This window comes from Aliirhizobium sp. YIM B11859 (genome assembly GCF_057163345.1).
Window position 1 is genome coordinate 1,138,001 of the sequence record NZ_JBXHAY010000001.1, and the last position, 180,571, is coordinate 1,318,571.

The 180,571-nt window shown below is 56.1% G+C and carries 182 protein-coding genes, 1 tRNA gene, 1 other RNA gene and 2 pseudogenes (1 of these 186 only partly in view); 101 read left to right on the forward strand and 85 right to left on the reverse strand.

Annotated elements, in window-relative coordinates; translation table 11 throughout:
• Positions 1-2,569: the 3' portion of an efflux RND transporter permease subunit gene (locus AC2GXZ_RS05280; protein ID WP_483758049.1), read on the forward strand. Its footprint begins 626 nt before the window's first position; 2,569 of the gene's 3,195 nt are visible here — the last part of the coding sequence; its start codon lies beyond the left edge, outside the window; its stop codon occupies positions 2,567-2,569.
• A gap of 64 nt (positions 2,570-2,633) precedes the next feature.
• Here the strand turns inward: AC2GXZ_RS05280 and AC2GXZ_RS05285 are convergent, their stop codons facing one another.
• Positions 2,634-3,479, reverse strand: a complete 846-nt coding sequence (locus AC2GXZ_RS05285) for an NAD(P)-dependent oxidoreductase (protein ID WP_483758050.1) — start codon at positions 3,477-3,479, stop codon at positions 2,634-2,636.
• Between the two features lie 195 nt (positions 3,480-3,674).
• Between AC2GXZ_RS05285 and AC2GXZ_RS05290 the strand changes: the two genes are divergently transcribed.
• Both AC2GXZ_RS05290 and AC2GXZ_RS05295 read left to right on the forward strand, forming a co-directional pair.
• Positions 3,675-5,093: an FAD-binding oxidoreductase gene (locus AC2GXZ_RS05290; RefSeq protein ID WP_483758051.1), complete on the forward strand. Its 1,419-nt coding sequence runs from the start codon at positions 3,675-3,677 to the stop codon at positions 5,091-5,093.
• Positions 5,094-5,167: 74 nt separating this feature from the next.
• Positions 5,168-8,833 (forward strand): AsmA family protein, encoded by a 3,666-nt coding sequence (locus tag AC2GXZ_RS05295; protein WP_483758052.1) that lies wholly within the window; start codon positions 5,168-5,170, stop codon positions 8,831-8,833.
• Between the two features lie 29 nt (positions 8,834-8,862).
• Here the strand turns inward: AC2GXZ_RS05295 and AC2GXZ_RS05300 are convergent, their stop codons facing one another.
• The 4 genes from AC2GXZ_RS05300 to ssrA all read right to left on the reverse strand — a co-directional run bounded on the left by AC2GXZ_RS05300 (position 8,863) and on the right by ssrA (position 10,434).
• Positions 8,863-9,120, reverse strand: coding sequence for a ribbon-helix-helix domain-containing protein (locus tag AC2GXZ_RS05300; RefSeq protein WP_483758276.1), 258 nt, complete (start codon positions 9,118-9,120; stop codon positions 8,863-8,865).
• Between the two features lie 104 nt (positions 9,121-9,224).
• A complete protein-coding gene (locus AC2GXZ_RS05305; RefSeq protein WP_483758053.1) occupies positions 9,225-9,419 on the reverse strand; it encodes a DUF4169 family protein in 195 nt (64 codons plus the stop codon).
• A gap of 26 nt (positions 9,420-9,445) precedes the next feature.
• Positions 9,446-9,949, reverse strand: a complete 504-nt coding sequence (locus AC2GXZ_RS05310) for an SspB family protein (RefSeq protein WP_483758054.1) — start codon at positions 9,947-9,949, stop codon at positions 9,446-9,448.
• 120 nt (positions 9,950-10,069) lie between these two features.
• Positions 10,070-10,434: a transfer-messenger RNA gene (gene ssrA / locus AC2GXZ_RS05315) on the reverse strand.
• 141 nt (positions 10,435-10,575) lie between these two features.
• Here ssrA and AC2GXZ_RS05320 point away from each other — a divergent pair.
• The 6 genes and pseudogenes from AC2GXZ_RS05320 to AC2GXZ_RS05345 form a co-directional block, all read left to right on the forward strand.
• Positions 10,576-11,163 (forward strand): annotated as a pseudogene (locus AC2GXZ_RS05320) (thymidylate synthase); the annotation flags it as partial.
• Positions 11,164-11,262: 99 nt separating this feature from the next.
• Positions 11,263-12,186, forward strand: a complete 924-nt coding sequence (locus AC2GXZ_RS05325; RefSeq protein ID WP_483758055.1) for a thymidylate synthase — start codon at positions 11,263-11,265, stop codon at positions 12,184-12,186.
• Between the two features lie 95 nt (positions 12,187-12,281).
• Positions 12,282-16,487, forward strand: a complete 4,206-nt coding sequence (locus tag AC2GXZ_RS05330) for a hypothetical protein (RefSeq protein ID WP_483758056.1) — start codon at positions 12,282-12,284, stop codon at positions 16,485-16,487.
• On the forward strand, positions 16,487-18,487 hold the full coding sequence (locus tag AC2GXZ_RS05335; protein WP_483758057.1) for a hypothetical protein: 2,001 nt from the start codon (positions 16,487-16,489) through the stop codon (positions 18,485-18,487). Before AC2GXZ_RS05330 ends, AC2GXZ_RS05335 begins: the two co-directional genes overlap by 1 nt.
• A gap of 35 nt (positions 18,488-18,522) precedes the next feature.
• Complete coding sequence (locus tag AC2GXZ_RS05340; RefSeq protein WP_483758058.1) at positions 18,523-19,065, forward strand: hypothetical protein; 543 nt, start codon at positions 18,523-18,525, stop codon at positions 19,063-19,065.
• Between the two features lie 5 nt (positions 19,066-19,070).
• A complete protein-coding gene (locus AC2GXZ_RS05345) occupies positions 19,071-20,741 on the forward strand; it encodes a tyrosine-type recombinase/integrase (protein ID WP_483758277.1) in 1,671 nt (556 codons plus the stop codon).
• Between the two features lie 27 nt (positions 20,742-20,768).
• Here AC2GXZ_RS05345 and AC2GXZ_RS05350 read toward each other — a convergent pair whose 3' ends face one another.
• A complete protein-coding gene (locus AC2GXZ_RS05350) occupies positions 20,769-21,998 on the reverse strand; it encodes a site-specific integrase (protein WP_483758059.1) in 1,230 nt (409 codons plus the stop codon).
• Between the two features lie 859 nt (positions 21,999-22,857).
• On the opposite strand from AC2GXZ_RS05350, the gene AC2GXZ_RS05355 reads away from it, so the two are divergent.
• Complete coding sequence (locus AC2GXZ_RS05355; RefSeq protein ID WP_483758060.1) at positions 22,858-23,214, forward strand: hypothetical protein; 357 nt, start codon at positions 22,858-22,860, stop codon at positions 23,212-23,214.
• 208 nt (positions 23,215-23,422) lie between these two features.
• Here AC2GXZ_RS05355 and AC2GXZ_RS05360 read toward each other — a convergent pair whose 3' ends face one another.
• Positions 23,423-23,683, reverse strand: a complete 261-nt coding sequence (locus AC2GXZ_RS05360; RefSeq protein ID WP_483758061.1) for a hypothetical protein — start codon at positions 23,681-23,683, stop codon at positions 23,423-23,425.
• Positions 23,684-24,183: 500 nt separating this feature from the next.
• On the opposite strand from AC2GXZ_RS05360, the gene AC2GXZ_RS05365 reads away from it, so the two are divergent.
• Complete coding sequence (locus AC2GXZ_RS05365; RefSeq protein WP_483758062.1) at positions 24,184-24,744, forward strand: hypothetical protein; 561 nt, start codon at positions 24,184-24,186, stop codon at positions 24,742-24,744.
• Positions 24,745-24,852: 108 nt separating this feature from the next.
• Here AC2GXZ_RS05365 and AC2GXZ_RS05370 read toward each other — a convergent pair whose 3' ends face one another.
• Together AC2GXZ_RS05370 and AC2GXZ_RS05375 are read right to left on the reverse strand one after the other, a co-directional pair.
• Positions 24,853-25,437: an ImmA/IrrE family metallo-endopeptidase gene (locus AC2GXZ_RS05370; protein ID WP_483758063.1), complete on the reverse strand. Its 585-nt coding sequence runs from the start codon at positions 25,435-25,437 to the stop codon at positions 24,853-24,855.
• 18 nt (positions 25,438-25,455) lie between these two features.
• Positions 25,456-25,809 carry a helix-turn-helix domain-containing protein gene (locus AC2GXZ_RS05375; RefSeq protein ID WP_483758064.1) on the reverse strand — a complete coding sequence of 118 codons (354 nt, stop codon included), beginning with the start codon at positions 25,807-25,809 and terminating at the stop codon, positions 25,456-25,458.
• 157 nt (positions 25,810-25,966) lie between these two features.
• Between AC2GXZ_RS05375 and AC2GXZ_RS05380 the strand changes: the two genes are divergently transcribed.
• The 5 genes from AC2GXZ_RS05380 to AC2GXZ_RS05400 all read left to right on the forward strand — a co-directional run bounded on the left by AC2GXZ_RS05380 (position 25,967) and on the right by AC2GXZ_RS05400 (position 28,849).
• Positions 25,967-26,434, forward strand: a complete 468-nt coding sequence (locus AC2GXZ_RS05380) for a multiubiquitin domain-containing protein (RefSeq protein ID WP_483758065.1) — start codon at positions 25,967-25,969, stop codon at positions 26,432-26,434.
• The gene (locus AC2GXZ_RS05385) at positions 26,409-27,647 is read left to right on the forward strand and encodes a ThiF family adenylyltransferase (protein WP_483758066.1); all 1,239 of its coding nucleotides are present in this window, start codon (positions 26,409-26,411) and stop codon (positions 27,645-27,647) included. The genes AC2GXZ_RS05380 and AC2GXZ_RS05385 overlap by 26 nt, the downstream gene beginning before the upstream one ends.
• Positions 27,640-27,999: a ubiquitination-like system serine protease family protein gene (locus AC2GXZ_RS05390; protein WP_483758278.1), complete on the forward strand. Its 360-nt coding sequence runs from the start codon at positions 27,640-27,642 to the stop codon at positions 27,997-27,999. The genes AC2GXZ_RS05385 and AC2GXZ_RS05390 overlap by 8 nt, the downstream gene beginning before the upstream one ends.
• Before the next feature lie 91 nt (positions 28,000-28,090).
• Positions 28,091-28,519, forward strand: coding sequence for a GNAT family N-acetyltransferase (locus AC2GXZ_RS05395; protein ID WP_483758067.1), 429 nt, complete (start codon positions 28,091-28,093; stop codon positions 28,517-28,519).
• Between the two features lie 117 nt (positions 28,520-28,636).
• Positions 28,637-28,849, forward strand: coding sequence for a hypervirulence associated TUDOR domain-containing protein (locus AC2GXZ_RS05400; protein WP_483758068.1), 213 nt, complete (start codon positions 28,637-28,639; stop codon positions 28,847-28,849).
• An 82-nt stretch (positions 28,850-28,931) separates the two neighbouring features.
• Here AC2GXZ_RS05400 and AC2GXZ_RS05405 read toward each other — a convergent pair whose 3' ends face one another.
• From AC2GXZ_RS05405 to AC2GXZ_RS05430, 6 genes are all read right to left on the reverse strand, one after another.
• On the reverse strand, positions 28,932-29,342 hold the full coding sequence (locus tag AC2GXZ_RS05405) for a TIGR02588 family protein (RefSeq protein ID WP_483758069.1): 411 nt from the start codon (positions 29,340-29,342) through the stop codon (positions 28,932-28,934).
• A gap of 6 nt (positions 29,343-29,348) precedes the next feature.
• Positions 29,349-30,224: a TIGR02587 family membrane protein gene (locus AC2GXZ_RS05410; RefSeq protein WP_483758070.1), complete on the reverse strand. Its 876-nt coding sequence runs from the start codon at positions 30,222-30,224 to the stop codon at positions 29,349-29,351.
• Positions 30,225-30,412: 188 nt separating this feature from the next.
• A complete protein-coding gene (xth, locus tag AC2GXZ_RS05415) occupies positions 30,413-31,195 on the reverse strand; it encodes an exodeoxyribonuclease III (protein ID WP_483758071.1) in 783 nt (260 codons plus the stop codon).
• A 16-nt stretch (positions 31,196-31,211) separates the two neighbouring features.
• Positions 31,212-31,478, reverse strand: coding sequence for a hypothetical protein (locus AC2GXZ_RS05420; protein WP_483758072.1), 267 nt, complete (start codon positions 31,476-31,478; stop codon positions 31,212-31,214).
• A 66-nt stretch (positions 31,479-31,544) separates the two neighbouring features.
• Positions 31,545-31,994 carry a pyridoxamine 5'-phosphate oxidase family protein gene (locus tag AC2GXZ_RS05425; RefSeq protein ID WP_483758073.1) on the reverse strand — a complete coding sequence of 150 codons (450 nt, stop codon included), beginning with the start codon at positions 31,992-31,994 and terminating at the stop codon, positions 31,545-31,547.
• A 143-nt stretch (positions 31,995-32,137) separates the two neighbouring features.
• Positions 32,138-32,758, reverse strand: coding sequence for a DUF1684 domain-containing protein (locus tag AC2GXZ_RS05430; RefSeq protein ID WP_483758074.1), 621 nt, complete (start codon positions 32,756-32,758; stop codon positions 32,138-32,140).
• Positions 32,759-32,996: 238 nt separating this feature from the next.
• Here AC2GXZ_RS05430 and ligD point away from each other — a divergent pair, with 238 nt between their 5' ends.
• Positions 32,997-35,642, forward strand: coding sequence for a DNA ligase D (gene ligD, locus AC2GXZ_RS05435; protein ID WP_483758075.1), 2,646 nt, complete (start codon positions 32,997-32,999; stop codon positions 35,640-35,642).
• A 24-nt stretch (positions 35,643-35,666) separates the two neighbouring features.
• Here ligD and AC2GXZ_RS05440 read toward each other — a convergent pair whose 3' ends face one another.
• From AC2GXZ_RS05440 to AC2GXZ_RS05465, 6 genes are all read right to left on the reverse strand, one after another.
• Entirely contained in the window at positions 35,667-35,921 is a 255-nt protein-coding gene (locus AC2GXZ_RS05440; RefSeq protein ID WP_483758076.1) for a hypothetical protein, read from the reverse strand.
• Positions 35,922-36,037: 116 nt separating this feature from the next.
• Positions 36,038-36,856: a non-homologous end joining protein Ku gene (gene ku, locus AC2GXZ_RS05445; protein WP_483758077.1), complete on the reverse strand. Its 819-nt coding sequence runs from the start codon at positions 36,854-36,856 to the stop codon at positions 36,038-36,040.
• 2 nt (positions 36,857-36,858) lie between these two features.
• Entirely contained in the window at positions 36,859-37,764 is a 906-nt protein-coding gene (gene ku, locus AC2GXZ_RS05450; protein ID WP_483758078.1) for a non-homologous end joining protein Ku, read from the reverse strand.
• 13 nt (positions 37,765-37,777) lie between these two features.
• The gene (locus AC2GXZ_RS05455) at positions 37,778-37,996 is read right to left on the reverse strand and encodes a hypothetical protein (RefSeq protein ID WP_483758079.1); all 219 of its coding nucleotides are present in this window, start codon (positions 37,994-37,996) and stop codon (positions 37,778-37,780) included.
• Positions 37,993-38,295, reverse strand: a complete 303-nt coding sequence (locus AC2GXZ_RS05460; RefSeq protein WP_483758080.1) for a hypothetical protein — start codon at positions 38,293-38,295, stop codon at positions 37,993-37,995. Before AC2GXZ_RS05460 ends, AC2GXZ_RS05455 begins: the two co-directional genes overlap by 4 nt.
• A gap of 107 nt (positions 38,296-38,402) precedes the next feature.
• A complete protein-coding gene (locus AC2GXZ_RS05465; RefSeq protein ID WP_483758081.1) occupies positions 38,403-38,981 on the reverse strand; it encodes a cyclodeaminase/cyclohydrolase family protein in 579 nt (192 codons plus the stop codon).
• 136 nt (positions 38,982-39,117) lie between these two features.
• On the opposite strand from AC2GXZ_RS05465, the gene AC2GXZ_RS05470 reads away from it, so the two are divergent.
• The gene (locus AC2GXZ_RS05470; protein ID WP_483758082.1) at positions 39,118-39,516 is read left to right on the forward strand and encodes a response regulator; all 399 of its coding nucleotides are present in this window, start codon (positions 39,118-39,120) and stop codon (positions 39,514-39,516) included.
• A gap of 58 nt (positions 39,517-39,574) precedes the next feature.
• Positions 39,575-40,510, forward strand: coding sequence for a hypothetical protein (locus tag AC2GXZ_RS05475; RefSeq protein ID WP_483758083.1), 936 nt, complete (start codon positions 39,575-39,577; stop codon positions 40,508-40,510).
• A 533-nt stretch (positions 40,511-41,043) separates the two neighbouring features.
• Here the strand turns inward: AC2GXZ_RS05475 and AC2GXZ_RS05480 are convergent.
• On the reverse strand, positions 41,044-41,319 hold the full coding sequence (locus AC2GXZ_RS05480; protein ID WP_483758084.1) for a hypothetical protein: 276 nt from the start codon (positions 41,317-41,319) through the stop codon (positions 41,044-41,046).
• Positions 41,320-41,553: 234 nt separating this feature from the next.
• Here AC2GXZ_RS05480 and AC2GXZ_RS05485 point away from each other — a divergent pair, with 234 nt between their 5' ends.
• The 3 genes from AC2GXZ_RS05485 to AC2GXZ_RS05495 all read left to right on the forward strand — a co-directional run bounded on the left by AC2GXZ_RS05485 (position 41,554) and on the right by AC2GXZ_RS05495 (position 44,788).
• Positions 41,554-42,321 (forward strand): DNA-processing protein DprA, encoded by a 768-nt coding sequence (locus tag AC2GXZ_RS05485; RefSeq protein WP_483758085.1) that lies wholly within the window; start codon positions 41,554-41,556, stop codon positions 42,319-42,321.
• The gene (locus AC2GXZ_RS05490) at positions 42,322-43,002 is read left to right on the forward strand and encodes a phosphoribosyltransferase (RefSeq protein ID WP_483758086.1); all 681 of its coding nucleotides are present in this window, start codon (positions 42,322-42,324) and stop codon (positions 43,000-43,002) included. It begins immediately after the preceding gene.
• A gap of 190 nt (positions 43,003-43,192) precedes the next feature.
• Positions 43,193-44,788, forward strand: a complete 1,596-nt coding sequence (locus AC2GXZ_RS05495) for a hypothetical protein (RefSeq protein ID WP_483758087.1) — start codon at positions 43,193-43,195, stop codon at positions 44,786-44,788.
• 26 nt (positions 44,789-44,814) lie between these two features.
• On the opposite strand, the gene AC2GXZ_RS05500 is transcribed toward AC2GXZ_RS05495, so the two are convergent.
• The 3 genes from AC2GXZ_RS05500 to AC2GXZ_RS05510 form a co-directional block, all read right to left on the reverse strand.
• Positions 44,815-45,582, reverse strand: a complete 768-nt coding sequence (locus tag AC2GXZ_RS05500; protein ID WP_483758088.1) for a hypothetical protein — start codon at positions 45,580-45,582, stop codon at positions 44,815-44,817.
• A 223-nt stretch (positions 45,583-45,805) separates the two neighbouring features.
• Positions 45,806-46,069 carry a hypothetical protein gene (locus AC2GXZ_RS05505; protein WP_483758089.1) on the reverse strand — a complete coding sequence of 88 codons (264 nt, stop codon included), beginning with the start codon at positions 46,067-46,069 and terminating at the stop codon, positions 45,806-45,808.
• A gap of 61 nt (positions 46,070-46,130) precedes the next feature.
• Positions 46,131-47,006: a transglycosylase SLT domain-containing protein gene (locus tag AC2GXZ_RS05510; protein WP_483758279.1), complete on the reverse strand. Its 876-nt coding sequence runs from the start codon at positions 47,004-47,006 to the stop codon at positions 46,131-46,133.
• 324 nt (positions 47,007-47,330) lie between these two features.
• Between AC2GXZ_RS05510 and AC2GXZ_RS05515 the strand changes: the two genes are divergently transcribed.
• Positions 47,331-47,990 (forward strand): hypothetical protein, encoded by a 660-nt coding sequence (locus AC2GXZ_RS05515; RefSeq protein WP_483758090.1) that lies wholly within the window; start codon positions 47,331-47,333, stop codon positions 47,988-47,990.
• Between the two features lie 109 nt (positions 47,991-48,099).
• On the opposite strand, the gene AC2GXZ_RS05520 is transcribed toward AC2GXZ_RS05515, so the two are convergent.
• Positions 48,100-49,203 carry a hypothetical protein gene (locus AC2GXZ_RS05520; protein ID WP_483758091.1) on the reverse strand — a complete coding sequence of 368 codons (1,104 nt, stop codon included), beginning with the start codon at positions 49,201-49,203 and terminating at the stop codon, positions 48,100-48,102.
• A 118-nt stretch (positions 49,204-49,321) separates the two neighbouring features.
• Between AC2GXZ_RS05520 and AC2GXZ_RS05525 the strand changes: the two genes are divergently transcribed.
• A complete protein-coding gene (locus AC2GXZ_RS05525) occupies positions 49,322-49,552 on the forward strand; it encodes a hypothetical protein (protein ID WP_483758092.1) in 231 nt (76 codons plus the stop codon).
• Positions 49,553-49,586: 34 nt separating this feature from the next.
• Here the strand turns inward: AC2GXZ_RS05525 and AC2GXZ_RS05530 are convergent, their stop codons facing one another.
• The 3 genes from AC2GXZ_RS05530 to AC2GXZ_RS05540 form a co-directional block, all read right to left on the reverse strand.
• Positions 49,587-50,552, reverse strand: coding sequence for a magnesium and cobalt transport protein CorA (locus tag AC2GXZ_RS05530; RefSeq protein WP_483758093.1), 966 nt, complete (start codon positions 50,550-50,552; stop codon positions 49,587-49,589).
• Positions 50,553-50,656: 104 nt separating this feature from the next.
• Positions 50,657-50,977 (reverse strand): hypothetical protein, encoded by a 321-nt coding sequence (locus AC2GXZ_RS05535; protein ID WP_483758094.1) that lies wholly within the window; start codon positions 50,975-50,977, stop codon positions 50,657-50,659.
• A 146-nt stretch (positions 50,978-51,123) separates the two neighbouring features.
• Positions 51,124-51,330 carry a hypothetical protein gene (locus tag AC2GXZ_RS05540; RefSeq protein WP_483758095.1) on the reverse strand — a complete coding sequence of 69 codons (207 nt, stop codon included), beginning with the start codon at positions 51,328-51,330 and terminating at the stop codon, positions 51,124-51,126.
• A gap of 162 nt (positions 51,331-51,492) precedes the next feature.
• Here AC2GXZ_RS05540 and AC2GXZ_RS05545 point away from each other — a divergent pair, with 162 nt between their 5' ends.
• Positions 51,493-51,714, forward strand: coding sequence for a hypothetical protein (locus AC2GXZ_RS05545; protein WP_483758096.1), 222 nt, complete (start codon positions 51,493-51,495; stop codon positions 51,712-51,714).
• Between the two features lie 185 nt (positions 51,715-51,899).
• Positions 51,900-52,157 (forward strand): DUF2934 domain-containing protein, encoded by a 258-nt coding sequence (locus tag AC2GXZ_RS05550; protein ID WP_483758097.1) that lies wholly within the window; start codon positions 51,900-51,902, stop codon positions 52,155-52,157.
• A 94-nt stretch (positions 52,158-52,251) separates the two neighbouring features.
• Here AC2GXZ_RS05550 and AC2GXZ_RS05555 read toward each other — a convergent pair whose 3' ends face one another.
• Positions 52,252-53,145, reverse strand: a complete 894-nt coding sequence (locus AC2GXZ_RS05555) for a LysR family transcriptional regulator (protein WP_483758098.1) — start codon at positions 53,143-53,145, stop codon at positions 52,252-52,254.
• Positions 53,146-53,295: 150 nt separating this feature from the next.
• On the opposite strand from AC2GXZ_RS05555, the gene AC2GXZ_RS05560 reads away from it, so the two are divergent.
• Entirely contained in the window at positions 53,296-54,123 is an 828-nt protein-coding gene (locus tag AC2GXZ_RS05560; protein ID WP_483758099.1) for an aldo/keto reductase, read from the forward strand.
• Between the two features lie 42 nt (positions 54,124-54,165).
• Here AC2GXZ_RS05560 and AC2GXZ_RS05565 read toward each other — a convergent pair whose 3' ends face one another.
• Complete coding sequence (locus tag AC2GXZ_RS05565) at positions 54,166-54,660, reverse strand: VOC family protein (protein ID WP_483758100.1); 495 nt, start codon at positions 54,658-54,660, stop codon at positions 54,166-54,168.
• A gap of 240 nt (positions 54,661-54,900) precedes the next feature.
• Here AC2GXZ_RS05565 and AC2GXZ_RS05570 point away from each other — a divergent pair, with 240 nt between their 5' ends.
• Positions 54,901-55,719 (forward strand): GNAT family N-acetyltransferase, encoded by an 819-nt coding sequence (locus AC2GXZ_RS05570; protein ID WP_483758101.1) that lies wholly within the window; start codon positions 54,901-54,903, stop codon positions 55,717-55,719.
• Positions 55,720-55,814: 95 nt separating this feature from the next.
• Here the strand turns inward: AC2GXZ_RS05570 and AC2GXZ_RS05575 are convergent, their stop codons facing one another.
• On the reverse strand, positions 55,815-56,213 hold the full coding sequence (locus AC2GXZ_RS05575; RefSeq protein WP_483758102.1) for a hypothetical protein: 399 nt from the start codon (positions 56,211-56,213) through the stop codon (positions 55,815-55,817).
• Positions 56,214-56,257: 44 nt separating this feature from the next.
• Entirely contained in the window at positions 56,258-56,902 is a 645-nt protein-coding gene (locus AC2GXZ_RS05580; protein ID WP_483758103.1) for a hypothetical protein, read from the reverse strand.
• A gap of 180 nt (positions 56,903-57,082) precedes the next feature.
• Here AC2GXZ_RS05580 and AC2GXZ_RS05585 point away from each other — a divergent pair, with 180 nt between their 5' ends.
• From AC2GXZ_RS05585 to AC2GXZ_RS05620, 8 genes are all read left to right on the forward strand, one after another.
• The gene (locus AC2GXZ_RS05585; RefSeq protein ID WP_483758104.1) at positions 57,083-57,991 is read left to right on the forward strand and encodes a TIGR03571 family LLM class oxidoreductase; all 909 of its coding nucleotides are present in this window, start codon (positions 57,083-57,085) and stop codon (positions 57,989-57,991) included.
• 339 nt (positions 57,992-58,330) lie between these two features.
• Positions 58,331-59,632: a metallophosphoesterase gene (locus AC2GXZ_RS05590; protein ID WP_483758105.1), complete on the forward strand. Its 1,302-nt coding sequence runs from the start codon at positions 58,331-58,333 to the stop codon at positions 59,630-59,632.
• Entirely contained in the window at positions 59,632-60,702 is a 1,071-nt protein-coding gene (locus AC2GXZ_RS05595; RefSeq protein WP_483758106.1) for a GTPase-associated system all-helical protein GASH, read from the forward strand. The genes AC2GXZ_RS05590 and AC2GXZ_RS05595 overlap by 1 nt, the downstream gene beginning before the upstream one ends.
• Positions 60,702-61,670, forward strand: coding sequence for a TRAFAC clade GTPase domain-containing protein (locus AC2GXZ_RS05600; RefSeq protein WP_483758107.1), 969 nt, complete (start codon positions 60,702-60,704; stop codon positions 61,668-61,670). The genes AC2GXZ_RS05595 and AC2GXZ_RS05600 overlap by 1 nt, the downstream gene beginning before the upstream one ends.
• A 2-nt stretch (positions 61,671-61,672) precedes the next feature.
• Positions 61,673-62,569, forward strand: a complete 897-nt coding sequence (locus tag AC2GXZ_RS05605) for a TRAFAC clade GTPase domain-containing protein (protein ID WP_483758108.1) — start codon at positions 61,673-61,675, stop codon at positions 62,567-62,569.
• Entirely contained in the window at positions 62,566-64,494 is a 1,929-nt protein-coding gene (locus tag AC2GXZ_RS05610; RefSeq protein ID WP_483758109.1) for a GAP1-N1 domain-containing protein, read from the forward strand. Before AC2GXZ_RS05605 ends, AC2GXZ_RS05610 begins: the two co-directional genes overlap by 4 nt.
• Positions 64,495-64,681: 187 nt before the next feature.
• The gene (locus AC2GXZ_RS05615) at positions 64,682-65,416 is read left to right on the forward strand and encodes a 3-oxoacyl-ACP reductase family protein (RefSeq protein ID WP_483758110.1); all 735 of its coding nucleotides are present in this window, start codon (positions 64,682-64,684) and stop codon (positions 65,414-65,416) included.
• 140 nt (positions 65,417-65,556) lie between these two features.
• Entirely contained in the window at positions 65,557-66,315 is a 759-nt protein-coding gene (locus AC2GXZ_RS05620) for an SDR family NAD(P)-dependent oxidoreductase (RefSeq protein WP_483758111.1), read from the forward strand.
• A gap of 56 nt (positions 66,316-66,371) precedes the next feature.
• Here AC2GXZ_RS05620 and AC2GXZ_RS05625 read toward each other — a convergent pair whose 3' ends face one another.
• Positions 66,372-67,943: a cation:proton antiporter gene (locus AC2GXZ_RS05625; RefSeq protein WP_483758112.1), complete on the reverse strand. Its 1,572-nt coding sequence runs from the start codon at positions 67,941-67,943 to the stop codon at positions 66,372-66,374.
• Positions 67,944-68,311: 368 nt separating this feature from the next.
• The gene (locus AC2GXZ_RS05630) at positions 68,312-69,289 is read right to left on the reverse strand and encodes a LysR family transcriptional regulator (protein ID WP_483758280.1); all 978 of its coding nucleotides are present in this window, start codon (positions 69,287-69,289) and stop codon (positions 68,312-68,314) included.
• A gap of 101 nt (positions 69,290-69,390) precedes the next feature.
• On the opposite strand from AC2GXZ_RS05630, the gene AC2GXZ_RS05635 reads away from it, so the two are divergent.
• Genes AC2GXZ_RS05635 through AC2GXZ_RS05645 form a run of 3 tightly spaced genes read left to right on the forward strand, consistent with a single transcriptional unit; the run spans position 69,391 to position 72,482 of the window.
• A complete protein-coding gene (locus tag AC2GXZ_RS05635) occupies positions 69,391-70,149 on the forward strand; it encodes an SDR family oxidoreductase (protein ID WP_483758113.1) in 759 nt (252 codons plus the stop codon).
• A 40-nt stretch (positions 70,150-70,189) separates the two neighbouring features.
• Positions 70,190-71,290, forward strand: a complete 1,101-nt coding sequence (locus AC2GXZ_RS05640; RefSeq protein ID WP_483758114.1) for an alkene reductase — start codon at positions 70,190-70,192, stop codon at positions 71,288-71,290.
• A 7-nt stretch (positions 71,291-71,297) separates the two neighbouring features.
• Positions 71,298-72,482, forward strand: coding sequence for an MFS transporter (locus AC2GXZ_RS05645; protein ID WP_483758115.1), 1,185 nt, complete (start codon positions 71,298-71,300; stop codon positions 72,480-72,482).
• 30 nt (positions 72,483-72,512) lie between these two features.
• Here AC2GXZ_RS05645 and AC2GXZ_RS05650 read toward each other — a convergent pair whose 3' ends face one another.
• Positions 72,513-73,661, reverse strand: a complete 1,149-nt coding sequence (locus AC2GXZ_RS05650) for an FAD binding domain-containing protein (RefSeq protein WP_483758116.1) — start codon at positions 73,659-73,661, stop codon at positions 72,513-72,515.
• A gap of 140 nt (positions 73,662-73,801) precedes the next feature.
• On the opposite strand from AC2GXZ_RS05650, the gene AC2GXZ_RS05655 reads away from it, so the two are divergent.
• From AC2GXZ_RS05655 to AC2GXZ_RS05665, 3 genes are all read left to right on the forward strand, one after another.
• Complete coding sequence (locus AC2GXZ_RS05655) at positions 73,802-76,099, forward strand: FdhF/YdeP family oxidoreductase (RefSeq protein ID WP_483758117.1); 2,298 nt, start codon at positions 73,802-73,804, stop codon at positions 76,097-76,099.
• Between the two features lie 47 nt (positions 76,100-76,146).
• A complete protein-coding gene (locus tag AC2GXZ_RS05660) occupies positions 76,147-77,325 on the forward strand; it encodes an MFS transporter (protein ID WP_483758118.1) in 1,179 nt (392 codons plus the stop codon).
• 104 nt (positions 77,326-77,429) lie between these two features.
• On the forward strand, positions 77,430-78,434 hold the full coding sequence (locus AC2GXZ_RS05665; protein WP_483758119.1) for a hypothetical protein: 1,005 nt from the start codon (positions 77,430-77,432) through the stop codon (positions 78,432-78,434).
• Positions 78,435-78,877: 443 nt separating this feature from the next.
• Here AC2GXZ_RS05665 and AC2GXZ_RS05670 read toward each other — a convergent pair whose 3' ends face one another.
• From AC2GXZ_RS05670 to AC2GXZ_RS05680, 3 genes are all read right to left on the reverse strand, one after another.
• Complete coding sequence (locus AC2GXZ_RS05670; protein ID WP_483758120.1) at positions 78,878-80,191, reverse strand: hypothetical protein; 1,314 nt, start codon at positions 80,189-80,191, stop codon at positions 78,878-78,880.
• A gap of 213 nt (positions 80,192-80,404) precedes the next feature.
• Positions 80,405-81,049, reverse strand: coding sequence for an NADPH-dependent F420 reductase (locus AC2GXZ_RS05675; RefSeq protein ID WP_483758121.1), 645 nt, complete (start codon positions 81,047-81,049; stop codon positions 80,405-80,407).
• Positions 81,050-81,051: 2 nt separating this feature from the next.
• Positions 81,052-81,879, reverse strand: a complete 828-nt coding sequence (locus AC2GXZ_RS05680; RefSeq protein ID WP_483758122.1) for an alpha/beta fold hydrolase — start codon at positions 81,877-81,879, stop codon at positions 81,052-81,054.
• A 261-nt stretch (positions 81,880-82,140) separates the two neighbouring features.
• Between AC2GXZ_RS05680 and AC2GXZ_RS05685 the strand changes: the two genes are divergently transcribed.
• A complete protein-coding gene (locus AC2GXZ_RS05685) occupies positions 82,141-82,674 on the forward strand; it encodes a response regulator transcription factor (protein WP_483758123.1) in 534 nt (177 codons plus the stop codon).
• A gap of 76 nt (positions 82,675-82,750) precedes the next feature.
• Here AC2GXZ_RS05685 and AC2GXZ_RS05690 read toward each other — a convergent pair whose 3' ends face one another.
• Positions 82,751-85,927, reverse strand: coding sequence for an efflux RND transporter permease subunit (locus AC2GXZ_RS05690; protein WP_483758124.1), 3,177 nt, complete (start codon positions 85,925-85,927; stop codon positions 82,751-82,753).
• Positions 85,924-87,087, reverse strand: coding sequence for an efflux RND transporter periplasmic adaptor subunit (locus AC2GXZ_RS05695; RefSeq protein WP_483758125.1), 1,164 nt, complete (start codon positions 87,085-87,087; stop codon positions 85,924-85,926). Before AC2GXZ_RS05695 ends, AC2GXZ_RS05690 begins: the two co-directional genes overlap by 4 nt.
• Before the next feature lie 280 nt (positions 87,088-87,367).
• Here AC2GXZ_RS05695 and AC2GXZ_RS05700 point away from each other — a divergent pair, with 280 nt between their 5' ends.
• On the forward strand, positions 87,368-89,059 hold the full coding sequence (locus AC2GXZ_RS05700; RefSeq protein WP_483758126.1) for a mechanosensitive ion channel family protein: 1,692 nt from the start codon (positions 87,368-87,370) through the stop codon (positions 89,057-89,059).
• Between the two features lie 10 nt (positions 89,060-89,069).
• A complete protein-coding gene (locus AC2GXZ_RS05705; protein WP_483758127.1) occupies positions 89,070-89,738 on the forward strand; it encodes a hypothetical protein in 669 nt (222 codons plus the stop codon).
• Positions 89,739-89,908: 170 nt separating this feature from the next.
• On the opposite strand, the gene AC2GXZ_RS05710 is transcribed toward AC2GXZ_RS05705, so the two are convergent.
• From AC2GXZ_RS05710 to AC2GXZ_RS05760, 11 genes are all read right to left on the reverse strand, one after another.
• Entirely contained in the window at positions 89,909-91,573 is a 1,665-nt protein-coding gene (locus AC2GXZ_RS05710) for an FAD-dependent oxidoreductase (protein WP_483758128.1), read from the reverse strand.
• Positions 91,574-91,582: 9 nt separating this feature from the next.
• On the reverse strand, positions 91,583-91,885 hold the full coding sequence (locus AC2GXZ_RS05715) for a UBP-type zinc finger domain-containing protein (protein ID WP_483758129.1): 303 nt from the start codon (positions 91,883-91,885) through the stop codon (positions 91,583-91,585).
• 15 nt (positions 91,886-91,900) lie between these two features.
• On the reverse strand, positions 91,901-92,887 hold the full coding sequence (locus AC2GXZ_RS05720; RefSeq protein ID WP_483758130.1) for an aldo/keto reductase: 987 nt from the start codon (positions 92,885-92,887) through the stop codon (positions 91,901-91,903).
• 41 nt (positions 92,888-92,928) lie between these two features.
• Positions 92,929-93,753: a formate/nitrite transporter family protein gene (locus AC2GXZ_RS05725; RefSeq protein ID WP_483758131.1), complete on the reverse strand. Its 825-nt coding sequence runs from the start codon at positions 93,751-93,753 to the stop codon at positions 92,929-92,931.
• A gap of 142 nt (positions 93,754-93,895) precedes the next feature.
• A complete protein-coding gene (locus AC2GXZ_RS05730) occupies positions 93,896-94,339 on the reverse strand; it encodes a DoxX family protein (RefSeq protein ID WP_483758132.1) in 444 nt (147 codons plus the stop codon).
• A 121-nt stretch (positions 94,340-94,460) separates the two neighbouring features.
• Positions 94,461-95,504, reverse strand: coding sequence for a hypothetical protein (locus AC2GXZ_RS05735; RefSeq protein WP_483758133.1), 1,044 nt, complete (start codon positions 95,502-95,504; stop codon positions 94,461-94,463).
• A gap of 47 nt (positions 95,505-95,551) precedes the next feature.
• The gene (locus AC2GXZ_RS05740; protein WP_483758134.1) at positions 95,552-96,316 is read right to left on the reverse strand and encodes an anti-sigma factor family protein; all 765 of its coding nucleotides are present in this window, start codon (positions 96,314-96,316) and stop codon (positions 95,552-95,554) included.
• Complete coding sequence (locus AC2GXZ_RS05745) at positions 96,313-96,840, reverse strand: RNA polymerase sigma factor (RefSeq protein ID WP_483758135.1); 528 nt, start codon at positions 96,838-96,840, stop codon at positions 96,313-96,315. Before AC2GXZ_RS05745 ends, AC2GXZ_RS05740 begins: the two co-directional genes overlap by 4 nt.
• A 48-nt stretch (positions 96,841-96,888) precedes the next feature.
• Positions 96,889-98,331, reverse strand: coding sequence for a YncE family protein (locus AC2GXZ_RS05750; RefSeq protein WP_483758136.1), 1,443 nt, complete (start codon positions 98,329-98,331; stop codon positions 96,889-96,891).
• A gap of 11 nt (positions 98,332-98,342) precedes the next feature.
• A complete protein-coding gene (locus AC2GXZ_RS05755; RefSeq protein WP_483758137.1) occupies positions 98,343-98,816 on the reverse strand; it encodes a DUF305 domain-containing protein in 474 nt (157 codons plus the stop codon).
• 627 nt (positions 98,817-99,443) lie between these two features.
• Positions 99,444-100,313 (reverse strand): LysR family transcriptional regulator, encoded by an 870-nt coding sequence (locus AC2GXZ_RS05760; RefSeq protein WP_483758138.1) that lies wholly within the window; start codon positions 100,311-100,313, stop codon positions 99,444-99,446.
• Between the two features lie 169 nt (positions 100,314-100,482).
• Between AC2GXZ_RS05760 and AC2GXZ_RS05765 the strand changes: the two genes are divergently transcribed.
• Entirely contained in the window at positions 100,483-101,253 is a 771-nt protein-coding gene (locus tag AC2GXZ_RS05765) for an MDR/zinc-dependent alcohol dehydrogenase-like family protein (RefSeq protein ID WP_483758139.1), read from the forward strand.
• Here AC2GXZ_RS05765 and AC2GXZ_RS05770 read toward each other — a convergent pair.
• Entirely contained in the window at positions 101,215-102,816 is a 1,602-nt protein-coding gene (locus AC2GXZ_RS05770; protein WP_483758140.1) for a PAS domain-containing sensor histidine kinase, read from the reverse strand. The two genes, AC2GXZ_RS05765 and AC2GXZ_RS05770, sit on opposite strands and share 39 nt — an antisense overlap.
• A gap of 91 nt (positions 102,817-102,907) precedes the next feature.
• Between AC2GXZ_RS05770 and AC2GXZ_RS05775 the strand changes: the two genes are divergently transcribed.
• From AC2GXZ_RS05775 to AC2GXZ_RS05785, 3 genes are all read left to right on the forward strand, one after another.
• Complete coding sequence (locus AC2GXZ_RS05775; RefSeq protein ID WP_483758141.1) at positions 102,908-103,282, forward strand: response regulator transcription factor; 375 nt, start codon at positions 102,908-102,910, stop codon at positions 103,280-103,282.
• 319 nt (positions 103,283-103,601) lie between these two features.
• Positions 103,602-104,153, forward strand: a complete 552-nt coding sequence (locus AC2GXZ_RS05780) for a TetR/AcrR family transcriptional regulator (protein WP_483758142.1) — start codon at positions 103,602-103,604, stop codon at positions 104,151-104,153.
• Between the two features lie 11 nt (positions 104,154-104,164).
• Positions 104,165-104,815, forward strand: coding sequence for a response regulator transcription factor (locus AC2GXZ_RS05785; RefSeq protein ID WP_483758143.1), 651 nt, complete (start codon positions 104,165-104,167; stop codon positions 104,813-104,815).
• 16 nt (positions 104,816-104,831) lie between these two features.
• Here the strand turns inward: AC2GXZ_RS05785 and AC2GXZ_RS05790 are convergent, their stop codons facing one another.
• Positions 104,832-105,227 carry a limonene-1,2-epoxide hydrolase family protein gene (locus AC2GXZ_RS05790; RefSeq protein WP_483758144.1) on the reverse strand — a complete coding sequence of 132 codons (396 nt, stop codon included), beginning with the start codon at positions 105,225-105,227 and terminating at the stop codon, positions 104,832-104,834.
• Between the two features lie 204 nt (positions 105,228-105,431).
• Between AC2GXZ_RS05790 and AC2GXZ_RS05795 the strand changes: the two genes are divergently transcribed.
• Positions 105,432-105,809, forward strand: a complete 378-nt coding sequence (locus tag AC2GXZ_RS05795; RefSeq protein ID WP_483758145.1) for a response regulator transcription factor — start codon at positions 105,432-105,434, stop codon at positions 105,807-105,809.
• Positions 105,810-106,036: 227 nt separating this feature from the next.
• Here the strand turns inward: AC2GXZ_RS05795 and AC2GXZ_RS05800 are convergent, their stop codons facing one another.
• Entirely contained in the window at positions 106,037-106,639 is a 603-nt protein-coding gene (locus tag AC2GXZ_RS05800; protein WP_483758281.1) for a TetR/AcrR family transcriptional regulator, read from the reverse strand.
• Between the two features lie 195 nt (positions 106,640-106,834).
• Between AC2GXZ_RS05800 and AC2GXZ_RS05805 the strand changes: the two genes are divergently transcribed.
• Genes AC2GXZ_RS05805 through actP form a run of 11 tightly spaced genes read left to right on the forward strand, consistent with a single transcriptional unit; the run spans position 106,835 to position 117,615 of the window.
• Positions 106,835-108,064: an ABC transporter substrate-binding protein gene (locus AC2GXZ_RS05805; protein WP_483758146.1), complete on the forward strand. Its 1,230-nt coding sequence runs from the start codon at positions 106,835-106,837 to the stop codon at positions 108,062-108,064.
• 34 nt (positions 108,065-108,098) lie between these two features.
• Complete coding sequence (locus AC2GXZ_RS05810; protein ID WP_483758147.1) at positions 108,099-109,109, forward strand: amidohydrolase family protein; 1,011 nt, start codon at positions 108,099-108,101, stop codon at positions 109,107-109,109.
• Complete coding sequence (locus tag AC2GXZ_RS05815; RefSeq protein ID WP_483758282.1) at positions 109,099-110,631, forward strand: aldehyde dehydrogenase; 1,533 nt, start codon at positions 109,099-109,101, stop codon at positions 110,629-110,631. Before AC2GXZ_RS05810 ends, AC2GXZ_RS05815 begins: the two co-directional genes overlap by 11 nt.
• A gap of 30 nt (positions 110,632-110,661) precedes the next feature.
• Positions 110,662-111,513: a branched-chain amino acid ABC transporter permease gene (locus tag AC2GXZ_RS05820; protein WP_483758148.1), complete on the forward strand. Its 852-nt coding sequence runs from the start codon at positions 110,662-110,664 to the stop codon at positions 111,511-111,513.
• Positions 111,510-112,487, forward strand: a complete 978-nt coding sequence (locus AC2GXZ_RS05825; RefSeq protein ID WP_483758149.1) for a branched-chain amino acid ABC transporter permease — start codon at positions 111,510-111,512, stop codon at positions 112,485-112,487. Before AC2GXZ_RS05820 ends, AC2GXZ_RS05825 begins: the two co-directional genes overlap by 4 nt.
• The gene (locus tag AC2GXZ_RS05830) at positions 112,487-113,224 is read left to right on the forward strand and encodes an ABC transporter ATP-binding protein (protein WP_483758150.1); all 738 of its coding nucleotides are present in this window, start codon (positions 112,487-112,489) and stop codon (positions 113,222-113,224) included. Before AC2GXZ_RS05825 ends, AC2GXZ_RS05830 begins: the two co-directional genes overlap by 1 nt.
• A complete protein-coding gene (locus AC2GXZ_RS05835) occupies positions 113,214-113,939 on the forward strand; it encodes an ABC transporter ATP-binding protein (RefSeq protein ID WP_483758151.1) in 726 nt (241 codons plus the stop codon). Before AC2GXZ_RS05830 ends, AC2GXZ_RS05835 begins: the two co-directional genes overlap by 11 nt.
• A 29-nt stretch (positions 113,940-113,968) precedes the next feature.
• The gene (locus AC2GXZ_RS05840; RefSeq protein WP_483758152.1) at positions 113,969-115,195 is read left to right on the forward strand and encodes an FAD binding domain-containing protein; all 1,227 of its coding nucleotides are present in this window, start codon (positions 113,969-113,971) and stop codon (positions 115,193-115,195) included.
• A gap of 23 nt (positions 115,196-115,218) precedes the next feature.
• Entirely contained in the window at positions 115,219-115,626 is a 408-nt protein-coding gene (locus AC2GXZ_RS05845) for a cupin domain-containing protein (RefSeq protein WP_483758283.1), read from the forward strand.
• Positions 115,627-115,648: 22 nt separating this feature from the next.
• Positions 115,649-115,963 (forward strand): DUF485 domain-containing protein, encoded by a 315-nt coding sequence (locus AC2GXZ_RS05850; RefSeq protein ID WP_483758153.1) that lies wholly within the window; start codon positions 115,649-115,651, stop codon positions 115,961-115,963.
• Positions 115,960-117,615, forward strand: a complete 1,656-nt coding sequence (gene actP, locus AC2GXZ_RS05855; protein WP_483758154.1) for a cation/acetate symporter ActP — start codon at positions 115,960-115,962, stop codon at positions 117,613-117,615. Before AC2GXZ_RS05850 ends, actP begins: the two co-directional genes overlap by 4 nt.
• A gap of 45 nt (positions 117,616-117,660) precedes the next feature.
• On the opposite strand, the gene AC2GXZ_RS05860 is transcribed toward actP, so the two are convergent.
• On the reverse strand, positions 117,661-118,320 hold the full coding sequence (locus AC2GXZ_RS05860) for a hypothetical protein (RefSeq protein WP_483758155.1): 660 nt from the start codon (positions 118,318-118,320) through the stop codon (positions 117,661-117,663).
• Positions 118,321-118,809: 489 nt separating this feature from the next.
• A complete protein-coding gene (locus AC2GXZ_RS05865) occupies positions 118,810-119,730 on the reverse strand; it encodes a recombinase family protein (protein ID WP_483758156.1) in 921 nt (306 codons plus the stop codon).
• 185 nt (positions 119,731-119,915) lie between these two features.
• Between AC2GXZ_RS05865 and AC2GXZ_RS05870 the strand changes: the two genes are divergently transcribed.
• Entirely contained in the window at positions 119,916-120,137 is a 222-nt protein-coding gene (locus tag AC2GXZ_RS05870) for a hypothetical protein (RefSeq protein ID WP_483758157.1), read from the forward strand.
• 138 nt (positions 120,138-120,275) lie between these two features.
• On the opposite strand, the gene AC2GXZ_RS05875 is transcribed toward AC2GXZ_RS05870, so the two are convergent.
• The 3 genes from AC2GXZ_RS05875 to AC2GXZ_RS05885 form a co-directional block, all read right to left on the reverse strand.
• Positions 120,276-120,794, reverse strand: coding sequence for a DUF6932 family protein (locus AC2GXZ_RS05875; protein WP_483758158.1), 519 nt, complete (start codon positions 120,792-120,794; stop codon positions 120,276-120,278).
• A gap of 93 nt (positions 120,795-120,887) precedes the next feature.
• The gene (locus AC2GXZ_RS05880; RefSeq protein ID WP_483758159.1) at positions 120,888-121,289 is read right to left on the reverse strand and encodes a hypothetical protein; all 402 of its coding nucleotides are present in this window, start codon (positions 121,287-121,289) and stop codon (positions 120,888-120,890) included.
• A gap of 11 nt (positions 121,290-121,300) precedes the next feature.
• Positions 121,301-121,795: a hypothetical protein gene (locus AC2GXZ_RS05885; RefSeq protein ID WP_483758160.1), complete on the reverse strand. Its 495-nt coding sequence runs from the start codon at positions 121,793-121,795 to the stop codon at positions 121,301-121,303.
• A 366-nt stretch (positions 121,796-122,161) separates the two neighbouring features.
• Between AC2GXZ_RS05885 and AC2GXZ_RS05890 the strand changes: the two genes are divergently transcribed.
• The 3 genes from AC2GXZ_RS05890 to AC2GXZ_RS05900 are packed head-to-tail and all read left to right on the forward strand — an operon-like array spanning position 122,162 to position 124,139.
• Positions 122,162-122,524, forward strand: a complete 363-nt coding sequence (locus AC2GXZ_RS05890) for a hypothetical protein (protein WP_483758161.1) — start codon at positions 122,162-122,164, stop codon at positions 122,522-122,524.
• Entirely contained in the window at positions 122,521-123,474 is a 954-nt protein-coding gene (locus tag AC2GXZ_RS05895) for an MvdC/MvdD family ATP grasp protein (protein ID WP_483758162.1), read from the forward strand. Before AC2GXZ_RS05890 ends, AC2GXZ_RS05895 begins: the two co-directional genes overlap by 4 nt.
• Positions 123,471-124,139, forward strand: coding sequence for a hypothetical protein (locus AC2GXZ_RS05900; protein ID WP_483758163.1), 669 nt, complete (start codon positions 123,471-123,473; stop codon positions 124,137-124,139). Before AC2GXZ_RS05895 ends, AC2GXZ_RS05900 begins: the two co-directional genes overlap by 4 nt.
• Before the next feature lie 253 nt (positions 124,140-124,392).
• Here AC2GXZ_RS05900 and AC2GXZ_RS05905 read toward each other — a convergent pair whose 3' ends face one another.
• Positions 124,393-125,898, reverse strand: coding sequence for a sensor histidine kinase (locus AC2GXZ_RS05905; protein WP_483758164.1), 1,506 nt, complete (start codon positions 125,896-125,898; stop codon positions 124,393-124,395).
• A 612-nt stretch (positions 125,899-126,510) separates the two neighbouring features.
• Here AC2GXZ_RS05905 and AC2GXZ_RS05910 point away from each other — a divergent pair.
• Positions 126,511-126,717, forward strand: a complete 207-nt coding sequence (locus AC2GXZ_RS05910; RefSeq protein ID WP_483758165.1) for a hypothetical protein — start codon at positions 126,511-126,513, stop codon at positions 126,715-126,717.
• Positions 126,718-126,720: 3 nt separating this feature from the next.
• Positions 126,721-126,951, forward strand: coding sequence for a hypothetical protein (locus tag AC2GXZ_RS05915; protein ID WP_483758166.1), 231 nt, complete (start codon positions 126,721-126,723; stop codon positions 126,949-126,951).
• A gap of 878 nt (positions 126,952-127,829) precedes the next feature.
• On the opposite strand, the gene AC2GXZ_RS05920 is transcribed toward AC2GXZ_RS05915, so the two are convergent.
• On the reverse strand, positions 127,830-128,372 hold the full coding sequence (locus tag AC2GXZ_RS05920) for a response regulator (RefSeq protein WP_483758167.1): 543 nt from the start codon (positions 128,370-128,372) through the stop codon (positions 127,830-127,832).
• Between the two features lie 307 nt (positions 128,373-128,679).
• Between AC2GXZ_RS05920 and AC2GXZ_RS05925 the strand changes: the two genes are divergently transcribed.
• Positions 128,680-129,348, forward strand: coding sequence for an SOS response-associated peptidase family protein (locus tag AC2GXZ_RS05925; RefSeq protein ID WP_483758168.1), 669 nt, complete (start codon positions 128,680-128,682; stop codon positions 129,346-129,348).
• 23 nt (positions 129,349-129,371) lie between these two features.
• Positions 129,372-130,019, forward strand: a complete 648-nt coding sequence (locus AC2GXZ_RS05930) for an SOS response-associated peptidase (RefSeq protein ID WP_483758169.1) — start codon at positions 129,372-129,374, stop codon at positions 130,017-130,019.
• Between the two features lie 218 nt (positions 130,020-130,237).
• On the opposite strand, the gene AC2GXZ_RS05935 is transcribed toward AC2GXZ_RS05930, so the two are convergent.
• The 5 genes from AC2GXZ_RS05935 to AC2GXZ_RS05955 form a co-directional block, all read right to left on the reverse strand.
• The gene (locus AC2GXZ_RS05935) at positions 130,238-130,624 is read right to left on the reverse strand and encodes a hypothetical protein (RefSeq protein ID WP_483758170.1); all 387 of its coding nucleotides are present in this window, start codon (positions 130,622-130,624) and stop codon (positions 130,238-130,240) included.
• Positions 130,625-130,795: 171 nt separating this feature from the next.
• On the reverse strand, positions 130,796-131,563 hold the full coding sequence (locus tag AC2GXZ_RS05940; protein ID WP_483758171.1) for a DUF5983 family protein: 768 nt from the start codon (positions 131,561-131,563) through the stop codon (positions 130,796-130,798).
• 27 nt (positions 131,564-131,590) lie between these two features.
• Positions 131,591-132,403, reverse strand: a complete 813-nt coding sequence (locus tag AC2GXZ_RS05945; protein WP_483758172.1) for a metallophosphoesterase — start codon at positions 132,401-132,403, stop codon at positions 131,591-131,593.
• 100 nt (positions 132,404-132,503) lie between these two features.
• On the reverse strand, positions 132,504-134,222 hold the full coding sequence (locus tag AC2GXZ_RS05950; RefSeq protein ID WP_483758173.1) for an AAA family ATPase: 1,719 nt from the start codon (positions 134,220-134,222) through the stop codon (positions 132,504-132,506).
• A 281-nt stretch (positions 134,223-134,503) separates the two neighbouring features.
• Positions 134,504-134,803 (reverse strand): hypothetical protein, encoded by a 300-nt coding sequence (locus tag AC2GXZ_RS05955; RefSeq protein ID WP_483758174.1) that lies wholly within the window; start codon positions 134,801-134,803, stop codon positions 134,504-134,506.
• A gap of 153 nt (positions 134,804-134,956) precedes the next feature.
• Here AC2GXZ_RS05955 and AC2GXZ_RS05960 point away from each other — a divergent pair, with 153 nt between their 5' ends.
• From AC2GXZ_RS05960 to AC2GXZ_RS05985, 6 genes and pseudogenes are all read left to right on the forward strand, one after another.
• Positions 134,957-135,475: a helix-turn-helix domain-containing protein gene (locus tag AC2GXZ_RS05960; protein ID WP_483758175.1), complete on the forward strand. Its 519-nt coding sequence runs from the start codon at positions 134,957-134,959 to the stop codon at positions 135,473-135,475.
• 367 nt (positions 135,476-135,842) lie between these two features.
• Positions 135,843-136,127, forward strand: a pseudogene (gene thyA / locus AC2GXZ_RS05965) (thymidylate synthase); the annotation flags it as partial.
• Entirely contained in the window at positions 136,127-136,672 is a 546-nt protein-coding gene (locus tag AC2GXZ_RS05970) for a dihydrofolate reductase (protein ID WP_483758176.1), read from the forward strand. The pseudogene thyA and the gene AC2GXZ_RS05970, both read left to right, overlap by 1 nt.
• A gap of 141 nt (positions 136,673-136,813) precedes the next feature.
• The gene (gene hflK / locus AC2GXZ_RS05975) at positions 136,814-137,935 is read left to right on the forward strand and encodes an FtsH protease activity modulator HflK (protein ID WP_483758177.1); all 1,122 of its coding nucleotides are present in this window, start codon (positions 136,814-136,816) and stop codon (positions 137,933-137,935) included.
• Positions 137,932-138,861 (forward strand): protease modulator HflC, encoded by a 930-nt coding sequence (hflC, locus tag AC2GXZ_RS05980; RefSeq protein WP_483758178.1) that lies wholly within the window; start codon positions 137,932-137,934, stop codon positions 138,859-138,861. Before hflK ends, hflC begins: the two co-directional genes overlap by 4 nt.
• 203 nt (positions 138,862-139,064) lie before the next feature.
• Positions 139,065-140,717 (forward strand): Do family serine endopeptidase, encoded by a 1,653-nt coding sequence (locus AC2GXZ_RS05985; RefSeq protein ID WP_483758179.1) that lies wholly within the window; start codon positions 139,065-139,067, stop codon positions 140,715-140,717.
• Between the two features lie 36 nt (positions 140,718-140,753).
• On the opposite strand, the gene AC2GXZ_RS05990 is transcribed toward AC2GXZ_RS05985, so the two are convergent.
• Positions 140,754-141,338, reverse strand: a complete 585-nt coding sequence (locus AC2GXZ_RS05990; protein ID WP_483758180.1) for a GNAT family N-acetyltransferase — start codon at positions 141,336-141,338, stop codon at positions 140,754-140,756.
• Between the two features lie 6 nt (positions 141,339-141,344).
• On the reverse strand, positions 141,345-142,238 hold the full coding sequence (gene serB / locus AC2GXZ_RS05995; RefSeq protein ID WP_483758181.1) for a phosphoserine phosphatase SerB: 894 nt from the start codon (positions 142,236-142,238) through the stop codon (positions 141,345-141,347).
• Between serB and miaA the strand changes: the two genes are divergently transcribed.
• Entirely contained in the window at positions 142,239-143,159 is a 921-nt protein-coding gene (gene miaA / locus AC2GXZ_RS06000) for a tRNA (adenosine(37)-N6)-dimethylallyltransferase MiaA (protein ID WP_483758182.1), read from the forward strand.
• Here the strand turns inward: miaA and AC2GXZ_RS06005 are convergent.
• Entirely contained in the window at positions 143,144-145,213 is a 2,070-nt protein-coding gene (locus tag AC2GXZ_RS06005) for an ATP-binding protein (RefSeq protein ID WP_483758183.1), read from the reverse strand. The two genes, miaA and AC2GXZ_RS06005, sit on opposite strands and share 16 nt — an antisense overlap.
• A gap of 380 nt (positions 145,214-145,593) precedes the next feature.
• Here AC2GXZ_RS06005 and AC2GXZ_RS06010 point away from each other — a divergent pair, with 380 nt between their 5' ends.
• From AC2GXZ_RS06010 to AC2GXZ_RS06020, 3 genes are all read left to right on the forward strand, one after another.
• On the forward strand, positions 145,594-147,387 hold the full coding sequence (locus AC2GXZ_RS06010; protein ID WP_483758184.1) for an acetolactate synthase 3 large subunit: 1,794 nt from the start codon (positions 145,594-145,596) through the stop codon (positions 147,385-147,387).
• 48 nt (positions 147,388-147,435) lie between these two features.
• The gene (gene ilvN / locus AC2GXZ_RS06015; protein ID WP_483758185.1) at positions 147,436-148,008 is read left to right on the forward strand and encodes an acetolactate synthase small subunit; all 573 of its coding nucleotides are present in this window, start codon (positions 147,436-147,438) and stop codon (positions 148,006-148,008) included.
• 84 nt (positions 148,009-148,092) lie between these two features.
• Entirely contained in the window at positions 148,093-149,118 is a 1,026-nt protein-coding gene (locus AC2GXZ_RS06020; RefSeq protein ID WP_483758186.1) for a capsular polysaccharide export protein, LipB/KpsS family, read from the forward strand.
• Here the strand turns inward: AC2GXZ_RS06020 and AC2GXZ_RS06025 are convergent.
• From AC2GXZ_RS06025 to AC2GXZ_RS06040, 4 genes are all read right to left on the reverse strand, one after another.
• Positions 149,113-149,955 carry an aldo/keto reductase gene (locus AC2GXZ_RS06025; protein ID WP_483758187.1) on the reverse strand — a complete coding sequence of 281 codons (843 nt, stop codon included), beginning with the start codon at positions 149,953-149,955 and terminating at the stop codon, positions 149,113-149,115. The genes AC2GXZ_RS06020 and AC2GXZ_RS06025 overlap by 6 nt on opposite strands.
• A gap of 69 nt (positions 149,956-150,024) precedes the next feature.
• Positions 150,025-150,807 (reverse strand): anti-sigma factor family protein, encoded by a 783-nt coding sequence (locus AC2GXZ_RS06030; RefSeq protein WP_483758188.1) that lies wholly within the window; start codon positions 150,805-150,807, stop codon positions 150,025-150,027.
• Positions 150,804-151,370 (reverse strand): RNA polymerase sigma factor, encoded by a 567-nt coding sequence (locus tag AC2GXZ_RS06035; protein WP_483758189.1) that lies wholly within the window; start codon positions 151,368-151,370, stop codon positions 150,804-150,806. The genes AC2GXZ_RS06030 and AC2GXZ_RS06035 overlap by 4 nt, the downstream gene beginning before the upstream one ends.
• The gene (locus AC2GXZ_RS06040) at positions 151,354-151,728 is read right to left on the reverse strand and encodes a COG4315 family predicted lipoprotein (protein WP_483758190.1); all 375 of its coding nucleotides are present in this window, start codon (positions 151,726-151,728) and stop codon (positions 151,354-151,356) included. Before AC2GXZ_RS06040 ends, AC2GXZ_RS06035 begins: the two co-directional genes overlap by 17 nt.
• Before the next feature lie 213 nt (positions 151,729-151,941).
• Here AC2GXZ_RS06040 and AC2GXZ_RS06045 point away from each other — a divergent pair, with 213 nt between their 5' ends.
• The 3 genes from AC2GXZ_RS06045 to AC2GXZ_RS06055 all read left to right on the forward strand — a co-directional run bounded on the left by AC2GXZ_RS06045 (position 151,942) and on the right by AC2GXZ_RS06055 (position 153,769).
• Positions 151,942-153,066: an ATP-dependent DNA helicase gene (locus tag AC2GXZ_RS06045; protein ID WP_483758191.1), complete on the forward strand. Its 1,125-nt coding sequence runs from the start codon at positions 151,942-151,944 to the stop codon at positions 153,064-153,066.
• A gap of 173 nt (positions 153,067-153,239) precedes the next feature.
• Positions 153,240-153,545, forward strand: a complete 306-nt coding sequence (locus tag AC2GXZ_RS06050; RefSeq protein WP_483758192.1) for an ETC complex I subunit — start codon at positions 153,240-153,242, stop codon at positions 153,543-153,545.
• Between the two features lie 147 nt (positions 153,546-153,692).
• Positions 153,693-153,769: transfer RNA gene (locus tag AC2GXZ_RS06055), tRNA-Arg, on the forward strand.
• A 14-nt stretch (positions 153,770-153,783) separates the two neighbouring features.
• Here AC2GXZ_RS06055 and AC2GXZ_RS06060 read toward each other — a convergent pair.
• On the reverse strand, positions 153,784-154,092 hold the full coding sequence (locus tag AC2GXZ_RS06060; protein WP_483758193.1) for a hypothetical protein: 309 nt from the start codon (positions 154,090-154,092) through the stop codon (positions 153,784-153,786).
• Positions 154,093-154,399: 307 nt separating this feature from the next.
• On the opposite strand from AC2GXZ_RS06060, the gene AC2GXZ_RS06065 reads away from it, so the two are divergent.
• Positions 154,400-155,056: a hypothetical protein gene (locus tag AC2GXZ_RS06065; RefSeq protein WP_483758194.1), complete on the forward strand. Its 657-nt coding sequence runs from the start codon at positions 154,400-154,402 to the stop codon at positions 155,054-155,056.
• A 98-nt stretch (positions 155,057-155,154) separates the two neighbouring features.
• Here the strand turns inward: AC2GXZ_RS06065 and AC2GXZ_RS06070 are convergent, their stop codons facing one another.
• From AC2GXZ_RS06070 to AC2GXZ_RS06085, 4 genes are all read right to left on the reverse strand, one after another.
• Positions 155,155-155,928 carry an amino acid ABC transporter ATP-binding protein gene (locus AC2GXZ_RS06070; RefSeq protein WP_483758195.1) on the reverse strand — a complete coding sequence of 258 codons (774 nt, stop codon included), beginning with the start codon at positions 155,926-155,928 and terminating at the stop codon, positions 155,155-155,157.
• A gap of 29 nt (positions 155,929-155,957) precedes the next feature.
• Positions 155,958-157,115, reverse strand: coding sequence for an amino acid ABC transporter permease (locus AC2GXZ_RS06075; protein ID WP_483758196.1), 1,158 nt, complete (start codon positions 157,113-157,115; stop codon positions 155,958-155,960).
• 4 nt (positions 157,116-157,119) lie between these two features.
• Positions 157,120-158,316: an amino acid ABC transporter permease gene (locus AC2GXZ_RS06080; protein ID WP_483758197.1), complete on the reverse strand. Its 1,197-nt coding sequence runs from the start codon at positions 158,314-158,316 to the stop codon at positions 157,120-157,122.
• Positions 158,317-158,431: 115 nt separating this feature from the next.
• On the reverse strand, positions 158,432-159,454 hold the full coding sequence (locus AC2GXZ_RS06085; RefSeq protein ID WP_483758198.1) for an amino acid ABC transporter substrate-binding protein: 1,023 nt from the start codon (positions 159,452-159,454) through the stop codon (positions 158,432-158,434).
• 397 nt (positions 159,455-159,851) lie between these two features.
• On the opposite strand from AC2GXZ_RS06085, the gene AC2GXZ_RS06090 reads away from it, so the two are divergent.
• On the forward strand, positions 159,852-161,039 hold the full coding sequence (locus tag AC2GXZ_RS06090) for a cystathionine beta-lyase (protein WP_483758199.1): 1,188 nt from the start codon (positions 159,852-159,854) through the stop codon (positions 161,037-161,039).
• Here the strand turns inward: AC2GXZ_RS06090 and AC2GXZ_RS06095 are convergent, their stop codons facing one another.
• Together AC2GXZ_RS06095 and AC2GXZ_RS06100 are read right to left on the reverse strand one after the other, a co-directional pair.
• A complete protein-coding gene (locus AC2GXZ_RS06095) occupies positions 161,040-162,203 on the reverse strand; it encodes an FAD-dependent monooxygenase (protein ID WP_483758200.1) in 1,164 nt (387 codons plus the stop codon).
• Between the two features lie 25 nt (positions 162,204-162,228).
• Positions 162,229-162,474 (reverse strand): zinc-finger domain-containing protein, encoded by a 246-nt coding sequence (locus tag AC2GXZ_RS06100; RefSeq protein ID WP_483758201.1) that lies wholly within the window; start codon positions 162,472-162,474, stop codon positions 162,229-162,231.
• 149 nt (positions 162,475-162,623) lie between these two features.
• On the opposite strand from AC2GXZ_RS06100, the gene AC2GXZ_RS06105 reads away from it, so the two are divergent.
• From AC2GXZ_RS06105 to AC2GXZ_RS06135, 7 genes are all read left to right on the forward strand, one after another.
• A complete protein-coding gene (locus AC2GXZ_RS06105) occupies positions 162,624-163,409 on the forward strand; it encodes an alpha/beta fold hydrolase (RefSeq protein WP_483758202.1) in 786 nt (261 codons plus the stop codon).
• Between the two features lie 115 nt (positions 163,410-163,524).
• A complete protein-coding gene (gene cysE / locus AC2GXZ_RS06110) occupies positions 163,525-164,349 on the forward strand; it encodes a serine O-acetyltransferase (RefSeq protein ID WP_483758203.1) in 825 nt (274 codons plus the stop codon).
• 125 nt (positions 164,350-164,474) lie between these two features.
• Complete coding sequence (locus tag AC2GXZ_RS06115; RefSeq protein ID WP_483758204.1) at positions 164,475-164,678, forward strand: DUF3126 family protein; 204 nt, start codon at positions 164,475-164,477, stop codon at positions 164,676-164,678.
• 398 nt (positions 164,679-165,076) lie between these two features.
• Complete coding sequence (gene clpS, locus AC2GXZ_RS06120) at positions 165,077-165,430, forward strand: ATP-dependent Clp protease adapter ClpS (RefSeq protein WP_483758284.1); 354 nt, start codon at positions 165,077-165,079, stop codon at positions 165,428-165,430.
• A 10-nt stretch (positions 165,431-165,440) separates the two neighbouring features.
• Positions 165,441-167,969, forward strand: coding sequence for an ATP-dependent Clp protease ATP-binding subunit ClpA (gene clpA / locus AC2GXZ_RS06125; RefSeq protein ID WP_483758205.1), 2,529 nt, complete (start codon positions 165,441-165,443; stop codon positions 167,967-167,969).
• A gap of 94 nt (positions 167,970-168,063) precedes the next feature.
• Positions 168,064-168,816 (forward strand): AzlC family ABC transporter permease, encoded by a 753-nt coding sequence (locus AC2GXZ_RS06130; RefSeq protein ID WP_483758206.1) that lies wholly within the window; start codon positions 168,064-168,066, stop codon positions 168,814-168,816.
• The gene (locus AC2GXZ_RS06135; protein ID WP_483758207.1) at positions 168,816-169,154 is read left to right on the forward strand and encodes an AzlD domain-containing protein; all 339 of its coding nucleotides are present in this window, start codon (positions 168,816-168,818) and stop codon (positions 169,152-169,154) included. Before AC2GXZ_RS06130 ends, AC2GXZ_RS06135 begins: the two co-directional genes overlap by 1 nt.
• Here AC2GXZ_RS06135 and AC2GXZ_RS06140 read toward each other — a convergent pair whose 3' ends face one another.
• Genes AC2GXZ_RS06140 through AC2GXZ_RS06155 form a run of 4 tightly spaced genes read right to left on the reverse strand, consistent with a single transcriptional unit; the run spans position 169,155 to position 171,997 of the window.
• Positions 169,155-169,574 carry an HIT family protein gene (locus tag AC2GXZ_RS06140; protein ID WP_483758208.1) on the reverse strand — a complete coding sequence of 140 codons (420 nt, stop codon included), beginning with the start codon at positions 169,572-169,574 and terminating at the stop codon, positions 169,155-169,157.
• Between the two features lie 24 nt (positions 169,575-169,598).
• Positions 169,599-170,792, reverse strand: a complete 1,194-nt coding sequence (locus tag AC2GXZ_RS06145; protein WP_483758209.1) for a GNAT family N-acetyltransferase — start codon at positions 170,790-170,792, stop codon at positions 169,599-169,601.
• Between the two features lie 9 nt (positions 170,793-170,801).
• Positions 170,802-171,530 carry a glycerophosphodiester phosphodiesterase gene (locus AC2GXZ_RS06150; RefSeq protein WP_483758210.1) on the reverse strand — a complete coding sequence of 243 codons (729 nt, stop codon included), beginning with the start codon at positions 171,528-171,530 and terminating at the stop codon, positions 170,802-170,804.
• Positions 171,527-171,997, reverse strand: a complete 471-nt coding sequence (locus AC2GXZ_RS06155) for a RidA family protein (protein ID WP_483758211.1) — start codon at positions 171,995-171,997, stop codon at positions 171,527-171,529. The genes AC2GXZ_RS06150 and AC2GXZ_RS06155 overlap by 4 nt, the downstream gene beginning before the upstream one ends.
• Positions 171,998-172,106: 109 nt before the next feature.
• On the opposite strand from AC2GXZ_RS06155, the gene AC2GXZ_RS06160 reads away from it, so the two are divergent.
• The 10 genes from AC2GXZ_RS06160 to AC2GXZ_RS06205 all read left to right on the forward strand — a co-directional run.
• Positions 172,107-172,949 carry a cell envelope integrity EipB family protein gene (locus AC2GXZ_RS06160; RefSeq protein ID WP_483758212.1) on the forward strand — a complete coding sequence of 281 codons (843 nt, stop codon included), beginning with the start codon at positions 172,107-172,109 and terminating at the stop codon, positions 172,947-172,949.
• 112 nt (positions 172,950-173,061) lie between these two features.
• Positions 173,062-173,259: a hypothetical protein gene (locus tag AC2GXZ_RS06165; RefSeq protein ID WP_483758213.1), complete on the forward strand. Its 198-nt coding sequence runs from the start codon at positions 173,062-173,064 to the stop codon at positions 173,257-173,259.
• A gap of 202 nt (positions 173,260-173,461) precedes the next feature.
• Positions 173,462-174,241, forward strand: a complete 780-nt coding sequence (rpsB, locus tag AC2GXZ_RS06170; RefSeq protein WP_483758214.1) for a 30S ribosomal protein S2 — start codon at positions 173,462-173,464, stop codon at positions 174,239-174,241.
• 241 nt (positions 174,242-174,482) lie between these two features.
• The gene (tsf, locus tag AC2GXZ_RS06175; protein WP_483758215.1) at positions 174,483-175,409 is read left to right on the forward strand and encodes a translation elongation factor Ts; all 927 of its coding nucleotides are present in this window, start codon (positions 174,483-174,485) and stop codon (positions 175,407-175,409) included.
• Between the two features lie 117 nt (positions 175,410-175,526).
• Complete coding sequence (gene pyrH / locus AC2GXZ_RS06180; RefSeq protein ID WP_483758216.1) at positions 175,527-176,249, forward strand: UMP kinase; 723 nt, start codon at positions 175,527-175,529, stop codon at positions 176,247-176,249.
• A 64-nt stretch (positions 176,250-176,313) separates the two neighbouring features.
• A complete protein-coding gene (frr, locus tag AC2GXZ_RS06185; protein ID WP_483758217.1) occupies positions 176,314-176,874 on the forward strand; it encodes a ribosome recycling factor in 561 nt (186 codons plus the stop codon).
• 49 nt (positions 176,875-176,923) lie between these two features.
• The gene (locus AC2GXZ_RS06190) at positions 176,924-177,667 is read left to right on the forward strand and encodes an isoprenyl transferase (RefSeq protein ID WP_483758218.1); all 744 of its coding nucleotides are present in this window, start codon (positions 176,924-176,926) and stop codon (positions 177,665-177,667) included.
• A complete protein-coding gene (locus tag AC2GXZ_RS06195) occupies positions 177,667-178,500 on the forward strand; it encodes a phosphatidate cytidylyltransferase (RefSeq protein WP_483758219.1) in 834 nt (277 codons plus the stop codon). Before AC2GXZ_RS06190 ends, AC2GXZ_RS06195 begins: the two co-directional genes overlap by 1 nt.
• Positions 178,501-178,538: 38 nt before the next feature.
• Positions 178,539-179,660, forward strand: a complete 1,122-nt coding sequence (rseP, locus tag AC2GXZ_RS06200) for an RIP metalloprotease RseP (RefSeq protein ID WP_483758220.1) — start codon at positions 178,539-178,541, stop codon at positions 179,658-179,660.
• A 196-nt stretch (positions 179,661-179,856) separates the two neighbouring features.
• On the forward strand, positions 179,857-180,571 hold a 715-nt coding region (locus tag AC2GXZ_RS06205), incomplete at its 3' end, for a POTRA domain-containing protein (protein ID WP_483758221.1).

Below are 180,571 nucleotides of genomic sequence, written 5' to 3' on the forward strand. Positions count from 1 at the left end.
CCGTGTCGACGTGAACCAGGCGGCTTTGGCCAGTCGTGGCCTGACGATCGCCGACCTTGCCACGGCGCTTGATACGGCGGCGATGGACGTGCCGGCCGGTTCGCTGGAATCCTCTACCCAGGATATCGTCGTGCGTGCCACCGCGAGCCTGACCAAACCGGAGGATTTCGAAAACGTCCTGCTCGGCGACAATGTCCGGCTGCGCGACGTCGCGACGGTGATGCTCGGTCCGGACGACGGTACGACGGCGCTGAGGTCGAACGGCATTCAGGGGGTCGGCCTCGGCGTCCTGCGCCAGGCGCAATCGAACACGCTGAGCATTTCGGAAGGCGTACGCGCGGCGGTGGCGGACCTGCAGAAGGCGCTTCCCGAAGGGACGCGGATCGCGATTACCAGCGATGACGCGGTGTTCATCGAAGGAGCATTGCATGAGGTTGAGATCGCGCTGGCGCTCTCCGGCACGATCGTGGTCATTGTGATCTTTTTATTCCTGCGCGATTGGAAGGCGACGCTGATCCCGGCGCTGACCATGCCGGTGGCGCTGATCGGCACTCTGGTGGCGATTTATATGGTCGGTTTTTCGATCAATATTCTGACACTTCTCGCGATCGTGCTGGCGACCGGCCTGGTGGTCGACGATGCGATCGTCGTGCTCGAAAACATCGTGCGCCGAAGAGCGGAAGGCATGGGGCCGCGGGCGGCTGCCGTGCTCGGTACGCAGGAAGTCTTCTTTGCAGTCCTCGCGACCACGGCCACCCTTGCCGCAGTCTTCATTCCGCTTTCCTTTCTGCCCGGACAGATGGGCGGCCTGTTTCGCGAATTCGGCTTCGTGCTGGCATTCGCGGTCGGCTTGTCGTCGGTCACGGCGCTGACACTCTGCCCGATGCTTGCGTCGCGGATGCTGACCAAGCCGATCAAGGACAAGCAGGACGGCCTGCTCGGGCGCTTCGGCGTGCTGTTTGCGAATGTCTACCGGGTGACGCTGCATGCCTGCCTTGGGGCTCCGGCAATCGTCATCGTCGTCGCGTTGCTGTTTGGCGGCGCCGGTTATATGGCCTTCAAGACGGTGAAGAGCGAACTGACACCGGCGGAAGACCGCGCCATGGTGTTTCTTCGTGCCACCGCGCCCGAAGGGATCAGTCTTCAATATATGCGCGACAAGCTGCAGCAGATCGAGGAGAAGCTGAAGCCGCTGGTCGATTCCGGTGAAATCCGTAATATCTATTCGATTTCGGGGCAGGGGGGCGCGACCAATAACGGCTTCATGGTCCTGACGCTTGCGCCATGGTCGGAGCGCGACCGCAGCCAGGCCGAGATCGTCAAGGACATCAATACGGCGACGGCAACGGTGCCGTCGCTGAGAGCCTTTGCCCAGCAGCAGAACAGCCTTCGCATCCGCGGCGCCGGCAACGGTCTGCAGATGGCGCTGGTCGGTACCAATCACGAAAAACTCACCGATGCTGCGCTCAAACTCGTCGATCAGCTGCGGCAGACGGGTCTTTTCGATACGCCGCGCCTGAACAACGAACCGACGCAGGCGCAGATCTTCGTGTCGGTGAACCGGGAGCGGGCATCCGATCTCGGTATCGACATCACCAATCTGGGAACGTCGCTTCAATCGCTTCTGGAAGGGCGATCGGTCGTCGACGTGTTCGTTGATGGCGAGGCGACCCCGGTCAAGCTGACCTCGACGACCCGGCCGATCGACGATCCGACGGATCTCGAAAACATCTTCCTGAAGGCCAAGGACGGCCGGATGGTGCCGCTTTCGACCGTCGCGACGCTTGAAGAAAAGGCCGTGGCTCCGAGATTGAACCGCGAGCAGCGACTGGCGGCAGTGTCGTTTTCCGCCGGTTTGAGGGACGGTGTCTCGCTCGGCCAGGCGGTCCAGACAGCGACCGAACTGGCGCAGCCGCTTCTGCCTGCGGGTTCGCGTCTTATCCCGCTTGCGGAGGCTGCGACGCTGAAGGAAAATTCGAGCGGCATGGCGCTGACCTTCGGTTTCGCCATCGCAATCATCTTCCTCGTGCTTGCGGCCCAGTTCGAAAGCGTGCTGTCGGCGGTGATCATCATGTCAACCGTGCCGCTGGGGCTTGCCTGTGCCGCATTCGCGCTGGTGCTGACCGGTTCCAGCCTCAACGTCTACAGCCAGATCGGCCTTGTGCTTCTGGTCGGTGTGATGGCCAAGAACGGCATTCTCATCGTCGAATTCGCCAACCATCTGCGCAACGAGGGCGCCAATTGCCGCGAGGCGATCGAGCGAGCCTGCTCCCTGCGTCTTCGGCCGGTCATGATGACCATGATCGCAACCGTGATCGGCGGCCTGCCGCTGGTTCTTGCCAAGGGCGCCGGTGCCGAGGCGCGGATCGCGCTCGGATGGGTGATTGTCGGCGGGCTTGGCTTCGCCACGCTGGTGACGCTTTACATCACGCCGGTCGCCTATCTGCTGCTTGCCCGGTTTGCCAAACCGCATGCGCATGAGGAAGCCCGTCTGCATGACGAGCTTGAAAATGCGAGGAAGAGCCGTGCGAACGACAGCAAACAGCCACCGCTGATGGCGGCAGAGTAGAGACGTTTAACTCAGGTTCCAGCAGCACGATGCGGGCCGTTGGCCTGTCTGCCGGGAGGTAGGCTCACGCGGAGGACTGTCCGGCAAGCAACTGGTTCAGCTCGGCGGCCAGCGTGCCGCCGTCCTGCCGGTCGTCGGCCATTTTCCGATAGAGCCCTGCCATGCCGCGAAAGATCAGCGATGCCGGATCGTCGTCGCCGAGAAAATCGGCGATCTCTTCCATTTCTGCGACCCAGCGATAGGCCTTCGGATACATGTCGGGAATGCCTGTCGTCAGTTTGCGTTCGATCGCCGGCACACTTTCGGCAAGTTCGAGCTTCAGGCTTTCGTCGGCGCCGCTTTGTATGGCTGCCAGAAGCATGGCAGTGCCCAGTCCGGTCAGGCCCTTGTTTATGCCTGAATAACACATTTTCAGCGCCGATGCGGCGCCGATGCCGCCGGATACGGGGCGCACCGGCATGCCATAAGGTTGCAGCAGCGCCGTGCGGTTGGACACATCGCCACTGACATAGAGCTTTGGGGCCTGTTTTTCGCTGGGCGGAGCGCCGATGATGCAGGCGTCGATCACCTCGACTTTCGTGCCGATGAAGACATCGGCCACATCCTTCATGGTCGCCGGCGATATGGCATTGCAGTCGACGTAGATGGCCGACCGATCCTGCCGGCGTGCCTCCTGTGCAAACCGGCGGGCAACGCTTACGGCCTCAGCGGGCGGGATGATCGACAATACGATCTCGGCGGAGAGCAGTGTTTCGAGGTCTGCCGCCTTCATGCCGGAAGCTTCCGCCCGCCCCACGGTTGCCGGCGAGCGGCCTTCAAGGTCGGTCACAACGGTCGCTCCATTGCGGGCCAGCAATCCGCCGATCCCGCTGCCCATTGCGCCAGCTCCAATAACACCGATCGTCGCCATATGAGGTTCCTTCATTGCAGCATGCGTTGCGTCATTGGTAACGCACGCAGGGCGGCATTCAAGTCGGTTTATGTCAGACAAATCGGAGGTGTGCATCGGCAAGGGTGCACCACTTCTGCCCAAGGACGTTGTCACTGGACAAACAAGTGCTTGTCCCATAACCAGTTTCTGCCCAGCATGCAGGAGAATATCGAGATGGCAATTCGGGACGTGAAGGCAGGCCTCCGCAACGAGGAGGGCATCACGGCAGTCCTCGGGATTTTGAAGCAGGCCTTCGGAGAGCGCTTCCAGACCGGCCAGTCGTTTCGCGAGCAGCACGCCCATACGACGACCTATCTTCCCGCACAATTGCCGGACGGCGTCGTCTTTGTCGAGACGGCCGATGAGGTGAAGGCGGTGGTGAGGGCCTGCGGCGAACATCACGTGCCAGTCATTCCTTTCGGTGTCGGATCCTCGCTCGAAGGTCAGGTGAATGCGCCATCCGGCGGTATTTCCGTTGATTTCTCGAGGATGAACAAGGTTCTGCGCATCAGCCCGGAAGATCTCGATGTGACGGTCGAACCGGGGATCACCCGCGAGGAACTGAACCGCGAGTTGCGCGATACCGGCCTGTTCTTCCCGATTGATCCAGGTGCAAATGCAACGATCGGCGGGATGGCGTCGACGCGTGCATCCGGTACGAATGCCGTTCGCTACGGCACGATGAAGGACAATGTGCTCGCACTTACCGTCGTGACTGCCGATGGCGAAGAAATTCGCACCGCCCGGCGGGCGCGGAAGTCTTCTGCCGGCTACGACCTGACCCGCCTGTTCGTCGGAGCGGAAGGCACGCTCGGAGTGATCACCTCGGTGACGCTGAAGCTGCAGGGTATTCCTGAAAAGATCGGTGGCGGCGTCTGTGCCTTCCCGAGCATCGAGGCAGCCTGCAATGCCGTCATCATGACGATCCAGATGGGCATTCCGGTGGCGCGCATCGAACTGCTCGACGACGTGCAGATCAGGGCCTGCAACGCCTATTCCAACCTCTCCTATCCGGAGAAGCCAACACTGTTTCTGGAGTTTCACGGAACTGAAGACACGGTGCGCATCCAGTCGGAACAGTTCGGCGAGATCGCGACTGAGTGCGGCGGCGACGAATTCCAGTGGACCGCCAATGCGGAGGAGCGCACCAAGCTGTGGAACGCGCGGCATAACGCATACTGGGCCGGTCGGGCGCTCGATCCGTCGCTGAACGGTCTTTCGACGGATGTCTGCGTGCCGATTTCGCGTCTTGCCGAATGTGTTGCCGAGACCCAGGCGGATATCGCGCAATCCGGTCTTCTGGCGCCGATCGTCGGCCATGCCGGGGACGGGAATTTCCATGTCCTCGTGCTGTTCGACGACAAGAGCGCCGAATCGGTTGCCAATGTCGAGGCTTTCACCGGAAGGCTCAGCCGCCGCGCGCTGGCCATGGACGGTACCTGCACCGGCGAACACGGTGTCGGTCAGGGCAAGATGTCCTATCTCGACGAGGAGCTCGGCGGTGCGCTCGACGTGATGCGTTCGGTGAAGAAGGGCCTTGATCCCGACAATATCTTCAATCCCGGCAAGATCTTCCGGATGGCGCAGGCGTGACTTGAACGGGACGGGTGATCGTCTAGTCTTGAGCCAGCAAATAGGCTCGGGATAACAAAAGGAGATCGGAAACGGTGCTAGGACGGGTGATGCTGGCGATCGGCGGTTTGATCGTCGTGGTGCTTTTCGCCGCGCTTCTGGCGCCGTTCGTGCTCGACTGGTCGAGTTTCCGTGTCGAGTTCGAGCAGCAGGCAAGCCGCATGCTGGGCAAGAAGGTCTCGGTGCATGGCGAGGTCGATGCCCGTATCCTGCCATTTCCCTCGGTGACGCTGCATGACGTGCGCGTCGGGCAGGATGCCGATGGCAAGCCACTGGTGCAGATCGCGCGGTTTTCCATGGATATGGAGCTGGCGCCGTTTCTGTCCGGCGAAACCCGGATCTTCGACATGCGTATCGAGGAGCCCAAGGTTCGCGTCCATATTCTCAAAGACGGCACGCTCGATTGGATGCGCGGCAGCCGCCCGGCCATTCCGACGCGTGTCGTGGTCATCGAGGACGTTCATATCAGCGATGCATCCGTCGATCTCGTCGACGAGCAATCGGGACGGTCGCGCAGGTTGACGGGACTTACCGCCGAAATGGCGGCCGCGTCGCTTGCAGGTCCGTGGCGCGGTGAGGGGAATGCAACACTGGACGGGCAGGAGGCGCGTTTCAGCCTCGTCACCGGTTCGGCAAATGTCGAAGAAAAGCGGCTGCCAATCCGGTTGAGGTTGTGGCCGGATGCCGAGCCGCTCGAAGTCAATCTCGACGGCGATCTCGCGCTGGCCGAAAACGTGCCGACTTATGGCGGAAGCTTTGCGGCAAACGTGCTGCAGGAGGAAGACGACACCGAGCCGGTCACTGCGCCGCCACCGGGGCCTCGGGTCAAAGGCACATTCGAACTGACCAACGACCGGATACGCGTCGGTGATTACCGGCTCGAAGTCGGCGCCTTAAACGATCCCTATGTCGTCACCGGCGAGGCGACGCTCGATACGGGCGCAAAGCCGGAATTCCTGCTGACTGCCGAGGGGCAGCAGATCGACGTCAACCAGTTGGGGCAGCCTGGGACACGGGGCAAGACCGGGCGGGATGCCGCCGCGTCAGCCCAGCGGCGTCTGCATGCCTTCGTCCAGATGGCCGCGTCCATCCCGATCCCGCAGGTTCCGGGTCATGCCAGCCTCAAGCTGCCGGCGGTCATCTGGAGTGACACGACGATCCGCGATATCCAGCTCGATGTTCGTCCGGCCGGTGCCGGCTGGACGGTAGACAAGGCCGTCGCGACATTGCCGGGCCGAACCAAGATGGAAGCAAGTGGCGGGCTGGTTCTGGAGGGCAAGCCATCCTTCACCGGCAGTATGCTGTTTGCCTCGGTCCAGCCGTCGGGGCTTGCCGACTGGCTGTCCGGCCATGTTGATCCGGCGATCCGCCAGCTTCGCAGCGCGGGCTTTTCCGCCAAGGTGGACCTGACGACGGAGCGCCAGCGTTTCAACGGCCTCGAACTTGCCATCGGTCCGGCGACACTCAAGGGCAATATCGAACGCCAGTCCCGTACCGGGCAACCGCCAAGCCTGTCGGTCAACCTTGCAGGCGACGAGATCGATATCGACGCGATGCGGGCGCTCGCCTCGCTGGTGACCGGTGAAGATGCCGGCCGCAGCGTACTCGACCATAAGCTCGAAGCGACACTCAAGGCACAGAAGTTTACTGCATTCGGGGTTGCCGCGGAGAATGTCGATACGGCCTTCACCATGGACGGCGGCGTTCTGTCGCTCGGCCATCTTTCGGCGGGCGACATTGCCGGGGCAAAGATCTCCGCTCAAGGGCAGGTGGCCGGTTCGCTGCTCGAATATAAGGGCAATGCCAAGGTCCATTTCCAGGCTGCGGACCCGACGGCATTCATGGCGATGCTGAAACGGCAATTGCCGGCACATCCCGTTCTCGACCGGTTGGCGGCGAATGCAGGTTTCTATTCGAATGCGGATATTTCCGCTGACGTGACCGTTGGCCAGGATGGTGGCGGGGTTGCGGCAAAGGTCACGGGCTCGGTCAATGGCAGTGTCGTCGATGCGTCTGTCGATCTGCCGACATTGTTCGATCTGACCGGCGGCGACGCGATGACGCTTGCTGCCTCGCTTGCCAATCCCCGTTCGGAAGTGCTGCTCGGCCAGGCAGGTGTCGATATCCTGCCGTTCGGTGGCGATGGTCCCGGAACGCTGTCGCTCAATGTCGAAAAGCCTGCAAATGGACCTGCGCGGACGAAACTTGCGTTCAGCACCGAACATACGGCGCTGACGGCGACCGGCGAGGTGTCGGTATCGGCCGCAGATTTTGCCGCAGGCCGTGGGCATGTCGCGTTGAAGAGCCGGGACATCGAGCCTTATCTCCTGCTCACCGGCATCAGCATTCCGCAATTCGGCGGCGGACTGCCGATCGACATTCAGGCGGATTTTGCGACGACTGACAAGGCGATCGACATTTCGGCACTTCGCGGACAGGCAGATGGCAACGGTTTCGACGGCAGGCTTTCGATCGACCGGGGCGCAGGCACGAAGGCGAGCGGCGTGCTCAGTGTCGACAGCGTGGATCTCGCCTGGCTGGGTGAAAGCGTATTCGGGCCGCTGACCGATGCCGGTACCGGAAAGCCATCTGCCGATGCATTCTCCATTCCGATCTTCGGCGAGGCACAAGTCTCTCTCGATCTGAAGGCACACGAGTTCGACGCCGGCGAAATCGGCAGGATTGCCAATCTTTCGGCAAAGCTCAGCCATCAGGGAGGCGGCATCTCACTCGACGACGTCAGCGGCGACTGGCGCGGCGGCAAGATCGGCGGAAAATTGCTGATCTCCAGCGGCAACGGTACGGGCATCGTGCAAGCGAAACTTCACGCCGAGAATGCCGATCTCGGCGCCATGGTCTGGCGCCGTGGGGACCGCCCCGTCGCAACCGGGAAGGTCAGTTTCGATGCTTCGGCGGAGGCGAGCGGGGCGAATATGCGCGATCTTCTGGCGGCGCTGAGCGGCTCGGGGGATATCCGGATTGCCGATCTGAAGGTCGAAGGCATCAATCCAGAGCTGCTTTCCCAGGTCATGGCCGCGACCGACGGCGCCAAGGGAGAGGTGAGTGAAGCGAAGGTCGCCGCGCGTGTTGCCGATCTCGTCCACAGCGGCAGTGTCGATCTTGGGCAGACGCGCATCCCGTTCACGATCACCGGCGGAGATCTGCGCGCCCAGGAAATCCGCGCATCGTCTGACGGCCTCGTCCTGACGGCGGAAGGTCATGCCGATCTGATGCAGGCGGGAATGGATGGTTCGATCTCGGCGACCTATGACGCTGGAGACGAGGCGATCACCGGTGGTGATCCGACGGTGCGTCTCCTTTATTCCGGTGACCGCTCCTTGCCACGCGAACGCGTCGATGTTGCAGCGCTTGCCAATTTCCTGTCGATGCGTGCCTATGAACAGGAACGCCGCCGGGTCGAAATGCTTCAGTCGAGCGTTCTCGAAAAACAGCGGCTGCGCCGCGAAGTCGCCCTCTATAATTTCAAGGCATCCGAACGCGCAGCCGAAAAGGTCAGGCTGGAGGCGGAGGAACGGCAGAAGCAGGCAATGATCGAGGCCGCCAGGGCTGCAGAGCAGGAACGGCTACGGAAGATCAACGACCTGCAACTGACGGTCCCGCCGACCGGCGAGAACCTGCAGCCAGGCATGCAGACGTCACCGTCATTCGGCGGGGGCAACCTGCCTGGGATCGGGCAATGACTCTGCTTTGCTGGGTGGATGGCTTGGGATTATGAGACGGTCAGTGCCGCCTCGACAACACGATGGTCGCCGTTTGCGGGCATGCTCTTTAAATAACGAAGAACATAAAGACGCAGCGAGGACGAGAGGTTTCCGAGCCCTCCGCGTTCGTCGTCTATTTCGGTGATGAGGCCTGCGAGGCTCATGCCCCGCACCCTGGCGATCGACTTCAATTCACACCAGAACTCATCTTCCAGAGAGAAGCTCGTTCGGTGTCCGTGAAGGGTCGCGGAATGCTTATGAATCAAGACTGGCTCCGTGATCATCATGACCAAGGGCCCTTATAGATTTGTCGGATCGAAGCACGTCAAGCGACCCAAATAGGCACAGATAACAGGATCTTAATGTCCACTTATTCTGGGTCTTTTTGGGGCTTGTCCAGCTTGCCCTGATCGAGAATTTTCTCGGCCTTGTCGTTCAGCGCGCCGGTGAGGTTCTTTTCGGCCTTGCTTCTGCCATGGCTGATCCGGTTCTGCTCTGCCTGCTGGTCCTTTTCGGAGCGTGCCTTGGCCTTGCGGAACTGCCGAAGATTGACCACGTCACCCATGGCACGATCCCTTTCGACTGCGTGAGCTATTGCTTCTTGCGGAAGCTGTCGAGCGAAACGACGGAACCTTCCTTCTTCTCCTCGCCCGTGTCCTTTGCAGGGTCTGCAGGCTTGGAGACGGCTTCGACCGGTATCGCCGTGATCTCGGCGGAAACTTCCTCTTCCTCGGCCAGCGGAACTTCGAATTCGAGTTCGAAATTCACCGACGGGTCGTAGAAGCCGCGAATGGCGTTGAATGGAATGACGAGACGCTCGGGCGTGTCGGAGAAGGACAGGCCGATCTCGAACTGGGTATCGGTGATCTTCAGATCCCAGAACTGGTGCTGGACGACGATGGTCATCTGCTCGGCGTATTTGGCCTTGAGGTGCTGCGAGATGCGCACGCCCGGGGCATTGGTCAGGAAGGTAATGAAGAAATGATGGTCACCGGGCAGGCGGCCGGTTGCCGCTACTTCGGTGAGGACCTTTCGAATGACGCCACGCAGCGCATCCTGTGCCAGAATATCGTAACGGATATGATCCTGAGCCATGCGGTCCTGTCTTTCCCTATTTTACGTCTTTTAGTAAAGCGCGTTATGCCATGCCATCCCGGCTAACGGAAGTCCCGTTCGGTCGAGTCAGTTTACGATTGTATTCCAGTCAAAGGGGAAGGTGAAGGCTTCTGTTGCCAGGTGCCTTCGGACCCCGCCTTACGGGGCTAACCGTAAGGACTTAGTTCGGATTTCCCGCACCGCCATTAGGCAGCGAGAGCGTAACCCTTAGCGTTGTTGTCATTTGCAACTACACTTGTGACCCGATAACGGCGGTATCATGCCGAGCAAAAGTTCGATCTTTACACCCTTGTCGATCCTATTTCGCCCCCATCATAAAATGGCCGTCAGAGGCCAGTTTGTGGTGGAGGCGCCGGGTACCGCCCCCGGGTCCAATAGGTCTATTACATCGACCGTTTATCGCCATATCCGGACCGAAGTCCGGCACGGGTGATATAGGTGTTTGCGAGCGCATTGAAAAGAGGGCTTGTCGCAACTCCGTCACGATTGGCTCCGGCATTAAGACAAAATACCGGGAAAAGCGCAAAGGGTCACCGGCAGGTGATTGGTCGAGGCCGTCCATGCTACTATGTAGGGGATCAATTCAGGAATCGGCGGCCAGAACGATGAAACAGTATCTCGACCTTCTCCGGCATGTGATGGACACCGGCACCGATCGCGGTGATCGCACCGGTACAGGCACGCGCTCCGTGTTCGGCTACCAGATGCGTTTCGACCTTGCTGAAGGCTTTCCGGTGCTGACGACCAAGAAACTGCATCTGCGGTCGATCATCATCGAGCTGTTATGGTTCCTCAAGGGCGATACCAATATCGCCTATCTCAAGGAAAACGGCGTTTCCATCTGGGACGAGTGGGCGGATGAAAACGGCGATCTCGGGCCGGTCTACGGTTACCAGTGGCGCTCATGGCCGAGGCCGGAGGGCGGCCATGTCGACCAGATCGTGCAGCTGATCGAGGGGCTGAAGACCAATCCCAATTCCCGCCGGCATATCGTCTCGGCCTGGAACCCGGCGCAGGTCGATGACATGGCGCTGCCGCCCTGCCATTGCCTGTTTCAGTTCTATGTCGCCGACGGCAAGCTTTCCTGCCAGCTCTACCAGCGCTCGGCCGATATATTCATCGGCGTCGGTACGTTTCCCGACAACCGACCCGTACCTTCGGTTCTCAAGGCCTGGATTTCAAAGCTTTTCGGCCCTTCGAGAATGGTACCGGTACCATTTGTAGCATGACGTTTCAGTTTTGACTTTGCAGCTGACCGTCAAGCCAATCCAACAATTTCAGGAAATTTGATAATGGCTCGCCATCCTGAGTATCAGTACCTTGACCTGATCGAATATGTTCTCGAAAAGGGGGACAAGCGGATCGACCGAACAGGGGTTGGTACCTTGTCGACATTCGGTGCTATGATGCGCTTCGACCTCTCAGACGGAACATTTCCGGTTTACACGACGAAGCGCGTTTTCTGGAAAACGGCCGTGAAAGAAATGCTCTGGTTCCTGACCGGGCAAACCAACATCCAATCCTTGTTGCGTGAGAACGTCCGCATTTGGACGGATTGGCCACTCGACAAATATCGTAAGGCTACAGGTGAACAGATTTCACAGGAAGCCTTTGAGCAACGTGTGTTGGCTGATGACGATTTCGCTCTTGCGTGGGGCGATCTCGGCCCCGTCTATGGAAAGCAATGGCGGCGTTGGGTCGATGCTCAAGGTAATGAGCACGATCAGGTTGCCACTCTTATCCAGACGTTGAAGGCGAACCCGGCTAGTCGCCGGATGCTATTCCACGCATGGAACGTTGTTGAACTTGATCAGATGGCGCTCGCGCCGTGCCATATGACCTACCAGTTTTACGTCAGCGGACTTGGCTCCGAAGTCCAAAACGCCAAACCAAAGTTATCGCTGTTGGTTGGTCAACGCTCGTGCGACCTGGGCCTCGGCAATCCATTCAACGTTGCTCAAGAGGCTGCGCTGGTTCACATGATTGCCCAGCAGGTTGATATGGAACCTGGTGAACTGGTTTGGGTAGGAGGCGATACCCACCTTTACTTAAACCATATGGAATTGGCCCAGACGCTCTTGAGTAGGGAGCCAAGACCATTTCCTAAACTGAAGCTTCTTCGAAGGCCTTCCTCGATTGATGGTTATACAATCGACGACTTCGAGGTTACAGGTTACGATCCCCATCCCGCAATCGATGCTCCAGTCGCCGTGTAGGTTTACGGAAAATTTACCGAAATACCCGAAGCTTAGTGTAGAACTGGCGGATCGCGTCCACAGCTAGAGACGAAAGCCGAAGATTTTAGATTCTGATGAGCCTGCTTGTGCAGGTCGGGGAAGCTATGTCTGACGGCCAGATGGACGATCTCGATAACACCACGAACGAGCTTTTTGGGATAGCTAAAGGGCCTTCGGATACAGTTGAATTCCAATCAGAGGCGCTGCATGTCTTTCCAGCAGCGGTGGCTTTAGGAGAGGGTGGGCATCTGTCTGATGTTGCCACTCTATCCAAACGCCACGTCTACAAGGCTGATTTAGAGAGATTCGACGGCCCTTTGCCTGGTCGCGCACAATTGCCACCCGCCGGTGGCCACGTTCCACACCAAATTGCTCCAAGTGAAGGCTCCGTCAGCGACACGGCGGAAATCGTTGAACGGTTTCCTATCCTTGAAAAGCATCAGAATTATTCTTCGACGGGAAGGCGGGCGGCAGTCGTTCGATTTCTGAATGACTGCATCCGTAAGCGCAGTTTCCCGCGTTCCCCCAGGGATGCGAGCAAAATTCATCGTGGATACCTGGTTGAGGCTGGGCTGATTAGCGAGGGGTTCTTGCAGAAATGTCAGCAACTTCTCCGTGACTACGATTCGATTTTGGATGTAGCCGAGTCTGATCAAACCATTCCGCCACTATTACACGCAGAGCACGGCTTTTCCGACATCACCTCGCGATTCCCAGACCTAGAGCATCATCAAAATTACACGGGTATAAGAGGTAAGGTCGTTCGAATACTAAACGACTGTATTCGGAAAGGGAGGATTCCTCGGTCTTCTAAACAGCCTTCAAAAATCAGTCATCAATTTTTACGAGCCGCGACGAAGGTAAAGTCTCTGTCTGTATGTGCAGGTATTTTAGCAGATTACGAAGGTATACTCGACATTTTAGAGCCGGAGGAGGCTCTCCCGTCGATCACTGCCGAAGCAATCCACCAGATAGTCAGCCAGTTCCCGAGGTTGAGCAGATATCAAGGCCACAGCGGTGACAAAGCGGTAGGACGCCTAGTTGCCGTCCTGAACTCTTGCCTGTTGAATAAGAGTTTCCCGCGAGCGCCTGGACGTCCGGGTTTGATCAGCCGCGAGTTTCTTATGAAGACTGCGAGGATTGGGAGTAGCGGCACGCTACAGCAATTCATGGACCTTATTCGCGAATATGATTGCATAGCTAGGGACGTTGACCCGGTGGACCTCTCGGATCGCCGAATAAAATTTTTGTCTCTGGATGCGGATGACATCGTTGTACGCTTTCCATTACTGGCCCGGCATCAAAAATACGATGATCCCATCAAGGTAGCAGTTGTTTGCGTTTTGAATGACTACGTGCGACGCGGAAGCATTCCTCGTTCGAAATTCGATAGCGCCAAGATCAATCGAACATTGCTCTCGTCAAGGGCATCGACAACCGCGACCTTTCTCAAGGCAGAATGCCGCGAAATTCTGTGGTCCTACGAGGCGATTCTAGACGAGCTGGAGCCGGAGAAGGTAAAACTCTCACCTGCACCCATGTCGGCAGACGAGAATGAAGGCATTGTCCTAGCCCACCTTCCTGAACTCAAGTTTCATCAAGACTACGACCCCGGTAGTCATGCGGACATCATTGTCCGCGAACTTAACCGTCAGATCGTTGTAGGCCTGTCGGGGAGGAAAGCGCGTCTTGTGACGAACCGTGTCAAGCTCGCGGCCCTTTGCAGCCTTCCCAGACACACGGTTCAGCGGTGGTGTTCCATCATCGATGATTACACGGTCGCGGTACGAAAGTTAAATGACTCCAATCTCGACTCCGATGGTGTTTCAACCGTCAGGGAGCGCACCGAGGGTCGCCTAGTGGAGATGGAGCGCTGGTTTGAGCGTCATCTCTCAGAGGGAACGCTAGAGTTATCAGCAGATGGAAAGGTTAGCCGCAAACAATTCATGATTGCTTTCGGTTTGGAAAACAATCATCCCGCACTCAAAAGAGTGGCGAGTATTGCCAAGCTCATCGCTGATTATGATCGCACAGTGATTGAGACGAAATATCAGCCGTTGGACGTCAGAGAGAAGTTAGCCTTGTTCGATGCGCTAGCAGCAGGAGAGCCGGAACTTACCTCCGATGGCAAACGCATAAATCGAGCAGCTATGGAACGCGCACTTGGTTTGCAGCCAGGGATGATGAAGCGCTCCCCCTATGTCGAAAAACTCAAAGAAGCTGACGCCAACCTCGCCAAATCCATTGCTGCTGACCCTTTGACGGTGGCTGTGGCGGGAAGACTTTTCAGCTTTCATTACCTGCTCAAAGGTGGTTGGGAGAGTGCATTTGTTGGGCGGGTAGCCCGTTCATTTCATAGGACGTACGGTTCTGCGAAGGACAAAAGCGGCGTAAAGAGTCACTACGTCGGCCTCTCATTGCTGCTCAATTACATTGGGACAGGCCCCTCTGACACATGTCGTCGGCTGCGATACGAGATTAATGCCGATGCATCGCTCAAGGAATTGGTTGATGACTTCACTGTCGCCCGGGTGCAGGAGTTTCGTGACCACCTCGAACATTTGATTGAAAACGTTGCGAGCCGCAACACGCGCATCTCGGATACGAATGCGGTCGTTCGACATCTCAGCAATGATGGCGTGCTGCCACCTGTAGATTTCGGGATCAAGCAATTTCCTGAGCGTCCTGGTCCGCGCGTACGGTCCTTCGCCGAGGTGACACCTGACACCGCAGTCAAGCGATCAGCGTCACACGTTGACGACTATCTCTACTTCGCAACATCGATGATCAATCAGGCCGCTGACTCTTTGAATCTAGAAGTATCGGACCGCGAACAAACGGAGTTCAATCGAGTCCTGCGGTTAGAGATAGAAGCACTAGATATTAAGGCTCCAGAGAACCCGTCGGTTGTTATTCTCCAGATTCTCAAAAGACGCCTAGACGCCATCAAAGAGGCGGCGGTCGCTGTCGTGCACGCCGCGCGTGACCTTTGGGCTAAGGGCAAGCGATTGCTCGAAAAGGGCTATGACCCCGGCGAGGCACTTGATGAATTGCTGGTCAAAGGCGCGTTGAGGGGCCCTGGTCGGTCTGATGTCCTTCAGACGCATTTCCCAGTTGGGCCAAATGCTGACCAAGGCCTTGCTAACCTCCTACGAGTCATTGTGGGCCGTTATGGATACATCTATCCGAAAGCCCATGCCTACAATGCCGATGGCGGCCAATTTTTCGAATCACGGGCGTACGAGCATGGCGGCATCATGCATGTGCAGTCTCATCTGACAGCGAATGCTGAAGCCATCTCAGCGGTCTTGACACTTTATCTCATAGCGTCAGGAAGCAACGTTTCGGTCGGTCGAACTCTGTATACAGACTGTATTGAGCCCTCCGAACTAGCCAGGTGCGTCAAGATCACGGGATATAAGGCCCGGGCAGGCGGAAAGCCGATCATTGCGACGCTCAACGATGATGACGAAGCCATACTCGGGATAAAGTGGCTGCAAAACGTCTTCACCACAATTCCGAACATACACCCAAACCAAGCCAGGATGCTGTTCAAGTCACGGGGTTTCGGTGAAGGGTTCAAGCTGATTGATGAGCAAACGTACCGCAGTTGGTTCAAGAAGCTCGTGGCCAAAATACCGGCATTGAAGGGATTGAACCTCACGCCGAATATGATCCGGCCGTCAATCCTCTTAAAGACGGCCCTTGAAGACGATGCTCGTACGATCCTTTCGCAAGCAATTGGTCAGCATGGAGTGCGCGTCCATGAAGGGTATGTAGACAAATTTCCGATCCGGTTCCTCCGCGATACCGATATTCGGTACTTCCAATACTCAATGGAAACCATCGTCATCCAGAATATTGAGGAGGCGCACGATTTTCTTGGTATCGACGGCGCTGGCATGGCTCGTCGAATTGAAAACGTCATGCGCACCGGGCTTGGTACAATGTGTGCTGATCGACGCGGCCGTCCGGGTCTGGAGGGTGAGCTATGTCAGTCGCTGGACTGCATAGGTGGATGCCCGCAACTCATCGTCATCGCAATACCTAGAGAGATCGCTCTGCTTCAGTTGTGGCAGCGTTCTCTTCGAGAGGTCGAGGGGGATTGGGTTCGGGATCGTCCAGACCGGTGGGAGAAGAAGTGGTTGCCTTGGCTATGCTTTTGCGACGCCGTCGAAATCAAGATGCGCCAAACATTCTCCTCAGTGTGGAGGGCAGCGACTGTGATCGCAAACAAACTACTTGAAAATCCGAATTTTAAAATGAGGAGGCCCAGCTAATGCCTGTTGCCCTTAGAGCGGTACGTTCGTTTGAGCGAGGAGGGATCGATCCCGAAAGCCGCCGTCGGATTTGGCTTGGATCAGCCTATGAAAGCCACGAATGGATATTGAAAGATTCCGGAGGGCTTGGAAATGAGATTGTCGTTAGCTTCGACGTTAAGATGGCAGATGGAAAATCTCTGATCGACCACCCGCTGCTCTATCAAACAGCGAAAGAGCTTGTGTTCTGGATACGAGCGCAGCACTACGCCAGCATCCAGTCTGCAACTACACATCACAGTTATGCGAATGCCGTGTTGCGAATTTGCTACGCATTGACTGCTCGCGGGTTTACTTCCTTTGCCGTGTTAACTGCACTCGACATTGTTACTATGTGCACAGAAAGCGCACTTGGGATCGACAAAATGCTGACTGCCTCCAAGATCATGCGGGAAAAGCTTGATCTTTTCGAGACATGGGACGACGTCCCGCCAAGTGTATTGAAGCCTCGTAAGAAGACATTTGACATCGATGCGCTTATAGATGCTTTCCATCTCCCGAAGACTTGGGCCCGCACGGAGCTGAAATCCGAGATGGATGTCGCGGCGGCCCGCTTGAATAGTAAAGTGCTTTTGATGTCTGCGGCTGACGTCAGGACTGCTCCGATCAAATACAACCTAATTGCAGTCATCACGAGCGTATTCGATGCGCTCTTTGTCTTACGACCATTCATCGAGGCACCCACAATCAACTTCCGCCCCTTTCCACAGGGGCCGTCGAAAATGGCGATGGAACTGGGAGATACGTGCGATCAGACACCAATCGCTCCTCCAGACCTCGTGATGAATCTTCTTGAGCAATCGGTTCGGTTCGTAGCGGAGAACAGCCACGCTATCGTTGAAGGCCATCGAACAAATCTGGTTGCTCGGGGCACGAGCGGGTGGCGAAGGTCGGACGCTGAGGCCATACGCCCTCAAATAGCAATGCTTGCGGTCGCATGTTTCATACTGATCTCAGCATTCACCGCTCGTCGGACAGATGAAATCAAACTTCTTGAGCGCGATTGTCTAGCCGGGACTGATCTCCGTGGCTGGTGGATGAAATGCTACATCAACAAGACTGAGCGGCAGAGAACCTGGATACCCATCCCCAACATAGTGGCAAAAGCGGTTCACGTACTTTCTTCTCTGCAGCATAACGGTGAGGGTTCCCCGACTGGCCCTCTCTTCGATTATGTTGATCCGGTTTCCGGCAATCTGGCGACGCTCTCACCTGAGTCAAATCTCAACGAGTTTGCGGCTTCCGTTAATGCGGTGAAATATAAGAACGCGAACGACAACAATGAGATTCTCGCTTGGAGATGGCAGAACCGCCAATTCAGACGCTTCTTCGCAGTTCTCTACATTTGGCGATACAAAGGTAAGTACGAGAGCCTTTCTCACCATCTTCGACATTTCGATCTGCAGACAACCAATGATTATTGCCGACTGGATATCGAAACCCAAAGAATCGGGACGAAAGAGGTCTGGAACTTCCGCATTGAGATAGTGCGTGACGTCGTCTCCGGTAGGACGACCTATAGTGGCCCTATGGGTAAGCGGCTCAACGAGCTTGCTCGCCGTTTGCGTGAAAAGTTCTCAGGTGTCCAAATTATCAACGAATCCATTGCGGGAGCGATCATTAGGCAAATGGACAAAGCAAGCGTTGTGATCAGACCGCAAGCCTGGGCGACGTGCTGCTGCCCTCGAACGGAGAGCGGTTGTAATAAGGCGGCGTGCCGAAAAATTGCTGGCTACGAGCAGGGAGATATCGGGCCAGATTACTCGGCCGCCGGTCCTGCAATTTGTCCCAATTGTCCATGGGCATTAATTGGTCCGGAGAATGTCGCCTTCATCGATCAGGAGCTGAAAGTTCTTGACCTCGGCGCGGATGACGAATTTGGCCCCACCATCTTTGACGAACTGCGCGGTGCCGAGATTCTGACGTTGTCTCAGTCTTATAGCTCCCTGAAAGTTGCCTGATGACTTGGACCAACTGACTATCTGGAAGATTTGTGGTGACGAAAATAAAGCGACAACTGGAAACAATGAGGGATCGCTACCGAGTGTGGGCGGAGACCGGCGTTCCCGCTGGCGTCGATTTCAAAAAAACACTTACCAGTGCTTTCGGGTGGAATTGTCCAGAGTACGGTATCTTCAGCCCTGGTTCTAAACGAGACTGGAACACGGAGACTGGCAAACACGCCGATCTGGTCAAAGAGATCGCAGAATTGCTGGCCCGTTTACGTCCGATGGGAGCTGTTGGATCAGCTGTACCAAGCGAGCCCAAACCAGCCAAAAAGCCACGCATCAACAAAACGCAAAAGTTTCTGCGTCTCGCAGCAGAACAAAAAGCTGATGAGGCGACGACGATGCTTGTCGCTGCGACGAAACAATTTCATCAAGCCCGATACGCTCTTGAGGTCAAAAAACAAGAACTTCAGACTGCGGACGTTCGCCAAAGAGATGCAGAGCGACGTAAGGAGGGGGTTGAGAAGGAGAATGCGAAGCTAAAGAAGATGGTGGCGTCTAAGTCGGGCAGTCTGCGGGTGATTGATTGATCGCGGTGGCCTTTTCAACCCAAGCTAAAAGTAAACTGCTTTTTGATCGGCTTGATCAGTTACTCAAGACGTGTGATCCTGGAGCTGTACCCAACAACAGAGGTCGGTTCTCTCGCGTCTGGATTGCAGAGCGTATTGGCTGCAAAGCAAAAACACTAAGCGAAAATCTCAGGTTCAAAGACCGAATTAGGCGATGGGAAGAGCAGCAGAAACCTCTGCTCAAATGCGACGAAGTAGTCGCTGTAACCGAAGAGAACGTTGTTACCTTCAAGCAAAAAAAGCCGTACGCCAAAATTCTTTTTGTCGAAATAGAAGTCGGCCTTTTGAAACCTAAGGTTCATATAGTCCCCACGCTTATTTGGCAGGACGGGATCGATGAGTGGGTTGCCGACTATGCTCGACACCTCGTTGTATGGGAGCACAACAAATCATCAAGTGTTGAGACCAAAGTGAAGGCTCTCCGCATGTTTCGATGTTTTCAACGAGCCCATCGGACATCGGATTCGAAGGTCAACGATGATTTTTTGCAGGCTTTCTTGACGGTCCTTCGCGAGAAAGGAACGCAAATTGCCCGACGCAATTTCGTGGCGTCAGCTGTTCATGATTTTTACAAATGGGCCGAAGGGCAGGGCCATCTGAAGTATCACGTCCAGACGAAGGCTTTGCACGAATACGCGGGCTTGCCAGACCACTATGTGTTCCCCCTATCCAGCAAAGAAATCGACATTCGGCTCCCGCGCGGCGGCACGTTCAAAAAGTGGGTCTCCAAACTGATTGAGCCGGGCGAGCACAGCTCCTACGGTAGAAGGCATACACCGACCACCAATGAGGTCGAGCTGATACTGGAAAAGGCCGAAAACAGCGGAATCTACTGGGCACGCAACTTATTGATATTGCTCGTCGCTTTGGAAACAGGTGCTCGCGTCAGCGAAATTGTCCAGCTTCGCGTCAGTGATTTCCCATCGCTAGATGCACTCGCTCCGTTTGTGGGATCAAATGCCCAAACGCACCTTGAAGTGAAGGTAATCCGAAAGAACCAGGGAGAGGGCAAACTACGATTTAACCAAGACCTTGTGAGGAGCCTCGTCGCGTTCATCTACAACGACGCCCAGCGCCAGAAGATCATTTCCGAGCGTCCAGCTAGAAACAGGTCCAATGATGAACCGGTATTTCTGTCTGAAAGGGGCGGCGGGCTCGACGAGGATAGTGTAACTCGTATTGCTGGCGAAATTTTTGAGGATGCAGGTGTTGAAAAAGCCAACATTCATCGCCTGCGAGCGAAGTTCATCACTGAGGTCATAGAACTTCAACTGGACCGCCTTGCCGAGCAAGGCATAACCGTCAATAGGTCCGAAGGTTGGGAAAATCAGGTGTTGATGATGGCAGTAGAATTGATGGGGCACTCGCATCCTATCTCTCTCGTGCCTTATCTAAATGACATCTTACAGCGTCGAACAACGACGGTTGGGCGGATTGAATCTCGATCTATCGAACAGCGCGAACGCTCACTCACCCGCCTTCATTCGATGGTAGCTAAACAAATTGTTAGACAGGCTAGATTGTTGGAGGCGGAGCGCCTTATGGAGGATGGGAAAAACTTCGAGGCAGGTGTAGCTTTGGAGCAATACGGCAGGGAACTGCAAAATAATGGGACCGGTGCGGCCAACCTGCCATAGCGGTAGGTGGCCGCAACGCTTTTCAAATCAAGGTTTTGCTCTCAAGCTACATTCCATGACGGCAATGCACATTTGCTGCAGCATCACACGATCCACACCATAGGGCTTTAGCCGAACCCAAACCAACTCTGACATAGCTTGCGGCGACATATTACCAGGCAGGCTTGCCAAGATGAGACGCACTGCCGTCATGATGGCAAAACGTCGCAAAGAGGCTGGAGTAACTGTACGCGGCAGGTCGGCGCTGGCTTTTTGAAATGCCTTAAAAACATCTCCCCTTGAGATGCGTTTCCCATTCGACTTGAGAAAAAAGTGTTCGATCTCTCCGATTGAACTCTCGGAATTCGAAAGTATCTTCCGGCGAATTTCGACATGATACCTGACCATCCCCATCCAACTGTTCGGACTCAAATGAATTAGACGGCCGTTGGCATGGACCGATTGACCGTCGCGGATCAGGCCCAAAGGTATGGTATCGCCAGCAAACGGTGCCATTACGGTCGTTTGACGAACCGCAAGGGCTTCCGATAGCCGGACGAGGTCGTTGCACATTAAATCGGCTATCAGGCGATAACCGTGTCCCAATTTTTCGAAAAATTCCTCAATTTCTTCGACTGTGTGAACGACGAGTGCGGGTAACTTTGGTTGCGATACGACTATGCTTTCCATCCGCTCCTGGAAGTTGCGAATTGCCGAAAGACGTCGATATTTCGTGGGTACGAGGGGCAGATATCTCTGGTTGGCCGTAGGTATCGACTGCCGGAACCTGTCACGCAACCTAAGTAGAGATTCACGCGCTGCCTCATTTAAGGAGCCAACTTTGGTTGGGTCGAGTTGCTGTCCGTCCTTCCCGATGAAGACCCATCCAGTGTCTTTGTCAGGCGTTATTCCGATTGTCTTCAGAATTTTCTGTCGCTCGGAGGCGATGAAGCTATTTAAAAATTCCAGCTCCCGCTGCCGAACTTTTAACTTGTGCGTCCTGCCATCACTTCGAGAGATCAAGGTCGCAGTACCGCTTTCGTCCACCGTTGTTGGAACTTGATTCAATTTCAGCCCAATTAGTTCGGTAAGGCGAGCGCCGCTCATGGCGGAAAATTCTGCCAAAGGCCTCAGCGCAACTTCGATCCTTCGATGCTTGATATCGGTACGACGGGTCACCGGATACGTATCAAACGATCTCGGGGTACTGTCGCCACATTGCTCATAGGGCGGAGCGTTTGACGAATAATCAGCGCGGCGGTCATCATCATCAGACATAGCTATGCCTGTTCCTTTCTCAAATGGGTGTTGGGGAAGGACCGAACGTCACCTGTCCACACGATGACGTTCGGGGTTTGCCTGGTTCCTCCCGAATGATCGGGCAGGGCTCATGGACAGCACGAGAACCAAGGGCGCGTTTGTCCGGACGCTTTCCAGTTCACTTGGAAGCGACCGGAGGTCTTTCTGGTTTCCGTGTCTGGAATACGCCATTGTGAACGGCGCGAGCACCAGCAGCCCGCCGGAGTGAGATGACATTCTCATGCCGTCCTCCTCCTACAGATGCCGACTATCGGCTTCCTAACGCGAGGGTGACTGCCACCCCGCCGATACACCTGCAGTCATGTATGCAGACGTGTCGGGTATGCCTGGTTCCCCGGAGGGATAGTGCCCATGACCGGCGTGTACACCAGCAAGTACATTTGGCTGGACGATGTTCCCAAGATCGTCCCTCCGTTGCGGATGCCGCGTGGCGGCTTGCGGGCAGGGGAACCGCGTCCCCCGTGCTGACAAAATGGCACGCCAATTTCTCAAAGGCGAGGTAAGCTATTTCAGCCCTCAGAAGCGAGCCCAGCTGAATACTTCAGCTTGCCCCCCGAACAGTGTTTGGGGCGGCCACCCAATACTTTCGCGAATTTTCGCGAATTTCCTTGTTTAGGGATTCGTGCAAAAGGAAAGATGCGTCAAAAAAGACGCGCATTAGAATTTTATTTAATATAAATTTCCTTTTTGTCGAAGTAATTTACGAGTGGAAATATCCAAAAGTGAGATTTGCTATTTTGTGATATGATTATATCATGGAATTTGTTTTTATAATTATGTATATCTATGTATAGATTAAACAGAAAAATTCTTCCACTTGGCGTTGTGGAAATCTCATCGTGCTGATGATTTGATCGACCTGGATTGGTCCGGCGGGATCGCTTCGATCTTCTTCTGGAGTGTATCAGATGATGAGGTGTCATTACAAATGGCGAAAGTGCGGTTCGACGATGTCGGCGCAGATGAGATTCACATCGTTGCGCTTTTCTCGAACGGCGAGCATTTGATCGTTCACGGCGACAGTGGCTTAGCAGAGGTCATGGCTCGGTTGCCCCAGGCGGGCGGCAGCGAGATGCAGGCCATCTATCGGGACGTTGAGGCGAGTGGTTCACGGACTCCACAGTCTCCTTCGACATCAACGAAGACCGCGACGGTGTCGGGGTCACCGGATTGAAAGTAGTCATCGAGGGGGAAGAGTTCGACCTGGGTTGATGCGGAGCGTTCGCTATCTTCAATGGTATACACGGACTGCGGTATTCCCATGCAGCTCGCGACCGGTTCAGCGAAAAAGCCGACATTGAATCATCTATTAATGAGCCCGTATGAGCGGTCTGGGTCGACCATGAATGCGAAAGCTCACGCATCTCCGATGATGTCGCCGCCTACATGCCTAGCTTTTCCATCAGGAACTTGCTCTCGATGGAGGCACGGAACTGATGCATCTGTTGTTCGATGGCGTTCTTCACCGATGTGACGATAAAAACGATAAAAGCGAAAAGCGCCGTGTGCGCTGGTGTTCCGTATGCCCAATATGCCAGGGCAGCGGCAATGGCCACCGCGATCAGCGAATTTACAATCTGATCGCGTCCTCTCTTCTTGGTCTCTGCCTGGAGCTTAGCGAGATAGTCGTTGAATTCCTGCATTGCCGGACCCTAACAGCTGTTTCACCCGACGTTCTCACGGGAACCACGGAGCACGCAAGTGGGCCGACCGCCTCCGGGGACTGCCTCACCGGCCGCCAGCAACCAATTGCTTGCCCTGATCCGTGAGAACAAGGACCGGGTTGCCGTTGACCGCTATCTCTCTCAGAAACGCGCCCCGTTCGAGCGATGCGACGGTAGCAGTTGAAACGCGCCGGTCGCCAATCAGCCAAACGCGTCCGGAGCGACGCTGATGGCGATATCGCGCGATAGCAGACAAGGCTTCAATCGAGGTTTTCGATGGCGATTTCCGAACGCTAGTCATCATGACAGCAAGGCTCCTGTTCCTCTTATGTTCATGTGAGAATCGCCGTCAGAGAATTCAAGTCCTGCGAGCGCTTGAGGCATGGGACGAGCACGAATTGCTGTGGATGCGACGGGTGTCCTGTTCGAAAAATATCGGTATGCGTGTATATTCAAGCCGTTATTCGGAGATTTTGGAAATGGCCACCAGTTATGCGGAATGGAAGCTAGGGCTCAAAGAGCTTGATTTTCTCATTGCAGATAGGGGTACGAAAATTCTGTTGATGCGAAAGCTAGATGGCATTGCTGAATTCGAGACTAAACTTTTACTGAACCCGCCCAAAAACGGGGAAATTGCGCCGGAACTTGAGGTGTATTTCGACAGGCTCTCCAGGAAGCTCTTCGGCATCACGCGAGATGAAACCCGCTTCAAATTCCCAGCCAATTTCGACGCCTTGATTGAGGGTACAGAGGAGTGGTGGAAGATTCAGTCCACTGCCGATGAATACGAGTATAAATTCGTTACGGACTACGATGCGGATGACGAGGTCGTGTCGACGCTCCTCATGCTGGGTGTCGACTTTCGCGATGACCGGGGTGATCCGCTCCGCTGCACGAAGCTTTTTGGTCGTCAGGTGACGGCGGCGGTTATGAAAATTATGGGCCGTCTACCGGATGCCGACGCAGTTGGATTGAAAAGCTGGGAAAGCAAGCTTGAAAAAGATGCTCAGCTTCATCTCGCCCGCAAGAGGGAACGATAGCACCCAATCACGCCATTCTGTGTGTTCTGCACGCGCGTAGCGTCGATTGACAGGTGTAAGTCGGCCCAGAAGCTGCGTGCTTTGATTTATCAAGGTCGCCATTTTCGGCTACGCCGCCCTTCGCCTGGCGACACGGATAAGTGCGCCCGAAACATTGAGACGCATCTTCAGCAAACTTTCGCTGACGCCATACTCATCGGTTGCCTGCTGGACCGTAACACGGCCATCAGCTAGACGGCTGGCTATGAAGATCGCCGCCTCGTCAGGCACCAGAAGGGCAGGGCCAAGCCAACTGGCTTCGGCCTCGATCTCACTGTGGTAATTTCGCTTCCCTTCAGCCCCAGTCAACGGTGCAAGTACATGCAGCAGCAGGCCATGAGCAATTTCGTGGGCGATGTCGGCAGCTTGCCTCTTGGGATCATGCGCGTCGTTGTGGATGATCACGCGGGTGCCTCCAAGATTCGCTGTAATAGCTGAGAACTCGTCTTGGCCCGCTGTCGAGTGGAGGTAGGCGACCGCTGCTGGCTGAACCTTCGCGTAATCCGATACCTTGATAACTGGCATTTCAAGGTGCTCGGCGAGCGTCCACGGGCAAATCGGCTCATAGGGTTTCAAGTCGAGTTCTGCGCGAACCGACTTGGAGTACCAACTGGCGTCTGCCTTGAAACCGCGACGAAACTGCGCTTTGGCCATCTAACTCTAACCCACTAACTAATCTCTTTTGAATTGCGCATAAGCAGTCTTCAGTATCGCTTCCAAGGCTTGAACACCCTCTCTCGAAAGGTGCTTGTCGCCTCGTAGCAGTGTTGTGATTTCGGAGAGTGTCGAGGCCCCACCAGGCTTGGTGTCTATCTGGCCAGTGAACCTACCAGGTTCGAGACCCGACCATTGGCAGAGCGCTGCCAATGTATCGATATCGGGACGCTTGCCCTGAGACATTCGTGTCAATGTCGATGCGGGTACGCCTGCTTCTTCTGCAACCTTCTTCCATGTGGCGGTCCTAGTTACCCTCTCGGCATCCAGCGCGGCAAAGAATCCTTCTCCGTCGAATTTTTTGGGGGTCATAGTTGATTGCACTCTTGCAATTTGATTCCTCTCTCGCAATATAGCGAATAATTGCACTCTAGCAATTTTTGTTCAGATTCGCAATTCCGACGGTGCCCTTGCTGTTCAGGGGTAAGGAACGCCCTGCGAACCAGGGCTTGTGCTTCAGGAAAGAAAAATGAGCGAAGAACGCAAGGGCAAGGTCCGAATCCATATCGATCAAAAGCCCTACCATTCTATCAATCCTACCAGTGGCGTCGATCTATATGAGCTTGGTCACGTTCGTGATGGCTACGTGCTCTACCGCGAGGTCACGGGTGACAAGGAAGACAAGCTCATCCGTGTCGACAGAGCGACGGTCCATCTCAAGGAAGATGAGCACTTCCACAGCGCTGAAGCTCCCGAAAAGCATTTCGTGATCATCGTCAACACCGATCCTTTTGTTGTCGATCACGACGACCTGACTTTCGACGAGCTTGTGAAGCTTGCATATCCCGAACCGCCTACCGGCCTGGACCCGGCATTTACGGTGAGCTTCGAGCATGCGAAGAGCAAGCCGCACCACGGCGATCTTGCTCCTGGCGGCACGGTGACGGTGAAGAAACATGGGACGATCTTCGATGTCGCACACACTAATCGCTCGTAATTCCGATCTTCAGCGGCTCCGTGATGAGGGATTCAACATTCAAATCACGGACGCCAATTTCCTTGTCGTGAAAGACGTCCCATACGTCAAAAGCGACCGTACCATCGGATTCGGGGCTTATGCCACGAGCCTTGACCTCGCGGGTGACATGACTGTTCGCCCGCAGGATCACACCGCGAAATTCTCCGGTGAGTATCCTTGCGATTCCGAAGGCAAGCCGCTGTTGATCCTCCAGCATCAGACGGAGGAGTTCTCGCTTGGCAGCGGCCTTAAAGCGGACCACTCCTTCTCCAGGAAACCACTTTGCGGCTATTACAGTAACTACTACGAGAAGATGACGACTTACGTCGCCCTATTGGCGAAAGAGGTCGCACTCATCGATCCATTGGTGACCGCGAGAACCCATCGCATTGTCGAGGGTGATCCCGACACATCGCCCCATAACTACCTCGACACCGCATCATCTCGCGCCGAAATCAACGAGGCGGCCGCGAAGCTGGCTGAAGAAGCGGTCGCGATTGTTGGGTTGGGAGGGACTGGGTCCTACGTATTGGACCTGGTTTCTAAAACCGTCGCGAAGACGATTCATCTTTTTGACGCGGACGACTTTCTCACCCATAACGCGTTCAGAGCGCCGGGGGCGGCATCGTTGGACCAACTGCGCAGCAGACTGAAGAAGGTCGAGTACCTTGCCGCGATTTACTCCAAGATGCATCGCGGTATCGTAGCCCATCCTGAAAAGCTGACGAACGATAATGTCGATAAGCTTCAAGGCATGTCTTTCGTTTTTCTGTGCATGGAAAGCGGACCAGAGAAGCGGGCAATCATCGAAAAACTTGAAGCACTCGGAATCCCATTTATCGACGTCGGCATGGGTCTTTATTCGAAGCGCCATCGCATTGGCGGCATTCTGCGGACGGTTCTGAGCCTTCCGGATCGAAGATCGGAAGCTCGTTCCCGGATATCTTTTGCGTCCGACGACGCCCAGAACGAATATGACCGTAACATTCAGGTGGCTGACCTCAATGCCCTCAATGCATGCCTTGCGGTCATCGCTTGGAAGAAATCGAGGGGTTTTTACTTCGATCTCGGGCATGAGCATTTCATCTCCTATACAATTGGAAACAGCCTTCTCAGCAAAGATGACATCTATGACCAAGCTCATGACGATACGCCCGGAATTCGTGAAACGAATACCGAAGGAGATGGATGACGGCGTCGTTTACATTTCGGAGGAATTTGGCACCGCCGCCCATAACTGTTGCTGCGGTTGCGGCATAAAGGTCGTCACGCCTCTGAAGCCCGGAAAGTGGGAGATGCGTCACAACGATGGCGTTGTTTCGTTCCAACCGTCCATAGGAAATTGGAGTTCTGCGTGCCAGTCGCATTACGTAATCTCAAAAAATCGCGTGCAATGGGCGCGTGCTTTCTCTGAGGCGGAAATCCGGTCTAATAGGGAACATGATCAACGCGTATCTGCGGCTGCGCATGCTCAGCGCCAAGTCCAGGAACTCGGCTTCTTTGGCAAGCTTTGGAAGCGTTTCAAAATATGGCTTGGTCTGTAAACGATCTTAAGACTGGCTGGAATTACGCGTCGACGATAGCCTTCGTTCGAGACGGTGGCGATTGTCGACGCCTCATGGAGGGAGGGCACAGATGAACGATCTAGATGACGCAGCCTGTTCGATTGAACATCGGACGCCCAACATCAACGAATATATGGAGTTGCGGAAACGCTCAGGGCTAACGCCATTCTCGCGGGAGGCGGCTGAGGTCGGACTGCTTGGAACGATCTTCAGTTGTGTCGTCGTCGAAGGGGGAGCTGCGGTTGGAATGGGTAGAATCATCGGGGACGGCGGGTGCTTCTACCAGATCACCGACATCGCTGTCCTGCCGGAACATCAAGGTCGTGGTCTCGGCAAACGCATCATGGCCACCTTGATGGAGCATGTTGAAACAAGCTTGCCCGCCACTGCTTACGTAAGCCTGATCGCCGACGTTCCTGCAAATAGGCTCTACGAGCAATATGGGTTCAAAGAAACGGCTCCGCGCTCCGTCGGGATGTCTTACATCGTGCGGAAGTAGGCCGACCTGAACCTCGCCTAATCGGCACACCACTGCTGCGAGTGGCTGAGCGGAGCAAGGGGCTGGAACTTCCCACTCTGCCATCGGGTTCTGTAGCCAAGAAACCGGAGAAGCTCTATGACCAAGGACCTTAAAGCGGGCGACCATGTGACTTGGAAAACCAGCCAGGGTGAAACCACCGGCAAGGTCGTCAAGAAGCAGACGAGGCCTACGAAAATCAAAGGCCACGAAGTGAAAGCTTCTAGGTCTGACCCTCAGATGATCGTTGAAAGCTTAAAGACCGGAGCAAAAGCGGCCCACAAGCCGAGCGCTCTCAAAAAGAAGTCGTAGGTCCCGGGGTACTGGCTGATGAGGAGCTGACCGCCGCAACGCATGGCTCAAATCGCGTCATACAGAGAGTCCGGCGGACGGGTCACGGCTCATTGAAAGCTGTCGCTCTGACCGTCAGCTGTTTCCCGGCCGGATTCTGTTGGAAAATCAGCCCCCCAGCAGTTTTTGAGTGCCCTGGGACGTAGTCCAAAACGGTCTCGGCGCTTTCCAGCACCGAATCCTGATCCCTAATCTCTCCGAGCACGTTCACTTGAGATGCGGTGGCGCTGGAATCGTTTCGGATTTCGAATAGTACGTGGAAGCCGTCGCTCTGCTCTTCCGTCTGCGAAACGGTTCCATGAAGGTTCGGGGACGTATCATGGTCGATGAACCCGTCTTTTCCAATCCACACAATGACGGCTAGAACGATGACCGACGAGACCGCACCTGTGATCCATTCGATCCAGTGAGGGGCGCTGCTTTCGATGTTTTTGTCGTTGGAAACTTTCGTCATGGGACCTCACAGGATCAGTCGAGCTGCCGCCGCGCCGATGGCACCGGGGAAGCTCAGAATGACAACGGTCATAAGGATTTGGGTCGATCCGACGTCATCGGTTCTGTGGAAAGTCCACAGACAATAGGCGCTGATCAAACCGGCGATCAGATATCCAGGTACTGTGAAGCGGACAAACGCATGCCAGCTTGGGGTTCCCTCCGCGAGGTCGTGGCTGCCCTTGAAAGAGAGGGCATAGACGAAACCGTGCATCACGGCCAGCGATGCGGCAATGATGACGAGGGCATGCCAAGGCGTCATCTTGTACGAGAGCAAAATCATTTCTTCGGTGGGTGCGACATTGAGGTTGAGGAATAGCGCACCAACAGCCATCAGAAATAGTTCGCCGGAGTAACTTGTCTCCCGCTCTTGGACCGGGTCGGCATCGTTACCGTTGTCGTCCCCCTTGTGATCGTCGTCATTGGATTGTCCGCCGAGTTGGCTTCGCCCCAGCATTGCGCCAATACTCGCAGGAACGGCCTGGAGGGCGATCATGCCGACGATTTCGTGCGGTGACTGATCGAATTTGATGACACCCATCGCGAGCAGGATAAGTGCGCTGGATATGATACCAAGAGCGTACGCGATGCTCGCGTCGCGGATTGCTTGACGCCAGGTTGATGTCTGTTCAAAGCCTACCCTGTCAGAGAGGATAATCAGTAGAGGTATATTGACCAGGAGAAGTAGGAAAAGGCGGCTGCGGTCCATGTAGACGCCCAGTTCCCACATCTCCATGGTCATGAGCATGGGAAGCGCAAAGAGAAGCGCCCCTGCGATGCCGCGTGCGATCCCGGCGAAAAACTTGCTTGTGTCGAAGTCTCGGTGTGTTGTCGCAACAGTCAATGTCGCGTTCCCTCTAAATGAGATAGTCCCACCAACCATAGATAGAGGCCGCGCCATTCAGGGCTAGGGCGCTTGCAGCCGATGCCCGGGTTGGATGGAGCAATGCGAGCGCTGCTGAAAGAAGGGCTGTCATGGACATCAACATCGACATGGCTCTGCTCAATGTCCGTTGGTTGTGGGATCGCCGCTCATTTGGGGTCTGCCGGTGTTTTCAGGTCGATCATGACGGGCGCATGGTCGCTTGTATGAGACCAACCTCGTGGCTTCCGCCGGACTGATGCGGACTTCAGCCAGGGCGTCACAGCAGGAGATAGCAGGAAGTGGTCGATGCGAAGTCCGGCATCACGCTCGAAGCTGTGTCGCCAATATTTCCAGAACGTGTAGATGCGCTCGTCTGGGTGGAGGTGGCGAATGGCGTCGGTCCAGCCTTGTTTGAGCAAATCAGAATAGGCATTGCGGATTTCCGGCCGGAAGAGGGCATCATCGACCCATCTTTCCGGCTTATAGACGTCCAGCGTGCTCGGCATGACATTGAAGTCGCCCGCCATTACCGTAGGTACTCCTAAGTCCAGCACCTCGGCCGCATAAACCTGGAGCCGTCGAAACCAGTCCAGTTTGTAGTCGAACTTAGGTCCTGGAGCCGGGTTGCCGTTCGGCACGTAGAGGCACCCCACCAATATCCCATCTACGGCTGCCTCAATATATCGACTTTGCTGATCGTCAGGGTCGCCGGGAAGGCCTCGACGCGTCTCGATTGGTTCTCGACCTCTGGCAAGGATAGCAACACCATTCCAGGATTTCTCGCCCGCCCAGACCGCTTCATATCCGGCTCGGGAGATTTCCTTTTCCGGAAATGACGTCGATTTCAGCTCCTGAAGGCAGACCACGTCAGGCATGTCTTCCCGAAGCCATTGCAGCAAGATATCGAGACGACCGTTGATGCCATTGACATTGTAGGTGGCGATCTTCACGGCGGTGCACACATCGTCAATGTCTGGGTGAGAGTGAAACGTCTTCGACGTCGAGATCGCCGTTACTCAGCGCGTCGTATCGATTGAGGCTCGTCTGGCCGCCTCTGGTGCCGTACCCAGTCAACTCAACCATGATACGCTTGGCGTGCTCGACGATCTCGACCTCGTCCGACAGCTTATCGTCGCTCACCTTGACGGATACCGCTTCGCCGTCGTCTCCGACGAAGTCAACGACCCAGTGACCTGCGCCTTCATGCAGTACGCGTGTGTGCTTTAGGTTCATCGTCATCCTTCCAATTTGGAAAATTCATCAGTAGGTGCGGACGGGTAGGGACCCGAGGCACCACGATCAGTGAGGCTCACTCTTGGCCAGCGGGATGCGGCCGTTGTCTTCGCCATCCCAGTATTCGATCTGCGAGGCAGAAACCTTGATGAGGACAATGCCGGGTGTATCGATCCCTTCCGGAAACCAACGGTCCAAGTCTTTGACCCAGTGGTCCTCGAATTGTGACTTGTCACGGATCAGGCTGGCATTGCCGTCGACGGCTAGAAAGATACCTGGCTTGCCAAGCAGGCTGGGCGGCGCGGTGAAGGTCAAGCCGACGCGAGCGTCTCGCTCGATGTCGCTCACCTTTCGGGTATTTACATACGAGAAGAAGTAGGAGTCACCGTCGTAATCGACGTCGCCATTGTTGCTCATGGGACGTGTGCTGAAAGGCCCCGATTCACCGCTGGTGCTCAACATACAGAAATCGATTTTCTGCAGCTGCTTCGAAACTTCTTCCAAGGTCAATGACATGTAGCTCTCCCGGGTATGATGACGTGCCACTCAAACCCACTGCCGCTGTAATCGTTCCGTTGACTCGCGCCGCACGCCACACGCGGCCGATGTACCTTCGAAAGGAAGCCTGCCATCCGGTTTTCCAGCAGGTCCAGTCTCGTTTACTGTGTCTCTGAATGCCGTTCTCCAGCGTTAACCGCGCCTTTCAATCGATTGCTGGCCGGAGCTAACGGGCAGACATACCGCGATGAGTAGGCGCAGGACGGGAAGTAGGCAAAGTTGAAGTCGAGCACCAACGTGCCGTCTGGACGCGCAACGCCCAAATCCGCCCCTTTGATCGTGTCGAGAAGATACCGGCCGCCACCGTATGTCTCAGTGCCTGAAGTCCCGTCCACGAACGGCAGGAAAACGCCACCGCCATAGCCCTCGATCCAGTAGAGGGTCAGTTCGCCGCCGAACCTCTCTTGAAGCCCGTTTGTGCGGGCGAACGAATGCATCGTCAATTCGCCATCTGCTCCGGTCGCAATGGTCATCTGTTCGGGTTCTACGACATCTACCCCTACCGTCAGGCGCAATGATGGGTCATAAGGAAAAGTGGAGGGGCCGCTGAATGTTTCGCGGTCGGCCGCCTCGATGGGTGACTGAGGATGATCACGAAACATAAACGAACGCGTGTCACGCCAGAGTTGCCATGCGGCAGATACATCGGAAGTCGAACGTATTTCGCTATAGAGATTTGCGATTTTCTCGCGCCAATCCCAGAGCTGTAGGGTCTCGTTCATCAAATTCTCCCAAATTGCAAAACTTACCATCAGTTGGCCGAGGGCTGGCCTGACGCCTTGTGGAAGGATACCGCTTTGCAAGTGGGGAGATAATGGCCGAAAGGCAACTGCTGCCTTCACCGCAGCGGTCTTATACGGTCGCCGGTCAGCCAAAACTTGACGTGTCCGGAACCGGGCACGATCCGGAACTATAAGCCTGCTTTGCGCATTTCGAGTCTCGATCCAATCGAGAGCGGCCATGGCAGATAATCTCTCCAAATATCGTGCGAAACGCGATTTCAAAAAGACTGCGGAGCCGAGCGGAGAGGCGAGCGTCAAGGGATCGAAACGGCGTCGGTTCATCATCCAGAAACACGATGCCACGAGGCTACATTACGACTTGCGCCTCGAACTCGACGGGGTCTTCAAATCCTGGGCGGTCACCAAAGGTCCGTCGCTTGATCCACAGGACAAGCGCCTCGCTGTAGAGGTCGAGGATCATCCGCTCGACTATGGTGATTTCGAGGGCACAATCCCCAAGGGCCAATACGGCGGCGGGACCGTCATGCTTTGGGATCGTGGCTATTGGGAGCCGGAAGGCAACAAGTCACCAGAACAAGCCCTCGCCAAAGGCGATTTCAAGTTCACCCTTAAAGGCGACCGTCTGCATGGGAGCTTTGTTCTCGTGCGGATGCGAGGACGAGAAGGCGAAAAGCGCACAAATTGGCTGCTGATCAAGCACCACGATGAACATTCGGTCGATGGCGAAGGTGCGGCAGTCCTTGAGGAAAACACAACGTCGGTTGCGTCCGGGCGCACGATGGAGGCAATCGCGTCTGGCGAGGGCCGAAAGCCGAAACCGTTTATGACATCGGGCAATGCAGTCGAGGCCGATGCGGTATGGGACAGCAACGAGGGCCTGGCAGCCGAGGAACGCAAATCCGGTAGCAAAAGAAAGAAGGTCTCAAGGTCGAAAGATGACGTCCCGGCAATGCCCGACTTCATCGCTCCCCAACTTTGCGAGACGCTTGACCGACCGCCGCCTGCGAAAGGCTGGATTCACGAGATCAAGTTTGATGGCTACCGCATTCAGATGCGTGTTCAGGATGGCAATGTCACGCTGAAAACCCGCAAGGGATTGGACTGGACCCATAAGTATCCCGCGATAGCGTCCTTGGCATCCGAATTACCGGATGCGATCATCGACGGGGAAATTTGCGCCCTGGATGAGAACGGGGCTCCTGATTTTGCCGCACTCCAGGCTGCGCTTTCGGAGGGGAAGACCGACGACCTCGTCTATTTCGCATTCGATCTCTTGTTCGAAGGCGAGGCGGACCTGCGACAGGTTCCGCTCACAGAGCGGAAGGAACGACTGTCGGCAATCCTATCGGGTGCAGCCGACGATCCTCGCATTCGCTTTGTTGAGCACTTCGAGAGCGGTGGCGACGCGGTCCTTAAGTCAGCGTGCAAGCTGTCGCTTGAGGGCATTGTGTCCAAACAAGCCAACGCTACCTACCAGTCCGGCCGAACGGAAACTTGGGCAAAGTCAAAATGCAGGGCAGGGCATGAGGTCGTCATCGGGGCCTACGCGACAACAGAGGGAAAATTCCGTTCGCTCCTCGTCGGCGTTAATCGCGGCAACCACTTCGTTTACGTGGGTCGGGTTGGGACTGGTTATGGCGCAAAGGTTGTCGAGAAGCTGCTTCCTAAATTGGAGGAGATGAAAGAGGCAAAATCGCCGTTCACCGGCATTGGTGCGCCCAAAAAGACGCCTGATATCCACTGGCTGAAGCCCGAACTCGTGGCCGAGATCGAATTTGCGGGTTGGACCGCTGACGGTCAAGTGAGGCAGGCGGCATTCAAGGGGCTACGGGAAGATAAGCCCGCCGAGGAAGTCGAAGCAGAGGTACCTGCCGCGCCCGCCAAAGTCGATGTCCCCGACCCGGAAGCTGAGACCAAACGGCCAACGCGCTTACGCAAGGGGGCGAAGGTCGACGTCATGGGAGTGCTTATCTCAAGTCCGGAAAAGAACCTTTGGCCGGACGACGGAAACGGCAATCCCGTGACGAAGGTCGACCTTGCCCATTACTACGAGGCCGTCGGGCCCTCGCTCCTGGATCACATTCAAGGACGCCCGTGTTCAATCATTCGGACACCCGAAGGGATCGGTGGTGAGCAGTTCTTTCAGCGACACGCGATGCAGGGGACTTCCAATCTCCTGGAACAGGTCGAGGTGTTCGGGGACAAGAAGCCCTATCTTCAAATCGACCGCGTGGAGGGATTGGCGGCAATAGCCCAGTTGGGAGGCACAGAGCTTCATCCTTGGAATTGCGAGCCAAACCAGCCAGAGGTGCCGGGACGTCTCGTTTTTGACCTTGATCCAGGGCCTGACGTGGACTTCGACACGGTGATCGAAGGGGCACGGGAAATTCGAGATCGCTTAGAAGAGCTTGGGCTGATCAGCTTTTGCAAGACGACTGGCGGCAAAGGTCTCCATGTGGTGACACCACTCGCGGTTCCGAAGGGCAAGAAGCTGGATTGGGATGCTGCGAAAGGTTTTGCTCACGACGTCTGCGAGGAAATGGCGCGGGATAACCCACACCTCTACCTGATCAAAATGTCCAAGGCTCAGAGAACTGGCCGGATATTTCTCGACTACCTTCGCAACGACCGGACATCGACAGCGGTTGCGCCATTATCCCCTCGTGCTCGGCCTGGTGCAACTGTCTCAATGCCGCTGACCTGGACTCAGGTCAGAGCTGGCCTAGACCCAAAACGCTTCACGATCCGGACAGTCCCAGCTCTTCTGAAAAACAGCTCGGCATGGGAGGATTATTGCGACGGGCAGCGTTCGTTGGAACAAGCGATCAAACGTTTGGCCAAAGGCAAGAAAAGAGTTGCCTGATATCGCTAAATTTCTTCAGGCGGGTTACGCGACGACATTATATCGAATGAACGTGCTGCCGATGAGAAAAACCCGGTCGACCCCCTCTTTGGGCGAGAACGAACCTGCTAGAGAAATGGCGTCGGCCAGTCCGTCTTCATCGTCGTCATTACTGTGGGCTGAGGTGCATATAAATCCCCTCGGCGATAAACCATCGCCGATAATTTGCCAGTCCACTTCAGCCTCCAGCGCAAATGCCCGTCGGCCGCTTATAGCGATCAAAGCCACATCATCGGCCAAGCAGCGATCCACGAGCGACCGCAAGCGTTTGCTGCTCGGAACCACATTTTGGAGGACGATTGAACGAGTAAGTCTCATGTCGCACCGTTAAATCGGTCGGTGGTCGAGGGCAAGGATCAGCCTGTTTTACGCGATTGAAGCTCTTTGGCGACTGACTTTTTCAGAGCGTCCATAATGCTGACGACATTGGATTTCTCGCCTTGAGAGCTAGAGGGCTTTGACGTGGCTTTCTTGGCGGGCTTCTTCGACTTTTTCTTATCGGTGATGAGTTTCAGCAAGCTTTGTTGGATCGGATCGGAGACCATTTCAGGGGACCACTTCCTCATCCGCTTCTTTATGACCTTTTCGAGCGCCTGAGCGTCTTTTGTATCGGATTTCTTGTCGATCTCAGCGAAGTATTCGCTTTCCGGCCGGACTTCGTCACCGTAACGGAGCGTCCATACGACGATCCCTTCACCACGCGGTTCCAAAATGACAGCTCGTTCGCGACGTCCCAACACTACGCGAGAGACCCCGACGACGTCCCGGGCTCGCATAGCCTCGCGAATGACCGCAAAAGCTTCATCTCCGATCTTCTGGTTGGCCGTAAGATAGTAGGGGGTATCGAGATAGACCCATTCGATGCTGTCGCGCGGCACGAACGTCTCAATGTCAATCGTGCGGACAGTTTCCAATTCGACGGCTTCTAGGTCTTCGTCGGTCAGAATGACGTAGTCGTTCTCCCCGCGCTCGTAACCTTTTGCTTCATTTCCATCTTTAACTGGCTTTCCCGTCACGCTGTCGATGTACTGCGAGACAACTCGGTTGCCAGTTTTTTCGTTCAGCGTACGGAAGCGGACCTTTTCGCCTTCAGATGTGGCAGGTGTCATCGCCACCGGGCAGGTAACGAGCGAGAGCTTGAGGTAGCCTCGCCAGTAGGGACGAATTGGTGCCATCGTCAGCTCGCCTTTCTGGTCGTGCTTTTCGCGGTCGTCTTAGAGGGCTTCGACGCGGATTTCATGGAAACAGGTGTTTTATTAGGTCCGGAATTTGCGTTGGCGGCCTTTGATTTCTTTTTCGACCCCTCGTCCATGCCTGCACTTTCACGTAGGGCCTTCAGCAGGTCATTCGGCTTCGAGACTTTGATTGGTTTGGGCTTGGGCAACGGTTTGCCTTTGGCCTTCGCTTCGACCAAAGCAGCGAGCGCGGTCTCGTATCGATCATCCGTGGCTGCTGGATCGAACTTACCGATCTTTGTATCGATGATGTGTTTGGCCAAATCCAACATTTCGCCTTCGACCTTGACCTTGGCCACCCCCTTGAAGGCCTCGTTGGACGAGCGAACCTCGTAGTCGAAGTTCAGAGTCGTCGCTATCAAACCTCGACCATGTGGCCGGATCAACACGGTTCTGATCCTCCGAAACAGCACCGTGCGAGCGATTGCTGTCGCCTTGGTTTTCGTGAGGGCGTCCCTGATAGAGCTGAAGGCTGCGTTCGCTTCGTCACCGACGGGAACCAGGTAATACGGCTTGTCGAAGTAGACGTCATCGACCTCCCCACAGGGGATGAATGCTTCCGCTTCAAGCATCTTGTCGGAATCCGGAACCACTGCTGCGACTTCGTCCGGGTCGATCATGATGTAGTCGCCGTTCCCGGTCTCGAAGCCCTTCACCTGCTGCTCGCGATCTACGACCTCTTCAGTTTCGCTGTCGATAAATTCTCGTTTCAGTCTGTTGCCGGTCTTCTGGTTCAGCATGTGAAAGCTGATGCGGTCGGAGGTCGAGGCGGCGGTATAAAGTCCGACGGCGCAGCTGAGATCGCCGACCTTCAGCTGACCCTTCCATTGAGCGCGGTGTGCGGTCATTCGATCCCCCAAATCAGTCCGGATTGATATTCGGCAAGTTCGTTTCGACTTCCCGGCGTTTTTCCTCAGAGAGTGTCTGAATCTGGTCGCGCCAAAACTCAGCCGCTTTTGCGGGCTCGTCCTCCCAAATCCGGGTGCTGACGATATTATCGTCGAGCTTGGCTTTGCGTTTCCCGCCAAGGCGAACGTATTCGGTAGCCAAGCGAGCGGATTCCGTTGTTGGCTCGGTCATCGTGCGACCCCATAAACAAATCCCAGGAAGGCAGCGACGGCGACCGCCTTATGAGGCTGCAGCCTGATCTGATACTCGATCTCGTCTCGGATTGATTGTGCCGACCCGGCGATGGGTTGTGACCGGCGCAATGATGTGCGTTGGGCTGCTCTGCGTAAATATGTCAGCTCGGCTCGGAGTTCTTCAAGCTCACGCTGTTGATCGACGGTGCGTATGAGTGACGACACCGCGTCAGTCGACAAGCTCTCATCACCGTCATTGACGGATGCGGTCACCACAGATTTATCGTCATCGGGCATGTCGAACTCCTGATTATGGCTGCCGCTATCGAAACGGCAACCGTGATCAGGAGTTCCTCGACGATTGGCTTGTCAAACGCGAAATATCCGCGACCATGCCTCGACGCTTATTTCGACCGATCACGCCGAAGGCGTTTTATGGCTTGCTCGGAGCGGGAATACAGGCTTGACCGATTGGATTGTGTGCGTGCGCGGATAGGCTCGGCACCATCGTCACGCAGGTTGTTTTCGACGGCCATCATAACTGCGGCAAAGGCTGCATGGATTATTTCGACACCTCCACCGAAGTCGCTTGCAACATTGCTGACGACCTTAGCTGAGGCACTTTCGAGAAACTCCAGGAGTTCGACCAGGATATGCGCAGCCGCAAGTGGCGCTCTTGTCGCGTCTATCAGCGCCGATGTTCTGAGTGCCGTGTCGGAGTTTTGACGGTACGCTTCGATGAGCGCTGTCGAGGCCACCCGGTCTTCATCGGCCGCTTTTCTGATCTGTGAGGCGAGGGAGTCTAGCCTCTCAGTCACCAATTCTGTGTCTGAGCCGTGCTTATGCGAGACTTCGAATGCCATGCGCACCATCGCGATACCGAGTTGACCGGCAACAAGAGCGGCTGTGCTACCGCTGATCAAGGGCGAAGCTCGACCAATCTCTGCGAGCATCGTTTTGAGATCGAGGTCCTGGAGGCCCATGAAAGTTTCCGATGTTTGGCAGCCCCTGAGTTTATTCGCTTTTTATTAAATATGTTGGCAAACAATATCGGGTGGGGCAGGCGGTTTGTGACGTGGACGGAGTTGTAAGTTCATGGCAGCAAAGGAGGCCGTCCGAATGGCGAAATCGAAGGTGCTCTTAGTCGAAGACGAGCTTCTCATCCGTGCCATCCTAGCAGATGCCTTGGCTGATGAAGGATACGATGTGGTAGAGGCCGGAAATGTCATGCAGGCAGTGGCCGCTCTCGGGCGATATCCGACTTTCGATTTCATGATCACAGACGTGGATATGCCGGGTGGATTGACAGGGCTCGATCTCGCGCAAATGGTGGCTAGCGTGGCTCCTGCGACCAAAGTCATTGTGACGTCAGGACGAGGGGTTAGTGCTGACCTTCTGGCAGGCTGGCAGTTTCTTCCGAAACCTTACAGCATAGATCGCATCCTGGAAATTTTGGGCGAACCAACTCCCGCTGAAAGCTTAAGCATCAATACAATGAGAGCCTTGAGCCTCCGTTGATCAGGCCTTAACAGCGTCGGTATATAAGGGGACGTCTGCAAAGCTTGGAGTATTTCTGGTGCGCTCGTCATTCATCTTCGGATTTGCATTGGTCACTGCCATTTGCACGGAACGTGCAACCGCGCAAAACTTGCCCAACCTTACTGATATAGCCTCTCTCAAGGGCACCTGTGAACGCCTGGTGATGGCCGGAAACAATCTCTCCCAGGGCTGCGGGGGCACTATAATCCAATCAATTTACTCGACGGGACGCACCGGCTTCACCGTCTTGGTCGGTGACAAGGGTACCGCAGTGACCTTCTCTGGCATTGAGGGCGAAAAGCCGGATGCGGATTCCCAGCTCCAGAGCGTGGACATGGTGATCCTGAACTTGAATATCCAAGGGGTCGCACCAACGTCGACAAAGGCCAGTGGCAGTTGCGCTTATAGCAACCCATTCAAGGGCCCGATGACCATCAGTTGCCAAGCTGTCGACACTGACAAGAAGGCCTACCTGCTGCAGTTTCGGACTGACGGAAACGAGCCTGTGATGACCGACCTCCGAAAGCCTGCGGCGCAGTCTGGCGCGGAAAGCAGTGGGCAAAATTTCTCGGTCGGTCCTTGGGTTGGTAGCCCTCTGCAGAACGACCCCGAGCACGGTTGTTTGATGTCGATGAAAATCAACCAGAAGATTTCATTGATGGTCTACGCCAATGAGAATGAAGCTTTCACGATCAGCTTCCACAATGAAAACTGGAACTTCAGTGCGGGCACAAAAATCGACGCTGATCTACTCTTCGACGGCACGAGCTTTCCGATCTCTGGCGTCGAGGTTAGAAACTCCAAGGTGCTGACGGTTCAAGGAGGCTCGGAAGAGGACGGCGTAGAAACGCCATTCAAAGAGAGCGGGGAAGTCCTATTTAGGATGGGACGCGAGCAAATCAAAGCCAAGCTGACGAAGTCGCGAGCTGCTGCGGAGCAGCTGTGGTCATGTGTCGAGAAGATCGGCAAATAGCGGAAGAGCTGGAAGGCTTACGGCTTACGCTGAGCCGCTTTTTCTGTCCCAGGTTCGCTTCAAGTGCTCAGGCAAGTCGCAGCGGCTGGGTGAAGAGATCAGCGGCAAGAATTATTGTGCATGGCGTGCTGAACTCCCCTTGGTGCCGGTGTGCAAGATGCACCAACACTGAAGCGTTGAACCTATTCGTTCGACAATGGCGTCGCTCCGTCGGGAAGCGTGTAACTACGGTTGCCGAAAATCCGCCTGAGCTTATTCTGCAGAAATTCGGGGGAGTATTGAGGGCCGGTAGCCAAGCCCATGAACACAAGGCATGTCCACCAGTCGTTACGGACATTTTCAAACGTGTTGTAAGCCAAGGTGCTTTTTGCGCCAGACGGATCAACATGCATCAGCACGAACGTGGAAGGCCCGTCCTCATCGCCTTCCTGCCATTCGAGACGAGCTTCGCCACCTATCCATCCTTCATCTCGATGCTTGGCGTGTTTCGCGGTGTTAGCAATGTCCGTGCAGACGCCTTGACCGGGTACCTTTTACCGAACAATCGCGTAGAAATCAGACTCGCTTGCCTTTTCACCGCTGTCGCGTTCCTTTCGAGTCCAAGCTGTCTTCGCCCACTGTTCCAAACTCCATGCTGCGATACAGACGTTGATTGCAGCAAATGCCAACGGCTGACGTTCCTGGGGATGCGCTCTTTGGATATCCTGATACTGATCGACGTCCCAAGCGAGTTTCTCCCACATCGTGATGGGGTCGGAGATGATTACGGTCAGCACTTCTGGAGGTTTGCCTGAGGGCTTGCGCGACATTTAAGCACCTTTCACTGGAAGCCCGCCACTGGCAGCGGAATATAGAGAAGTGGGCGGCCATTGAAATACGGCGAAAAAGAACATAAAGGGAACAAATGGTCGCCCAATGCTTTGTCGAGGGCCAAGGAAACGGACGGACGGGTGCTGCGTTATGCGAAATGATCATCAGGAACTCTTTAAGGTTCCGCCAGAATCACAGTATCAATAAAGGCAGGGCATTTCGGGAGCGTTGGAATGCTAACAGGTATGCATCGAGATAAAGACGACGCTGTGAGGCGAAACTCTGGCAGCAATGCCATCACTAAGTCGGGCTACAACGCTCCGACCAACGTTATCTCTTTGCCTCTCGGTGACTTGATGGACTTCGCTGGCCGCCCAATGCTCAAAGAGCAGGAGGGCCTTTTCAAAAAACCAGAGGAGCGTGATCCCACGATATTTGTCTCTGGCGAAATTGAACTCCTCAAACGACGAATGATCTCGGTAATTGGTGCGAGATCGGTTTCCGACGAAGGTGCTCTGCGTGCGTCTCGGATTTCTCGTCTATTAGCGGTCGAAGGCGTTGTCGTCACCAGTGGATTGGCAAAAGGCGTTGATACAATCGCGCACACCTCGGCCATTGAGGCTGGCGGGCGCACCGTTTCCGTAATCGGTACGCCTCTCGATAAGGTTTATCCCGCCGAAAATCGAAAGTTGCAGCAGGAGATTTATGAACGGCACTTGCTGGTTTCTCAATTCTATCCGGGTCAAAGGACGTTCCAGTCCGATTTTCCGAAAAGAAACCGATTGATGGCTGCGCTTTCCGATGGAAGCGTTATCGTAGAAGCGTCGGACACCTCAGGTACTCTCCATCAAGCGTCTGAATGCATTCGTCTGGGCCGTTGGCTTTTTATCATGCGTTCTGTTGTGGAAAATCCCGAAATATCATGGCCAAAGCGGTTCCTGGATAACCCGAGGACGGTGGTTCTTACTGGGGTTGAGGATATCCTGTCGCGGATCGCTTAAATGGATGTGCATTTCATCAGCGCTTACTACTCAGAGCGAGCGCATCTCGAACGCGCGAAGCGTAAACCCGAATTTTGGGATTCCTACCTGTTTGTATGGGCGGTTAAGACTGGTCAATACAAAACCCCCTTCACGATTGCCTTCCGAAACGGAAGCAGGGTCAAGATTGGACCCACGAATGTCAAACGCGCTCGTGCGTCGTTTGGTCAGTTCGTTGCCTCGACCCTCGATTTAGAGGAGGCCCCGGAGAATGTGCTGCTCATTCCGGTTCCATCTAAGGACGCCCAACCTAGTATCAAAGCAGGATACCGTTCACTGTGGATGCTGGCGGAAGCCCTGAAGGACAAGGATCACCGTGGACAAATTCACGATGGCCTACGGTGGACGAAAGCCTTGCCAAAGGCTCACGGGGGCGGGAAGCACCACAAACGTGCCTATTGGAAGCAATACCTGTCAGTTCGAGGCGACGTCGATGGGCGCGATGTCGTCCTTGTCGACGATGTCTTATCGACCGGAGCATCGATTTTGGCGGCGAAAGAGGTTTTAGAGGAAGCTGGTGCTCGCGTTATTTTCGCCATCGCCTGCGGAAGGACGGTCTACGATTTCAATACGAAGCCTTTCAAGCGGCAGTTGTTAAAACTGGACGAGGAAACCTACGATTACCAACCGGCCGAGGCATGACCGAGCGCGACTGAGCTTTACGGGCGGCCCGAGAGAATGCTCTGGACCTATCGGTAACGTGCCTAAACTCACGGTCGCTTTGCACGGTGTTTCCAGTTTCTTCCGGAACCAGTTCTTCATGCAGGAAACCTGATAAAAACCGATGAAGACTGACGGGTTACGGTCCAATCAGGCAAACAGAGACTGGTGTATGGCTGAAAGTGCGCTGGCAGACGATCTAGGTAGGCAGGGTGAGATTTTTTTCGACGGCATCGCGAACAAGGCGGGGTTGCTGTACGGAAGGATAGAGCCGGATAGGGTCGGCAAGGATCGTGTTATCGAAGCGAAGTTGGCAGCTCGCGACCCCAGCGTACCGTTTGATCAGCGACCAGCGCCTTTGGCTTGTGCGCTTCAGATAAAGACCGTTCTCACAGATACGAAGGACGTTAAACTCTCCTTGTCGGTTGCTGAGCGCTTGGCCAAGACGCCGCAGCCTGCTTTCATCTGCATAATCCGAATGTCCGAAGGTCTTGATGCCGTCGAGATGAAAATGATCCATCTCGTTGACGGACATCTGGAAAAAATCCTTAAGCGGTTACGAAAAGAATTTGCCAAGAAGAGCACAGACCTTGCCAGCAAGACCATAAGCTTCAGGGTCAAAGAGGCCTCGACCATCGGCCTTTCTCCTTCAAAGCTGCTCGATTTTCTTGCCCATTCCATTGGGCCTGATATGGATATCTATGCCGAGAAGAAAGCCTCGCAGAAAAAGACCTCAGGCTACGTCGTGGGTAGGCAGACAACTATCGAAGGCGAATTTTCTGGCGAAGACGTTTCTCATTTGGTCGACGCTCTACTCGGACTTCGGCCGGTGCTGCTGGATCGCTTTCAGGTCAGCGAGGAACGATGGGGGATCAAGCTTCCCGATTTGCGATTTGCACCACAGTCCCATGGAGTGAGCGCATTATTCAATCCAATACCCCGCGAGACCTGCACAATGCTGATCGGTTCGAGCGATACAGATCGCGTTGAGGTACGATGCGAAGTAATCTCACCGGGTGTGTCTGGGATACCAGCCGAGCATTTCAAAGTCCTGCTTCGATCACGATATCTGGTAGGTGAGTTTGGATATAGCAAAGTTTCGTTCCGTACAGTCAGTGGTTGGGAGCCTGAAAAGAGCCATACGGTCGCGGACTGGATGATGTATTTCCGGATACTCGCTGCTCTGGAAAAACCTGGATGCATTATCGCCTTTCATGGGAAAGGAGGAATGGAAACGCTGGGCACAGTCAACGTTACGCACTGGGAGTCGCAGGATGCAGATCAGTTCGTCGCTGTCCTGAAAGCGTTCGACGAAATTCGCGGGGAGGCCGGTGTGACGGATCGTGCAGTGCCGCTTGCGGCTATCTATGACGCCTCAACCGACATCTCGACTGTCAATTCGTTCCGAACGAATGCCAGCGGGGCGAAGGGACTGTCTTTCAAAACCGAGACATCATTTATAGATGACGAGGGAGAGATCGGTGTTTTGTATATATCGCAGCTCTTCGTCGGCGATGATGAAAAATTCGTCTATGCGATGAAATGCAAGATGACCGCCCAAGAGGTCGAAGGCGGTTTGCGGTGGCGACAATCGACAAATTTGGTTTGGCTAGATATTTCTGCTCTTGCTGATGACGGGTCTGATTTTGAGAAGTATCGGGCCCGTCTTATGAAAGTAAGTGATGCCCGCCTTTGTCTTTGCCAAACATTTGAGGAGCAGACGGTCACCGCGTCTTTAGGGACGACCCCTGTTGCAACGCCCGTCTAGCATCCCTCCACATTTTCGCGGATTATCTATTGGGTAGGCACGGTAATCTGCGGAGTTGGCCCGGAAGGAGGGGCACCCGGATCGACCGTGAACGAGTATGGGCGCTGTCGCTTGATATTATCTCCGCCCGGCTTCGAACCTGACGGTTTGGACCCCGTTCCTTTTGATATGTTTGGCTGGTTTCCGGACGCAGTTGTCGTCTGCTCTTGCAGCTGAAGTGCCTGGTAAGCCAGTATCACGAAATCGCTGTAGGCCTTGGCATCTGTGCTGTAGAGAGAGTATTTCCCAGCGTTATCAATGAAATTGCATCCAGATTGACACGCAGCGGGGCGCGATCCCAATGGCGCATGATGGAGCCAGCCATATGCCGGTGGCGGAAATAAAAGAAGATTCTCGTCTTCTTTTCTCATGGGTTTGTTCGCGGTTGCGTAAGCAAAAAGATCGCGAGCAACTTGAAGGCCCTTCGGAATGTTGAAGGTCGCGGCCGTCAAAGCAGACGACGAGGACATCGGGCCAGCAGTAAGTCCGACCACCGACGTGATGCCCGTCGGCGCGAATGTTCTTGAGGGTGATGCGGTGAAGGCTGCGCTTCCTTGAAGTACGGCAGATTGGTAATTGATGAACACTGGAATTGCGTAACTATCGTCAATCGACGCGGCTAGCTGTCTATTTACCTGACTTAGGTATACGTCCCGGATTGTGCCTTGGTACTTGTCGAGACGATCTCCTGATACCGTTTCGACGCACCCGCTCAGGCTAAGCACCGCCCCAAGGGTGGCAATGACTTGGCGCATCTCATATTTCCCCCATTTTCCCCAGCGGGTATCACAACAGATGTGCTCGCTTAGGTCGAGTCCTCGGTGAGGCAAATCGTTTGCAAATGCCGCGAATTCCGGGAAGAATGCGTATGGCGTCGGGTTCCTGCTGTTACATTGAACCGCCAGAGCAAGATGCATTGCTCCGCAGCTGGCCTATCATCACGCGGCAGAGTGCATGGCACTATCAACGTTGCCTGTCTCACATTAGGTTAAAGTGCGCCCGAAGTGCCGACGTCAGCGCACGCTTGGTGGTTTCCGCAATTTGGATCGCATTGCTTTCTCCTGCGTTGGTCAGCGCAAGGAGAACCAGGCATGGATCAGGTGAGAACCCTACGCGCTTTGGCTCGACTGATCGCAATTGATCAGCGAAAACGTTTTCGCTCGGCACTGTCCCTTCATTTGTCGGCCATACGCCGAATGAAAAATCAGCGAAGAGTTGGAGCATCCGAAAATGAAACGCCATCGCCCCCGCTCATTCGTAACGACGAAGACGAGCCTTCTCAACGTTCTGAACCTTTGGCCAATCAGTGGTTCTTGAACACCGTGCAGGCAACGCCGTTCGACTTGATTGCGGCACAGACCTTGATGGCATCCGTTCGTGTTTCCTTGCCGATCCTCGCGGCATAGCGTGGTCGATAGCCAAAGTTCCCGCCGCGTTGCCTGACGATCAGCGCTCTCTCGGCATTCAGTGGTGAGGGCAGGCGGGAAATGGCGGCTATGTAGAGGCGGTCTGCTACAGCGGGATTGTAGTGAGCAGCCAACTGGATGCCCCATGCGGCCCAATCAGCGGACCTGGCCACGACGGGCTCACTCATTCGTCGGGTGTCTGCTAGGGTTCGGCAAGCGTCAATGAACGATTTTCCCTCGTCCAGGACGGGTGCGGCGACTTCGGGAGGGCGATCCCTCCATGTCTCCACTTGGTGACCGGTGATGGCGAACACATAATCCCTGGTTTCCAGAGGCAATCGACCAGACGATAGAAATCGGCGTAGACCATTCTCGCCCGCATTGTAGGCAGCAGCGGCAAGACCAAAATTGCCAAAACGGTCTTTCAGTTCGGCCAGGTACCGAGCCGACGTATCGAGCGCTTCTAAGACTTGAAATGAGTTTTGGAGCCCACGTAGACGCGCCGTGTCAGGCATGAATTGAGCGATACCCTCCGCACCTTTGGGACTGACAGCTTCCGGCCGAAAAAGACTTTCACGCCAGATCAGCCGGGCGAAGAATGGGGCAGGGACGTCACTTCGGTTGGCCAAGGTTTCCATCGCGGCGCAAAGGTCGGCATTGAAGGACTGCGTTCTGATGCATATGGAGCGTCCGTCGATCTTGGATTCGTAGCTGCAAACATCGACCGTGTCGTCTTTGGCAAGAGCAGAGGGAACCGGCAGCAAACCAGACAGAAATAGTCCCCATAAGCATAGAAGAGCGGCATTTCTCTGTCTTGAATCGCTGCTCAACCAGCACAATTTCGCCGAACCTTCCTACTCGCAGCGATTTCTCGCCAGCAACCTGAGACCTTGCACTCAGATGAAGCTCTTGAAGCTAGCCGTGACGCATCACATTTGATTGTGAAGATAATGTTTTCAATCCTGTGGAACAGCCGAAGTCCCGTAAGTCCGAACTTTCCAACAGCTTGTTTTAAGGCAAACTGAATTGCGACGCGTGATTCCATACGCGTCTCTGAGCTTCGTCGGTTGACTTCGCGTTCATCAAATGAGGTATCCGTGACTGATTTTTTCGGCACTACCCAAGGCATCATGTCACTCGGAGCGCTGATCGGCGCTGGAGGCTTCGCTCTCGGTGCAGGGAGCCAAGCATTTACAGGGTGGGTGTGGGGTCGATCCAGGGTTAAACCCGGTCATTCTGATCGCCGTAACCTCGCCATGGTGACTCTCCTGGCACTCGATGACTATGTCGGTGCATGTTACGGGGCGGTCCATGACACACCCGAATTCAATCAGGGTGATCAGGTCGAGTTCGCTTTTCATGCTCCAGAGCCCGTACTTGCTCTGCCGAAGGACGCTGACTGGCGTCTGCTGGGTGATGATCTCGGCGAAGCCGTCATGTGGTTTTCGAACCGCGTCGCGAATTTCGAGAATGCCTTGGACAGTCTCGATCTTTCGAAGCACGCATACGATGGTTTCTTCGAGCGCCGCCTTGAAGGGTACTCGCGACTGGCAGCCACTGCGATGGACCTGATCGCACGTATCGAAATCGAATTTGATCTGAAGTTGCCGGATAAGCCGGACTATTACCATCAGGACCGGGGCTTTCTCGCGGTTCTTCGTGACGTGGAAAAGTTCAAAGCGAGAGAGGTAGGAAAGCCGAACTCGACGCAAACGGGGGCGTCAAACGTGACGCCTTTGTTTCCAAAGACGTCTTGAGGAAAACATCGAACGCTCCATGACACGGCTTAATGAATAGAACGATTTCAGGTTCCCGCGACGACGTTCGCGGGCCCTGGAATGGTATGTCGGCTCGCATGTTCTAGATTCAGGGAGCCCGCCAGACGGTTGTTACAGGGTAGTGATCCGAACCGAATGTCTGGGGGCCGACCTTGGGAGCATCAAACGCTTCGGTCTGGCCATCTGGAACTGCCATGTGATCAATCGCCTTGTCCGCGAAATCGTTGTCATCGAACGTGCGGCCAAGGTTCTTGGTCAAGATGGACCACTTCTGAGTGCCGAAAAGCGGAGCAGTCAGGATAGCGAAAGTGTCGTCATATCCGTCGCCGTTGCAAGCGTTGGCGGGAAAGGGAGCCTTGGCGCATGAAAATGCTGCAAGCTGGCAGTCGGCTAGCGAGTTCCCAAACTTTCCGGGTTCGAACGATGTGTTCCAATCACCTGCGATCAGAACGGTCCTGCCTTCGTCGACGGCCTCGTCCGCAACGACCTTAGTTGCGGCTACTACGCGCTCGCGCTTGAACGCATTGTCCTTGTCCGCCTTCGCTTTGGCATCTGATCCTTTATCGAGGATATCTTGAAGCGCGGGGACTGCAGGCAAACCTAATTTCTTCAGGCCTGAGATGGCGTCACTGGCTGCAAAGCATGCGTCATTGGAATTGGATTTCAAATGTACCGGAAATATTGTTAGGCCATTTGCGAGGTCGACACGCAGTGTACCTCGATCTGTCGCCGCCAAACCCATCTGATCCACACCCTTTAGCGGCTTCTCAGTGATTGATATGGTCTCATCGCCATCAGGCTTTGCGTTCGTGAATACCCGATGAGTACGCCCATCGGGCTTCGGGTCGTATTCGATTACGCCAGCCACGGGCATTTTCGAAAGAACCCCAACTTCCAGGCTTGCATGGATTTCCGGACCTTGTAATTGCCCATCGGACAGGGCCGCATAATAGGTAGGCCAGCCTATCGCGTCTGCTATGGCTTTCAGGTCCGCCCGACCGGTCAATTCGATCATGACGATCACGTCCGGCTGCAGACTTTCGGACATAGCTTTATAGTCCGACGCCCGAGCCAGAACCTTTTCATAAGACGACGCTGCGACGTTCCAGGAAACAATTTTGATTTCAGATGCCGAAGCTGCGGAGGCAGATATGCAGAGCGATGACATGAGCAGGGTACGCAAGCTTTTCATTTCGGTATCCCTTGTGTTGGAACTGGAATGCCATAGAAGAATGCGGTTGAGCGAAACCTACGAAATTTCGTAGAAGTTGCAAGCTTGGTTTTCCAACTGGGTGGAAATGGAGCCGTCCGTGTCCTACGATCCAATCTTAAAGGCGGTACAAAGCTGCATCATCACTATCGGCTTCTCGGAGCCAAAAACGGCCGCCCGGCTGGCAACCTTAGCGCCTATCCGGGTTAACGAGGGGCCTGATGCCATCTGGATCGAGGGCGATAAACTGTTTTGCGCCGCTGAGATGATCAAGGTCCTTACGATGGCCGGGCTAAGGGAGAAGCTCGTTCAGGCCGTTTCCTCGTTATGACGTTGAGGTCTCGCTGATCGTCGGCGGCGATAAATCAAAGCCAGCCCGTTTTTTTGAACCTGTAATAGAGCACCGCGCAAAGGGTCGCGATCACAGCGAGCACGACATAGTAGCCGTACTCCAATTTAAGCTCGGGGATGTTTTCGAAATTCATCCCATAAATCCCGGCAATTGCGGTTGGCACGGCAAGGATCGCGGCCCAGGCCGCGAGTTGACGCGTTATCGCCCCCTGGCGTTGTTGCTCAAGGAGGTTTGCTGCTTCAAACACCGATGTAATTACATCCTGCAAGCCTGCCACCATGGCCTCTGCCCTGCGTACATGGTCGAGGACGTCCTTGAAGAAGGGTTTTGCGTTCTCATCGATACACGGCAAGTCAAGGTGACTGAGCTTGCCAGCGACTTCGGACATCGGACCAAGGACGCGGTGGAAGCGAATAACCTGGCGTCTCATGCCGAACAAACGTTTCACCTGCTTTCGGTCTAGGAAGGAGGTCAGGACATGTTTCTCCATCTCCAAGACCTTATCCTCCATGGTCTCGACCATTGGAAGGTAACCATCGACGACGAAGTCGATGATCCCGTGAAGTACGTAGTCAGGGCCGTGCTCCAGCAGGTTGGGCGATTGTTCCAGTTGTTCTCGGAGCTGCTTGTGCGACCGAGCTGATCCTTGGCGGACCGAAATCAAATGGTGCTTGCCCATGAAGACGCAGGTCTCTCCATAAGCGATCTTGTCACCGTCGAGATGAGCAGTCTTCATGATAACGAAAAGCTGGTCACCGTAGATATCGACCTTTGGGACCTGTTTTCCGTTAAGGGCATCCTCCATAGCCAGGGGATGCAGCCCAAACATTTTTCCGAGACTTGCCATCTCGTCGGTAGTCGGTTCGGTGAGCCCAATCCACGCAAAGTCGCCATCGTTTGCTTTAAAATGGTCTGAAGTGATTGGCAGTTCTTCGGCGCGTTTACCGCCACGATAGATGTATGAGGCAACGACGGTCATGAGGGCTGTCCTGGGGATTCTCTGATGTAATCGAGGAGATGGGCTCCGAAAGAGCAAAAAGAATGGCGGGACTGTGGGTTTGTCCGCCTATTGGAGGTGGAGGGTCACGCCACACAAGAACGCTGACCCTTTCGCTGCCGCAGCAACAGCAGCACCATGAGAACGGCTGAGATGCTTACCTGCAACCAATCGCCTTTCAAGGCGAACTCTACGGCTGCGATGGGGCACAAGATCAAGCCGGTTATCCATCCAACTTTGCGGGTCGGTGAAAGCAGCGCCAGTATTGCAATTTCGAGTTCGAAGAAGCCAACGATATCATGCAGTTCGGTTGGGACGGCGGCAGCGTCGAAATCGATATTAGGATCGCCGCTCGAAAATCTGACTGCCGCCGACAGCGCAAAAACCGCTGAGATTAAAATGTTCATTCAATCGGCCTGCTCGGACGTTATAGACACGCCACCTTGAAAGGCGGGAAGGGGCGCAAACATTTCAATCGCACATTCCATCAACCCTTTCGCCCTATACGCAGGTTTAATGTCGACGCCATTTCGCAATGGCTCGCTATCTACCTCTAGGTAAGGGGCTCGATTTCCGCCAGAAATACAAACTCGTTGAGTGAGTAGTGCTGGTCCGTTCCGAGCATCGCAACACTCCAATAATCGCGAGACAACCCGAAAACCGTGGAAATCTGCACCACTTCCGGCCGATCATCCTCGGCTGATGACCGCCGCCTTGCCCAGTAAACCTGCTCAGCTTCAAGGTCATTTATTTCGAGCATTCCGAAACTCCATACGGAGCTTCGGGGATACCTCGATTCGAACAGGGAGCCCAATTCCCGAACAGCTCTGTACGGTAGCGGACGGAAACCCAGCGCCTTCGGCGCGTTGTGCCCATAGGAAGGCGAGGCTGTTCCGTCGCGCCTCATCTCAAGGAGGAACATGTGACCGAAGAGTGGAGCACAGAGCTTAAGCTGAAAGTCGAACAGCTCGTTGATGGCTTTGTCGTGGGCGGTGTGCCCCCCGAACGTATCTTCGACGCCATTGTTAGTGAGATTAATAACCTACGAGTTGCGTACGACCGCGATCCTGATCCAGCTGATGACACCTCTGTTGTGGAGGAGCCGTCTAACGACTGGCCCGCTGGTGAGAGCGGCGAGAAGTAATAGTTAGCATGTCTTAAGCTGGGCAGCTGAAAGCCGCGCTGACATCAACCGCATGAACTGATCTTCCGGTACCGAATTCAGCTTCTTGTGCGGCAGCTGAATGGGCCGGAACTCCTGCTTTCTAGCTCGGTTCATATCTCGCTACAAACGAAGTTGACTACATGGATGACCAGGGAGAGAACTCGATGATTGATGAAAACAAAATTCGCGACGCAGCTTACGGGAAATGGGAAGCCGAAGGCCGTCCCGAAGGGCAACATGAGCGTCACTGGCGAGAGGCGGAGGAGGAGGCAGTTGGTTCTGGGTTGCCTCAGACCTGGTCCCCTCACCACGGGGGTGGTGTAGGAGCAACAGGCTCGTCAGATACCAACAGCGGAAAGGCAAACGATGAAGGCATAAGGCCTGATGATCTTAATTCCGAGAACGATCAAGGCGTGAGCTGATCAATTGAGCGAAATGCTGTTACTGTGCCAAAGCACGCAGCCGATGCGAGTCTAGCCGCATCGGCTGCGTCATCAGTTGGCGGGACGCCATTTATCACAGGCGCTCAGACACGAAATCGATGAACGCCCTGATGCGTTTCGCGAGGTGAGGGTGCCCTGCGAACACGGCATTGATGGGCTCAATATCGCCGCCATTGTGCTCTTCCAAAACTGGCACAAGCAAACCAGCCTCTATATCGGGCTGAACATGAAAACGCCCGACCCGCGCCAAACCCATTCCGGCCAGGCAAAGTGATCGCATGGTCGGTCCATTGTTGGTTTCGAAATTTCCTCTAACGGTCAATTTGTACACATTTCCGGTCTGAGGGTCTTTGAACGGCCATTCCTCCCACGACTGCCTGAAATCGAAGGTCATACAATTATGGCTCTCCAGGTCGCCGGGAACGGTTGGTGTCCCGTGGGCTCGCAAATATTCTGGCGACGCGACGATAACTCGCTCACTGTCCATCAATTTTCGAGCAATCAGTGACGTGTCAGGCAGATTGCCAGACCGGATAGCGATGTCGGCCCGCTCACCGACGATATCGATGATGCCGTCGGTAAGTGCTAAGTCTAGCTGCACATCCGGAAAACTTGCTAGGAATTCAGGAACGAGAGGCACAATGTACCTGACGCCGAACGCAACCGATGCACTGACCCGGATTCGCCCCCTTGGCCCAGCTGCTTGAGCGGACGCGACGATCTCTTCGGTCTCTCGAATATCGTCGAGTATGCGCTGGGCTCTTGCGAGGTAGATTTCACCTTCAGGTGTCAGTTGCAGACTGCGTGTCGACCGAACCATTAGCCTAGTTCCGAGACGCTGTTCGAGGCGACTTACAACCTTGCTGATCGCCGAGGCTGAAAGGCGCAGTTCTTTGCCTGCTTTCGAAAAGCTCTGGTGCCGCGCTGTCTCGACGAACACCTGCATCTCGCCCGCTGTGTTATCCACTCGTCACCTGTGAAATGAATTCAGGAGTATCCGTCTGATATAGGCGCTTATCTCGTGAAATCGAGCGTCCTATCTGCCCCCCAGTATGAGTGGCTCATCGTGCGTGCAGCACGGCCGCCCGACTTAAGATGATCAAGGGAAGGACGAACAATGAAATTGGTGACTGCAAACGGGGCGTCGATCCCGGCACTTGGCTTTGGGACATTCAGGATGACAGGCGAGGACACCGCGCGGATGGTGTCATACGTCTTGGCGAACGGGTACCGGCACATCGATACAGCCCAGATATATGGCAATGAAGGCAGTGTCGGGATTGGATTGGAAAAGTCAGGCGTGTCTCGTCAAGACGTTTTTCTGACGACCAAAGTTTGGATCGAAAACTACGATGCCTCAAAATTTGCAGCATCTGTAGAGGAAAGCCTGCGGTTGCTCCGCTCCGACTACGTCGATCTTCTTCTATTGCACTGGCCAAATGAGGCGGTACCGCTTGCTGAGCAGATTGCTTCGTTGAATGCGGTCGCGAAGGCAGGCAAAGCACGACACATCGGCGTGTCAAATTTCACAACGAGCCTGATGAAGGAAGCACTAAGCCTAAGCGAGCTCCCTATCGTCAACAACCAGATCGAGTTTCATCCTTATCTCGATCAGACGGTGGTGACGAGAGCTGCGAACGATCTTGGCATGTCTGTAACCGGCTACTACCCGATGGCGGACGGCAAGGTCTTCGAGGACGCCGTACTGAAGGAAATTGCCCAAGGACTTGGTCGATCCGTCGCGCAGGTAGTGCTGCGATGGATCGTTCAGCAAGGCTTCGTCGCCTTGTCAAAAACCGTTTCGGAGGAGAGGGCGCTTGCGAACGCCGCGATCTTTGACTTCCAGCTTTCTAGTGAGGACATGAGCCGTATCTCGTCGCTCGCACAGCTCGATGGTCGCCTTGTGAGTCCTCCCGGTCTCGCGCCGGTATGGGATGCTGGCTGAAAATTTCGATGGCCCGGTCAATCCCGGGCCATCCCTGCGTTCTTACTTGCGCTTGAAAGGCCCCACTGGCGCGATGATTTCGAGATGGGTCCCGTCTGGATCGTCAAAATAGGCGACCGCTGTTCCAGCTCCGGCCTTCAGGCCATCCCCATCTTCAAAGACAATTGGTTCACCCGAGAATTCCAGACCCGCATCACGCATCCTCTTATAGACGGCATCGAGGTCATCGACTTCAAAGCAAAGGTGCATGGCACTGATGTCATTGCCCGAATAGCTCGCTTTTTTCGGTTTGGGATCGTCGTACTGCAGCAAGTCGATATTTAGGTTTTCGAGATGCACGTTGGCATATTTTATCAAAACCTTGTCGAGGCCTTGAACTGCAGCCATTCGTGGGCCGCCAATCTCATCGACGTTTTCGATCTTCGTCCCGGTCAATGCTTCATAGAACCTGATCGACTCGTTCAAGTCAGACACCACGATACCAACGTGATTGGCACGATTCAGGCCAACGGAAGTGGATGGGATTTTCTGTGCCATAGAGCGACTCCTGTTTGAGGTTCTCAGCGATATGGCGTCCGGCGATCCTACGATCAGTATGATCTGCGGAAAGAAACCCCTGAAACAAATTCACGAATTTCGCTCAGCGCAGTGCGAAGTCGGCGTTCGAGCGGGAAGCAAGGCTGCCAATTATACCCCGGTATTATGGACTAAGGCTGCCGTTTGATTTTCACCATCCTCCCTCGTGAAAAGCAAATCATTGCATTAAAGGGGTTTCCAATGACTGACACGCTTGGTTCAAATCCATCCGCGCAAGAAATTGAGAAGGTCGAGAGGGATGCCTGGTTCGACATGTTCGAGGCGGCTCCGGATTTCGTTCGAGAGCAATTCTCCTTGCGCCAAACGAAAATCGGCCAATCACCCGTTCTCGGAAGCAGTGCAATTCCGATAACGGAATTCAATCGCAGCATCCTGGTCGAGCAGGATGATTTGGCAGAGGCATCGGCGTGGCTTGAGGGAAACGCCGAGGATTGGGCGATCCAGGTCCCCGACGACGAGGCTGGCCTTCAGATACGAGAATATGCGTTGGTCACGGGGCTTTCGTCGTCAGGTAACGGCTGGTCGAAGCTGCTTAAGAAGGTGTCGGGTCAAGACGGGAAGACGTCGGAGGGGGATGGAGACATCTCTGTCAGGCCGACGACAGATGGTGGGCTTTTCGGTCTGCTGGTCGTGGAGTCGTTTGGACTGCCTGCTGAGACGGCCCCATGGTTTGCAGCTCTTGTCGGTCGCCCGCGCTGGGTTACCCTTGTGGCGCGATATCGTGGCATCCCTGTTGGCTGTGGTGCAATGTATACCGACGGCCAGTTTTCATGGCTCGGTATCGATGGCACGCTGTCGAATTGGAGGAAGCTGGGTGTACAGGCTTCCCTGATTTCTGGGCGTGAAAAAATTGCTGCCGAACAGGGCGTGAAATTCGTGAGCGCCGAGACGGGGCGGCCCTCCGAGCCGGAAGGCAAGCACACATCCCGAGACAACTATTTGAGGTCTGGCTTCCATGAAGCTTACGTTAGATTGAACCTTAAGCGCCACGCCATCTGAAGCTTTTCAATGGTGTAAGTAACGGTTTCGCTTCGCCTCACGCGTGGCGAAACCGTCTGCGCAAGTGCGATAGAAAACGATGGCTCGCGGCAGTCTCAAATCTCTGCCGCGTTAACGATTGTGAATTTGGTGCCGGATTCTATAAGGATATGAAGGTCTCGGATCATCTCGGCCGCATCCAGCAACGCACGTCTCCATTCTTCGTTTGGCACTTGCGAGGTTTGTGCGGCGACCGCTCGAACGAGAACCAGAGCGTCTCGGTTTGCGACTGGAATGATGCCAGCTTCCGCTCGTAACTCTTCCACTTCTGCGATAGCACGGTTTAGGAGGCGGCTCACTTCCACATGCGACTGGCTTTCGAGCGTGTTTGCTGATCGGACAACTCGCGAAATAAGTTCACTTGAAACACCCAAAAACTTTGTTCCTTCAAAGCCAATTACCGCTTCATGCTCAGCGGAGGAGGAGTACCTGTCAAGGAAATTGGGATTGGACACTAAGTTTTCCGAGGCTAGGGAAGGCCTTATCGACAGAGGGCGGCTTACTCCCCGCTGCTGGTAGCAGGTCGCTCTCCCGCAATTGACTGGTAGCTTTCCGGAGAAAGAAGCCTGAATCTCCTTTCAAATTCGTCGGCTAAGTCCACGATTGAGGTCGCTTGGTCATCCAGTTGACCTGTGAAAATGGCCGTCTCTCCACTATGCCAGTCTGAGATGCGTTCCGAGTTCGGTACCACTGAAAATCGATCTCCGGTGTGGCCCACCTGATAAACCTTCTCCAATATTGATGTTAGAAGATCAGAGGATTTTCGCGTGATTTCCGCAGCGAGATTATCCAAATCGCGATCAACAAACTCGAAATCTGGTCCTGTCCATTCCGCCAGTTCCTCAAGAGCATGAAGACGAGACCATACAAATGTTTCCCCGAAAGACCGCTCACGCAGTTGGCGTTTCGTCTCGCGATTGAGTAACTCCCGGAGTTTCATAGCCAACTCGACGTCATGCGGATGGATTGTTGCGTTGATGCTGTGTGTCGAGGAACCCGTGCGGAACTCGATACCGAGCCATGCCAACAGCGATGCCAAAAAAACGGCAGTGGGCTCATACGGCACTTCGCCATCGCACCACGTTGATACGCCCCAAGCCACGGCAAGCAGACAAGTTACACCGCCAATGATCCTCCCCCACATCTCGGTAGTTCTCTCCAAATCACCGAAGAACGGTGCCGCCTACTGCAAATCGCATGATCGAGTTAAGTTTGCCGACCGACTCGTTTGCCCATTGAAGCATCGCACAGACCGCAGTTTGTCACTACATGTCACGGTGAACCGGTTGGTTCGAACGTCCGCTTCCTCTGCCCTGGAGTTTCGATGCTGTTTGCCGCAAATCGTCTCAGCCTTGGAATTGTGCTCCCACTTCAGCCGCGCATCGCCACAGATGTCCGGTTCAAAGAGCAGATCGATCTGGTCAAGCTCGCAGAAAAATTCGGTTTTCAAGCGGTTTGGGTGCGGGACGTGCCATTGAATAATGATGGCTACCCTGACCCCATGGGCCATTCGGACCCGTTTGTCCTTCTCTCCGCGATAGCAGTATCTACGTCGTCAATTCGTCTCGTCACCGGGGCAGTCGTCCTAACTCTGCGTCATCCCCTTCATGTGGCGAAAGCAGCTTTGTCGTTGCAGGCCTTGTCAGGCGACCGGTTTGTCCTTGGATTGGGATCAGGCGACAGGCCGCCCGAATTCAAAATCTTCGATCAAAAATACGAAGACAGGAAAGTGCTGTTCCGAGAGAAATGGAGCGTGCTCAAGAACGCGCTCGATGATGATCAGATCGCGAGCGAGGACGGCAACGGTGAGACAACGAGGTTCTGGCTGCGTCCGCGAACTGAGGTCAAGGTTCCAATGCTTGCGGTGGGATCGGCTTCCCAGTCGCTGGAATGGATCGCTAGAAACTCGACTGGCTGGGCGACTTATCATCGTGACCTGGCAATACAGAAAGATCGCATCGCTCTCTGGCATACTGCTGTATCAAAGGCGGGTGGAGGATTCAGGAGCTTTTCAACTTCCATGAATCTGGAGCTTGCCGACGATGCTGACGCTCCGCTCACCGGAATAGAGCTGGGTTATCGATGTGGCCGAAATCAACTGGTCGAAGTTCTGCAGCAATTGAGGTTCATCGGCACACACCACGTCACGTTAAATCTCGGCACTGGGCCGCGACCGGTGAAGGAAGTCATCGAGGAGATCGGGACATTCGTCATCGACCAACTCGCAGACTGAGGCTGGATGTTCACGACACTCATACGTCAGTATGATTGTCGTTTGCGTGGTCCTCAATAGGCTTGTGCCATGCAGAACCGAGAACTCTGTGACCAACCATATATGATCGGGATGGTTTCCGACAGTCGATCAGCCTGCCCATGGCATCCAAAAAATAGAAACAGCTCAACCTGTCATCGGCAATCGTCCAGAGGTTGTTCGTTATATGAGCGTCACAGGTCGATAATTTGAGCCGGTGGCGTCATTCTCATCGAAATACGGTGATGTAATAATGCTGGAATGACTTGCGCGAGTCATCCTGTGATTGCATTCTTCGCAAGGCGTAAACAGAGTCGTTCCATGCTTATACTGCATCTGTCTGACATCCACTTCAGCAATCGCGATATCAATAAGCCGTATGACCAAAACCTTGGCCTCCGCGACGATACGGTCGACGATGTCAAGAAAATGCGGGCGAAAATCGGCCAAGATGTCGATGCTATCCTGATCTCAGGTGACATTGCTTATCATGGTCAACAGGCTGAGTATGAGTTCGCCGCCAAATGGCTTGAGGAAGAACTTTGCCCAGCTGCTGGTTGCAAGTTCGAAAATATCGTTGTTATCCCGGGTAATCATGATGTTGACCGCCGGGCAGCCTCTGAGCCTATGCACGAGGACGCTCGCAAGAAACTTCGGGAGACAGACGTCGGGGCGTCCAATGCGGCGATAAAGCGCTATGTCGATAGCAAAGCGTCGTCTGAGATGCTGTTTAAGCCAATCGAGAACTACAATCGGTTTGCGGCGAAATTCCTCTGTGAAATAGGATACTATGAACCGGAAACCGGACAAAATCCCTATGCAAAGCGCGATTTTGTTCTCAATGACAGATCGTTGCTCAGGGTATGGGGTTTCAACTCGGTCCTCGTTTGTGACGCCGAAGATGACGTCAACAAGATGTTCGTCGACCCGTCTGCTGCCGAAATCATAAAGCGTGACGACGGGATAACGCATCTTGTTATGTGTCACCATCCTTTCAATTGGCTCAGAAACAAAGCGGAATTCCAAAACCGCATTGATGCGGTGGCCAAGCTTCATCTTTTTGGGCACGAACATGCCGTGCGCGTTGATGAATATAAAAAATTTACACGCCTCAAGGCAGGAGCCCTTCAGCCAGACCGAGATGAAAGGGGATGGCAGCCGGGGTACAATTTCATTGATCTCTCGGTCGAAGGACCTTCGGACAAACGCGTCCTGAAGATCAAACTATGGGTACGACATTTGCTGGGAGCACGGTATATTGCAGCTACTGATGAGGAAGGGAACGATCCATGGATTTTGGAACACGCTCTGCGCCCTTGGTCAGCGCCCTCCGAGCCAATAGCTCTCGCTGCCGACAGGAGTGCTGCTGCCTTGACGGGTGATGGCAAGGAAACAGTTTTGACCGAACCAGCTCCCACCGTTCGCTCCGTGGCGGTGAAAATCTTGTCGTTGCGCGAGTTCGACCAGCGCAAGATTATCACCGACCTCGATTTGCACCAGGATGGCGACCAGAAATTGGCAGACTATGCCTTCCCCATTGCGGCCGTGCGTCGAGCGGAGGCAAGAGGACTACTTTCGCAATTGAATGAAGAAATCGAAAAGTACACGGGAGCAAAAAAGTAATGGCGTTCGACTTCGTCGCTGAATACCGAAATCTGCAGCCGACGGACGACCGAGAGCTGATCGCGGCGAGAACCGCCTCCTTTGAGAGAGCTGGCGCGGATATTCAAGATTCTTTCAGTCGTGTAGTCGACCTGGCCTATTTTGCCTACCGGCTTACGTTGCCAGTTGAGAGTGATGCGGCGTCCTGGTTCGGCGGCATACTCACCGCAGACGATCCGACATTCAGAATTGAAATCGATGTCGAAGAGGCTGCCCGTATGGCGACCCTTCTTCTGAAGAAGCGCCTTGTCGCAAATCTTCATGTAACGCCTGTAATCGTCCATGCCGCTGCTTTTGCCGGAAAGCGACAGACTGTGGACAACCACGGACTGTCGTATTCGGCGCGACAGACGTTGGCAAACCTCGTTCGTCGTCGGGGATCGTCGATCAATAGACCTGAAGTCCTCTCCGGTAAGGCTTCAAACATGACTGACTTGATTAAAAAGCTTGCTGACGAAAATGACGCAACTGTCGACGTTCAAGTCTTTGAAGCTGCAGTCGCCGATTACCGGAGCCAGATCAAGCAAGTTGTGTCATCGGCAAATACGGCAATTGAAGCTACGTGGGCTGAAAACAGGCGGCTCGCTGAAGAGGTTGACCTCCTGTGGTGGCATCTCGGTGGCGAAAGCTATTTGCTCAACCGCGACATCGGGGGCATTCCGCACGCCCTGCGGCCGATTGCAATCGGTATGGATATCGGTGAGATGGTGAGTGCTGCACCTGGTCCATACGGAACATATGGAATTATCCGAAAGGCTTTGGGTGATCTCGCAGAGGAGAAGTTCAAGGTCAGTGACGCTGTCAAAGAACTGTCTAATGAATTTGATGGCCTGATCACAAAGCCTGTTTCTCGCTACGCTCTAGCCCCGATCCATGGGGCGGTGGGCGAAGTTCTGCTTGATGGCACGGCGGTGGTCGGGGCCCAGTTCAAGCGCCGCACCGGCCTTTCCTTTGACGTGAAACTCAGTGGTTACGATCTGGCGGTGCAGGCATATCACGAGCGCTTGCTCAGCAAGCTTGGTTGGGTCTGATGGCTACAATCGCAAATGATCCCGGCGTTGGAGGCGTGCTTTACGAAGCCGATGAGGCCGACGATCTGGATACCGGTGAGATAGACGAACAAGAGCAAGAGTCACCGGAAGAGGATGCCGTCACGCTCAGGCCTAACACGGTGATTCCGGAGCAAGGCATATTCGGTTACCGTAACAGAAGTCGGGCGCAGACAGTGGTGCTGATCGGTGAGCAGAAGACCGGGAAAACCACGCTCCTCGCTGCGCTCTACGGACTTTTTTGCAAAGGGCCTGTCGGTGGGTATGAGTTTGTAAGTAGTCAAACCTTGTATTCTTTTGCCGAGCGCAATCATCTTGCACTGCTCCATCCAGACCGTGCGGATCGCATCGTCCCTGTCACACCGAGGACGAGTATTGCCGATTCTGTCGGATATTTTCATTTGAAAGTTCGGCGCGAAGAAACGGTGTCTGAAATAATCATCTCAGATCGATCCGGAGAAACCTTCGAAACAGCTAGGTCCGACACCTCGCTACTGAACCGATTGACGGAATTGGCTATCGCGGATCGCGTTTGTTTCCTGCTGGATGCCGCAAGGTTGACCAAGCTGGAGACGCGCCACGGTTATCGACGCATTTTCAAACAGACTATTCGAGCGCTTATCGACAACGACATGCTTCCGAAGACGGCTGCCGTTGAGGTCGTGGTGACGAAAACTGATCGAATATCTCGTATCGTGGATGAACGCGATCTTTCGGCTGAACTGGCTGAATACGAGGAGGAACTCAAGAGGGACTTTGGGAATGCGGGCTTCCCTTTCGAAGTTCACAGGATATGCGCCCTGCCGCGCGCGGCAGTTAAGATGGGTATCGTCGGAATGGCGGAGCTTGTCGAGCGTTGGGCATCAGAGCCGCTCGATGCAGATATAGCGCCTGGTCCTGTTTACAATGCGCTTCGGCATATCGACCGCCTGCCAAAAATCTGGAGCTGAGGATGCCTGACGTGTTGCGACATATGGCCGTTGGGCTGCAATCCTCTGGGAAAACGACCTATGCGGCTGCGCTCTGGTATGTTGTCGATACGGGTGAATTCCCGACGGTTCTGGCTAAGGGCATGCACATCGGTGATCATCGTTATCTGGAGACCTTGGCTACACGATGGGAAGAAGGATGGGTCGTACCTCGGACCAAGACGCTTCAGCATGAAAATGTAACGATGAACCTGCGAGACCCAGGGACAGGGGCGGACATCTCGCTGCGGTTTGCCGATCTTTCGGGCGAGACATTTGAAAGAGCCTTCGCCACCAGGAGCCTCAGTGTCACGGCTGCATCAGCGTTCGAGGGCGTTACCAACCTTATGCTGTTTGTTAGTGCGAACGACCCGCAGGATGGTCTTACCATGATCGATCTAGCGATGCAGCTGGACGAGGACGTCAATGAAGACGAGATACCTGATGACGGTGCTGAAGAGCTGGCTTTTGATCCCGGCGACACACCGCGTCAGGTGCAGATAGTCGACTTCCTCGATAGCATCCAGCAGCCACCAATGTCTGTTCGAATTGGGCGGATAGCGGTTATCATCTCGGCTTGGGATAAAGGGCCGGAGCATAATGAGCCGCATCGGTGGATCACAGAGAAGATGGGTCTACTCGACCAATATCTCCGAAATAGCGGGATCGAAGTCAGGATTTATGGTGTGTCGGCGCAGGGGGGCGACTTACCCGATAAAGACAACCCACCCGCCCCGGATGACCCGAATGGCCTGAAGGAGCAAAAGCGCCTGTTGCGCCTTGCAAAAGCAAGCGAAAGAGTGAATGTCGTCGGTTATGGCGCGGGTCCTCACGACCTAACGCACCCGATTAGATGGTTAAGTGGCCTGGATGGTGAATGAGGAGCAATGAGTCAAATGACGTCGGCCAGGCGGTCTTTGGTTATTCCAATGGCCATCGTCTTCTGACATCCACGATTTCGTTGTCTTCCATCGATGTATACGAGCTTGCAGCCGCCTCCGACCTTGCTCCCGGTGCGCAAATTTCAGGGTCTTCCAGCTATTTGACAGGCTTTTCGCTGCCGGATAGCAAGCACTACGCTCTAATCCGGACATGGCTTGCCCCAGAAATGCCGCGCCCAGGTTGTGTGTGGAGCCATGTGCTGATTTTAGATCAGTCTCTGATGGCGACTCAAATCGATCTCACCATTTTGCTCGACCTCCACAAACGCCCGGACGGCTACGCTTCTGACACCGGCTTCTCGAAGCCAATATCAATCAACCGCCGCTTACGAGGTGGCAGGGCAGACCCCGTCACCACTGGAAGGGTGTTGTCGGCTTGCTATGGCGATGTCCCGCTAGACGCCAATAGGGCTGACTCTCAGGCGTTCGAACAGGCGATTTTTGCGGTTTGGTCTCAGCAATGGCCCCGCCTCAGGCGACAGTTCGTTTTCAGATCGATCAGCACGACCTCCGATTTGAAGGGACAGTTTCTGCGTCTAAAGCGCGGAACTGCGCCGACGGTGGATGTAGACTCTTCGCCTTGGCTTGGGGAGGCGGTTGCCGATGCGACGTCGCAGACCGTGACGCCGCTCCGACGCTTTCTGTGGCGATACGGAAAAGACATCCAGTCTGAAAGAGAAACACTACCTGAGCTGGTCGGCGTTTACCTTGCCACCCGATCCGCGAAGCGCTCTTACCAAGCGGCGGTGAAAGTCTTAGCCCAATATCCCCTGGGGCAAGCGGAGACGCTGAAGAAGGACTTGCTTGGCTTATGGTCCGACAAGCTTTCGCAAGTTACGAGCATCAGTGCCGTCGAATTGATGGCCATCTTGATCGAACATAAGGACCTCGGCGTCGATCACGATGAAAACCAGCTGGCGTCAATATTCTCAAATCTCGATGCCGCCCATTTGGTTGAGCTGACTCCAGCTCTGATGTCGTCGCGGAATGAGCTTGGAGCCGCGTTCAAGACGATTTTCGAGGCAATATTACCGCTTGTGGGTGATCAGACGGTTCTCGACCCGCTCATACCGGTCGAGTTCGTGTTAATGGCGGTGGCCCGGCGGCCCGAGCTTTTGAGCCCATTACTTATCGCCAAGCTTGAAACTGACGACTTGCTCAACGCATGGTCACTTGATCTCAATCATGAGCAACGGGCTGAAATCCTGCGGGCGTTCATGCGACGTCCGTATCTCGATGATCTCGCCGAGCATGTTTTGGCACAGTCTGAACAGATATTGCAGGATGCTATTGCCCTCAGCGGCGGGTCTGAGCTGCATGACAGCTGGCTCCCCCTGTTTAGAAGCAATTTGCCAGTTTTTCTCGATCAGATCGCGAGAATTTCGTCTGGGGAGGATTTGGTCGCTGCGGTGAACATCTTCGGCTTCCCGATGCAGCCGGAGGCCGTCGTTCGAGCCTGGTTCCCAGCCTTCAAGATTTGCCGCTCTAGCCTTTCGCATGACGAAGAGACGCGGTTCCTTGTTTACCTGCTCGCTCTGTCAATCAAGCATGGCATCGAAAACTACCGAGACGTCCTTGTCACGATCCTTAGCTCTCTCAGGAGCAGGATACTACGTAGCGATCTGCCCTCTGACGCGGAAACTAGGCTATCGAAATGCCTACCGTCCGACGATGCGCGGTGGGACCTGAACAAGCGCCTCCTGAAGCTGTTTCGAAAGGCTTACAAGAACCACCAGGAATTTGACGAGGTACTCGACACGTTGAACCTTGCCGACGATGAATACGCGTACGCGACCGACCAGGACCCAGAAAACATGGTGCGGCGGTTTTGGCGGGTTTTCAATCCATGGACTTATTGGAGTTGAGCGGGAAGGGGGTATCCTTCCAGGTTCATCGCGAAATTGCACAGAGTGCCGCACACATGAATGAAAGACTGATGCCTGGGCGGCACAACTGAAACGACCTGAGACGCCATTATAGTCTCGGACCTTAATCCGCACATCCTGATCACATTGGCCGTAGGTGCCGATTTGATTTTTAAAGGATGTCGAAATGTCGAAGCCGTTACAAGGCAAAGTCGCGATGGTTACCGGCGGCTCGCGTGGGATCGGGGCCGCTATCGTAAGGCGGCTCGTGAATGATGGTGCGCGGGTCGGATTTACATACTCTCAGTCGCCGGGCAAAGCGAAACACCTGGAGGCAGAGCTTCGCGCAGCCGGTGGAGAGGTGCTGGCGATTGAGGCAGATAGCGGTAGCGTGGAGCACGTAATATCGGCGGTCGCCCAGGTCCGAAGCTATTTTGGAGCGTTCGACATCTTGGTCAACAATGCTGGTGTGTCCATTTCAGGAACCACCGGCGAAATTCCCATTGAAGATTTCGATAAACAGTTTGCGATCAATGTAAGAGGCGTCTTTGTTGCGATACAGGAGGCTTCACGGTTGATGGGTGAGGGGTCGCGGATCATCAATATCGGTAGCGTGATCGCAGAACGTGCAGGTTTCCCGGGGTATTCCGTATACGCGATGACCAAGGCCGCAGTCGCAACGCTAACCAAAGGCGTGGCACGAGACTTGGCTCCCCGTGGCATAAGCGTCAATACTGTTCAGCCAGGCCCAATCGCCAGCTCGATGACTGAAGGCCTGGAGGATTTGGTGAAGCCTCTTGTGCCGTTCGACCGGCTCGGCCACGACAGCGAAATTGCATCTATGGTCGCTTATCTTGCTGGCCCGGAGAGTTCGTTCATAACGGGTGCCGCGATCACGGTCGACGGCGGCTATCTCGCATAACTTCACACCTATCAAGGACTTCCCCAAGGGGATGCGGCGGAGGCGACGCTCATACGCGGGTATGAGTGTCGCCTGATCGCAGCTCCGGTAGATGTTTTACATCATCAACGCGCTTAGGCGCAGCTCGACAGGAGTTTACAATGACCAGTACCAAACCGCTTGAGGGCAAGAAGGCTCTCGTGACGGGAGCTTCTCGCGGGATTGGCGCAGCTATTGCGAAGCGGCTCGCACGAGACGGTGCCGATGTGGCTTTCAGCTACTCCGCATCTAAGGACGCGGCAGACGATGTCGTTCGCGAAATCGAAGCAGTTGGTCGTCGTGGATTTGCAATACAAGCTGACCAAGGAACCCCGTCGGACGTCGCGAGGCTTGTTGGAGATGCGCACGCAGCGTTGGGCGGCCTGGATATTTTGGTGAACTCAGCAGGCGTTTTCATCACAGGGACGCTCGCGGACCAGACTGACGATGTGTCTGCATTTGATCGTCAGATTGATATCAATGTGAAAGGCGTGGTTGCCGCAGTCCGCGCCGCTGCCCCGATCCTTTCCGACGGTGGTCGTATCGTTTCTATCGGTACCTCCGCTGCGAGCAGTCGCGGCGCATTCCCAGGTATTGCCGACTATGTCGCGTCCAAAGCAGCTGTCGCGGCCTACTCGCGTGTCTGGGCGAGGGAGCTGGGTGGTCGCGGGATCACGGTGAATGTGGTTGAACCTGGCCCGATCAACACGGGAATGGCTCCCACAGAGGGGGCGGTGGCTGACATTCTGAAGTCGATGTCGGCAGTCGGTCGGTACGGAGAGCCCGAGGAGGTCGCAGGGCTGGTGGCCTACCTTGCAGGACCTGAAGCCGGTTACATTACCGGAGCGGCCTTCCGGATCGACGGCGGTCTGTCTCTCTGAGAATTTCCAGGGGGCGGTGATTACCGTCCGCCCCCTTCATCAAGACTATCAATAAGTCACTTTGTGGTGACGGCAGGCTCAGGTGTTTGGAGCCGGTTTTGTGCAGCCATTTCCTCTAAATCGAGTTCATACTCGATCTCGTGGAGGGTGCTGTCCCGCATTTCGCCCTTGCGATAGAGCGCGAGCAGCTCCTGCCTTGCCTCTTTCACCAACTTTAGAACAATCCTGAAGTGCTCATCATCTAACGCGCTATTCGTGGCCTTCATGTTTTCGGTGTCGGTATTCGCTGTTGGGGGCTCAACCAGGTGACTGGTTCTGTTGCCGCTTTCAAGGAGTGCCCTGCGGCGAACTTCAGCTAACCGAGCGCGAATTTCGTTCTTGCGCCTCTGTTCGTCCTGTTTCTCGTCGGACGCTTCGATGCCAAGCATCCTCACAAGGACGCCGAGCGTGCTGCCTTGGACGAAAACTGTCACGACGATCACCGCAAACGCAGAGAGGAGCACCAGATCGCGTCCTGGTAGCTCCGAGGGAAATGCGAGCGCTGCTGTCAGCGTAACCACGCCGCGCATGCCTGCCCAACCGACGACCGCAACGTTCGAAACGACATTGGTCTTCCCACGAGTTTGGCTTGGCCAAGCCACGGCAGCGCATATGCCGATCCAAACGAACCTTGCGACAATAACTGTCAGGACGACTGCGATCACAGGAATAAGGTTTCTACTTAGGGCATCTGCGTCTCCCCCGAGACGGGTCAGCACGTCCCGAAGCGATAGGCCGATGAGGATGAAAAGCAGAGACTCCATTACGAAAACCAGTGCTTTCCAAAAGGACTGTGCTCTCACTCGCGTGGCGGCGAATACGAGGTGGTGATGTTGCCAGCTCACGACCAAACCAGTTGCAACAGTCGAGAGTACGCCCGACCCACCGATTTCCTCTGCCACGATGTAGGATGTTGTGGCCAGGAGAAGGGTGGCAGTGATGACCAGCTCGGTTTCCGCCAGTCGCACGATAACTCGCATCCCGAGCCATCCGAAGGCGAAGCCAACGGCAGTTCCAGCGACAACCAGCCAGATAAACCAGCCGATTGCGTGTGAAGGACTAAATTGTCCAGTGACTGCCGCCCCGACCGCAATTCCAAACAAAACGAGACCGGTAGCGTCGTTGATGAGGCTTTCGCCCTCTAGCAGTGACAGCAGTTGCCTTGGCAAGTTCAGCCGTCTCAGCACAGCTGTCGCAGCGACAGCGTCAGGCGGTGACACTATTGCACCTAGAGCAAAACACACAGCCAGCGGCAGGTCTGGTAACAACGTCTGCAAAACCATGCCGACTACGATGGTCGTAAACACTACCGCACCCAGTGCGAGGGATAATATACCTCTGATTTGCGCTTTGAAGTCCTGCCACAGCGTGAAATATGCCCCACTCATCAGGAGCGGTGGCAGGAACACGACCATGATCAGGTCGGGGTCTATTTCCACCTTTGGTATCCCGGGAAGGAAGGCAAGGACCATTCCGCCCGTGATGAAAGACGCTGCCGGTGGCATCTTCAGCCGCCTAGCAAGGAACTCCAGGATCAGCACCGCCAAGAGCAGAAACACCAGGAATTCGTATTGGGCCTTTATCGGCATGGAAACTCCGATGGTTATGGCGCACCACCGGCTGGCCCGGCATGCGGTCGCCGCTTGCGAAGAGACCTCGTAACCTCATGCGCGAGGAAGGAGACTACTTCTCGGCTGGCATCACGCGGTGCGTTTTCTGCCTACCATCGGAACGAGATCGCAGGAATCATACCTGGGGATGAGGCTACTCAACCGTTCGGCGGTCGCCTGGGAACTGTCGTCCTGAGCGAGCCCGTCTTGGCTCTGGGCATTGGACGGGAAGGAACTTCTTATCGACGGCGGTTCAAACGGCCATCAGTTCATACGCGGGTATGATTTTTATGTCGCCCAAACTCTGCTTTCGTCAGAGCATGAGCGAACAACAAAAGCACTCTCGGTCAGATTCTCGGAATTTCGCTATCGGTGGGCGGCGGCGCTTTGCTGTTGGCGAACACGACGTCCCAAGGGGTCGGAGCGGAGCACATCTCGGTCAAGAACGCGACAAAAGCCTTCACATTTGGATTTCCTCGCCTGCTTTCAGGCCAAAAAGCAATGATGTCGAACCGGTCTATCGCATAGTCCTTCAGGACAGGGACAAGCTGACCGCGCTCAAGATATTGGGCTGCAATGTAGGTAGGAGAAATCCCGATTCCGCCTCCCGCGACCACCGCACTTGCAACCCCATCGCTGTTGTCGACAACAATCGAGGCTGGGGGGATGATCTCAAGAACGCGGTCACCAACCCGAAACGGCCACCGCAATGGTTGGCCAGAACTTTGATATCGAAAATTCACGCAGTCGTGCGCCACGAGGTCTTCAGGTCGCAAGGGGACGCCGCGCCGTTCCAGGTAAGTTGGGGACGCGAATGCGCAAATCCTGTTGGGCGCGAGTTTGCGGGCGATCAAACGAGAATCGCCAACTTCACCGACACGAATGGCTACGTCGATCCCTTCTTTAACAATGTCATCGTATCGGTCGCCCAGCCTGAGATCGACAAGCACCTTCGGAAACCGCTCCCTGAACGCAGGAAGAACCGGCGCAATCAAGTGAACACCCACTGGCAACGGGGCCGTGACTTTGATGAGCCCAGCGGGCTCCGCGCGAGCCGCTACGGCCGCCTGCTGTATCTCCTCCGCTTCGCGCAGCAAACGGAGCGACCGTTCGTGAAGGTCTCGTCCTTCTGGGGTGAGCGTCAAGGATCGCGTCGTTCGGGTGAAAAGAACGACACCAAGGTGCTCTTCAAGCCGCTGGACACTTTTGCTGATCGCGGAGGGTGAGACGCCTAATGACCGGGCAGCCGAGGTGTAGCTGCCAAGCGACGCGGCCCTGGCAAATGCGATGATCCCAGTCAGTCTATCAAATCCGATTTGTTCCATCATGGAATAAGTAAAGCGAATGTTGCCACGATTATCAATCCACAGGCCAGCAATTATCTTTTTACCAACGCACCATGGTGGTGCTGAAATGGAGAGAAGCAATGAACCAGATCGTATCGGCTCCGGCCACCCAGTATATCACCTCAAGCCTCGAAGGTAAGAACGTACTCATATTTGGCGGCACATCGGGCATCGGCCTTTCAGCTGCGAAGCAGGCCAAGGCAGCAGGTGCAAACGTCACAATTCTCGGACTTGATAGCGTTCGCGCAGAGGCTCTCACAAACGAGAACGGCTTTGCCGGGTATCGCACAGCAGACGTCACGCAACCGGATTCGATCTACAAGGCTCTCGCCGATATCGGTCATGTCGACCATCTGGTTCTGCTCGCTGGTACATTCGTCGCAGGCATGGTTCTTGAAGCCGATACGAAACACCTGCAACGCGCATTCGACGAACGCGTATGGGCAACTGTCCACACCCTCAGGGCATTGGGCGACAATCTTGCCAAGGACGCTTCGATCACCCTCATTTCCGGTGCCCTTGCTGACCGCCCCAATGCCTACGGCGTTGCAATTCTTGCAGCAGCGTCCGCAGCGATGGAAGCTCTCGGAAGAGGCCTTGCCCTCGAACTGGCTCCGCGTCGCGTGAACATTCTTTCGCCAGGACCAATCGACACCCCGATCCTTTCGAAGGCGCTCGGTGACGGCCGGGATGCCTACGTCGACCGCCTGAAGCAGACCCTGCCGCTGCATCGCCTCGGCACTGCTGATGAAGCTGGTGCTGCTGTTGTGTTCCTCATGGCCAACGGTTGGATGAACGGCGCGGTGCTGAACGTAGACGGCGGCTCGCGTCTCGTCTGATCGTCCCACTTAAGCCTGAGAATTTTCAAGGATTAAACAAATGCCATCTCTTTTTGACCCGATTGAACTGGGAGCCATCAAGGCTCCCAACCGCATCATCATGGCCCCGATGACGCGTGCTCGCGGCACCCGAGAACATGTACCCACTCCGATGATGATCAAATACTACGCTGACCGCGCATCTGCAGGTCTGATTATCAGCGAAGCGATTGGCATCAATCAGCTGGGTCTCGGCTGGCCTTATGCCACCGGGCTCTGGTCTCCAGAGCAGATTTCCGGCTGGAGAAAGATCACCGATGCTGTGCACGAAAATGGTGGCCGTATTATTGCCCAGCTCTGGCAGATGGGCCGCGTCGTCCATTCAAGCTTCCTTGACGGCGCTCAGCCGGTGTCGTCCTCGGCAACGACAGCTCCCAGCCTGGCGCATACCTACGATGGGAAGAAGCCCTATGTAGAAGCGCGGGCACTGAGCGTCGAGGAAATTGCTGAAGTCGTTCAGCACTTTCGCGACGGTGCTCGCAACGCGATTGAGGCAGGGTTTGATGGCGTGCAATTGCATGCCGCCAATGGTTACCTCATTGACCAGTTCCTGCGTGACAACTCCAACTTCCGTGATGACAAATACGGCGGCTCGATTGAGAACCGCGTTCGCTTCCTGAAGGAAACCACTCAGGCGGTGGCAGATACCATTGGCGCGGATCGGACGGGTGTCCGGTTGTCACCGAACGGTGAAACACAGGGCGTCGCAGATAGCAATCCGCTCCCAGTCTTCACTGCTGCCGCTGAAGCGCTCTCAAGCATCGGAATTGCACATCTCGAACTGCGCGAGCCTCCGGTGAACGGGACCTTCGGGGTAGGGGATATGGACCCGCTCGCGAAAGACTTGCGGGAAGCTTTCAAGGGTCCCCTCATCCTGAACTCCGATTTCGATGCCGCACGCGCTCAAGCGGACTTGGATGCAGGCGTTGGTGATGCGGTGGCGTTCGGCCGCCCCTTCATCTCCAACCCCGACTACGTGCGCCGACTTGCTGAAGGCATCGAACTTACCCCCGACGACAGCGCAACGTGGTTCACCCAAGGCGAGGAAGGTTACAACACCTATCCCAAGGCCGACGGCGAGAAACTCGCCAAGAGCGCATGAGGTCATCATGAGCACGGTCGTAAATGATGGGCAGCTGCGGCTGCCCACCTCGTGGTTCGGTGTAGCCTCACTGGCCGTAGGGTCGTTTGCGCTGGTGACGTCCGAGTTCATACCACTAGGCTTATTGCCGCAAATTGCGGCGAGCCTGAACATCACCGTCGGTCAAGCGGGATTGATGGTCACGATGCCGGGCCTCGTTGCAGCCGCTGCCGCCCCACTTACTATTGGCTTTGCTGGCAACATAGACCGGAAGAAGCTGCTGGTAAGTCTGCTGATTTTGCTGACCATCGCGAATGTCCTGACGGCGACCGCCGCTGGGCTGGTCCAGCTCCTGCTGGGGCGCTTCCTCCTTGGTCTCGGCGTCGGCTCTTTCTGGACTATCGCAGGCTCGTTGGGACCAAGGCTGCGACCTGGTCCGGACGGGGTGAAGGCAACGACACTGATACTATCTGGGATTTCGCTTGGTACCGTCGCAGGCGTTCCGGCTGGCTCCCTGATAGGTAACTTGTTCGATTGGCGAGTCGCGTTCTGGGCGGCGGTGACCCTTTCGGCGCTATCGGTGATCTCCATCACCATGCTGCTTCCGTCATTGCCATCGCAGAACAAGCAAGGACTGTCGGGAATTCCGGTCGTCTTGCGTCGCCCGAAAATGCAAATTGGGGTTTTCGCCGTTCTGGCAATTTTCCTGGCCCAATTTTCTGCTTTCACCTATGTGACGCCGTTCCTGAACGAGCGATCCGGCATATCTGGGCCGTTCCTTAGCTCGATACTGCTTGCCAATGGAATTGCAGGGTTTTTCGGCAACATGCTGGGCGGCTGGATCGCTACTAAAAGTGTGAGGAAAGCTGCTATCTCAGCGGCGAGCCTGATCGGTGGTTCGGCCATATTCTTGATGCTGACGGGGACCAACTCGTACGTAGCGATGATCTTGGTCACGGCATGGGGGCTGGGCTTCGGGATGCTGCCAATCAGTATGCAGTCATTCCTGCAGAGTGCTGCACCAGATGCTCCTGAAGACGCTCAGGCCATGCTGGTAACTGTAGGACAGATTGCCATCGGCGTTGGCGCTCTCGTAGGGGGCTCAATTGTCGATAATGCAGGGCTTTCTGGTGCCATGCTGTTCTGTTTCATCGCGTCTGCAATCACAGTTGCAGTTATGCTCCTGCCCGCAGCGTCTCGGACACGGGATTAATTCCATTCCCGCTCGGAGGACGGTGACCGCCTATTCTACGGTAACCGGAGCGGATAGTCCGAGCGAGGCCCCTATTTCACGGCCTCGCTCGGCAAGCCAATGGCCTACGGGCATCCGACGAGACGCATATCTCTCCAGTGAATCGTTGATGTCCGTGCCATGCGCAATCGCCTTTACCAAGGCGATTGCGTCTCCCGCTGCTTTCGATGTTCCCATTGCGGTGTGCGGTCGAACTGTGAATGCAGCATCGCCCACCAGGGCTATGCGATTGCCGGTAATGCGGGGAGCGTCGTAGTCGAAAATTCCTTGAACCCACGGATCATCTGCCGCTCTCGCAACGGCGGCAAACTGCGGCGGCAAAAGCCTCTCAGCATCTCTTAGGAACGACGCACGCGCCGCAGCGGGAAGCTTGCCGCGCGGGATGCCAAAATCATGGCGGACACCTTCGTTATCAGTAAAGAAGGTCGGGAGATCGCTTTCAGCGAGAGGGCGATACATCCCCCAATTTAGTCGCCGCTCACCCGCTCTGGTTTCGCCGTTGGGCCCTGGTACTAAATATCCAATCGACTGAAGGGTCGGAGCTGAAAAACCCACCATTGCTTCCTTTAGCGGTAAGAGACTGGCAGGCAATACCGCCTCGGGCAGAACCGCTCGCCACGCCACATATCCAGCAAATGAGTTTCTGAAGGCGTTGGGATTCAGACTTTGTCGGACGACCGAGCCGATACCGTCCGCACCAATCACAACGTCTGCCGCTTCGGTTCCTCCGTCCTCGAATAGGATCGAAGCGCCGTCCTGGCTATCCCGCACGGCTGTCGCCTTGCGCGACTGGATGTAAATCGCGTCAGGAACCTTGCTACGCGCTGCGCGATATAGAAGGTCCCAGGAAAAGCGCGAGGCTGTCACCTCTCGGTGACCGACAATCTGTCCATCGCGGTCAAGCCATATTTGTAAGCTGGCATTTACTGCCAACCTCATGACGTGTTCGCAGCCAAGCATCCGGAGTGCGTCGAACAAGTCGCGTGCACCGACCAATCCGGCTCCTCGTGTGGATAGGTTTGAGCGCGACCTTTCATAGATCAAAACGTCATGGCCCGCACGATGCAGCAGTGCGCCACAGAAAAGTCCGGCGAGCGATCCGCCAACAATCCGAATGCGAAGAGGAGCGTTGTTCATCATCGACCTGTCCACGATGCTTGTCGAGTTTGGTGGGTCCTATCACGCACGCCGAGGGCCATCCTCTATACGCCGGTATGAGTGACAGCCTTGGATGGCCGTGTCAGTTCTGATGCCTCGTGCATCATTGATGGGAGCCTACAATGTCCAAGAAACGGCCTGAGGGAATCCGCGAATACGACCATCCAGCTGGCGGATGGGGTGCGCTGAAGGCTGTTGCGGACACGCTCAAACATCAACAAATTATCTTGCAAGGCGCTACTACTCTGCTCAAAGCCAACCAACCAGACGGGTTTGATTGCCCGGGTTGTGCATGGCCTGATCCAAAACACACGTCCTCTTTTGAGTTCTGTGAGAACGGCGCAAAGGCGATTACGTGGGAGTCCACGGCTAAGCGGGCAGGTGCGGACTTCTTTGCGCGAAACCCGGTCAGTGAGTTGTGGAATTGGAGCGACTTCGAACTCGAAGATTCCGGTCGTCTATCATTTCCGATGATCTACAATCACGATACCGACCGCTACGAAGTGCTCGAATGGAAGGCCGCGTTCCGGATCATCGGTGAAGAGCTTCAGAAGCTCGAAAGTCCCGATCAAGCGGAATTCTACACGTCGGGTCGCTCGTCGAACGAAGCAGCATTCCTTTATCAGCTCTTTGTCAGGGCCTATGGTACCAATAACTTTCCAGATTGTTCGAACATGTGCCACGAGGCCACTTCGGTCGGGCTGCCACTGTCAATCGGGGTCGGGAAGGGGACAGTGACCCTCGAAGACTTCGACCATGCTGATGCGATTTTCAGCTTCGGCCATAATCCTGGTACGAACCATCCGCGCATGATGACAACGCTGCATGATGCTTCGCGGCGCGGGTGTCCCGTCGTCGTGTTCAATCCATTGAAAGAACGTGCTTTGGAGAGGTTTGCCGCGCCGCAAGACCCTATCGAGATGGCGACATTCAGCTCAACTGACATCGCATCATCTTACTACCAGGTCCGCGCTGGAGGTGATCTTGCGGCGCTTAAGGGCTTGATGAAGGCGATATTTGAGAAAGATGATGAGCGTACCGCCGCTGGTCGTGCATCAATTTTAGACCGCGCTTTCATTTCCGAGCATACCGAGGGATACGACGCTCTCCGTAAGGACATCGACGCAACCACCTGGGATGATATCGTCGAAGTGTCCGGCCTAAGCAGACGCGACATCAAATCTGCCGCCCGAATTTACATCAAAGCGAAGAACGTGATCTTGTGCTACGGCATGGGCATCACCCAGCATAGCAATGGCACCGCAAACGTGCAGCAGCTGGCAAACTTCCTGATGCTTCGTGGCAACATGGGTCGTGAGGGAGCTGGAATCTGCCCCCTTCGTGGTCATTCGAACGTCCAGGGCGATAGGACGGTCGGCATCACCGAAATTCCAAACAAGGCGCTAATCGATGGCATCGAGCGAGCATTTGGCTTCCGTCCTAGACAGGACAAAGGTCACAATGCCGTCGAAACGGTGGATTCCATTGCCGAAGGGAAATCGAAAGCGCTGATTTGCCTTGGTGGCAACTTGGCCGTCGCGATGTCAGACCCCAACTACGTCTTTGAGGGCATGCGAAAGCTCGACCTTGCTGTTCATATCGCAACCAAACTAAACCGCTCCCACCTCCTGATCGCTAAGAAATCAATCATCCTGCCTTGCCTTGGCAGAACTGACATCGACATGCAGGAATCTGGCATCCAGTCGGTGACCGTCGAGGATTCGATGTCGATGGTCCATGCCTCCAGAGGTTTCCTGAAACCGCCAAGCGATGTCTTGATGTCCGAGCCAGCGATTGTCGCTTCCATCGCACGAGCCACGCTTGGCGATAAGTACGGCATTGATTGGGAGGGAATGGTCGCAAACTATGACCGTATTCGCGAAAAGATCGAAGCGGTTTTTCCGATCTTCTTCGACTTCAACAAACGCGTCCGGCAGCCGGGCGGCTTTAGGCTCGAAGTCGGCGCTTCTCACCGGGTCTGGAATACCCAAAGCGGGAAAGCCCAATTTCTTATTGCTCCAGGCTTGAACGAAGACCCGGTCCTGAAAGACAAGAATCTTCTCGTGTTGACCACCATTAGGAGTCACGGCCAGTACAATACGACGATCTACAATCTCGATGATCGATATCGTGGCGTGTTTGGTAGGAGAGATGTCCTCCTAATGAACAAGGAAGACCTCAAAGAAAGGGGTCTTTCGGAAGGTGATAAGCTGCTCATCCAGGCTGGGGCTGGCGAAGGGACCCGCGAGGTAAACGGGTTCACCGCCCTCGAATACCCAATCCCCAGAGGATCAGTTGCCGGTTACTATCCGGAATTGAACGTCGTGATCCCCCTTTCCTCAATGGATAAATTGTCAGGAACCCCTGCATATAAGGGGGTGCCCGTGAGGATCAGCGCCGCCGATAACCGGATGGTCTAGATGGCCCGTCTGAGTCCCGAAAGATTATCGTCGAAAGGGACAAGGTCTTGAAGTCTAGCGAGCACTTGACGCCCGTGACAATTCAATTTCTCGCGGTGATTTGCGGCGTCACCATCGCGAATGTCTATTATATCCAGCCTTTGTTGCTGGATATTGCCCATGAGTTCGGTGTGGGCCTGAGCACATCGGGCTTCATTCCCGCGCTCATTCAATTTGGCGTAGCAGTCGGCGTCTGCTTAATTCTGCCATTGGCAGACGTTATGAATGTCCGGCGGCTGCTGACGATCACTGGCGGCATTCAGGCTTTTGGCCTGTTCGCAATGGCGCTGTCGCCGAATTTCCTCGTATTTTGCGCTGCCGGATTTGCCGTCGGACTGGTTGCTATCACATCCTATGCATTGAACCCCTATGTATCGATCCGTACACCCATTGAGCGCAGAGGCCAGGTGATCGGAACCCTCACCAGGGGCATCATCATCGGTCTTCTATTGTCGCGCACAGTAAGCGGATTGGTGGGGCTGCATCTGGGATGGCGGGCAATGTTCGCAATCGCTGGCGTTGCCACACTGGCGACCTTGCTTCTAATCCGCCTGCTTTTGGACCGTGACCCAGGCACCAGCACGATGAGTTACCGCGACCTGCTGCGCTCTCTTTTCATGCTTATCCGAACACAGCCGGGTGCCCGGGCTGCTGCGCTTTGCCAGGGCGCTAGTTTCGGATCATTCAATGCTCTCTGGGTCGGTCTTGCCTATCACCTGCAGAGTCCGGCATTCGGCTGGAAAAGCGACGGCGTAGGGGTGGTCGGCATCATTGGCGCGTTGTCAGCGTTTTCCTCTCCGTGGATCGGAAAAGCAGCCGACCGGTTTGGGGCGCGGCAAACACTCATCTGGTCCCTGGTCGCCGCGACCTTCGGTTGGCTGACTATATGGGTAACGGGCTATTCGTTGGCCGGTATAATCGTCGGTGTTGTCGTCATTGATGTCGGCGCGACGATTGCGGACATTTCCAACCGGACGATCTTGTACAAGCTGAACCCCGATATTCGAACGCGGTTGAACGCGATTTATACGCTCGGAATGTTTGCCGGGGCAGGGGTGATGTCTTGGCTCTGTGGGCTTGGATGGTCGGTAGCCGGATGGTCGGGTGTGTGCGTGGTCGGCTTCTTGTCCATGGGAGTGGCGGTCGTTGTGGCGGGTTCGTCTATCGGAAAGTCGACTTCAGCCTGAACGCTTCAATCAGGCGCTGATTTTCAGGGTAATTGCATCGCATCCATTGCGGATTTGAATTAGCCTCTGGCCTCAAGTAACCCTGCCGGAGGACCCAGCTTACCATGCTCACCGACGTCTTCCTACGCCGATACAAAGACAAGGTTCTTTGGACGAAATACGATGAACAAGACAGAGTCGTTTGGTTCCAAATAGCTTCACTGGTCGTAAAGGAGCTTTTGCCCCCGATGAGTATGGTTCGCGACGACAATCTGAAATACCCATCCCTGAAAGAAATAGTTCGGCGTATTACCATGGAGCTGGGTGACCGAAATCTGCCCCATGACAATGAATACACTTGGGGGTTCACTTCCAATTCAACCTACCACGAGAGCGTCTGGACGTTTTTGCGAATGCCGCCGCCAGTCAGTTTCAATCAGATAGATAAATTCATAAAATACAAAATCAGCCTCGTGGAATTGGCCTTTCGCATGGTCGGCGAGCAACGCATGGCTCCAATTGCCGCTGCCGAGGTTCTCGTTGCGAAGCCGAGACTGTTCTTTAGATCACGCGTGCCAACAAAAGAAGAATTGGGCGATAACGGCCATGCGAAGTTCCAAGGTCATATCGCCGAACTGAACCAGCGATTTCAGCAAGCGCAGTATCCCTTGTCCTACAACAATGGATACATCCAATTGAAAGATGCCGGTCTCATACCGGAAACCATACACGATCCGTTTTGGAAGTTGGTTGAAGCGCCCGAATGGCAAAACGTCTCAATCAACATGGCCGAGGCTTTAGACCTCCGAGATAATGGCGGATTAAATCCGAGCCTTTACGCGGCTAAAGCGCTCGAAAGCTTGGTAAAAATTATCTCAGACAAAAAGGGCTGGACCAAGGGCACCGAGAGAGGCGCGAGTAATTTCATCGACAATTTGGCCAGCCAGGCAAATGGCCACTTGATCGAGCAGTGGGAAGCCGATGCTCTGAGATATTTCTTTTCAAAAATAAGAAATCCGCTGGCTCACGGATCGGGAATGGCTGACATGCCAAAATTGACGCCGCAGCAGGATGATTGGGCGATAGAGGCTTGCATGTCCTGGATTAAGTCCATTATGGCCCGAATATGAGAGTTTGGGAGTCTCAGCGAGAGATAACCGATACCCTGCGCTTTCACCTCATCTGCAAAAAAATGGTTTGCTCCACGCAGGGTTGGTATGCTTACGCAAAGCCTCCACGTTTTCGCCCTGCTTGCGTACGATTGTCGGCACGGAATTATTATCTTCATCGCGTGGGACGAAGCAAAAAAAACTAGCTGTCGCACAAGCACTTGTATAGCGTGCTTGGTGTCCGGCGCGGCGGCTCTGGCTTATCGGGTCGGTGGGATTTCCAAATTTTTCGCAGAATCAACAAAAAAACCGGAGATCATCAATCTCCGGTTTATCTCATTTTATTCATATTCATATTGGACTCAAAGTCCAGTTTCGTTGCTTTTCGCCATTTTGACGTCCTCTATTCATTCTTGTTACTATCGCGACATACACATCGCTTAGGCTACAACGTGGCGAGCAACTCATTGCTCTTTTACAGAATATGGATCGGCGACAACCAAATCAAGTCCCTCGATCACATTTTCCCGGTCCGTCGCTTGTTGTTGTCGCGTAAGATATAGAACCGAAACACGCTGTCCCTTATCGAGATTCACTTTCGGCTTTAAGCGAAGCTCCTCTCCATAATGAAGCGTGCGGCCGCCCTTGCCGGGTTTGTCGGCTGGAAGCAACCGCGCGGTGTCTTCTGTAGCTCCGACAGCAGCCTCTTGTTCGTTATTCCATTCGACATGGAACGAATTTTCAGCACCCTTTGTGATACGGTTCACCAGTACAACAGAGAAACGTCGGCAAAATCGAGAGGGTGTATAACCAATCTCCTCTCCCGCTCGAAACCAACACCAATATTTGAAAACAAAGTTTTTTGAATGGCGTCCAACTGAAAATCTGGCGGGAAATTCGCCACCTTCTTTAAGCAGAATCGGAATCGGACCGTTGTTAATCTTTTCCTCGTCATCAATGGTGAGCGAAACGATCTGCCCAAGTTCTGCAGGTATTGTGGGTTTGTCCGTAAAGTCATCTGGTGTCACCCCGAACTTGGTGTCATCTTCAGCATCAACGTCACCGAACAAGTTCACCACCGACGTCTTAATCGTCACGTACGCTCTGAACGCATCGTAGTCGGGATTATATTCCTCAACTGTGATTCGGCGTTCTGCCGATGCATAAACGAAACCGATTTTCCGGACATCTTTACCAACTGATCCAAGGGCGTGCTGTTTCAGGTCCTCGTCAGCTTCTATTTTAGCAGCGAACAATATTGCTAGCCTGTTTTCAAACCCCTCTTTTTCAGGAGCGCGAAGGCCTATGATCGCAGCAGCCAAGCCGACCACGGAAAAAAATATTACATTGACAGTCCAAGAAACATAGAAATTTTCAGAAACTACTTCAATTCCATGATGCCGGAACAAGCCCATGAATGAGGTTGCGAATATTGTCGAAAACCACAGGTTGAATATTAGAATAATTCTCCGATCCGAAAGATATAGCCTTCTTATGTGATCGAGAGAGGATGTCTTTTCGACTAATTCTCCCTTAACCAAGGTTCTGAAACAAAAGACGAATAAAGCAAGGGCTGCTACAGAGGCAACGTCAAAGTGAAAGTAAGAAGTGGTTGGAGAACATTTGGCACAATAGTAATGCAAATATGAATTAACGACGGCGTAATATAACGTAAAGGATGTAACCGCCCAGAATCTATTTCTTACCGCGAGTCCAAAGAGAACCGCCCCGCAAAAATTGGCTAAGAAGTCTGTTGTGAACCAGCTGATTTCAAACACCTCTGACCTCGCAATGGAAAATTTAAATCTTTAGCACTCACCGGTTGAGTAACAAACGAAGTGACTGAGGTAAAGCTCATGCGTAGCGCTCAGTCGTGGTGCCATGCAACTTTGCAAAACCGACCGATTTTCCATTTACGGATAGTGCCACACTCTAAACTTAAATGACGTCAGCGGCCTTGCGGTCGCTGACTTCTCTTTGTGGCGCTTTCTTCAGTGTTCGACTATGTCCATGTCGGCGAAGCTCGATCCCTTGGTCTCCTGAGTGACTAGGCTATGGCCGGTGAGGGGACCGCCATACTGCTGTAGGAGGCCACCCTCGCCAAGTGTCCCGAGGTCAATGACTGCGAAGCCGAGCTTTTGCATCAGCTCCGAGACCGTGGCCTTTGCGTCAGCAACCTCACCAGAGATGAACAAAGTCCGCTTGCCATAGCCGCGACCGTCATCCGTTTCTCGGCCAAGGATGCGTGCGAGAATATGGTTGAACCCTTTCACCACGCGTGCGCCCGGTGCCAACTCGGCAACGATAGAGGTCGATGGTTTGCCTCCAAGGTCCGCCGGGCCGAAGGTTTTCGGGTCAATCGCATTTGTCGCATCGACGATGATGCGATTCCTCCAATCAGACGCGTTGGCAAGCACGGCCTTCACCGCCTCGTGTGGCACAGCCAAAATGACAATCTGTGCCTCCAATGCCCGCGAAAGCTCGGTGGGGTGAATTGCACTACCGAGTTCCGCCGCGAAGTCCTTCAGCGATTCCGGACCGCGAGTGTTTGCGACCGCGACCGAAATTCCCTTCCGGGCAAAATGGCGTGCGATTGCGGTTCCAATCGCGCCCGATCCAATGATGGAGTATTCCATCGTCAAGCTCCCGCCTTGATGAATGCCAGGACATCCGCATTGAATTTTTCAGGATCGACCTGGGCCAGGCCATGCGAGCCGCCCTTGTAGACCTTGAATTCCGCGCCCTTGACGATTTTCGCTGTCTTCTCGCCAGCGGCAGCAATCGGAACGATCTGGTCGTCGTCGCCATGGATCACGAGCGTGGGCTTGTCGATCTTCTTCAGGTCAGCCGTGTAGTCGACCTCGGAAAATTCCTTGATGCAGTCGTATTCACCCTTGATGCCGCCCTGCATCCCGAGCGCCCAGAAGCTTTCGCGCAGACCATCCTTGACTGTCGCGCCGTCGCGGTTGAAGCCATAGAAGGGCGTTGAGAGGTCCTTGAAGAACTGGGCGCGATTGGTCGCTGTGCCCTTCCGGATGCTATCAAAAACCTCCATCGGGGTGCCCTCCGGGTTGCTTTCGCTTTTCAGCATGATCGGCGGGACCGCGCCGACCAAGACGACCTTGGCGACGCGCTTGGAACCGTGGCGGCCAATGTAGTGAGCGACTTCGCCGCCGCCAGTCGAGTGACCGATCATGACCAGGTTCTTCAGGTCGAGCTTCTCGATCAGCTCAGAGAGGTCATCCGCATACTGATCCATGTTGTTGCCATCCCAAGGCTGGTCAGAGTAGCCATGCCCACGACGGTCGTGTGCGATGACGCGGTAGCCATTCATGCCGAAGAACAGCATCTGGGAATCCCAGGCGTCGCCTGACAGCGGCCAACCGTGAGAGAAAAGAATCGGCTGACCCTTGCCCCAGTCGCGATAGGCGATTTTCGTTCCGTCTTTGGTGATGATCGATTTCATGGTCGTCGTTCCTTTTGAAGCAGATTTCGTTTTTGCATCCGAGGTTCCGGCAAACGCGACGGCGGCGGCCATTGTCGCGCCAGTGAGCAGGGTGTCCCGGCGACTGATTGCGGAGGAGAAGGGATTGATCATGGACGAGCCCTCGTAGGTTCCGATTGCATCCGGAAACGTCCGGCAAACAAGGGATATTGGAGTGCCAGCACGTCCGAAATCCTACGCGGGTTTGCCATTCTAATACGCGAGTATGAGGGAATGCCCTGCATGCTGAAGCTCGTTGCTTTTGGCGACCACATGCGGCTTCGAGACGGACAAGTTCAACCTGTCGCAATATTGATATCTGGAGGCCGGTTTACGACGCTTAGCTGGCCGTGTAGGCTATTCAAAAATCTAATCGAAAGGCAGAGTTACGTGGTTGCGCCCTTGGTCATTGTCATCGATGACGACCGTGGCATGCGCTGCGCACTCGACGCTCTGGTCCGGAGCCTGGATTACTCTTGCGAAAGCTTCTGCTCGGGCGAGGAGTTCTTGGCCTCCAATTTGCTCGACCGCTGCGACTGCATCGTGTCTGACGTCATGATGCGTGGCATGAATGGCTTGGAGCTTGCGGAAACAGTGAGGAGTCGCGGCAAGTTCGCGGGTCACTGCGGGGTCATCCTCATTTCCGCTTTCTGCGATGACGAAATGGAGCGGGCAGCAAACTGTGCCGGAGCCGTTCTATTGAAGAAGCCGTTCGACGGCGAGGCTCTCATCGATCATGTCGAGCGAGCGGTTGGATTGCGGTCCGCCCCCCTCTGATAAGGCCACCACGATATCGCGTAAATCAAGCCAATAAAAAAGCACCGGGATCGTCAAATCCCGGTGCTTGATGTCGTTACGAAGCGGCGGTGACTGAGGGCTCGGCCACGATTTGAGGCTTCGGTTTCGTTCGCGATCTAAGGATTACATAAAAGACCGGAGTCAGGAACAGACCGAAGATGGTCACGCCGAGCATCCCGAAGAAGACAGCGGTACCGAGAGATTGGCGCATTTCAGCACCAGGTCCGGTGGCGATCATCAAAGGCAAGACACCGAAGATAAACGCGAACGCCGTCATAAGGATAGGTCGCAAACGCAGGCGTGTCGCCTCTACTGCGGCCTCGACCGCTGACTTGCCTCCGTCTTGCGCCTGGCGAGCGAACTCGACGATCAGGATGGCGTTCTTCGCGGCCAGACCAATGAGAACGATCAAACCGATCTGGGTCAGGATGTTATTGTCGAGACCGCGATACTGAACGCCAAGGAGCGCTGCCAGGATCGCCAAGGGCACGATCAGGATGATAGCGAGCGGAAGGGTCCAGCTTTCGTACTGTGCTGCCAGCGCCAAGAACACGAAGATAACGGATAGCGCGAAGATGTAGGTCGCGGTGTTGCCGGTATTGCGCTCCTGAAATGCCAGCTCGGTCCATTCGAACGCCGTGCCGTCCGGGAGCATCTGACTGGCGAGGCCCTCCATCTTTGCCAACGCGTCACCCGTGGCGACACCCGGTGCAGGCGTGCCCTGGACTGGAACTGACACATACATGTTGTAGTGCTGCACAAGCGATGGACCGTTTGTGTCTTTGATGTCGATCAGGGTTCCGAGCGGCACCAGCGCCCCCGTTGAGGATCGGACCTTCAGGCCAAGAATGTCTTCGCGGTCCAACCGGAACTGCTGATCGGCCTGCGCACGCACCTGATACACGCGACCGAACGCATTGAAATCGTTGACGTAAGACGTGCCAAGGTTGATCGACAACGTGTCGAAAATATTAGGGATCGGTACGTTGAGTTGGCGTGCTTTCTCCCTGTCGATCTGCAGGAAGTATTGTGGGCTGTTTGCAGAAAATGTCGTGAAGACGCCGGTCAGCCCTGGGGTCTGATTAGCTTTGCCCATCATCTGGTAAGCCAGCCCCAGGACGCGGCGCATATCCGAAGTTCCCCGGTCGACGAGCTGCATCTTGAAGCCGCCGCCATTACCGATACCGCGAACCGACGGCGGCGGAATGGCGATGATGAAGGCTTCCTGGATTGATTGGAGCTGGCCGTACATCTGACCGATTATGCCATCGGCCGTTTGATGCTTTTCGAGGCGATCATCGAACGAATCGAATGTCGCGAAGATGACCCCGGCATTGGAGGCGTTAGTAAAGGTTGCTCCACTAAAGCCAGAGAATGAGACGGTATGCGCAACGCCTGGGACACTCTTGATGATCTTGTCCGCTTTGAGCATTGCGGCGTCGGTGCGGCTCAGAGACGCCCCGTCAGGCAGCTGGACGACAATGATCGCATAGCCTTGGTCACCGGAAGGGATGAACCCGCGCGGCACTGAGGTAACCATGTAGTAAGTCGCCCCGAGCAAGCCGATGAACACGACGAGAACTGCGGCGATGGCAATCTTTGTCTGAACTAGGTGACGAACCACCCAGGAGTATCCATGGCTTAGCCTGTCGAACCCAGTGTTAAAGCCGTTAGCCATCGCACCAAAGGCACGGCTGATCACGTTGCGTTTTGCATTTCCGTGCTCATGTGGCCGCAAGATAATCGCTGCCAGGGCAGGTGAGAGCGTCAGAGAGTTGAAGGCGGAGATCGCAGTGGCAACGGAAATAGTGACTGCGAACTGGCGATAGAATTGCCCTGAGATACCTGGGATGAAGGCCGTTGGTGCAAACACAGCGATAAGCACGAGTGAAATTGCAACCACTGCCGTGCCGACTTCGTTCATTGTCACATGCGATGCCTCAGCTGGCGTCATCCCCGCAGCCAAGTTTCGCTCGACGTTTTCAACGACGACGATGGCGTCGTCCACCACAATACCAATCGCAAGAACAAGGCCGAACAGCGTCAACATGTTAAGGGAGAAGCCGAAACCCAAAAGGAAGGCAAACGTCCCGACGAGTGAGACGGGAATTGCAACAATTGGGATCAGCGCAGTGCGCCAAGACTGCAGGAACACCAGGACGACGATTGCCACGAGGACTGCTGCCTCGATAATCGTCCGATATACTTCCTCGATGGATGCGGAAATGAATTCGGTCGGATTATAGACGATGCGGTATTCGAGGCCGGGCGGGAAATCCTTTGCGGCCGCAGTCATCGTGGCCCTGATCTGGTCGGCCGCTTCGAGCGCATTCGTACCAGGGCGCGAGAAAACAGCGATAGCGACTGCTGATTGGCCATCGAGATAGCTGTTCGTGACATAATCGCGTGCGCCAAGTTCGATGCGGGCGACGTCCTGAAGCTGCACCAATCGGCCGCTGTCGGATGCCTTCACGACGATGTAGCGAAACTGTCGCGCGTCCGAGAAGCGTCCCTGGGTGGTGACAGTGTATTGGAACGCGTTCGCGTTGGTCGTCGGCGGTGCACCAATCGAGCCTCCCGACACCTGCACGTTTTGTTCCCGGAGTGCCTCTACAACGTCGGAAGAGGTCATCCCGACGGCAGCGAGCTTTTCGGGGTCGAGCCAGACGCGAAGCGAATATTCGCGTTCACCAAACAAGATAACGTCGCCGACGCCGTCGAGCCGGACGAGGCTGTCACGAATACGGTTACGCGCATAATTCGATACGTAGAGCTGGTCGTAGCGGGCATTTGGCGACAGCAGATGAACGACCATCATGATGTCAGGTGAACTCTTGGCCGTGGTGATACCGATACGCCGAACCTCTTCCGGAAGCCGAGGCTCTGCAATCGAAACTCGGTTCTGGACCAGCACCTGAGCCTTGTCGAGATCGGTGCCGAGCTTGAAGGTGATGGTGAGGGTCATCTGACCGTCAGCGCTTGAATAGGAGGACATGTAAAGCATGTCTTCCACGCCATTGATCTCCTGCTCGATTGGAGTCGCGACGACGTTTGCAATCGTTTCGGAATCCGCACCCGGATACGAAGTCCTGACAACAATCGTCGGAGGTGCGATTTCCGGATACTGGGAGACGGGAAGCTGAAAATAGGCGATCCCGCCAATAAGAAGTAGAAGTATCGACACGACCGACGCAAAGATCGGCCGGTCAATAAAGAAGTGCGCGAACCTCATTGAACCGCCTCCGCAATAGCTGCGTCGGGGCTGCCATCGAGCCGACTCTCGGGAAGAGTTGTCATTTGAGGGGTGACCTTGCTGCCGGGACGGGCCCGCATCAGACCATTGACAACGATTGTTTCATTTCCCGTCAGGCCTTCACGAATAGCACGGTATCCATAGAGGCGTGGGCCCGGTCGGATTGGCTTGGTCGAGACAGAGCCGTCATCAGCTACAACATAAACAACACGCTGGTTCTGGTCCGAGCCGATGGCTTCATCGGGCACGAGGACCGCGCGATATTTGTTGGACGCTTCAATTTGGGCGCGACCAAACAGCCCTGGCTGCAAGATCGAGTCCTTGTTCGGGAAACGTGCGCGTATCCGCATCGTCCCAGTCTCTTGGTCGAAGCGGTTTTCCGCGAAATCCAGTTTGCCGACGAACGGCTTTTGGCTCGGATCGGCGATGGACACGCGCACGTCAAGGCTTCCGCCGCCGCGCTGAAGGTCCGCCCCGCGTGCCCGAGCCGTAGCAGCGAAATTGAGGAGACGCCGCTCATCGACATCGAAGTAGAAGTCGATTGGGTCCATGGAGACAATCGTGGTCAGAACTGACTGATCGGCCTGAACGAGGTTCCCAGCCGAAACAAGGCGACGGTCTATGCGCCCGGTGATTGGGGCCGTTATCCGGGTGTACTCCATATCAAGCGCTGCTCGGTCGGCAGCAGCCTGCGCACCTCTGACATTCGCTTGGGCTGAAATCCACTCTCTGCGGCGGTCATCAAGCGTCGAGACAGATTGGCTGCCGTTCTGAGAGAGGGTTTCGGCTCGTTTAAACTGCGCTTCAGCAAACGTCAGTGTCGAGTGCGCGACTTCAAGGGTAGCGTTCGCTTCATTCTGTGCCGTGATGAAGGGACGCTGATCGATAACGAACAGGACGTCTCCCTTATGAACTATGGCACCGTCCTCAAAGTTCACTTCCTGGAGATATCCGCCGACTTTTGCACGGACGGAAACTTGGTCGACGGCCTGAAACCGACCGATGAACTCGTCATTTTCAACGACATCACGGACGACCGGTTTCGCCACCGTGACTTGGGGCGGAGCCTGTTCTTGCGCGACTGCCCAAGCGGGTACAGCACAAGTTAAAGCAACCGCTGTTGCGAGATAATATTTCATGGCCACGGAACGTCGCGACGTCCCACCTGTTACTTGGCCCTGTTTGACAGACGCCGTCATAGTCAACCTCCGAGAGAGAAATCCATTTTGGAGGGTGGACAAAAACGGCGGTGACGAAAATTCTACCCGCGTCTGACCCGATCATACCGGCGTATGATTGCAAAAACGCCGAGCTTCGTTTGCGGTCGACATAAGTACAACGTTGCGGCTTTTTTCCTGAAGCGAGCGGCCAAGGATTCTCTTTCAACGCAATACTTGATCAGCCATGAAGAGAGCGCGATTGCTGACACCGGCAGGCACTATCCGCAAGTATGATGTTAACGAAAACCACCTGCTGTTACGTTCAATCTACGCCGCACCGCCTCGTGGCGCAGGGCTTGTAGGCTCTGATCTCCGAACCCCGCCTTCAGAGATCAAAGCCTCTGCCGGGGCCGTCTCAGCCGCCGCTGAGACGGCCCGTTGTCTCTGTAGCGGCTGGAGTGCCATGTTCGGAATTTTGAGCAGTTTGCTTTTTCAATTCCTGATGCTTCTTGCATTGCGTGGTGTCGCGACGGTTTTCCTGCCGCAGAGCGACCTTGCTCGGCTTGTAGTAAATGTTGCCTTTTTCAGCTCATTGACTGCGCTCCTTCTCTACCATGAAATCCTGCCGTATCTCGGAGAGACCGATGCGGTGTCCGTCACAGAACGCCTATCAATCGGGCTCCTGAAGACGGTCTGGTGGCTTGGAGGCGCGATGGTGCTTTCTGCGTCCATCAGGATGTTTTTGATATTCGAGCAAAAGCCCCGTGAGGGGCGGCTGCTGCAGGACCTGATTGTTGGTCTGATCTACCTGGGAGCTGTGCTGTGCATAGTGGCTTATGTCTTCGGCCTTCCGGTTGGGACAATCATTGCGACATCAGGCGTTTTCGCCATCGTGTTGGGCTTGGCGTTGCAGAGCACCTTGAATGATGTCTTCTCCGGGATCGCACTCAATTTGGGACGGCCTCTGACCGTGGGTGACTGGATCGTACTTGACGACAACGTGCAGGGTCGTGTGGTCGAAACGAATTGGCGCTCAACACAACTGCTCAGCGGTAACAACGATGTCGTCGTCGTGCCCAACAGCCTGCTGGCCAAAAGCCGTATCACAAACCAGAGCGGGCCCGATCTGACCCATGGTGCAAGCATCAAGGTCCGTATCGGAGCGACAAGAACCCCGAGCGCGATTCTTCAGTCTCTCAACGAAGTGCTTCTCAGCGCGAACGCGATCCTGAAATCTCCAGCTCCATCTGCCGCCATCTTGTCGATTGATCGTGAGGCGATTGAAGCCGAACTTAGTTTCCGGGTCGCCGACATAGGAAAGGTGGCGAGCGCAAAGAATGAATTATTCGATCTCCTGTACCGTCATGTGGACGCCGCAGGACTGCAGTTCGCAGCCCCAGCCATCGGTACCCGTGTCACTGTAGAGGGGAGAAGCGCTGAACGGACTGCTCGTCCGACGACACCAATGCGCCTCATGAACTCTATTAGTCTTTTCTCGGCGCTGACTGAGGAAGAAAAGGCCGATCTCGCCGCAAATATGATCCGCGTGGCATTCCGAAAAGACGAGGTGATCGTCAATCGCGGAACAGCGCTGACGTCCTTGATGATCGTCCGGACTGGTGTCGTCGCCATTGAGGAGCGAGAAGAAGATGCCGGTATGGAACTCGGCCGCCTTGCTCCCGGTGACATTTTTGGCGAGCGCGGTGTTTTGCTCGGGGTAGTGGAGCTGACGGATTTCCGTGCGTTAACTCCGGTCGTGATTTACGAGATTCCAAAGGTGCGGCTGGCCGCCATCTTACAGGATCGACCAGCAATCGCCGACGAGCTGGCACAGCTACTGGCCTCCCGGACAAAGGCCGAAGAGGCATTGCACGCCGTCGCGCCCATCGAGTCCGACGCGCATTCCTTTGCGCTATCGGTGCGTATCAAGCAGTTATTCAGACTATCGTAATGGGGAAAAAATGAAGGTTTCGATTGCCATCGAAGATAAATGGCTGGCTTATCTGTATGCCGATAGGGACCGGGTCAAAGGATATTTTGATACGCGCTGGAATAGGGCGGTAGATAGCTCTTGGGGTATCGCCGGAAGCACCTTTCGAGCATATCGTTATGCATGCGGACGGACACCTTCGACGATTTACCGAGAATGGGCAGGCGCTGAAGCAAGTGCACTGAAACTCTATAACTATGACGGCTTTCAACATTTTCACGGAAAGCTGAGAGACAGCCTGACAGAGCACTGGCAGCGCCAAGGAGGCAACTTGACCTCAGCGTACCGTGACAAGCTCGTCGACTTGTTCATCATGCACCTGGCGCGGAGTCCCGATCTGGATGAATTCATTAGGGGCGATTTTATCGAGAATGGGCATGTACCGCTCGACAAACACAGCTTGCGGGCACTTGGATTTGTCGTGCCGGTCATGGCGCTCGGATCGCCGAGCATGGGGGCAATAGGGTCGGAAGAGACTTACAGCGCAATCCAGTTGCTAATCAAAGACATCACGCAAAAGGTTGGCTTACCGAATTTGTATTTCGATGTGTGGTCGTGGCCAACGCATAGACGGAGAAATGCGGGCCTATCGGCTTCGGTTCTGCCGCATACCGATGCTGCTGGCGCGGTTCAGAATTGATCCGCCGATAGTTGGATGTTGATCGTCGCTGCGTCTCCGTGGCGGAGCCGCATTCAATAACAGGATGACGTTAGGTAAATTGATCGAGTGGTGAGGGCTTGGCTTCGATTTTCAGGTCCGCCAGCAAAATCGTTTCAATCTAAGAGTTGGATTGGGGAGGGGTGGCGTCGTTATCGCATCCTGAGCGCTGCATGAATTTCGCTGACGACCGCAGCCCCCTCGCCAACGGCAGCTGCGACACGTTTGGTGGACCCAGCACGTACATCGCCAATGGCGAAGACGCCGTGAAGACTGGTTTCTAGCGAGGGGACGCGACGGCCATCGGACGGCCTTGCCTCGTTTCCAGTCAAAATGAATCCCTTCTCGTCAGTCTCAATTTCTTCTCCCAGCCAGTCGGTATTGGGATCAGCACCGATAAACAGGAACACCTTACGAATATTCTTCGTCAGCGTCGCTTTTGAATCCAAGTTCGTGAGTGTGGCATTGGCTCGACCCGATGCTTGTTCCATCTGCAAGTCAGTGACTTCGAAACCGACATGCATTTCCACGTTTGAGAGGGCACCGATGCGGTCGATCAGGTAGGTCGACATCGTCTGTTCCAGGCCACGACGAACGACAAGGTAAAGCCGCCGAACCCGGGGTGCGAGGAAGGCTATCGCTTGGCCAGCCGAGTTGCCGCCGCCAACAAGAAGAACATCGTCATTCTCACAAAGCTTGGCTTCAATCGCGGTCGCCCAATAGGACACCAGAGTTCCCTCCATCGCAGAGATGCCCGAGATCGCGGGACGGCGGTATCTGGCACCCGTCGCGATTACCGCTGTACGCGCTTTTACCGTCTGTCCGCTATCTAGCCGCAATTTCAATGGAGCTTTTGCCTGATCATCATCCCTTGCATCCAGTTCCACCACCTGAAGCGGCAGGGCGATCTCAGCTCCGAATTTGACGGCTTGATTGAACGCTCTTCCTGCCAGCGCTTGGCCCGATATACCCGTCGGAAAACCCAAGTAGTTTTCAATCCTGGTAGATGCCCCCGCTTGTCCGCCGACCGCACTTTGGTCGATCACTATTGTGCTCAGTCCTTCCGAAGAGGCGTAAACCGCAGCCGCAAGGCCGGACGGACCTGCGCCGATTACTGCGACATCGTAGACTATAGTCGGATCGAGTTCAGGCGTAATACCAAGGCAAATGGCCGCCTCGCTATTTTTCGGATTTCGCAAGACTGTCCCATTGGGGCAAACCATCAGCGGCAAATCGCTCGATCTGATCCCCAGCCTTTCGATCAAGGCGAGACCCTCCTGGTCGGAACTCGCATCGAGAACACGGTGCGGATAACCGCTGCGGGTTAGAAAATCCTGCAATTGAGTCAATTCCCCGCTGCCGGGGACCCCAATGAGAACAGAACCAGCACCGCCATTGTCAATTAAAGCCACACGGCGCAGGATGAACGCACGCATGACCATCTCGCCGATTTCCGCCGAACCAATGACAAGAGCCTTCAGGTGAGCTTCGTCGAACGGCAGCAGCAGGCAACCATTTTTTCCCGCGCGTGCCCCCGCTAACGCGGGCCGTCCGGAAAGCTGGCTGACTTCGCCCGAAATTTCGCCAGGCCCATGAGACACGATGGCTGCGTCTCCCGACAATCCGTCGTGGCGATAGACGTCAAGCGATCCAGAAAGAACCAGCCACGCGGGAACGTCCCGGTCGCCAATTCGCGAAATTACCTCGTCAGCAGAGAAGTTTTGAGGTTCATCACTGGCGAAGCGCCTCGCCACCTCGATCTGAAGCGGTCCCAGAACCGGAAACATCTGGTGGCGGCGAGATTCCACGTCAATCATTGTCAGCCCTCAGTAGTAACGTGGTATTGGGCCATTGTGAGGAGTCTGGTCCGGCAGTTCGACCACGATCTCATCCACAAAGCACCAGCCCCAACCTTCCGGCGGATCGTAACCTTCAATGATGGGGTGACGCGTCTCATGAAAATGTGCCGTGGCATGTCGGCCGACCGACTGGTCGCAACATCCGACGTGCCCACACTCGCGGCAGACTCGAAGATGAAACCACATCTGGCCGATCTCCAGGCACTCCTGGCAACCCAAGGTGAGGGGCTTCACAGATCGTATCCTGGCAGTATGGGCACACTCGTCCATCGTTTTCTCCTTTTTTTAGCGGTTGATCAGAGCCTGCTGGCCTACACTGTACCGGTCCCCGCTGGCTGCGCCAGGCGGGAGGGCTCTGTCGAGAGCAGCCATTTCTTCCGGTGTCAGCTTGACATCAGCCGAGCCGACATTTTCTTGGAGATATTTGACCCGCTTCGTGCCCGGGATGGGGACGATGTCCTCAGCTTTATGCAGCAGCCATGCCAACGCCACTTGCGCAGCGGTGATATTCTTTTCGATTGCGAGTTCGCGAAAGAATGCCGAGGCCCTGAGGTTGGCATCGAAGTGCGCACCCTGCAGTCGCGGTTCCATCGTGCGGCGATAATCGCCTTCAGCAAAGTCTGTCGAGGGCTTGGCCTCGCTTGTTAGGAACCCTCGACCGAGCGGGCTGAATGGCACTAGGCCGATACCCAATTCGCGGAGCACGGGGATTATTTCGAGTTCGAGATTGCGCTCCCAAAGAGAGTATTCGCTTTGTAGGGCGCTCACGGGATGAACGCAGTGCGCTCGACGGATGATAGAAGGGCCAGCTTCTGAAAGCCCGAAATAGCTGACCTTGCCTTCCATGACGAGTTCGCTGACTGTCCCGGCAACATCTTCAATCGGCACATTCGGATCAACACGGTGCTGATACAGGAGATCGATGTGATCGGTGCGGAGACGCTTCAGCGATGCATCAACGACCGCTCGAATGTGTTCGGGTCGGCTATCGGCTGTCGGTTGCTCGGCACCAATCTTGAAACCGAACTTCGTCGCGACGGTGACTTGGTTCCGCTTTCCAACAAGCGCTTCGCCCAACAGTTCCTCGTTGGTAAAGGGGCCGTAGACTTCGGCGGTATCCAAGAATCTGCATCCAAGGTCGATAGCGCGATGTATGGTTTTGATTGCCTCTGATTTGTCGACTTCACCGTAGGCATAAGTCATGCCCATACAGCCAAGGCCGATTTCAGACACTCTGAGACCTTGTTTCCCCAGTCTTCTTTCTTTCAGCATAACAGTGCCTTATCTTGGATATCTTGCAAATTAGATGAGGTTCAGACGGTCTTTGGTGTCGGTCCGTCGGGTTTGGAGGGGACCGTTGCGTGAGCCTCATGCCCAATCCCGTGGTCCTGAACCCAGTACCCGCAGGCAACGAAGATGCCACCGCCGACAATGTTGCCGAGTGTGACCCACAGTAAATTCCAAGAGACGCCGCCGATTGTGACGCCAGTCTGCCCATCAAGAAGAAGCGCAAAGGCGAAATTGAACATATTCGCAACCGAGTGCTCAAATCCCGCAGAGACAAAGATCAATATTGGCCAGAAAATCAGGAAAATCTTAGCGGTAGCATCAGCTGTGCGATTGCACATCCAGATGGCCAAGCAAACGAGCCAGTTGCAAAGAAGGCCGCGAAAGAACAGCTCCGAGCCAGGCGCTGATATCTTTGCCTGGACGGCTGCCAGAAAATGTTCACGACCATCGCCTAGCAACGCACCACCACCTGCCGACTTGATGAGTAGAGCAAGGATCGTGGCTCCGACGAGATTTCCGAGCCATGTTATGAGCCAAACGATGAGCGTCTGTCCGATGGTCGCCCGGCCGGACAAAACCGCCATCGGCATATACATAGCCGAGCCTGTGAAAAGCTCTGAACCTGCAAAAATCACTATCGTTAAAGCAGCCGAGAAGACAGCACCGGAAACCAGACGCACCCAGGCTGCATCGACATGAGCGGTGACCGTGTACATGAGGACGCTTCCGAAGCCGATGAATGCTCCGGCCATAAGCGCTCCGACCAGAAATCCGATGAGGTTTTCTTTTACGGCGTGGACTTTGTGAGCCCCGGCCTCGACGAGTGTTGCGATGGTTTCGTTGTACATCAAGCACCCCCAAGTTGATGCTCGATGCGTATCATCCGGGCGATGCCGATCAATTATACCGGGGTATGGTCGCCCCACAGAACTGCCAAAAGCCACCGAGCCTTTTCGCGCGTGCGGCCTTTCACATACCGTCCGAGTTGGATCAGTCCCGCTGCCGAGTTTTCCAAAGGTGTAGGTCGTACCAAGCGATCAGCAGCAGCCCTCCTGCCAGTGCAAGGTGAACGACGAACGCATCAGCGACCAACAGGGCATCAGCTCCTTCCTTGGTCCGCCAATATGGAAAGCCGATGAATGAGGACGTGATAGTAAACCCGCTTAATGCGAAGGCACCGATCCAGCGCCAAAAGCCGGACAAGATCAGCACTGAGCACAGCAGCTGAAAGGCTATGACCGCAGACGCTATTGAGGCAGCGGGTAACAGACCGAAACGCTCCATCTCGGAAATCGCCGATCCAAAATCGAGGTAACGAGTTACCGCGTGATGAAGGAAGGGCAGGCATACCAAGGTGTGGGCCAGCCAACGGACGGGGTGCCGCGTTAGTAGGTGGGGAAAACTTGCGATGTCACTGCGGCTTTGCTCGAACATTATTTCCTCCGTATGTTCCGCAGGCAGATCGTTTACCCAAGTATGCAAAACTTGATGTTAGAGTCGTGCCGTGTTTTAGACGTTCGAACAACCAAACCCTGGTTTATGGCAATTCGCATGCCTAATACCGATCAGATCGCTCTTCCTCGAAAAGCTCTTTGTGGGCATCGATGTATCGCCGCGCACATGCCCGGTTCGTCTCGGTCACGTTGATTTCGAGATAGCGCTCGTGCAAAAGCTGCAAAAACTGGCGAAGATGGACGGACAACTCGTTTCTTGCCTCTTTGATCTTGCGATACGCGACGGCCTCCTCCTCATTTTCATCGAAGTCAGGAAGGCGTCGCCCGAACGAATGTCTCCTCCAGCTGGCGGTTTCTCTATAGAACTGGTCAAATGCCAAAGTGTCGGATAGGCTCGCCTGTATGCCACGCATGGCCTGCTCGATCTCGGTGTCGTACAGGCGAAACTCTGAGCTTTGAGTGACGCCAGCCAACCCGTCGGCTACCCAGATTGCTTCGGCGTCGAGAATGTCAGGCATTTGCTCGATATGTGCGTCTAGGTATCCGGTATTTACTTGGCTCAAGAACCAGCGAATGTTTTCCAGGTCCCGGGCTCTTTTCGTCTCGTCTACCGATAAGCCTTCAAGCTCACGCGGAGTCTTTGGCTTACTCGTCACAATGAGGCTGATTGCGTCGATCAAAAGCTTTTTCAGTCTAGCAATGTCGGAAATCCGGTTCGTATCCGCGCGGACTTTGAATTTCGAAATACGGTGACGGTCGAAATCGAAAGGCAGCTCTTTCATTTCGGCGAGCGCTTCATTGAAAAGCATGATGACCCTTTTCCAACCGAGAAGGGATGAAGCGGCTCCAAGTTCGAATGTGACGTTCGGGTTGGGGCATTGTTTGCCGCTTGGCATCATGCAAACGGGTGTTATGTCGCCGATAAAAATATGGGAAACCCCTATTTTTTCGGCGATCTCACCCGGGATATAAGGAGAGCCCGGTGAATTGCTGGTGGCCTCAACGACATCGATTGTGAATTCACCCAGCTCCTCAAATGCGGTGGCGGCATCGCGGAGCGCACGCCTTATTGCGATTGTCGTGACAGATTGATCGATGTCGGACTGCCAAGAGAAGAAAATCTTTATCTTCGAAATTTCGGCCATTTATACCTCGGTCCTGCTTGCGCTCGAATATGCTGAATACCGTCGTCTTAAATCCGCTCTCTAGCCGCGTCAGCCAGGGTCTTCAACTCGTCCAGAGGCCGGGAGCCCACGAAGCTGTAGCCAACCCCATCACTTGCCCACGTCCAGGAGCTTACGCCCTCTCTGGTTTCCGGCCGCATTTTGGCGTTTTGATCAACTGCCATCGTGCGAGCCATCATCACTAGGCGCGTTCCCTTATCGTCGTCATACATCCACATGTAAGCCGGACCATGCGTGGTCGGAATGACCCGACCGCCCATTAAGCGGTATCCAGATGCAGAAAGGTCAGGAACACGAGTGCTTCCCCTGATCGTCGCCGATGCAAGAACCGTCAACTCATCCGGCGAATTTGGCCGTACCTCAACGGGTCGGACGGTATCATCTGCGAAGGTTTGATATGTAACGGTCGCCTCGTTGGCGAGGGCTTCGATACCAGCTTGATCCCCGAAATATGCACCTCGGGTCAACCAACCGCCTGTCGCACCGACCGCGAGAAGAACAGCGGCGGCTGCTGATAGCCGCCAACCGTCAAATTCGCGGGCGGGTGGCCGTCTCTCGATAATATTCTGGAGATTAAGACGGCTGGGAACCGGCTCGTCGATTATATGCCGCAAACTCGTCCGGAGCTTTGAAGCCTGAGTTCGATATGAATTTACCCGAGCCATTGCATCAGGATTGGTGTCGAGGAATGCCTGGACTTCGGCACGCCGATCTCCACCAAGCGCGTCGTCGACAAATGCGTGAAGATCATCTTCGCAAATCGGCCTTCTCATTTGACGATCCTCAGGTGTGCTTTCATCGGCTTGCGCTTCGTTTCCGGGTTTTCCAGTATCTGCCGCAATCTGTCCCTTGATCGGGATAGGCGAGACATCACCGTGCCAATGGGCACCCCAAGCACCTTGGCTGCTTCAGCGTAAGACAGGTCCTCGACAGAAACTAGAAGAAGGAGGCTGCGCTGGTCGTCCGGTAACTGCTCAATCGCGGCAAGCACCTCTTGACTGTAGATGCTCTCATCCTGGGGTGCGGCGGTGGATGAGAGAGATTCTGGGATCGTCTCGATGTCGACCGATATTCCACGTCGTGCACGCTGTCGAACTCTGTTCACGGCGATATTGTGCAGGATCGTGAAAATCCATGTTCGAGCGTTCTCGTTTTTCTTCCGATGCCAGTTGGCAACTACCTTCTCCAAGCAATCCTGTACGGTGTCATCGGCCGCATCGATATCCCCAATCAGCCCGCGTGCATAACGACGCAGGGCAGGGATCATCGGCTCAATTTCGGCGATCATCTCTTGCATCACATTATCTCGAAGCGAGGGCCTGCCCGTGGGCAGGCCCTCAATGCGCTAATCGTGCTGGACCTGGAGAACCTTGCCCGGATTTCCGTCCTGCGTTGCTTCCGCAACGACCATGTAGCGGCGGGACGACTTCTCCTTCGACTTGACGATTTGACGGATGGGGCCGACCGCATTCACGATTGCGGAGCCTGCCGGGTTCGTCATGAAATTCGATAGACCCTGCAACTCACCACTGCCATCTGCCTTTTCCGAGAGGGCAAGAACATATTTCGCCTTTGGCTCCAGACCGGTCACGGCAGCCTGTAGGACCTGGGTCAAGCCCTGATCGAACAGCGTAACGCTGGTTTGGGGGCTGTTTTTGCCACTGCCAAGTTTCAATTGTGCGGATTCTGAAGCTTTCCCGAGCGGCATCAGATTTGCCGTTCCGTCGCCTTTGGTGACTGCATTCGGAACATAAGCCACGGCCTGCGGAGCCTGCCCAATCGGGATGTTTCCAATAACCTTGTTGGAGAGTGTGTCGATTACGGCAAAGGCATCGTCATTTTCGAGGCCGACATAGACGCGAGTGCCATCGCCCGATGGCCAAACGCCGTGGGGCAAGTTTCCGACTGGGATGGTCGCAACTTGCTCAAATGTCTTTGTATCGAAAACTTTTATGAGATTCAGGCCGCCAACGGTGACATAGGCAAAGCTGCCATTCTTGTTGTTGACGAGGTTCACATGGTTGGTGATCGGTCCAGTCTGCATCGTCTTGATCAGATCGAACGGCTCCTGTGCATTGAACACCTGGACCTTGCCGGTATCCTTCAGGGTGAACCAGACCTGTTTGCCATCTGGGGAGGCCGCGATGTTCGGGCAGAATGGACTATCCTGCTTTACATGCCCGACGATGCTCTTGTCGGATACTTTGACGACAACGACCTCGGGATTGAACGAGGAGCAAACGTAACCGTAAGTGCCGTCAGGAGAGAAAATCTGCATACCCGGACCGGCTGGCACCTTAATCCGGGTCTTCTCTTCGAAGCTATTGGCGTCGATCACGGAGACATAGTCTTCGCCGCGCACAGTGACCCACAATTCTTGGCCATCGGGGGTATAGAAAGCCTCGTGCGGCGACCGACCTACGTAGGTCGTATGTTTGACCGTGTTGGTTTCAGTGTCGATGAAGGTGACGGAATTCGATCCGATAGAGACGACGGCGAGAGTTTTATGGTCTGGCGAAAAACCCATGCCATGTACCAGCACCTGGCCCTTGTAAAGAGGGCTGAGATTTCCCGGCTGCGGCTCCCCGAGCTTGATAACGCCAAGCAATTTGTTATCGACCGGGTCGGACACCGATACGGTATTCGAGAACTGCTCAGCTGCATATACACGGTCTTTGTGGCTGATAGGCAGGTCAGGATCAGACAGTCCCGCAGGTGCTTGTCCGGCTGAGACCGCAATGGCGCTGACGCTAATCATCAGTGCGGCGAGGGAAAGTTTTCTAAACATATCTGACCTCTTTACGGATTGCTGTGGGTGTGGTGCGACAAGCTGGACACTGAGTTGTCCTGGGCGGTTTGGGTCGGAGCGGGGGCAGGGTCGGGAAGAGGCTCGCCAAGGGCGAGTTTCATCGCCGCGATTTCCTGCTGCTGATCTACGATGATCTCTTGGGCGATGCGTCGGAGCTGCTCGTTCTTCCCATACTTGAGCACGGCCATCGCCATATCTATTGCGCCTTGATGATGCGGCGTCATCATCGCAACGAAATCTCTGTCGACGTCACCAGTCGGTTCCGTCTCCATAGCCGCCATCATCTTGTCCATGGCGATGTTGTTCTCGGCAAGATACGCCTGCTCATTCGGATCAGCGTCGACCTTTGCTGTATCCTGGTGATGAGCGCCGGTATCGTGAGCCAATGCCAGTGAACTACTGGTCGCTACTGCGACCGCGATGCAGAGCATGGCGGCTCCGGTTCTGAAAAGTTTTCTTGCCATCTCGTCCTCATGATTGTCGTCTGAAGAGGTAGACACCGACCGATGGCCTCTATTCCAAGCTGATCGAATTATTTTTCGACGCTTGGGATCGAGCCGTCATGGCGACTAATGATGGTCAGAAAAGAAAGGGCATCAATTCATACGCGAGTATGAGGTGCGGACTGCATGCGACCGCTTAGACTTCTGGCACCGGCCAGTTGTCGATAGCTCAGTCTCTCATCGTTTGAGGTCACACGCGTCCGCCAAAACAAACTTCACGCGACGGACCTCGCTTGTCGCGGTGCCGTGTGCAAAAGCGTGTCACAGATTTTATGCGCAGTCTTTACCTGACCGAGACTTTCAAGGAGCTGTTGTCGAGCGCTATCAAGCCCAAATTTTCCAGACTCCATGAAGCGCAAAGCGGCCTCAACATGAAGTGCGATGGCCGTCAAAGGATCGGCAAGGTCAGTGATTTGCGTGACTTGTGCATCCGAATTGTGAGTAGAAGCCAAGGTTGGCCTAGCATTCTGTAGATTACGCATGGTCGTCCCTCCGGTTTCGAAAAACTTGCCTCGTTATTCGCTTCCGGTCCATTGGTCTGCGTGAATGCTCGATATTCAAACTTGAATGCCGCCGAAATTTACGTTGTCAGCAATCTCGCTCGACGGTCTCAAGCAAATGATCAATGACTGCCCGCAGCCTCGCTACCCGACGAAGGTCAGAATGATAGCCGAGCCACACATCGCGGCTTGGTGGGGCTTCATCTAGCTTGATCTCTACCAAGTCAAACTTTTGTGCCAGAACTTTCGGTAGGACGGCGACGCCGCCTCCTTTCGCGCAAGCAAGTGTCTGCATGTCGCGGCTGTTGCTGCGAAATCCGTATGTCGCAAGGGGAAAGCGCTGCCGGAGCCATGGAACATCAGCTAGACGATCATGACCTCGGTCCATTGCAATGATCTGATGGTCCTGACCCTGAAACTTCAGGTCGGGTTCGCCGTGCTCATTAAGATAGCCTTGAGATGCGTACACCCCGTAGGTGATGTGAACAAATTGTCTTTGCACGACATCAGGCTCACTGAATTTCTGGAACCGAAAAACAAGGTCTGCCTCGCGGCGGCTGAGATCATAGAGGCGCGTGTCGCCAAGAAGTTCAATTGTCACCAGCGGGTGACTGGCCGTGAAGTTCGTGAGCGGCTGCACCAAAATAGCGTTGGCAAACCATTCCGACGTCGACAGGCGCAGTTCTCCTTCCAACTCTTTCGTGTCGGCAGAGGCGCTCCGCATCAGTCCAAGCATTTCGGCTTCAACGCGTTCGGCGTGCTTGAGGATTGCCTCTCCGTCGCCAGTCAATTGAAGTCCGCCCGAGGTCCTCTGAAACAGCGTTGTGCCCATCGCCTCCTCAAACGCTCTCAGACGTCGCCCCGCCGTTGGCTGGCTAATCCCAAGTTCTGGGGCAGCCGCGCTAAGCGTCTTTGTCCGCGCCAGAGAGAGGAACAGTCTAACGTCATTCCAGTCCATGCGTTATGCCGACCTTTCTTTGCGGGTTTTTTCTGACTTTTGCCCGGGCGCGAGATCAGGGGCGCTTGAGGCCTTCGTATTCATGTTTGAATGACCGCCATTCATGAGGATGTATCGTCCGGAGATAGCCAGCGCCTTATGTTCCTCGGTATTGATCAGGGGACTTTCGATGGCCACGGCGGCTTGGGACTCTATTGAGGCGAGGGTACTCGCGACTTCACGGAAAGTTGGCTCGGTTCCGGGAGATGTCGGCTTTAGCGCTGTCGTGGAGCGTGCAGACCCCGAATTGGTGCCCTTCCTCAGCGGTGATTTGGTTTTCGGGCTTACCCGTTCTGGAATCGCGGCCTCCGAAGGTCTTCGGCTATCACTGAGTACAGATGAAATCGCTAGGATGCCTGCAAAGCTGACACCCAGCCAGGCGGCCGAGCTGGCGTCTTTATCAATCCCGGCGTGGTTAGCGTTATTCGAGCGCCTGGGATTGTCGGAAACCTCGGACGAAACGTCGATACTTATCGATGTGATAAATCCGGCGCTCAGCGCTTTGCTGACAACCCTATGCCAGCAGCTGACACCTCTCGATGTAATTCTGGCTTCAAGGCAGGGAGGCTCGTCGCCGCGCTTCCTTCGAGCCGGACGCGACTTCACCATCGCTACAATCGACGAACTTCGAGCCAAAATCTTGGAAGGAACTGTCCGGCCGCCACGATACGTCATTCTGACCAACGCGGGAGAAATGAGCCCTAGCTCTCTGAACGCTGCCGACATCGCTGCGCTCTACCAGACAGAGGAAAGCTTGAACGCAGTTCGTCTCTCAACCATTACCTGGAGCCAGGCATTTGAGCGAGACGCACGCAATAAGTCCTCATTCGCCATAGCGGACATTCTCACAGAGGTAGGATCACTAATCGACATGGGAAAAGTTGATTGGCCGGTCGAGTGACACGACCTCGCTGGTGGCGAGCGGAAGGGTAAATCTGAATTCGGCACCACCATCCTTTGAAACCGCCGTGATGGTGCCTTCATGGGCTTCAATGATCGTCTTGCAGATCGACAGGCCCATCCCCATGCCGGTCACTTTTGTTGTGTAGAAAGCGTTGAAGAGTTGATCGATCTTGTCAGGTTGGATGCCTGGACCATTGTCAGAGACACGAACTTCCACGTTGCCCTCTGCTACATGCGAGCAAACGAAAATCGACCTTCCGGCTTCCTTTTCAGATACGGCCTGCGCGGCATTCACGAGAAGGTTGATCAACACCTGTTGTATCTGAATACGCATTGCGCAAACCAGGACAGTCTCGGACGAAAGATTGAGATTAAGGGTCGCACCTGTTGAACGAATTTGGCGGCCCGTTATTTCGACCGCTTCCCGTATCACTACGTTCATCGGAAAAACGGTTCGGTCATTCAAGTTGTTCTTCGCCATGTTCCTGATGTGAGTGATGATTTCCGAAGCACGAGTTGCTTCATCAACCATCCGGCGGATCGCCAGCCGAGCCTCTTCAACGTTCGCTACGGGACGATTGAGCCATCGCAGGGCCGCATGGCCATTGGCAACTACGGCTCCTAAGGGCTGGTTTACTTCATGGGCGATGGAGGCTGTCAGTTCTCCCAGGGTAGCGATTCGCGCCGCGTGCGCCAGCTCCTGCTGCGCCTGATTAAGTGCACGTTCACTCTGACGGCGGCGGGTGATATCGACGACGCCGACGGCAACGATGACTTGGCCGTCCATGCGTTTAGGGAAGGCGCAGTTCAAAAGCACGTCAATGGGCGTGCCGTCTTCACGCAGCATCACCGTCTCGCCTTCATGGCTATCGTCGCCAGACAGATACGCGATGAGGTTGTCGTTCCAAACGCTTAGGTTGGTGTTTTGACACCAGTCACCCAGCGGCCGTCCTTTTGCGGTCGCACGAGTCAGGCCAAACATCTCCATGGCCTTTTCGTTGAGATCGGTGACGATGGTGACGTCTAGAGCTTTCCTCACGAAGCTTATGTTTCGCCGTGCGTATTCGGCAAGATTCTCGACGCCGGACGCTTTCAATTCCTTCAGGAGATTGTGCAAGTTCAGGAGGTCAATCTCGAAGAACCCTAGAGCGGTGCCGTCGAAAACGCTGCGAAACCGATGCTTTTGCCGTTCGATATCGACGATGATGACGTGAAATCCCTCAAAACCCGTGTCGCCGAACTGGGGGATGTACCTTATCTCGGCGTCATGCCAGCTATCTGGTACATAGGGAACCGGCGCTTCCAGCATGACTTCCTCACCCCGAGCAACCCGGGGAAACAGATCGCGGGATAAATTGTAGGCCTGATCGCCAATGAATTCACGAAGGTGAAGACCAAGAAGGTCTGCCGGGGTTCTGCCGTACCAATGACAATGATGCTCATTGGCGAACCTGCAAATATGTTCGGCAGTGAAAAAAGAAATCAGGACCGGGATGGAATCGGCCGTCATTGACGGGCAGTCACGCGTCGCTTGCTCCTCTCTCGCCCTAGCGCCGTCCATGGATCATCCCTCGGTATAGTGTTGTCGCATCCCCGACACGACTTATATTCGTTCGTGAGAATTTGCTTCTGACTGAGATTTTGGAGGGATTTTGTCCCCTGTTACTGAGCCGCTTATCGCAATCGTCGATGATGACAACGGGATGCGCGTATCTCTCGACGCCCTGATTAGAAGTTGTGGCTATCGAGCGGTCACATTCAGTTCTGCCGAGCCTTTGCTCTCTTCCAGGGAGGTGAGATTGGCCGGTTGCGTGATCAGCGATATCGATATGCCCGGCATGGACGGCATTGCCCTCGCGGCAAGATTGATGGCGGATGATCCAACTCGCCCGGTCATTCTGATGTCTGCTAATGTCAATGAACAAGTACGGGCTACAGCCATAAAAGCTGGTGCTATGGCCGTATTGAAGAAACCTTTTGTCGGAGAGAGTCTGCTCGATACAATCGAAAATGCTCTTCCACGATAGGATATTCGAGCGTCTTCCGCCCCGACCCGAACTTACAGGCCTGCGTGAGAGTTTCGAAGTTGCGAGCTTTTGTTCCACGTATTCGTCGGGCAATGATTTAAGACCTGTGTCGGTGCAAGCCTGCGCCTTAAGGCGAAGCGTAGTGGGTTCCGTTGGCAATCTTAAAGTTCGACGACAAAGGCTTCCCAGCCCCGCTGTCTTTATCTATAACGATCATCATAGATAAGTCGAGCGTAAATGTGACAACCTCAAAAAGGCTGACTGGTTGGGTAAGGGTAGGACACGGAGTTTTGATCGCGATGAAGCTCTAGAGGTCGCGATGCAGCTGTTTTGGCGACGTGGATTCACGGGTGCGTCCGTCGCAGACCTATGCACGGCCATGGGGATTACCTCACCATCGATGTATGCGGCCTTTGGCAACAAGGAAGCGCTTTATCAGGCCTCATTGGAGCACTTCTCGCGAACGCGAGGCTTGCCCATCTGGATGAAGGTCATGGAAGCCAAGACCGCACGCCAGACTGTTGAAACTCTCTTCACATGCACCGTCGAAGCTTACACCGACACCAATCAGCCGCTTGGCTGCATGTCGACTTTGGCCATGGTCACCCAGGACGAGTCTCCGAAGCTTGCGGAATTGGTAAAGGCGGGCCGTGAAAGCACTTACCAGATGCTGAAAGAGAAATTTCAGGGTGCGGTGGAGACTGGCGAGTTCCCACCTGGAACCGATGTCGCCAGTCTTGCGAGAGGGTACCTCACCATGCTGCAAGGCATCTCCGTTCAAGCCAGAGACGGCGCTCCCCGCGAAGCGCTGCTTTGCATGGTCACCACCATGATGGCCGGATGGGACTCCATTACACAACAAAGTCGATAAGGGAAAATCCGATGGTTGGTCCCACAGGAAGGTCTGTGATTGATGACCTGAGCGCAGTTGCGGTGCACGTCATTGATGATGACGCGGGTATGCGCGATGGCCTTGATAGCTTGTTTCGCTCAGTGGGCTATCAAGTCTACAAATTCGCGAATACGCAGGAATTTCTAGCCTCCGGGCGAAGCAGAGCGTCAGGATGCCTGGTGCTTGACGTTCGCCTGCCGGGAATGAATGGCCTGGATTTCCAGCAACACCTTCGCGATGCTTCTGTTACGATGCCTATCGTGCTGATGACAGGTCATGGCGATATCCCAATGTCGGTTCGTGGCATGAAAGCAGGGGCGGTCGACTTTCTTCCAAAGCCCTTTCGCGAGCAGGACATGCTTGATGCGGTCGCTTCAGCGCTTGAAAAGGATGCGTCCCTTCGGGAGAAGCAGGGACATGATCGTGAGCTTCAAGATCGCTTCGCAACGCTTTCGCCTCGCGAAAAGGAGGTGATGGTGGAGGTCGCGCGGGGGCAGATGAACAAACAAATCGCCTTCACGCTGAATTTGAGCGAGATCACCGTCAAAATTCACCGGGGCAATGGCATGAAGAAACTCGGAGCAAAAAATCTCACCGAGTTCATTCATTTCGCAGAAATTCTTCATTTGAAGAACCGTTGAGGGGTCGGCGACGTACTCAGCGACCCTCTCTGATGAGAGTAAGTTGCCGGTCAAAATCGGCAGGATCGAAGTAGTCGCGCCAAACGGATATCATCCCGTTTTCGATGGTCAGAGTTCCCATAACTGGCAAAACGATCTTGCCACCATCCTTGTGGTTGAAGATGTCGATGCGTTCGTTAAGGACCACATTTTCTACCGAGGCAATATTGGTCACTTGCCAATCGACAGTGAAGGTGGTGCCGATACCGAAATTTCTATGGAAATCGCGGGTAGCCTGGCGACCAACAATATTCGGAAAAGGGACGTTGTCGTAGAGGACGTCAGGATCGAGCATGTCGAGCGCCTTGTCGATCTCGTTTGCGCTCCAGTGGTCAAAGAAGATTTTGGCAAGGCTGATCGGATCGTTGGGCATATGCTTACCTTTGCTGAGCACCGTTCTGAGCCGGTCCAGCCGGTTCATTTTGCAAAGCTAACTGAACCGATGACCTGCCGTAATTCATACCCGCGTATGATCGTGCAACCTGCAGTTCCTCAAGGCGACTAACCCTCGGGTATGATTGCGCCTATCAGCAACCGGGCGTTATCGTAACGAAAACGCAATCGAGGAACGCCCAAATTGAACGCGTCTCCGCTTATCGTTGTCATTGACGACGATCTCGGTGTACGGACGGCAGTCGATGCCCTCCTTAGGAGCCTCGATTTCCGAACGACATTATTTTCGTGTGCCGAAGATTTTTTTGCCTCCGGTGTCGGAGTGCCGTGCGACTGTCTGATCTCCGACGTTAACATGCCGGGACTCAGTGGGATTGAGCTGATTTTGAAGTTGAAAACGCTGGCTTTAGCGGTAAAGCCGCCACCGGTTATTCTCATCTCTGCTTTCACGACCCCGCATATGGTCAGGGCGGCGTTTAATGCCGGTGCCGTAGCGCTTTTGCGAAAGCCTTTTGATCCAGATGATTTGCTAGCCCACCTGACAGCCGTCATCACCAAGTAGCTGGTATTTGTCGAAAAGGACCTCCGACATTATACCCGAGTACAATGTTCGCCCCTGCGAGGATCGACTAGCTTCAAAACGTCATCGCGTTCCCAGCCTTGCGGTGACAATCAGGCCGACGCCCACCGTCGAGCGATTGCGGAGCGCAAAGCTCCGCAACGGGCCGTCTCTCCCCTCCGAGACGGCCCGATTTTGCCAGAGCCATTCGAACTCGTCGTAATGGGAAACTATCGGACGAGAACTGCCCCCACGCCGGACAGGAACACTCGAACCTCCATTTCAACAACTTTCTGGATGTCCTCGACCGGCAGATTATAGATGAACTTTCGGACGCCCAGATAAAATATGCTGGCGTGAAGGCCCCAAATCGCCTCGATCTCCATAGCAGTTGGCGGGTGTTGAATGGGCGATGGTCCCCCGTGTGCCTGCCGTAATTCCTCGACGATAAGATTGAATATCCGGCCGCGAAGAAGTTCGAGGTATCTCGTGTTAAAATCCAGGCCCTTCAGGCCGGAGAACATGAACAGTCGAACCCATTCATAGGTAACGATGGCACGCGAGTAATCGCGATAAAAAACCTGTAGACGTTCCTCCAAAGGCTTTGAGCGGTCGGCCACAATCTCCTCCCAGAAGGGGTTCCAACGCCGCATGAATATTTCCTGGTAAACTCGCTCGACCAGCGCCTCCTTGTTGGGAAAATAGCGGTAGAGGAGGGGCTGCGTAATTCCCAATCGTTTAGCCAATTCACGGGTTTGTCCCTCAAATCCAAATTCGGCAAAGAACCCTACCGCTCCTCTGACGATCTCCTGCTCTCTTTCGTCAGGAGCCATCCGGCGCTTTTGCGTTGGTTCAGACAATTTCTCGATCCCTCCGGAAATTAATTTATCGCTGAATTATCAAGCCGATCTCAGTGTTTCTGGCTGATCTACAACATATTCCGTACTCCTCGTCAAAAAATATAGGGTTGACGTTCCTCAATCGTCAGCATTATTTATCCGATGATAAATAGGAATTGGAGGATTCCCATGGTGAGGAGAAGGCAACTTCTTAAGGTAACTGCTGCTTTGGCTGCAGCACATTTGGCCCGACCAGCTTGGTCTCAGGCCGCGCCTATCAAGATCGGAATGCTGAGTGTAAAGTCAGGCGCTCTCGCAGCTGGTGGCCGTCAAATGGAGGACGGTTTCAATCTTTTTCTCAAAGAGCGCGGCAACGTCCTTGCTGGACGCAACGTCGAACTGATTGTTGCGGATACCGGCGGTCAGCCCGCACAGGCGAAGACCAAGGCACAGGAACTCGTTCAGCGGTCCGGTGTTCAAATGATCGTTGGGCCAGTTGCCGCTTTCGAGGCTCTGGCCATCAATGACTACCTGCAGGAAGCCCAAGTCCCCTTCATCTGCTGCTCGGCGGCGGCTGAAGACCTGACGCAACGCAAATTGAATCCCTGGTTCATCCGGACGTCTTCCACATCAGCTCAGCCATGCCACCCACTGGGTGATTATGCCGCCAAGGAGCTTGGATATAAGACAATTGCCACAATCGCAGACGATTTTGCGTTTGGGCAGGAGCAGACTGCTGGATTTCAGCGGGCATTCGAGGCGAGTGGCGGATCGGTTTCCCTTAAGCTTTGGGCTCCATTGAATGCCGCCGATTACGGATCGTATATCTCGCAGTTTGCTGGCGTCGATGCGGTTTTCGCGGCCTTCGCAGGTGCAAATGGCCTGCGGTTTCTACGTCAATATGCGGAATACGGCCTAAAAGACCAGATTCCGGTCATCAGTGCGATGACCACTGTCGATGAGGGCGTGCTTCACAGCATGGGCGACGAGGCGTTGGGGATTGTGTCTGCCGGTTGGTATTCCGCCGCACTTGAAAGCGACGCAAACAAGAAGTTCGTTGCTGCGCTTCGCGGTGTCACGGGTGTCGATCCGGGTTTCTACTCAGTCGGCTCATATTCGGCTGGCCTCGCTTTGGAGAAAGCGCTGACTTCAATCGGTGGCAAGGCCGAGGACAAGAACGCGCTTCTAGCGGCACTGAAAAAGGTCGAAGTCGCGAACGATCCGCGCGGGCCGTGGCGTCTGGATCAATACGGTAACCCGGTCCAGAACATCTATATTCGGCAAGTCGAGCGGCAGGACGGGCGTCTCGTCAACAAGGTCCTCAAGACCTACGACGACGTCACGCAATTCTGGACCTACCCGCCAGAGACGTTCCTGAAGGAACCGGTCTACTCGCGTAACGATCCGACCAAAATCTGATCTCATCTGAAATCGCTGAAAGGATATCCGTCGCATGATTGTCGACGCGCATAATCACGTCATCCCGCAAGCCATTGTCTCCATTTTACAGGCGGACGCCGATACCTTTGGCGTCACAGTCGACAAGGCCGGTGAGTTGGGTCGGCTCGTTCATCGGGAAGGGTTCGCCTACCCGATGTTCAAGGAATTCCTCGATCCGGCAGAGAAGGTTCGCAAGCTTGACGAGCACGGCTTCGACCGCGCTGTCATTTCACCTTCTCCAACGCTGTTCTTCTATCGAATCAACGGCGAGAAAAACGCTGAGTTTGTCCGGTCCCTCAATGACGAGATCGCGGCCTTTGTCAGGTCTGCTCCTAAGCGACTGATCGGCATGGGTACGCTGCCCATGCAATCACCAGAGGCATCGATCAAAGAGATCGATTATCTCGTCGACGTCCTGGGTATCCGATCCGTGATGATCGGCACTCACATCGACGGTGTGCAGCTGGCAGACCCATCTCTGCGGTCCGTTCTACGGCACGCGGCTGAACGAGATGTCTTCATACTTACGCACCCATATTACTTCGGCTCGAAACCAGGGCTTGAGCCCTATTACCTGACGAACCTGATCGGCAACCCGCTCGACACCACGGTCATGGCAGCGCACCTTATCTTCAGCGGTGTCATGGAAGAAATTCCTGGCCTCAAAATCTGCCTCTCGCACGCTGGCGGCTTTGCACCATATCAGATTGGTCGCTTGGTCCACGGTGCCACGGTCCGTCCGGAGGCGAAGACGACGCAGGTCAGCCCGAAAGACCTGTTGAAGCGGTTCTACTTCGACACCATCACACACGATCCGGCAGCACTTCGCTATCTCGTTGATTTTGCGGGAGCGGACCACGTCTTGATGGGCACCGACATCCCCTTCGATATGGCAGACCTCACACCGTTCGACACTCTGCGTGAGGCCGGTCTGAGTGCTGATGAGCACAACAAAATCGTCGGCGGTAACGCCATCCGTCTGTGCACGACCGAGAGTGCAAGGAGAATTCAGAATGCAGGTTAACTCGCTCCTGAAGGCAACTGGCGACCCCGTTACACGGGGTCTATATATCGACGGTGCGTTTCGTGCGCCATCGAGTGATCAAGTCATGGAGATCATTTCTCCCTCGACCGGCGAGCTTATTGAAAGAGTAGCGGTCGCGAGCGAAACCGACGTCGATCTCGCCGTCAAAAGCGCCAACAAAGCCTTTCGGTCGTCGGATTGGGCCAGGATGTCCATCCGGACGCGGGCAAAGCTGATCAACAAGCTCGCGGACGTCATGGAGGCGCATCTCGACGAACTCTATAATCTTGAGACGTTGAATAACGGCCGCCCAATCCGTGAGACCCGGGCGCAGCTCGGTCGCGTGCCGGACCTGTTTCGGTATAATGCCGGTCTCGCGCTGGCAAAACGTGATGACCTCATACCTGTCGAGGGCGACTATCTAACCTACGCGAAGCGCGTCCCGATTGGCGTCGTCGCCAACATCACGCCATTCAACCACCCGCTGCTTATCGCCTGCAGAAATCTGGCCCCGACCTTTGCGTCTGGCTGCACGACTGTCGTGAAGCCTTCGGAATACACGCCACTGACGACGATGCGCCTCGCTGAAATCTTCACAGAGGCCGGACTGCCCCCGGGTGTTTTCAACATCGTGACTGGCAACGGCGCGGTAACCGGCAAGGCTCTTACGGGACATCAGGGAATACGGAAGCTGGTGTTGACCGGAGGGACGGAAGCTGGTCGGTTGGCAGGTGCAGCAGCTGCGGCGAACTTCGCACGGCAAACGCTGGAGCTTGGCGGCAAAACACCCGTCGTCGTGTTCGATGATTACGATGTCGATCAGGCGGTCAATTACGCGGCGTTTGGGGCTTTTGTCGGCGCAGGCCAAACTTGCGTTTGCGCGGCTCGGCACATCGTACACCGGTCGATCTACGATACGTTCGTTGAGAAGCTGGCCGCCAAGGCAAAGTCGATCCGTGTCGGCGATCCGATGAGCCATGACACCCAAATGGGTCCGGTCATTTCCGAACGCCAACGCCGCCGCGTGCTGGACTACGTTGAAATCGGAAAAGGCGAGGGGGCGCGGCTTGTAGCAGGCGGCCAGGTTCCGGGATACCTCGACAACAGCGCCGGTTTTTATGTTGAACCGACGGTCTTCGCTGATGTCACTCCGGATATGCGCATCTTCCAGGAAGAGGTGTTCGGTCCTTTCACGGTTGTGACGCCCTTCGACGATGAAGCCGAGGCGGTTCGTCTGGCGAATGACAGTCCCTATGGTTTGGCCGCAGCTATCCGCACCCGCGATGTGGCAAGGGCTCATCGCCTGGCGGACAGCATTGAGGCTGGGATCATCTGGGTCAATGATCACCATCGCGTCGACGCAGCCTCCCCATGGGGCGGCTTCAAGCTTTCCGGAACGGGCCGAGAGTTCGGCAAAGAGGCGTTTGACGCCTACTTCGACGTCAAGGCCGTCATGGTCAACGTCGGTGACCAGCCGTTCGATTGGTACGACATGGCTGCGCGAGAAGTTCGGCTCAACTGAGCCGAACTCCACCAAAAGGAGTTTCATCCAATGTTCTGGGTAACTGGGCTGTTCAACAGCCTAGCCTTCGCGGCTATCCTCTTTGTGCTCGCGGCAGGCTTTTCGCTCATCTTCGGGCTGATGCGCGTCGCTAATCTGACGCATGGGGCGGTCTTCATGCTCGGCGGCTATGTCGCGTCGTCGACCATCCATTTCGGGTTTTTGACAGCAGTTCTCATGTCCGCTGCAGCCTGCGCTGCTCTCGGGGCCGCCATCCAGTACCTGCTTGTTCAACGGCTTGCGGGTCGTGAACTGGCACAAGTGTTGGCGACATTGGGCCTCGCGTTCATCATCGCTGACCAGTGTTTCCTGGTATGGGGTGGAGACCCGATTGCCGTTTCTGCGCCAGGCTTCCTGAGAGGGGTGGCGCGTTTTGGATACTTCGCTTTCCCGCTTTATCGCCTTTTTATAATCGGCGTCGCGGCGGCCATCGCCATTGCCCTGTGGTTCGTCGTCGAGCGCACATTGCTGGGGGCACGCATACGTGCCGCCGTCGATGATCGTGAGATGGCACGCGCTGTCGGTATCCCTGTTGGCTGGCTGTTCACCACAGTGTTCTGCCTTGGCTCTGCGCTTGCTGGTGCTGGCGGTGCGTTGGCTGCTCCCATCATGTCGGTCTATCCGGGACTCGATAGCGAGATGCTTCCACTTGCTTTGCTTGTCGTCATTCTCGGCGGTATCGGCAGTCTTATGGGTTCGCTTGTCGGCAGCATTCTGATCGGCATCATCTACACGTTTGGCCAGATACTGCTTCCTGATCTCTCCTACGTAATCCTCTTCCTTCCCATGGTGATCGTTCTTGCGGTTCGTCCGGAAGGTTTGATGGGGAGGATGCAAGCATGAACCGTCTCGCACCTCTCGCCGCTCTGGTGATCGGAATTATCGTACCGTTCGCGTTGCCGGGACAATTCTATCTCGGAATCGCTACTCAGATACTGGTCTTTGGCCTCTTCGCCGTCAGCGTCAATATTCTCGCCGGGTTCGGAGGCATGGTCTCCCTCGGGCACGCAGGCTTCCTTGGTATCGCTGCCTATTCCTATGCCATTTTGACCGTCACCTATGGGGTCACACCCGCTTTGGCGGTGGTTGCGACCGTCGTTATCGGAGCAGGGGCAGCAGCGATCTTTGGCGTGATAGCTCTTCGAACCAAAGGGCTGAGTTTTCTTATGATCACACTCGCCCTTGGCCAGATCGTTTGGGGAGTGGCTTTCCGGTACACGGCTCTCACAAACGGAGACAACGGGATCAGCCTACCTTCGGAATCGCTTCTCGCGACAACCGTGATCGGGCGCTATTACCTCAGTCTCGCAGTTCTTGCGGTCGTTATTACCGGGCTCGCGATCTTCATCCGGTCCCCGCTTGGGGCATCACTGAACGGCGTCCGGGATCAGCCTCGGCGCATGAGCACGCTCGGCTACAATACCTGGGCGATCCGCTACATCGCCTACATCATCTCTGGCGTCGTCGCCGCCATAGCGGGCATCCTGTACGTCCAGATTTTTCAATTCATCAGCCCGCACGCTCTATCGCTTACGGCCTCGTCCGAGGCGGTCTTGATGGTCATCTCGGGCGGTATCGGTACCCTTTTCGGACCAGTGCTCGGAGCAGGGATCGTCGTCCTGCTCAAGAATGTTGCCAGTGCCTACACCGACCGTTGGCCGACACTGCTTGGGCTGGTGTTCCTGTTCATCATCCTCGCCATGCCTGACGGGTTGCTGCCCGGTATCAAGCGGCTGGCGAAGCGCGTGATGCCGATAGTCGCTGACCGATCCGCATCACCGGACCCATACGTCGGCAAATCGAGGGAGGCACGCTGATGGCCGCGCTTGAAGTGATCGATCTCGCAAAGAGCTTTGGTGGCCTCCATGTCATCCAGGGAATTTCGTTTTCTGTAATGCCAGGCGAGCGTCGCTTGATCCTTGGACCAAATGGTGCAGGAAAGACTACGCTTTTCAACTTGATTGCAGGCGACTTGCGGCCAACCAATGGCCGGATTGTTCTTTCCGGCGAGGACTTGTCTGGGTTACCGACCCACCGTCGGGCTGCATTCGGTATAGGCAGGACCTTCCAAATCCTGACGCTGTTTCCGAAAGAAACGTTGATCCGCAACGTGATGCTGGCCGCGCTCGGTCGTTCGCGCATGAAGTGGATGCCTCATCTGCGCTTGGATGCTGATGCGAACCTGAAGGACTTCGCCAAGTCCATTCTGAAGCAGGTTCATCTCGACCACATCGCGTACCGACAGGTCTCTGAGACTTCATACGGCGAGCGCCGTCGGCTCGAAATCGCTATGGCGCTCGCACAAAAGCCAAGCCTCCTTTTGCTGGATGAACCCTTGGCAGGCTTGTCCAAGGATGAGCGAAAATCGGTCGAAGCCTTGCTCGCCGATTTACCTCGCGATCTGACCATCCTGATGATCGAGCACGACATGGATGTGGCCTTGGCTTTCGCAGAGCGGATCGCGCTGCTGCACAACGGCAAGCTTTTGGTCGATGGAACTCGCGACGAGGTGATTTCGGACCCTCGAACAAAGGAGGCCTATCTTGCCCAATAAGAACCAGGCGCTCGTTTTGAGTGGCGTCAACAGCTATTACGGCGACAGCCACATCCTGCAGGACGTCTCCTTCAGTGTCTCCAAGGGGAACATCCTCGCCCTGCTCGGGCGAAACGGTGCAGGCAAGACGACCTGCATGAATTCCGTAGCCGGGATGCTAACGCCCCGGTCGGGTCATATAGCGGTCGAGGGTAGGGACGTTGGCGGCGCTTCCCCGGAAACCATCTGCAGGTCAGGAATTGCGCTCGTTCCTCAAGGTCGGCGGATTTTCAAGTCTCTGACGGTTACGGAAAATCTCAGCGTAGCAGCATCGCGGCACACGCCCGTCGACCGCGTGAAGTGGACGGTGGAAGATGTTTTCGGTCTGTTTCCGAGACTTCGCGAACGAAAGTCGCATCCAGCAGGTCTGATGTCGGGTGGCGAGCAGCAGATGCTTGCTATCGGCCGTGCCCTGATGACCAATCCGACGGTACTCTTGATGGATGAGCCGACCGAGGGTCTCGCACCACAGATCGTCGCTGAAGTCGGCTCCATCATATCGCGGCTCAAGGCGCTCGGTCTGACTATCGTCCTCGTCGAACAGCACACGAACTTCGCGCTGAAGCTCGCTGATGAGGTTGTCATCATTTCGACCGGCGAGGTGGTGTTGCGCGAGAACGCGGCCGCCATCGCCGAAAATCATCAACTATTGGAAAGCCTCTTGGGCGTGCACTGAGCTGCCTTGGCAATGTGGAGAGAACAACGATGAGCGTCAGGAAAAAAGCGATCATAATCGGTGGGTCAATGGCAGGCCTGTTCGCGGCCCATCTCCTGTCCCGCAAAGGCTGGTCGGTGTCCGTGCATGAGCGGATTTCGTCGGAGCTGGCAGGGCGGGGAGCGGGAATTGTCACTCATCAGGAGCTGTTCGACGTCCTGGAAGCATGCGGCATAAATTGCCAGCCTGCTGATCTCGGCGTTAGTGTCCTGGGTAGGCGTGTTTTCGGCCCCAACGGTGATCTTTTGGGAGAACAGGGGCTTCCCCAAGTTCTGACCTCCTGGGGCAAGCTCTATGCGATCTTGAAGGCCGCACTGCCCTCCGATTGTTACTTTTACGGACACAATCTTGTTCGGGTGGAGCAGCGGGACGATGAGGTTACAGCGCACTTCGAGGACGGCACCACGGCCACGGGTGACCTACTGGTCGGAGCCGACGGCATCTTTTCGGCAGTTCGCCTGCAATACCTGCCGGAAGCAATGCCAAACTACGTCGGCTATATCGCTTGGCGTGGCCTCGTCGAAGAGAAGGAATTGTCGGCATCCACTGTCGACGCCTTGTTCGACCACTTTTCCTTCTCACTACCCACTGGCGAGCAGATGCTGGGTTACCCGGTTGCCGGTGCAGATGAATCGACAGAGGTTGGAAAACGCCGGTTCAATTTCGTTTGGTATCGTCCGGCCGCACAGGATGGCGCTCTGAAGTCCATACTTACGGACATTGATGGCGTCACGCACGCCCTCTCGATCCCGCCGAACAAGATCAGGCCCGAAGTTATCGCCGAAATGAGGGATGCGGCAGAGCGCACGCTCTCTCCGCAATTCGCTGAGGTCGTTAGAAATACGCAGCAGCCTTTCATCCAGGCGATCCAGGACCTTGAAACGCCGCGCATGTTGATCGGCAAGAACATTGCGCTGATTGGTGATGCCGCTTTTGTAGCTCGTCCTCATGTCGGCATGGGTGTCACGAAGGCTGCGGCCGATGCGTTCGTTCTTGCCGAAGAATTGGGGGCTGGAGAGACAATACTCGCATCCCTCGAACGCTTCGAGAAAGCTCGCCTGGCGTTTGGCGCTGCAGTGATCCGCCGAGCCCGCCATTTGGGCGCTTACATGCAAGCGCAGATTTCCACGGAAGAGGAGCGGGCGATGGCCGAACGTCACCGTCAGCCCGACGCCGTCATGACTGAAACGGCTGTGGCGACCGGTATCGCCGCCTAACCAACGCGCAAGGAGTGATGATCATGGGTGATTATGTATTCGACCGCTGGCCGGAAGCACCAGAGGCCCTGGACCCGGCAAGAGCAAGTGAATTCCTCGAACACAAAGGCAATGGCCGAGTTGGCAGCAAACTGGTGTCGGAAACCGAAAGGGTCCGGGTCTGGTCTCTGACATTGAAACCGGGTGAGCGCATCGGGTTCCACACCCATGTGCTCGACTACTTTTGGACCGCCGTTACCGGTGGCAAGGCGATATCGCATTATTGCGATGGACGGGTTGCAGAGGCCACATATGAGCCCGGTGATACCAAACATCACCACTATGGTCGTGGCGAATACATGATCCACGACCTGAAAAACGTCGGTGAAACCGATCTGATTTTCACAACCGTCGAGTTCAAGGACAGCGAAAACGCTCCCTTGGCCGTCTGATTAATTACGGACAGGACTTCATATGGACAATCGTCCCCTGGACCTCGACGCTATCGCATCGCGCAGTGATTTTCGCAAATTGAGTGCTGCGCGTAACAAACTGGGCAATGGATTGGCGGTCATCATGGCCGCCATCTACTTCACTTTCATCTGCATGGTCGCGTTTTCACCGGCCACGCTCGCACGACCAATAGCCAATGGCTCATCGATTAGTATCGGGATCGTTGTCGGTGTCGCGGTGATGGCGTCGGGTTTTATTCTGACCGCCATCTATGTTTTCTATGCCAGCTCGCGTCTTGACGGGATGGTCAAAGCCGTAAGGGAAACCGTTCAATGAGGACGACTTCAAGCGTCACCCTAGTTTGCATCTCGCTCCTTGCGCCAACTGCTGCCTTTGCCGATGCGTTGACGGGTGAGGTTGTCCGGCAGGGTATCAACCCCGTTGCTATCGGGATGTTTCTGCTGTTCGTTGCAGCAAGCCTAGTGCTGACGGTCTGGGCCGCGCGTCGCGGTACCCGAACAGCAAAGGACTTTTATGCGGCGGGTGGTGGGCTTGGTGGCATTCAGAACGGTTTGGCAATTGCCGGTGACTACACCTCGGCGGCCACCTTTTTGGGTGTGACGGCTCTGGTCTATGGCGCTGGCTACGACGGCATGATCTACGCCATCGGCTTCCTCGTCGGTTTTCCGATGATCCTGTTCCTCGTCGCCGAACCGCTCCGGAACTTGGGTCGATACACTTTTGCCGACCTTGCCGCCTATCGGCTTTCCGAGCGCCCGATTCGGACGGTCGCAGGTATCAACACGCTGGTCATCGTTCTCTTCTACCTGATTGCGCAGATGGTCGGGGCAGGGAAGCTGATCGAGCTGCTGTTTGGTCTGCCTTACTGGGTAGCGGTGGTCGTCGTCGGGTTCCTGATGATGCTGTATGTCACCTTCGGCGGGATGCTCGCAACGACATGGGTGCAGATCACAAAGGCGGTTCTGCTCTTGTCCGGCGCAACGCTCATGTCAGTTTTGATCCTGGCACAATATGGCTTCAGCGTCAGCGAACTGTTCGCACATGCCGTTTCGGTCCATCCAAAGGGTGCGGCGATCATTGGACCGGGCGGCCTGGTGAAAGACCCGATCTCAGCGATATCGCTCGGAATGGCACTCATCTTCGGTACAGCAGGGTTGCCACACATCTTGATGCGCTTCTTCACCGTGACTGACGCTCAGCAGGCCCGTGTTTCCGTTCTCGTCGCAACCGGCTTCATCACTGTGTTCTACACGCTACTCTTCATCCTGGGATTTGGGGCGATTGCACTGCTGACAGGCGATGCGACCTATCAAGATGCTGCAGGGAAGATCATCGGCGGTACCAACATGATCGCGATCCACCTCTCGGACAAGCTCGGTGGCTCGGTTTTGATGGGCTTCATCTCTGCGGTAGCGTTCGCGACGATCCTGGCAGTAGTCTCCGGACTCACCATGGCAGGCGCGTCGGCTGCAGGTCATGACCTGTTTGCAAGGGCCATTCTCAGAGGTCGGGTCTCTGAACGCACTGAAATCCTGGCATCCAAGCTGTCCGCCGCCGTGATCAGTGTTATGGCAATTATCCTGGGCATCCTGTTCGAGAACCAGAACATCGCCTTCATGGTCGGACTTGTTTTCGCAATCGCAGCGAGCGCCAACTTTCCGGTCATCTTGCTGTCTGTGACCTGGAGAGGGTTGACGACGCGGGGAGCTGTTGTCGGATCGGTAACAGGTCTGGTCTGCGCATTAGGGATGATGACGCTCGGACCGGGTGTCTGGACAACGGTCCTTGGACTGGGCGTCGCACCGTTCCCTTACGACAACCCAGCGCTGTTTTCTGTGCCGCTAGCGTTTCTGGTGACAATAGTCGTGTCAATTACGGATCGTAGCGAAAACGCTGTGAAGGCTAGGGGAGCATTCAATGCCCAGTATGTGACTGCACATACCGGTCTACGGTCTGACCTAGTGTGAATCTATCGTCAAACGGACACCTGTGGCGTTACACGCCACAGGTGATCACAGATGACCGTGGTCGCGGGATGGAAAACCGGGTTTTCTCAAACTTCCCATACGGTTCCAGAAGCCTTTTGGTTTCTCTTCCGTTTTGGTCGCCGGGAGCACCCCGAGCGCGACTGATGGCTCGAACTCCGTAGCTCCCGACTTGCGATCTGCGTCTTCGACCGTCCGCCATTCGAAAAAATGCGATCCAGTTTCATGGTCGCGGACCATGATGTCTTGCTCGAACGCGACCGAGAAATCGGCATGAACTTCGTCCTCAAATCCCGCAAACAACATCTTCTGTCGCCAAGCCACGCCTTCAATGGGAAAAGTAAGTTCAATCAGGGCGATGGTTGCGTCCCAGTGCGATCTTGAAAGAGGATCGCGATCTTTTTCCAGTGCATGATCCGAATAGGCCACGATCCTTGGAAGAGCGAAAAAGCGCTGCATCTCTGCCTCTGCCTCTTCGCCTGCATCAATTGACCAGTGATCTCCCTTCAAGGGACCTTTCCAACAGCGCCGGTGAGGGACGTCGCCGAACTTCTCCAAGCTTCGGTATCCGTAACCATTGCGACAGATCGTAATTTGGGCCGAGCCTTCCGATCCAGAAGCAGATCGTTGTCGGGAGAGCGTTTCCCGAAGTTTGTCAACATATTCGCGGTACTCAGTAAGAGGCATGATGACCTTCCTTTTTTCGAAGACCAGTTCAATTTTCTGGATTTGAGCCCGTAGCGTGACGCTTCTCGAAACCAAGGACCCTGGATGCACTTTGAAGCAGCTGAGCGAACGACCTGGGATCGACGTTATCTGCGTTATTCATCAGAGAGATGAGCGCATCAACGCAGGCTTCCGATACCGTCAGGTCGGGGGAGGGTGCACTCCCCAAGTTGCGGTTCTGGAAGAGATGCCGGTCACTGTTTCGGACTTGATGACGGACGTCTGCGAAAGGCGAACCAAAGGTATATGTGGCCTGAGACCTGTCGCAAATGAGGCTCTTCCAAGTTTCAGGACGTGGTCGGGGGGCTTCCGCTCTGGTTCCGGCGTGAAAGACATCTGAAGCCTCGTTCCCGTTTAGATCAGGCGGCCCAGATCAGGTCCGCTTTCCAGTGCAAGGTTACGAAAAGCCTCCAGCTTAAAACAGCATACCTGCGTATAGTCCGGGCTACTTTATGGATTAGATGTTTGGCCGGACGTTGTTGTACGCTGTCGAGGTGACCCTTGCCGCCGTTTCGCTTTTCTCCAGAGAGAGTCGGAGACGATGCGAAGCGTGGGAACCTCTTGAATAATGTGCTGCTCTGGGGAATTGAGCCGAGAGACCCGGCGTTCGCTAACTGGGTTCTTCCGATATACCAGCCTGTTGAAAACCAAGCGACCGATGTACAACTGGTTATTCAGAATCCCGCTTCCTCTTCGCCGATGCCCCCTGATTGTCGTTCCTCTCCATGTTTGCCCGCGAGGACCTGGTACACCCTGACTGTTGAGGGTTTTTGCGATAGCATCGGGGCTCAGGCCCTTCACGTATTGCTTAAATATCCACACGATTACGGCCGCCTCGTCTGTAATGATATCTCTCAGGCCACGGATCGGTTCCCCGTCCGTCCCCATCATCTTCTTGATCGAATAGCCGTAACAAATGCCGCCGGGAACTCGGCCCGTCTTCGCGACGGTTTTCATGCCTTCTCTGGTTCGGTATCGAACCTGCTCCAGCATCTCGCTATTCAGGACCGCCCTCAGGCCAAGTTCCATGGCTGACACCTGAGAGCCACCATGCACGGTCCAAAGTTCAATGTCGTGGAAGTGGAGCAGCTTCAAGACTTTAGCGCTGTGTTCCAGGTCTCGCGACAGCCGGTCGAGCGTAAGGCAAAGGAAGACATCATACGCTCCTTCTCGCGCTCCTTTCAGCGCAGCCTGAAGGCCCGGCCGTGTTTCGAAACTAGCGCCACTGATGCCAGCATCAACGTATGTCCCGCTCAGCTTCCAACCGCGCTCCACAACAAATGAAGTCCCCAGATCAAGCTGGGTTTCGATTGAAGCTGGGTTCTGTTGATCTGTTGAATACCGCGCGTAAATGACCACCCTCTTGCACATATTGGCCTCCCGATAATTATGGCAGGCAAAGGTATCATGGCGCGTATTTGCTCAAGGGTCTGTCCATCTCTGCAACCATCAAAAGTTTCGTCGAGGCGTGAATGGGGATGCTGTCAGATTGGAGAGGCTTGACAGTCCTATTAATAGCGCCGGACAATTGCGCGAAGGTGATCAGGCAAATTCAAATGATAAAAGGAAAACCGGTCCTCGCTGGTGCGTCGATCTCCCAGCCTATCAGTAAACAATCTCGTCGCGGATCGTCTGATCAGACTGGCGTCTCAGTTGAGCGTTTTCGCGAAGCAATGAAAGAAGCAGGAGGTCGTTTTGCAGAGATGACGTCGGAGGAGGAGATTGAGATCGTCAACTTCCTGGAAAATCGCATGGCTCCCTATCTAAGAGTGAAGTGATAAACCAGCAAGTGAGAGCCAATGATGTCGACGGTGCCGCTGTTTCGGAAAATGGAGGGGCCTGCCGGGAATACTGGCCATCATGACCGATCCAGTCTCTCGCCATTTCGGTCTCTGAGGGGGAATCCCTCGTTGCCGCTAAAGCCAAACCTCTACCAGGTCGGACCCATCACCATCGATATGGGCTTCCTCGCCAGTCAAGGCGCATCCCTGATTGAAAATGGCGATCATTTCGCCAACTGAATTGCAGGGCCGTAGCTCATCGGGCGTCCCGAAATTCGCTGACAGCACATTGTGCTTAATATGGATTTCGCCTGTCGTGTCCCGTCGATACCAACGTTGATCATCGAATGGCTTGGAGATAGCGAAAAGGCAGTCAATGTCGCCTGGCTTTTCCTTCAGCGGTACGCGCACGAAAGAACCGAACACATAGCATCGCACCTGCCACCCTTTTGCGCGTATCGCGTCTAGCTCGGCTGTCAGGAGATCGATTAGATATTTACGGCGGTCATTGAAGCCATAGGCGGTGGAAAATGCGGCGAGGTCCATAAGGGCGATAATACCGGGAAAGAAGGGGCCGGAAAAGTCGGCGAGGTCTTCGACGTTAGGTACTACCCCGAATTTGTCTACATGGTCCGCCGCATCGGTCGTGAACATAAGTCGCTGTTGGGCCACCGCGTCCCATGCATCACTGCGCTTCTTTTCGGACTACCGAAGCCAGTGGTCCGATAGTCCGACCGTCTGCCGCCTTCAAATGGCGTCGATTGGTTGTTGCAGCACCATATCGATCAAATCCCTTATCTCGTAGATAAATTCACCGAACCCCGACTCTTCTCCTTCCGAAGGCCTACGGATGGTGAACTGCTCACCCTTGCGAACTTTCTTGAGAGTCAGGTTCGTCCAGTAGAACCGGTCGGCGTCGGGAAAGTCAGTACCAAAGTCGAGCAAAAACGGAAAGCGAGGTGAAGGCTCATCTTTATCCAAGCGACCGATGAATGGGTTTAGACGGTCTCCGAGTGACTTGCCCATACATCCGAACAACCAACTCTTCGTAAGGATCATTCCGGCCTCGTCTACCGGCGCATCGATGTAGATGGGGTAATCGAGGTCTTCTTCGCAGCGTGCGATAATGCGCAAAAATCTAACTGGCATGATTATTTCCTTCAACCGCGAATGATGATGTCGATGTTCGACGGATCGACTTCGTAACGTATGCTCAAGGCAGCCTTTGCTTCAGCGATACTCATTCCTGGGTTTTGTTTCGGAGGGACAGGACGATCTTCAAGTTTGGGCATCGGTTTGTAGTCGAGCGCGTCGAAGTTTATGTCCTTCTCATAGTCGTCAGTCGTCCAAAAGCGCACAGGGTTGCGCCCTTCAAACTGCTCAGCGACGTTCACCAGAGCGTATTCACTGAATAGGATAAGCCAACGGCCTTCCGTTTCAGTTGAGGGCACGACATCCAGTACCTTTCCGACCATAAATGCCGAATGATGCGCTTCCCGCCCTTCGACTTCGGGGTGATACGCATTGCGGCAGACGACCGCATACCTGCAGCCCATTGCTCTCTCGCGAGACATTGACCACGACTGCGTTCCACCAACGTCCAAGATCGTTTCCACTGATTTGTACGTCATCACTGATACTACGTTATCGCTCACGCCTGTCTCCTTAACTGCAAGGGCCATAACGTATGCATAATGTATCACTATGTTATCGTCAATGTATTATATATCTCGGATAACGTGTCGTGCTCATTGATGTCGCGTGCGTGGCAATCAAGCGCGAACGGCTTTGCGCTGGTATCAAATTGGTTGGTTGCAACTAGATTTTCGACGGGTCCGATTGACGATTGAGCAAGCGGAACATAATATGAACTTTGGACGTATCGGTCAGGCGAGCCGGTGTTTGATTGCCTCGCCCGACATGAAATCTTGCTCTATATCTGCTAATCGATATCCTGCGAGGTAACTACCATTTTCACCCGGAATTCAGTTATTTGGCCTTAATTCGAGATGCTATCGACCATGTCAGAACAAGCCAGCCGACCTTTTCTCGCGCAGTTCTCTACACCTCGTGTAGGAGGAGACGGTATTCCAGGACACTACAGCGACGAACTACAAATGTGGGCGCTCGATACGCCGAACGGAATTGCGGCCATTATCAATGAAGATTGCAATATCGCTGAATTGACGACTAAGACTAAAGTCAATCAGGAAGCGGATCAGGTCGACGCATCGATGTCGGAGCTTTCGACCAAGACCTTCACGCAGATCGAGCGTGATGACGAAACTTCGTTTCCTGGGGTCGCTTTGCTCGAAATCACCACAAAGACCGATGCTCAGCTGGAGCGTGATGATAATCAGCCGACGGTTTCCGGTTTCCTGTGACCCTGCTTCTCATCTCAAATGAACGAGACCTGACCACCGATTTTATCGTCCGTGAGCTGAAACACAGAAGTATTCCGTTCTTGCGACTGAATACCGACCGTCTCGGACACTTTAAAATCACCTTTGATCCCTTGTCCGGCCACTTTGAGGTTCTCATCGAGGGCGAGATATTCGAGATCAGGACGATCACCGCTGCGTATTTTCGTCGACCAGAGGCCCCAAAAGCGCTGAGCCAGATTGACGACGGTAGCCAGACCTACGCTTTGGCGGAATGGAATGCGCTTCTAAAAGCACTTTATATTCTGGTGGGGCATCGGTGGTTTAGCCATCCCAAAAATATACTCTTGGCCGAAGACAAGCCAGAGCAGCTTCGACTCGCAAAAATGCTGGGATTCGATGTCCCTCCAACGCTCATCACGAATGATCTTGACCGAGCAATGGAGTTCGTAGACTTGGGGCCCACCATCGCCAAGCCTTTACGGCAAGCAGTGATCGATGAAGCCGGAGAAGAACGGGTCATTTTCACCAGTGAGGTGCCCAAGCTGAGAGAAGCCGACCGTGCTGCGCTGCAGATCGCTCCGGTAATTTTTCAGCGCCACATCCCAAAGAAATTCGATTTGCGGGTGACCGTTGTTGGCAGACAAGTCTTTGCCGCCGCAATCCATTCTCAAAGCAATTCTGCAACGATGGTGGACTGGCGAAAGGGCTCTGAGACGACATTGGTTCATGAGAAATTGGAATTGCCACCCGAGATAGCTCAAAAATGCGTTGAGTTTGTACGGCTGCAAAACCTCCGGTTTGGAGCTATCGATCTCGTATTAGACGAAAAGGGAAAATTCTGGTTTCTCGAATGTAATCCAAACGGCCAATGGGCTTGGATTGAGAACCGAACTGGTATGCCGATAGCATCGGCTATCGTTGACGAGCTGGAGGAAATCAGCGCGAAATGACGTCGGTTCGGCAGATACTTTGGCCTAGCCTCTCCGTAGAATCCAGGCTCGAAGCTATCGAGCTGGCTGTTCACGAGTGGCGTGATCGTGATCTGATCAAAAAGGTGGACTGGTCGAAGGACACCGAAATCGCTTTGGAGCAGGCACGGTTGCTGGTCGACCAAGAAAGCGACCGTAAGCGCTCTGCAGAAAGCAAAGCGTCAATCTATCTTGCGGTGATCGCAGCTATCGTTCCAGTCCTGTCATCACTCCTGACCGACTTCTTTGCTGACGATTTCACGAAGCTACCGCCCCTATTTCAGACCGTTACGATAGGCCTTTTCGTCTTGGGTATGCTCTATCTAGCGGCAAGCGGGATATGGTCGTTCAAAACATTAGCCGTTTCAGCTCACACTCGCGTGGATGCTGCAGACATCGCGAAGATTTGGATGGAGGAACAACCCCAGCATGGACTGGTCCGGGACTTGCTGATTTCAACAAGAATGAACCATTCCGGTGCAAACAAAAAAATGGATTACATCAGGATGGCGCACGAGTTCCTCCTGCGAACATTCCTGACATTTGCTGGGTTGCTTTTGGTGATCGTGTTGAGGGAGCCCCTGGCAGCGGCAGCATCCTTCGCACTGCCATGGCTCGCGAGATTGTGGGCGGCTGCGATAGCTTGACCAATCTCAAGAGCATCAGGAAGCTCAAGTCGTCGCTGCACTCGTTGAGACTAGCCGGTTGCGCGAGTCTCTGGCGATCTCGTCGCCAGGTACGGAGATAAAGCGCAGTTGGCATCGATCTCCAGCGGGTTTTCAATTCGGCCCCAGCCATTGCATGCCTGCGGCGGAGTCGACGAAAACTGACGGCAGCGCTGCGGAGGAAAAACCATTGATGATCCAGCGTCGATTTTGACGAATCAAGATCGCAGATCGCTTAAGTCCTGGTAGGCGGTTCTGCCAGCTTCCCTTCCAACCTGAAGCGCACGCCCTCTGGAAGAAATTGAAGGCTCGCTTTGCCTTGGAAGTATGGAGCTACCATCCTCTGGATTAACTTCGATCCGAACCCGGCTCCCGATGGCGCGGCCACTGTCGGCCCACCACTCTCGATCCAGTCGAGCACAAAAGTGCCGTCAGCGTCGACGTTCCAATCAATGCTGATATTTCCTTCATCACCAGATAGTGCGCCATATTTTGCCGCGTTCGTCGCGAGTTCATGCAGCGCGAGTGACAGCCCCAGCGCCTGCGATGACGCCAAAGACCGAGACGGACCCTTGAATGTCACGCGGCCGTCCCCGCCGTCGTGCGGTGCCATGGCACTTCCAATCACGTCAACGATGTCAGCGACTGAGCCCTCAGCCGCCGAGAGAATGTCTTGGGCATTGGCCAGAGCCGCAACGCGTTTCGAGATGCTTTCGCGGCCTTGTTCAATGGAAGTCGCTGTCTTGAGTGTCTGGGAAACAATCGCCTGAACAACCGCGAGAGTATTTTTGATGCGGTGCGCCGCTTCGCCCAGCACCTCACTGCGCCGCTGCTCCTCAGCTTTTTGCTCGGAGATATCTTTCGTGACGAATCCGTATCCCAACAATTCTCCGATCTCGTCGCGCATCGGAAAGATTGTGTAGAGGGCAGGGACGCTCGCACCCGTGCCAAAGTGCCGGATTCTTAGTTCGCGCTCGCAGCTCTCACCTGCGCGGATAAGCGGTATGACCTCTTCGCGAAAGAGCTTGTGATCCTCGTCTGCGATATAGTCCCAAATTGATGTGCGAAGTGCATCGCTCTCTGAAAGTCCAACAAGATCGCGTGCTGCGTCATTCAAGAACTGAACGTGGCCTCGCGCATCGGCAATTCCTATGAAATCGGAGGCTTGCTTCACGACTCGTTCGAAGTTTGCTTTTTCCCGCTCGGCGGCTCTTACTCGACGGAGCACCAACCTTTGCTGGGCCACCGTTCGGCGCAGCTCAAGCTGAGTCATCGCCTGCCTCGCCAAGAACCGAAGCATGTCAATCTGCTCATCGGTGAATTCTCTTGGTCGATGATCGAGGACACATACAGTCCCGATAGGCAGACCTTCAGGTGTTTTCAGCAAAGCCCCTGCATAGGCGCGTAATCGCGGTTCGCCATGTACTAGCGGATTGCAATCGAACCGGCGATCCTTTGTGGCGTCAGCTATAACCAGAATATCTTCCAACAGCATCGCATGACGGCAGAACGCAGTCTCCAATGGAGTTTCACGGACATCAAGGCCCACTTCGGCTTTGAAAAACTGGCGGTCGCTATCGACCAGATTAACGACTGCTATTGGTGTGTCGCAAACCCTGGAGGCGATCCTGGCAAGATCGTCAAAATCACGCTCGCGAGGCGTGTCGAGCACATCATAAGAATGGAGAGCGGCCGACCGGTCTTCTTCACTCCATACGGTTTTATCTGTAGCCCCGTCCACCTGCCTAGCAAACCCCGCACCTTCATGTTCTCACGGTGAAAACATGGCGAATACATAGGCTTGCTGCGACGCGTAGGAAAGAGGTGCTTTGCAGAATGCGACCGATTTAAAAGCCGGAAAGCTCGACCGACATAATCAACCCGGATGAGTTGCCCGTTATTTGTCTAGGCCCAGGTTTTTGACGAAAGCCATTTACCAGGATTGTAGCAAATATTCACCTCTTGGGCGAATGCCTGGACTTGTTGAGTATTGTATTTTAAATTTTTCAAAAATGTAATAAACACTCGGAATGGCTTGCTGTCGTGTATATTGTATCCGTCTGTGATGAAGGTCGAGAACGGAACCTCCGTTGCTCGTCTGTGATGTTGACGCCGGATGGTGGTTTGTTCGCCGTTGCAGACGAAAAGAGTTAGAGTTTCAATGTATCCGATCTCATCAATATCATTGTATTAGGGAGCAATGACAATGAGCGATGCGAGGTCGATACCGCCTCGAAGCCATGGCTGAAAATCGGCAACGATATTGATTGATCGTTAGTCGCCAAATTGTGCGTTGACTCTTCATTGATCCGTGAACAAAATAGGAACGAAATCCTAGTCACGGAGGCTCGTCATGCCAGCTCAAGTTCGTCATCTTCAAAACCGTACCGACGATCAAGCGCAAGCTGTTTTGGATGCTTTCGGTGGTGATGCGTTGGCGGCGCTGCGCAGTGTGATAGCCGATGCAGAGTGGCTTTGCGATGAACTCGACAGGACCGCACAGAACGTCAGTGTTGGCTATGTGCGCGGTAGCCAGCCACGGTTCGAACGTGAGGCGTGAGCCATGGACCGGATGAGCGCCGATACCGCAATATGCGACCTCCTTCAGCAGATTGGCGCACAAGTCGATGTGCCAGTCAGCCTTTATAAGATCGGCGTTCCGCTGATCGGGCAGGGGTATGCTGAAGAGCAAATCGTCAATGCGCTGTTCTATCTGCAATCTCGAAAGACAATCGACCTGATTGAAGGCAATCGCCTGCGTCTGCTTGCACCGTTGCCCACCGCTAATCGATGAAGCACCCTCGCGGCATTGATCTGGCTGCACCTTTCGCGCCCGCGACGTATGAGGTCCATGACGATGAACAACTTCACACGCTGAATAGCCTGTCCTCATGGGAAGTCTTAGGCGGGCGCTGCGGGAAGTGCGGGCACGTTGGTTGGATCAATCATCGCGCTTTGGAATATGTGATGGGCAACCAATATCTGAAGCATCTGTCTGGTAAACTGAGCTGTGTTTGCGGCAACAAGCAAGGCAATAAGATTCTGATCGGTCGGTTGCCACGATAGCAATTACGTATGGATGTTGATGAAATCCGGCTATACGGACCTGATCACTCGACGTAGATTTCACCCGCCATGCGCCGGGAGATTCTCGCCGGTATGTTCGGTCTGGGTGGTTCTGACGAAAGACGGATCGTTAAACTTGTCGCGCTTCACGTTGCAATGGGCTTGATAAATGCCGCCTTCGCATTTGGTCTAAGCATATACGGCGGAAAACATCTCTATTAGAAGCGGAGCGAGGCTAATTGAGTTGTACGTTCGGTGGATATCCACGGTATGTTAGCTGGACGTTCTATGCCCCTGATGTCCGCATATTTATGCAGAACTTCAAGCCCCACGAAAGCGCTCGAAGTGCTAGATGTTGCTCTTCCTGCCGTGGGTTACATCCACTATGTCTGTGGCTAGCGGACCAGGCTCGCGCTCCCTTGGTAATTCTGGAGGGCGCGAGCTATTCAGTAACTGCTGCAGGCGACCCCAGCCTTTGAGCTACGAACCCGAGTAGGAATCCTGCGTTCTGGAGACAAGCGGCTCACTGAGCTGTGAAGAATGTCAGCAAACCTTTTGGCCTTCTCGCCAATCACGCAGACCGCAATGCTCCCGCAATTTCAGCAACTAAGCTGAATCTCCGAGGCGGTAGCTGGGAGTCGCGGAATATTGATGGGATGAGGGAAATTCGACCATCCGCTTTGGGCAGGCTGCAATCCGATTTTCATGGCGGTCAACAGCATATTGAATGGCTTGCACCATCTCGATGTCCAACAAGGGCTTACTAATGACGCCAAGTGTCCCTGGGATGCCATTGCCGAGCTGCTCCGGATTTGCTGTCATAAAGACGACGGAAACGTCATTCCCGGCCAAGCGCTCTCCAATCTCTGGACCCGTCGGCCCGTCGAGAAGGTTGACGTCGACGAGGGCGACATCCGCATTCGCACCCAGTGACAGAGCTTTGGACTTGTTAGATGCCATGCCTGCCGGTTTGTAGCCGAGTTCGATCACAGCTTCTTCCAGGCAAAGGGCGATCAGCGGTTGGTCTTCAACTATCAGAATACGGCACATTGGGGAGGTTTCCTTCTTGTTTCTCTGAAGGGCAAACCACGCTAGGCTGTGTAATGTTCCGTTTTTAAAGGCCCGGTTGAAACTGGCTTGAGCAATCATCCTCCCAATAACTTGGACGAAGAGACTAATGCTGGGGTTCGCACATCGTCTTTCAGGCGACGTCCGCGCAGCATCAGAGGAAGACTGCAAATTTATATGCGATCAGTCCGAGCAACGCGAAGCAGAGTGCAGATGTGGCGTAGAAGGTGACATCGTTCATATGTCTCCGATCAAGCTTGATTACGCCCAATGTATGACCGGCTACTAATGTAAAGGATGCCTTTCGTGCAGTCTAAATGAGCGAAATCCACGTCTCGGTTGTTCTCTTTTCGTTCATGTGTTATCTAGGCGACCTTCGGAGAGGAAGATGTCGCGCCTGTTTTCTATAACTCGATCCCTTGAGGAAATTGTCGAGCACTTCGCCGTGGATATCGTGCCGCCGGTAGAAGTCCCGTCTGAAACGATTGAGGGCACCCATGGCCTTATCGTTATCGAGAAAGATGGTCTTCGGCGGCTTAAGCTTTTGCCTTGGGGTTTTCCGCGTCAAACAACCGAAGTGCGAAGAGCCGCAGAACCGCCGAGCCGGATTGGCCTGGTCGCCGATCTCACCAACCCGTTGTGGGAGAAGACCGTCGTCGACCCCCAGAACCGATGTCTGATCGCTATGACCCATTTCGCCAATCCAGACGGGGAGAAGGGGTCGAAAACCCGGACATGGTTTTCTCTTGTTCGCCAGCCACTCGTCGCGTGGGCAGGGTTTTGTCGCAATACGCGGGAGTTCGGGCCTGTGTTTGCAGGCATGACAGGTGACGCAAATGACCTCGTTCGCCCGTTGAATGACCGGATGCCCGTTCTCCTGAAGCCGGATGAATATGATCGCTGGCTTCACGGGAGGATTGAGGACGTGATTAAATTCCAATTTCGTGAGCCAAGGCCATCCGAAGACTTTGAGGCTCTGGAAACTAGGGACAGATGGCAGAGCGGGATACCGCCCAACAAGGCCATTCACCGTCGCAGTTCGCGCACTATGTTATGATTGTGTAAGGGAAGGGAGCCCGCATGTGCAACCTCTATACCGTCCGCAAATCGGCAGCTGAAGTGGCGGCTCACTTCAACGTGCCAAACCCGATGGCGTCGAACGCGCCGGAAGAAATCTACCCGGGTACGCCGGGGATGGTCGTGGTCGAGAATGACGGTGTTCGCGAACTTCGCTCGATGACATGGGGATTTCCGATGAAATTCCAGGGTATGAAACCGGATGCAAAACCTAAGCCGGTGAACAATATCGCCGATCTCACCAAGGGTTTCTGGGTCGGGTTAAGCCGCAATCCGAAGGCACGCTGTTTAATCCCACTAACCGGGTTCGCAGAGGCGGAGGGGCCGAAGGGCTCGAAGACCCGGACATGGTTTTCCGTCAAGGAAGAGCCGATATTCGCGTGGGCAGGACTATGGCGTGTGTCGGATGAATGGGGTCCGGTCTATAGTGGAGCGATGTCCGATGCGAACGACTTCGTCGGACCGGTGCATGACCGGATGCCGGTGCTGCTCCACCGCGACGAGTACGACAGATGGCTGCATGGCAATCTTGAAGATGCCGTCGCGTTCCAACGAAGGAAGTTTCCTGACGACCTTCTTGTGATGGATCGCACCACCGAAGCGTGGGTGAAGCGGAAGAGCCCGGATGCCCAAGCGGAACTGCTTATATGAGGTGATGTTTATCGGGGCACTGAAGTTGTTCTGGCGACGAAAGGGAGCAGACTTCGATGCTCCCTTCGCCAGATAGCTCCCTCGCGGGACGTGGACACCAGATTCCTCTGGGCCATAGATTATTCTTTCAATTGCTTTCAGTCACTCTTTCCAAGCTATCATTGCACGTTGGCCGTTCTCGGTTCCGGAAAATTAGGACGCGGTTCTCTCAAAGATTTTCACTTCTCGGATTTTGCTGACAGTCTCGTCGTGGCCAGTTCCGACGTTCGTTCAGACGCGCTCTGCTGAAGAACGTGCACACTTTCCGCCAGTATCTCGCGATATCTCTGAATCTTAGTACGCTTGAACTGCGCCAGATCGACTTGAGAATTGCTCGGCACCACCGGCGAAGTTGTCTCGTTCTCAACGAGGTCGAGCAGGATGTTACGCATAACCGCGTTCTCTTCCTTCAGCTGGCTCAGCTGGATGCGATAGTCGCTGGTCGCCAGCTTTCTCTCAACCATCGCCTTGATGTCTTTCTCAACAAAGCGAGTTTTCGTAACGTAGTATCTGCAAATGAAAAATGTCGCGACGACTGCGCAAAGCGGGATGAGGGCGTAGAACATCGAAAGCCTCCGGGGTTGTCCTGCAAATCGATATTCGGTCGAGCGATTTCAATATCCGGGCGGTGAGTCCTCGCGGCTGCCGACGATAATGGGTGTCCCGGCCGTCGGTGGTTTGCTGACCAATTACCCCAGCCGGGACAGTAAAAGACCGACGAGGCAGAGCTGTCGGCTCTATTGTCGTCCCGGTCCGGTTTTGAGAAGGTTTGCCGTCAGCTGAAGGCGATATTGAACGTTTTCAAGAGTCTCTTGCGTGCGACGGTGTTTGCTGAGAGAGACCAGATCGCTGTCCGCCAGGATTGCATCCACGCGGGCGGCAAAATCCTTGACATCTCTTGCCCACGCATCAAGCCCCTTAGCTTTCCGCTTGGCATAATGATGATAGGTGATAGCCAGGTCCGAGAGCTGCTGAAGGCTGTCATGACGCAAGGCCGACAGTTGCGAGTTTGTAACGTGGGTAGCGATATCATCGATGACCTCCGCCATCTTCACAGCGACATATGCGGGCGTCGCAATGAAGTCGGGGTCCAAGGAGAGGAATTTCTGCGATTCAGTGGCAGCATATTCGTCCAAACTCTCGATAGGTGTCTTTCGTCGGTTCAGGAATGCATCGGCGTCAAATACGCCTGACGTGCTGTAGCTCGGCAAATCCGCAACGACCGGGCTTACGTCCTGGAAGATTATGAAGGATGCGTCCTGGGCCGTCGCATACTCGAAAGCGCTCATGAGATCGTGCGGGAGATGAGGGATATTGGCATCCGCACCTTCGTCCACCCAAAAAAACCAGCCAAGGTCACCGTAATGGCCACCAGGAGAGGGCCAGTCTGCAGCGTCGTGATCTCGCAAGAACTGCGCGGTCCTACCCGACAGATGACCGGTTGACAGTATGAGAACGTTTCGAAGCGCTTTCTGACGCATTCCTTCATGCTTCATGGTGAACATGATTGCGATTTCCTTGAGGGTTCGGCTTCACAGGTCGATCACGAGGTCGGGCCGGTAACCCGACGTGTTAGCCTCGTGGAAATATCCGACAGGGTTGCAGATTATCCGAGTACCGTCGGTCATGTAGTCGCGAGCTTTGTGGATGTGCCCGTGTATCCAATGGGTGGGTTTTCGTCTTGCTATGAGATCGGATAGGTCCGAGGCAAACGCCGCATTCGTTGTTTGGCCATGAAATCTGGGGTCAAAGCTCTCGACCAATGGTGCGTGGTGGGTGACGACCACGGTCGGACCTTCGTGAAATTTGCCGAGTTCGTTGTCGATGAACTTTTTGCTTTCGACGTGGCGGCGCAAAATCTCGCGAGCAGTGACCATGCCATTTTCGTTGTCCGGTCTCGGGTCTGACCGGTAGATCGTAAAGAAATCTTGCATCTGCCACGGCACTTGCGCAAACGCGATTGCGCGGCGCTCCTCGGGCGGGATATGCTCATCATTGCCAATGGGAACCGCAAAGTCCGTCCATAGAGTTGCGCCGACGAAGCGGCAGCCAGCGATCTCGACGCTTTCATTCTCCAGCAGATGGACGCGGGTTCCCTGGACTTTGACGCGTGCTCGCTCCAGCGCCATGGAAATGCTGAAATGATAATAATCGTGATTTCCGAAGACGAGGATCACGGGCATCCGAGGCTCGATGTGTTGTATTAAATAGGCGATGGTCACGCTCATATTGCTACTGACGTCTCCTGCGCAGATGCACAGGTCGGCGTCCGGGATCTCCAGGGAACGACCTCGAAGAGCATCCAATCTCGAATGGTGAATGTCGCTGACAATCCAAGCTCGCATTTCGGTATTTCCTTCGGGCACGGGGAAGCGATGACACGCCGCAAGATCGACGCTGTCTGATCGAGTAGGGTCTGACTGTTCATCCGTCCGGCGAGACGGCTCAGCCACTTCGCGCTTTGGGGACGGGGTCGGTTTTCGGTTGAAGGAACTGATCTAGTTCGTGGCCGGAAAGCGTCTTCCGTTCCTTGAGAGCCATTGCCATTGTCAAGAGGGCCCGTTTTCTGCCGTTGAGCATATCCTTGACGCGGCGGAATTCGCTCTGAAGTACACGGTTGGCATCTTCCCGCAGCGCCTGGTCTCGCCACATCTCATGCATTCCGACCCGATCTATTGCATCGAATGAGACGGTTAGAGAATTTCCAAGGCCGTAGACGGTCACAAGCTCCATGGCGAGCTTGGTCGCACGGTCTAGGTCGCTATTTGAGCCACCGCCCGCCGAATCCGAGCGGTCACCGAGAAGAAGTTCCTCGGCGGCAAGACCGGCGAGCAGCATAGCGATGTCGGCGAGCATCGATGCTTTCGGGGTTACGAGCCGATTTCGGTGCTCGACCGTTGTGAGCCCGTGCGTGTGCGGTTGCGACGGGTGCGTGGTTTCGTAATCATAGACTTCTACCGAACGAACAGTCCCGATATCCAGCAGGTCAGCGATTATCGCATGACCGCTTTCATGGATTGCTACCCGAAACAGCTCGTCATCGGACATCTTTTGCGCGGTCGGCATCAGAAACTCGATGTCGGCAACGGTTACTTCCCGTCGACCCTTTCGAGCCAATCTTCGGGCTCCCCGGACCATGTGGTTGATGTCAGCGCCAGTCTTGCCAGCCATTCTTTCAGCGGCCTTCCGGAGCCGTTCGTCGCCCGCGAGATGAGGAAGGTAGCTCTCGAAAATTTCCATCCGGCCAACGGCATCGGGAAAAGGGAAGTGAACGTGCTTTTCGAGACGGCCGCTCCGAAGAAGCGCGGGGTCAACTTTGTCAGGGAAATTACAAGCTCCGACTACAATGACACCATCACGGCCTGTGGCACCGTCTAAGCATTCGAGGAGGCCGTTGACCACCTGAATCGAATAGTTTTCCCATCGCGACGGGAACTTGTCCCGGCTTCCGATGCTGTCAAACTCATCGAGAAAAAGGAGACAGGGTGCCTTCTCGGTTGCTTCAGCGAACGTTGAGTACATAGCTTTCAACAGATCGCCGAGGTGCCCATCTTTGGCCGATTGCCATCTGGTGACTGATGTTGCGACGAGATGGACGTCAAGGCTTCCAGCAAGAGCTTTCGCGAACATTGTTTTGCCGGTGCCGCTCGGACCATATAGTAGAATCCCTTTATCGATCTCTGACCAACCGATTTTTCCCGCTCGCCAGTCGGTCAGGTCTTCGCGGAGATTTCGAGCCCATCTGCTGGCTTCGCCGAACCCTTTTTCAGGATTGATCATAGCGTCGACCGAATTCCGCTGCTCGATCTGCGGTTCCGGTATTCGTTGAAGTGCTCGCGAAGCACTTTGAGCGACCCGAAAAATGGCATTGAATTTTTCGGCGGGTAGAGTTGCCAGTTTTTCCACCTCGCTGTCGTTTAGCTGACCGCATCCCAGGAGCCTACTGACCGCACGAAAGTGGTTCGGTCGGTTCGCACCGATTTGAAAGTCTGCCGTCTTGGCGACATCGACATCGGGGTGCAAATCAATGCCCTCATGGGCGAACAAGATGATCCGGGAATAGCGCAGCACCTCATCAGCATCGAATTCGTGACCGCGCTTCGTTTTTACCGGATGCTGATTGACTATGATCTCAGGGTTTAACTTGAACACGAGCTTGGCCATCACAATCAACTCGCCCAGTTCCCACGTTTTTGGGACGCGAAGCACAATCAGGAATGACCGTTGCGATAAGAGGCCTCGCTGCTGGCGTGCGAACCGGGCAACGGCGCAATATGAAAGAAAACGTGGAGCGGAGTGATTTAGCGCCAACCGGGCCCGTCTTGTGTCGATCCTCACGCTCGTGGTCACAAGGTAACCCCGTTTCAGTATCTCTTCTCTGTCCGTCAAGATCGACCCCAAAAAGTTGCTCCAAGCCATGTCTTCCTCAGTCTTCCAGATGGAGGTCAGAGAGGGTCGCCGACCAATTTGTAAAAGCGATTGAACGTGCGAACGAGCTTCTGCTTCTCGTTGACGTAGTACAGCTCAGTCGAAATGCCGGGTGAGCCGTCGCGAATTGTCGGGTGTCCGGTCATCGTCCCGACGAGACAGGGCACTGTCCTTCTCGATAGCGTGAACTCACGAATCTTTACGACGCCAGCAGTCGCGGGTGACTTCCCTTCTGCGAGCAGTTCAAGGTCATCAGCAAGCTTCCTTAGAGAACACACGAGTTCCCTCGGATTCTGCCCGAGCCAGGCATCCGACATCTCAATCTCCGATTCCGTTTCTCGGCGTCTTTAGGACTTTGCTCAGAAATAACTAACCCGAACATTTTGTCAATAAGCCGAACATTTCAGCTAATACCGGAACATTTTACGCATAATGTTGACATTTTCGGCCTTTTTTCACTCATCACTCGCATGGATTTTTCGCCAAGCTCATTTCGGGCCGCCAGAGCTTTATTGAACATGGGGCAGGGGCAGGTTGCGTCTGCTGCCGGGGTCAGCCCCCGCGTCGTCATCAAGCTTGAGGATACCGGATATCAGGAGCCGCCTGAGGCAGCGCTCAAGGTGCATCTCTACTATAGAAACCAAGGTCTTGAATTCCTGGCTGCCACTGCCACTCTCGGACCCGGTGTTCGATGGCGAGTGGCTGGCCGACCCGACTTTTTCAACCGGCGTCAAATTCATGCCGGGCGCGTACTTCTTGACCGTCGACAGCTGGACTTCGCTGAGAAATTGAACGTAACGCGCAGCTTGATTGCGAAATTTGAAAGCGGCATAAAACGGAAACCGACGCAGGCGTTTGTAGATTCCGCTCTCAAAGCTTTGGAAGCTGACGGCGTCGTGATGATGCAGGATGGCGATGACGGTGGCTTTGGCGTTCGGCTTGTTAAGCCAGAGTCACAGGAGCAAACGACTCCGCAGGCCACCAGCTGACGATTGGTCGTTGTCTGGGCAGGTATTCGTTGCGTGACATGGCGACGTTGTCGGCGGTCAAAAATAACTGAAAAACTGCGAAACGAGTTCGGTCGCGGCGCTCATTTTTTTTCGCGACCGAGCCGCCATTCGGCGGTGCCGTCAAACAATTGAGCTTAACGTGCTGAGCGTAGGGCGATCCTATCTGATGGTGTGCCACATCAGGCTGAAGCAGCTACAGCGTTATTGAGGACGCGCAGCTTCAGCCTGATTACGAGAGGCTGTGCGTCCAACTTCAAGGAACCTGGTATCCCGATTGACTGAATTGCCACTTACGACCTATGGATGATGGCCCCGAAAATGGTACGGAATCATGCAAAAAACTGATGATGTCGGAAAACCCTTCAACATTGCGTCCTACGCGCTTCTGACGATGATGGTGGCGCAGGTGACGGGGCTGAAGCCCGGCGAGTTCGTCCATACGTTCGGCGATGCGCATATCTATTCCAATCATGTGGAGCAGGCAAAGCTGCAGATCACCCGCGAGCCTAAGCCTCTGCCGGTAATGAAGATCAATCCGGACGTGAAAGACATATTCGGCTTCAAGTTCGAGGATTTCGAACTTCAGAACTATGTGGCCGACGCGCATATCAAGGCGCCGGTGGCCGTGTGATGGACGGCGTTGCGAAGGCCGGCGTTCCGCTTGCCATTTTCGTGGCTGTCGCCAGCAATGGCGTGATCGGCCGTGACGGGGACATGCCCTGGAGGTTGTCCACCGATCTCAAGCGCTTCAAGGCGATGACATTGGGCAAGCCGATGATCGTCGGACGCAAGACGCTCGATTCCTTCGGCGGCAAACCTCTGCCCGGGCGGCCGCATGTGGTGGTGACGCGTGATGTCGCGCGGCAGATCGACGGCGTCCAGCTGGCAGGCTCGCTGGACGATGCCGTCAGCAAGGCGCGGGCAATCGCCGCCGAGACGGGCGCCGATGAAATCGGCATCCTGGGAGGTGGCGAAATCTATCGACAGGCGATCGATCTGGCAGACGTTCTCTACGTCACCCATGTCGAGGCCGAGATCGCCGATGGCGATACCGTTTTCCCCGCGATCGATCCGAGGTCGTTCGAGAAGCTGTCGGAGGAACTGATTCCGGCGGGCGAAAAGGACAGTTACGCGACCCGCTTCGCCGTTTACCGTCGAAAAATTGCGGCAAACTGAAACAATTCGTTACCGTTGACTTGGAAGTTATTGAACGCGCGTTGAAAGCGCTGTCTCTGATACCTATAACGGGCTGGAACCCCTGCTGTTCTTCGAAAAGTTGCGCGGCGAGGGAAGGGAGACACTTAAAAAGAGGTTTTGATGCCCTGGAGCAATCAGAATGGCGGCGGCGGCCCTTGGGGCGGCGGCGGCAATGGCGGCGGTAATAATCAAGGGGGAGGGCCCTGGGGTCAGGGACCGAACCGTCCACGCGGTGGCGGCGGCGGCAATGGCGGGCCGCCCGACATCGAGGATATCATCCGTCGCAGTCAGGATCGGCTGAAAGGGTTCATCCCGGGCGGCTTCAACGGCGGTGCGGTGGTGATCGTGCTTCTGGTGGTTGCCGCCTTTCTGGTATTCCAGTCCATCTATACGGTTCAGCCGGATGAACGCGGCGTTGAACTGAGATTCGGCAAGCCCAAGGAAGAAATTTCCATGCCGGGCCTGCATTTCCACCTGTGGCCGCTCGAAACCGTCGAGATCGTCAAGGTGACCGAGCAGCAGCAGAATATCGGTGCCTCGCGCGGATCGAATTCCAATGTCGGCTGGATGCTGACCGGCGACCAGAACATCGTCAATGTACAGTTCTCGGTCCTGTTCACCGTGACCGATCCGAAATCCTATCTGTTCAACCTGGAAACGCCGGCAGCGACGTTGCAGCAGGTGGCTGAAAGCGCCATGCGCGAAGTCGTCGGCCGTCGACCGGCACAGGACATTTTCCGCGACAACCGCGAGGAAATCTCCACCGAGGTCCGCAATATCATCCAGGGTACGATGGATACCTATGGCTCGGGTATTGCCATCAATGCCGTGCCGATCGAGGACGCAGCGCCGCCGCGCGAAGTGGCAGACGCGTTCGAAGAAGTGCAGCGCGCCGAGCAGGACGAGGACCGGTTCCTCGAAGAAGCCAACCAGTATGCCAACCAGAAGCTTGGTCAGGCACGCGGTCAGTCGGCACAGATCCGCGAAGAGGCATCCGCCTACAAGGATCGCGTCGTCAACGAAGCACAGGGTGAGGCGCAGCGCTTCATCTCCATCTACAACGAATATGCCAACGCGCCCGAAGTGACGCGCCGCCGCATCTTCATCGAGACGATGGAAACGGTGCTGAAATCGTCCAACAAGATCATCATGGATGGCCAGCAGCAGGGTGCGGTACCCTATCTTCCGCTCAACGAGATGATCCGCAATCAGGCCGCATCGCAGCAGGGAGGCAGCAAATGATTTCCAACAGGCTGCCAGCCCTCCTTATCGGCCTCGCCGTCATTCTTTTCCTCGTCTACTCGTCGGTATTCGTGGTCAATCAGCGCGAACAGGCCATCGTCATCCGTTTCGGTGAAATCCAGGACGTGAAACGCGAGCCCGGCATCTATTTCAAGCTGCCATTCGCCTTCATGGATGCCGACCGGGTTCAGTATGTCGAAAACCGCGCACTGCGCTTCGATCTCGACAATATCCGCGTCCAGGTCCGGGGCGGTGCATTCTACGAAGTCGACGCTTTCGTGGTTTACGCAATCAATGATCCGCGGAAGTTCCGCGAAACCGTCTCAGGTGACCGGGTATCGGCTGAATCGCGTCTCAGCACGCGCCTCGATGCGGCTCTTCGCCGGGTCTATGGTCTACGCAACTTCAGTGCGGCGCTTTCCGACGAACGCGTCTCGATGATGCAGGAAGTGCGCTCTGATCTGAACAGTGCTGCCGAATCGCTGGGACTGAGCATTCGCGACGTACGTATTCGCCGTACCGACCTTACGCAGGAAGTTTCGACGCAGACCTTCCAGCGCATGCGGGCCGAACGTCTGGCCGAAGCGGAACTTATCCGTGCACGCGGTAACGAAGCCGGTCAGCGCCGGCGTGCTATCGCCGATCGCCAGGTCGTCGAGTTCGTTTCGGAAGCCCAGCGGGATTCGGAAATCCTGCGCGGTCAGGGCGATGCCGAGCGTAACCGCATCTTCGCCGATGCGTTCAAACGGGATCCGAGCTTCTTCGAGTTCTACCGGTCGATGCGAGCCTATGTGTCGGCGCTCGGCGACAATAATACGACCATGGTGCTGTCTCCGGACTCGCAGTTCTTCAAATACTTCGAGTCTCCCGACGGGATAACGCCACCGGCCGCTGCTGCTCCGGCAACACCGGCTCCGGCAAACTGATCATGGCAAAGATGAGGGCGGCTTTGGCCGCCCTTTTCAGTTTTATGTGCAGGGATCGGCCTTCTCACGAAAAGGTAATTTCCCGCAAAGCCATTCCACCCTATTCTCTGCCGAAACTCTGCCCGATTCAGCCGCTCCAATGAGCAGTTCGACAACGCCCACGATCCGGGCGATGCAGATAGTCAAAATTGCGAGGAGGCCAGATGGCTCAGCAGGTTCGATCGTCCTGGAAGCGCTTTGCCTTGGGAGGCATTGCGCTGGCTGTTGCCGTCGCTCCGGTGTCCAGCTGGGCACAAACACCGGCCCCGTCCCAGACGCAGGTGCCGGCAAAGCCTGCACCTTCGCCGTCGCAGGGCGGTACATCCGGCGGTGCCATGTTGCCGGCACCGCCGTCGCCGACGCGGTCGTTCAATCCGCCGCCGTCGCCAGCCGCGAACATGGCGCCGGCAGGCCCTGCATCGCTTGCGGATCTCTCCGAGGGCCTGCTCGACGCGGTGGTCAACATCTCCACGTCGCAGAGCGTCAAGGACGGCGGCAACGGACCGCAGCAGCCGCAGATCCAGGAAGGCTCGCCATTCCAGGAGTTCTTCGACGACTTTTTCGACGGCGAGGACGGGCAGAAGGGCAACCAGAAGGTCTCATCGCTGGGATCAGGCTTCGTCATCGATCCGTCCGGTTACGTGGTGACGAACAATCACGTCATCGAGGGCGCGGACGACATCGAGGTCGTTTTCGCCAATGGCACGAAGCTGAAGGCAACGCTGATCGGGACCGATACGAAAACCGATCTTTCGGTGCTGAAGGTGGAACCCAAGGCGCCGCTGAAGGCGGTACCGTTCGGCGATTCACGCCGGATGCGCATCGGCGACTGGGTGATGGCGATCGGCAATCCGTTCGGTCTCGGTGGATCGGTGACGCTCGGCATTATCTCTGCGCGCGGCCGCAACATCAATGCCGGCCCCTATGACAACTTCATCCAGACGGATGCCGCGATCAACAAGGGCAATTCCGGCGGCCCGCTGTTCAACATGCGCGGCGAGGTGATCGGCATCAACACGGCGATCATTTCTCCCTCCGGCGGCTCCATCGGCATCGGCTTTGCGGTGCCGACCGAGATCGCAGAAAACGTCGTTCACCAGCTGATCGAGTTCGGCGAGACCCGGCGCGGGTGGCTCGGCGTGCGGATCCAGCCGGTGACGGACGATATTGCCGAAAGCCTCGGCCTCGATCGTGCCCGGGGCGCGCTGGTTTCCGGCATCGTCAACGATGGCCCGATCAAGAGCGGCGAGATCAAGGCCGGCGACGTGATCGTCAGCTTCGACGGTTCGCCGGTCAATGAAATGCGCGACCTGCCGCGTATCGTGGCCGAAAGCCCGGTCGGCAAGGAAGTCGATGTCGTCATCATGCGTGACGGCAAGCAGCAGAAGGTCAAGGTGACACTCGGCCGCCTCGAAGACAGCGCACAGCCGGCCGATGCGGAAGATGACGATCCGGATGGCGGCGACGCGCCGGACGCGGGCAACGGCACTGATCAGGGCGCCGAGCAGAGCAAGGATCCGGTAAAGGCCTATGGCATGACGATCGCGGTTCTCGACGAGGAACAGCGCAAGAGCTTCGGCATTGCCGAAAGTGTCGAAGGCGTGGTGGTGACCGAAGTGGTGCCGGGTTCGCTCGCCGCCGAAAAGGGCGTAAAGCCGGGTGAGGTCATTGTCGAAGTGGCGCAGGACTTTATCGAAGCGCCGGGCGACGTGACGACGCGCATGCAGGCGCTGAAAGCCGAGGGTCGCCGCAACGCCCATATCATGATCGCCGACAAGAGCGGCAATCTCCGTTTCGTCGCCATACCGCTGGATTGATCAGGTCATTTTATTGATGAGGCATGTCGGCGGGCGTCAGGCCCGCCGCTTCCCGTCAGCCAGCCATTTGCGGCGGGTGACGGCGTAGACGACATGCTGTTTCAGGTGGGGATGCGTATCCGGTACGCGCGGATGGATGAAATCCAGCTGCGGGGTCCGGTGCATGCCGAGCCGCTTCATGACTGCAGTCGAGCGGCGGTTTGTCTCTACGGCGAAGGATACGATCGTTTCCAGCTTCCTTGACGAAAAGGCCCAGTCGATAAGGCCTTTTGCTGCTTCCGTTGCGTAACCGTTGCCCCAGAAACGCGTCGCCAGGCGCCAGCCGATTTCGATGGTTTCTTCGGGAAAGACGCCGGTAAAATTCGGCCGGGTCAGGCCACAAAAGCCCATCGGCTGGCCGGTCTCCTTCAGCACGATGGCGTAAAAGCCCGTGCCGTCGTCCCTGAACATGTTGTTGAGTTTGCCGAGCAGGGCATCCGATTCGTCGTCACGACGGCGAAACGGAAAGAACTCCATCACTTTCGGATCGCCATTGATCTCTCGGAAAAGGTCGCGATCGGAAGGCAGCCACGTCGCAAGAAGCAGACGGTGCGTTTGCGCGATTGCGACCCTCTCGTTCATGCGGGCTCACTCAGAATTTACGAAGTCACTTTTCCGGTAACCCTGGATGTAGAGGAGGGCGGTCAGATCGCCATGGTCGATGCGCATTTTTGCCTCTGCCGCGACGGCCGGCTTGGCGTGGAGGGCCACGCCGGATCCTGCAATGCCGAGCATGCCGAGGTCATTGGCGCCATCGCCAACCGCGATTACGTCGCCAGGCGTGATGCCGAGCCTTGCCGAGATATCTTCGAGCGCGTCGACCTTGGCCTGCTTGCCGAGGATCGGCTCGGCAACTTCGCCGGTCAGGACGCCATCCTTTTCGAGCAGGACATTGGCGCGGTTTTCGTCGAATCCGAGTGCGGCGGCGATCCGGCTGGTGAAGACGGTGAAACCACCCGAGACGAGTGCCGAATAATACCCCTTCGCCTTCATCGTGGTGATCAGCTCCTGCCCACCCGATGTGAAAGTGATCCGCTTGGCGATGACTTCGTCGACGACCGAAATCGGCAGGCCCTTGAGCAGCGAGACGCGCTCGCGAAGAGCTGGCTCGAATGCGATCTCGCCGTTCATTGCCCGTGCGGTGATGGTCGCAACCTTGTCCTTCAGGCCGACGACATCGGCGAGTTCATCGATGCATTCCTGCCCGATCATGGTGGAATCCATGTCGGCAATCAGAAACTGCTTGCGACGGGTCTCCGCCTGCTGCACGACGATGTCGATCGGGACTGCGCCAATGGCCGTGCGCAATCTGACTTCGGCTGCCTCGATATTCTCGCTGTCGTGCAGCGCGATATCGCAGGCGACGCCGTCCGCCAGCCAATAGAGACCCGAGGTTTTCACGGCCGCCGCCGCTTGCTCTGCGAGAGCCGGCGTGAGAACCGGGTTTGACGGATGGGCAATGAGCGTGGCAACGAAAGCCATATGGAGAACCTTGTGCAAGAAACCGACGCGATCCTGATAACCGGGCCGACCGCCAGCGGCAAGTCGGCGCTCGCCTTGCGACTGGCAAAGGAGCGCAACGGTGTCGTCATCAACGCCGATAGCATGCAGGTCTACGACACGTTGAGAGTGCTGACGGCGCGTCCTTCCGAGGACGAGATGGGGGAGGTCCAGCACCGTCTCTATGGCCATGTACCGGCTATAAAGTCCTATTCGACGGGAGAGTGGCTGCGCGATGTTGCCGATCTGCTGCGGGAAATTCGCGGACGCGGACAGTTGCCGGTGGTGATCGGCGGGACGGGTCTGTATTTCAAGGCCCTGACCGGCGGATTGTCGGATATGCCGGAAATCCCGCAGGAGATCCGCTGCGAGGTCAGGCTGCGGCTCAAGGAAGAGGGGCCGGAAGTCCTTCATGCGGAGCTTCTGAAAACGGATGCCACAGTCGCCGGGGTGCTTGAACCAAGGGACGGGCAGAGGATCGTGCGGGCGCTGGAAGTGTTTGCCGCGACCGGCCGCTCGATTTCCGAATTCCAGGGCAGCCGAGGCCCGGTGATCATCGACGCTGCGAAAGCGCGGAAATTCGTCGTGCTTCCGGATCGCGCCATCCTGCAGGCGCGAATCAACCGGCGTTTTGAGGCGATGTTCGAAGACGGCGCGGTCGAAGAAGTCGAGGCGCTGCTTCGGCTGGACCCTTCTTTGGATGTGCCGGCGATGAAGGCGATCGGCGTGCGCGAAATTGCCGAGATGCTCAAGGGACGGATGACCGGACCTGAGGTTATCGAGCGCAGTTCGGCACTGACGCGCCAATATGCCAAGCGGCAGATGACGTGGTTCCGCAACCAGATGGATGACAGCTGGCAGCGCATCGACGGCACGGCGTCTTCGCTTCAATCCTTTTCGTAGAGGCTGCTCAGCGGCTTTTTCAGCAGGCTCTCTCGGAACGACCCTTCGCGCTTGAGGAAGGGGTTCGGCCGGGCCGATTGTTCGGGCGAGGGCGGCGGAGGTGATACGGGCCTGTCGCGCAATGGCAGCGGCGAACGGCCGTCAAGCCGCGGCGGCTCCATCGTCCTTGCGGCCGGTCGGGGCAGCATATCCGGGTGATAGGGCACTGCCGGCGGGCTTTCGCCCGGATGAGTTGCGCCCGATGGGCCGAGTTCACGCTTCCAGCGTTGCAGTTCGAGATCGTTTGCGGGCTGGAAATCGGCAGAGGTGCCCTGCACGAAGGGTGCTGCCGGTGCTTCGCCCGCTGCTTCCGCCGCGAGATAGCTTTGCTGGAAGCTGCTGATATCCGGTCCGCTGCTGACGGAACGCATGCGTGACACGATCGACCTGAGGTCGACGGTATCCGGCGTCTCTTCCATGCCCTTGTCGGCCACGCCATGCGCCTTGGGCAGGTGATTGTTGTCCACATGGCTGAACTTCATGCGCATCGGCACGGCAATCGCCTCGCCAAAAGCGATAGCTTCACCATTGCCGATGGAGGACAGGAAGCTGGTGGTGGAAATCGACGAGTTCGGAATGGCGGACTTGATGATCTCCTGGTCACGGTCGTTCGACAGGCGCATGGCAAACAGCGTCGAACACTGCGACAGGATGGTCTGATCGAGTTCTCCGGGGCGCTGGGTGATGATGCCGAGGGAGACGCCGTATTTGCGGCCTTCCTTGGCGATGCGGGCGATCGCCTGGCGTGTGGGGACGAAGCCGAGTGCAGGGTCGGCCGGTACATAACGGTGAGCTTCTTCGCAGACCACCAGCATGTGGATGGCGCCATTGCTCCAGAGCGCAAGCTCGAAGGCCATGCGGCAGAGGATCGACGCGACAGAATTGACCACTTCCGACGGGATGCCGGCAAGCTGGAAGGTCGAGATCGGCCGATCGTCGCCGGGAATTCGGAATATATGCGCAATGGTCTCCATGATCGTGTCGTTGATCGTGTTGTTGGAGAACATGAAATGGTAGCGCGGATCGTTGATGGCAGACATGACCCGCATCTTGAGCGACCTGAGCGCGGGTTTCTCGGCGCGGCCCTCAAGCCGTCCGATCCGGTCGTCGATCAGCGCCAGGAGATCGGCCATGCGGTAGGGAACCGGTGTGTCGGCGGTGACTGAGGTCTTTTCCGTGCTCCGCCGCGTCAGGCTGGAATCGCTGCCGCGAAAGGCACGTTTTGCCTCCGGGATCAGGTCGCGCAGGATGTCCAGTTCGTCAGGGATGGCTGGACGACCGCGGAAAACCACTTCAGCGAACTCTTCGAGCCGCATCAGCCAGAATGGCAGGTCGAGCGTGTCGGTGTCGACGACGACCGCGTGTTCAGGGAAGGCGGCGGCAAATTCGTTATGCGGATCAAGGATGAGGACGCGCAGCTTCGGATCGGCTTCTATCGCCCGGTGCAGGAGAAGCGAGACCGCAGTCGACTTGCCGACACCGGTCGAGCCGACGATGGCGAAATGCTTGGACAGCATGGTCGGCACGTGGATCGAGGCATCGATGCTTTCATCCTGCGTCAGCTTGCCGATAACGCAGGTTTCGCTCTTCTTCGGGTCGTAGATCTTGATCAGGTCGGCGGTGCGGATACGATGGGCGATGGCCCCGAGATAGGGGTAACGGGAGATGCCGCGGGAAAACTCTTCGCGTCCGTCGTCTGCGACACGGACTTCCCCGAGCAGCTCGACCTCGATCTGAAATTTCGTATCTTCGGTCTCTGCCCAGTCCTTGACGCCGGTCTGCATCGAATAGGCAAGCGCCACAACGCGGTTTCTGCCGACGCTGATCGAGATCAGGCGGCCGACGGACCATAATTCCGTGAGTTCGGTGTCGCCACGTTCAGCAACGGCTGCGATCGTCGCATGGGCGCCGTTGCACGCGACCACCCGCCCGAGGAAGCGGTTGCCCGGCTTCAGCGTGTCCCGACGGTCTTGTTCTCCCTTGTCCGGGGAGCTGTGGATGTCGTCATTCAGCAAGAGGCGCCCCTGCCACCTAGGAATGAAATTCAGGCCCGCATTCAGGCCGGCGCACTAATGCGGCACATTATGACGCGCCCCTTAACAACTGGTGTAGGGTTCAGGGTCAACATCCGCGACCGCTGTGCCAACAAAGGTCATCGCGCATGATTTTGCGTGTCTGCGCGTTGACGAATGGATCTTATGCAGCTAACACTCCCGACCATGAAAATTTCGCAGGCAATTATTGTGGTGGGAACGCGCATGGGCAGGACGGTGTAACCGTCCGGCGATAGCCACCCATGCGCGAAAAGACAGGCTCCTCAAGGGGCCTTTTTTTATGCCCAAAATCCGGCTCGGAGGAGCCGCCGGAAACAATCCAGGAATGAACGGACGAGGACATGACGGATAGCAGGAACCAGATGCCAGATAATCAAATGACGGGCGCGGAGATCGTTCTGAGGGCGCTGAAGGACAATGGCGTAGAACACCTATTCGGTTACCCGGGTGGAGCAGTCCTGCCGATCTATGACGAGATCTTCCAGCAGGACGACATCCAGCACATTCTGGTGCGCCACGAGCAGGGTGCCGGCCATGCGGCCGAAGGTTATGCCCGCTCGACCGGCAAGGTCGGTGTCATGCTGGTGACGTCCGGTCCGGGGGCGACCAATGCCGTCACCCCGCTGCAGGACGCGCTGATGGATTCGATCCCGCTCGTCTGCCTGACCGGCCAGGTTCCGACGACGCTGATCGGTTCGGATGCTTTCCAGGAAGCCGATACGGTCGGCATCACGCGTCCCTGCACCAAGCACAACTGGCTGGTGAAGGATGTCAACGAACTCGCAGGCATCATCCATGAAGCCTTCCGCATTGCGCAGACCGGTCGTCCGGGCCCGGTTGTCGTCGATATTCCCAAAGATGTTCAGTTCGCCACCGGCACCTATACGCCGCCGTCCGAAACGGTCATCCTGAAGAGCTACCAGCCGAAGGTCGACGGTGATATCAACGCGATCCATGCCGCCGTCGAGCTGATGGCGACGGCACGCCGGCCGATCCTCTATACCGGTGGCGGCGTCATCAATTCCGGGCCGGAAGCATCCAAGCTGCTGCGCGAACTGGTCGAGCTCACCAATATGCCGATCACCTCGACGCTGATGGGGCTTGGTGCCTATCCGGCATCGGGCAAGAACTGGCTCGGCATGCTCGGCATGCACGGTTCCTATGAAGCCAACCTTGCGATGCATGACTGCGACGTGATGGTCTGCGTCGGCGCGCGTTTCGACGACCGTATCACTGGCCGTCTCAACGCGTTTTCGCCGAATTCGAAGAAGATCCATATCGATATCGATCCGTCGTCGATCAACAAGAACGTCCGGGTCGATATCCCGATCATCGGCGATGTCGGTCGGGTTCTCGAGGATATGGTTCGCCTCTGGCGGGCTCTGCCGAAAAAACCGGAGTCCGCGCAGACCAAGGACTGGTGGGCCGAAATCGAGCAGTGGCGCGCGAAGAAGTCGTTCTCCTACAAGAACTCGAACGACGTGATCATGCCGCAATACGCTTTGGAGCGTCTCTACGAGGCGAGCAAGGGGCGTGAGACGTTCATCACGACGGAAGTCGGGCAACATCAGATGTGGGCGGCGCAGTTCTTCGGTTTCGAAGAACCGAACCACTGGATGACCTCCGGTGGTCTCGGGACGATGGGTTACGGTCTGCCGGCGGCACTCGGCGTGCAGGTGGCACATCCGGATGCTCTGGTCATCGACATTGCCGGCGATGCATCGATCCAGATGTGCATCCAGGAAATGTCCTGCGCGATCCAGCATAACCTGCCGGTCAAGATCTTCATCCTGAACAACCAGTATATGGGCATGGTGCGCCAGTGGCAGCAGCTTCTGCACGGCAATCGGTTGTCGAATTCCTATACGGAGGCGATGCCGGACTTCGTCAAGCTGGCTGAGGCCTATGGTGCCGTCGGCATGTATTGCGACGATCCGAAGGAACTCGACGACAAGATCGCCGAGATGATCGCCGTCGACAAACCGGTGATCTTCGATTGCCGCGTTGCCAATCTCGCCAACTGCTTCCCGATGATCCCGTCGGGCAAGGCCCATAACGAGATGCTGCTGCCGGACGATGCGACGGATGAAGCGGTTGCTACGGCCATCGATGCAAAGGGCCGGCAGCTCGTCTGATCGAGCAGCTGTTCTTAAGGAAACGCTTGAGGAAACGGACCCAATACAATGAACGCACATCAACAGCCGACCGGCTCCGCCTATTTCATCAGCCCCGAGACAGCCAAGGCGGAGAGCCACACGCTTTCCGTCCTCGTCAACAACGAACCGGGCGTGCTTGCGCGGGTGATCGGCCTCTTCTCCGGCCGCGGCTACAATATCGAAAGCCTTACCGTTTCGGAGACGGAGCACGAGGCGCATCTGTCACGCATTACCATCGTCACCAACGGCACGCCGACCGTGCTGGAGCAGATCAAGGCACAGCTTGAGCGGATCGTTCCGGTGCATCGGGTACTCGACCTGACGGTCCGGGCGAGGGATTTCGGCCAGGAGCGACCGATCGAGCGCGAGGTCGCACTCGTCAAGGTCGTCGGCCAGGGTGAACGCCGGGCGGAAACGCTGAGGCTTGCCGATGCCTTCCAGGCGAAGGTGGTCGATGCGACGGTGGAGCATTTCATCTTCGAGATCACCGGTAAGTCGTCAAAGATCGACCAGTTCGTAGCGGTGATGAAGCCGCTCGGGCTGATCGAGATCTGCCGCACGGGCATTGCCGCGATGAACCGCGGCCCACAGGGGATGTAATCGGCTCTTTATGTCATCGACAAAGGCAATCGTCCGCGCTAGGCGAGTTCAACCCAGTGAATTCAGCCGCGGATGGTGTCTGCCTTGAAACATGATGATCCCGACAGGATCGGGGGAAAGCCATGGCTTCCCCCGATCGGCACGCCGATCGGTGCCATGCATTGGCTCCGCGACGACCTGCCCTGGGTCAGGGACTATCTGGGGCTGGATGAGATCCGCACCTGTTTCACGCCCGGAATCGCCGGCACGATCGCCTGGGGCGGGCGGATTGGTTCGAAGATCACCCGGGCGATAGCCACCGCCCGCCTGCTGCCGCATTGGCGGCTGGAAGACGGCTTTCTTCGATCGGTCGGCTTGGGCAAATCAGGCTCGCTGCCGCTGTCGATCGTGGCCGACGATCTCGGGCTTTCCACCGACGCTGCGGTTGCATCGCGGCTGGAACGGTTGATCGCCGAGGCCGATGACGCTGATGCGGGCGTGGGTGCCAGTGTCCGTGAGGCTTTGCTCGAGCACGGCCTTTCCAAATACAATCACCTGCCGCATGACGAGCCGACATTCGAGCGGACGGCCAAGCGGCGTGTGCTGCTCGTCGACCAGGTGCGCGGCGACGTTTCGGTGCCACGTTCGCTGGGCTCGGAAAAATCGTTCGCGCTCATGCTCGACGAGGCGCTGGCAAGCGGCGCTCACTGCATCGTGCGCACTCATCCGGATGTGATTGCCGGTTATCGCCGGGGGTATCTGACCGAAATGGCCGCCGGCCGGCCGGGGGTGGAGCTTTCCGCCGAGCCGGTATCCGCTGCCGCGATGCTCAAGGCGGTGGACGAGGTGTGGACCGTGGCGAGCCAATTCGGCTTCGATGCGCTTCTGCGTGGCGTACCGGTACGCTGTTATGCGGCGCCGTTCTATTCCGGATGGGGGCTGACCGAGGACAGGATGAGTGCAAGGGCGTCGCGCATCATTTCCGGTCGCCGGATGGTGAGACGCGGCATCGATCATCTCGCTGCCGCCGCCTTCGTCCATTACCCGATCTACCGTGATCCCGAAACATGGCAGGCGACCGATGTTTTTCAGACTATCGAGGCGATCGTTGCCGGCCGCAAGGCGCTATAACATTTCGAGCGGCTGTTTGCTGCGCGGCGGCGGGAATGCCGTATCGAGCGCTGCCCAATCCGCAGCGCTGATTTCGAGTGAGATGGCGCCGGCATTTTCCTCGACCCGCTCGGGGCTTGAGGATTTGGGGATGGCAACGACGCCCGGTTGCCTGATGAGGAAGGCAAGCGCTATCTGTGCCGGTGTTGCCTGATAGGCCTTGGCGATACGCACCAGTTCGCCATTGCGCAGGATGCGGCCCTGTTCGATCGGCGAATAGGCCATAAGAGGAATTCTGCGTTCCTGGCACCAGGGCAGAAGGTCGTATTCGACGCCGCGCCGCGAGAGATTATAGAGTACCTGGTTGGCGGCGCAGTTCTCTCCACCCGGCACGCCCACCAGTTCCTGCATGTCTTCAAGATCGAAGTTGGAGACGCCCCAGGCGCCGATCTTGCCGGTCTCGCGGAGATGCTCGAAGCCGGAGACGGTCTCCTCCAGCGGGTATTCGCCGCGCCAGTGCAGGAGGTAGAGATCGATCCGGTCCGTCTTCAGTCGCTTCAGACTACGCTCGCAGGCGTCGATCACGCCGCGACGACTGGCATTCCAGGGATAGACCTTGCTGACCAGAAAGGTCTCATCGCGCCGGCCGGCGATCGCCCTGCCGGTGATGATCTCGGCGCCGCCCTCACCATACATCTCTGCCGTGTCGATCAGCGTCATGCCGAGGTCGAGACCGCGTTTCAGGCTTGATATTTCCTGCTCTGCGAGGCGGGCATCCTCGCCCATCTTCCAGGTGCCGAGCCCCAGTGTCGGCACCCCGATACCGGAGGGGAGGCGGGTGGCGGGAATATCGGGCATGATGACGTGTCCTCGGCCATGACGTGATGGGGATAACCTAATGTCCGGCGATCAAATGCCAAGCGGTGGTCACGATGGAAACTGGCGATAGCACTCTTCTGCGACCTTCTGCAACGTCGCCCGGGAGACCTCGCCCGTGACGGCATAACCGAGGCCGTCATCGATCCAGTAGAAGGTTTCAAGTTCTCCGGAAGAGGCGAAACGGAAGCTTGTCGTTGCATTGTCGGGATCGCGTCCGACGATCACCGTCAGGCGTCCGCCGGTGGCATCCTCATACATGAACATCGCACCTGCCTTGCCGGCGACGGGCAGAAGCCTGCCGCCGACGAGACGGTAACCAAGCGACTGGAGGTTGGGGACCTTGAGATCGGCGATCGACAGACGTTTGCCGAGCCAGGTCGCCAGATGTGCCTCCTCGTCCGCATAGACCTCGACCGGATGCCGGACCTCGCTTGCATAAACGAGATAGGCGTTCTTCGCTTCACTCGGAAGGATGTCGGTATAGGCCAGCGTAATGTCCGGCCTGGCGAACAGGGCAGGGCCGTAATGACCGGCTACCCCGCCGAGAACGAAGACAACCGTTGCGGCAGCGGCAAGAGCGAGGCGCCCATGCGCAGAAAAGCGGTTTCGCGGGCCGCTCGAGACAAGCCGGATATCGGATGAGCCCGATTTTTCATATGGCGCAAAGGCTGCACGCAGTCGGTCATTCTGTGCCTGCCAATCGACGATCATCTCGCGGGCGTCGGGATTTTCGGCAAGGAATGCGTCGACTTCCCGGCGCTCCGCATCGTCGAGCAGGCCATCGACATAGGCGTGTAGCTGTTCCTCTGAAACCGGGGGGCGCTGGCTCATTTCGGTCTCCGCAATGGAATGATGTTTTCCTCCCGCATTTTTTCTCTCAGGCTCGATCGCGCGCGCGAAAGCCGCGACATGACAGTGCCGAGGGGGATCTCGAGCATGTCTGCCACCTCATGATAGGCGTGTCCCTCAACGACGACCAGCATCAGCACAGCACGAAATTCCGCCGGCAGGCTTGCAAGCGACTGCGCCAGCCGGCGTGCCTCCAGCGGATCGCCGGCAGTTACAGACAGATCCTCGATTTCGGTTCCTTCGAGCGTCACCGAGGGGTGGCGTGCGCGATAACGGCGTGCGTTGAGGTGAAGATTGGTCATGATACGATAGGTCCACGCCTTGAAATTCGTACCACGCCATTGTCTGCGGCTTGCAAGTGCCTTCTCGACGCAGTCCTGCAGCAGATCCTCGCTCTCGGTGTCCGATCGCGTCAGGCTGCGCGAGTAGCGGCGCAACTGCGGCAGAACGGCGAGGATACGCGTCTCGAAGGCGGCAGGCGCGAGATTTTCATCCTCTCGCGCCGCAGACCTTTGCGTGTCGGGAAGGTCAGGGCTTGGCGACATGCCAGACGCCGTTCACGCCGTCGCCGGTAGTGTCGCCTTCCTTCATGTCCTTGACCCAGTAATAGAGCGGCATACCGTCCTTGGCCCATTGTTTGGCCCCGTCCTTGCGGGTGACGACAGAGTATGCACCTTCTGCCTTCGCATCGGAAGCGGCCATGACCGGCGGCCAGTTCTGGGCGCATTTGTCATAGCAGTTGGACATGCCGGATGTGTCATTCTTGAAAGTGTAGACCGTCATGCCCTTTTCGCCGGCAAGCACGTCTCCCTTGTCGGTCTTGACCGTCTTCAGGGGGCTGTCGGCATAGGCTGCGGTCGTCAGCGCAGCAAGAGCAGCCACAGCCAGAATGATCGTCTTCATGGATCGTCTCCTTAAGTTCAAGGCGGCTCTCTCCCGGCCGCATGTGTCATGACGCCGGGAGATCGGATTTTATTCCCTGAAAAACGCGATAATGTCCTCGCTCCGGGAGCGCGGTCTAAATCGCGATGGCTGGCTCCGGCAATTCCCCGCTTTGATTCATCTTTCGTTCTTTTCCTGTTGCGCTTTAAGGGAGAATCCTGCCAAGTCGCGGCCATGCAATTCGCACCGCAACAGGACGAGGCCCTGAAGGCCGTTTCGCGCTGGCTGAAAGACGGCCGCAGCCAGGTTTTTCGCCTTTTCGGTTATGCCGGAACGGGCAAAACAACGCTTGCCAAACATTTCGCCGAAAATGTCGATGGCGAGGTGCTGTTTGCAGCCTTTACCGGCAAGGCGGCGCAGGTGCTGCGTTCCAGGGGCGCGCGCAACGCCAAGACCATTCATTCGCTGATCTATCGTCCGCGTGGCGAAGAGGCGGTCGAGGACGAGGAAACGGGCAAGACCTCCGTCTCGCCGATGTTCTCGATCAACCGCCAGAGTCCTGTCGCCAAGGCTGCGCTGATCGTCATCGACGAATGCTCGATGGTTGACGAGGCGCTCGGCAAGGACCTGATGAGCTTCGGCACGCCGATCCTCGTTCTTGGCGATCCCGGCCAGTTGCCGCCGGTTTCCGGCGGCGGTTATTTTACCGAGCAGGAGCCGGACTATCTGCTCACCGACATTCACCGCCAGGCGCAGGACAATCCGATCATCCAGCTCGCCATGAACGTGCGCGAAGGCAAGGAGATCATGTATGGCGACTACGGCAAGGCGCGGGTGATCTCGCGTGACGAGGTGAACCAGGAGCTGGTGTTGGAGGCCGATCAGGTATTGGTCGGCACCAACCGTACCCGCAAGCGGTACAATCAGCGTCTGCGTGAACTCAAGGGCTTTACCGCCGACTATCCGCAGTCGGGCGACAAGCTCGTCTGCCTGCGCAATGACCAGGTCAAGGGGCTGCTCAACGGTTCGCTCTGGCAGGTGATGAGCTCGTCACGCGAGACGGTCAAGCCCGGCATCAACCTGATGATCCGGCCCGAAGACGACGACATGGATCGCGGCGCATCGAAGATCAAGCTGCTCAAGGCGGCCTTCGAGAGCGAAGAGGAAATTCCGTGGTCGACGCGTAAACGTTACGACGAGTTTGACTATGGTTATGCACTGACCGTGCATAAGGCTCAGGGCTCGCAATGGAATAATGTCGTTCTGTTCGACGAGAGTTTTGCATTTCGCGATACCCGCGAGCGCTGGCTTTACACGGCAATCACGCGCGCTGCCGAAACGCTGACCATCGTCCGGTAGATTGCCACGGAGCCTCTGCCGTCAAAGTCTTGCCGTCGTTGACAATACGTCATGGACACGGCAAAAACGTTGAAACCGCGAAGACGCGGCCCGCGCTGGTCAGGCGATCCTCACCTTTTCGAAAGGGGTTGGGTTGTAAGCCTTGCGGATGGATTTGTGAGGTGCTGAGGCTCATGGCTGCAAAGATCTACCGTCCCGCAAAAACTGCGATGCAGTCGGGCAAGGCAAAGACGCTTCTCTGGGTTCTGGAGTTCGATCCGGAAGTGGCGCGCAGCATCGATCCCATTCTCGGTTATACGTCGTCTTCGGACATGAAGCAGCAGCTGCGATTGACCTTCGAAAGCCAGGAACTGGCGGAAGCCTATGCCAAGCGCGAAGGCATCGAGTACCGGGTCATCCAGCCGAAAGAACCGGCTCGACAGGCGGTGTCCTACACGGACAACTTCCGCTTCAACCGGATGCAACCCTGGACCCATTGAATTCCGACGCTTGATTCGCCTGGCCGATGCCGCTCCGTTCTTTTGGAGGGCAACTGTCTTCGATGAAGTCAGGCTCCATCAAAAAATAAACACAGAACCACTTACGGCTTGCTAGATGGGTAGAGAACCGTGTAGCGAACCGCACAGGGCCCCTTAGCTCAGCTGGATAGAGCACCTGCCTTCTAAGCAGGTGGTCGCAGGTTCGAATCCTGCAGGGGTCGCCACCACTTCTTTCAAATCAGCGATGATGCGACGGGCTGCCGAACAAGGGGACCGGATAGGCGTATTCTCCTTCGGCGGAAAAACCCTGACGGTAGAGGCAGGCCCTCAGTGCTGCATGATAATAGAAATTATCGACATTGACGGTGCCGCGCGGCGGGGTTTCCGCTTCCAGGCTGCAGGCCTGGCGCGCGGCCATGTAACGCTGGTCGATTTCGGAGCCGCTGGTGATGCCGACACTTCCATAGGTAATGGTCGCTGCCGATGCCGATAAAGGCATGGCCGATGCCAGAGCGACAAACGATGCTGACATGATGGCGCGTTTCATGATCGGTCTCCCTCAAATGCGAACCGCAACGGCCAGGCGTCGCTTTTGTTCCCAGTAGAGCGGGCATAGGACATTTTACCCGTGCTTGTTCGCATCTGCGAAAAAGCTTTTGTGATTTCTGTGCAGTGCAAATTGCGCTATGATCACGGCCATCGGTTCCGTTGCATCGCGCAGGGGAAGGTAGATTGGCGTCGGGAGCAGAGGCTCCCAATCTGGCGCCTTCAATACATTGAAAATGGTTTTTCGCGGGCCGCGCGGGGCGGCCCCGACCTTTGCATTGTCTTTGAGCCTTCGAGTGGGGATCCATATGAACAGGCATTTTTCTGCCGCAGCAGGCGCTGTGCTGGTTATCGCTATCACCTCGGGGATTGCCCGCGCCGACGACATGCCGCTGATCTGGCAGCCCATCAAGAACTCCGATACCAGCTATGCGGTCAAACTGGGCATGAGGTTGCCGATGCGCCTCGAGCCGGAAGCTGGATTCAATATCGGTGTCGATGCCGCAAAGACCGGTGAGGTCGTCGAGACCCCTCTCAAGTTCTGGAGCAGGATCAAGACCGCCGATACCAAGCGTCCTGCCTATCAGATGCGCCGCGATATCGGCGTTGATCTCGACAGCGTTGGCGAAAGCGCCTCCATCTCGATAAACTATTACGAAAAGCAGATTGCGACGCCGACCTACAATGTCGAACGGCAAAGCGCCTATGTCGTTCATTATGATGGCGTACAGGGCGACTGGAGAGGTCTCGATGCCAACCAGTCCATCAAGTTCCGCCGGCCCGACACGGGCACGGCATTTATCGCGTCGGCCAACAGTGCCAACAGCTTTGAGAGCTTCGGGGCCTCCGTAGGCCTGGAGCAGCAGCTCGGCAAAAACGTTACCTTGAGCGGCAACCTCAATCGAAGCTTTTCCGATGCCAATACCGTCGCCAGCGTCAATGCCAATTACTCCTATAAATGGTAGGCAGGCTTTGCCGATAATGAAATGCATAAAGGGCGCCGCGGCGCCCTTTATCTATTCGCTTAACGGGATTTGCCCGGCGAAGGATCGTCAGCCAAGTCCTAGTGGAGGATCTGGCTGAGGAAGAGCTTGGTGCGCTCGTGCTGCGGATTGTCGAAGAACTCGGCCGGCGAGTTCTGCTCGACGATCTGGCCCTGGTCCATGAAGATGACGCGGTTGGCGACCTGGCGGGCAAAGCCCATTTCATGGGTCACGCACATCATCGTCATGCCTTCTTCGGCAAGGCCGACCATGGTGTCGAGCACTTCCTTGACCATTTCCGGATCGAGCGCCGAGGTCGGTTCGTCGAACAGCATGATCTTCGGCTTCATGCAGAGCGAGCGGGCGATCGCCACGCGCTGCTGCTGGCCGCCGGAGAGCTGGCCCGGATATTTGTTGGCCTGTTCGGGGATCTTGACGCGCTTCAGATAGTGCATCGCGACTTCTTCCGCTTCCTTCTTCGGCATCTTGCGGACCCAAATGGGTGCAAGCGTGCAGTTTTCGAGGATGGTCAGATGCGGGAAGAGGTTGAAATGCTGGAATACCATGCCGACTTCGCGGCGCACTTCATCGATCTTCTTCAGGTCGTTGGTCAGTTCGATATTGTCGACAAGAATATTGCCCGACTGATGTTCTTCCAGCCGGTTGATGCAGCGGATCATCGTCGACTTGCCGGAGCCCGACGGCCCGGCGATGACGATGCGTTCGCCCTTCATCACTTTCAGATTGATGTCACGCAGGACGTGGAAGTCACCATACCACTTGTTCATGCCGATGATTTCGACGGCGATGTCGGTGGTCGAGACGGTCAACTTCTTGGCTAGGGTTTCGGCCATTGTCGTTCCTTTGAATTCTGTGGCGGCTGTTAGCGTTTGTGGGCCGTGTCGAGATGCCGTTCCATGAAGGCGGAGTAGCGGGACATGCTGAAGCAGAACACCCAGTAGATAAAGCCTGCGAAGACCAGGCCGGTCAGCGGGGTGACCGGCGTGATCCAGGTCGTATCGGTGAAGTTCAGGCGGATCGTATTGAGGAAGTCGAACATGCCGATGATCGACACGAGCGATGTATCCTTGAACATGCCGATGAACGTGTTGACGATGCCCGGAATGACCAGCTTGATCGCCTGCGGCAGGATGATCAGCCGCATTTTCTGCCAGTAGCTGAGGCCGAGCGAATCGGCACCTTCTGCCTGACCCTTGGGGATCGCCTGAAGACCGCCGCGAATGACCTCGGCCATATAGGCGGAGGCAAACAGGGCGACAGCCACCAGCGCGCGCAGGAAGTTGTCGATCGTCCAGCCGGTCGGCAGGAAGAGCGGCAGCATCACATTGGCCATGAACAGGACGGTGATCAGCGGCACGCCGCGCACGACCTCGATGAAGGTCACGCTCAGGGTCTTGATCACAGGCATCTTGGACCGGCGGCCGAGTGCCAGAAGCGTTCCAAGCGGGAAGGAGACGACAATCCCGACGAAGGAGAGGATCAACGTCACCATCAGGCCGCCCCATTGCGGCGTCTCGACATGGGGAAGACCGAACACGCCGCCCAGAAGCAGGAAGAAGGCAACGATCGGGAAAACGATGAACAGCAGGAGAGCGTTCAGTCCCTTGCGGGGTGCCTTCGGGATCAGCATCGGCACGAGAAGCACGACCAGCATCACCAGGACCAGGATCGGGCGCCAGCGCTCTTCGAGTGGATAACGGCCGAACAGGAACTGGACGAAACGGTCTTCGACGAACGCCCAGCAGGCGCCCTTCCAACCATCGGGCTGGATGCCGCCCTGGACAAGCGTGGCGCAGGCCGTGCGGTCCGATCCGAGCCAGGCAGCCTGGATGAACAGCCAGTTGACGGCGGGAGGAATGATCACTGCCAGAACGGCCAGAGCGATGATCGTCAGGACGACGTCCTTCGGGGTGGCAAGCAGGTTGGCGCGGATCCAGCCCGAAGCGCTGCGGGTTTCGAGCGGAGCCGGCGAAGGCGCAAGCATCTCGTCCCGTACATAGGTAATCTTGGCGTTGGACATGATCTTATCTCTCCACCAGCGCCATCTTGGCATTGAACCAGTTCATGAACAGCGAGGTCGCGACGCTGATCGCCAGATAAACGACGAGCCAGATGGAGATCACCTCCACGGCCTGTCCTGTCTGGTTCATCGTCGTGCCGCCGGTGGATACCAATTCGGGAAAGCCGATGGCGACGCCGAGCGACGAGTTCTTCGTCAGGTTGAGATACTGGCTGGTGAGCGGCGGAATGATGATGCGCATGGCCTGCGGAACGACGACAAGACGGGTTGTCGATGCGGGCTGGATGCCGAGCGCGGAGGCTGCTTCCGACTGTCCCTTGGGAACGGCCTTGATGCCGGCGCGGATGATCTCGGCGATGAAGGCTGCGGTGTAGAAGGAGAGAGCGAGATAAAGCGCGACGAATTCCGGCGCGATATGGGAACCACCCGACAGGTTGAAGCGGCCGGCAACCGGGTAGTCGAAGGTAAGCGGCGCGCCGAGAATGACGAACATGATGATCGGCAGGCCGATGATCAGGCCAAGGCTCGTCCAGATGGTGTGGAACTGCTGGCCGGTGCGCATCTGGCGGCGTTTCGCCCATTTGGCGACGGCGAAAGAAACGACTATGCCGACGAAAAAGGCAATCACGATGAACGACGCGCCGTCACCCCATAGGGGCTTGGGGAAGAACAGGCCGCGATTGTTGAGGAACATGGTGAACGGCAGCTGCAGCGATTCACGCACCTGCGGCAGGAAGGCAAGCACGCCCGTATACCAGAAGAAGATGACCAGAAGCGGCGGAATATTGCGGAAGATTTCCACATAGACCGTACACAGCTTGGCGATCAGCCAGTTCTTCGACAGGCGACCGATGCCGATCAGGAAACCGACGATCGTTGCGGTGATGATGCCGGTAAAGGCGACCAGAAGCGTGTTGAGAAAGCCGACATAGAGTGCCCGGCCGTAGGTGGAATCGCTGGTATAGGGGATCAGCGAGAAGCCGATGTCAAACCCTGCGCGGCCGCCGGTGAAACCGTAACCGGATGCGATATTGGCGCGGGCGAGGTTGGTCGCCACATTGTGGCTGATCATCCAGACGCCAAGTACGACGATGAGCGCCGTCAAAACCTGAAAGAAGATGCTGCGCACCTTGGGATCGTAGATCAGGGATACTTTTGCCTCTCCCTTGTGAGGCGATACACCTATGGTGTGATCTGTCATTATTGCCTATCCCCGCAGCCTTTGGCCGTTATTGTTTTGGCATGTTTGTTCTTATTGCTCTGTCGAAAGGTAAGGCGGCTTTCGCCGCCTTACCTGATGCAGAGACCGGTGCGGATCAGCGTACCGGCGGAGCGTATTGCAGGCCACCCTTGCTCCACAGAGCATTGAGGCCGCGCTGGATCTTCAGCGGCGTGTTGGCGCCGATGTTGCGCTCGAAGACTTCGCCGTAGTTACCGACGCTCTTGACGATGTTGTAGGCCCAGGCGTTGGTCAGACCGAGGTCGGTACCGATCTTGCTGTCGGCTTCAGCACCGAGGAAGCGCTTGATGTCCGGGTTGGTCGAGTTCTTCATCTCGTCGACATTGGCCGTGGTGATGCCGAATTCTTCAGCCTGAACCATGGCATAGCCAGCCCAGCTGACGATGTCGAACCACTTGTCGTCGCCCTGACGGACGGCCGGGCCAAGCGGCTCCTTGGAGATGATTTCCGGCAGAATGATGTGATCATCCGGGTTCGACAGCGACAGGCGCAGCGAATACAGGCCCGACTGGTCGGTCGTGTAGACGTCGCAACGGCCGGCCTGGTAGGCGGCGTTCACTTCTTCCAGCTTTTCGAAAACGACCGGCTTGTATTCGAGGTTATTGGCCTTGAAATAGTCGGCGAGGTTGAGTTCGGTCGTGGTGCCGGACTGGACGCAGACGGCAGCGCCGGAGAGTTCGAGCGCCGACTTCACGTTCAGCGACTTCGGAACCATGAAGCCCTGGCCGTCATAATAGTTGACGTAGCGGAAGTTGAAGCCGAGGGCGGTATCGCGGTTGATCGTCCAGGTCGTGTTGCGGACGAGCAGGTCGACTTCACCGGACTGAAGCGCGGTGAAACGGCTCTGGGCGGTCGTCGGCGTGTACTTTACCTTGGTGGCATCGCCGAAAACAGCAGCAGCGACGGCCTTGCAGTAGTCGACGTCGAAGCCCTTCCAGTTGCCTGCCGAATCCGGCTGTGCAAAGCCCGCGAGACCGCTGTTGACACCGCACTGTACGAAGCCCTTCGCCTTTACGTCATCAAGCGTGGCTGCCGATGCGACCGAGGCAGAGCCCAGGACCACAGCGCCGATCGCGGCTGACAGAAGCGTCTTTTTCATTTTCCCAACCTTTGTTTGTGTTTTGTGTTTGGTGACACCGTGCCGCTCCCCAAGTTTTCGTTCGAATACGCTGTCGCTCGAATACGGCCGGTTGCCCGCCAACCTCCAGGGGCAGGCTTTCGTATCTCATTCGTAAAAGCTTTGGGGGTCAAGTGTCACCAGCAGGAATTGCGTCGAAAGTGAGGTAAAATTAATTTTTATGCCTTAATGTTATTCATTTGATCAATCTATGTGCATTTGCTGCTGTTTTTTTCCTCTTTTGGGCATGGATCTGATCTTTACTCAACTTTGCGGAGTATCGGCCCATCTCGGGTTCTGTGCCTTGTTGGCCGACTTGACCTTGGGCCTGCGGGGGGCGACAAGAAGCCTTTCCCGCCTAAGAAAGCTTCCTTACGAAATGACCAAGAAAACTTCCCTGCTCGACGCTGCCGGACCGAACACGCGGCTTTCCCATATCGGCAACGACCCACGCTCCTTCCACGGTTTCGTCAATCCGCCGGTCGTTCACGCATCGACTGTGCTGTTTCCGGATGCCGCGACGATGGAAAACCGCGGCCAGCCCTATACCTACGGCACACGCGCGACGCCGACGACCGAGGCCCTGTGCGAGGCTTTCGATGCGCTGGAAGGTTCCGCCGGCACGATCCTGGTGCCATCGGGACTGGCCGCCATTTCTGTGCCTTTCCTGGCGTATCTTTCGCCCGGCGACCACGCTTTGATTGTCGATTCCGTCTACACGCCCTGCCGCAATTTCTGCAACACGATGCTGAAACGCCTCGGGGTGGAGATCGAGTATTACGCCCCTGAGATCGGCGCCGGCATCGAGGCTCTCATCAAGCCGAACACGAAGCTGGTGCATACAGAGGCTCCGGGCTCGAATACGTTCGAGATGCAGGATATCCGGGCGATTTCCGATGCCGCACACAAGCATGGCTGCGTCGTCACCATGGACAATACCTGGGCAACACCGCTTTATTTCCGTCCGCTCGATTTCGGCGTCGATGTGTCGATCCATGCGACGACCAAATATCCTTCAGGCCATTCGGACATCGTCATGGGGTCGGTTTCGGCCAATGCCAAATGGTGGCCGCAACTGGAGGAAACGCGCATTCTGATGGGCATTTGCGGTGCACCGGACGATGCCTACCAGATCCTTCGTGGTTTGCGGACCATGGGTGTGCGCCTTGAACACCATCAGAAAAGTGCGCTGGCGCTGGCGACTTGGCTCGAAAGCCGCGACGATGTGGCGCGTGTGCTGCATCCGGCGTTGCCGAGCTTCCCCGGCCACGAAATCTGGAAGCGCGATTTCAAGGGAGCGAGCGGGATTTTCTCGTTCGTGCTGAAGGCGGATGCCGCGCAGGCAAAAGCCAAGGCTCATGCGTTTCTCGACGCTTTGAGCTTTTTCGGTCTCGGTTATTCCTGGGGCGGGTTCGAGAGCCTCGCACTGCAAGTGAACCTGTCGGACCGGACGATCGCCACCGCGCCGACCGAAGGCCCGGTCATCCGCCTGCAGATCGGGCTCGAGGATGTCGCTGACCTGCAGAAGGATCTGGAAGAAGGGTTCAAGGCCGCGGCAGCGGTCTGATCATTCCACCCGAAAACCGTAAAGCCAGTCGAGATCCGCCGCGAGTGATTGCGGCGGACGCATCGAAAGCACGATATCGCGTCCGAGGCGGAACGGCCCGCGGGCATGATAAGCGAACCGGTTGAAGGCTCCACGCGCCTTGACCTTGGCGGCGCGTGTGGTTCTCAGCTTGGCGAAACTTTCCAGAGCCGCGGGCAGGGCGGTCGCCTTGCCGATCTCGTTGGCCAGCACAAACCCGTCTTCGATCGCCATCGCCGCGCCCTGAGCTGCAAACGGCATCATGGCGTGAGCGGCGTCACCGATGAGGACGACATCGCGGCCATTATGCCAGTTGCCCGGGGTCACCTGATAAAGCGGCCAGAAGGTCGGCCGTTGCGGCTGGCCGAGCAAGGCGGTGACGTCCGGGTTCCAGCCGGCGAATTGTCTGACCAGCATGCTGCGCTGGTTTTCGCTGGCCTGCGCGTCCCATGTCCTGCCCGGGCTGATACCGGACGCAATCGCGACAATATTGAATACGCCCATCTCGGTCAGGGGGTAGGCGACGAGATGCGCGGAAGGGCCAAGCAATGCGGTGACGGCATCCGGCTGCAGCCAGCCGGGGGCGCCGGCCAGCGGCACGGTGAAGCGCCAGGCAATGTTGCGCGAGAAATCCGGTTGCGGTGCGTCTTCTATCGATGCCCGGACATTCGACCATACCCCGTCGGCGCCGACGACGAGCGGATAGCCGATCCCGGTCAGGTCGCGGACGGCCTGCGATGCATGACCACGTATCGGCGTCGAAAGCCTCACCGTGCAGAGCGGATTGCGCTCCACGGCCGCCAGCAATGCCTTTTGCAGGGTGGATCGATGAAGCACGCCGTAGGGCGCTCCCCAGCGCTTGCGGGCGAAATCGCCGGCCGGGACCTTCGCTATCTGTTTGAGCGACATGCCTGAAACGAGGCTGATTTCACGCGGTTCGGTCCAGACCGGTTCGAGCTCGTCCAGTATGCCCAGTTCGCGCAGGATCGCCGAGGCATTGGGCGACATCTGCAGCCCGGCGCCGACCTCTATGAGTTCGGCCGCCTCCTCGAAGACATCGCACGCGATGCCTAGCCGGGAAAAACTCAGTGCTGCGGCGAGGCCCGCCATGCCGGCCCCGACGATTGCAACCCTATCGATATGCATCGGATTTATATGCCTGACGGTGGCTTTACGCGGCCTTGACGTGGAAGACGCAGCCCGGCGGATCCGTCTGCTCGGCCTTCAGGCCGGGATTGTAGCGGTAAAGCGTGGAGCAATAGGAGCAGACCTTCTCGGTGTCGTCGCCGAGATCGATGAAGATATGCGGATGGTCGAAGGGCACGGATGCGCCGGTGCACATGAATTCCTTCACGCCGATCTGGATGACCGGATATCCGCCGTCGTTCTGGAAGTGAGGAATGCTGTGTCCAGCCATCATAGTCTCCCTGCATCTTGATTGCGCCGGACATTATCGTCCCTCGCAGCGATTGTGTAGGGGGATTTTCAGCGGCATTTTTTTCATGCCCGGGTTCTGTGGCAGCGCGTCATCCACTATAGCTCGCCTGCAAGACAAGGATCGCCCCGATGAATCTGAACGCCCCCACCTTTTCCTCGTTTGTCCATGACGGATTGAATCTCAGATATTTCGACGAGGGTGAGCCTTCCGGCGATCCGGTGCTGCTGATTCACGGCTTTGCCTCAAGTGCGCTGGTCAACTGGGTGCATCCGGGCTGGCTCAAAACACTCGGCGATGCCGGTTATCGCGTGATCGCGATCGACGATCGCGGCCATGGCGGCAGTGACAAGCCGCTCGATCCGGAGGCCTATCGCCCCTGGGTCATGGCAGGCGATGCGGTGGCACTGCTCGATCACCTGCGCATTCCGGAGGCGCATCTGTTCGGTTATTCGATGGGTGCGCGGATTTCCGTGTTCGCGGCGCTCGCCAATCCCGAGCGTGTCCGTTCGCTCGTTCTTGGTGGGTTGGGGATCGGCATGACGGACGGTGTCGGTGACTGGGATCCGATTGCCGATGCGCTGCTTGCACCGGTGGCCGAAGATGTCACCCACGAGCGGGGCCGGATGTTTCGAATGTTCGCCGACCAGACGAAAAGCGACAAGCAGGCGCTTGCCGCCTGTATCCGCGGTTCGCGCGATCTTGTGGCGCGATCGGACATGGGCCGTATCGAAGCGCCGACATTGATCGGTGTCGGCACCAAGGACGATATCGCCGGTTCGGCGCAGGAACTCGCCGATCTGATGCCGGATGCCCGGGCGCTCGACATCCCGGGCCGCGACCATATGCTGGCTGTCGGGGACCGCGTGTTCAAGAAAGCCGTGCTGGAGTTTTATGCGGAACTGGCCGGCGGCTGACCGATTCTCTGATCATAACGATCAACGAAATGCGATTTCGCTTATGTTGGTGTTGCGATAAACTTGTTCTATATAATGTGCTCTCGGAAAATCGAGGGCGAACAGGGAGTGGGCCATGCCCCCTAGAATGGACATTCGTGCCAAGGATACGGTGACTGCGGTCGATCCGATCTGGGATACGATGCGGGAAGAAGCGCGTCTTGCCATCGAGCAGGATCCGCTGCTTGCCGCGTTTCTTTATTCGACTGTCCTCAACCATCGCTCTCTCGAGGAGTGCGTCGTCCACCGTATTTGCGAGAGGCTGGATCATCCTGATCTGCAGGCCGTGCTGCTGCGCCAGACCTTCATGGAAATGCTGGAAGACTGGCCTGAATGGGGCTCGATCCTGCGCGTCGATATCCAGGCGGTTTATGACCGCGATCCGGCATGCCTGCGGTTTCTCGAACCGGTTCTCTACTTCAAGGGATTTCACGCGATCCAGAGCCACCGGTTGGCCAACTGGCTCTACCACCGCGGGCGGCGGGATTTTGCGCTCTATATGCAAAGCCGGTCGTCGAGCGTTTTCCAGACGGATATCAATCCGGCAGCAAGGATCGGCAAGGGCATCTTCCTCGACCATGCGACCGGGCTGGTCGTCGGCGAGACGGCCGTTATCGGCGACAATGTCTCGATCCTGCACGGCGTCACGCTCGGCGGGACGGGCAAGGAAGGCGCCGACCGCCACCCGAAGATCGGCAATGGCGTCCTTATCGGTGCCGGTGCGAAGATCCTCGGCAATATCGAGATCGGCTCCTGCTCGAGGGTGGCCGCGGGGTCGGTGGTGCTGAAACCTGTGCCGTCAAAATCCACCGTTGCCGGCGTTCCGGCAAAGGTCGTCGGCAATGCCGGGTGTTCGGAGCCGGCGCGGGTGATGGATCAATTGCTGATGTCCGAGGACTGAGCAATCGGATTTTAATATGCCGGTAAAATAAGAATTGAAGCCGGCGGCCCAGGGCTTGCCGGCTTTACTTTTGCCGTTGTCCCATGGCACAAGCGGCGCAACGCGAATAGAAAACGGAGATTGTCGTGAAACCCGACGAAATCAAAAAGGTCGACGCCTATTTCAAGCGCCTTCTGAACCCGCAGATCGTCGTCAAGGCGCGGCCGCGCAAGGACGATTCCGCTGAGGTCTATCTGGGCGACGAATTCCTCGGCGTCGTTTACGTCGACGACGAGGACGGCGAACGGTCCTACAATTTCTCGATGGCCATTCTGGATGTCGATCTCTGACACCTTTCATGGCGCATATTCAAACGGGCCGGTTCGGCCCGTTTTTGATTCCCGCCTTCCTCTCTTCTTCGTCGCCCCGTCACCCTTGTAAGGCGACCGAACGGACCCCATTAATTAAGAAGCGGCGTCGAGCCGCGTCCGTGTTAACATCCTACCCGAGTATCGTCCGTTATCGACGCTGCCCGCCCCTGACGTTTGTCAGGTCCGGCCCCGTCGTGTTTGTCTCCAACGCGGTGACGGGTGTTAATTTTCATGCATTGGACCGTGCTCTAGCGGAATAGTGATTGCACCGCCGCAAAGGGGGCTTAAAATCCCTGTCCAATGGACTAAGTTAGTAAGACTGGAGTTCGACAGATCGAGTGTTCATATCGGTCGTCGGCGCCTGGGGATGAAGAATGATGATCGCACTGCCGATCTCGATGCAAAAAGAAAAAGGTGATGACGGGGACAACGCCAATCGCGGAACCTCGGTCATTACCCGCACGAAGCCGAAAACGAAACGCCCGAACCTGTATCGCGTGCTTCTCCTGAATGACGACTACACGCCAATGGATTTCGTCATCCACATACTGGAGCGGTTCTTCCAAAAGGACAGGGACGCTGCCACGATCATAATGCTTCACGTTCACAACCACGGCGTGGGCGAGTGCGGCATTTTTACTTACGAGGTAGCGGAGACAAAGGTGAGCCAGGTGATGGATTTCGCCAGACAGCATCAGCATCCGCTACAATGTGTCATGGAAAAGAAGTGAGGAACCCGACGTGCCCACATTTTCGCCTAGTCTTGAAAAGGCGCTGCACCAGGCACTGACCTTCGCCAACGAGCGGCATCACGAATATGCCACGCTCGAACACCTGCTTCTCGCGTTGATCGACGACGCGGATGCGGCGGCGGTCATGGGCGCTTGTAACGTCAACCTTGAAAACCTGCGCAAGACAGTTGCCGACTATGTCGACAACGAACTTGCCAACCTCGTGACCGGTTATGATGAAGACTCGAAGCCTACTTCCGGCTTCCAGCGTGTCATCCAGCGGGCGGTCATCCATGTTCAGTCCTCCGGTCGCGAAGAAGTCACCGGCGCCAACGTGCTTGTTGCGATCTTCGCCGAGCGCGAGAGCCATGCCGCCTTCTTCCTGCAGGAGCAGGAAATGACCCGCTACGACGCGGTCAACTATATCTCCCACGGTATCGGCAAGCGGCCGGGTTCCTCCCAGACCCGTACGCCGCGCGGCTCCGAGGAACCGGATTCGGAAGCAAAGCCTTCGCGTGGCGGTGGCGAGCCGGACGAAGGGGCTGCCAAGAAGCCCCAGGATGCGCTCAAGGCCTATTGCGTCAATCTCAACGAGAAGGCCAAGGATGGTCGCATCGATCCGCTGATCGGTCGCCATTCCGAGGTCAACCGCACCATCCAGGTCCTGTGCCGCCGTTCGAAGAACAACCCGCTCTATGTGGGTGATCCGGGCGTCGGCAAGACGGCTATCGCCGAAGGTCTGGCCAAGCGCATCGTCGAAGGCAAGGTTCCGGAAGCACTCGCCGATGCGACGATCTTCTCGCTCGACATGGGCACGCTGCTTGCCGGTACCCGCTATCGCGGCGACTTCGAGGAACGCCTGAAGCAGGTCGTCAAGGAATTGGAAGATTATCCTGGCGCCGTGCTGTTCATCGACGAGATCCACACCGTTATCGGTGCGGGTGCGACGTCAGGCGGTGCCATGGATGCGTCCAACCTGTTGAAGCCGGCTTTGTCCTCCGGACAGATCCGCTGCATCGGTTCGACCACCTACAAGGAATACCGGCAGTTCTTCGAAAAGGACCGGGCTCTGGTTCGCCGTTTTCAGAAGATCGACGTCAACGAACCGTCGATCCCGGATGCGATCGAGATCATGAAGGGCCTGAAGCCCTATTTCGAGGACTATCACAAGCTTCGCTACACCAACGAGGCGATCAAGTCGGCCGTCGAACTGTCGGCCCGCTACATCTCCGACCGCAAGCTGCCGGACAAGGCGATCGATGTGATCGACGAGACCGGTGCGGCTCAGATGCTGCTGCCGGCCTCCAAGCGCCGCAAGCTGATCACCGAGAAGGAGATCGAGGCAACGATCGCAACGATGGCGCGGATCCCGCCGAAAACCGTTTCCAAGGATGACGAGGCCGTTCTCGCCAATCTGGAAAAGGAACTTCGCTCGGTGGTCTACGGCCAGGATACGGCGATCGAAGCACTTTCGACCGCCATCAAGCTGGCGCGTGCCGGCCTGCGCGAACCGAACAAGCCAATCGGCTCCTACGTGTTTTCCGGCCCGACAGGCGTCGGCAAGACGGAAGTCGCCAAGCAGCTTGCCGCTTCGCTCGGCGTGGAACTGCTGCGCTTCGACATGTCGGAATATATGGAACGCCACACGGTCTCCAGACTGCTCGGCGCACCTCCCGGTTACGTCGGCTTCGATCAGGGCGGTCTTTTGACCGATCAGGTCGATCAGCATCCGCATAGCGTGCTGTTGCTCGACGAAATCGAAAAGGCGCATCCGGATATCTACAATATCCTGCTGCAGGTCATGGACCATGGTTCGCTGACCGACCACAACGGCAAAAAGATCGATTTCCGCAATGTCATCCTGATCATGACGACCAATGCGGGCGCATCGGAGATGGCCAAGGCCGCCTTCGGCTTCGGTTCCTCCAAGCGCAGCGGCGAGGACGAAGAAGCGCTGAACAAATTGTTCACACCGGAGTTCCGCAACCGCCTCGACGCAACGATCCCGTTCGCGCCGCTGCCGACGGAAGTCATCCACCAGGTCGTGCAGAAGTTCGTCATGCAGTTGGAAACGCAGCTGTCTGAGCGCAACATCACCTTCGACCTGCACGAGGATGCGGTCGCCTGGCTGGCCGACAAGGGTTACGACGAGAAGATGGGCGCCCGCCCGCTGTCCCGCGTTATCCAGGAATATATCAAGAAACCGCTTGCCAACGAGATCCTGTTCGGGGCTCTGCGCAAGGGTGGTGTGGTCCGTGTCACGGTCGGCAAGGGCGAAGACGGCAAGGACAAGCTGGTACTCGATTCCATTCCGGAAGCGGTTCCGGTGAAGCCCAAGCCGGAAGCCGAAGTGGAAGAAGCGGCAGAAGAGGCTAAGGCGAAAGTTGCTAAGCCAAAGGCTGCCAAGAAGTCCGCGCCGAAAGGCAAGGGCGGCAGTGCTGCAAAGGCGAAAGCGGAAGACGACGGCGATGTGATCGCCGAAGACGCGCCGAAGCCCCGCAAGGGCAGCACGGTTCCGCGGGTGCCGAAAGCCAAGTAATTGTTCTGATATCGATTGAAAGAGAGATGCCGGGCTTGTCCCGGCATCTTTGTGTTTGTAGGCATGGAATTGACCAACAGCAAATGGAATGCCGATGTCTGCAGAGCAGCGCGTCGATGAACGCGGCAGCTTGAGCTGGTTTCTGACGGGGATGCGCGGCATCCTGTCTCTTCCGGCGATCATTCTCATGACCTCCTATGTCGGCTTCAGCGCCTTTGCGCTGGAGGCGGGGCTTACCCGATCGGAAGCGGTCGCCATGACGCTCGGCATATGGGCCTTGCCGTCGCAGATGATCCTTGTCGGCTCAATGCTCGGCGGTGCCAATATTGCGGCATCCTTCCTCGCCGTGACACTGTCGGCGATCCGGATGATGCCGATGGTGGCCTCGATCATGCCGGAGATGCGCACGTCGCGGACACCGGTCTGGAAGCTGCTTTTCCTGTCGCATTTCATCGCGATCACTTCGTGGGTGTTCGCGTCGACCCATCTTCGCGATGTGCCGCGCCAGCATCGCGTTTCCTTCTTTGCCGGTTTCGGCATGACGCTGACGCTCGCCAATACGGCAGTCGTCGGCATCAGTTACGGTATCGTCTCGCAGTTTCCGCCGGTCGTCGCGGGCGCCCTGTTCATGCTGACGCCGGTCTATTTCATCTCGTCGATCTGGGCGAGTGCGCGCCAGCCGGTGGTGAGGATCGCCTTTGTCGTCGGTGTCGTTGCCGGGCCGCTTCTGGCGCTGCTGGTGCCGCAGTTCGATGTTCTTATTGCCGGGATCGGCGGCGGAACCGCCGCCTATCTCGTCGACCGCTACCGGCGCCACCGGCAACGGCTTGCCGGGGAGCGTGGGTGATGCTGGAGGAATACTGGGTTTATGTACTGATCGTGGTTGCGGGTTTTATCGCGACGGATTTCTGGCGCTGGCTTGGGGTGCTCGCCGGCAACCGGCTCAACGAGGAATCGGAAGCGCTGAACTGGGTGAGGGCGGTTGCCACGGCGCTTGTGATGGCGGTGACCGCCAAGCTGATCGTCTTTCCGACCGGAACGCTTGCCCATTCATCGCTCTGGCTGCGGCTGGCGGCAGCGGGTTTCGGATTTGCCATTTTCGTCGCCACCGGCAAAAAAGTGGCGGTCGGCGTGATTGCGCCGATCGCCATTCTGATTGCCGGACTGGTTTATCTGGACCTCTGATCAGGCAAGCGCGTCAATGACCTTCTTCGCATTGGCGGCAAGCACCGCATTGTCTTCCATCTGGCCGGAATGCGGCTTCAGCGGCTGGCTTTCGTAGCGTGGAATGATGTGGAAATGCAGGTGGAAAACCGTCTGGCCGGCGGCCTGCTCGTTGAACTGCGTAACCGTGATACCGTCCGCGTCGAACGCGTCCCGGGCGGCGCCGGCGAGTTTCTGTACCACCGGAATTACCTTCGACAGCACGGCGGGATCGGCATCGAGAATGTTGCGCGACGGCGCCTTCGGTATCACCAGCAGGTGACCGGGCGATTGCGGCATGACATCCATGAAGGCGAGCGTGTCGGCATCTTCGTAGACACGATGGCAGGGGATTTCGCCGCGCAGGATTTTTGCAAAGATATTGTTCGGATCGTAGCTCATGGATGTTTTCTCCAAATTTTCTGATCAGTCTTCCTGCTGCCGCTCGCCCTTGCGGAACGGGCTGTGCTCGGACAGATATTCGTTCATCTCTTCGACATCCTCGCGCTCGTGTTCGAGATAGTCGGCGACCGCATTTCTAAGTCCCGGATGGGCGATGTAATGCATGGAATGCGTGGTGACGGGCAAATAACCGCGCGCCAGCTTGTGTTCCCCTTGCGCGCCCGCCTCGACCCGCTTCAGGCCTCTGGCCAGCGCGAAGTCGATCGCCTGATGGTAGCAGACCTCGAAATGCAGGAAGGGATGCTCCTCGATACAGCCCCAGTGGCGGCCATAAAGCGCGTCGCCGCCGATGAAGTTGATGGCGCCCGCCACGTAACGGCCGTCGCGCTTGGCCATGACCAGCAGGATGTCGTCAGCCATGCGTTCGCCGATCAGCGAATAGAAGCTGCGGGTGAGGTAAGGACGGCCCCATTTGCGGCTGCCGGTATCCATGTAGAAGTCGAAAAACTGATCCCAGATATCCTCGGTGAGGTCGCTGCCCGTCAGCCAGTCGATCGAGATGCCGTTTTCGAGGGCGGCCCGCCGCTCCTTCTTCAGCGCCTTGCGCTTGCGGGACGCGAGCGTCTCAAGGAAGGCGTTGTGATCGGCATACCCCTCGTTGATGAAGTGGAACTGCTTGTCGGTGCGGTGCAGATAACCGGCATCGCCGAAGGTTTCGACCTCGTCATCGGCCACGAAGGTGACATGGGCGGATGAAACGCCGAGCTGCCGTGTCACCTCCTGGAGACCTGCCGCGAGTGTTGCCTGCGTCGCGTCGCGGTCATAACCTGCGGAGACCAACAGGCGAGGGCCGGTTGCCGGCGTAAACGGGACCGAACATTGCAGCTTCGGATAATAGTTGCCGCCAGCACGCTCGAATGCGTCGGCCCAGCCATGATCAAAGACATATTCGCCCTGGCTATGGTTCTTCAGGTAGCCGGGGATGGCACCGATCAGCTGTCCGGCTTCGTTTTCCAGCAGGACGTGATGCCCGAGCCAACCTGTCCTGGCGGTGGCCGAACCGGACTCCTCCATCGAGGACAGGTAGGCATGCGACAAGAAGGGATTGTAGGGCGATCCGGACGTTTCGGATTTCGAGGTGCCGGAAAGCCGCGACCAGCCTTGAGTGCTGATCGCGGCGAAGGACTTTTCGATACGGATGATAAGATTGCTGGCCATATACCTGAATTATGCAGTGGGCGACGTGCGCGGGTCAAACCCTTCGAACGTCATCTGATCTGCATATTTATAGGTCGCCTCGCGCGCCGTTTCATCCCTTACCGTCCAGGTGATCATCACAAGTCCTTGCTGTCTCTGGGCGGTGACGAAGCTGTTCGGCAGATCGGACCAGCGATAGGAGACGAAATCGAGGCCAAGCTGGGCCATTTCATCGTGTTTGAAGAACTCTTCCGGCTGGCTGCCTTCGGCGGTCAGCCCGATCGGATAGGGAGCTTCTGCCTTCTTGAGGTCGCGGATCAGGTGATGATCGAAGCTCATCAGGGCCACTTTGCCCTGATAGCCTTCCAGTTCCTCGAGAACGGTCTCGACGAAGCCGTCATCCTCTTCGGCCGTTCGGCCCTTGAGCTCGATGACAAGCGGCACGCGGCCGGCGACCAGAGCAAGCATCTGCTTCAAGGTCGGTATCTTGTCAGACGTGCCGCCGATCGACAGCAGGCCGAGTTCGGAGGCGGTGCGTTCGCGAACATCGCCCTTGATGTTGCAGACGCGTTCCAGCTTGTCGTCATGGAAAACCATGGGCACGCTGTCGGCCGAAAGCTGCAGGTCGCATTCGATGGCGAAACCCGCATCCGCTGCTCGGGAAAAGGCTGAAAGCGTGTTTTCCCAGATCGTCTTGTTCATGTCATGGTAGCCGCGATGGGCGACCGGAACGTCCTTCATCCACGAGGCGGAGGTCATGCGCCTATCTCGATGATGGCTTCGACTTCGACGGCGGCGTTGAACGGCAGGCCAGCCATGCCGACGGCCGAACGGGCGTGCTTGCCGGCATCGCCGAAGACATTTGCGATCAGGTTCGAGGCGCCGTTGGTGACGAGGTGCTGCTCGGTGAAGCCCGGCGCAGACGCAACGAAGCTCGTCAGCTTGACGAACTGGCGGATGCGGGAAAGATCGCCGCCAAGCGCTGCCTTTGCCTGGGCGATGACGTTGATGGCGCAGAGTTCGGCTGCGCGCTGGCCGGCGGCGACGTCGATTTCGGCGCCAAGGAGACCGATCGCGGCGATCTTGCCTGCCTCAAGCGGCAACTGGCCGGACACATAAAGCATGTTGCCGCTGATGCGGGTCGGCAGATAGTTGGCAGCGGGTGCTGCGGCTTCCGGGAGGGTGAAACCCAGTTCCTTCAAGCGGCTTTCGATGGCATCGGACATTTCGGTCTCCAGTTTGTTGTCAAGCGTACAAAAATCCTGCATCAAGGTCATAACCTCGGCGAATGGCGTTCTTATAACACCCGTCCCCGAGTCCAACAGGAGAATGTGAATGCTGCGCATCAGCCTCGCGCTGTTTCTCGCCACCGGTGCCGGTGTCGCATCCGCTGCGCCGTTGAGCGCCGATAGCGCAGCCCGGCTGCTGGTGCCGCACCGTGCAGTCTACGATCTGAAGCTCAAGGATGCATCGGAGAGATCCGGCATCGAGGGCATGTTCGGTCGGATGGTCTATGAATTTACTGGTTCCGCCTGTACCGGCTTTACCACCAATTTCCGGCTAGTGACGAAGATCAACACGGGTGAGGAAACACGTCTCAGCGATCAGCAGACCAAGACGTTCGAAGATCTCTCTGCGCGGCAGTTTCATTTCGAAACCAAGTCTTTCACCGACGAGCAGCCCGACAAGAACGTGACCGGCGATGCGAGCGAAGGCGAGGGGGGCGTCAAGGTGGAAATCAGGGGAACGAACGGCAGGGAGGTAGACCTGCCGGCGAGCGCCTTCCCGACCACGCATATGCTGGACATCATCAGCCAGGCCAAGCAGGACAAGCGGATCTTCGAAACGCGTGTCTTCGACGGCTCGGAAAACGGCGATCAGTCGCTTCTGACGTCGACGGTCATCGGCAAGGCCGAAACGCCGGAAAAGGGTGATGCCGATGCCGGGGCAGCGGGCGATTTCGCCAAGTCACCCTATTGGCCGGTGACCATCGCCTATTTCAATGACGGTGCTGCCGGCGACCCGATGCCCGTCTACAACATGTCGTTCAAGCTCTATGAAAACGGCATTACCCGTGACCTGACGATGGATTATGGCGACTTTTCCCTGACCGGCAGTCTGGTTAAGCTCGAACTCCTGAAAAAGCAGCAGGATCCGTGTCCCGTGGTGCCGCAATAGTGTCGCGGTCGTGCGCGAGCTGCGATGCGGCGGCGCATGTGAATGCGAACTTTATGATACTCGACAGTTAGTTAGATTTGTGCCTGTATCGCGCCGCAATAAGGAGTGATTCATGGCGTTGATCGGTTTTAAGAATACCCACAATCAAGAGATTTACATTAATCCGGCGCAGGTTCTCTATGTCATGCCTTTCGAGGAAGGGGTGACGATCGTTGCTTTCGCCGCCGCTGGCAGCAATGCGCAGCCGCATGTCGTCTATGTTCGCGGAAACGCCGATCATGTGCGCCAAAGACTGGGCAGCGCGAGCTGAAGGCCCAAGCGAGCGAGCGCAATTGGCGTAAAGAGCGCTTCGGCTCTTGCATTTTCGCTCAGCGCCCTGTATGGGCAGCCGCATTCCACACGTAAAGCATGGGATTGTCCGGGAGAAATCCGGACCGTTCCGCCCGGTGGCATTTCTCGAAGAGGGATGCTGTTTGCCTTGCGGAGGTTCAACCGGAAAAGGATAACAAGGCATGGCATTGCCCGATTTCTCTATGCGCCAGCTGCTTGAAGCAGGCGTCCACTTCGGCCACCAGACTCACCGCTGGAACCCGAAGATGAAGCCGTATATCTTCGGCGACCGTAGCAACATCCACATCATCGACCTGGCCCAGACCGTTCCGATGCTGTCGCGCGCCCTTCAGGTCGTGTCCGACACCGTTGCCCGTGGCGGCCGCGTTCTGTTCGTCGGCACCAAGCGTCAGGCTTCCGAGCTGATCGCTGATTCGGCGAAGCGTTCCGCCCAGTATTACGTCAACTCGCGTTGGCTCGGCGGCATGATGACCAACTGGAAGACCATTTCGAACTCGATCGCCCGTCTGCGCAAGCTCGACGAGATCCTGGGCTCGGAACAGTCCGGCTACTCCAAGAAGGAGCGCCTGAACCTTGAGCGCGAACGCGAAAAGCTGGACAAGGCTCTCGGCGGTATCCGCGACATGGGCGGCGTTCCGGACCTGATGTTCATCATCGACACCAACAAGGAAAAGATCGCAATCGACGAAGCCAAGCGTCTTGGCATCCCGGTTGTTGCGATCATCGACTCGAACTGCGATCCGGACCTGATCGACTTCCCGATCCCGGGCAATGACGACGCATCGCGCGCCATCGCTCTGTATTGCGACCTGATTGCCCGCGCTGCCATCGACGGCATCGCACGCCAGCAAGGCGCTTCCGGTCGTGACCTCGGCGGCATGAGCGAAGCTCCGATCGAGCCGGCTCTCGACGCTGAAGCCGAAGTTCAGGCCGAAGCTTAAGGCCAAGGTCGGAGCGGTTCTGCCGCTCCGCTTTTCCCATTCGATCGAGGCCAGAGAGACGATCCCTGGCCTCGGTTCGTTTGAAAAGCCCGTCCGCCCGCGATCCATCCGGTTGCGGTTGAGGGACAGGTCGGCGGTGATCTTCATCACCCTGTCATATTTCCGGGTACATTCGTTCCCAAAACCTTGAGTTCGCCGAGTTTTTCGGCGCTACGCAACAAGAACCGACAAGAGGCTCACAATGGCTGAAATCACCGCTGCACTGGTGAAGGAACTGCGCGAAAAGTCCGGCGCAGGCATGATGGACTGCAAGAAGGCGCTGACCGAAAACAACGGCGACATCGAAGCAGCAATCGACTGGCTGCGCGCCAAGGGCATTGCCAAGGCCGACAAGAAGTCGGGCCGCACGGCTGCCGAAGGCCTGATCGGTGTTGCTACCTCGGGCACCAAGGCTGTTGTCATCGAAGTCAACTCCGAAACCGACTTCGTTGCCCGTAACGACGCCTTCCAGGCGATCGTTCGCGGCATTGCCGATGTTGCGTTGACCACCGACGGTACCGTCGAGGCAGTCGGTGCTGCCACCTATCCGGCAACCGGCAAGTCGGTCACCGACACGATCAAGGACGCTATCGCCACGATCGGCGAAAACATGAACCTGCGTCGCTCGGTTGCTCTGGAAGTCGAAGACGGCGTTGTCGCGACCTACATCCACAATGCTGCTGCCGACCGTCTCGGCAAGCTCGGCGTTCTGGTTGCCCTGAAGTCGACCGGCAACAAGGACGCGCTCACCGCCATCGGCCGCCAGGTTGCCATGCACATTGCTGCAACGGCTCCGCTCGCCATTCGTTCTGAAGAAGTTGACGCTGCCGTTGCAGAACGCGAACGTCACGTCTTCATCGAGCAGGCACGCGAATCCGGCAAGCCGGAAGCGATCATCGAAAAGATGGTCGAAGGCCGCATGCGCAAGTTCTTCGAGGAAGTCGCACTTCTGTCGCAGGCTTTCGTCGTCAACCCTGACCTGACCGTCGGCGCCGCCATCAAGGAAGCCGAAAAGGAAGTCGGCGCGCCGATCGAAGTGACCGGCATGGCCCGTCTTCTCCTCGGCGAAGGCGTTGAAAAGGAAGAGACCGACTTCGCCGCAGAAGTCGCTGCCGCTGCAAAGGGCTGATTTCGTCGGCTGATACAGTGAAAACGATGAGGGCACCGGTGACAAGCCGGTGCCCTTCGTGTATCCGCAAGCCGTTTGATCTCTCCGCAGACTCGTTTCTCTTTCCAAGGAGCCGTCATGTCGTCCAAGCCCATCTATAAGCGTGTTCTTCTCAAAGCTTCCGGCGAGGCTCTCATGGGCAGCCAGGGCTTCGGCATCGATGTCGCGGTTGCCGACCGTATCGCCTCAGATATCGCCGAGGCGCGCCACATGGGCGTCGAGGTCGGTGTGGTTGTCGGCGGTGGCAATATTTTCCGCGGCGTGGCTGTCGCATCCAAGGGCGGTGACCGGGTGACCGGCGACCACATGGGCATGCTGGCGACCGTCATCAATGCGCTCGCGCTCGCAACCTCGTTGCGCAAGCTCGATATCGACACGGTCGTCCTCTCCGCCATCGCAATGCCGGAAATCTGCGAGAGCTTCTCGCAGCGCCAGGCTCTCCATCATATGGCGCAGGGCCGGGTGGTGATTTTCGCCGGCGGTACCGGAAACCCATTCTTCACCACCGATTCGGCTGCGGCACTGCGCGCTGCCGAGATCGGTGCCGAAGCGATCTTCAAGGGAACCCAGGTGGATGGCATCTATTCCGCCGACCCGAAGAAGGATCCGACGGCTACCCGTTTCGACACGTTGACGCATAGTGCGGTCCTGGAAAAGGGCCTCGCCGTCATGGACGTTGCAGCGGTCGCACTTGCGCGCGAAAACCACATCCCGATCATCGTTTTTTCGATCCATGAGGCGGGTGGTTTCGCTCAGATCTTGACCGGCGGCGGCCTCAAGACGATCGTATCAGACAATTGACATCAGACTGCGGCCCGAAACCAATCAGGCAGGGCCGCCAAGAACAAGGTGGGAGTTCCAACCGATGAGTGGATCAGTCGATCTCAACGACATCAAGCGCCGCATGGAAGGCGCCGTCAACGCGTTCAAAAGCGATATCGCCTCCTTGAGGACGGGTCGTGCCTCGGCCAACCTTCTCGATCCGATCACCGTCGAAGCCTATGGCTCGCGCGTGCCGCTGAACCAGGTGGCAAACATCACCGTGCCCGAACCGCGCATGCTGGGCGTGTCCATCTGGGACAAGTCGATGATCAAGGCGGTCGAGAGCGCGATCCGCGAATCGCATCTTGGTCTCAATCCGATCGTCGATGGCCAGAACCTGCGCATTCCACTGCCGGAACTGAATGAAGAACGTCGCAGATCACTCGTCAAGGTTGCGCATGACTTTGCCGAAAAAGCGAAGGTCGCAGCACGCCACGTTCGTCGCGATGGTATGGACGGCCTGAAAAAAGCCGAAAAGGATGGTGTCATAGGACAGGACGAGAGCCGTTCGCAGTCCGACAAGGTGCAGAAGATGACCGACGACACGATTTCTGAAGTCGACCGCTTGCTTGCGGATAAGGAAAAGGAAATCATGCAGGTCTAGGTTGGGTTGCCTTGCCCCTCCCTTGGCCGTTGAAGGAATTGCATAGGATATGCTGACGCCAGATATTGCGATCATTCCCGAGCACGTTGCCATCATCATGGATGGCAACGGACGGTGGGCCAATAAGCGTGGTCTTGCCAGGACGATGGGACACAGCAAGGGCGTTGAGGCCGTCAAGGAAGCCGTCAGGACGGCTGGAGATGTCGGCATCAAATATCTCACGCTGTTTGCCTTCTCCTCGGAAAATTGGAACAGACCGGAAGCCGAGGTCAGCGACCTTCTGGGCTTGCTTCGCCGTTTCATTCGCCGGGATTTGGCCGAACTCCACCGTGAAAACGTTCGCATCAAGGTGATCGGCGAGCGCGACAAGCTGCGCGGCGACATCCTGCCGCTGCTCCTGGAAGCCGAAGAGACGACGCGCAACAATACGGCACTGACGCTGGTCATCGCCTTCAATTACGGTTCCAGAGACGAGCTTGCGAGAGCGACCGCAAGAATTGCCGAGAAGGTGAAGGCCGGTCTGCTCGATCCTGCCTCCATTACCGCCGACATGATCAATGCTCATCTCGATACGGCCGGAATTCCGGATCCTGACCTGATCATCCGTACCAGCGGCGAAGAACGGCTCTCCAACTTCCTGCTCTGGCAGGCGGCCTATGCGGAATTCGTTTTCTTGCCCGATTACTGGCCGGATTTCGATCGCACGCTCTTCATTCAGGCGCTCAAGATCTATGCGTCGCGCGACAGGCGTTTCGGCGGACTGGCGGCTCGGCCTGCGGCGGTCGTCGGCTGATGGGCAGAGAGCTCAAACTTCGCATCATATCCGCAATCGTCCTTGCTGCAGTCGTGCTGACGGCGACATGGATGGGTGGACTGCCTTTCAACGTGGTCGCCGCGGCCATCGCCCTGCTCGTCTATTACGAGTGGTCGACGATGACGCGGCTGTCCGAGCAGCATTTCAAGGCGAACGCGTTCGCCTGGCTGATCGTGCTTCTCATCGCCTGCAATATCGTGCTTGGCGATGGCGATCTCCTGTTGCCACTGCTTTGCGGCGGGACGATCACCGCGATCCTCCTGGTGCTGATCGGCCATGGATCATGGTGGCTGCCCGGAGGCATCGTCTATGCGGGCTTGAGCGGTATTTCGCTTTCCGCGATCCGCGGTGACAACCAGGCGGGTTTCGTGGCGACATTGTTCATTTTTGCCGTCGTCTGGGGGACCGACATCCTGGCCTATTTCGTCGGCCGGGCGATCGGCGGACCGAAGCTTGCGCCGCGCATTTCCCCCGGCAAAACCTGGTCTGGCGCCATTGGTGGAACCGTCGCAGGGATTGCCGCGAGCGGCATGCTGTCGCTTGGGGTGTTCTCCCGGCTTTCGTTATGGACGATGGCGCTGGCGTTCCTGCTGTCGGTCGCCAGCCAGATCGGCGACCTTTTCGAGTCGTTCATCAAGCGCCGTTTCGGCGTGAAGGATTCGAGCCATCTCATCCCAGGCCATGGCGGCGTCATGGATCGTGTCGACGGTCTTGTCTTTGCCTGCTGTGCGGCGTTTCTGTTGACGCTTGTGGATGCGGTCATGAAAGGCCATGTTAGCAACTCGGTCGCAGCCTTCCTTTTCGGTCTCTAGAATTTGGCCGGACAAAGTAAAATCGAGCGGAAACACTGATGGTTATCCTCAGCTTCATTACCGGTTACATCATCCCGTTTGTGCTGGTGTTATCCCTGTTGGTCTTCGTGCACGAGATGGGGCATTATCTTGTGGGGCGCTGGAGCGGCATCCGGGTCACGGCGTTTTCTGTGGGGTTCGGACCCGAACTCGTCGGTTTTACGGACAAGCACGGCACACGCTGGAAGCTGTCCGCCATTCCGCTCGGCGGATATGTGAAGTTTTTCGGCGACGAGGACGCGTCGAGCCTGCCAGACGCGGCAAGCGTCTCGCATATGAGCGAGGCCGACCGTGCACGGACGCTTGCGGGCGCAAAGCTGTGGAAACGTGCGGCAACGGTTGCTGCAGGACCGATCGCCAACTTCATCCTGGCGATCGCCATCTTCGCGGTGCTGTTTTCCGTCTATGGCAAGATGATCGCCGATCCGGTGGTTGCCGAGGTGCGGCCTGACAGCGCAGCCGCCGAGGCCGGCGTGCAGCCCGGCGACCGGCTGGTCGCGCTCGATGGCGCGAAGGTCAGCACGTTCGATGACGTGCGCCGTTATGTCAGCATTCGCCCCGAAACATCGATCGTGGTGACGGTCGAACGGAACGGTCAGGACCTCCAGCTTCCGATGGTGCCGAAGCGGACGGAAATCACCGACCAGTTCGGCAACAAGGTCGAACTCGGACTGATCGGCGTCGTTACCAACGAGGAGCGGGGCAATTTCCGGCTCGAAACCTTCACCCCGCTTCAGGCTGTCGCAGAGGGCGTCAAGGAAACCGGCAATATCGTCACCGGAACCTTCCGTTATATCGGCAATCTGGTAACCGGGCGGATGAAGGCGGATCAGCTGGGTGGACCGGTGCGTGTTGCCCAGGCTTCAGGCCAGATGGCCAGCCTCGGTTTTGCAGCCGTGATCCAGCTTGCGGCCGTTCTGTCCGTTTCCATTGGACTTCTCAACCTGATGCCGGTTCCGGTGCTTGACGGCGGGCATTTGGTTTTCTACGCAATAGAAGCCGTGAGGGGGAGGCCCCTGGGTGCGGGAGCCCAGGAGATCGCATTCCGTATTGGTCTTGCGATGGTGCTCAGTCTGATGGTTTTCGCGACCTTCAACGACATCACCAACCTTATTGGCTGAAGCGAGCTGCGGGGTGAATAAACCGTTTATTCACCATGTTTCCAATGTTGCGTGGCCTCAAGGCCACGCCTCAAAAGGAAGTAAATAGAAATTAACGCGATAGCTTGCTTGTAGGGCAAAAGAAGGTAAAACGACACACGTGGCCGGAGTCGGGCTCCACCCGCCGAGGGACAACGGGAAAAGGTAAGAATTGAAAATGAAGGCTGGTTCAAAGTTTTTGAACGCAGTGTCGGCGTTTGCGCTGTCTGCTAGTGTTGTCGCGTCGGGCGCGGGTGTCGTTGTACTTGCAACCGCTCCCAAGGCCGAAGCTGCTGTCATCCGCAGCGTCCAGGTGCGTGGCGCTCAGCGCGCCGGCGAGGAAGCTGTGCGTTCCAACCTGACGATCCAGCCGGGGGTTGCCTTTTCCAGCTCGGATATCGATGAATCGGTGAAGCGGCTCTACTCGACGGGGTATTTCTCCGACGTGAAGATCAGCGTCTCCGGGAGCGCGCTGGTGGTAACCGTCAGCGAGAACCAGCTGGTCAACCAGGTCGTGTTCAACGGCAACCGCAAGATCAAGGACGACAAGCTTGCCGGCGTCGTGCAGACCCAGCCGCTCGGCCCCTATAGCCAGGCGATGGTCAATGCCGATATCGAGCGTCTCCGCGAAGCCTATTCGCAGATCGGCCGCAGCGATGTCGAGATCACCACCCAGACGGCCAATGTCGGCTCGGGTCGGGTCAACATCGCCTTCACGATCAACGAAGGCGACCGCACGAAGATCGCCGACATCAATTTTGCCGGCAACCAGGCCTATGGCGACGGTCGCCTGAAGTCGGTGATCGCGACCAAGGAAACCGGCCCGCTGTCGTTCCTGACCCGCAAGGACGTCTACAGCCAGGACAAGCTGCGCGCCGACGAAGAAGCGCTGC

What these genes read in the sequence shown, in the direction of transcription:
- AC2GXZ_RS05420 (WP_483758072.1), bottom strand. Translation starts at nt 31,478, where the DNA reads ATGAACCTAAAGCACACACGCGTACTGCATGAAGGCGCAGGTCACTGG.
- AC2GXZ_RS05375 (WP_483758064.1), bottom strand. Translation starts at nt 25,809, where the DNA reads ATGACCCCCAAAAAATTCGACGGAGAAGGATTCTTTGCCGCGCTGGAT.
- AC2GXZ_RS05530 (WP_483758093.1), bottom strand. Translation starts at nt 50,552, where the DNA reads ATGACCGTCGTTGCCTCATACATCTATCGTGGCGGTAAACGCGCCGAA.
- AC2GXZ_RS05505 (WP_483758089.1), bottom strand. Translation starts at nt 46,069, where the DNA reads ATGGCGTTTCATTTTCGGATGCTCCAACTCTTCGCTGATTTTTCATTC.
- AC2GXZ_RS05800 (WP_483758281.1), bottom strand. Translation starts at nt 106,639, where the DNA reads ATGGCTCCTGACGAAAGAGAGCAGGAGATCGTCAGAGGAGCGGTAGGG.
- AC2GXZ_RS05740 (WP_483758134.1), bottom strand. Translation starts at nt 96,316, where the DNA reads ATGAGAAGGCCGATTTGCGAAGATGATCTTCACGCATTTGTCGACGAC.
- AC2GXZ_RS06155 (WP_483758211.1), bottom strand. Translation starts at nt 171,997, where the DNA reads ATGTCCGATGCCATCGAAAGCCGCTTGAAGGAACTGGGTTTCACCCTC.
- AC2GXZ_RS05610 (WP_483758109.1), top strand. Translation starts at nt 62,566, where the DNA reads ATGAGGAGCAATGAGTCAAATGACGTCGGCCAGGCGGTCTTTGGTTAT.
- AC2GXZ_RS05695 (WP_483758125.1), bottom strand. Translation starts at nt 87,087, where the DNA reads ATGAAATATTATCTCGCAACAGCGGTTGCTTTAACTTGTGCTGTACCC.
- AC2GXZ_RS05665 (WP_483758119.1), top strand. Translation starts at nt 77,430, where the DNA reads ATGCTCACCGACGTCTTCCTACGCCGATACAAAGACAAGGTTCTTTGG.
- AC2GXZ_RS05385 (WP_483758066.1), top strand. Translation starts at nt 26,409, where the DNA reads ATGTCGCACACACTAATCGCTCGTAATTCCGATCTTCAGCGGCTCCGT.
- AC2GXZ_RS05290 (WP_483758051.1), top strand. Translation starts at nt 3,675, where the DNA reads ATGGCAATTCGGGACGTGAAGGCAGGCCTCCGCAACGAGGAGGGCATC.
- AC2GXZ_RS05935 (WP_483758170.1), bottom strand. Translation starts at nt 130,624, where the DNA reads ATGTTCTACGCCCTCATCCCGCTTTGCGCAGTCGTCGCGACATTTTTC.
- AC2GXZ_RS05720 (WP_483758130.1), bottom strand. Translation starts at nt 92,887, where the DNA reads ATGCTGAAAGAAAGAAGACTGGGGAAACAAGGTCTCAGAGTGTCTGAA.
- AC2GXZ_RS06090 (WP_483758199.1), top strand. Translation starts at nt 159,852, where the DNA reads ATGACCAAGAAAACTTCCCTGCTCGACGCTGCCGGACCGAACACGCGG.
- AC2GXZ_RS05635 (WP_483758113.1), top strand. Translation starts at nt 69,391, where the DNA reads ATGAACCAGATCGTATCGGCTCCGGCCACCCAGTATATCACCTCAAGC.
- AC2GXZ_RS05655 (WP_483758117.1), top strand. Translation starts at nt 73,802, where the DNA reads ATGTCCAAGAAACGGCCTGAGGGAATCCGCGAATACGACCATCCAGCT.
- AC2GXZ_RS05395 (WP_483758067.1), top strand. Translation starts at nt 28,091, where the DNA reads ATGAACGATCTAGATGACGCAGCCTGTTCGATTGAACATCGGACGCCC.
- AC2GXZ_RS05595 (WP_483758106.1), top strand. Translation starts at nt 59,632, where the DNA reads ATGGCGTTCGACTTCGTCGCTGAATACCGAAATCTGCAGCCGACGGAC.
- AC2GXZ_RS05645 (WP_483758115.1), top strand. Translation starts at nt 71,298, where the DNA reads ATGAGCACGGTCGTAAATGATGGGCAGCTGCGGCTGCCCACCTCGTGG.
- AC2GXZ_RS05715 (WP_483758129.1), bottom strand. Translation starts at nt 91,885, where the DNA reads ATGGACGAGTGTGCCCATACTGCCAGGATACGATCTGTGAAGCCCCTC.
- cysE (WP_483758203.1), top strand. Translation starts at nt 163,525, where the DNA reads ATGCCCCCTAGAATGGACATTCGTGCCAAGGATACGGTGACTGCGGTC.
- AC2GXZ_RS06030 (WP_483758188.1), bottom strand. Translation starts at nt 150,807, where the DNA reads ATGAGCCAGCGCCCCCCGGTTTCAGAGGAACAGCTACACGCCTATGTC.
- AC2GXZ_RS05560 (WP_483758099.1), top strand. Translation starts at nt 53,296, where the DNA reads ATGAAATTGGTGACTGCAAACGGGGCGTCGATCCCGGCACTTGGCTTT.
- AC2GXZ_RS05360 (WP_483758061.1), bottom strand. Translation starts at nt 23,683, where the DNA reads ATGCAGGAATTCAACGACTATCTCGCTAAGCTCCAGGCAGAGACCAAG.
- AC2GXZ_RS06035 (WP_483758189.1), bottom strand. Translation starts at nt 151,370, where the DNA reads ATGTCGCCAAGCCCTGACCTTCCCGACACGCAAAGGTCTGCGGCGCGA.
- AC2GXZ_RS05490 (WP_483758086.1), top strand. Translation starts at nt 42,322, where the DNA reads ATGGATGTGCATTTCATCAGCGCTTACTACTCAGAGCGAGCGCATCTC.
- AC2GXZ_RS06095 (WP_483758200.1), bottom strand. Translation starts at nt 162,203, where the DNA reads ATGCATATCGATAGGGTTGCAATCGTCGGGGCCGGCATGGCGGGCCTC.
- AC2GXZ_RS05455 (WP_483758079.1), bottom strand. Translation starts at nt 37,996, where the DNA reads ATGACCGAGCCAACAACGGAATCCGCTCGCTTGGCTACCGAATACGTT.
- AC2GXZ_RS06025 (WP_483758187.1), bottom strand. Translation starts at nt 149,955, where the DNA reads ATGCCCGATATTCCCGCCACCCGCCTCCCCTCCGGTATCGGGGTGCCG.
- AC2GXZ_RS05600 (WP_483758107.1), top strand. Translation starts at nt 60,702, where the DNA reads ATGGCTACAATCGCAAATGATCCCGGCGTTGGAGGCGTGCTTTACGAA.
- AC2GXZ_RS05725 (WP_483758131.1), bottom strand. Translation starts at nt 93,753, where the DNA reads ATGTACAACGAAACCATCGCAACACTCGTCGAGGCCGGGGCTCACAAA.
- AC2GXZ_RS05875 (WP_483758158.1), bottom strand. Translation starts at nt 120,794, where the DNA reads ATGTTCACGACCGATGCGGCGGACCATGTAGACAAATTCGGGGTAGTA.
- AC2GXZ_RS06105 (WP_483758202.1), top strand. Translation starts at nt 162,624, where the DNA reads ATGAATCTGAACGCCCCCACCTTTTCCTCGTTTGTCCATGACGGATTG.
- rpsB (WP_483758214.1), top strand. Translation starts at nt 173,462, where the DNA reads ATGGCATTGCCCGATTTCTCTATGCGCCAGCTGCTTGAAGCAGGCGTC.
- AC2GXZ_RS05805 (WP_483758146.1), top strand. Translation starts at nt 106,835, where the DNA reads ATGGTGAGGAGAAGGCAACTTCTTAAGGTAACTGCTGCTTTGGCTGCA.
- AC2GXZ_RS06135 (WP_483758207.1), top strand. Translation starts at nt 168,816, where the DNA reads ATGCTGGAGGAATACTGGGTTTATGTACTGATCGTGGTTGCGGGTTTT.
- AC2GXZ_RS06140 (WP_483758208.1), bottom strand. Translation starts at nt 169,574, where the DNA reads ATGAGCTACGATCCGAACAATATCTTTGCAAAAATCCTGCGCGGCGAA.
- miaA (WP_483758182.1), top strand. Translation starts at nt 142,239, where the DNA reads ATGGAGAACCTTGTGCAAGAAACCGACGCGATCCTGATAACCGGGCCG.
- AC2GXZ_RS05690 (WP_483758124.1), bottom strand. Translation starts at nt 85,927, where the DNA reads ATGAGGTTCGCGCACTTCTTTATTGACCGGCCGATCTTTGCGTCGGTC.
- AC2GXZ_RS05915 (WP_483758166.1), top strand. Translation starts at nt 126,721, where the DNA reads ATGGACCGGATGAGCGCCGATACCGCAATATGCGACCTCCTTCAGCAG.
- AC2GXZ_RS05535 (WP_483758094.1), bottom strand. Translation starts at nt 50,977, where the DNA reads ATGAACATTTTAATCTCAGCGGTTTTTGCGCTGTCGGCGGCAGTCAGA.
- AC2GXZ_RS05745 (WP_483758135.1), bottom strand. Translation starts at nt 96,840, where the DNA reads ATGCAAGAGATGATCGCCGAAATTGAGCCGATGATCCCTGCCCTGCGT.
- ligD (WP_483758075.1), top strand. Translation starts at nt 32,997, where the DNA reads ATGGCAGATAATCTCTCCAAATATCGTGCGAAACGCGATTTCAAAAAG.
- AC2GXZ_RS05400 (WP_483758068.1), top strand. Translation starts at nt 28,637, where the DNA reads ATGACCAAGGACCTTAAAGCGGGCGACCATGTGACTTGGAAAACCAGC.
- AC2GXZ_RS05675 (WP_483758121.1), bottom strand. Translation starts at nt 81,049, where the DNA reads ATGGAATACTCCATCATTGGATCGGGCGCGATTGGAACCGCAATCGCA.
- AC2GXZ_RS05850 (WP_483758153.1), top strand. Translation starts at nt 115,649, where the DNA reads ATGGACAATCGTCCCCTGGACCTCGACGCTATCGCATCGCGCAGTGAT.
- AC2GXZ_RS05990 (WP_483758180.1), bottom strand. Translation starts at nt 141,338, where the DNA reads ATGAACGAGAGGGTCGCAATCGCGCAAACGCACCGTCTGCTTCTTGCG.
- AC2GXZ_RS06060 (WP_483758193.1), bottom strand. Translation starts at nt 154,092, where the DNA reads ATGAAACGCGCCATCATGTCAGCATCGTTTGTCGCTCTGGCATCGGCC.
- AC2GXZ_RS05680 (WP_483758122.1), bottom strand. Translation starts at nt 81,879, where the DNA reads ATGAAATCGATCATCACCAAAGACGGAACGAAAATCGCCTATCGCGAC.
- AC2GXZ_RS05470 (WP_483758082.1), top strand. Translation starts at nt 39,118, where the DNA reads ATGGCGAAATCGAAGGTGCTCTTAGTCGAAGACGAGCTTCTCATCCGT.
- AC2GXZ_RS05625 (WP_483758112.1), bottom strand. Translation starts at nt 67,943, where the DNA reads ATGCCGATAAAGGCCCAATACGAATTCCTGGTGTTTCTGCTCTTGGCG.
- AC2GXZ_RS05960 (WP_483758175.1), top strand. Translation starts at nt 134,957, where the DNA reads ATGGATTTTTCGCCAAGCTCATTTCGGGCCGCCAGAGCTTTATTGAAC.
- AC2GXZ_RS05940 (WP_483758171.1), bottom strand. Translation starts at nt 131,563, where the DNA reads ATGTTCACCATGAAGCATGAAGGAATGCGTCAGAAAGCGCTTCGAAAC.
- AC2GXZ_RS05580 (WP_483758103.1), bottom strand. Translation starts at nt 56,902, where the DNA reads ATGTGGGGGAGGATCATTGGCGGTGTAACTTGTCTGCTTGCCGTGGCT.
- actP (WP_483758154.1), top strand. Translation starts at nt 115,960, where the DNA reads ATGAGGACGACTTCAAGCGTCACCCTAGTTTGCATCTCGCTCCTTGCG.
- AC2GXZ_RS05285 (WP_483758050.1), bottom strand. Translation starts at nt 3,479, where the DNA reads ATGGCGACGATCGGTGTTATTGGAGCTGGCGCAATGGGCAGCGGGATC.
- AC2GXZ_RS05950 (WP_483758173.1), bottom strand. Translation starts at nt 134,222, where the DNA reads ATGGCCAAGCTCGTGTTCAAGTTAAACCCTGAGATCATAGTCAATCAG.
- AC2GXZ_RS05365 (WP_483758062.1), top strand. Translation starts at nt 24,184, where the DNA reads ATGGCCACCAGTTATGCGGAATGGAAGCTAGGGCTCAAAGAGCTTGAT.
- AC2GXZ_RS05860 (WP_483758155.1), bottom strand. Translation starts at nt 118,320, where the DNA reads ATGCCTCTTACTGAGTACCGCGAATATGTTGACAAACTTCGGGAAACG.
- AC2GXZ_RS05815 (WP_483758282.1), top strand. Translation starts at nt 109,099, where the DNA reads ATGCAGGTTAACTCGCTCCTGAAGGCAACTGGCGACCCCGTTACACGG.
- AC2GXZ_RS05335 (WP_483758057.1), top strand. Translation starts at nt 16,487, where the DNA reads ATGCCTGTTGCCCTTAGAGCGGTACGTTCGTTTGAGCGAGGAGGGATC.
- AC2GXZ_RS05460 (WP_483758080.1), bottom strand. Translation starts at nt 38,295, where the DNA reads ATGCCCGATGACGATAAATCTGTGGTGACCGCATCCGTCAATGACGGT.
- AC2GXZ_RS05585 (WP_483758104.1), top strand. Translation starts at nt 57,083, where the DNA reads ATGCTGTTTGCCGCAAATCGTCTCAGCCTTGGAATTGTGCTCCCACTT.
- ku (WP_483758077.1), bottom strand. Translation starts at nt 36,856, where the DNA reads ATGGCACCAATTCGTCCCTACTGGCGAGGCTACCTCAAGCTCTCGCTC.
- ku (WP_483758078.1), bottom strand. Translation starts at nt 37,764, where the DNA reads ATGACCGCACACCGCGCTCAATGGAAGGGTCAGCTGAAGGTCGGCGAT.
- AC2GXZ_RS05985 (WP_483758179.1), top strand. Translation starts at nt 139,065, where the DNA reads ATGGCTCAGCAGGTTCGATCGTCCTGGAAGCGCTTTGCCTTGGGAGGC.
- AC2GXZ_RS05390 (WP_483758278.1), top strand. Translation starts at nt 27,640, where the DNA reads ATGGATGACGGCGTCGTTTACATTTCGGAGGAATTTGGCACCGCCGCC.
- AC2GXZ_RS06080 (WP_483758197.1), bottom strand. Translation starts at nt 158,316, where the DNA reads ATGACAGATCACACCATAGGTGTATCGCCTCACAAGGGAGAGGCAAAA.
- AC2GXZ_RS05705 (WP_483758127.1), top strand. Translation starts at nt 89,070, where the DNA reads ATGAAGGTTTCGATTGCCATCGAAGATAAATGGCTGGCTTATCTGTAT.
- ilvN (WP_483758185.1), top strand. Translation starts at nt 147,436, where the DNA reads ATGAACGCACATCAACAGCCGACCGGCTCCGCCTATTTCATCAGCCCC.
- AC2GXZ_RS05325 (WP_483758055.1), top strand. Translation starts at nt 11,263, where the DNA reads ATGGCTCGCCATCCTGAGTATCAGTACCTTGACCTGATCGAATATGTT.
- AC2GXZ_RS06150 (WP_483758210.1), bottom strand. Translation starts at nt 171,530, where the DNA reads ATGACCTCCGCCTCGTGGATGAAGGACGTTCCGGTCGCCCATCGCGGC.
- AC2GXZ_RS05955 (WP_483758174.1), bottom strand. Translation starts at nt 134,803, where the DNA reads ATGTCGGATGCCTGGCTCGGGCAGAATCCGAGGGAACTCGTGTGTTCT.
- AC2GXZ_RS06190 (WP_483758218.1), top strand. Translation starts at nt 176,924, where the DNA reads ATGCTGACGCCAGATATTGCGATCATTCCCGAGCACGTTGCCATCATC.
- AC2GXZ_RS05425 (WP_483758073.1), bottom strand. Translation starts at nt 31,994, where the DNA reads ATGTCATTGACCTTGGAAGAAGTTTCGAAGCAGCTGCAGAAAATCGAT.
- AC2GXZ_RS05430 (WP_483758074.1), bottom strand. Translation starts at nt 32,758, where the DNA reads ATGAACGAGACCCTACAGCTCTGGGATTGGCGCGAGAAAATCGCAAAT.
- AC2GXZ_RS05330 (WP_483758056.1), top strand. Translation starts at nt 12,282, where the DNA reads ATGAGCCTGCTTGTGCAGGTCGGGGAAGCTATGTCTGACGGCCAGATG.
- AC2GXZ_RS06075 (WP_483758196.1), bottom strand. Translation starts at nt 157,115, where the DNA reads ATGTCCAACGCCAAGATTACCTATGTACGGGACGAGATGCTTGCGCCT.
- AC2GXZ_RS06065 (WP_483758194.1), top strand. Translation starts at nt 154,400, where the DNA reads ATGAACAGGCATTTTTCTGCCGCAGCAGGCGCTGTGCTGGTTATCGCT.
- rseP (WP_483758220.1), top strand. Translation starts at nt 178,539, where the DNA reads ATGGTTATCCTCAGCTTCATTACCGGTTACATCATCCCGTTTGTGCTG.
- AC2GXZ_RS05970 (WP_483758176.1), top strand. Translation starts at nt 136,127, where the DNA reads ATGGACGGCGTTGCGAAGGCCGGCGTTCCGCTTGCCATTTTCGTGGCT.
- AC2GXZ_RS05810 (WP_483758147.1), top strand. Translation starts at nt 108,099, where the DNA reads ATGATTGTCGACGCGCATAATCACGTCATCCCGCAAGCCATTGTCTCC.
- AC2GXZ_RS05770 (WP_483758140.1), bottom strand. Translation starts at nt 102,816, where the DNA reads ATGGACGGCGCTAGGGCGAGAGAGGAGCAAGCGACGCGTGACTGCCCG.
- AC2GXZ_RS06100 (WP_483758201.1), bottom strand. Translation starts at nt 162,474, where the DNA reads ATGGCTGGACACAGCATTCCTCACTTCCAGAACGACGGCGGATATCCG.
- AC2GXZ_RS05820 (WP_483758148.1), top strand. Translation starts at nt 110,662, where the DNA reads ATGTTCTGGGTAACTGGGCTGTTCAACAGCCTAGCCTTCGCGGCTATC.
- AC2GXZ_RS05570 (WP_483758101.1), top strand. Translation starts at nt 54,901, where the DNA reads ATGACTGACACGCTTGGTTCAAATCCATCCGCGCAAGAAATTGAGAAG.
- AC2GXZ_RS05845 (WP_483758283.1), top strand. Translation starts at nt 115,219, where the DNA reads ATGGGTGATTATGTATTCGACCGCTGGCCGGAAGCACCAGAGGCCCTG.
- AC2GXZ_RS06010 (WP_483758184.1), top strand. Translation starts at nt 145,594, where the DNA reads ATGACGGATAGCAGGAACCAGATGCCAGATAATCAAATGACGGGCGCG.
- AC2GXZ_RS06130 (WP_483758206.1), top strand. Translation starts at nt 168,064, where the DNA reads ATGTCTGCAGAGCAGCGCGTCGATGAACGCGGCAGCTTGAGCTGGTTT.
- AC2GXZ_RS05550 (WP_483758097.1), top strand. Translation starts at nt 51,900, where the DNA reads ATGATTGATGAAAACAAAATTCGCGACGCAGCTTACGGGAAATGGGAA.
- AC2GXZ_RS06165 (WP_483758213.1), top strand. Translation starts at nt 173,062, where the DNA reads ATGGCGTTGATCGGTTTTAAGAATACCCACAATCAAGAGATTTACATT.
- AC2GXZ_RS05650 (WP_483758116.1), bottom strand. Translation starts at nt 73,661, where the DNA reads ATGATGAACAACGCTCCTCTTCGCATTCGGATTGTTGGCGGATCGCTC.
- AC2GXZ_RS05540 (WP_483758095.1), bottom strand. Translation starts at nt 51,330, where the DNA reads ATGCTCGAAATAAATGACCTTGAAGCTGAGCAGGTTTACTGGGCAAGG.
- AC2GXZ_RS05830 (WP_483758150.1), top strand. Translation starts at nt 112,487, where the DNA reads ATGGCCGCGCTTGAAGTGATCGATCTCGCAAAGAGCTTTGGTGGCCTC.
- frr (WP_483758217.1), top strand. Translation starts at nt 176,314, where the DNA reads ATGAGTGGATCAGTCGATCTCAACGACATCAAGCGCCGCATGGAAGGC.
- AC2GXZ_RS05840 (WP_483758152.1), top strand. Translation starts at nt 113,969, where the DNA reads ATGAGCGTCAGGAAAAAAGCGATCATAATCGGTGGGTCAATGGCAGGC.
- AC2GXZ_RS05710 (WP_483758128.1), bottom strand. Translation starts at nt 91,573, where the DNA reads ATGATTGACGTGGAATCTCGCCGCCACCAGATGTTTCCGGTTCTGGGA.
- clpS (WP_483758284.1), top strand. Translation starts at nt 165,077, where the DNA reads ATGATCGCACTGCCGATCTCGATGCAAAAAGAAAAAGGTGATGACGGG.
- AC2GXZ_RS05760 (WP_483758138.1), bottom strand. Translation starts at nt 100,313, where the DNA reads ATGGACTGGAATGACGTTAGACTGTTCCTCTCTCTGGCGCGGACAAAG.
- AC2GXZ_RS06070 (WP_483758195.1), bottom strand. Translation starts at nt 155,928, where the DNA reads ATGGCCGAAACCCTAGCCAAGAAGTTGACCGTCTCGACCACCGACATC.
- tsf (WP_483758215.1), top strand. Translation starts at nt 174,483, where the DNA reads ATGGCTGAAATCACCGCTGCACTGGTGAAGGAACTGCGCGAAAAGTCC.
- AC2GXZ_RS05480 (WP_483758084.1), bottom strand. Translation starts at nt 41,319, where the DNA reads ATGTCGCGCAAGCCCTCAGGCAAACCTCCAGAAGTGCTGACCGTAATC.
- AC2GXZ_RS06050 (WP_483758192.1), top strand. Translation starts at nt 153,240, where the DNA reads ATGGCTGCAAAGATCTACCGTCCCGCAAAAACTGCGATGCAGTCGGGC.
- AC2GXZ_RS05590 (WP_483758105.1), top strand. Translation starts at nt 58,331, where the DNA reads ATGCTTATACTGCATCTGTCTGACATCCACTTCAGCAATCGCGATATC.
- AC2GXZ_RS06040 (WP_483758190.1), bottom strand. Translation starts at nt 151,728, where the DNA reads ATGAAGACGATCATTCTGGCTGTGGCTGCTCTTGCTGCGCTGACGACC.
- AC2GXZ_RS05870 (WP_483758157.1), top strand. Translation starts at nt 119,916, where the DNA reads ATGATAAAAGGAAAACCGGTCCTCGCTGGTGCGTCGATCTCCCAGCCT.
- AC2GXZ_RS05735 (WP_483758133.1), bottom strand. Translation starts at nt 95,504, where the DNA reads ATGGCCGAAATTTCGAAGATAAAGATTTTCTTCTCTTGGCAGTCCGAC.
- hflK (WP_483758177.1), top strand. Translation starts at nt 136,814, where the DNA reads ATGCCCTGGAGCAATCAGAATGGCGGCGGCGGCCCTTGGGGCGGCGGC.
- AC2GXZ_RS06085 (WP_483758198.1), bottom strand. Translation starts at nt 159,454, where the DNA reads ATGAAAAAGACGCTTCTGTCAGCCGCGATCGGCGCTGTGGTCCTGGGC.
- AC2GXZ_RS05495 (WP_483758087.1), top strand. Translation starts at nt 43,193, where the DNA reads ATGGCTGAAAGTGCGCTGGCAGACGATCTAGGTAGGCAGGGTGAGATT.
- AC2GXZ_RS05350 (WP_483758059.1), bottom strand. Translation starts at nt 21,998, where the DNA reads ATGTCTGATGATGATGACCGCCGCGCTGATTATTCGTCAAACGCTCCG.
- AC2GXZ_RS05380 (WP_483758065.1), top strand. Translation starts at nt 25,967, where the DNA reads ATGAGCGAAGAACGCAAGGGCAAGGTCCGAATCCATATCGATCAAAAG.
- AC2GXZ_RS05615 (WP_483758110.1), top strand. Translation starts at nt 64,682, where the DNA reads ATGTCGAAGCCGTTACAAGGCAAAGTCGCGATGGTTACCGGCGGCTCG.
- AC2GXZ_RS05785 (WP_483758143.1), top strand. Translation starts at nt 104,165, where the DNA reads ATGGTTGGTCCCACAGGAAGGTCTGTGATTGATGACCTGAGCGCAGTT.
- AC2GXZ_RS05520 (WP_483758091.1), bottom strand. Translation starts at nt 49,203, where the DNA reads ATGAAAAGCTTGCGTACCCTGCTCATGTCATCGCTCTGCATATCTGCC.
- AC2GXZ_RS05500 (WP_483758088.1), bottom strand. Translation starts at nt 45,582, where the DNA reads ATGCGCCAAGTCATTGCCACCCTTGGGGCGGTGCTTAGCCTGAGCGGG.
- serB (WP_483758181.1), bottom strand. Translation starts at nt 142,238, where the DNA reads ATGGCTTTCGTTGCCACGCTCATTGCCCATCCGTCAAACCCGGTTCTC.
- AC2GXZ_RS05605 (WP_483758108.1), top strand. Translation starts at nt 61,673, where the DNA reads ATGCCTGACGTGTTGCGACATATGGCCGTTGGGCTGCAATCCTCTGGG.
- AC2GXZ_RS05305 (WP_483758053.1), bottom strand. Translation starts at nt 9,419, where the DNA reads ATGGGTGACGTGGTCAATCTTCGGCAGTTCCGCAAGGCCAAGGCACGC.
- AC2GXZ_RS05945 (WP_483758172.1), bottom strand. Translation starts at nt 132,403, where the DNA reads ATGCGAGCTTGGATTGTCAGCGACATTCACCATTCGAGATTGGATGCT.
- AC2GXZ_RS05310 (WP_483758054.1), bottom strand. Translation starts at nt 9,949, where the DNA reads ATGGCTCAGGATCATATCCGTTACGATATTCTGGCACAGGATGCGCTG.
- hflC (WP_483758178.1), top strand. Translation starts at nt 137,932, where the DNA reads ATGATTTCCAACAGGCTGCCAGCCCTCCTTATCGGCCTCGCCGTCATT.
- AC2GXZ_RS05900 (WP_483758163.1), top strand. Translation starts at nt 123,471, where the DNA reads ATGACGTCGGTTCGGCAGATACTTTGGCCTAGCCTCTCCGTAGAATCC.
- AC2GXZ_RS05880 (WP_483758159.1), bottom strand. Translation starts at nt 121,289, where the DNA reads ATGCCAGTTAGATTTTTGCGCATTATCGCACGCTGCGAAGAAGACCTC.
- AC2GXZ_RS05925 (WP_483758168.1), top strand. Translation starts at nt 128,680, where the DNA reads ATGTCGCGCCTGTTTTCTATAACTCGATCCCTTGAGGAAATTGTCGAG.
- AC2GXZ_RS05790 (WP_483758144.1), bottom strand. Translation starts at nt 105,227, where the DNA reads ATGCCCAACGATCCGATCAGCCTTGCCAAAATCTTCTTTGACCACTGG.
- AC2GXZ_RS05750 (WP_483758136.1), bottom strand. Translation starts at nt 98,331, where the DNA reads ATGTTTAGAAAACTTTCCCTCGCCGCACTGATGATTAGCGTCAGCGCC.
- pyrH (WP_483758216.1), top strand. Translation starts at nt 175,527, where the DNA reads ATGTCGTCCAAGCCCATCTATAAGCGTGTTCTTCTCAAAGCTTCCGGC.
- AC2GXZ_RS05765 (WP_483758139.1), top strand. Translation starts at nt 100,483, where the DNA reads ATGGCCACGGCGGCTTGGGACTCTATTGAGGCGAGGGTACTCGCGACT.
- AC2GXZ_RS05640 (WP_483758114.1), top strand. Translation starts at nt 70,190, where the DNA reads ATGCCATCTCTTTTTGACCCGATTGAACTGGGAGCCATCAAGGCTCCC.
- AC2GXZ_RS05630 (WP_483758280.1), bottom strand. Translation starts at nt 69,289, where the DNA reads ATGGAACAAATCGGATTTGATAGACTGACTGGGATCATCGCATTTGCC.
- AC2GXZ_RS06145 (WP_483758209.1), bottom strand. Translation starts at nt 170,792, where the DNA reads ATGGCCAGCAATCTTATCATCCGTATCGAAAAGTCCTTCGCCGCGATC.
- AC2GXZ_RS05370 (WP_483758063.1), bottom strand. Translation starts at nt 25,437, where the DNA reads ATGGCCAAAGCGCAGTTTCGTCGCGGTTTCAAGGCAGACGCCAGTTGG.
- AC2GXZ_RS05825 (WP_483758149.1), top strand. Translation starts at nt 111,510, where the DNA reads ATGAACCGTCTCGCACCTCTCGCCGCTCTGGTGATCGGAATTATCGTA.
- AC2GXZ_RS06195 (WP_483758219.1), top strand. Translation starts at nt 177,667, where the DNA reads ATGGGCAGAGAGCTCAAACTTCGCATCATATCCGCAATCGTCCTTGCT.
- AC2GXZ_RS06045 (WP_483758191.1), top strand. Translation starts at nt 151,942, where the DNA reads ATGCAATTCGCACCGCAACAGGACGAGGCCCTGAAGGCCGTTTCGCGC.
- AC2GXZ_RS05780 (WP_483758142.1), top strand. Translation starts at nt 103,602, where the DNA reads ATGCAGCTGTTTTGGCGACGTGGATTCACGGGTGCGTCCGTCGCAGAC.
- AC2GXZ_RS05755 (WP_483758137.1), bottom strand. Translation starts at nt 98,816, where the DNA reads ATGGCAAGAAAACTTTTCAGAACCGGAGCCGCCATGCTCTGCATCGCG.
- AC2GXZ_RS05920 (WP_483758167.1), bottom strand. Translation starts at nt 128,372, where the DNA reads ATGATTGCTCAAGCCAGTTTCAACCGGGCCTTTAAAAACGGAACATTA.
- AC2GXZ_RS05620 (WP_483758111.1), top strand. Translation starts at nt 65,557, where the DNA reads ATGACCAGTACCAAACCGCTTGAGGGCAAGAAGGCTCTCGTGACGGGA.
- AC2GXZ_RS05465 (WP_483758081.1), bottom strand. Translation starts at nt 38,981, where the DNA reads ATGGGCCTCCAGGACCTCGATCTCAAAACGATGCTCGCAGAGATTGGT.
- AC2GXZ_RS05485 (WP_483758085.1), top strand. Translation starts at nt 41,554, where the DNA reads ATGCTAACAGGTATGCATCGAGATAAAGACGACGCTGTGAGGCGAAAC.
- AC2GXZ_RS05405 (WP_483758069.1), bottom strand. Translation starts at nt 29,342, where the DNA reads ATGACGAAAGTTTCCAACGACAAAAACATCGAAAGCAGCGCCCCTCAC.
- AC2GXZ_RS05685 (WP_483758123.1), top strand. Translation starts at nt 82,141, where the DNA reads ATGCTGAAGCTCGTTGCTTTTGGCGACCACATGCGGCTTCGAGACGGA.
- AC2GXZ_RS05730 (WP_483758132.1), bottom strand. Translation starts at nt 94,339, where the DNA reads ATGTTCGAGCAAAGCCGCAGTGACATCGCAAGTTTTCCCCACCTACTA.
- AC2GXZ_RS05890 (WP_483758161.1), top strand. Translation starts at nt 122,162, where the DNA reads ATGTCAGAACAAGCCAGCCGACCTTTTCTCGCGCAGTTCTCTACACCT.
- AC2GXZ_RS06160 (WP_483758212.1), top strand. Translation starts at nt 172,107, where the DNA reads ATGCTGCGCATCAGCCTCGCGCTGTTTCTCGCCACCGGTGCCGGTGTC.
- AC2GXZ_RS05930 (WP_483758169.1), top strand. Translation starts at nt 129,372, where the DNA reads ATGTGCAACCTCTATACCGTCCGCAAATCGGCAGCTGAAGTGGCGGCT.
- AC2GXZ_RS05910 (WP_483758165.1), top strand. Translation starts at nt 126,511, where the DNA reads ATGCCAGCTCAAGTTCGTCATCTTCAAAACCGTACCGACGATCAAGCG.
- AC2GXZ_RS05565 (WP_483758100.1), bottom strand. Translation starts at nt 54,660, where the DNA reads ATGGCACAGAAAATCCCATCCACTTCCGTTGGCCTGAATCGTGCCAAT.
- AC2GXZ_RS05865 (WP_483758156.1), bottom strand. Translation starts at nt 119,730, where the DNA reads ATGTGCAAGAGGGTGGTCATTTACGCGCGGTATTCAACAGATCAACAG.